This is a genomic window from Nocardia sp. NRRL WC-3656 (assembly GCF_000720265.1).
In the GTDB taxonomy this organism is placed as follows: Bacteria; Actinomycetota; Actinomycetes; order Mycobacteriales; family Mycobacteriaceae; genus Nocardia; species Nocardia nova.
This window is the reverse complement of record NZ_JOJF01000017.1, coordinates 57,294-250,710: the sequence shown is the minus strand read 5'-3', so window position 1 is coordinate 250,710 and position 193,417 is coordinate 57,294. Positions and strand designations below refer to the sequence as shown.

Sequence of the window (193,417 nt, the reverse complement as noted above, 5' to 3'; positions counted from 1 at the left end):
CCGCGACCACAAGACCTACCAGCCCGCCCCCGCAACCTGACCCCATCAGCAAACCCGGAAATCACCAGTAGGACTTGACAACCTCATTGAGATTCCTTCTCTCCGGTAGTTCCGGTCGACCATACAGTTGGTTCCATATGTATGGTCAAGAGCCGGGCTGCCCTCTCGGCAGGATCGGTACCGTCGACGCTTCGAGGAAGGGATTGGGCATTCGGTGCGCACGCATGGCTGGGCGGGGGCGACGCCCGCGGACGACGAGGAAGCCGTCGCACGGATTCTCGCCGCCGCCCGCACCGCGATCGACCGGTCCGGCAGCGATATCAGCATCGCCGAGGTCGCCCGGGACCTCGGCGTCACCCGGCAGACGGTGTACCGCTACTTTCCCAGTGCCGAGAGCCTGCTGACCGCGACCGCCGTCGCGCAGACCGGGCAGTTCCTCGACGTTCTGGCCGAACATCTGAGCGGGATCCGCGACCCCGCCACGGCGGTGGTCGAGGGCATCGCCTACACCCTCGAGCGGCTGCCGCACGAGCGGTACCTCAACCTACTGCTCACTCCGGGGCGGGCCGGGGCCTTCTCCGCCGGCGTAACCTCCGACACCGCACTGGCATTCGGACGCTCGATCCTGCAACGCTTCGCCGTCGACTGGACCGCGGCCGGATTGTCCGGCGCCGATCTGGATGAACTCGTCGAACATATGCTTCGCATCGTGCAATCGTTCGTCGTCGATCCGGGCCGTCCGCCCCGGCACGGCCCGGAACTGCGCCGCTATCTCACGGCGTGGGTCGCCCCGGCCATCGCCGCGAGATCACCGTCGTAGTGACGCGTATCACTTACAGGAGGTGTCACACGGCGGGTCCGGCGAACGTCTCGTGTGTGCCGGAGTCGAGACAGCACGGACAGGAGCCCCCATGAGCGAGCGCATCGACGGCGCCACCGAAGCGTTCGTCACCCATCGCAATCTGCTGTTCACGGTTGCCTACGAGATGCTCGGTTCGGCGGCCGACGCCGAGGACGTGCTGCAGGAGACCTGGTTGCGTTGGGTGGACGTCGACCTCGACGACATCCGCGATCAGCGCGCCTACCTGGTCCGGATCGTCACCCGCCAGGCGCTGACCCGGCTCCGCACACTCGGGCGCCGCAAGGAGTCCTACGTCGGTCCGTGGCTGCCGGAACCGCTGCTGACCGCGCCCGATGTGGCCGAGGACGTCGAACTCGCCGACAGCGTGTCGATGGCGATGCTCCTGGTGCTGGAAACGCTCGCACCGACGGAACGAGCGGTGTTCGTGCTGCGCGAGGTGTTCGACCTGAGCTACGACGAGATCGCCGCGGCCGTCGACAAGACGCCCGCCGCGGTACGCCAGATCGCCCATCGCGCACGGGCTCACGTCGCCGCGCGCCGACCCCGCGGCGTGGTGTCCGCCGACGAATCCCGCCGCGCCGTCGAAGCCTTCCAGCACGCCATCGAAACCGGCGACCTGCAGCATCTGGTCGACATGCTGGCTCCCGACGTGGTGCTGCTCGGCGACGGCGGGGGTGTGGTCCAGGCGGTCCTGCGGCCGATCGCGGGCGCCGACCGGGTCGCCCGCGCCCTGCGTACCGGCCTGCCCCGACTGCGCACCGAGGCAATCGTCGAGGCGGTCCAGATCAACGGCTGCCCCGCACTGATCGTCCGGATCGACGGACGAATCGACGACGTGGTGGCAATGCGCCTCGACGACGGCCTGATCACCGGCCTCTACGTGGTCCGTAACCCGGAGAAACTCTCCCGCGTCGAACAGCAGACCACCGTCAGCCGCTGAACGACGAGGCTCACAACCACTGCGCCACAACGAAATTCGATGGCCGTCGGGAGTCTGCCGGATAGTCTGGGCCGGTGAATTCGCCGGAGCAACCCGCCTCGATCCTCGCCCTGGCCGATCTGGCCACACCGATGGCCGTCCGCGTGGCCGCGACGCTGCGGCTGGTGGACCACGCGAGCAGCGCGGGCGCGACCGCCGAAGAACTGGCGGCACGCACCGGAACCTCGGCTCCCGCGCTCCGTCGACTGCTCGACCATCTGGTCACCGTCGGCGTCTTCGACGACGAAGCGGCATCCGGCCGCTACCGGCCCACGAGCCTCGGCAACCAGATGAGCACGGACTCCCCCGACCCGTTCCCGCTGTTGCTGCTCGATATCGGCAGCGCCGGCGGGCGCGCCGAACTGGCCTTCGTGGAACTGCTGAGCACGATCACTTCCGGCCGGCCCGCCTATCCGAGCCGGTACGGACGTGATTTCTGGGCCGATCTGGAAGCCGAGCCCGCGCTGCGCACGTCCTTCGACGCCCAGATGAATTGCCGCTTCCGGGTTTACGCGGACCAGATCGCGGCGCGGTTCGACTGGAGTCGCTTCCCCGACGTTCTCGACGTCGGCGGCGGCGACGGCACCCTACTGACGGCGATCCTCCGCGCGCATCCCGGCGTGCGCGGACGAGTGCTGGACCTGGCGCCGACGGCCGCCGCTGCCACCGAGCGATTCACGGCGACCGGCCCGAGGGAGCGCGCGTCCGCCGTTGCGGGCAGCTTCTTCGATCCGCTCCCCACCGGTGCCGATGCCTACCTTCTGTCCGACATCCTGCACGACTGGGACGACGAGCTCGCCGCAGCCATCCTCGCCGAATGCGCCCGCGCCGCAGGGGCTTACGGGGCGGTTGTGGTGATCGAGCCGATTCGGGGGCGGGGGGCCGATACGGCGATCGACCTGTTCATGTCGATGTGCTTCGGCGGGCGGGAGCGGACGGTGACCGAGTTGGGGGCGCTGGGTGAGACATGCGGTCTGATGCTGCGTGCCGTGAGGCCGGTGGCGGACGGGCGGACCGCACTGGAGTTCCGGAGTCGGTGACACTGCGACGCGGCCGGCGAATCCGCGAGCTATTTGTCGGCGCTTCGGTTTATGATCGAACACATGTTCGAACATTGGCCGGAGAAGGGAGAGTTCGCACTGCATCGGGTGGTGGTTCCGCCGATGCCGGTGCTGGTGGACGTGGCTGCCGCTATCCCCACGTATCCACGGATGGTCGATCACGAAGCGGTGGCGGGGCAGGTGCGGGCGGGCGGGCTCGAGATCACCGGGCGAATTCCGGGGCGACTGCACGCCTGGGCGCGGGCGGCGGACGGAACGTGGCTGGGGCTGGTGGAATTCGAGTTGCGCACCGGGAACGGGCGCAGTCGGCTGCCGGTGACCCAATGGTGTCCGGCACATGCGTTGATCATGCGCGGCGGGTGCGGGCCGCCGGATTAGCGGCCCGCCACATCGCTACGCGGAGCGGCGATTTCCGGCCGCCGCGGGCTCGGCGACCGGGACCAGACCGGTGAGTGCCGCGGGCAGCGGGGCTCGGTGCAGAACTCCGAGGCGCTGAGTGGCGCGGGTGAGGGCCACGTAGAGTTCGGCCGCGCCACGCGGCCCGTCGGCGAGGATGCGCTCCGGTTCGACGACGAGTACGGCATCGAACTCGAGGCCCTTCGTCTCCGATGCCGCAACCGTGCCGGGCACGCCGGGCGGGCCGATTACGACGGCGGTGCCCTCGCGCCCCTCCTCGTCGCGAACGAAATCCGCGATGGCGGAGGTCAATTCGCTCTCGTCGACTCGGCGCGACCACGGCCGCACGCCACAGGCGCGCACCGACTCGGGTGGCCGCACACCCGGCGCGAATTCGGCGAGCACCGCCGCCGCGACCGCCATGATCTCGGCCGGCGTACGGTAGTTCACCGTCAGGGAGCGGTAGCGCCACCGGCCGGGAACATAGGGCTCGAGCATGGCGTCCCACGACGTCGCGCCGGCGGTCGAACGACGCTGGGCGAGGTCGCCGACCACGGTGAAGGAGCGGCCCGGACACCGCCGCATCAGCACCCGCCAGTCCATCTCGGAGAGCTCCTGCGCCTCGTCGACCACGATGTGGCGATAGGTCCAATCCCGGTCGGCGGCGGCACGTTCGGCCAGATCACGGGTATCGCGATCGGTGAATCGGTCGGCGAGGTCCTCGGCGTAGAGCAGGTCGGTGGCGAAGAGGTGGTCCTCGTCGTCCATCGAATCCTCGCGGCCGGTCATGAGCTCCAAAACGCCTGCGGCATATCGGGCTTCGGCCGCACGTTCGCGTTCCGCGGTGTCGTCCGCCGGCTTCTCCCGGCCCAGCAGATCGACCAGTTCGTCGAGCAGCGGTACGTCCGACACCGTCCACGCGGCGCCATCGGCACGCCCGAGGGCCGGGTCGGCGCCTGCCGCTCGCAACCGCTCGGACGACGAATACAGCTCGGCCAGTATCTTTTCCGGGGTGAGCACCGGCCAGAGCTGGTCGAGCGCGGCAGCGAACTGCTCACTCTCGGCGAGCTCGGCGACGAGGTCGGCGCGCAGGTTCTCCCACGCCTCCCGGTCGTCGCGGGTGATCCAGCCCTTGCCGATCCGCGCGATCGCGCGCTCGGTGATCACGTAGGTGACGATCTCGCGGAACACCGCACGCGCCTCGTTGTGCGGCAGACCGCTGGTGCGCGCCTCCTCGCGCGCCCATTCCGCGGTCGCCGCATCGATGCGCGCGGTGACATCGGTCAATTCGATGGTCAGCGGTTCCGCCGGCAAGCACTGCCGGTCCGCGACCGCGGCGGCGAGCACATCCAGCATGCGCAGCGAACCCTTGATGCGCACCGCATCCGGAGTGTCCTCGGCGGTCACGTGCAGGCCCGGCACCAGATCGCCCGTGGTGGTGAAGACGACGTTGGTTTCGCCGAGCGACGGCAGCACGCGGTCGATATGACGCAGAAAGGCCGGATTGGGTCCGACCACGAGAACGCCGTGGCGCTCCATCTGCTCGCGCTGGGTGTAGAGCAGATAGGCGACGCGATGCAGCGCCACCACCGTCTTGCCGGTACCGGGTCCGCCCTCGATCACCAGCACGCCGGGATGATCGAGCCGGATGATCTCGTCCTGTTCGGCCTGGATGGTGGCCACGATGTCGCGCATGCCCTCGCCACGAGGCGCGTCGACGGCCGCGAGCAGCGCCGCATCCCCGCGTTCCCCGGCGCCCGGACGGCCGAAGATCTCGTCGGTGTAGTCGACGACGCGGCGGCCGCGGGAATGGAACTGCCGGCGCCGCCGCATCCGCTCCGGGCTGGCGGCGGTGGCGGTGTAGAAGGCCCGTGCCGCCGGAGCCCGCCAGTCCAGCAGCAACGGCTCGAAGTCGTTGCTCCGCTCGAACAGCCCGATCCGGCCGATATAGGACCGCTCCCCGGAATCGCTGTCCAATCGGCCGAAACACAGGCCGTTGTCGGCCACGTCCAAGCGCTTCACCTCACGCGCCAGCGTGCGCACCTCCGCATCGCGGTCCACCAGCGCACCGCCGTTGCCGCGCAACGCCGCGCTGTAGCGGCCCTTCGCCTCGGCGCGCTCGCCGTCGAGGCGTGCGTAGAGCCCGGACACGTAGTCCTGTTCGGCCCGCAACTCGTCCTGATACCCCGGTTCCGACATGTGTCCCTCATTTCCCTGGCTCGACATGGTTCATGTGGACACCCGTGTCCGTCTCGGCCGCTGCGCGTCTCCTCCCGTTTTCGCAGGTACACGGCCTCGGCGGGCCATTGTGCGGCACGACCGGGGCCTTGCCGCAAGCCCCCCACTCCGCTATATATTGAATATGGAAAGAGGTGCACCAGCCTCTTCCGCGATCAGTCGGCGGTCAGCCGCGCACCGACCTCACCCACCGCGCCACGCAAGAGGCGGGCGTACTCGTCCACATCCACCACCTGGGGATCGGCGTGGACCGACAGGGTCACCGTCGTTCCGAGTCCGTGCAGGCCGTGGGTCAGATGCATCACCGCGCCGAGGGCGGGGAAACCGGCGGTGAAGCGGACCGCGCCGCCGGCGATCGACAGATCCGCCTCGCCGCGGTGGACGCTGGAGAGCACGGTGTGGCCCGAGATCCGGTCGGGAACCAGATCCAAGGGATAGCCGGCGATATCGCGACGGAGAACCGGGGCCGGGATCGCGTCGGTGACGCGGTCACGCGCGGACTGCAGCGGATGGGTGGCGCGGATCCGTCGTTCGGCCAGCGCCGCGGCGATGCGGCGCGCCCGCAGCCGCAGGTCCGGTTCCGCGACGCACAGATCGACACCGAGGTCACGATAGTTGTTGTGCGGGACAGCTTTTCGATCGGTCACCACAGGCAGGGCCATCGAGACCTGCGCGCCCAACGGGTCGGCGGATTCGCCGTGGGCGGCAAGATATCGGCTCATCGCGACGGAGATCGCGGTCAGCGCGACGACCGTGACCGTATAGCCGGGAACGTGCAGGCTCTCCCCCGCGATCACGCGGACGGCCCGATGCTCCGGCGCCGGCGGGCGGTTCAGCCGGGTCGGCGCGAAATTCGGTGCCGCGGGGGGAATCTCACCCGCCTCGGCGAGGCTGTTCAATTCCCTGTCCGCACGTGCCGCGACGAATCCGCGCCGCACCGTTCGGGCCACGCCGGGCAGGAACGAAAGAAGCGCCAGGGCTTCGACCGCAAGGGTTTCCACAGATGACGCGAACCGGGCTCGCGCCCCGCGGCCGTGATGCCGATGGACCATCGCGCCGGTGGACGATCCGACGCGATCCGAACCGTCACCCGGTTCGGCGACCCCGCGAGCTGCCGCGTCCAAGCCCCGCAACAACTCGCGCGCGATATGCGCGGCCCGTTTTCCGTCCGCCAGCGCATGCGAAAGCTGAAGCACCACAACGAGTGCGGGCCCCGATGCGCCCGGCGCGTCCCGGACACCGCGATACAGATGGATCCGCCAGATGTATCGCCGCGCCGGTACCGAGTGCGCCAGAATCACCCCCAGCGATGCTTCCACAGTCGTCCACAGCGGCTCCTCGGACGTGTGGACGACGACCTGCGCCTCGTCGAAATCCGCAGGCTCCCAGGCCGGATAAGCGAAACGGTGCTCCCGGATACGGACGTTCAACTCCGGGATTTCGGCGCTGCGCGCGATCACCGCCGCCCGCAGCGCGTCGGCGGACCATCCGGCGTCGTCGAAGCAGTAGAGCAGGAACAGGTCGTTGCAGGCCCGGCGCGACAACCAGAACCTGGTGGCATCCTGCGGTGTCAGTAGATCCACCCGCCGACGATATCCACAACCGTCCACATATCCCGCACCCACCGAGATCCATCGGCACCCGGGATCGGCCGCATCGACCAGCACAACAAGGCCCCGAGTCGCGTCGACTCGGGGCCCATCACCTGATCGCCGGGGTCAGGCGGGACCTAACTTCCCGTCGGTCACGCCCGAGACGAACGCATCCCACTCGCCGGGTGTGAAAGCCAGAATCGGCCCGCTGCCGCAGTCTTTGGTATCGCGAACCCCGACATTGCCGTCACTCAGAAAAGCGACCTCGACACAGTTTCCGTCGGGGCCGCTGTATTTACTCTTGCGCCACACCGCACCGGTCGAATCAACCTTCACCTCAACCTCTCCTTTACAACCGTAGATAACGCGACAATCATGCTTCCATCGTCGCCGGACCCGGGTTTCTCGAGACCCGACGGCTCCACGATGCGCCTGGTCATAGCGCACGAACTACTCGATGAACGGAATGGGCCACGAGGTACGCACCGCCATGGTGCGCGCTCGCGTTGACCCCGGGAGAGCACCCTAGCAGCACCCACAATCCATGTCCCGCATCTTTTCACTTTCAACCACTCGAATTGCGATAAATAATTCCCGTTCACTAATAGCGAGGAAATTGCCAAATGACAGGAGAATGATCCGCTAAACAAAACCGGGCCGCGAAATTCGCTCGGGCACGGCCGCACTACGCCCCGGATAAACCGTGCGGTTGCTCGGTATGGATCATGGAGTAGTGGTGGAACGAGATCGCGACGATGCCGGACACGCCCGAAATGCCCGTCCTCGAGACCGGTTCGGGCGACCACTACCGCCCGGTAGCGTCGGCGTCGCCCGGATTCCGGATGATCTCGACCTCCCACCGGACGAAACCCTGGACTATGCCCAGCGCCTCCTGAACGAGGGACTGGCCTTCAACGCACACGAGGTGCTGGAGGCCGCATGGAAGAACGGACCGTTCGCGGAAAGGATGCTGTGGCAGGGGCTGGCGCAGTACGCCGTCGGCATCACCCACATCCAGCGCGGTAATCCGAAGGGTGCCCGCACCCTGCTCGAGCGGGCGATCGGCCGGTTGTCGGCCACGCCGTCGCCCCCGTACGGCATCGATTCGACCGGGCTCGTCGCACATGCCGAGGGTCTGCTGGCGGATCTGGATGCCGGCCGCGAGATTCCGGAGGACGCGCTGTGCCCCCGGCTGCGCGGATGATCCCGCATACCGCCGGGGCGGGTCGCTTCGCCCCCAGCCCCTCCGGTGACCTGCACCTGGGCAATCTCCGCACCGCCCTGCTGGCGTGGTTGTTCGCCCGCAGCACCGCACGCAATTTCCGGCTGCGGATCGAGGACCTGGACCGGGTGCGGCCGGGCGCGGAGCAGCGTCAGCTCGAGGATTTGGCCGCGGTCGGGCTGGACTGGGACGGCCAGGTGGTCCGGCAATCGGATCGCACCCCGCAGTATGCGGCAGCGATCGAGCGGCTCGGCGCGGCCGGCATGACCTACGAGTGTTATTGCACGCGAAAGGAGATTCAGAAGGCCGTCTCCGCACCGCACGGCCCGATGGGCGCCTATCCGGGGACCTGCCGCGACCTGAGCGAGGCGCGGCGGGCGGCCAAGCGCGCCGAGGGTCGCCCCGCCGCACTGCGCCTGCGCTCGCAGACCACGGAATTCGAGATCGTCGACGAAATCCACGGCCGGTATCGCGGGCTGGTCGACGATTTCGTGCTGCGTCGCGGCGACGGAACGGCGGCCTACAACCTCGCGGTTGTGGTGGACGATGCGGCCCAGGGCTTCGACCAGGTCGTTCGCGGTGACGATCTGCTGCCTTCGACACCGCGGCAGGCCTATCTGGCCACGGTCCTCGGACTCGCCGTACCCTCCTACGCGCACGTCCCGCTGGTGCTCAACACCGAGGGCGCGCGGCTGGCCAAGCGCGACGGTGCCGTAACCCTGCGCGACAGAACCGCTCTCGGCGAGACGCCGCGTCAGGTTTTCACCTTGCTCGCGGCCTCGCTCGGCCTGCGGGGCGAGACACCGCGCGCGCTACTGGATCAGTTCACTCCGGCGACGGTGCCGCACGAACCGTGGATTCTGGACCCCGAACATCCGGATCCGCTGCGCCACAGCTGATCCGGCGACGGTGCGTCCGGCGATCCGGACGCACTGCTGCTCCGGTCCGGCTCCTACCAGTTCGCGGCCGCGACGTTGACGATCACCCACACGATGGTGAGCACGATGCCGACGGCACCGACCCAGATTCCGCCGAGCGCCATACCGCGGCCTTGACCGCCGCGCTCCTTGATCTGGTTCAGCGCGATCACACCCAGGATGATCCCGACGATCGATCCGATACAGGTGCACAGTCCCAGGATCGACGCGATCAGCGAACCGATCGCCAGTCCGTTGGTGCCCTGTTGCGGCGCCGCGTAGCCGTAGGGCTGATACGGCGTCGCGGCCGGATAGCCGTAGCCGGGCTGACCGTAGGGCTGCTGCTGCGGATAGCTCGGGTAGGACTGCTGCTGTTGCGGCGGCGGGGTCGGCTGCTGGTAGGGAGACGACTGCTGATGCGGGGCCGAGGAGTATCCGGCCTGCGGATTGGGCGGCGGGGTGGGCTGCTGCGGCGGAGTCGGCGGAACCGACTGGTGGCCGCCCGAATCGGACGAGACACCTTCGCCGCCGTACTGTTTCCACCATTCGTCGGAATCGCCGGGATTCGTCATCGGTCCAGCCTATTCCACCGGGCCGGGTTGCCGGTATCGTGCACAGGTCGTGAGTGAGACACAAGAAACGACACCGACCGGGGAGTCTGGACGCCCCGCGGTCGAACACGCAGCATTCGCGCAGGCCGCGGGGGGTCCCTTCACGCTGATCGTGACCTTGTTCACGGCGACGCTGATGATTTCCAACATCTGCGCGACCAAGGGCGTGCAGTTCTTCACCGGCCACGAGGTGTCCCTCGGACCCATCGAAATCCTGCCGATCACCACCGACGGAGCATTTTTCCTGTTCCCCCTCGCCTATGTGATCGGCGACGTGCTGAGCGAGGTGTACGGCTTCAAGGCCGCCCGACGCACCATCTACTACGGCTTCGGCATGCTGATCCTGATGGTGGTCTGCTTCTGGATCGCGATCGGCCTGCCGGCGGCCGGGTTCTACGACAATCAGGACGCGTTCCGCACCGTCGCCGGGACCACGCCGCAACTCGTCGCGGCCGGGCTCGCCGGTTATGTGGTGGGCCAGTTCCTGAACTCGATGACGCTGGTGCTGATCAAGGAGCGCACCAAGGAGAAGCATCTGTGGGCGCGGCTGCTGGGCTCGACCGTCGCCGGTGAATTCGGCGACACGCTGGTGTTCTGCTCGATCGCGGCGACGGCCATCGGGATCAACACGTGGGGCGCGTTCATCAACTATGTGATCGTCGGCTTCGTGTGGAAGACCCTGTGCGAGGTGCTGATCATGCCGATCAGCTACCGCTGCATCGCCTATCTGAAGAAGCACGAACCCAGCTACGCACCGCTGGACAAGCCGGCGCTCTACAGCTGACGCGGAACCGGGCGCGAGGCGGGGCCGTTCCGTTCAGTCGAAGCGGATCCGGCCCTGCCACCGTCCCAGGAACTCCGCCTTGAAGTCGTCGTAGTAGCCGCCCTCGATGCTCGCGCGGATGTCGTCCACGAGCCGAATCGTGAAGCGCTCGTTGTGAATCGTGCACAGCGTCGCGGCGAGCATTTCCTTCGCCTTGAACAGGTGATGGATGTAGGCACGGGTGTAGTGAGCGCAGGTGTAGCAGTCGCAGGTGTCGTCGATCGGGGTGAAATCGCGGCGGAACCGGCTGGTGTTGATGTTGAACCGGCCGGCCGCCACATAGATCGCGGCATTGCGCGCGACGCGGGACGGATTGACGCAGTCGAAGGTGTCGGCGCCGTTCTCGATCGCCACGAAGAAGTCCTCGGGTTCGCTGATACCCAGCAGATGCCGCGGTTTCTCCGCCGGCAGTTCGTCGCAGCACCAGCCCACGATGGTGCCGAGATTGGCCTTCTCCAGCGCGCCGCCGATGCCGTAACCGTCGAAACCCGTTCCGCCGCTTCCCCGCATCGCGTCCAGATCGCGGCAGGCCTTGCGGCGCAGGTCTTCGTACTGCGCACCCTGGATCACCGCGAACAGCGCCTGATACGGCCGGTGCGCGCGTTCGGCGGTGAGCCGCTCGTGTTCGTCGATGCAGCGCTGCGCCCACTCGTGCGTGCGGCGCAGCGATTTCTCCTGATATCCGCGGGTGTTGAACAGCGTGGTCAGTTCGTCGAAGGCGAACATGATGTCGGCGCCGAGGCGGTGCTGGATCCCCATCGACACCTCGGGGGTGAACCGATGGCTGGATCCGTCCAGATGGGAGCGGAAGGTGACGCCGTCGTCGTCGACCACGGCCAGCCGCTCCTTACCCTTCGCGATCACCTCGTCGCTCTGCACGCCGACGGCCTCCATGGCCAGCACCTTCTTGAAGCCGACGCCGAGCGACATCACCTGGAAGCCGCCGCTGTCGGTGAAGGTGGGGCCCGGCCAGTTCATGAACCGGCTCAGGCCGCCCGCCTCGTCGACGATGTCGGATCCCGGCTGCAGATACAGGTGGTAGGCATTGGCGAGCAGGGCCTGCGCGCCGATCTCCGCCATCGCCTCCGGAAGTACCGCCTTGACCGTGGCCTTGGTGCCGACCGGGATGAACGCCGGAGTGGCGATCTGCCCGTGGGGCGTGGTGATCACACCGGTGCGGCCGTGCCGCCCCGGCAGCGACGTACCGACGGTGAAGGAGAACTGGTCGGGATCGGACACGCCGCTATCCTGCCAGGCCGGTGACCACGGCCCTCACACCACGTCCAGCGTCTCCTCGTCGACCAGATCCTGATCGACCGCCGCGCCGGTGAACTGCGCGTTGTAGAGGCGGAAGTAGGCGCCGCGGGCGGCCAGCAGCCGCTCGTGGGTGCCCTGCTCGACGATGTGGCCACCCTCCATCACCACGATCAGATCGGCATCGCGGATCGTCGAAAGACGGTGCGCGATAACGAAACTGGTGCGGTCACGGCGCAGCGCGGCCATCGCCTGCTGCACCAGCAACTCGGTGCGGGTGTCGACCGAACTGGTGGCCTCGTCGAGGATCAGGATGGTCGGCTTGGCCAGGAAGGCGCGGGCGATGGTGATCAGCTGCTTCTCACCGGCGCTGACTCCGGAGCCCTCCTCGTCGATCACCGTGTCGTAACCCAGCGGCAGCGAATGGACGAAGCGGTCCACGTAGGCGGCGCGGGCGGCCGCGAGGATCTCCTCTTCGCTCGCCTCCGGGTTGCCGTAGGCGATGTTCTCGCGGATCGTGCCGCCGAACAACCAGGTGTCCTGCAGCACCATGCCGATCCGCGAGCGCAGCCGGTCGCGGCCGATGCCGGTGATGTCGACCCCGTCGATGGTGATCGCGCCGGAATCCAGTTCGTAGAACCGCTCGAGCAGATTGACCAGCGTCGTCTTACCGGCACCCGTCGGACCCACGATGGCGACCACGTGGCCGGGCTCGGCGACCAGCGAGAGATCCTCGATCACCGGCTTGTCGGGCTCGTAGCGGAACGACACCGCGTCGAATTCGACCCGGCCGCGATCGATCGGGCGCGGATCCTCCTCGCGCGGATCGGGAACCTGCTCGTCGGCATCGAGGATTTCGAAGATCCGCTCGGCCGACGCGACGCCCGACTGCAGCAGATTGATCATCGAACCGATCTGGGTGAGCGGCTGGCTGAACTGGCGCGAGTACTGGATGAAGGCCTGCACCTCACCCAGCGACAGGCTGCCCGAGGCCACGCGCAGACCGCCGACCACGGCGATCAGCACGTAGTTCAGGTTTCCGATGAACATCATCACCGGCATGATCAGCCCGGAGATGAACTGCGCCTTGAAGCTGGCCTGGTAGAGCTTGTCGTTGCGCTTGTCGAATTCCACGCCGACCTCGCGGATGCGGCCGAACGCCGTGACCACCTCGTGGCCGGTGAAGGCCTCCTCGACCTGCGCGTTGACCAGGCCGGTGTACTTCCACTGATCGACGAAATGCGGTTTCGACCGCTTCGCGATCTGGGCCGTGACGACCACGGCGGCCGGGACCGTGAGCAGCGCGATCACCGCCAGCAACGGCGAGATCCAGAACATCATGATCAGGATGCCGATCACCGACAGCACCGACATGACCAGCTGGCTCATGGTCTGCTGCAGGCTCTGCGCCACATTGTCGACGTCGTTGGTCACGCGGGAGAGCACATCGCCGCGGGCGTTGGTGTCGAAATAGCTCAGCGGCAGCCGGTGGATCTTGTCCTCCACCTCGCTGCGCAGCCGCTGCACCGCGCGGTTGATCACCGTGGCCAGCAGATACGCCTGCAACCAGTTGAACAGCGCGGCCAGCACGTAGAGCACCAGAACCAGGGTCAGCACCTGACCCACCGCGCCGAAGTCGACGCCGTGGCCGGGGTTGATGTTCATCGAGGACATCATGTCCGCGAGCCGGTCCTGCCCCTGCGCACGCAGGGACGCCACCGCCTGATCCTTGGTCAGCCCCGCCGGCAACTGCTTGCTGACGACGCCGTCGAAGATGAGGTTGGTCGCCTTACCGAGGATCTGCGGCCCCAGGGTGTTCATGACGACCGAGGCGACGGCCAGCACCAGGATGGCCACGACGGCCGTCCGGTCCGGAGCCAGGCGGCGCAACAACCGCTTCAGCGTCGGGCCGAACGATCTCGCTTTCTGCCCGGGAGCACCCGGCATCGGCGCCCCGGGCCTCATCGCGCCGCCTCCTGTGTCTTGCGGGACACCCGCACCCGGGCGGCCCGATGAGCAGCTGCGCCAAGATAGCTCATCGCGCCGCCTCTTCCGGACTGAACTGCGATTCCACGATCTCCCGGTACTCCTCGCATTCGCGCAACAGCTGTTCGTGGGTGCCGAGGCCGACCATGGCACCGTCCTCGAGGACGACGATCTGGTCGGCGTCGCGGATGGTCGACACGCGCTGCGCCACGGTGATCACCGCGGATTCGCGCGTCTCCGGCCGCAGCGCGTCGCGCACCCGGGCGTCGGTGGCGACGTCGAGTGCGGAGAAGCAGTCGTCGAACAGATAGATCTTGGGCTTCTTCACCAGGGCGCGCGCGATGGCGAGCCGCTGCCGCTGGCCGCCCGAGACGGTGGTGCCACCCTGGGCGACCGGGGTCCGCAACCCTTCGGGCATGGCCCGCACGAACTCGGCGGCCTGCGCGATTTCCAGTGCGTGCCACAGCTGTTCGTCGGTCGCCTCGGGATCGCCGTAGCGCAGGTTCTCCGCGATGGTCCCGGAGAACAGATAGGCCTTCTGCGGCACCAGCCCGATCTGCGAGCGCAGCAGATCCATATCCACCTGCCGTACATCGGTGCCGCCGACCCGCACCACGCCGGAGGTGACGTCGATCAGCCGCGGAATCAGATTGATCAGCGTGGTCTTACCGGATCCGGTGGAACCGACGATCGCGGTGGTCTGCCCGGGCGAGACCCGGAAGCTGATATCGCGCAGCACCGGTTCCGCGGCGCCCGGAAACGCGAATTCGGCGCCGGCCAGCTCGACCGTCCCCGGATCGGTGGCGAAGGTTTGCGGCTGCACCGGCGGCACCACCGAGGAATCGGTTTCCAGCACCTCGGCGATGCGTTCGGCCGAGACCGCCGCGCGCGGCGCGATCATCGCCAGGAAGGACGCCATCATGACGGCCATCAGGATCTGCATGATGTAGGACAGCAGCGCGGTCAGCGAGCCGATCTGCATGGTGCCGGAATCGATGGCGTGCCCGCCGAACCAGATCACCGCGACCGTGGTCACGTTGCTGATCAGCATCACGGCCGGGAACATCAGCGCGGCCAACCGGCCCACGAACAGCGAGGCCGAGGTCAGCTCGTCGTTGGCCACGCCGAAACGCTGCGACTCGTAGCGTTCGCGCACGAACGCCCGCACCACGCGGATACCGGTGATCTGCTCGCGCAGCACCCGGTTCACCGAGTCGATGCGCTCCTGCACGCGCCGGAATCCGGGCACCATCCGGGAGATGATCAGCGCCATCGTCAGGCCGAGCACCGGCACCGCGACCAGCAGGATCCAGGAGAGCCCGAGGTCCTGGCGCAGCGCCATCACGATGCCGCCGATGCACATGATCGGCGCCATCACCAGGATGGTCACGCTCATCACGACCAGCAGCTGCACCTGCTGCACATCGTTGGTGTTGCGGGTGATCAGCGACGGCGCGCCGAAGATGCCCACCTCACGGGCGGAGAAGGTGCCCACCCGGTGCAGCAGCGCCGCGCGCATTTCCCGCCCCGCACCCATCGCGGCCTGTGCGCCCAGATAGACCGAACTCGCCGAGGCGATGATCTGCACGCCCGACACCAGCAGCATCCACAGACCGGTGGTCCAGATGTAGCCGATATCACCCTTGGTGACGCCGTTGTCGATGATGTCGGCGTTCAGGCTGGGCAGATAGAGCATCGCGATGACGGAGATGAGCTGCAACACAACAACCCCCACCAACTGGGTGCGGTAGGGGGCGAGAAAGGCGCGCAGCAACCTGATCAACATGATGGGTGCAGGCTACCGTCATTCCGGGGCTGTGGCGGCAAGATTTTTCGCTCGGCGAAAGCCGGCCCGCACACTCGCGAAACCGGCTCGACCGGCACAGTCCTCACCTCCGGCCTAGGCGTCGACGCCGGGCGGGACGGGCGCGGGCCGCCGCGTCCAGGCACCGGGATCGGACACCAGGTCCGCGATGAAATCCGGCAGTTCGTCGGTGGCGATATCCGCGATCGAGACCTGCTCCAGCACCGCGCGGATATTGACCCGTAGGGCGATCCACACCCGCTGCAGCGGTTCGGCCACCCCCGAATACACCACGTCCTCGGGGCGCTGCCCGCGCACCGAGGCGAGCGGCCCCTCGACCGCGCGGATCACGTCGGCGATGCTGATCTCACCGGCCGCACGAGCCAGCCGGTACCCGCCGTCGGGGCCGCGCCGGCTGACCACCAGATCGGCCCGGCGCAGTTGCGCCGCAATGGATTCCAGAATCTTCGGGGAAATGTCCTGTGCCGTGGCGATCGTCTCCGCCTTCACCGAATTCGGTTGCACGCGAGCGATTTCCAACAGGATGCGGACCGCGTAGTCGATCCTCGCCGAGATATGCACTAGCGCTGTCCACCCGGTCCGTTCAGCACACCGAGAGCGGCCTCGATCAGGACCCGCTCGATCACCTCGTCACCGGCATCGGGCACGAGTTCGTTCGACCACAGCGCCGTGCCCAGCACCTCGAGGGCGGCGCTGGCACGCAATTGCGCCTCGTGCGAGGGGTCGGGTCCGGCCAGCCAGACACACAGTCGCCGGTGCATATCGAACATGTCCGGATGCCGATCTCCGATCGCGTTGAGGATGGCCACGGTGTCGCGCACGCACATCGCGCCCGCGGTGCGATGTCGTAACAGGGTCCGGAGCTGACGATTCAGCACCTCCCGAGCGCCCGCCGGGCTGTACGTCACACCGTCGAGTTCATCGACCACGAGCTTCATGTCGTCGAAGATCGGTTCGATGATCGCGAGCAGCAGATCGAGCTTGGACGCGTAGTGATAGTAGAGCGACGCCTTTGTGATTCCCACCGCATCCGCGACCTCGCGCAGGCTCGTCTGCTCGAAGCCCTTGTTCGAAAAAAGCCGGATCGCCGCCTCACGAATCGCGTCCTTGGTGCTCTGACCTGCGACAACGGTTCCTGAGGTACTTCGGGCGCTCATGCGATGATCCTCTCATCAACCGATCGAAGCGGAGGGCACGCCCCGAAAATCGAGGTTGTTCCTCCGCTTAGCGATTGGGTAGTCTACCTACCGCACGGTAGGCAGAAAGCGTCGATGGAGGCGGATCGCAGTGCGGCGTCCGCAGTAGTGCTGTCTACGGGGCCTGAACTCAGCACCGCAAATCAGCTATCGCTAGGAGATACCGCGTGTCCGTGTACCTCTATCGGTGGGGGAAGTTCGCCTTCCGCCGAAAATGGATCGTGCTACCGGTCTGGTTGCTGATCTTCGTGATCGTGGGCGCCGTCGGCGTCGGGCTGAAGAAGCAGAGCCAGGACGACTTCAACATGCCCAATCTGCCCTCGCAGAAGGCCACCGACATCCTGGACAGGGAATTTCCCGGACAATCGGCGGCCTTCAAATTCGACGCGGTGACCGGCACTTATGTCGCCGCGGCCACACACGGCAAGCTCACCGATCCGGACAATCACAAGGCGCTCACCGTGCTTGTCGAGAAGATCAACAACCTCGACATCGTCGACAAGTCCAAGATCAAGCAGGACCCGCAGAACCCTGGCGTCCTGACCGATCCGGTCGCCGCGACGACGGCGATCGGCTGCACCTCCGGTGATCGCACCGACCCGAACTTCGTCGCGAAATGTGGTCTGGCGCCGCTGAACGTGCTCGGCAAGAACAACAATGCCGATACCGTCGCCTACTTCAGCGTGCCGTTCAAGATCAAGTCGTTCTCCGATATCACCAAGGCCGATCGGGACCAGGCCTACAAGGTCGCCGACGAAGCGCGCGCGGCCGGACTGGACGTGGAGATCAGCGGCACCATCGCCACCGAGCAGGCGCCGCCGGGCGGACAGTCGGAAATGATCGGTTACGCCGTCGCCTTCATCGTGATGATGATCGCCTTCGGTGCGCTGATCGCGGCGTTCGTGCCGATTCTGACCGGCATCGTAGGTGTCGGCATGGCGTCCTCGCTGATCATGGCCGGCACCTCGATCGCCAACATCCCGAACTTCACCACCGTGCTGGCGGCGATGATCGGTATCGCGCTGTCGATCGACTACGCGCTGTTCATCGTCTCGCGCTACAAACATGAACTCGCCGTGCAGGATTCGCCGGAAGAGGCTGCGGGCGTCGCCATCGGCACTGCCGGTTCCGCGGTGGTCTTCGCCGGTATGACGGTCATCATCGCGCTGTGTGGTCTGAGCATCGTCGGCGTCAGCTTCCTCACCTGGATGGGTCTGGGTGGCGCGCTGGCCGCGCTGTTCGCGATCCTGGTCGCGCTGACCCTGCTGCCCGCGATGATGGGCGCTTTCGGCCGCTTCCTGTTCAAGCCGAAGCTGCCGCTGGTCGCGCGCACCGATACCGAGGACGACAACGCCGTCACCAACGGCAAGCGTTTCGCCCGGCTGATCGCCAAGGCGCCGTGGGTAACCCTCGGCGCGAGCGTGATCGTGCTCGGCCTGCTCGCCGCACCCGCGGTGAATCTGAGCCTCGGCCTCCCCGGTGAGGACAGCCAGCCCAAGACCACCACGGTTCGTAAGGCCTACGACCTGCGTACCGAAGGGTTCGGCGAGGGCAGCAACGGCACCCTGCTGGTGGTCGCGGATCTGACCAAGGTCAAGCCGGAGCAGCGTCAGGAGGCCGTCATGGCCCTGCACGACAAGCTGGCCGGCTACCAGGGCATGGACTTCGTGACCATGCCGTCGACGAACAAGCTCACGCCGCAGAAGACTCCGGACTATGTGAACAGCACCGGCGCCCAGTTGACCGCGGTACCCGATCACGGCCCGAACAACTCCGAAACCCAGGACCTGGTGAAACATGCCCGGGACGCGGAGTCGGACCTGCAAGCGAAATACGGCATGGAGTACGGCATCACCGGCTCGACCGCGATCTACGCCGATGTGTCCAACGCCCTGCTCGGCAAGATCGTCCCGTACATGACGATCGTGGCGATCGCGGCGTTCATCCTGCTGGTGCTGGTGTTCCGCTCGGTTCTGGTGCCGCTGACCGCCGCATTGGGATTCCTGTTGTCGATGGCGGCCACCTTCGGCGCCACGGTGCTGATCTTCCAGCAGGACAAACTCGGCCTGATCGGCGATCAGCATCCGATCGTGAGCTTCCTGCCGATCATGTTGATCGGCTTGGTATTCGGCCTCGCCATGGACTACCAGGTGTTCCTGGTGACCCGGATGCGAGAGGAATACGTGCACGGCAAATCCCCGAAGGAGGCCATGGTGTCCGGTTATCACCACGGCGCTCGCGTGGTCACCTCCGCGGCCATCATCATGATCTCCGTCTTCGGCGGATTCATGTTGGAGTCCGATGTGACCGCGAAGTCGATGGGCTTCGCACTGGCGGCCGGCGTGCTGTTCGACGCCTTCCTGGTCCGGATGGTGCTGATCCCGTCGCTGCTGGTGCTGCTGGGCGAATGGGCCTGGTGGATGCCGAGGTGGCTGGACCGGATCCTGCCCGATATCGATGTCGAGGGCACCAAGCTGCGCGAGCTGCAGCAGCGTGACCGCGACGCGGCGACCGTGAAGCAGCCGGTCCCGGTCGGCTGATCCGCGAACCACGGCACGGGCCCCCATCCGAACATCGGATGGGGGCCCGTGGCGTATCCGGCTTGATCTTGCAGCAACGAGCCAGCAGACTCGAACCCAATGCTCTCCAGCTCGGCCACTCGACGGACCGACCGGAACGGCGAGTGCACCGGCTACCGCACAGCTCGATCAGCGACCGGCCCCGGTTCGCAGTCATCGGCAATCGAGGCCAGCGACCACTAGGAGCGCCTCGTGTCCGTGTATCTGTATCGGTGGGGAAGATTCGCCTTTCGGCACAAGTGGATCGTGCTCCCGGTCTGGCTGATTCTGTTCGTGATCATCGGCAGCCTGGGTACGCAGCTGAAGAAGCCGATGAACGACGATTTCACGATCCCGAATCTGCCGTCGAAACGCGCCACCGAGATCATGGACAAACACTTCCCGGGGATGTCGCAGGCGTTCAGTTTCGAGGCGGTCACCGGCACCTATGTCTTCGGGGCGGCACCGGGGCAGAAACTCACCGACGCATCCCAGCGCGCGGCCGTCGGTGGTGTGGTTTCGAAGCTGAACGATCTGAACATCGTCGATCACAAGACCCCGCTGGTGGATCCGATCACCGCCACCGAACAGATGGGCTGCTTCGCGACCGATCGCAGTTCGCCGGAATTCGTCTCGCGCTGCAGTGCCGCGCCGGTCGACGTGTTGAACAATGAGAACCCCGATACCGTTGCGGTGCTGACCGTTCCGTTCACGATCCAGAAGTTCACCGATATCACCGCCGCCGATCGCGCGGCCGCCTACGCGGTCGGCGACGAGGCGCGGGCCGCCGGACTTCAGGTGGAGATGAGCGGGTCGCTGGCGATGGAACAACAACAGCCCAGTGGTCGGGCCGAGATGATCGGCATGGCCGTGGCGCTGGTGGTGATGGTGGTGGCCTTCGGTGCGATCGTGGCCGCCTTCGTGCCGATCATCACCGCGATCGTCGGACTCGGACTGGCGACGTCGGTGATCTTCCTCGGCACATCGTTCATGTCGGTACCGAGTTTCACCACCTTCCTGGCCTCGATGATCGGCATCGCGCTCTCGATCGACTACGCGCTGTTCATCGTCTCGCGCTACAAACACGAACGCGCGGTGCAGAATTCGCCGGAGATCGCCGCGGGCACGGCCCTGGGGACGGCCGGTTCGGCGGTCGTGTTCGCGGGCGCGACGGTGATCATCGCGCTCGTCGCCCTGGCCATCGTCAACATCCGCTTCCTGACCTTCATGGGGCTGGGCGGGGCGATCGCGGCGGCGTTCGCCGTGCTCACCGCCATCACCCTGATGCCGGCCCTGCTCGGCGCCTTCGGCAAGTACCTGTTCGAGCCGAGGCTGCCGGTGATCGCGCGACACGATCCCGAGGACGATTCGGTGGTCACCAACGGTATGCGGGTGGCGCGGGTGATCGGGCGGATGCCGTGGCTGACGCTGGTCGCGAGCATCATCGTGCTGGGTCTGCTGGCCGCGCCCGCGCTGAGCTTGAATCTGGGCCTGCCCGGTGAGGACAGCCAGCCCAGGACCACCACCATTCGCAAGGCCTACGACCTGCGCACCGAGGGATTCGGTGCCGGCAGTAACGGCAAGCTGCAAGTCGTCGCCGATCTGTCGCAGGTGCCCGCCGATCAGCGGCAGGCGGCGCTGACCGCGCTACACGACGAGCTGGCCGCGTATCCGGGTATGGATTATGTGACCCGACCGCAGCTGAGCAGGGACGGCGGCGGCGCGTTGATGACCGCGGTACCCACCACCGGACCCAACGATCAGGCCACCAAGGATCTGGTGCGCAACGCGCGCAATGCCGAAGCCGCACTGCACGACAGATACGGCATCGACTACGGAATCACCGGCACCACAGCCATTTACGCCGATGTCGACCATGCGCTGCTCAGTAAGATCCTGCCCTATCTGGCCATCGTGGCGGGTGCGGCATTCCTGTTGCTGATCGCGGTATTCCGTTCGGTGCTGGTACCTTTCACCGCCGCGCTGGGATTCCTGCTCTCCATGGCGGCGACCTTCGGCGCCACCGTGCTGATCTTCCAGAAGGGCGCGCTGGGTCTCATCTCCGAACCGCGGCCGATCGTGAGCTTCCTGCCGATCATGTTGATCGGCTTGGTCTTCGGCCTCGCCATGGACTACCAGGTCTTCCTCGTCACCCGCATGCGCGAGGAATACGTGCACGGGAAACCACCCATTGAGGCGATGATCTCCGGCTACCACCACGGCGCACGCGTGGTGACCTCGGCCGCCGTCATCATGATCTCGGTCTTCGGTTCGTTCCTGCTGGAATCGGATGCGACCGCCAAGTCGATGGGTTTCGCGCTCGCCGCGGGCGTCCTGTTCGACGCATTCCTGGTGCGCATGGTCCTGATCCCGTCGCTGCTGGTGCTGATGGGTAAGGCGGCCTGGTGGATTCCGGGGTGGCTCAGCCGGATCGTGCCGGATATCGACGTGGAGGGTGCGCGGTTGCGCGAGCTCCACGTCGACAATCCGGACGAGCCCAGGAGTCCGGTGAAGGTCGGCTGAGCCGAAGCCGGCACCGGATGGTTCAGCCCAGCTGGGCGGCGACCTCGCCGGCGACCAATTCCAAGTGGTCGAGGTCGGACAAATCCAAGACCTGCAGGTAGAGGCGGGTAATGCCGGTGGTCTCGCAGTAGCGGCCGATCTTGTCGACCACCTCGGCCGGGGTGCCGGCCAGGCCGTTGGTGCGCAGTTCGTCCACCTCGCGGCCGATCGCCTCGGCGCGGCGGGCGATCTCGGCCTCGTCGCGGCCCACGCACAGCACCTGGGCGGCCGAGCGGACGATCTCACCGGGATCGCGGCCGATGTCGCGCGCGGCCGCGGCAACCCGATCGAATTGCGCCGCAGCCGTTTCCGCATCCGTGAACGGCAGATTGAACTCGTGCGCGTACCGCGCGGCCAGGGCCGGTGTGCGCTTCTTGCCCGCGCCACCGATGATCACGGGCGGGCCGGGCTGCTGCACCGGCTTGGGCAGTGCCGGACTGCCCTGCAGCACATAGTGTTTGCCCGTGAAATCGAAGGTCTCGCCCACCGGGGTCTGCCACAGGCCGGTGATGACGGCCAGTTGCTCGGCGTAGCGGTCGAAGCGCTCGCCGAGCTCCGGCAGATCGATGCCGTAGGCGCGATGCTCATCGGCGAACCACCCCGAACCGAGTCCGAGTTCGACCCGGCCGCCCGACATCTGGTCGACCTGCGCGACCGAGATCGCCAGCACCGACGGATGCCGGAAGGTCGCGGCGGTGACCAGTGTGCCCATCCGGATCCGGGAAGTCTCGCGCGCGAGCCCGGCCAGCGTGATCCACGCGTCCGTGGGCCCGGGCAGGCCGGAGACCCCGCCCATCTTCAGATAGTGATCCGACCGGAAGAATGCGTCGAACCCCGCCTCCTCGGTCACCTTCGCAACCCGGAGCAGATCGTCGTAGGTAGCCCCTTGCTGGGGCTCGGTGAAGATTCGTAGTTCCACGAGCACCAACGTACCGGGCCGGCTGCGCCACCCCGCGGTACCTGCCGAACCGCCCGGCGAGGGGACCGGACACGTCGTGGCACGGCCCTCTCGCGCGGCGGTCGGCCGCGCATGTCAGCCGGTGACGCCCAGGTCCGGCAACTGCGCGGCGGCGGTGACGGCCTCGGACAGCAGATCGGCGGCGGCCTCCAGTTGCGCGGGTTCGTGTTCGGAGGTCAGGAAGAAGCGCAGTCGTTCCTGACCCGCCGGTACCGCCGGAGAGGAGATCGCGCCCGCGTAGACGCCGTTGCGCAGCAGTGTGGTGGCGACGTAGCCGGCGCGCAGTTCACCGGGGACGATGACCGGGCAGATCGGGGTGCCTTCGGAGATGCCGAGGTCGATGCCGCGCTCGCCGAGCAGGGTGCGGAAGTGCTCGGCGTTGGACCACAGCCGGCGCAGTCGCTGCGGTTCCGCCTCGAGGACGTCGAGTGCGGCCAGCGCGGCGCCGATGGTCGAGGGCGCCGGGCCGCCGGTCAGCATGGCCACACCCGGTGCGGCGGCCTTCATGGCGGCGATCAGGTCCGCGTCGGCGGCGATGAAACCGCCGCAGCTGCCCAACGCCTTCGACAGGGTGCCCATCCAGATGTCGACATCGTCGCCTGCCATGCCGTAGTGCTCGCGGATGCCGTGGCCGCGTTCGCCGAAGACACCGAGCGAATGCGCCTCGTCGACCATGACCGCGCAGTCGAATTCCCTTGCGATGGCGGCTATTTCGCTCACCCGGCCGACCGTGCCGTCCATGCTGTAATGCCCTTCGACCACGACCAGCGCCCGATCGAAATTCCCGCGCGACATGCGCAACACCGAACGCAGCGACTCCGGATCGTTGTGGCGGAAGTTGAGCCGTCGCGCTCCCGACCACTGCACCCCGGAAACCACGCTGCCGTGGATGAGCGAATCGCAGATCGCGACGTCGTCGGCGCCCAGCAGGAAGCCGATCACGCCGGCATTGGTGAGATAACCACTGGTGGTGACCATCGCGTCACCGACGTCGTACATCGCCGCCAGGCGCTGTTCGAGTTCGGCGTAGATCGGGATCTCCCCGGCGACGATGCGGCTGGCCGAGGCGGACGCGCCGTAGGTGTCCAGCGCGTCCTTGGCGGCCTGCACCACCTTCGGATGGTTGCCCAGGCCGAGATAGTTGTAGGCGCTGAAGTTCACCAGATCCCGGCCCTGCCACCGGATGACGGTGTCGTTCGGGCTCTCGCGGACGAGGAACATCGGATTCGGCGTGCCGCTGTGCTCGTGCACCGCCGCGATCGCCGCGCGTTTCTGCACCATCGCCGCGACCTCGGGGTGGTCGGCGAATTGGCGTCCGGGGCCCCGGCGCGGGCGGGCCGGTTTGCTGCTCCCGCCGGTGAACGCACCGCGCGAGTTTCCGGACGTCGCAGGGGTGGGTGCAGGCGCCGGGGATGCACCAGATGCCGTGCCGGACAACAACTTCCGCGCCAGATCCCGCGCCGACTCACTCATCCCGCATCCTTTCCCGGCGCAGCAGGCAGCTGCGGCCTTCTCATCCCGCCGCCCCCTGCACGATCGCCTCGGCCACCCGCGCACCTGCCTGTTCGAGGCTGAACGAGCGGCCCATCTTCATCGACATCAGTTCCACGCCCAGCGATTTCGTCACCAGGGCGCCGAATTCGACCGCCATCAACGAGTCCAATCCGAGTTCGGGCACCGGAACCGTCAGGTCGATCGAATCCGTCGAAACACCCATGACCTGCGCAAGTTGCTCGGCCAGCATGAAGGCGACCACCTCGTTGCGCTTACCCTCGTCGAGTTCGGCGAGCTGAACGCGTAGCCGTGCGGCGGCCGAATCGTCCTGTGCCGCAGCGGCGATCAATTCCTTGGTGCGTCCGGTCTGGGCGAAGAACGGCGCGGTGGCATTCACCTTGGCCCAGTCGACCGGAATGATCGAGACCTGCGTGCCGCCCAATCGCAGCGCCTGCTCCAGATATTCGGTCCCCTCGTCCATGGTGATCGAATCGAATCCGGTGTTGCGCAGATACCGCGCGATATGTTCGTCGTCGGCCATACCGCCGCCGGACATATGCCCCCAGCCGACGACCAGGGCGGTACCGCCCGCGCGGACCACCGTATCCCCGATGGCCTGGAGCGCGATATTGGCCGCGGTATAGGCATATTGGCCGACACCGCCGAACATCGCACTGCCGGAGGACCACAGCGCGAACTGGTCCAGCCGCGCCCCGGCCGCCTGGATGCCGGCGACGAGTGCGCGCGCACCGTCGGCCTTCGCGCGGAACACCTTGGCCAGACTCTCGGCATCCATGACGGTGATGCGCTTGTCGTCGATGGCGCCGGCGGTGTGGAACACCCCGCGCAGCGGATGCTCGGGCCGGTGGGCGCGAGCGACGACCGCCGCGACGGCATCGGCATCGGTGATGTCGACCCGCTCGACGGTGACCTCGATGCCCTGCGCCTCCCAGGCCGCGAGCTGCGAGACGGCGGCCTCGGTGGTGGCACCGCCGCGGCCGAGCAGCGTCAGCCGGCGGGCGCCGTGGCCCACCAGCCACCGTCCGGTGGCCAGGCCGAAGGCGCCGAAACCACCGGTGATCAGGTATTGCGCCGCCGGGTCGATCTCGATGTCCGGCAGCTGCGGGCGGACCAGCGGTGCTTCCTCGGTCAGATCCAGCGCGACCCGGCCGATCCGGGTCGAGCGGGCCACCTCCTCGAAGGCCTGGGCCACCTCCGCCGTGCCGTACTTCTGGAACGGCAGCGGCCGATAGGTGCCGTCGTCGAAGCTGGCGTTGACCTTGCGGCCCAGCTCCATCACCTCGGTGTGCCGCAACCGCAGCATCCGGTCCAGATCGAAGGAGAAGTAGGAGACGTTCTTGTCGAACGCCGACAGATCCAGCATGCCGCCGGTGTAGATATCGGCCTTGCCGATCTCCACGATGCGGCCGAATTCGGCGATCACCGCGAAGTTCTGGCGCAGGATCTCACCGGGCGCCGAGCTGATGATCACGTCCACACCGCGTCCGCCGGTAAAGGCGAGTACCTCGTCGACGAAGTTCAGCGACCGCGAGCCGACCACGTGATCGGCGCCCTCGGCCAGGACATAGGCGCGTCGCTGTTCGCTGCTCGCGGTGCCGATCACGGTGGCGCCGTGCAACTTCGCGATCTGCACCGCCGCGCTGCCGACACCGCCCGCCGCACCGTGCACCAGCACGGTCTCACCGGCACGGATCCGCGCCAGTTCGAGCAACGAGTACTCGGCGGTGGTGAACGCGGTGACGCTGCTGCACCGGCCGGCATCGGTGTCTGGATGGACGTGGGTGAGCGAATCGGTCGAGGTGGTGTGATAGCGCGCGACCATGCCCTTGGAGGTCAGGCTCACCGAGTCGCCGACCGCGTAGTCGGTGACGCCGGGGCCGACCCGGACCACCTCGCCGCCGCCTTCCATACCCGGCACCAAGCCGAAGAAGGTCTCCGCCAGTTCGCGTTCGCCGAGGACGCCGATCACCTTCAGCGCGTCCTTGTAGTTGAGGCCCACCGCACGCATCCGGACCTCGACCTCACCCGGGCCGGGTTCGCGCCGATCGCAGCGCCGCCAGCCCAGCCGCGCGAAGGTGCGCGAACGAGGCAGTTCCAGTTCGAAATTCGCCTCGGGGTCGGTGAGCGGTTCGGCGGTGTCGAGGGCGTCGAGCCGCTCCGGCAGCGTCCGGGTCACGACCGTGGTCCAGCGCAGGCCGTTGCGCAGCACGGCCTCGTCGACCAGGTCGTACTGGAAGCCGCCGGGGATCGCCAGTTCGGCGGACAGGTCCGCGACCGTCGTGTCGGCATCGATATCCACCAGTCGCCACCGCAGCCGGGACTGCTCGTTGAGCAGCACCCGACGAGCGCCGGCGATGGCCGCCTGGCTGGGGTCCGGTGCCGTCACATCCGCGGGGTGGGCGTACGCGTGGGCGCTGACCACGGTCACGTAAATCGATCCGTCGCCGGTCAGCGGAATTTCGATCTCGTGCTCGGTGACCCGCTCCTCGAGGTAACCGTCCACCGTCACCGCGATCCGGCGCAGCGTCCACAGCGCCGCCACATCACCGTCGGGCGAATGTCCGGGGACCACGCACACGTGCAGCCGTTGCACACCCTCGGCGCCGAAGATGTCGCGAAGCCGTTGTGCCAGTTCCGGTTCCAGCTCGGCGTCGCTGGGATCGAGGCGGAGGACTTCCGATCCGGCACCGCCCGCGACGGCATCGCGCACCCGCTCGATCCGCGAGTCGATGTTCTCGCCGTAGCCGAGGACCAGGGTGTACAGGCCGTCGTTGCCGGGAAGCGCGGACGTGTCGACCGGATCGCGCAGCTCCCACCGTTCCTCGTAGAACATGTCGGTCATGCGCTGCAGCGGGCCGCGGCCGGGGGTCAGGGAACCGAATTCCATCCCCCTGATCTGCATGACCACGGTGCGCTCGGCATCGAGCAGATCGATATCGGCCAGCGGCCGGTCGCCCTCGGTGAACCGGGCCACGGCCGTGACCTCCTCCGGCAGGGGCGCGAGGCGGCGGACGGTGCGCACGCCGACCGGCACCATCGCGCCCTCCTGGGCACCACCGCGGCCGGCGAGCAGGGCGGCCACGCTCTGCAGCGCCGCATCGACGATCGCGGGATGTGCGAGATACCTCTCGCCCTGGCCGATGGTGCCGTCGAGTCGCGCGACCACGGTGTCCGGCGAGATGCGGATCGAGGTGGCGCGCTGGAAGGCCGGCCCGTATTCCAATCCGCGCGCGGCCAATCCGGCGTAGAACTCGGCGGGCTCGACCGCGAGCATCTGCTCGGTATCGGGCACGTCCGCGGTGATCGGCGCGTAACTGCCTTCGACCAGGCGGCCCATCGCGTGGACGGTCCAGATGGTTCCGGCCGCACCCCGGGAGCGGATGGTGAAGCGCCCGGTCGAATCCTCCACGTGGAGTTCGACGATCGGCGCCTCGCCCTCCTCGACGACCAGGGGCGCGACGAACCGCACGCCCTCCACGGCGACCTGATCCGATTCGGTGCGCACCGCGGCGGCGCTCAGTGCGGCATCCAGATATCCCGCGCCCGGCAGGATCCGGGTGCCGCCCACGACGTGATCGGCCAGCCAGGGCAGCGCGGCGAGCGACAGTTCCACCCGCCAGGCGTTGGAGTCGTCGGGATTCTGATCACCGAGCATCGGATGCGCGTCGGGCGTGCCGTGCCGTAGCAGCCGGAATTCGGGCAGTTCGTTGCGCAGCCGGGTGCGCTGCCACGGATAGCGCGGCAGATCGATATGCGGCGTCGGGTCCGGCACGCCCGCGAACAGCACGTCGATGTCGAGAACTCCGGCCGCGTACAGACCGGACAGGGTCTGGCGCAGGCTGTCCGCGTCCTGCTGTTTGCGGTGCAGGGTGGCCACCGTCGCACCGGTTTCCCCTGCGCCGATGAGTATTTCGCGAATGTTGGCGCCGAGTACCGGATGCGGACCGACCTCGACGAACACCCGGTTGCCGGCCCGGACCAGCGCGGTGATGGCATCGGCGAACCGCACCGGCTGCCGGACGTTGGCACACCAGTACTCGGCATTCCAGTCGGCCGCGGTGACCTGTTCGCCGGTGACCGTGGAGTACAGCGGGATACGCGGTTCGGCGACGGTGAGCCCGGCCAGCACCCCGCGCAGTTCATCCAGGATCGGGTCCATCAGATGACTGTGATACGGCACCTCGACCTGCAGTCGGCGCGCGAAAATGCCGTCGGCGGTGAGCTTTTCGGCGATCTCGTCGAGACGGTCGACCGCACCGGCCAGCGTGACGGCCGAGGGTGAGTTGATCGCCGCGATATCGACCGAACCGTCGGCGGCGATGACCTCGCGAGCGGCCTCGGCGGGCAATCCGATCGCCAGCATGCCACCCGTCCCCGCCGTCGTGGCCTGCAACCGGGCGCGGTGATAGCTGACCAGCAGCGCGTCGTGGAGCGACAGCATTCCGGTCACATAGGCGGCCGATACCTCGCCGACGCTGTGGCCGACGACGACGGCGGGTTCGATTCCGTACTCCCGCAACGCCGCGTACAGCGCGACCTGCACCAGGAAGTTCGCCGGTTGCGCGATGGCGGTCGAGGTGACCCGCGACTCCTCCTCGGGCCGCAGCAACTCCTCGACGACGGACCAGCCGGCGATGTCGGTGAACACGGCATCGATGCGGCGCGCCTCGTCGGCGAACGGGCCTTCGGAGCCGAGCAGCTCGCGTGCCATGCCCCACCACTGCGGACCCATACCGGTGAAGACGTACACCGGCTCGGCGGTGCGCTTGGCGACGGTGCGACCGACCCGGCCCTCCCCGCTCGCCAGATCCACCAGCCCGCGCACCAGTTCGGTGTCGTCGCCGAAGGTGATCGCGGCGCGATGGTTGTGGTGGTGACGGCGCCGCCATGCGGCTTCGGCCAGCCGGCCGGGATCGGCGCCCTCGGCGATCAGTTCGGCGACGCCGCGAGCCAAGTGCCGAACCGCGGTCTCGCTCCGCGCGGAGAGCGGCAGGACGCCGAAATGCTGTGGTGCCCGGTTGGTTTCGGACTCGCCCCGATACTCCTGCAGAATCGCGTGCGCATTGGTGCCGCCGTATCCGAAACCGTTGACGGCCACCGTCATCCGCTCGACCTCGGCGCCCACCGGTTCGGCCTCGGTCTGCAGGCGGATTCCCAGTTCCTCGAACGGGATATCGGGATTCGGGGTGTCCAGCCAGCCCTGCGGCGCGATGGTGCGATGCGTGATGGCCAGCGCCGATTTGATAACGCTCGCGATACCCGAGGCCGCCTCGGTGTGCCCCAGCGTCGCCTTCACCGAGCCGACACCGACCGGACCGGGCCGCCCGGTGGCAGCGCCGTAGGCCCGGCCGATGGCTCGCAGTTCCAGCGGGTCGCCCACCGGCGTTCCGGTGCCGTGGGCCTCGACGTAGGTGATCTCGTGCGCCGGAATTCCGGAACGCTCGATCACGGTCTTGGCCAGTGCTTCCTGGGAATCCGCGTTCGGGACGGTGATGGCCGTGGTGCGGCCGTCCTGATTCGATCCGGTGGCCTTGACGACCGCGTAGATGCGGTCGCCGTCGCGTTCGGCGTCGGCCAGCTTCTTCAGCACCACGATGCCGGCGCCCTCACCGCGGCCGTAACCGTCGGCGGCGGCGTCGAACGGTTTGCTGCGGCCGTCGGCGGCGAGGAATCCGCCCTTGCACATGGAGACGAACGGCTCCGGCTGCGCCATCACGGTCACACCGCCGGCGAGGGCGTATTCGCAGTCCCCGCTCTCGATGGCCTGGCAGGCCAGATGCAGCGCGACCAGCGACGAGGAACAGGCGGTGTCGACGGTGACCGCCGGACCGGTGAGGTTGAGCGCGTAGGCGATCCGGTTGGAGAGCATCGTGTACGACGCGCCGGCGGCGGTGTGCATGTCGACATGCGGCAGCGCCGGTCCGCCGACCGATACCGCCAGCTGATCGAGGGTGAAGGCGCCGATGTAGACGCCGAGCCCCGAGCCCGCGCTGCGTCCCGCGACGCCCGCGTCGTCGAGCGCCTCCCACACCACTTCCAGGACGAGTCGCTGCTGCGGGTCCATGGCGGCGGCCTCGCGCGGGGAGATGCCGAAGAAGTCGGGATCGAACTCCCACGGATCGCCGGTCATGAAGGCGGCGCGCTTGGTGTACATGCGCCCGGGGGTGCGGCGGTCGGCGTCGTAGTAGCGCCGCCAGTCCCAGCGGTCGGCGGGGATCTCGGTGACCCCGTCCCGTTTGTTGATCACGAAGTCCCAGAAGGACTCCGGCGAATCGATGCCGCCGGCATACCGGCATCCGATTCCGACGATGGCAATGTCAGACACAGCGACTCCTCGGCCGACTCGGAAATACTTCTCGCTCCCCCGGAGCAGTTCGGGCGATCGGCCGGGTCCGCGCTCGCCGGAAACCGGCGACCCTTCCGCGGCGGCCTTCGCCCCGCCGATCAGAGCGGACGCGGTCGGCGAATGATGATGTTCAATTCCGGCCCCGTCCGGCCCAGCCGGACGGACCCGGTGCGTTCGTTACCCAGGGCCTCGTAGTACCCGACGTTCTCGTCCTTGCAGATTCCGCACAGGAGTACGCCCTGCCGGTCGGCCTTGTCGGTGAACGACGCGTACAACGCCCGGCCGATGCCGCGGCGCTGCAGTTCCGGATCGGTGCCGAGGTAGACGTGGAAGAAGTGGGGTTCGGCCGGGGCCGCCCGATCCATGGTGCGATCGACCTCGGTTCCCCGTCCCACCGCGGTGCCCATTCCCGCGAGAAACAGCGGGCCGGCGAGGAATTCGCGCAGCCCGCCGGGCCGGTAACCGTCCGGGTACCAGAGCAGGACGCCGACGATCCGGCCGTCCAGCTCCGCGACCTCGGCGCCGCCGGCCGGCAGGAAGCGATGCGTGATCATCGTCCGCAACATGCGCGGCGACCGACGGTGCCGGACAGCTTCGTCCGGAAAGACGTATTCCTCGATCGGATCGTCGTGGGCGAAGGCCGCGGCCAGTACCCGCACCATTCCGGTGATGTCGTCGCGCGTCGCGGTCCGCACGACCGGACTCTCCGGTTTGTTCAAAGCTGTTGTCCCTCACATGATCTGCACACTGCCCGACTACGTCGGCGGGACGTCCGGCAAGCAACTGGACGCTAGATTACCTCAGCCCGCCACCCTTCCTACTAGTCGGTAATGTGCAGTAGAACACGCGGGTACGACACGACGCTATGAATATCCACAGTCCTCGACACGGGCTATCGCCGGGCACCCCAGATGTGAAACACGTCCTTCCGCAAGGAAATACACGGCGGGGTCGGCAGCTCACACCGCGCACGGTCACCGCTCCCCGCGGGAACCTCGGTCGCACAGCGATATACAGGCAAACCACCGCGGCGACCGCCCGCGCGGCCGCACTCGCCTCGCGGTTTACCGGTGGCGGTAAATCGGGACGTCCATCCCTGCGGCAATCTGGACAATTGGGAGGACGGCGAGTTCGCCGTCACCGCTACGAATCTGGGCCTCGACCGCGATCGCCGCGTGGAGGTCGAAAGGAACCGGAAACTTGAAGACACGGATTCTGGCCGTCGGCATCGTTTCGGGCGCGGTGTGCGCTGCGGTCGCCGCCATCGCTCCCACGGCATCCGCCCAGCCGTTTCCCGCCGGGGTGGCGTGCTCGGAGACGACCTGCACCAACGACACGGACGACACCTACCTGATCGAGGCGTGGCAGCACTGCCGGGTCGTCGGCGGGACCGCGGAGACCGAAACCCCGTTCAACATGGTCGTGCGAGCGCACGAGAAGGTGCCGGTGAAAGGTGTGGAGTGCCCGCCGCTGGTGATCGAGCGGCCCGACACCATCGGCGGTACGGACACCACGGTGCTGCGGACGGAGCCGACCCGGATCAGCTTCTTCAAGGCCGTCCACCACGATCCGGACGCGCCGAAGGTTCGTACCGGTTCGGCCGGGTGACGACGACTCGGTGAGGACCGAAAAAGCCCCCACCCGGAGACCCGGGTGGGGGCTGTGGCGGTGGCGGAGGGATTTGAACCCTCGGTGGGGGGTTACCCCACACACGCTTTCGAGGCGTGCTCCTTAGGCCGCTCGGACACGCCACCGCAGGTGACTTTACCGGACGGGCGGAGCGAAACCGAAATCGGGTGGTCAGGGGCGCTGAGTGCGGAAGAAGGCGTCCAGCACGGCCGCGCATTCGGCCTCCAGTACACCCCCGCGAACCTCGGGACGATGGTTGAGGCGACGGTCACGCACCACATCCCACAGCGAGCCGACCGCACCGGTCTTGGGTTCCCACGCGCCGAAGACCACGCGGCGAACCCGGGCCAAGACCAGGGCCCCGGCACACATCGTGCAGGGTTCCAACGTCACGGCCAGCGTTGTGCCCTCCAGCCGCCAACCGTCACCGTGTACCCGTGCCGCGCGGCGCAGCGCCAGGATCTCGGCATGCGCGGTGGGGTCGCCGAGCGCCTCTCGCGCATTGCCGGCACGAGCCAGCTCCCGACCGTCCGCGTCGAAGACGACCGCGCCGACCGGGACGTCTCGCGGATCGGTCTCCGCCGCCGCGGCGAGGGCGGCCCGGACGAGGTCCTCGTCTGCGCGCGGTGACGCCGGGCTCAACGGTGCAGCTTGTCCAGGACCGCGGAGAACTCGTCGGCGAAGCCCAGCCGCTGTGCGACCATGCCCAGCTGCTCGTCCGGATAGAGATCGGTTTCGGCGAGGATGACGCTGAGCACGGGCTCGGGCAGGCCGAGGTCCGCCAGCACGCCCAGATCGCCTTCCTCCCACGGATCGATCTCGTCCAGTTCGTCCGGATCGATATCGGGGACTTCGACATTCAGCGCGTCGAGCACCTCGACGGCGATGTCGTAATCGATCGCGGCGGTGGCGTCCGAGATCAGCAACCGGCTACCGGTCGGCCCCGGCCGCAGGACGATGAAGAATTCGTCGTCGACGTCCAGCAGCCCGAACACCGCACCGGTACTGCGCAGCGCGCGCAGCTCGTTCTCGGCCGCGGACAGACTCGACAGTGCCGCGGCACTGAGCGGGCTGCAGCGCCATGTGCTGTCTTCGCGTACGACCGCCACGGCGAACCCTTCCACATCGTCGTAATCGTCCGACGCGGCCCTGTTCGTGCTCGAGCGCTGTGCCATGGCCGCAACGGTAGTCGGCTTCGGCGGAAATGTTGAAGTCGTATGCGAATCTGATCCGATGACGGGCGATCGGAATTCCTCGGTGTGCGTACTGGGTACGGGTTTGATCGGTGGTTCGCTGCTGCGCGCGGCGACCGCGGCCGGCTACCGGGCCTGGGGTTACAACCGGTCGGCCCCGGGTGCGCAGGCCGCCCGGGCCGACGGATTCGACGTCGAATCCGACATCGCGGCGGTGCTGTCCCGGGCCGCCGCCGACGATGCGCTGATCGTGCTGGCGGTGCCGATGCCGGCCATCGATACCGTTCTCGCGGATGTGAAGACATTCGCGCCCGACTGCACGCTCACCGATGTGGTGAGCGTGAAGGAACCGGTGCGCGTCGAGGTGCACCGGCAGGAACTGGGCGCGTACTACGTCGGCGGCCATCCGATGGCGGGGACGGCCGAATCCGGCTGGGCCGCATCGTCTCCCGACCTGTTTCGCGACGCGGCCTGGGCGGTCGGCGTGGATCCGGGCACCCGCGCCGAGCCGTGGAACCGGGTCGCGCGGCTGGCGCTGGACTGCGGTGCGATCGTGGTGCCGGTCCTGGCGGACGAACACGACCGTGCGGTGGCACGGATCTCGCATCTGCCGCACGTGCTGGCCGAGGCGCTGGCGGTCGCGGGGGCCGCGGGGGGCGATCTGGCACTGGGCCTGGCCGCCGGATCGTTTCGCGACGGCACCCGGGTCGCGGCGACCGCACCCGATCTGGTGCGCGCGATCTGCGAACCGAACGCGGCCGCGCTCACCGAGGCGATCGACGACGCGCTGCGCCTGCTCGCGGCCGCGCGCGACAGCCTGCGTGACGAGGGCACCCTCGGCGAACTGATCGACGCGGGCTACAGCGAACGCGACCGCTACGACACCCTGCGCCGCTGGGACATCACCGATATCCGCCCGGGCGATCAGGATTGGCTGGAACGGTTGCGCGATGCGGGACGGCAGGGCGGGGTGATCCGCTCGCTGGACTGAGCCCCGCGCGGCGTCAGACCCGCTCGGCCAGGCCCGGATAGTCGAGGACGAATCCGTCGTCGTCGACGGTGACGGTCGCGCTCGACACCGGCGAGAGCACGTGGATCCCGTCGGCGCCGCTGCTGTAGGTGAGGATCGCCTCCTGCACGAGCAGATCCGGAACCCGCACGTAGACCACCGGAACCTGCACGTCCTCGGTGGCATGCGCCAGCCCGAAACGGCGAATCGGCAGGGTGTTGAAGAACGGGCTCAGCACCACGTCCACATCCAGCGCGCCACCGAACATGGACCGCACGTGGGTGCCGCCGGCATCGACGAGCCAGTAGTTCTCCTCGTCCCGGGCGATCGAGGCATGGCGTTCGCCCGAGGCGACCGTACTGCGCAGCGACAGCCGCTTGGTGCGTCCCACCTCGTCGGTGACGAGGTCGTAGGATGCGCTGAACGCGGGATGTTCACCGCAGCCGCCGGCGATGATGCGCCCGGACGCGCGGATCCGGTTGCCGGTGAGGACTACGCGCACCGATTCCATCCGTGATCCGTCGTGCGCGCGCCAGGTGAGCACCGCCGGCCAGCGGGGCGCTGCGGCCTCGCTCGCCTGGGCGGTCTCGGAATTGCCCTGGGCTGGCTTACTCACCCCTCTACCGTATGTGACAACCGGGCTTGCGGTGTGGTCGCGGCACGCGAGTTGTTCACCTGCGCTACACCAGCGATTCGCGCCACGCGGTGTGCAGAGCGGCGAAACGTCCGGTCGATGCGATCAGATCCGCGGGCGTCCCGTCCTCGACGATGCGCCCGGAATCCATCACCAGCACCCGGTCGGCGATGGCGACGGTCGACAGGCGATGCGCGATGATCACCGCCGTGCGCCCGCGCAGCACGGTCTCGAGCGCCCGCTGTACCTGCCGCTCACCCGGGATGTCCAGGCTCGAGGTGGCCTCGTCCAGCACGATCACCGCGGGATCGGCCAGGAAGACGCGCGCGAAGGCGACGAGTTGGCGCTGGCCGGCCGACAATCGCCCGCCGCGCTTGCGCACATCGGTGTCGAATCCGTCCGGCAGCGACATCACGAAGTCGTACAACCCGACCGCGCGGGCCGCCGCGAACACTTCGGCATCGGTGGCCTCGGGTCTGCCGAGCCGGATGTTGTCGGCGATCGAACCGGAGAACAGGTACGACTCCTGCGTCACCATCGCGACCGCGCGGCGCAGATCCGCGTCGGCGATCGTGCGCAGATCGATACCGTCCAGCGACACCGTGCCCGACGAGGGATCGTAGAACCGCGCGATCAGCTTGGCCAGGGTCGACTTTCCGGCACCGGTGGCACCGACCAGCGCGACGACCTGGCCGGCCGCGAGGGCGAGCGAGAAGCGTGGCAGCACCGACCGCACCGGCCGATCCGCGGTGCCGGACACGTCGTCCCGGCTCGGGTAGCCGAAGACGACATCGCTCAGGCGCAGTTCACCTCGGGCACGCGCGAGTGGATGCGGGGCATCGGGTTCGGCCACGCTCGGCCGCTCCTCCAGCACGCCCGAGATCCGCTCCAGCGCGGCCGCCGCGGACTGATAAGAGTTGAACACCTGGGCCAATTCGTCCAAGGGACCGTAGAACTGCCGCAGGTACAGCAGGAACGCCGCGAGCACACCGATTTCGGTGTGGCCGTGGATCACTCGCCACGCACCGACGACCAGGATGACGACGTTGGTCACATTGCTGATCAACCGCACCAGGCCGATGTAGGCCGCCATCCCGTGCAGCGCAATGATATTGGCCGAGCGGTACTCGGCATCGGAGTCGACCAGAATGGCCTCGTTGCGCTCCTCGCGCCGAAAGGCCTGCACCGCACGGATTCCGCCCATGGTCTCGACGAAATGCACGACCACCTTCGCGATCGCGCCTCGGGTGCGGCGGTAGCCGGCGCGCTGACGCCGCTGCGCCCAGCGGGTCACGAAGACCAGCGGGACGAAACCGAGCAGCACCACCGCGGCGAGCGGAATATCCAGCCACAGCAGAATTCCCGCGATCGTCACCACCGACAGCACGGCGCTCAGCGCGTCGTTGAGCGCGCGCTCGAGCAGATCCTCGAGCGATTCCAGATCGCTGGTGAGCCGCGCGACGATCTTGCCGGAGGTGTAGTTCTCGTGGAAGTCGATCGAGAGCCGCTGCACGTGCGTGAAGACCCGCAGCCGCAGATCGAACAGCACCTGCTGGCTCAACCTGCCGGAGATGCGCAGGAAGAGGAAGGTCGTCACGCCGCCGAGCGCGGTGCAGCCGAGGATGCCGCCCACGGCCAGCGCCAGCGGCAACCAGTCGCCGTCGAGCGCGCGTGCGACACCGGTGTCGACTCCGTGTGCGACGAACAGCGGCGTCGCCACCAGGGCCGCATTGTCGATCACGATCAACACCAGCGCGGCGGCCGCCCACCGGCGGTAGGGGCGGATCAGCGACCACAACAGGCGGCGCGACCGTGCCGCCAGGGCGAGGTTGACCGCCTCGGTCTGCTCCCCCTCCTCGGCGGCCACGCCCCGCCAGTCGGCCTCGGAATCGGCGTCGGTGCGGAGGGCCACGGCGCCGCTGGCCTCCTCGTAGGCCGCGGTTTCCGGGCGGCCGCTGTTCGTGCCCGCCCGGTCAGTGTTCGTGCGCGAAGCTGCGTCCTCGTTCGGGTTCTCCGGCATCGAGATCACCTCCCATCAATTCCCGGTAGCGCGAACAGGTTTCGAGTAGTCGTTCATGAGGTCCGTCGGCGATGATGCGGCCCCCGTCGAGGACCGCGACCCGATCCGCCCAGGCCGCGGTCGACGGGCGGTGGGCCACCAGCAGCACGGTGGCACCGGCCAGCGCCTCTCGCAGCCGCTTCTGGACCTGTTCTTCGGTGCTCACATCCAGAGCGGAGAGCGGGTCGTCCAGAACCACGACGTGCCCGCCGGCATGTTTCTGCCGGTCCAGGACGGCTCGCGCCAGCGCCAGCCGCTGCCGCTGACCGCCGGAAAGGCTCAGGCCCTGTTCCCCGATCCGGGTGCGCAGACCCCACGGCAATTCGTCGACGAACTGCGCGGCGCAGGCCACATCCAGTGCGGCGCGGATCCGGTCCTCGCCGGCCTCGGGGTAGCCGAGGGTGATGTTCTCGCGCACGCTGGCCGAGAACAGCACCGGATCCTCGAAGGCCACCGAGACCTGCGACCGCAGATCCGCCAGTCGTAGCGAGCGCACGTCGATACCGTCGATGGTCACCGCACCGGCCGCGACGTCGAACAGTCGCGGCACCAGGCCCAGCAACGCCGACTTACCGCTGCCGGTGGCGCCGACCACCGCGACGGTCTCCCCGGGACGCACGTGCAGCGAAATATCGTGCAGCAGATCATGTTCGGCGTCCAGGAAGCGGAAACGCACCCGCTCGAACCGCAATTCACCACGCAGCGGCTGCGGCGCGGGCACGGGATGCTCCGGATCGGTGATCTCGACGGGGGTGTCGATCACCTCCCAGAACCGTTGCGCCGCGGTGCGGGCGTGGTTCATCTCGGCCAGCAGGAAGCCGAAGCCCATGATCGGCCACTGCAGATAGGTGGTCAGGGTGATGCCGGCGACCAGGGCGCCGACCGTCATCGCCTGTTCGGTGAGCAGATATCCGCCGATGGCGAGTGCGGCCGCGATACCCAACGCGGACAGCGTGTTCAGCGCGGTCCACAACCGCGCCGCCAACCGCACCTTGGCCAGCTCGAGGGTTTGCAGTTCGCGCGCCTCGGCCCGGAACCGGCGGCCGAACCACGGGCCGCGGCCGAACGCCTTGAGGACGCGAATGCCCTGTGCGGATTCCTCGACCGTGGTGGCGAGATGGCCGGACTGGTCCTGCGCGCGACGGGAGGCGCGACCGTAGCCCTGTTCGAATTGCAGTGCGAGCAGGACGAGCGGAACCGCGATGAGCAGTTCGATCAACCCGATCTGCCAGCTCAAGACGAACAGCAGCGCCACACCCACGCCCAGCGTCGCACTCAGCGACAGCAGCGACGGCGCGACGAAGGCGAAGAAGCGCCGCAGGGTGGACATGTCGGTGATCGCCCGCGAGGTGAGCTGCCCGGACTCCATCCCGTCGTGCACGCCGACCGACAGCACCTGCAATCGCTGGAAAAGCTTGCCGCGCAACGACACCTCGAGCCGGCTCGCGGGCGCCGCGATGATCCACCGCCGCCACCACGAGGTGACCGTGCTGAGCACCGCAAGCCCAACCACCAGGCCGATCGGCACCCATATGCCGCCGAAATCCCGCTGCGCGACCGGCCCGTCGACGATCCGCGCGGTGACGAACGGCAACGCGATATCGCACAGCATGCCGAGCCCCGACAGCACGGCGCTGCCGAACAGCGCCGCGCGATAGGGCCGGATCTCCGGCCACAGACGCCGCAATGAACCCGCACCCGTCACTCGGGTGGTGTAATTTTCGTCGACCGTTCCGGTTCTGTCGTCCTCCGAATCGGATACGGTCTCCGTCGTAGCGACGGACACAACAATCCCCCTTCGCCAGGTCGTCTTTCGCCGAATCGCTCACTACCGCACCGCCCCGGCCCCCGACCGAGCGCGCGTACGACCTTCCAGATTGCCAGCGCCGCCCCCGCCCGCCAACCGATTTTCGGTGTGCCCCCAGATGGCTCGCCCGCGGCGCGTTATAGATTCTCGAGCGGTGCACGCCAGTGTTCTCGGCCCGCCTCGATTGTGGACTGACGGAGCGAGGGAGCGCAGCGACTGAGCGGAGGAGGGAAAAATCGAGGCCACAGGGGCCGAGAACCCGCCGAAGCGGAGCGTAGGCCAAAAATTCAGCATGGTCGGGTTGTTCGCCGGGATCGGGGGTTTGGAACTCGGGCTCAGCGCACACGGTTGGCGTACCGAGCTGCTCTGCGAGATCGACCCGGGCGCACGCGCCGTCCTCTCCGCCCGCTTCCCCGAGGTAGAGACCCACGCCGATGTCACCCGCCTGCGCGGACTGCCCGCCGGGACGGAGCTGGTCGCCGCCGGATTTCCCTGTCAGGACCTGTCGCAGGCGGGACGGACGGCGGGCATCACCGGCGAGCGCTCCGGTCTGGTCGACGAGGTGTTCCGGCTGGTCCGGCGCAAACGCGGCCCGCGCTGGCTGCTGATCGAGAACGTCCCGTTCATGTTGCAGCTGGGGCGTGGACAGGCGATGCGGCACATCACGGCCGCGTTGGAGGAGCTGGGCTATACCTGGGCATACCGAGTGGTCGACGCGCGCGCCTTCGGGCTGCCACAGCGGCGGCAGCGGGTGCTGATGCTGGCGTCGCGGTCGGAGGATCCGCGGCCGGTGCTGTTCGGAACCGATGCGGGGCCACGCACGATCGGCGATCCGGAGGTGGATCCGTGCGGCTTCTACTGGACCGAGGGGGTGCGCGGGCTGGGCTGGGCGGTGAATGCGGTGCCGACGCTGAAAGGCGGGTCCGGGCTCGGGATCGCCAGTCCGCCCGCGGTCCGGTTGCCCGCCGGTGAGATCGTCACTCCGGGAATCACCGATGCCGAACGGCTGCAAGGGTTTTCCCACGATTGGACCGCGCCCGCACTCTCCGCCGCTGGGGTCCGCCCCGGACATCGGTGGAAGCTGGTCGGCAATGCGGTGAGTGTGCGGATGGCGTCGTGGATCGGCTCCCGCCTGGCCGCGCCCTCCGACGGCGTGGTCGCGGAGTACGCGCCGCTGACCGCGCATCGCTGGCCGACGGCGGCCTGGGGTCATGCCGGCACGGCCTATCGGGTCCCGGTCTCGACGTGGCCGGTGCACGAGCCGTACGAGGATCTGCGCTGGTTCCTCGACGACGCCCGCCTGCTGTCGGCCCGCGCGACCGCCGGTTTCCTGCGCCGCGCCGCCCGTGGCACGCTGCGCTTCCCGCCCGGTTTCCTCGCCGATGTGGAGAACCACCTGATCCGCATGGGAGGCCTGCCGCTGGAGGCGGCGTGAGGTGTCGAATCGGTCACCGAATCCGACCCCGGGAACACCCGCCCGCCGGTGGACGCTGTAAGGGTTGTGCATGAGTTCCGGCCGTCCCGTCACCGACGCGGTGACCAGTGCCCGGATGGCTCGGCAGCGGCGAACGGGTACCGCCCCGGAGACCGCGTTGCGTACCGAACTGCATCGGCGAGGCCTGCGCTACTTCGTGGACCGCGCCCCGCTTCCGGGTTTGCGCCGCCGGGCCGACCTGGTTTTCCCGCGCCGCAAGGTGGCGGTGTACGTGGACGGGTGTTTCTGGCATTGCTGCCCCGAACACGCCACCTACCCGAAGAACAACGCCGAGTGGTGGGCCGAGAAATTGGCCGGCAACGTGGCCCGCGACCGCGATACCGATGCGCGGCTCGCCGCCGCGGGCTGGCTGGTGGTTCGGGTCTGGGAACACGAGGATTCGATGGCCGCCGCGGATCGGGTGCAGTCGGCTTTGTCGGATCGATAGACCATGATGGAAGTGCAGCCGACATTGCAGCGGAAATACGGCATATTCCGGACGTGGGCGATGACGTGAAACGAGGGCAATGACGCCGAGCGAGCCGCATGATCGTGCGGCGGACCGATCCGGTGCGGTCGCCGTACTGGAGCGAGACCACGCGCCCGCGCGCGTGCGGTACCGCCTGGTCCGCTTACTGATCGCGGCCGCTATCGCCGTCGCGGGGGTCTGCTATTCGTCGTGGGTCCTGGAATTCGTCCTGCCGATCCATCTGAATCCGATCAGGTCGTTCCTGAGCGAATTGGACGCCGAGGGCCGTCCTTATCGCTGGGTGTTCGATCTGGGCGACACCATCGCCGGTTCGCTCACCTTGATTTCCGCGATTACGGCGATGTTCGTCTTCTCGCGGCGGCGTTTGTCTACCGTCGGCTGGGTGGCGCTGGGCTTTTTCGGCGCGTCCACGATCGCCGATGCGCAATGGCCGTTGCACACCTGCTCGGGGCCGTGCCCGCCGTCGGACAGCGGCATGTTTCCGCAATTGCACCAGATTCACGCGCTGACCAGCACGCTCGCGGTCACGTCGATATTCGTGGCGATGATCGCCTTCAGCGTCGCCGCCTTCCGCTATCGGCGCTGGCCGATTCTGCGGCATTCCGGATTGTGGATCCTCATCATCGGCTCGACCGCTACGGCTTGGATGCTGATCGCCGACAATCTGCCGGGCAATTACGCACTGGGCATCGCCCAGCGCATCCAGGTCGGATCCATGTCGCTGTGGCTGATCGCGCTCGCGGTGCAGATCTGGGTCGCGCAGCGCGTGATCAGCGGCGACGGGCGGAAGCGCGCACGGGCTCGTCGTTCCGCAGCATGACCAGTGAGCGCGGCGCCGATTCCGCCACCGCGCCCGCGATCGCCATGGCCGCGAAGGTGGCCAGTATGACGCCCATTACCAGTACCTCGACAACTGTGTTCATATCCCCACGGTGACAGCGGCGACTGGCATCCATTTGTGCGGAACATGGGTAAAACCTGAGAATGCCGGCTAGCCCACCGAGACGGTCACGGTGTGCGTCGTGGTGCGTGCCGGAAGCGCCCCGGTATCGACGCGCAGGATTTCGCCGGTGTCCTGGCGGCCGTCCGGCAAGATCTTCGGTTTCAGGCCGAAGGGCGGCTCGCTACCGCTGCTTCCGGCCAATCCGAAATCACTGTCGTCGGAGATGTAGAGCGTGCGGCCGCCGTCGGTGGTGGCGACGCCCTCGATTTTGTCGTGACCGAAGAATGCGCCGGCCGGATTCAGCCCCGCGACCAATCCGGCGAGATCCAGGTTCGACTTCTTCGCGACCGGGGTGATACCCGCCTTGCCGAGCGCGGCGATCCCCTCGGCGGTCGATACCTTGCCGACATAGGTTTCCAGCGGTTTGTCGCCGACCAGCAGGCCGAGATTCGGGTCGTATCGGGTGCCGGGAACCGCGGCTCGCGGTCCGATATCGGTGGCGCCGTTCAGATCGATCGTCCACAGTTTCTTGTTCGCCTTCGGCGCGAGTTCGCCGTCGCGTTCGTCCACGAGAAAGGTGTGGTCGTCGAGTGCGGTGATTTCGGAGACGGCCATTTTGCGCTTCGGATCCTCGAGCGGGTACACGAATTCGGCTACGGCGCGGGTCTGCAAGTCGACCGTGACGATTCGGGTCATCGGCACCTCCCGTGCGGAAGCCGATCCCGGTGTCTGCAAACCGCTTTGAATCACACCGACCAATCGCCGCCCGTCCGGCGTGACGGTCAGGCCTTCCATGCCCTGATTCGGCGTCCGCAGCGACAATTCGCGCGGCAACCCGGAACCGGGTGCGAGACGGTCGATTTCGGTGCCGGATGCGTCGAAGTGCACGAGAAACGGACCGTATTCGTCGGAGACCCAGAAGGTGCCGTCGGGCAGCGCGACCAATCCTTCCGGGTCCAGGCCGTGGTCGATTGGCGGCAAGGGGTGGCCGTCGAGATCGCGCATGGTCTCCCCGGTCGATGCCGCGGTGTCGACGAGTCCGTTGAAGCCGACGCCCGCACGGTTCTTCAGGTCGATGGTGGATTCCAGCACCGCGCGCGTTCCGGTCAACCGGAATTTGCCGATCTTCGGCACGAAACTCGGTATGGGAACGAGCTTTTCGTTCTTGCCGGGTCCGTCGACGTTCGGGCCGCGGTCGGTGAGTCCGTAGAACTCGTCGGCCGACCCCGGCACCGGCGTCCACGCGGACCCGAATCCGCTGCCCTGCACCGTGGTTCCACCGAACTCGCCGAGCGGCGCGATATCGGTGGTGTAGAGGTGAACCGCATCGGAGGTGGTCACCGTGAAGGTGTCCTCGCCCTGGTATCCGGGCTCCGGCGTGTAGCGCAGGGAACCGTCGGCGGTGCGGTCCAGGCGGCCGTGGGCCGGGGTGCCGAAGGCGACGGCCGCACCACCGCCGGTGCGGGCGGCCAGATCGTCGAGCGATACGGTCAGCGGCCGGTCCCGCTCGGTGTGCCATTGCGGTTCGCCACCGCCGGACGAGCAGGCGGCGGCCGCGCAGAGTACGGCGCCGGCGAGGGCGAATCGGAGCATGTGACTGGTTCCCACCGGTGATACCTATCCTGCCGAGTCGACGATCAGCTGTCGGGCACCTGAACAGTTATCCGACGGCAATCGAGTTCGCCCAGCGCGCGTTCCCAGCGCTGGGTAGGGTCACCCGGGTGACCAGCGAAGCGCCGGAATCAGCCGTTCCCGTCGACCTGCTCGAAGCCGTGCATTCGGCGACCGGGTCGCTGGTCGCCGCGGTGGAAGCCTTGCACGACAGCGATATCGCCGAACCGTCACTGCTGCCGGGCTGGACGCGCGGCCATCTGCTGGCCCACCTGTCCCGCAATGCCGACGGACTGGTGAACCTGCTGCTGTGGGCCCGCACCGGCATCGAAACCCCGCAGTACGCAAGCCAACTGCTGCGCGATTCCGATATCGAGGCCGGTGCGCCGCGCCCGCTCGCCGAGCAACTGAGCGATCTACGCGCCTCCGCCGATCGCTTCCTCGGCCTGGCCCGGGCCATGCCGCCGGAACGCTGGCAGTACCGGGTGCGGGCTCGCACGGGTAAGGAGCTGGCCGCCGCGGTGGTGCCGTGGTTGCGCCTGCGCGAGATCGAGATTCACCGCGTCGACCTGAACATCGGCTACCGGCCCGCGGACTGGCCGGCCGCGTTCGTGGCCCGCATGCTGCCGGAGGTGTCCGCCGGATTCGACCACGCGGCCTCCGCACATCGCCCCGCCGATGCCAAGCCGATGACATCCGACCCGGATCAGCCACCGCCGCCGAGTTTCACCCTCGTCGCCACCGACACCGATTTCACCGCCAAGGTGGGCCCCGACCCTTCCGACACCATTTCCGGGCCCGCAGCGGAGCTGCTGGCGTGGTTGATCGGCCGCAGCGAGGGCGTGGGACTCACCGGGTATCTGCCGAATCTGCCCGCGTGGTTGTGAGTCGCCGGACTCACCGGTTCACGCGCCCCGGAACCTCGAGCCGTTCGGCGAGGAAATCCAGGACGCGGTGCAGCGCGGCCTGAGTCGGTTCGCCCGGTTCGTCGACGAGATGTTCGGTGAGTACCGAATGTGCGCTCAGCACGCCCTCCGGATTGGCGGCGGCATCGTCGAGTTCGATGGCGATGAAGGCGCCGCCGAGTTCCCGGCGCAGGAATTCGAAACGTTGCGCGGGTGAGCGCCGGTCACCGCGGAAACGCAGCCCCATCACCGAAAGACCCTCGCCGCAACGCTGTTTGACGCGCTCCAGATCGTCGGGCGAGAGGTCGATCGAGCATTTCTGCCGGGTGGTGAAACCGAGCGGCAGGCCGGGCTGTGAGAGCACGGGTGCGACCAATCGGTCGTCCACAGCCATCCCCAGCGCGAAACCTCCGGTGAAACACATTCCGACGGCACCGACTCCCGGTCCGCCGCACCGCCGATGCTCATCGGCGGCCAGCGCCCGCAGCCACTGCACCACCGGGGACGTGCGGCCGGTCGCCAGCACCACGAACTCCCGGCTGACACAGATCGGCCCGAACTGACCGGCGACGTTCGCCAGCGCGGCAAGAGTGCCATGCGCGGCCGGATCCGGGTCCCGCCCCGGATTGCCGTACAGATGCGGCACCACCGCCGTACAGCCGATGCGCGCTACCCGCCGGGCGAAGTCGAAGACGTCCGGCGAGATGCCGGGAAATTCCGCCATGACGATCACCGCGGGCCCACTGCCCTGCCGAAAGATCGTGCGGGACTTGCCCTCATGGGTGAAGGTCGCGTGTTCGAAATCGTGAAGATCGTCGTCTGCCATGGCCGGCCCTTTCTCGTTCGGGCCTTCACCCTCGGCCGACCACCCCCGCCGGGTCTTGAAAAAATGTTCCCCAGGCCCGGTATCGGTGCTGCCCGATCGGCGTGTGCGGTTCCCGTGCCAGCGTGTTCGGCGTGCGACCGGCGAAACTCGCGATCTCCCGGGACATATGGGCCTGATCGCTGTAACCGCAGGAGGCCGCGACATCGGCGGCCGGCCGGCCCGCCACCAGCCCCTCGACCGCATGCCGGAACCGAACCAGCATCGCGGCGCGTTTGGGCGTGAGTCCGATCTGCGATTCGAACCTGGTCCACAGTCGTTTGCGACTCCAGCCGCAGGATTCGGCCAGTTCGGCGATTCGGACCTGCCCGCGGTTCGCGACGATACGATTCCACCCGGCCACGACTTCCGCATCCGGTGTGCGCTCGGGCCGGAAGTGTTGCGCCAGAAACGTTCTCGTGAGCGCGAACCGCTCCTCCCAATTCGCCGCCTCCGCGAGCTGCGCACGTAACCGCTCCGCCGAGGCGCCCCACACCTCGTCCAGGCCCACGGCAGCACCCAACTCACCCGGCCCGACCCCGAGCACCGAATACGCCCGCAGCGGCGACATCCGCACCTCGACACACGCCGCACGTTCGGCCCGAATCGCCGTCAGCCCCCCGGAAAATCCCGCCACCATCCCCCCGCTCGCCCGACTCGCCTCGGTCGTCTCCACGACCAGCCCACCCCCGCCGAAGTCGACCGCCACGGTCACCGCCGGAATCACCGCCACCCGAAGCTCCAACCCGGCACCGGCACGATCGCGATACCCGAGCATCGCAAGCCCATCCGCGGCCTCGCGCGGGCGCACGATCTCCCACGCGCGATCTCCCACCCGGCCAGGGTAGATCGGAGCCCCTCACCCGGTGCTCGCAACACTCGTTCGTGCAGGCCAGAGGCGTAGGGACAAGCCGCGCGACACGCCATCGCGGATCCGGGTGAAATCACGGCGGCTCCGTATGCTCGGCGCACCGCAGCTACTTTCTAATCCAGGGAGGTACTTTGCGTCATCGGTCTGTCCTCACCGCTCTTCTCGCATCGCTACTTCTGCTGATCGGGCCTCCGATCACGGCGCAGGCGCTACCGGACTCGGGATCCGGTTCCGGCTCCGGATCCCTTTCGGCGTCGCCCTGCCATCCCGGTACACCGCCCACAGTCCCGAAGACGACCAACTACTACGACGGGAAGGAATATCTGGGGCCCGACCCGTTGCCGCAGGACCCACCTGTGGGTTCGTTGCTGACGGGATATCAGCGCTTCGGGAACCTCACCGAGGCCCAGTTCATTGCGAAATACCGCACTCCGGACAATTCCATGTGGATATATCCACCCGATGACGGATTCCTGATCATCGACGGCCGTACGGCGGCACACCCGGAGGTGTTGCAGCCCGGCAAGCGTATCGACCGATTCGGTGCTCCGAGTGGAAAGTTCCTGGCACAAGACGGCGAGTCGTACGGCGGGCGCGCGATACCACCGCAGAACCTCAACTCGCCCGGGGGCACCACGCAAAGCGATTATCACCTCTACTGCGTACTCGCGCCGTTCCAAGTGGAGGCCGGGCCGGCCCAGCCATGGTTCGAGCAGCCCGGACTCGGTACCCAATATGTTCTGGATACCAGTTTCCAGCCGTACCCCGGCGGAAAAGCGACCGTCCAATGGCTGCTCGACAACCACTACCTGGTCGAAGAGATCCCTGGTTGATATGGATCGCAGGCAATTGGCCGCCGCGCTGCTCGCCGCCGGAAAGCCTCCGCAGTGGTTCCAGATCGCCGGCGTTCATACCCATGACCCGCTGCCGACCGACTTCTGGTTCCTGCGCCCGGGATCCGGCGGCGACTGGGAAGTCGGCGTCTTCGAACGCGGTGAGTACGACGTCCGAGGCCGATTCGCCGCCGAATCCGACGCGGCCGCATGGGTTTACGAATCCATGATGGGACACCCCCCACCGTGATGCGAATACGAAACGGCCCCTCACTTGTCATCAAGTGAGGGGCCGTTCCACTGCGCGCCCGGAGAGACTCGAACTCCCAACCTTCTGATCCGTAGTCAGATGCTCTATCCGTTGAGCTACGGGCGCAGGTCTTGTTCAGTTGTGTGCCCGGTTACCCGGGCGTGGCGGAGGCGAGAGGATTTGAACCTCCGGTCCCCGTGAAGGGACAACTCATTAGCAGTGAGTCCCATTCGGCCGCTCTGGCACGCCTCCTGGAGCCTTCTTTCGAGGGCGCCGGTCCTTTCGAACCGCCGAGAGGCAAGAGTACAGAGCAACCGGTCAGGACGCAAAACGGCTGGTCAACGCAGGTGACTGTCGAACCAATCGAAGATTCTGGTCTGTGCGTCGATCAGGAGCCGCTTCTCTTCCTCGGGCAACTGCTCGAAGTCGGCCATGTCGAACCCAGGATGGTCCGGGCGGTGATGCAAGCCGGGGTAGCTGACCACCAGGGTGGCCACCGCGGCTCGCGCCGCCGCGTCACGCAGGCGTTCCACGTGATCGGCCGGGTTGACGGGATCGTCGTTGCCGTAGAGACCGAGCCAGGGGGCCTGCAACCGCGGGGCGGCGTCCACCAGCGCCGTCGCCTCCGCGGTCAGCGGCTCCATGATGCCGGGTGCGGCGACGCTCACCGCCGCACCGATGGGACGGTTCGTGGCGACCAGCAGTGCGGCGGTGCCGGCGTTGTCGAAACCCAGTACGCCGACAGTGTCGGCGTACACTCCCCGGCCGACCAGCCAGTCGAAGCAGGCATCGAAATCGGCGAACAGATCCGCGCCGAACACCTGCTCGACCTCCGCGCCGCCCGCGACGGCGGTGGCGACCGCACCCGGCCCGTCGGAGACCCGCGCCCCGACGGCGGCGAGATCGCGGTCGTTGACCGTCCCGGCGCCGTCCCCGTGACCCTTCTGCCGATCGAAGCGGTGGAACAGATTGGGCGCCACCATGATCCAGCCTTCACCGGCCAGCGATTTCATCATTTCCAGCAATACATCGGCAAACTGACGGGACTCGTGGAGTACGACGATGCCGCCGCGCGCGTAACCCTCCGGCTCGATCACCGTAATGGGCACCCGACCTCCGGCCGCCGGGCCCGGAGCGCCGTCGACCACCTGCCCGCTGTCGCGCAATGGTGCTTCATCTCGATAGATGCCCGACATGAAACCAGGGTAGTTCGCATCCGTTACATTCGGGAGAAGTTGCACGGAAGTACCCATTCCTCGGAAAATTTTCCGACATACCGCCCAGCCGGTTCGGACCCGCAGACGGACCGCCGGGGCCTCCCGGACAACCGCGGCGAGCCGCCGCGACGTGCGAGGAATTAAGGTGTTGGGGTGAGTGCTCGTATTCGTCCGGACCTCGAGTCCATTCCGGCCTACGCTCCGGGTCGCAGTCATCCGGGCGCCGTGAAACTGGCCAGCAACGAAACCACCCAGGGGCCGCTCCCGAGCGTGGCCAAGGTGATCGCCGAGGCGGCCGAACTCATCAACCGGTACCCGGACAACTCCTCCGGCGAACTTCGAGCAGCCGTCGCCGAGTTCCACGACGTCGCGGTCGAGAATGTCGCGATCGGCTGCGGCAGCGTCGCGCTGTGCCAGGAACTGGTCCAGATCACGTGCGCCTCCCCTGCCGACGAGGTGGTGTTCGCCTGGCGCTCGTTCGAGGCGTATCCGATCGTCACGCAGGTCGGCAACGCGACTGCCGTGCCGGTGCCGCTGAACGACGAATTCGCACACGATCTGGATGCGATGGCGGCGGCGATCACCGACCGGACCCGGCTCGTTTTCGTCTGCAATCCGAACAACCCGACCGGAACGGCGTACGGCCGTGCCGAATTGACCCGCTTCCTCGACGCGGTCCCCGACGACGTGCTGGTGGTGCTCGACGAGGCGTACTTCGAATATCTGCGCCTGCCCGCCGACGATCGGGCCGACGGTGTCCAGATCGGCCGAGGGCGCGCGAATGTCGTTGTGCTGCGCACCTTTTCGAAGGCATACGGGCTGGCGGGGCTGCGGGTCGGTTACGCCGTCGGCGATCCGGAACTGATCACCGCGCTGATGAAGGTGCACATTCCGTTCAGCGTGAATCGGCTGGCACAGGCCGCGGCCATCGCCTGCCTGCAGGCGCGGCACGAACTGCTCGACCGCACCGATCATGTGGTGGCCGAGCGGGAACGTATGCGCGAGGCGCTGCTGGCGGCCGGATACCGGGTACCGCCGAGCCAGGCCAACTTCGTCTGGCTGCCGCTGGGCGAGCACAGCGCGGAGTTCGGCGCGGCCAGTGCCGAAGCCGGAGTTCTGGTGCGGCCGTACGGCGCCGACGGGGTGCGGATCACCGCGGGCGATCCGCACGAGAACGATCGGTTCCTGAGTTTCGCCACCGCACCGGACACCGTCGCGCGCTTCGCCGGCTGAACCGGCTCCGCGGCGGTCAGCGCACGCCGAGGGCTCCCGCCAGCGTCGGCCACGCCCTCGGCAGTTCGTCCTTCCAGTACGGCCAGGAATGCGTGCCCACCGGACGCAGATCGACATCCGCCGGGATCTGCATGCGCTCCAGCCGATCCGCGAGCGCCATCGTGCAAGCGTTGGCGCCGGCCTCGAGCGGACCACCGAATCCGATCGTCGAGAACGCTTCCGGATTGCCCGGACCGTCGTAGGGCCCCGGCACACCGGAACCGGCGGACAGGAAGATCGCCTTACCGCGCAGGGTGTCGGCGTGCATCATCACGTCGTGGGCGAGCCAGTCGGGATCTTCCTGCTTGCCGAACATGTTGTCCGGATCGCCACCGTAGGTGCGCACCACGGCCCGTGCCTGCGCCTGCCCGAAATCCGAGCCCATCGCATAACAACCACTGTGGGCGGCGACAGCGAGATAGGCCTGCGGGTTGCGTATCGCCAGCATCATCGCCGCCTCCGCCCCCATCGAGACGCCCTCCACAGCATCGCGGCCGTTGCCTTCGAAGGTCGCGTCCATCAACGGCGGCAGTTCCCGAGTGAGAAAGGTCTCCCACTTGTTGGTGCCGAGCACCGGATCCGGATGCTGCCAATCCGTGTAGTACCCCGCCGGGCCGCCGATCGTGAGGACCACGTTGACGTCCTTGTCGGCGAAGAACTGCACCGCGCCACCCCGCTCGGTCCAGTTGTTGTACTGGTTGCTCGCGCTACGCCCGTCGAGCAGATAGACGGTCGGGCGCGGATGGCTGCGATCGGCCGGTAGCAGCACCTGCACCTGCACCGTGCGTCCCATGGCCGGGGAGTCCACGAAAACCCGCAGCCAGCGGTCGTTGATCGGTTCGATGTGGTCGATCGACGCGGTGGCCGGACGGGGATCGTCCAGCGCCGGAGGCGGCCCCTCGGCGGAACCCGAATCGGCCGGGGGCGCGGGCGCGGCGGCAATCGACGGCGCTCCCCAGATCGCCCCACTCATCAGGAGTGCGGCAATGGTAGCGCCGGACAGCCGACGCCGTATCCGGCGACGAACCATGGCCGCCATCCTGCCAGAGGTCGCGCGAGGCGTCGAAAACCCACGACGGCCCGATCTCCGGCGAGTCTTCCGACGCTCCGCACCGATTCGGCATCCCCGCACTCGCGCCAGTAGGCTGAGACACCGTTCCGGCGCGTCCGGAACGAGGTGGGTTGCCCGAGCGGCCTAAGGGAACGGTCTTGAAAACCGTCGTGGTTCACGCCACCGTGGGTTCAAATCCCACACCCACCGCAGGTGAAGGGCCTGTCACCAGGGGACTGTTCCGGCGTCGGAGAAGAATCCGCCGGTCGGTCCGTCGTCGGGCAGGGTGGCGAGGTGAATCGCGATCGCGGCGCCCTCTTGGGGGGTTCGGACGCCGCGGAAGCCGTTGAGGTCGGTGGCGGTGAAACCGGGGCAGCCGGCGTTGATCAGGATGTCGGTGTCGGCCAGTTCCTTGACGTATTGGACCGTGACCGCGTTCAGGAAGGTCTTCGACGCCGCGTAGGCGGCGGAGATCGGGCCGGTGTCCGCACCGGGCGTGGTCTGCAGCGTGAGCGAGCCGACGCTGCTGGACATGTTCACGATCCTCGGTGCTGCCGAACGCCGCAGCATGGGCAGCATCGCGTTGGTGACGCGGATGACCCCGATCACGTTGGTTTCCACGGCAGCTCGCACGGTCGCGGGATCGACCGTAGTGGGTGTCTGGGGCATGCCGCCGGTGATCGCGGCGTTGTTGACCAGGACGTCGAGGCCTCCGGCGCGGTCGGCGATCAGGTCCGCCGCGGCGGCCACGCTCGCGTCGTCGGTCACGTCGAGCGGAACGCCGAAGGCATCGATCCCGTCCGCGCGGAGTTTCTCCACCGCCGTGTCGCGGCGTTGTGCGTCGCGCGCGCCCACACCGATTCGCCAGCCGAGGGCGCCCAGCCCCGCCGCGATCTCGTATCCGATTCCCTTGTTCGCACCCGTCACCAGCGCGATCGTCTGTTCACTCATACCGTCGATCCTGGTTCGGTCGTGGGTGGTGGGTCCAACACCGATCGGGTGGCCGCTGATACCGCACGGGTATCAATGCCGGATACGATGACGTGGTGGAGACGCGGGAGTTGCGATACTTCGTCGCCGTCGCCGAGGAGTTGCATTTCGGGCGAGCGGCACAGCGACTCGCCATGGCGCAACCACCGCTGTCACGGGCGATCCGACAGCTCGAACGGCGGCTCGGCGTGGTTCTGCTGCACCGCACCACTCGCTCGATCGCCCTGACCGAGCCGGGGGCGGTGCTCTTGCGGGAGGCTCGTGCCGCGCTCGCCGCGGTCGACGCCGCGGAGCGCCGCACCCGCCGCGCGGCCGGTCGGCCCGGCGTGGTGCTGGCTACGAAGGCCGGCGCGTCCAGCGAACTGCTGTCGAAGTTGCTGGACGCCTACGCTGCCGAACCGGGCGCTGTCGCTGTCGAGGTGCTGCTCTGCGGGCCCGGCGAGCAGGAGGCGCTGCTGCGCGACGGCCGTGCCGACGTCGCACTGCTCCACCGGCCCTTCGACACGACCGCCGGACTCGACACCGAGGATCTGCACACCGAACAACAGGTTCTGGTTCTGCCCGCCGGCCACCCCCTCGCCCACCGGCCCCACCTGTCGTCGGCCGAGGTCGCCACCCAGACGGATCTGCCCCTGCCGCGCTGGCCTCGGCAGGACGGGAGCTATCCCGACGGCCCCGGTCCGAAGGTTCGCGACCACACCCAACTGGCCCAGCTGATCGCGCTCGGACGAACCTGCGCGGTCATGCCCGAGTCGGTCCGAACCCACCTCCGCGACGATCACGCGATCGTGCCGGTGCCGGACGCACCGGCGGTCACGACCGTCATCGCCTGGCCGCCACACAGCAGATCCAAAGCCGTCGCCGACCTAGTCCGCACCGCGACACGTCTCTAACCGACACCGCGATTCCACGGCCGCCTTGAGCCACGAATATGGCGCCGACCTGCGAATCGCTCGGCGCCACAGTCGTTTCCGGTCTCGATTCGAACGGCCGGCCCCAGGATCAGAAGCACCACACCCAATCGGCGGATCCCGGCAACGGGATGGTGATGCAGATGGCGATCGGTTTCGCCGTGGTATCGGACGCGCTGTCGGCGGAGGCGATGGGCGCCGCCACGGCGCCGAGCGACATGACTATCGCGGTGGTAGCGAGGACTTTCGCGGGACCAACGTGCCTGATCAACTCCGGCGGGGGTCGGTTTTGGTGTTCACTCGGTCGAAGGCGTCGCCGATGGCGGTGAGTTCTTCGGGGCTGAGCAGGTCGACGAAGGTGCGGCGGACTGCGGCTACGTGGCCGGGGGCGGCGGCGCGCAGGCGGCGCATACCTTCCTCGGTGAGGTGGGCGCGGACGCCGCGGCCGTCCTCTTCGCAGCTGGTCCGGCGGACCATGCCCTGATCCTCCATGCGGCGGATCTGGTGGGTGAGGCGGCTGCGCGAGGAGAGCACGCCGTCGGCGAGGTCACTCATCCGCAGCGAACCGCCCGGAGCCTCGGAGAGCATCACCAGGATGCGGTATTCGGGCAGGCTCATATCGCTGTCGGCCTGGAGCTGGCGGTTGAGCTCCACCATCAGACGCTGGTGCCCGTCCATGAAGGCGCGCCACGCCCGCTGCTGTGCCGAGCTCAACCACGGCGGCGATGCCGGGTGACCACTCGGTTCGTAAGCCATGGCGCCATTCTATTGGGCCCGAATGGAAGCAATGTCGCCTGGTCAGCGACTTGCGGACAAGATCACCCGGATCAGGTCCACAGCCGCACCCGTTCCAGCGCGGCGAGCACATAGAGTCGGGGTATGTACGCGGTGACATTGGACGGTTTCGGTGGACCCGAGGTGATCCGCTGGGCGGAGGTGCCGGATCTGCCGCCGCCCGGGCCGGGCGAGGTGGCGATCGACGTCGTGGCCGCCGGGGTGAATCGCGCGGATCTGTTGCAGCGCCAGGGTTTCTATCCGCCTCCGCCGGGCGCGAGCGACATTCTGGGCCTCGAGGTGTCGGGCGTCGTGGCCGAGATCGGCGAGGGCGTACGGGATCCGGGGCCGGGCGACCGGGTGTGCGCGCTGCTGTCCGGCGGCGGCTACGCCCAGCGCGTGGTGGTCGCGGCGAGTCAGGTGCTGCCGGTGCCCGAAGGCCTGGATCTGGCTGCGGCAGCGGCACTTCCGGAGGTGGCCGCCACCGTGTGGTCGAATCTGGTGATGCGCGCCGGATTACACGCCGGCCAACTGTTGCTCGTCCACGGCGGCGGTAGCGGGATCGGCACCCATGCCATTCAGGTCGCGGTGAATCGCGGTGCGCGCGTCGCGGTGACCGCCGGTTCGCAATACAAATTGGATCGCTGCGCCGAATTGGGTGCGAGCATCGGAATCAATTATCGCGAACAGGATTTCGTGGAAGTCGTCGGAGAATTAGGGGGCGCCGACATCATTCTCGACAATATGGGCGCGAAATACCTGCCGCGCAACGTGACCGCCCTCGCCGACGACGGCCAGCTGTGCGTGATCGGCATGCAGGGCGGAGCGAAGGGCGAGCTGAATCTGGCGGAGCTGCTCGGGAAGCGCGGCACCCTCCATGCCACCAATCTGCGTAAGCGGCCGGGCACCGGGCGGTCGAGTAAGGCCGAGATCATCGCGGAGTTGCGGCGCCATCTGTGGCCGCTGCTCGCGGAGGGCGCGGTGGTACCGGTGATACATGCCGAGGTCCCGGTCACGGAAGCGGCGCACGCCCACGAACTGCTCGATTCGGCCGAGACCGTCGGCAAGGTGATCCTGCTCATCGACGAGGTGTGAATGCCCGCTGTGCCGGCGACCATGCGCCGGACGGCCGCCTACTTCTCCAGCGAGTTCAGCGCCCGGCCGAGCTGTTCGATCTCGAATTTCGTTGTGTAGGGCGCCAATCCGAGGGTGACCGCGCCGCCCTCGTCGTTGACGCCCAGGGCGTCGAGCAGGCGACTCCCGCCGTGCGCGCCGCTGACCGTGCCGATGCGGTGATCGGCGAGCTCGGCGGAGATCTTCTCCGCCTGCATCCCCGCGATGGTGAAGCTGACCGTGGGGATGCGGGTGGACGCGCGGCCGATCACGGTCAGATCCGGGACCGCGTCGAGCACCTCCATGAGATGTTCGAACAGCTGGTCGTGGTAGTCCTGCAGCGAGGTGATCGATATCTCCAGCCGCTCCCGGCGGCTGCCGGTGGCCTGTTCGTCCAGTCCGGCGAGATAGTCGATGGAGGTGGTCAGCCCCGCCAGCAAGGCGTACTGATGTCCGCCGACCTCGAGCCGCTCGGCGCCCTTGGCGTAGGGATTGAGCGACATCGAGGGAATGCGATCCAGGAATGCCGGATCACGGAACACCAGCGCGCCGATCTGCGGACCACCCCAGGCCGGTGCGGAGAGAGCGACGACATCGGCGTTGAGTTCGTCGATGTCGATCAGGGCATAGGGCGCCGCGCCGAAACAGTCGGCCACCAGCAGTCCGCCCACCTCGTGCACCCGGTCGGCGGCGACCCGGACCGCGGGCGCGGAACCGACGATCGGCGAGGCGGCGGTGACGGCGACCAGTCGCGCGGTCGGGCCGATCAGTTCCTCGAACTGCCAGGCCGGCATCTCGCAGGTTTCGATCTCCACCTCGGCCCAGCGCACATGGGCGCCGTAGCGGTTGGCGATGCGCAGCCACGGGGCCACATTGGCCTCGTCGTCCAGGCGCGAGAGCACGATGCCGGTGCCGAGCCCGAGCCGCGAGCTCAGCGATTCGGCCAACCACGCCAGCAGGACGGCCCGGTCCGGGCCGAGGACGACACCCGCCGGATCGCCGCCGACGAGATCGGCGACCGCCTCCCGGGCCGCGTCGAGAATGGCACCACTGCGGCGCGCGGCGGCATACCGAATCCGGGACCAGCATCCCTGCCTGGGGGTCCAGATGGATCCAGCCGTCGCCCAGGGACGGTATCAACCCCCGAACCCTCGCGACGTCGTAAGTCATGCTGGCCACTCTAAGGGCAGCGGGCAAGTCGGCGGAACCGTGCGCCGACCCAATGCGATATCACGCGACATGGCAACCGACTTTCACAAACCGAACCACACACGAGGCGGACAGAACCGCAACAGAATACTTCCGCCCGAAATCGGACCGCATACCCCGTTCCGGCACCGGGCCCCCACCGGGCGATGCGTCGTTCACTTAGCGCTCGGCACGGGAAGCAGACATCATGGATGCCATGACGCAATCGGACGGAGCACCGGATTCCATCGTGGTGATCGGACCCGAGGGGCGGCCGCTGGTCATTCCGGCCGGCGCCCAGGGTGAGGCGCCGTTCGCCGGGCAGGTGGTCGGCGAGGGCGAGACCGCCGCCGAGGGTGCGCAGACCGGCGGCGAGGAGTCGCTCGCCGATATGGTCGAGCAGCCCGCGAAGGTGATGCGGATCGGCACCATGATCAAGCAGCTGCTCGAGGAGGTACGCGCCGCTCCGCTGGACGATGCCAGCCGCAACCGGCTCAAAGAGATCCACACGACCTCGGTGCACGAGCTCGAGCAGGGTCTCTCCCCCGAACTGCGCGAGGAACTCGAGCGGCTCGCGCTGCCGTTCAGCGAGGAGTCCGTGCCGTCCGACGCGGAACTGCGGATCGCCCAGGCACAGCTGGTCGGCTGGCTGGAGGGTCTGTTCCACGGTATTCAGACCGCGCTGTTCGCCCAGCAGATGGCGGCCCGCGCACAGCTCGAGCAGATGCGTCACGCTCTGCCGCCGGGCGCGCACATCCCGCGCGAGGGCGGACAGGGTGGATCGGTCACCGGAGGCGGTCAGTACCTCTGAACACCGCTGATCATCGGATAGGCTCGTGCCCCCACCGGCGGGGATCGGCTCTGCGCTACAGTCGTGCACTGTGCCAGCAGCTGCCCCTGCCGATTCGGCCACAGCCGAACGCCCGGCCGACGCCACGGTGCCCCTGATGTCGGATGCGCAAACATTCCCGCGGGCCTTCAAAGACCTCCGCGAGGGGTTCACTCAGCGTGAGCTGTGGCTACAGCTGGGTTGGCAGGACATCAAGCAGCGCTACCGGCGATCGGTGATCGGCCCGTTCTGGATCACCATCGCCACCGGCGTGCAGGCGGCCGCGATGGGTGTTCTCTACGCGGCGATCCTGAATCAGGACCTGTGGACGTATCTGCCGTATGTCACCGTCGGCCTGATCATCTGGAACGTGATCAACGCCAGCATCCTCGAGGGCTCGGACGTGTTCATCGCCAACGAGGGGCTGATCAAACAGCTGCCCTCGGCGCTGAGCGTTCACGTCTATCGGCTGGTGTGGCGGCAGTTCCTGTTCTTCGCCCACAACATCGTGATCTATCTGGTCATGCTGGTGGCCTTCGGCGTCTGGGAACATCTGGATTGGTCCGTGCTGCTGGCGATTCCGGCGATCGTGCTGGTGTTCCTGAATTCGGCGTGGGTGTCGATCGTCTTCGGCATCTTCTCCACCCGCTACCGCGACATCGCCCCGATTTTGGGCAGCATGACCCTGATGCTGTTCGTGCTGACTCCGGTCATGTGGACCACGAAGTCGCTGCACGACCAGGGTGGGGCGGTGAGCGAGCGGGCCAAGCTGGTCGAGCTGGTGCCGACCTACCACTATCTCGAGATCGTGCGCGCACCCCTGCTCGGCGATCCGGTGCAGGTGCGGTCGTGGCTGGTCGTCGGTGTGATCACCGTGGTCGGCTGGGCGGTGGCGATCCTGGCGTTGAAGCAATACCGTTCCCGCGTGCCGTACTGGGTGTAGAGGACGTTATGACCGGAGTAAGCATCGAAACCCACCAGGCGTGGGTGGAGTTTCCCATCTTCGACGCCAAGTCACGGTCGCTGAAGAAGGCGTTCCTGGGCAAGGCCGGCGGATCCATCGGCCGCAATCAGTCCGATGTGGTCGTGGTCGAGGCGCTGCGCGACATCACGCTGTCGCTGAAGGAGGGTGACCGGGTCGGCCTGGTGGGCCACAACGGCGCCGGGAAGTCGACGCTGCTGCGGCTGCTCTCGGGAATCTACGAGCCCACCCGCGGCAGTGCGCGCGTGCGTGGCCGGGTGGCACCGGTGTTCGACCTCGGCGTCGGTATGGATCCGGAGATCTCCGGCTACGAGAACATCATCATCCGCGGGCTGTTCCTCGGCCAGACCCGCAAGCAGATGCTCGCCAAGGTCGACGAGATCGCCGACTTCACCGAACTCGGTGAATACCTGAACATGCCGCTGCGCACCTATTCCACGGGTATGCGGGTGCGGCTGGCGATGGGCGTGGTGACCTCGATCGATCCGGAGATCCTGCTGCTGGACGAGGGTATCGGCGCGGTCGACGCGGAATTCATGAAGAAGGCCCGCAACCGGCTGCGCGATCTGGTGGCGCGCTCCGGAATCCTGGTGTTCTGCAGTCATTCCAACGAATTCCTTGCCCAATTGTGCGATACCGCAATGTGGATCGACCACGGCACGCTGCGCATGCAGGGTGATATCGAGGATGTGGTCCGCGCGTACGAGGGCCCCGAGGCGGGCGATCACGTGAAGCAGATCCTGCGTGAGCTCGAACTCGAACGCAATCCCGCATGACCACCGCCGCAGACCCGGACATGGGCGGTCGAGCGCGGAGGGGGCATGTCCCGGAGAACAAGGATATGGACATGAATGATCAGGCGGCCTCGTCCGCGGACAGCGGAGTGGCCCGGATCATCGCGGTGGTCGTGACCCACAAACGCCGGGAACTGCTGAGCGAATCGCTGAAGGTGCTCGCTGCGCAGACCCGCCCGATCGACCATCTGATCGTCATCGACAACGGCAACGAGCCCGAGGTCGGCGAGCTGGTGGAAGAACAGCCGATCGAATCCACCTATCTGGGTTCCGAACACAACCTGGGTGGTGCGGGCGGCTTCGCCCTCGGCATGCTGCACGCGCTGACCATGGGCGCGGACTGGGTGTGGCTGGCCGACGACGACGGCCGCCCCGAGGGTCCGGACGTCCTCGAGAAGTTGCTCGATTGCGCCGAGCGCCACGGCCTTTCGGAGGTCTCGCCGGTGGTGGCCGATATCGACGATCCGGATCGGCTGGCATTTCCGCTGCGCCGCGGCGTGGTGTGGCGACGGCTGCGATCCGAACTCGGTGACGAGGACTTCCTGCCCGGTATCGCGTCGCTGTTCAACGGCGCCCTGATCTCCGCCGAGGCGCTCGAGGTGATCGGCGTGCCGGATCTGCGGCTGTTCGTGCGCGGCGACGAGGTGGAGGTGCACCGGCGGCTGGTGCGCTCGGGCCTGCCGTTCGGAACCTGTTTGCAGACGGCGTATCTGCACCCGAACGGGTCGGCGGAATTCAAGCCGATTCTGGGTGGCCGCATGCACACCCAATATCCGGACGATCCGGTCAAACGCTATTTCACCTACCGCAACCGTGGCTATTTGATGGCACAGCCCGGGATGCGGAAACTGCTACCCCAGGAATGGGCACGGTTCTCCTGGTTCTTCCTCGTACAGCAAAAAGATCCGGCCGGTCTGCGAGAATGGTTGCGGCTGCGGCGTCTGGGGCGACGCGAGCAGTTCCATAAACCCGGTTAGATCAGTGCTTTTCGCATGAGGAGGTAACGGCTGTGAGCAACCCCTACGGTGGGCAGCCACCCTATGGGCAACCATTCCAACCGAACGGTGCACAGCCGTATCCCCCTCCGCAGCCGAATGGTCCCTATGGCGCGCCGCCGCCGCACGGCGGTAGCGGAGCCGTTGCCGCACCGGGATATCCGCAGCCGCACGCGGGCTCGCAGCCACATATTCCCCAGCCGCACAACGTGTCCCAGCCGCATCAGGCGCCGGGGTGGGGCGCTCCCCCGGCTCCGCCGCAGCCCTACGGTCAGCCGCCGGCGAATCCGTACGGGGCGCAACCGTATCCCGGTCAGCAGCAGTTCAACGGCGGGCCGGCGCCCTACGGTGCGCCCAATCCCGTTGCGCCGCAAGGCCAATACGGGGCCTACGGCCCGGCGGTGCAGTTCCAGCCGCAGCCCGGACCGCAGGGCATCGTCGTCGACGCCTCGTACTTCCCGCTGGGATTCCTGCTCGCGCTGACCGGCCCGAAGATCATCGTCAACGGCATGGAGGTGCCGATGGCGAAGTGGGGACAAACCCACATTCCGGTCGGTCCCGGGCAGCACCACGTGCGAGTGGCGACCAAGTGGCTGTGGGATATGGGACCGGCCGAGACGACCGTGCCGGTCGCCGAGGGCCACAGCACCCACGTGTATTACAAATCGCCCGCGATCGCCTTCATCAACGGTGCGATCGGGCCGGTGCCGCAGGCCGCGCCGGGTGCGATCGTGTCCTACATCAGCCTCGGCGTGGTCGGGGTGTTCATCCTGCTGCAGTTGCTGATCGCCTGCTCGCTCTGATCGCGCAGCCCGGGAAGACGTAGGCCCGGAAAATACGTTGCGGCCCGCGCGGCGGGCTGTCATCGTTTGTACATCCGGTCGCGCACGCGACCGAACCGAGTAGCGAGACACGAGAGGGTCGAGGAGGTGGAATACGTGAACGTCGACAGTCGGATTGTCGCGGCCGGAGCCCGGTATCAGACCGAGAAGCGCTTCGCCGTACGTATTTCCACTCTTCTCCCCATGCACTGAGCCCTTCACGGGCTCGGTGCCCGACGAAGGATGTCTCCCCTCATGGTCGATTACGACCGTCTCATTCCTTACGGCTGGACCGCCGACCTCTCCGCCGCGTACACAGGACTGCTCGATACCGGCTGGGTCCCGGCCCGCGTGATCCGGATGGATCGCAGTGAATGCGATGTCGCGACGCCCGACGGGCTCGCGCGCGCCGACTGTCCGCGGGCGGATACCAACATCAACGGCCTGTGTACCGGTGACTGGGTCGCCGTCGCACCGGCCGAAACGACCGCCGGCCCGGCGTTCACGGTACGAAAGTTGTTGCCGCGCCGCACGATTCTGCAGCGCGCGACGGTATCCGGACGTTCCGACGCGCAGGTGCTGGCCACCAATGTGGATACCGTCGCGATCTGTGTCGCCGCCGACGGCGAGATCGACCTGGGTCGCATCGAGCGGATGCTGGCCCTGGTCTGGGAGTCCGGTGCGCAGCCGCTGGTGGTGCTGACGAAATGCGATCTGGCGCCGGATATTTCGCTGTCCGAGGTGCGTGCCGCCGCGCCGGGGGCGGCGGTGCTGGCCGTCTCGGCAACGACCGACGCCGGTATGGATGTGCTACGCGCGGTGGCGGCCGGAACGGTCGCGCTGATCGGATCGTCCGGCGCCGGCAAGTCGACCCTGGCGAATGCGCTGCTGGGCGAGGAAGTCTTCGCGACGGACGGGGTTCGCGCCTCGGACAAGCGCGGGCGGCACACCACGGTGCATCGCGAGTTGCGGCCGATTCCCGGCGGCGGAACCCTGATCGACACGCCGGGGCTGCGGGCGATCGGTCTGTGGGATGCCGAACAGGGTCTGGCCCGGACCTTCACCGATATCGAATCGCTGGCAGCGCAGTGCCGATTCTCCGACTGCGACCACCGCACCGAACCCGGATGCGCGATCCTCGCGGCCATCCGGAGCGGCGAACTGCCGCAGCGACGACTGGACAGCTATCGCAAATTGCAGCGCGAGAACGAGCGGCTCGCCGCCCGCAGCGATGCGCGGTTGCGGGCCGAACGAGAGCGGGTGTGGCGCGACATCAGCAAATCGCAGCGGCGAATGTACAAGGAACGTGATCCTCGTCGCCATCGGCGGTGACCGGCTATGCAACTGGTTGCATAGCCTCGCTCGGTGCCCTACTGTGCGAATCGGGTAGTTCAGCACCCCGGCCTTCACGGCATCGCCGATCATGGAGCCCGGGGTGATCGCACAGATGGGAGCAGGGATATGACCGAAGCTGGTAAGCCACTGGCCGGCCGCACCATGATCATGTCGGGTGGTAGCCGCGGTATCGGCCTGGAGATCGCCAAGCGGGCCGCCGCCGACGGTGCGAACATCACGCTGATCGCCAAGACCGACCAGCCGCATCCGAAACTGCCGGGCACGATCCACACCGCGGCCGAGGAGCTCGAGGCCGCGGGCGGTCGGGTCCACAAGTTCGTCGGCGATGTGCGCGACGACGAGGGCGTCGCCGAAGCCGTGCGTCAAACCGTCGAGCAGTTCGGCGGAATCGATATCGTCGTCAACAACGCCTCGGCGATCGATCTGTCGCCGACCGAAACGCTGTCGATGAAGAAGTACGACCTGATGCAGGACATCAACTGCCGCGGCAGTTTCCTGCTGTCGAAGACCAGCATCCCCGCATTGCGCGAATCCGCCGAGGCCGGCCGCAACCCGCACATCCTCACCCTGTCGCCGCCGCTGAACCTGGACCCGAAGTGGGCGGGCAGCTCGCTGGGTTACACCATCGCCAAGTACGGAATGTCGCTCACCACTTTGGGTTTGGCCGAGGAGCTGCGCAAGTACGGCATCGGTGTCAACTCGCTGTGGCCGCGCACGACGATCGCCACCGCCGCGGTCCGCAATCTGCTCGGCGGTGAGGAAATGGTCCAGACCTCCCGCACCCCCGACATCTACGCCGACGCCGCGTACCTGGTCCTCACCTCTCCCGCCAAGGACACCACCGGCAACTTCTTCATCGACGACGAGGTGCTGAACGCGCACGGCATCACCGATCTGGACAAGTACCGCGTGGTCCCCGGTGACGGCCCGCTGAGCACGGACCTGTTCCTGTAAGCCGGTCCGCACTCCGCGAACACAGTGGTGTTGCCACTACCGACAGCCCGATCCGACGCCGATAGGTTGGTGCTCGGGTCGGGCTGTCGACAGGAGTGCGAAAATGCCACAACGGTTTTCGGCCGTGCGGGGTAGAGTTCCCGGCAGCGATATCGAGGGGAGTTGATTCGCGATGGGGTACCGCTGGATTTTCGGCGTCGCGGTCGTATCGGCCGTCGCCGCGAGCACGCTGATCGGGGGCGCGGCCGGAGCATCGGCCGTCGAGGTCTCACCCGGTGTGTTCTGCGACCGGGCCGGCTGTCACAACGACAACGACGACACCTACCGGGTGGATGCCGAGGTGGTGTGCTCGGGTATGGGTGGCACCGCCCGGGGCACGGCGTGGGTGCCGCCGCACGGTGACGCCCGCATCAACGACGGATGCCCGCTGGTGAGCGGCCCGGGCCACTGGGAGACCCCGCCGCCCGAAATGCAACCCGACGGCACCTGGAACCAGCCGCCGATGCGGTTCGTCCCGGACCCTCCGGAGCCGACCTACCCGACCTCGTACCGATATCTCGGCGCGGTGGTCGACAACAATCCACCGCCGCCTCCGACGGGCTCGTTCGGCCGCTGAACGCGGCGAATTCGCCGAGGCCCGCCCGGTGACGTACCGGGCGGGCACGCGAATCAGATGCCGTACAGCCGTTCCCAGTTCTCGCGGCTGGTCAGTTCCGGCGCGGCCGCCCGGTACTGCCGGCTCAGCTCCGGGAGTTCGCGGCGCAGCCGGCGCAGGACTCGGAGGGTGCGCAGCAGCAGGGCGCGCGCTTTCTCCTTGTCGCGCTGCCGGATTCGCACGCCGGACTGGGAGGCGTCGGTGACCACGACGTGGTCGAACAGCGCCAGGTGCCACCAGTGCGCATCCTCGCGGGTGACGCCCACGACGCCGTGCTGGGTACGCCCGGTCCACTGCTGGATCGCGCGCTTGACCAGCACCAGCAGCGGGCGGCTCGGTTCACCGCCGGCGCGGCGGAGCTGGACATCCGACTGCCGGACCGGTGCGGTCGCGGCCGCGTGCTTCTTGGTCTCGCCGTAGTCGGCGCGGCTGGTGCGAGCGGTGGCCAAAGCCTGAATTCCGCCGTCGCGCAGAATCTTCGGGCCCTGCAGGAAGTCCTCGATGCCCTGCAGCGTGGTGTGCGCGAGGCCGTACTGCATACCCACCAGGTATTCCGCGATCTCACGGAACAGCTTGCGGGTCACCGCCTTCGGATCGAGATCGGTGTGCATGGAGCTGACGATGAGCGAATTGCGCATGCTGAAGTAGCGTGCCCAGTCGTCGAAATCCTTCCAGTAGAAGTCCGCGTGCCAGACCGCCGCATTCGGCAGCGTCACGGTCACGAATCCCGCCTCGCGGGCGCGGACGCCGTATTCGACGTCGTCCCACTGGAAGAAGATCGGCAGCGGCAGTCCGATCCGGGCCACCACCTCGGCCGGGATCAGGCAGGTCCACCAGGCGTTGTAGCCGGCGTCGACGCGGCGCTCCTGATTGCGCTTGAGCATGCTGGTGTTGCGCAACGCCTTGGACACCTTCTGACCGTGCCGCAGCTCGTTCAGGTGCACCTCCTCGGCGCCGACGTTGAGATAGTCGGGGTTCAGCAGGAACAGCATCTGCGCGCCGACCAGCGTCGGCTCCACCGTGAGATTGGCAAAGGCGTTGAGCCGCAACACCGTTTCGGGCTCGCAGAGGATGTCGTCGTCCATCAGGATGACGTCGGCGTGCTCGTTCGCCGCCGACACCTCGTACAGCCCGCGGGTGAATCCGCCCGCACCGCCGAGATTCGGCTGCCGGATGTAGCGCAGTTTGTCACCGAAGAGCGGCTGCGTCTGCTGGAACAGCTCCCGGTCCGAGACCAGGTCGGTGCCCTGGTCGACCACGTACACCGCGTCGATGGCGGCCAGCACTTCCGGGTCCGAGGCGAGTGCGGCGACCGTGTGCGCGCAGTCCTCGGCCCGGTTGAAGGTGCAGATCGCGATCGCGACCGGGCGGACCCGATCCGGAGCGGCGGCGGTCCAGGTGAGCTCACCGATCGCGAGTTCGCCTCCGACAGCATCGAATTCGACCCACAGCGCACCGCCGTCCACGTACTGATCCAGCGGGGCCCGCAGGGTGACCGTCCCGTCGGAATCCACGTCCGCGGAGTCGATGATGCGCCGGTGCCCGGCGATATCGGAGGCGGCCAGCCGGATCCGGGCCCGGTCGCCGACCGCGACCCGCATCGAGACCTCGACCTCGGTCACCGTCGTCCAGCGCTGCCAGTAGCTGGCCGCGAACCGGCCGAAATAGGTGTTGGTGTGGGCGTGCGCGCCCTTTTCCAGCCGCAGCGACAGCCGTTCGCGATGCGATTTGCCCTTGACCACCGCATACAGTTCGTCGCTGATCTTGGGCGCCGGGCCGGTGAAGATGCCGCGGGCCAGAACCAGGCGGTCGGGGGCGCGGTGCTCGGTCCGCAGGGCGCCGGGTGCGGGCTCGGCGATCCGCGGATCGTTCTCGGTTGCGGTCACGGCCTGGCCAGCCGACTGATCCATGGTGGAATCCCTCGTAAACAGTGTCCGATGGCGCCGAATACGGCGCGGGCGCGGTCAAGTGCGGGCTCGGTGCGAGCGATACCCATTATGTCCGTCTCATGTCGCGGAGTTCGACCGGAGGGCCGGTGATCGACAATTGCGAAGCACGATCACCGGCCCGACCGGGTGCGGGTGTCCCGCAAATCCCGATCCGAGCGGGACTCGGCGAAGACGAAAGTGTCGTAGGCCCAGTAGCGGAAACCCACCGCCACGATCTGGCCGATCAGGGTGCCGGAGATGTTGTCCGCCAGCGGGGAGGACAGGTGCAACACATATCGGGAGAATCCGAGACACCCGAGCTGCAATCCGATGGCAACCACATTGAAAACGGTGTACAGCAGATATTCGCGAGCGGGACTGCCGCCTTGCTTGTGCGCGAAAGTCCACCATTTGTTGCCGAAATACGTGACCACCGTGGCCACCAGAATCGAGATGATCTTCGCAAGCAGCGGCGCCTGATTCAGAACGCCGTCGCCGCCCCAGAAGACCAGCACATTGTAGGTTCCGGCGTCGACGAGAAAGCCGATCGCGCCGACCACCAGAAAGGCCGATCCCTGCCGCAAGGCGGTGACGACCTTGTGTCGCAAGCTATCGCCGGTTCGGTCGACCGGTTCGGTCGCCGTCTCACTGCTGGCCACCCGGCGACGGTACCGCACCCGGGTTCCCCACCGCGTGATGCAGGTGGGAGTGCGGCTCGCCGCGGGTGTGTTCGGGCGGCTCACAGCGGAGCCACAGGGCGCCAGGTCGGGGCGGGCACACCGGCCCGCAGCCGACACAGTGAGGGTTAGCGGGCGCGAGTCGGGCGCCGACCTGTACCCTCCCGGTGTTCCGTATTTCATCGGCCGATCAAATGAGGGATTGACGGGGTGAACCCCACCGAGCTTCGCATCGCCGCAGTCGTGCCCTGCCACAACGAGGAGGCTGCGGTCGCCAAGGTCGTCACGGACCTCAAGGCTGCCGTGCCGGGCATCGACGTCTACGTCTACGACAACCGCAGCACGGACGCCACCGCCGAACGTGCCCGCGAGGCGGGCGCGATCGTGCGCACCGAGACCGTCAAGGGCAAGGGCAACGTGGTCCGGCGCGCGTTCGCCGATATCGAGGCCGATGTCTACCTGATGATCGACGGCGACGACACCTACGACGCCTTCGCCGCTCCGAAGATGATCGAGGCGCTGCTGTCCGGCCCCTACGACCACGTCCTCGGCGTGCGGAAAGAGGACGAGGGCACGCAGGCGTACCGCGCGGGCCACGAAGCCGGTAACCGCGTGCTCAACGGCGTGGTCGGCAAGGTGTTCGGCGAGAACGTCGAAGATATGCTCTCCGGCTACCGGGTGTTCTCCCGTCGCTTCGTGAAGAGTTTCCCCGCGGTGTCGCGCGAATTCGAGATCGAAACCGAATTGACGGTGCATTCGCTGCATCTGCGGGTGCCGCAGACCTCGGTGCGGGTGGGATTCCGCGATCGGCCGGAGGGCAGTGAGTCCAAGCTGCGCACCTACCACGACGGATTCAAGATCCTGGGCCTGATCTTCGGCCTGGCCCGGCACGAACGCCCGGTCGCGTTCTACGGGCTGTTCGGGACGCTGGCCTGGCTGATCTCGATCATTCTGATCGTGCCGATCGTGATCCAGTTCTACGAAATCCATCAGGTCCCGCGGTTCCCGACGCTGTTCCTCGGCTTCACGCTGCTGCTGCTGGGCAGCCTGGCGTGGACCGCCGGTCTGATCCTCGACGGCATCCGCCGGTCCCGGCACGAGGCCGCCCGCCTGATGTACCTGCGGTATTCGGCCGTCGGCGTCGACACGCCCGAGCAGGTCCGGCAGGCACACTGATGACGACCCAGGCCGACAAGGAGGCCTCCGACAGGCAGGCCTCCGACCCCGGCGCTGTGACCGGCGAAGCCGATACCGAACAGCCGACGCGCGACGAGGTGAGCCGCGGAAGCAGCCGGGCCGCCGAGGAGCGACGGCCCGCGGGTCCACTCCGGCGCGCCTGGTCCCCCGTCGCACGCCATCTCGGACCGGCCGCGGCCGCATTCGTCCTGGTGGCCGGCGTCTTCGGCATCGTGTTCGCGACCATCACGCCGCCGTTCTGGGGTCATGACGAGATCACACAGTTCGGCCGCGCGTATCAGGTGGCGCACGGTGGGTTCACCCCCGAACGGATCACCGACGACCGCGGCGTCTCCTACGGCGGCCAGATCCCGTTGAGCATCGACGGGCTGATGGGCTACGCCTTCACCGACTACAACCGTCACCCGACCGAGCCGGCCCCGCTCGCCGCCGACGAAACCGCCTACGACCGGCTGGGTTCCGCGCCGGTGACCACGACCGCGACCAAGCAGATGTGGTTCACCAATACCGCCGCCTACTCCCCGCTGCCGTATGTGCCCGCGGCCGTGGGCATTCGGCTGGCGCAGGCCGTCGGGCTCGATGTCGGCGATACGGTGCTGCTCACCCGGCTGGCCGGATTGCTCGCCTATCTAATGATCGTGGCATTCGCGCTGCGGGCGCTGCGAGCGTTCCGGATCCAGTGGCTGGCCTTCACGGTCGCGGTGCTGCCGATCGCCCTGTTCCAGGCGGGTACGGTCACCGCCGACACCGTCACCAACGCCCTGGCCGTCCTGGTGTCGTGCCTGGTGGTGAAGGGCGTCTTCCTCGACACCCGGCTGACGAAGCCGGAGGTGGCGGCCGCATTGGCGGCGACGCTGGCGCTGCCGCTGAGCAAGCCGACCTACGTCATCCTCGCCATGCTGGTGGTGCTGATTCCCGCCCGGCAGTACGGCTTCGGGAAGGTGCTGCGCTGGCTGCCGTGGTGTTTCGCGGCGCTGGGCGCGATCCTGTTCGCGGTATGGATGAAGATCGCCGCGCCGACCGGCGACGGTATGGGGCTGATGCGCAAGCCGGCGGAATGGCATTCGGTGCGTCCGGGCGATCAGCTGCACGAAATTCTTTCGAATCCGGTGCATTTCGCCAATACGTTCGGTGACAGCATCTGGTACCGGGACGAGAAATGGTTCACCCAATTCTTCGGCGAGCTCGGATTCGCCTATGTGGACGTTCCCGCGCTGTCGATCCTGGCCTGCCTGCTGGCATTGGCGGTGAGCGTCGGAATCGCGGATCGGCTGACCGGTAACCGGTGGCGCACCTGGATCGTCGCGCTCACCGTACTGGCCAGTGTGGCGATGATCTACGTGACGCTATACATGTCCTTCACGCCCGTGGGTTACTGGATGATCGACGGCGTGCAGGGGCGCTATTTCGTGCCGCTGGCGATCGCCGGATTCGCGGTGCTGCTGCGGTGGATGCCGTTGCGCCTGAGCGATTCCCGCGGCGTGACGCCGGTACGCGGCCCCGCGATCACGGTGGTGGTCGCGACCGTGGTGGCACTGACCACGGCCGCGATCAAATACAACGTCCTGATCTGGGGCTAGAGCACCTTTTCGCCGGCCGCCGCGTACGCGCGTTCGGTGTGTTCCTTCTGCGGGCGCCACCACGCCTCGTTGTTGCGGTACCAGGCGACGGTCGCGGCCAGTCCGGCCCGGAAATCGCCGTAATGCGGCCGCCAGCCCAGTTCGGTGCGCAGCAGGGTGGCATCGATGGCGTAGCGCTGATCGTGCCCGGGCCGATCGGTGACGTGGTCGAAATCGCCGGGGTCCCGGCCGAATTCGGCGAGCAGCAACTCCACCACGGTCCGGTTGTCCAGTTCACCGTCGGCGCCGATCAGATAGGTCTGCCCGATGCGCCCGCGCTCGAGAATCTCCCACACCGCGCGATTGTGATCGGTGACGTGAATCCAGTCCCGGATCTGATGTCCGGCACCGTAGAGGCGCGGTCGCACCCCGTCGATCAGATTGGTGATCTGGCGCGGGATGAATTTCTCCACATGCTGATACGGCCCGTAGTTGTTGCTGCAGTTGGAGATCGTCGCCCGCACCCCGAACGAGCGCACCCACGCACGGACCAGCAGATCGCTGGAGGCCTTGGTCGCCGAATACGGGCTGGACGGTTGGTAAGGGGTGTCCTCGGTGAACGCCGGATCGTCGGCTTCGAGGTCGCCGTAGACCTCGTCGGTCGAGATGTGGTGGTAGCGCACATCGTATTTGCGCACGGCCTCCAGCAGGGTGAACGTGCCGACGATATTGGTTTGCACGAACGACCGCGGCCGGGCCAGCGAATTGTCGTTGTGCGATTCGGCCGCGAAATGCACCACCGCGTCGGCTGTGGAGACCAGGCGGTCCACCAGACCGGAATCGGCAATATCGCCGTGTACGAACTCGATCCGATCCGCGATCGGCGCCAGCGAGGCGCGATTTCCGGCATAGGTCAGTGCGTCGAGCACGGTGATACGGACGTCCGGACGATCCGCCACGGTGTGATGGACGAAGTTCGCGCCGATGAATCCGGCTCCGCCGGTTACGAGCAATCGCACGATGCCACCCTAACGCGGGCGCTGATACGCGCTTCGAATCACCACCGAGTCACACCGGCCGCGCACAGCGATGTGACCTTCGTCACATCACATGCTTTATGTCCCTTTTGTTCGAATTGGAGGTGGTGTCCGAAAACCGCACGCATACTGCATGTTTCCGCAACCTGACAATCGGCAAGAACCCGACGGTGAACAGAATTTGAATGAACGGACACAACAGGTTCACCACTCGTTAGCTGACGTCGATTTCTATTTCTCATGTCCCAGAACCACTCTGTATCGAGGTTCCGCAGAAAATGATGATGAGGAAATTCGTCGCGACCGCCGCCATGCTGGTCGCCGCTGTCGGTGTCGCGGCCGGAACTGCCACGGCCGACCCCGCCGCCCCCGCAGCGCCCGAAAGCGTCTATTACAAGGCCAGCGTCGTCGACAACGACAAAGCCGTCATCAAGACCGACGGCGGCTCGATCGTCAACGAAGACGGCATGCTCAAGATCAAGGCCGCCAACGGCGCCGTGCTGGCCGGCACCCCCCTGAACTTCCGGGTCGACGACTTCGAGTTCCCGATCGCCGCCGACATCTCCGGCAACACCGCCACCCTGACCCCGCAGTACGACCTGCAGCACGCGGTCTACAAGCCGGTCGCCCTCCCCTTCGAGGACTCGGCCCCCTTCAAGACCCCTTACGACCGTGAGGTCGCCGCGTTCAACCGCCTGAAGGACACCATTTCGACCGGTGCCACCATCGGCACGCTGACCGGTGGTATCGGCGGCGCGGTCATCGGCTGCATCGCCGGCGCTGCCCTCGGTGTCGTCGCCACCGGTGCGCTGGCCACCCTGTTCGGCCTCGGCCCGCTCGGCGGCTGTGTCGCCGGCGCCGCCGCCGTCGGCTTCCTGGGCGTGCTCGCCGGCCAGATCTTCATCACCGCCCCGGTCGCCATCGGCGCCGCGATCCAGTACTTCGCCACCACCACCGCGCCGTTCCACGCGCCGGCGCCGGCCAAGTAATTCCGCAGGCTGCCCGTCACCCCTGAGCGGGCGGATTCCTCGGAACAGCAACAGTGCCCCGCCCACCGTTACGGTGGGCGGGGCACTGTTGTTTCCGCTGCCGCCTCCGGGCCGTACCTGTCAGGCGGTCCGCGCGGCCTCTTCCGGTTCGACCCGCGTCCGCACGAATCGCGCCACCCGGGCCAGCGCGGCCCGGCTCTCCGGCATATTCGGCAGGATGCTCATGAAGGCGTGGACCTGTCCGCGCCACAGCTCGAGCGAATTCGGCACCCCGGCCGCGGTGAGCCGGTGGGCCATCAATTCGCTGTCGCAGCGCAGCAATTCGTCCTCACCGACGATCAGCAGGGCCGGCGGCAGGCCGGTGAGCGATCCGTTGACCGGGGACAGCGCCGGGTCCAGCGGTTGCTCCGCCTCGGCCCCGTACCGCACCATCTGCCGCACCGCCGCCATCGGGATGTAGGCGTCGCGACCGACGTTCATGTACTCGCCCTTGACCCGGTAATCGAGATCCAGCAGCGGCGACAGGCCTACCAGGCCGGCCGGGCCGGGCAGCCCGGACTGCGCCGCCCGCAATGCGGTGGCGAAGGTGAGGAAACCGCCCGCCGAATCTCCGGCGAAGACGATGCGCGAAGGATCGGCGCCGTGCCGTAACAACCAGCGATAGGCCGTCAGGCAGTCCTCGACCGAGCCGGCGATATTCGTTCCGGGCAGCTGCCGATAGTCCACGTTCACCACCGGCAGCCCCGTACGACGCGCCAGGCTGGCCGCCACCGGCCGGTGCGAGTCCAGTCCGCACAGGAAGAAGCCGCCCCCGTGCATGTACATCACGGCGCCGTCGCGCAGGGATCGCCGGGCGCCGGCCGGGCGGATGATCTCCATCCGGAAGCCGCTCATCCGCACCTGTTCGCGTTCCACGCCACGCACCTGCGGCCGCAGTGCCGCCAGCCGGTCGATCAGGACCCGCGCGACCGGCATGGTCATCGGGGTGATCGGGTAGCGGCGGATAACGGGGCCCACTACGCCCCGGCAGGTGAGCAGCACCGCTTGCGAATGCAGACTCGCACGGTCCGGGTTCACCACCACCGGATCCACGACAACACCGGGTTCGAGCCCCGGCCGGTATTCGGCCTCGCCGATGGGAATCGCGGTCATCGCGCACCTACCTGCCACTCGGCGCCGAGCGACCGGCTACCGGCAGATTCGGCAGCTGAGGTGTCGGCGCTGACATCTCACACACTCATGTTTCAGAACACCACGGATGTGTGACCTACGCAATACTTGATCGCCCGACCAGGCCGCGGCGAAACCATCGTGACCATTTCGCGGTCCAGTCGGAACCTCATCGAGCCCGAGCGAGCGAGAGCTGGCAGACTTGCGTCACATGCGCGGAATCATTCTGGCCGGGGGCACCGGGTCCCGGCTGCACCCGATCACGCGCGGGGTCAGCAAGCAACTGGTCCCGGTGTACGACAAGCCGATGGTCTACTACCCGCTCTCCACGCTGATGCTGGCGGGCATTCGCGACATCCTGGTGATCACCACGCCCGAGGATGCCGAGGCCTTCCGCCGGCTGCTCGGCGACGGTACCCAGTTCGGCCTGGCGATCGACTACGTGGTGCAACCCGAACCCGACGGCCTGGCCCGGGCGTTCGTGCTGGGCGCCGACCACATCGGCCGCGAATGCGCGGCACTGGTGCTCGGCGACAACATCTTCCACGGTCCCGGCCTGGGCACCCGGCTGCGGCGCTTCGACGGACTCGACGGCGGCGCGGTCTTCGCCTATCGGGTGTCCGATCCCTCGGCCTACGGCGTGATCGAATTCGACCGGGGCAGGGCCGTTTCCATCGAGGAGAAACCGAAACTCCCGCGGTCCAACTACGCCATTCCCGGCCTCTATTTCTACGACAACGACGTCGTCGAGATCGCCCGGGGACTGCGACCGTCCGCGCGCGGGGAATACGAGATTACCGATATCAACCGCACGTACCTCGAACAGGGACGATTGCAGGTCGAGACCCTCGCGCGCGGCACCGCGTGGCTCGATACCGGCACCTTCGATTCGCTGCTGGACGCCGCCAATTACGTGCGCACCATCGAGGAACGCCAGGGTCTCAAGATCGGCGTCCCGGAGGAGGTGGCCTGGCGGATGGGCTTCATCGACGACGAACAGCTGTGCCGGCTGGCCGAGCCGCTGGTGCGCTCCGGATACGGGACCTATCTGCTGGACCTGCTGAATCGCGGGCGCGACGATCGCTACGGACAGGACGGTTGAGATGCGGATTCGAGAACTGGCGGTTCCGGGTGCGTGGGAGTTCACGCCGCAGTTGCGCGGCGACGAGCGCGGCGTCTTCGCCGAGACGTTCAAGGCCTCGGAATTCGAGAAGGCGACCGGACGGCCCCTGGACCTGCTGCAGATGAACACCTCCACCTCGGCGGCGGGTGTCCTGCGTGGCATCCACTACACCGAAAATCCGCCCGGCCAGGCGAAATACGTCACGTGCATGCGCGGCGCCTTCCTGGATGTCGTGGTCGATCTGCGCCGCGACTCCCCGACCTTCGGCCGCTGGGACAGTGTGGTGATCGACGACGTCTCGCGCCGCTCGGTCTTTCTCTCCGAAGGACTCGGCCACGCCCTGCTGTCACTGGCCGACGATTCCACCGTCACCTATCTGTGTTCGCTCGAATACTCCCCCGAATTCGACCGGGACCTGGACGCATTAGACCCGGATCTCGGAATCGACTGGCCCACGGTCGGTTCCGACGGCACTCCGCTGACCTTCCTTCGCTCGCCGAAGGACGCGGCCGCACCGCGCCTGCGCGAACTGCGCTGAACGCGCAAACGCCACGCCCGGCTCGAACGGATGAGCCGGGCGTGGCGCTCGGGGTGGAACCTCAGGCCGCCGCGAGTTCCGGTGCCTGTTCGGACTCCTCGACCTCCTGCCGCTTCTTGCGGGTGGGCAGGAAGTGGGTCAAGGCGATGAGGGCGCCGATGATCGCCGCGATGCCCGCGAAGATCAGGCCGGGACGGTAGCTGTCGAGTACCGCCTGCGGTGAATTGCCGTGCGGCCCCGAGGAGATCAGCGCGGTGGTGATGGCGAGGACGATGGCCGCGCCGACCTGCATGGAGGTCTGCAGCACGCCGGCCGCCAGGCCCTGTTCCTCGTCCTCGATGCCGTTGGTGGCCTGAATGTTGATGGCCGGGAAGCCGATCCATCCGATGCCGATCAGCAGGACCGCGGGCAGGATGACCGCGAGATAGGACGGTGCGGTGTCGATGCGCAGGAACAGCAGGTAGCCGATCGCCATGACGGTGGTGGTGACCGCGATGATCGGGCCGGTGCCGAAGCGGTCCACCAGCTTGTCGGAGAACACCGACGACAGCGCCACCAGCACACCCACCGGCAGCAGCGCCATCGCCAGGGTCAGCGGCGACCAGCCCAGGCTGTCCTGCAGATACAGGGTGACGATGAACTGCCAGCTGAAGTAGGAACCCGCCACCGCGACGATCACCAGACTGGCTCGCACCAACGTGGCCTTGCGCAGGATGCCCAGCCGGATCAGCGGATGCCGCACCCGCTTCTCCACCGTGACGAACGCGGCGAACAGGACGAGCACAGCCGCGAACGAGCCCACGGTGCGCGCGGAACCCCAGCCGGCCTGCGGTGCGGACACCACGGTGTAGACCAGCAGCAGCATGGCGGCGGTGGAGAACAGCGCACCCAGCAGATCGTGACCGCCCTCGGCGGTGTCACCCTTGTCCTTCGGCACCAGGATGGCCGCGGAGACCAGGGCGGCCAGCGCGATCGGCACCGGCAGCAGGAAGGTCCAGCGCCAGCCGAAACCGGTCATCAGGCCACCGAAGACCAGACCCATGGAGTAGCCGCCCGCACCGAAGACGGTGTAGATGGACAGCGCCTTGTTGCGCGCGGGCCCCTCGGCGAAGTTCGTGGTGATGATCGACAACCCGGTCGGCGCGGTGAAGGCGGCCGCCAGCCCCTTGACGAAGCGGGTCGCGATCAGCAGCGGCCCGGAGCTGACCAGCCCGCCCGCCAGGGAGGCGACCGCGAAGACGGCCAGTGCGATGAGGAAGACCTTGCGCCGGCCCAGCAGATCGGCGGTGCGGCCACCGAGCAGCAACAGACCGCCGTAGCCGAGCACGTATCCGCTGACGAGCCACTGCAGGGTCGAGGTTTCGAGATGGAGTTCGGTACCGATGGACGGCAGCGCGACGCCGACCATCGAGACGTCGAGGCCGTCCAGGAACAGCACGATGCACAGCGTGATGAGCATGCCCCAGAGCCGGATCGGCCACCGAGTATCGGCCGCCGAGGCGGCCGGAAGTGTTGCTGTGGAAGTCATGTCGCGGAACATTACATGCGTGCGCATCTAATGCACAAGCAATTAATGCGATTGCATGAACCCACCCCAGGCACTAGGATGGCGACATGACAAAGGCGTCGACAGCGTTTCCGGCGCACTCGACGGACGCGGTGGCACCGGATACGGAGCTCTCCGCAGGTCTGCCGTCCACCGCGCCGAGTGATACCGAGACCGGTTACCCGTCTCCGGCCGGCCGGAACGACGGGCCGGGCGGCTTGGTCGGCGAGTGGCGCGATCTACTCGCTCGTCATGCCGCGGTGTCCTGTGCGCTGGAGAAGGACCTCCAGCGCGAACACCACATCGGCCTGAGTGAGTTCGAGACGCTGGACCGCCTGGTCGACGCCTCCTGCGACAGCTACCGGATGAGTGATCTGGCGCACGACATCCACCTGAGCCAGAGCGCACTGTCCCGTACGGTGGCACGGCTCGAACGCGACGGACTGGTCGATCGCACCCTGTGCACCGAGGACCGCCGCGCGATCTTCGTCTGCCTCACCGACAAGGGCCGCGCGCTCCACACCGCCGCCGTTCCGACTCATCGCGAAGTATTGGAGCGCACCCTGCACTGAATGCGCCCGTACCGAATCCGGTAGCGCGTCAGGCGGCGGCGATGGCCTCGTCCAGCGCCGCTCTCCCGTCCACCGAGGCCGCGCGGATATTCGCGAATGCGCCTCGATACCGGTCGATGTCGGAATTTTTGTCGAAATAGGTGGATACGCCGAAATTTTCGACGTAAACGACCGGCGGCTCGGTCGTTTCCGCGCCGGCCGCGCCGAATTCCAACAGGACGAATCGCCCGGAATCGAGACCGTCGTGGTAACCGGAATCGTTGGGCACCAGACGAATGTCGATATTCGGGCGCTCACACATGCGGCGCAGATGATCCAGTTGCCCCGCGATCACGGCCGGATCACCGATCCGCCGCCACAGCAGCGATTCGGCGATGATCGCCACCAGCCGCACCGGCTCCGGGGTGCGGGTGAGCAGACGCTGCCGCTGCCCGCGCACCTCGATCCGGCGCTCGATATCGGCGGGGCTCAGATTCGGCCGGGCCGCGGTCAGCAGCGCGCGGGTGTAGTCCTCGGTCTGCAGCAGGCCCGGCACGAATTCGTTCTCGAAGGTGGAGATTTCGGTCGCGGCCTCTTCCAGGCCGATGTACACGTCGAAACCCTCGGCGATCACGTCACTGTAGGGAGCCCACCAACCGCGTGCCTTGGTTTCACGGGCGAGAGCGGTGAGGGGTTCCAGCTCGGCCTCGGGTGCGCCGTAGATCTTGCACATGGCTTCCACGTCGAGGCTGCGCAGGGAGGTCTGACCGGTCTCGATCCGCCAGATCTTGGCCTCCGACCATTCCAGCCGGCGAGCGGCCTCCCGGGTCGTCATCCGGGCGCGATTGCGCAGGTCACGCAACCGGCGGCCCAGTTGCCGCCGCGGCATGGTCGAACCGGTGATCCCCTGCGGTGAAGCCATTTTTCCCCCTCGGCAGAAAGCTTCGCGGGCATCGGGATTCGCTCCGGACACCCCCGAACGGATTGTTGCACAACAGAACAACGCCCGACAGCCGCGCCGATCGGCCGGGCCGCCGGTGCGCTGCTACTTGCGCGGGGGACGCTTGCGGAACCGCCAGAACTGCACCGCGCGAACGTCTTCCGAGAGCTGGTTCACCGGCTCGGCGACATCGGACAGAGCGCGGAACAGATCGTCGGCGAGGGTGTTGATGTGTTCCACCCGGGTTGCCAGCCGCGAGGCGTTGACCAGGAATTCCAGCGCCAATCGCACCGAGGCCGCGATGGTCAGGCCGAGCGGCACCGCCACCACGATCGCGAAGATCAATCCCAGCAGTGCCGATACCTGCCACAGGACCACGACCAGGACCAGGGGGATGCCGACCGCGAAGGCCAGTCCCAGGAGATAGGCCAGCGGCAGCAGCGTGCGCGTGGCCGGCGTGCGGAACTGCACATCCAGCAGCGCGCGGGCGGCCGCACCGCACCAGGCCCGGAAGGCGCCCGGACTCCGGAACGGTTCGGGCCGCTCGTCCTCCTCGGCGGTATCGCTCTCCTCGGCGGCATCGTCCGGCGACCGGCGTCGTCGTGCGGAGTCCTTCCATGCGAGCCAGCGCGATTCCACCGCGTAGTCGGCGTCGCCCGGTTCGCCTTCGCCGGACCGGTCGTCGATTCCGGCACGTTCGGCCGGCGACTCGGGTGCTTCGTCCATATTTCGTGCGCCCCCAGCGGAATCGCGCGCGCCGGCGGTATCGGAGTCCCGGTTCCTGGGCCGCTGCGGGTCGTCGCTCATGATTCGAATCCTCTCCCGGCACAGCGGAAGCGAGCAATCTCCCGGCGGGATCGAATCCCATCGGTCACATGCGACTCACATCACACTTTCATCCCATTTCTTCCCAGCGACCTGCCAGGGAATCAACAGCCGCAACGCATTCGATTCACAGCGACGCGCACAAAGGTGGTAGTCGTAGCAGTTCACAACGGCGGCGAACGGCGGTCCGAAAGGTTCATAGCCACCGGCGATCACCGCCCGACCCTGTGACGTATCCGACCATCACGAAGAAATTTCCACCAAGTTGTAACACCGCCGGTAGCGCGGCCCGATACGTCCCATGAACACCGACGCAGGACCCAGATCTACCCGGGGAATGGAGAACACAGTGCGTACAGCGTTTCCGACTTCCGTCCACGCGGCGACGTTGGCCGCTACCGCGCAGGACTACATCCAGCGCGGGTGGACGGTCGCTGAAACGGCCAACGGCATCTGCCTGATCACCGACACGAATGTGTCGGGTATCGAGGTCGCCGGCGAACTGGCCGCGAACGTGCGCCGATTCCTGCGGGCCAACAACCTGTCCGGACCGGTGATCGAGATCCCGGGCGCCGAGCGCCGCGAGATCCACCTGGTGACCGGACTCGCCAAGGCCGCGATGGCGCTCGAGGCGCTGCGCGCGGCCGGCGCGATCGTCTACACCGACGGTGCCGGCATCCCGTTGCCGCCCACCCAGCTCTCGGCCGGCGAGGCCTGCTGGGGTGTAGCGCCGACCGAGGCCCGCTGGCTGCCGCCGGTAGTCGCGATCGCCGCGGCCGTGCGTTCGGCGAACTCCGGCCGCAAGCCGCAGGTCGCTCGCATCGCCAGCTGAATCGACCAACCGCGAAACCGCGAGAACAACACTGTTCTCGCGGTTTCGCGGTTTTCGTGCATTTCGAATGAATCTCGACGCGACGACGAGTCGCCGACGATGATGGGTCCATGTCACGCGTCACCGCAGAAGCCCGGACCACCTACCGCACCTGCCCGCTGTGCGAGGCCGTCTGCGGACTCGAGATCACCCTGGACGCTCAGGACCGGGTGACGCGCGTGCGCGGCGACCGCGAGGACCCGTTCAGCCGCGGCTTCATCTGCCCGAAGGGCGCGAGCCTCGGGGCGCTGGACGCCGACCCCGATCGGCTGGCCGAACCGATCATCCGTGATCGCGCCACCGACACCTGGCGCCAGGCCACCTGGGCCGAGGCCTTCGACCTCATCGCCGAGCGGGCCCCGGCCGTCCTCGACGAATACGGCCGCCAGGCCGCGGCGCTGTATCTGGGCAATCCGAATGCGCACACCGTCGCGGGCGCGCTGTACGTGCCGGCGCTGATCCGGGCGTTGAGCACGCGCAATCTGTACTCGGCCAGCACCGCCGATCAGATGCCGAAGCAGGTGTCGAGCGGGCTCATGTTCGGCGATCCGCTCACGGTCGCGGTGCCCGATCTGGACCGCACCGACTACCTGCTGATGCTCGGCGCCAATCCGCTGGAGTCCAACGGCTCGCTGTGTACCGCCCCGGACTATCCGGGCCGGTTGAAGGCGCTGCGCAAACGCGGCGGGCGGTTGGTCGTGGTCGATCCGCGGCGCACCCGGACCGCGGACCTCGCCGACGAGCATCTGTTCATCCGGCCCGGCAGCGATGCCTATCTGCTGTTCGGCATCGTGCACACGCTCTTCGCGGAGGATCTGACCGATATCCGAGTCGAGGTGGCGGGACTCGAACAGATCCGTTCGGCGGCAGTCCCGTTCACGCCCGAGGCCGTGCAGGCACGCACCGGCATCCCCGCCGAGACCGTGGCGCGGCTGGCGCGGGAGCTGGCCGCGGCGCCGACGGCCGCGGTCTATGCGCGCATCGGCACCTGCACCGCCGAATTCGGCACTCTCACGCAGTGGCTGGTGGATGTGATCAACGTGCTCACCGGCAATCTCGACCGGCCCGGCGGCGCGATGTTCGCGACCGCCGCGGCACTGGGCATCGTGCGGACGCGGCCGTTCCGGCTCGGGCGCTGGACCAGCCGGGTGCGCGAATTGCCCGAAGCCATGGGCGAATTCCCCGTCGCGACGCTGGCCGACGAAATTCTCACGCCCGGTGAGGGACAGGTCCGGATGCTGGTGACAGTGGCCGGCAATCCGGTGCTCTCGGCGCCCGCGGGCGCACGGCTGGGCGAAGCGCTGGCCGGGCTGGACTTCATGGTCAGTGTGGATCGCTACCTCAACGAGACCACCCGCCATGCCGATGTGATCCTGCCGCCGCCGCGCACACTGCAGGCGCCGCACTACGATTTCGCGCTGCTGCAGTTCGCGGTGCACAACTACGCCCGCTATTCCCCGCCGCTGGTCGCCCTGCCGGACGACCGGCCCTCGGAACCGGAAATACTTGCCCGCCTCGCACTTTCCCTGGCGGGGCAGCGACCGGAGCCCGGCCGCGATTACGTCGCCGAGGTGGACGAGCTGATCATCGCCGGCACGCTGCACAAGGCCGGACTCACCGAGCGACGCGGCGAATTGATCGGCGCCGACACCACCGAACAGCGCATCGACATGATGCTGCGCCTGGGCCCGTACGGCGAGTGGAATCCCGATCGTCAGCCGGTGGACATCGGCACCGGCGAGAACGGGGCGCCCGAGGGACTGAACCTGCAGGTTCTCCTCGACAATCCGCACGGCGTCGACCTGGGTGCGCTGCGACCGCGACTGCCCGGTGTGCTGCGCACCGCCTCCCGGAAGGTGGAACTGGCGCCCCAGCCGCTGCTCGACGATACGACCCGGCTGGTGGCCGAATTGACCGCTGCCCGACCGGATGTGGTCTTGATCGGCCGGCGGCAGCTGCGGTCGAACAACAGCTGGATGCACAACGTACCGGCGCTGGTCGGCGGCTCCAATACCTGCACGCTGCATATTCATCCCGACGACGTCGCCCGCCTCGGGCTGGGCGATCTGGCCGCGATCGAATCGGCGGCCGGAAAGCTGACCGTGCCGGTGGAACCGAACGACCGGATCATGCCCGGCGTGGTGAGCCTGCCGCACGGATGGGGACATTCGGGCAGTACCCAGACGGTCGCGCGAGAGCACGCCGGCGTGAATGCCAATGCCCTGACCGATGATTCCCGCATCGACGCCGTGTCCGGGAATGCGGTGTTCAACGGGGTTCCGGTGACCATCACGCCGGTGTGACTGTCCGACCGGTCGGCACGTGCAAGGGGGATAGCGCTCGTGGCGCAACGGGCAACCCGCGCGCTATCTCCGTACTCGCGGATGTGAAAAGCTCACGCTCACAAGCAGTTCGGCTGCCGGCACCCTGCGAATTCGGCCAGCAGCCCTGAGGCAAACGGCATTTCGGGCGTTGCCGCGTACCTGTCCCGTACGCGAGACTGATGCGCGGTAGCGGCTCAGCTCACAGATTGCCTGCACAGACAGTGCGCCCATCTGCAGGTTCGCTGATTTCGCCATCCGAAACACGTTCGTTCCTATAGGATTTCGACATATTTCAGGTTCAATGCCGAACCATCCACGTGCGGATCTCAGCTACCCGGAGGGGTGTGGCATGTCCGGTTCCACAGGCGGCAGTGACGGCGAGCGAGAACTGCAACGCCGATTCGGCACCGAGGAGCGCGCGGAGCGCTTCTACGACGAACAGGTGCTGAACAGCCTCAACTCCCGCATGCGCGAGTTCGTGGCACGGATGGATATGGCCTTCATCGCCACCGCCGACCGGCACGGTGAATGCGATACCAGCTTCCGGGCCGGCAAACCCGGATTCGTCCACGTCATCGACGACCGTACGGTCGCCTATCCGGAATACCGCGGCAACGGAGTGATGGCCTCCCTCGGCAACATCCTGGAGAATCCGCACGTCGGCATCCTGATGATCGACTTCGTCTACGACCTGGTCGGGCTGCATATCAACGGATCGGCACGCATCGTCGACGATCAGTCATTGCGAGGCCGGGTACCCGACCTGCCGGCGGCCGAGCGCGGCCGCGTCGCCGAGCGGTGGGTGGTCGTGGATGTCGAGGAGGCCTACATCCACTGCAGAAAGCACATCCCGCACCTGACGCCGGCCGCCCGCGAGGAGCGGGAATGGGGTACCGACAGTCCGCGGGCCAAGGGTGGGGACTACTTCGGCGCCAAGGCGCAGGCGCGGGCCCTCGTCGCGGAGGGTTGACGGTTCGGGATCGGCGATCCGGAACGTCAGCGGATCTTGAAGATCACCGCACGCTGCACGACGAAGTTGATGACGGTGGCCACGCCCTGCGCGATGACGAAGGCGATCAGCACGGCGCCCTTCACCGAATGGCCGGCGATATCCACCGACATCGCGGGCAGGGTGTCGTTGAGCAGCGCGTTGATACCCACCTGCGCCGCGAAGGTCACCGCGTAGAGGATCACCACCGCCACGAACCGGCTGCGGCTCGGCGGCGCCTTGAACGTCCAGCGCCGGTTGATCAGATACGCCGTGGTGGTACCGACGATGAAACTGCAGGCCTTGGCGAAATCGCGCGGGACCCCGAACAGGGCCATGAGCAGCACGTACAGCCCGAAGTCGACCACCGCCGACAATCCGCCGGTGAGGACGAACCGGACAATCTGCGTCTTCAGATCGACATCCGTACCGCCCGGCTCGTCTACCAGGGGCAACTCGGCCGGAAGAGGAAGATGGGGTTCCGCACTCACGGCACGAGAGTAGCGGGTCGCGCCGCACACGCCGCGACAACCGCGCTCCCGCCCCGGTCGCCGCTGTGAAATCCGCCTCGAGCGGGCCGCGGACACGCGACAGCCGACCCCTGCCCCGGCCATACCTGTAGCCTCTATGCCGATGTCCACGAAAGCTCAGACCTCCACCGCCGCGGGTCCTGCGAACTCCGCGGGCGACGGCGAGGCGTCACAGGCAAGCAGCAACGGCGCCGCCGACAGCTTTTCGCTGCCGACGCATACCCGTCGACTGACCGGATGGGGTCGTACCGCGCCCTCCACCTCCGAAGTGCTCTCGACCGGCGATCCGGAACTGATCGCCAAGGCCGTGGCCATGGTCGCGGAGGACAACGAGTCCAAGCCGGCGTACCTGCGACGCGGTGTGATCGCGCGCGGGCTCGGCCGGTCCTACGGTGACCATGCGCAGAACGGTGGCGGCCTCGTCATCGACATGTCGGCGCTGAACAACATCCACCGGATCGACCGTGACAGCCACCTGGTCGATGTGGATGCCGGTGTCAGCCTCGATCAGCTGATGAAGGCCGCGCTCCCGTTCGGCCTGTGGGTTCCGGTCCTGCCCGGCACCCGGCAGGTGACCGTCGGCGGCGCCATCGCCTCCGATATCCACGGCAAGAACCACCACAGCGCCGGCAGCTTCGGCAACCACGTGCGTTCGATCGACCTGCTGACCGCCGACGGCAAGATCCAGCACATCGGTCCCAAGAAGAACGCCAAGCTGTTCTGGGCGACCGTCGGCGGCAACGGCCTGACCGGCATCATCCTGCGCGCCACGATCGAGATGACGCCGACCGAGACGGCCTACTTCATCGCCGACGGCATCAAGACCACGACGCTGGACGAGACCATCGCCGTACACAAGGACGGCTCCGAGGAGAACTACACCTACTCCTCGACCTGGTTCGACGTGATCAGCGCACCGCCGAAGCTGGGGCGTGCCAACGTTTCTCGCGGCCGTCTGGCCAAGTTGGACGAACTGCCGAAGAAGCTGCGCGCCAACCCGCTGAAGTTCGACGCGCCGAATCTGCTGACGGTGCCGAACATCTTCCCGAGTTTCGCGGCCAACAAGCTCACGCTCGGCATGGTCGGCGAGGCGTACTACGCGCTCGGCGGCAACTACACCGGCAAGATCATGAACTTGACGCAGTTCTATCACATGCTGGACGTGGTCTCGGAGTGGAATCGGGCCTACGGGTCGGCCGGTTTCATCCAGTACCAGTTCGTCCTGCCGCCCGAGGCGCTGGACGAATTCACCAAGATCATCGTCGACATCCAGCGTTCCGGTCACTACTCCGCGCTCAATGTGCTGAAGTTCTTCGGGCCGGGCAACCAGGCGCCGCTGAGCTTCCCCATGGAGGGCTGGAATATCTGCGTCGACTTCCCCGTGCGTCCGGGCCTCAACGAGCTGGTCACCGAATTGGACCGTCGCGTCCTGGAATTCGGCGGTCGCCTTTACACGGCGAAGGACTCCCGGACCACCGCGGAGACCTTCCACAAGATGTATCCCAAGATCGACGAGTGGATCAAGGTCCGCAGAAGTGTCGATCCCACAGGCGTTTTCATGTCCGATATGGCGAGAAGGCTGGAGCTGCAGTGATCAACGCGGTAGGTAACCCGCAGAACATTCTGCTTTTGGGCGGTACCTCGGAGATCGGCCTCGCGATCGTCGAGGAGTATTTGAAGAAGGGCCCGGCGCGAGTGGTGCTCGCGGCGCTGCCGAACGACCCGTTGCGCGCGCAGTCGGTCGCTCAGTTGGAGGCCGCGGGCGCGTCGAAGGTCGAGATCGTCGACTTCGACGCGCTGGACACCGGCAGCCACCCCAAGGTGATCGAACAGGCCTGGGCCGACGGCGATATCGATGTCGCGATCGTCGCCTTCGCGCTCGACGGCGACGCCGAGGAGCTGTGGCAGAACCAGCTCAAGGCCGTGCGGGTCGCCGAGGTCAACTACACCGCGGGCGTGTCGGTCGGCGTGCTCGTCGGCGAGAAGATGAAGGCCCAGGGCTTCGGGCGGATCATCGTCATGTCCTCGGTGGCCGGTGAGCGCGTCAAGCGCGCCAACTTCGTCTACGGCTCCACCAAGGCCGGTCTGGACGGTTTCTACCTCGGACTGGGTGAGGCGCTGCGCCCGCACGGCCCGCGCGTCACCGTGGTGCGGCCGGGCCAGGTGCGCACCCAGTTCTCCGCGCACGTCGCCGAGGCGCCGCTCACGGTGAACAAGGAAGACGTTGCGGTGCTTGCGGTTTCGGCGTCCGAGAAGGGCAAGGAACTGGTCTGGGCGCCGGGTACGTTCCGCTGGGTCATGATGATCCTGCGCCACGTTCCGCGCCCGATCTTCCGCAGACTTCCCATCTAGATCGGCTCGGTTTCGAGCCGCGAAGGAGAGTCGCCGCTACCGAGCGCCGGCTCTCCTTCGTCGTTTCACGAGGACGGCCGCCGGCACAGCGCGAGCATCGCGCCGACGCGAACCGGTTCCACCCGGCTTGTAGGCTCGCGGGCAGATCGGCGGCGAGAGAGGATCCGGAGGCACTGTGCGCGTACTAGTCCGGCAGGTCGGGGGCGGGCTCGGGGAAGCTGTCGTCGGGGCGGTGGTCGCCGCGCTGGTGGCGGCCATCGGGCTGACAGCGATGTCGGCGGTGCAGTGGCCGGCGTTCAACTCCTCCAATGTGACTCGCGCGCTGACCACCGTGGGGCAGGCGGGTGCGGCGGTGCTGCTGGTGCTCGCCATCGTGCTGATCCGGATGCGCCGGTGGCCGTGGGTGGCGAAAGTGCTGTCCTGGGCGGGTATTTCCGCCTTCGTCACGGTGACGCTGGGAATGCCGCTCGCGGCGACCAAGCTGTATCTGTTCGGCATTTCGGTGGATCAGGAATTCCGCACCGAATATCTGACGCGCCTCACCGATACCGCCGCGCTGCACGATATGACCTACGCCGACATTCCGGCGTACTACCCCGCCGGCTGGTTCTGGATCGGCGGACGGGTCGCGAATCTGCTCGGCCTGGCCGGGTGGGAGACGTTCAAGCCTTATGCGATCGTGTCGCTGGCGGTGGCGTCGGTGCTGGCACTCGTGTTGTGGTCCAAGCTGATTCGCTGGGATTGGGCGGTCGCGGTCGCGGCGACGACCACCGCGGTGATGGTGGCGTTCGCCTCCCCCGAGGCCTACAGCGCCGTGCTGGTGATCCTGTTCGCACCGGCGATGGTGCTGGCGTGGGGTGCGCTGTATCGGCCCGCCGAATTCGGGGCGACGGCGAGCCCGGCCGGCGAGCCGCGCACCGCGGGCGGCTGGGGCGCGGCGATCGGAGCGGGGGCGTTCCTCGGACTGTCGGCGATGTTCTACACGCTGTTCTTCGTGGTCGCGGTCTTCACCGTGGTCCTGATGGGCCTCGTCGCCTGGGCGACCCTGTGGTGGCAGCAGCACGAGATCGCGGTACATCAGCCGCGCGCTCCGCGGCTGGGCGTCTTCCGCCTGCTGTGGCCGATTCTGCTGCGGCTGATCGTCATGGGCGTGATCGCCGCGATCCTGGCCCTGATCGTCTGGGCCCCGTATCTGGCGAAGGTGCTGACCGGGCATCTGCCGGAATCCAATACGGCCCTGCACTACCTGCCGGAATCCGGTTCGCGCCTGGCGTTCCCGATGTTCGACTTCTCCGAACCGCTGCTCGGCGCCCTCTGCCTGCTCGGCACCCTCTGGCTGGTGGTGCGGGTCGCGAGTTCGCGACGGGCCCAGGCGCTCGCCATCTCGGTGGTCGCGATCTATCTGTGGTCGCTGGCCTCCATGCTGGTCACGGCCGCCGGTACGACGGGCCTGGCCTTCCGCTTGGAACCCATCCTGCAGGTGCTGCTGGCCGCGGCGGGAGCGTTCGGATTCGTCGAGGGCGCACGGGCCGTGTACCAGGCCGTCGACGAACCGCGACGATTCCGGGCGGCGACCGCGGTGGTCGCGGTCCTCGGTGCGCTGGCCTTCACACAGAGCATTCCCGGCATCTTGAATGCCGAGATCACCACCGCCTACACCGACACCGACGGCAACGGGGTGCGGGCGGACAAGCGCAGCCCCTCGGCGGTGTCGCATTACGGCCGCATCGATCAGGTCCTCACCGAACAGACCGGGCGGCCGCGCGACGAAACAGTGCTCCTCACCGCCGACACGAGCTTCCTGTCCTACTATCCGTATTTCGGTTTCCAGGCGCTGACCTCGCATTACGCCAACCCGCTCGCCGATTTCCCGGCCCGGGCCGCCGAGATCAAGCGCTGGACTGAGCTGAAATCACCGGCCGAGTTGATCGACGCGCTGAACCACTCTCCGTGGCGCGCGCCGGACGCCTTCCTGTTCCGTCGCAGCGGCGAGAACTACACCCTGCGCCTGGCCGAGGACGTCTATCCCAACGACCCCAACGTGCGGCGCTACACGGTCGAATTCCCGGGGACGCTCTTCGCCGATCCGCATTTCCGGATCACGGATATCGGGCCGTTCACCCTGGTCGTGCGCTCCTGACCCGCACTGTGGATAACGCTGTGGAATTCCCCCGTTCCTGTGGATAACCAACGCTCACCCGGCGCCGCCTCACTCCGGATGGGTACGGTGGGTGGCTGATTGTCGGCCGAAGGAGTGTTTTACCAGTGGTGCAGGGCGGGCCAGCGGTTCCCGACGAGTCACAGCGTCCGGGGGTGAGCGCGGCCGTTCTGTCCGAGGGGCCCGAGCCGCGCACGTCCCCGGAGCCGAGACCCGCGGACAGACCCTCCCGGGGCGCGCGGCTGCTCGACCGGCTGCTCGCGTCCCGCGCAGATCTGGCGGTCGCCGTCCTCTATCTCACTGCCGCTGTGTACGTCCTGTCCGGGCAGTGGCGCGACACCGCGCACGGATACCTGGTGAAGAGTGGCCAGGACCAGTCGATGTGGGAGTGGTTCTTCGCCGAAACCGCACATGCGGTGATCCATCGGCACAACCCGCTGGGCACGAATCTGCAGAACTACCCCGACGGCGTGAACATGATGGCCAATACCGCCATGTTCGGCGTCGGGATTCCGTTGACACCGGTGACCGTGCTGTTCGGCCCGACCGTCACCTTCGCGCTCGTGCTCACCCTGGGTCTCGCCGGAACCGGTTTCGCCTGGTACTGGCTGTTCTCCCGGGAGTTGGTGCGATCCCGTTTCGCCGCCGCCCTGGGCGGCGCGTTCTGCGGCTTCGCACCCGCGATGATCTCGCATGCCAACGCCCACCCCAATTTCGTCGGTCTGGGGATCCTGCCGGTGCTCGCGATCCTGGTCGTCCGGATGGCGCGCCGGGCCGCGTCCGACGAAACGGTGAGCCGGGCGCGGCAGATGCGAGAGGCCGTGGTGCTCGCGGTTCTGGTCGCACTGCAGATCGCGCTCGGCGGAGCCGCTGCTGATCTTCGCCCTGGGCTTCGGCATGTACGCCCTCGTCTACTACCTGCACGAACCTCGGACCGGGCTGCGGGTGGTACGTGCCGTGACGCCGACCCTGGCGCTGGCCGCGGTGATCACGGTGGCCGCTACGGCGATTCCGCTGTGGTGGCAGTTCTTCGGGCCGCAGAGTTACCGGTCCATCGATCACGGGCCGATGGGCAACGACCTCGAGGCGCTGGTCGAATTTCCCTCGCAATCGCTGGGCGGCGTCTTCGCCCCGGGCAAGACCCCGGCGATCAATCCGACCGAGGAGAACGCCTTCTTCGGCTGGCCGCTGCTGGCCTTGACCGCTGTGACCGCGGTCTGGCTGTGGCGCTCGCGCCACCGCGACCATCGGGCGATTCGCGCGGCCACGACGGTGATCGTAGTGTTCAGCGTCCTGTCGCTGGGCGTATCGCTGCGAATCGGCCGGTCCGATACCGGGATCACACTCCCGTGGCACTGGCTCGACCACGTGCCGCTGCTGAACACCGTGCTGGAGACGCGGTTCACCATGGCCGCGATTCCGGCGCTCGCGGTGGTCCTGGCGCTGGGGACGCAGCGAATCCTCGAGTACGCCGGCACCAGCACGAACGACCTGCGGCCGGCGATCTGGTTCACCGCCGTCGCGCTGGCACTGGTCCCGCTGGTCCCCACCGTGCTGCCGGTGACCCATCGCGATCCGACGCCGCGGTTCTTCACCGACGGCACGGTCGGCCGCTATGTCGGCGACGGCTCGGTCGTGATCGCGCCGCCGCCGACCCGGCTCGACGCTCAGCCGCTGAACTGGCAGGTCGATGCCCATTTCGGCTTTCCGCTCGCGGGGGGCTATTTCGTCGGGCCGACGGCCGACAAGAAGGGCCGCTACGGTCCCGACGATCGGCCGACCGCGACGCTGTTGATGCGGGCGCAGAAAACCGATCGGATCCAGCCGGTCGATTCCCAGGCGAGGGCGCAAGCGCTGACCGATCTGGCCTACTGGCATGCCGACGTGGTCGTCCTGCCGCCCACCGAACACGGCGGGGCGATCCGCGCGACCCTCGACCAGCTGCTCGGCATCCCGGGGCAGGTGGTCGACGGTGTCGTCGTCTGGGATGTGCGCGGACTGCGGTGATGCGCCCTGCCACCTCCGGGCCCGTCGCTCCGGTCGCCTAGCATCGCTGGGTGCGCGCAGACTCTCCAGCGTTTCCCCGCATCCGCGTGATCGCCCTCCTCTCGGGGTTGATCGCCGTCGCCCTCGCGGTGCTCACACCGCTGCTGCCGGTGCGGGAGGACCGGGCGAGCCTGGATTGGCCGCAGCCGCAATCGGTCCCGGTGAACGCGCCGCTGGTGTCGTATGTGCCGCTCACCGTCGACGCCTCGCTGCCGTGCAGTGCGCTACGCGAACTGCCCAGCGGCACGGTCTTGTCCACGGTGCCCGCCGACGCACCCAATGCCTCCGCGAAGGGTCTGATCGCCAAGGTCACCGACGAGCCGGGTGGGCGCACACTCTCGGTGCTGCTGCGCGATATTCCGCTGCTCTCGGCGCCGCTGGCCGAGGTGGGTGGCTGCGCGCGCTTCGTCGTCACCTCCACGGCCCAGGCCACGACGGCCGAATTCACCGGTGTGACACGGCAGGACGGCACACCGTTCACCAATACCGTCGGCGGCGATGTGCGACCCCAAATCGTCGGCGTTTTCACCGATCTGACGCGAGCGCAGCTCGGTGACGCCCACCTGCACGCCGCCATCGACTCGCGCTTCTCGTCGACGCCGAGCCCGCTGAAGCTGGCCGCGATCATCGGCGCGGTCGTCTTCACCCTCATCGCACTGATCTGCCTGCACCTGATCGATACCGCCGACGGGCGACGACCGCGCCGCTTCCTGCCGGCCCACTGGTGGCGGGTCACCGTCGCGGATGTGGTGGTGCTGGGCACCCTGGTGGTCTGGCACATCATCGGCGCCAACACCTCCGACGACGGCTACATCCTGAATATGGCCCGGGCGTCGAAACATTCGGGCTATATGGCCAACTACTACCGCTGGTTCGGAGTGGCCGAGGCGCCCTTCGGCTGGCCGTACGAGGTGCTGGCCTGGATGACCCGGGTGAGCGACACCGGCTGGTGGATGCGGCTGCCGGCCCTGCTGGCCGGCGTGCTGTGCTGGCTGGTGATCAGCCGGGAAGTGCTGCCGCGCCTGGGTTCTCGCGTCCGCCGCGACACCGTGGCGCTGTGGACGGCGGGGCTGGTGTTCCTGGTCGCCTGGCTACCCTACGACAACGGTCTGCGCCCCGAACCGCTGATCGCCCTGGGCGCGCTGCTGACCTGGTGCTCGATCGAACGCTCGATCGCGACCGGACGACTGCTGCCCGCCGCGATCGCGGTGTTGATCGCGGCGTTCTCGCTCGCCGCCGGGCCGACCGGCCTGATCTGCATCGCCGCCTTGGTCGCCGGCTCGCGACCGGTCCTGCAGCACATCATCTCCCGCGCCCGCGGCGGCGGTCCGGCCCGCGCGGCGATACTGCGGTACGGCGCCCTGCTCGCGCCGGGCGCGGCCGCCGGAGCACTGGTCCTGGTGGTGGTCTTCGCCGATCAGACACTGGCCTCGGTGATGGAGGCGACCCGGGTCCGCAAGCTCATCGGACCGAATGTGGCCTGGTTCGACGAGCGGACCCGCTGGGACTCGCTGCTGATGCTCGCGCCGGACGGCTCGCTGGCGCGCCGGTTCGGCATTCTCGGCATGCTGCTGTGCCTGCTGGTGTGCGTTCTGGTCATGTTGCGCAAGAACGGCCGCATTCCGGGTACCTCGAAGGGCCCTTCGGCCCGCATCCTCGGCATCGTGTTCATGTCGCTGCTGCTGATGATGTTCACCCCCACCAAGTGGACCCACCACTTCGGCGTCTATGCCGGATTGGCCGGTTCGCTCGCGGCGCTGACCGCGGTCGCGGTGGGTATCAACGGAATTCGCGCCCGCTACAACCGCTCACTGTTCGCGGCCGCGGTGTTCTTCCTGCTGGCGATCACGTTCACCGGATCCAACGGCTGGTGGTACGTCTCCAGCTACGGTGTGCCGTGGTACGACAAGGCGCCGCTGATCGCGGGTAAGGGCCTCTCGACGCTGTTCCTCGGGCTCGCGGTGCTGTGCCTGCTGCTGGCGGCGTATCAGTACTATCGCGAGCCGTATCGAAAGGCCGAGGGCCGCAGGCGGTTCGACATGTGGGCGGTGCAACCGCTGACCATCGCGGCCGCGGTCATGGTGCTGTTCGAGGTCGCCTCCCTCGGCAAGGGTGCGATTACGCAATATCCGGCCTATTCCATCGCGAAGTCGAATATCCGTGCCCTGGGCGGACATCCCTGCTCCCTGGCCGACGCGGTCCTCACCGAAACCGATACCGCCGATTCCCTGCTGCAGCCCTACTCCGGTTCCGCGGCCGACGCGCTCGGCGCCGACAGTGTGGGCTTCGACCCGAACGGTGTGGCCAAGGATCTGACCGCCGACGCCGAGGAGACGACCACCGGCGGCGCGAATTCGGTCAACGCCGATTCCGCGAACAAGACCACCCGCACCACCACCGCGGGCACCGGCGGCGGCACCACACAGCAGGCGGGTGTCAACGGCAGCACCGTCGCATTGCCGTTCGGTCTGGATCCGGCCCGCACCCCGGTGCTGGGCAGCTACACCACCGGGACCAAACAGCAGGCGCATCTGACCTCGGGCTGGTATCGGATGGACCTGCCCGGCGCCCGTCAGGATCCGGACCGCAAGGTCCTGGTGGTCACCGCGGCCGGACGGATCAAATCGGTGAATGCCGACGGCGTGGTCACCTACGGCCAGGATCTGCGCGTCGAATTCGGCGACCGCGCCGCCGACGGCACCGTGCGGCCGCTGGGCTCGTTCGTACCGCTGGATATAGGCGGCGCGCCGTCGTGGCGGAATATGCGGGTGCCGCTGGACCGCATTCCGGACGGGACCAACGCGGTGCGGATCGTGGCGGTCGCCAACGATCTGACGCCGCGGCAGTGGCTCGCGGTCACACCGCCACGCCTGCCGAAGCTCGCCACCCTCGATTCGGTGGTCGGACACACCGATCCCGTCCTCGAGGATTGGCACGTCGGCCTGGCCTTCCCCTGCCAGCGCCCGTTCGACCACAAGGACGGCGTGGCCGAGGTGCCGAAGTGGCGCATCCTGCCGGACCGAGTCGGTTCCGACGCCTCCAACGCCTGGCAGGACGATATCGGCGGCGGTCCGCTGGGCTGGACCGGGTTGTTGCTGTCGGCCCAGACCATCCCCGCCTATCTGAACGACGACTGGAGCCGCGACTGGGGTTCGCTGGAACGGTTCACGCCCTACGTCCCGGAGGCGCGCCAGGCCGATGTCGGGGTGACGGTTCAGACGCGCTGGGGCTGGGCCAAGGATGCGCCCATCAAAGTGAAATAGCAGGTCGACCGGTATGTAGCGGAAATACGGGCAACGGTTCGGAAAATCGATAGGTCCGAACCGTTCCCGTGAACACGGTCACTCTCAGTGTGGGCAGATAACATCACCATCCGTGCCCGACGCCGCAACAGCTGTCTTGACAAAACCGACGGTCGCCGAACAACCGGTGACGTCGCGCGATTTCCGCACCGCCCGGATGATCGCCGTGATCGCCGGCCTGCTCGGCGCGATCTTCGCGCTCGCCACCCCGTTTCTGCCGGTCCAGCAGACCACCGCCGAGGTGAACTGGCCGCAGGGCGGGACCATCGGCAATGTCGAGGCGCCGCTGATGTCGCAGGTCCCGGTGGATCTGCGGGCATCCATCCCGTGTTCGACGGTGGCAGCGCTGCCCCAGGGCGGCATGCTGCTCAACACCGCGCCGCCGCAGGGCGACCGCGCCGCGCTCGAGGGCATGTTCGTGCGTGTCACCAGCGATTCGGTCGACGTGGTCGACCGCAACGCGATCGTCGCCTCCGCGAAGCGCAGCGAGCTCGAGGGCTGCACCGCCATCACCATCACCTCCGATATCGACCGCACCTACGCCCACTTCGAGGGCCTGACCAAGCAGGTCGAACGGCCCGCCGCCGACGGCGGCACCGAAACCGTGACCATGCCGGTGGACGGTGCCCTGCAGGGTGATCTGCGGCCGCAGGTGGTCGGCGTGTTCTCGGATCTGAAGGGTGCGGCGCCGGCCGGGCTGTCGTTCCACATGACCGTCGATTCCCGCTTCTCGTCCTCGCCGACCGTGATCAAACTGGTCGCGATGATCGCCGCGGTGCTGTGCACACTCATCGCGCTGGCCGCGCTCGGCCGCCTCGACACCAACGACGGCCGCGGCCACCGCCGCTTCTTCCCCGCGCACTGGCTGAAGCCGACCTGGGCCGACGGCGCGGTCCTGGGCATTCTGCTGGTGTGGCATTTCATCGGCGCCAACACCTCCGACGACGGCTACATCCTGACCATGGTGCGAGTGGCGCCGCACGCCGGTTATCTGGCCAACTACTTCCGCTGGTACGGCGTGCCGGAGGCGCCGTTCGGCTGGTACTACGACGTCATCCAGGTCTTCGCGCAGATCTCCACGGCCAGCCCGTGGGTGCGCATCCCCGCGCTGCTGTGCGGAATCCTGTGCTGGATGGTGATCAGCCGCGAGGTGGTGCCACGACTGGGCCGCAGCGTGCGGACCTCGAAGGTCGCGCTGTGGACCGGCGGGCTGGTGTTCCTCGCCTTCTGGCTGCCCTACGACAACGGCCTGCGCTCGGAGCCGATCGTCGCGCTGGGCGCGCTGCTGACCTGGGTGTCCATCGAACGCGCGATCGCCACCGGACGCCTGTTGCCCGCCGCCGGCGCGGTACTGGTCGCGGCGTTCACCCTCGCCGCGGCGCCCACCGGCCTGATGTGTGTGGCCGCCCTGCTCGCCGGTATCCGGCCGCTGATTCGAATCGTGGTGCGCCGCAAGCGCGACCTGCAGGCGCGTGCCGGTAGCGGCTGGCGCGCTTCGGGATTCGTATCCTCACTACCGTTGCTGGCGCCGATCGCGGCGGCCGGTTTCCTGGTGCTCACCGTCGTCTACAGCGACCAAACCTTCGCCGGGATCCAGGAGGCCAACCGCGTGCGGCGCCTCACCGGCCCGAACCTGGCCTGGTACGAGGACTACCTGCGCTACTACTACCTGTTCGTGCAGACCGTCGACGGCTCGGTCTCGCGCCGGTTCGCCTTCATCGTGATGATCCTGTGCCTGATCACCACCGCCCTGGTGTTGTTGCGGCGCAAGCAGATTCCCGGCATCTCCAGCGGTCCGACCTGGCGGTTGATCGGGGTGGTCTGCGGAACCATATTCTTCATGATGTTCAACCCGACCAAGTGGACCCACCACTTCGGCGCGTACGCGGGCATCGCGGGTGCGCTCGCGGCGGTGACGGCGGTCGCGGTTTCGGCGACGGCGCTGCGGTCGCGCAAGAACCGCTCGATCTTCCTGGCCGCCCTGCTGTTCGCCCTGGCGCTGTCGTTCTCCGGCACCAACGGCTACTGGTACGTCTCGAGTTACGGCGTGCCGTGGTTCGACAAGACGGTCTCCCTGCACGGCTTCCAGTCCAACACGCTGATGCTGGTGTTGTTCGGCCTCGCGCTCGCGGTGGTGGCCTGGCAGGCGCTGCGCGAGGGTTACGCCAAACCGCCGGAGAGTTCGAAATCCTCGCGCGGCAAGCGCATTCGCCGGTTCGCGGCCATTCCGCTGACGCTCGTCGCCGCGGCGATGGTGTTGTTCGAGGTGCTGTCGCTGGCCAAGGGCGCAGTGACCCAGTACCCGGCCTACTCACTGGCCCGCGGCAACGTCGACGCGGTCGACGGCAACCGCTGCGGAATCGCCGATGACGTTCTGGTCGAGACGAACCCGAACCAGGGCCGGTTGAATCCGATCATCGATCCCGCGCATCCGCCCAAGGACAACGATCCGCTGGCCGGTGTCGACCCGACCGGCTTCGATCCCAACGGCGTGCCGAACGATCTGAAAGCCGATGCGGTGGAGGTGAAGCCGGGCACCGGTAACACCTCCAACCAGTCGGTGGGCGCGAACTTCGCCGAGGGACAGAACGCGGGCACCGGCGGCGGCACCACGAAAGAGGCCGGTATCAACGGCTCCACGGTGGCACTGCCCTACGGCCTCGACCCGAAGGCGACCCCGGTGATGGGCAGCTATCAGCAGGGCCTGCAGCAGCCCGCGCATCTGACCTCGAGCTGGTACGAACTGCCCGCTCGCTCGGCCGATGCACCGCTGGTGGTCATCTCCGCGGCCGGCCGCATCCTCTCCTTCGACCAGACCGGGGCGCTGCAGTACGGCCAGGACCTGAAGCTCGAGTACGGCAAACGCCAGCCCGACGGTTCGGTGAAGTTCGAGGGCAGCTACGTCCCGCGCGATATCGGCCCGGCGCCGTCGTGGCGCAACCTGCGCGTTCCGCTGTCGGAGATCGCCGCGGACGCCGATGCGGTGCGGATCTCGGCCAATCGCAATGTGCTGATCGGTGACCAGTGGCTGGCGTTCACACCGCCGCGAGTGCCGAAGATGGTCACGCTGAACAACTTCCTGGGCTCCGAGCAACCGGTGCTCGAGGACTGGGCGGTGGGCCTGCAGTTCCCGTGCCAGAACCCGTTCCCGCACCGCTACGGCGTGGCGACCATGCCGAACTACCGCATCCTGCCCGACCGCCCGCTCGCGGTGAGCTCGACCGATACCTGGCAGGCCGAGGAATTCGGCGGCCCGCTCGGTTTCACCCAGATGCTGGCGGGCTCCACCACGATCCCGACCTATCTGAAGGACAACTGGGCTCGTGACTGGGGCACCTTGGAGCGCTACGAGGCGGCCGGGCCGGGGGGGGGGGGGCGCCCCACATCCCGCCCCCCCCCCGCCGTCGTCGTATGCAGCGATGTGGGATTGCCGGGCCGGGGCCTACACGTCGACGTGTTCGATCCACTCGTAGACCGGGAGATTGCCTTCGGGAGTGTCCTGGCGGCGTGGTGTGGATTTGAAGCGTTCGTAGCCACCGGCGTTCTGCACGCGTAATTCGATGCCGGGTGGGGTGATGGGAACGATGCGGTGCGGCAGGTCGGCCGGCCCGCCTTCGAGTACAGCCTTCGGTGAGCTACCCATAGCTGAAGGCTCTCATATGGCGGCCCGCCGACCGGGCGATTCCACGAAAGACACGCGCTACCCGGCGTTCAACCGGGCGTTACCCCGGCATACCCGCGACAGCGCCACCCGGACCGCTCGTGCGGTGCGGGCGGCGCTGTGCGCTCATGCGCCGGTCTACAGCGGCAGCAGGTGGTGTTTGCGCGGGTTGCGCTGCAGGCGCTTGTCACGCAGCAGCGTCAGCGCCTTGCGGATCTCCAGGCGGGTCGCCGAGGGTTCGATGACCGCATCGATGTAACCGCGCTCGGCCGCGGGCCACGGGGTGGCCGCGGTCGCGTTGTAGAAGTCGATCATCTGTTTGCGGATGGCCTCACGCTGATCCTCCGGGGCCGCCTCGAGCTGGCGACGGCCGACCAGGCCGACCGCCTGCTCCGCACCCATCACGGCGATCCGGGCGGTGGGCCAGGCGAAGTACACATCCGCGCCGAGGGCCTTGGACCCCATGACCGCCCAGCCGCCGCCGTAGGCCTTGCGAACCACGACGGTGACCTTCGGAACCGTCGCCTCCACGAAGGAGAACAAGAAGCGGCCGCCGCGCTTGATGACGCCGGCCTTCTCCTGCTCCAAACCTGGCATGAAGCCGGGCGTGTCCACAACCAGCACCAGCGGAATTTCGAACGCATCGCACATCCGCACGAAATGCGAGGCCTTGTCGGACGCCTTGGCGTCGAGCGCACCCGCCAGGTACATCGGCTGGTTGGCGACGACGCCGACCGACCGGCCGTCGACCCGGGCGAAACCGGTGATGATGTTGCGGGCCATATCGGACCCGACCTCGTGGAAGCCGCCGTCGTCGAAGATCCGCAGCAACACCTCGTGCATGTCGTAGCTGGCGTTGTCGGAGTCGGGGACGAAGCTGTCGAGTTCCAGATCGGTTTCGGTGATCTCGGGCTCGAGCCCCGGATTGACGATCGGTGGCTCCTCCTGGCAGCTCGACGGGAGGAAGCTCAGATATTCGCGCGCCCACTCGAACGCCGCCTTCTCATCCTTGGCGACGTGGTGGATATTGCCCCAATCGGCCTGGTTGTAGGCGCCGCCCAGCTCGTCGGCGCTCACGTCCTCACCGGTGGCCTCGCGAGTGATCTGTGGGCCGGTGACGAACATGTGCGCGGATGCGGTGGCGATCACCACATCCGTACAGATCGGCTGATATACCGCACCGGCGGCACAGTTGCCGAGGATCAGCGACACCATCGGCACCGCACCCGAGAGCGATTCCTGAACGATCGCCATCTCGCCGTACCAGCGCAGCGAGGTCACCGCCTCCTGCACGCGCGCGCCGCCGGAGTCGTTGATGCCGACCAGCGGGCAACCCATCTTGGCGGCGAAGCGCATGAGTGAGGCGACCTTGCGGCCGAACATCTCGCCGACCGTCCCGCCGTACACGGTCTGGTCGTGGGAGAACACCGCCACCGGCCGGCCTTCCACCAGCCCGTGGCCGGTGACCACACCGTCGCTGTACAGCGAGTTCTTGTCCGCCGGATTGCGAACCAGCGCACCGATTTCCACGAAGGTACCCGGGTCCAGCAGCATGTTGATCCGCTCGCGCGGCGAGGGGATACCCTTCTTGGCCCGCTTGGCAATCCCCGCTTCGCCGGCCGGCTCCTGCGCGAGTTCCAGCTTCTTCCGCAGGTCGGCAAGCCTCTCGGCGGTCGTACTCACTGCTCTCCCTTCCCGGGTGCATCGTCGGCTTCGGTGCTGATCGCGGCCAGTTTCCGGGTGAGGTCGGCACCGATCTGCGCGACGCGCGGTTCATCGATGATCTGGAGGTGGTCACCCGGGATGTGGATGACTTCCAGGTTGGGGATGTAACCATCCCATCCGCCGTTCGGCTGCCGATCGGCGAAACGAGGCTCGAGCTCGATGATGCCGTCGTGATAGCGGTCGGCGAGATAAAGCGTCACATCGCCCTCGTAGTGCGACGGCTGAGCCTTCTGCAGATCGCGGCCGTCGAGCCAGGACGTGCGCTGATGCTCCAGCACACCGCCGGGAATCTTGACGTCCGCGAACTTGAGCAGGCTCATGATGATCTCGTACTGCTCTTCGTCGGATGCCTCCGCGAGTTCCTGCAGCATCTCCTCGTCGAGTTGTCCCTCGATGCCGTAGGTCTTCTGCGCGAACGCCTGGAAACGCTCGATCCGCGCGCGGCGGCCCTCCGGCGACGGGTCCTCGTCCTCGACCGGGATCGCCAGGTCGATCAGACCGACGAGCCGGACGTCGTCGCCCTCGGCACGCATGATCTGAGCGACCTGCAGGGCGAACACCGCACCCAGCGACCAGCCGTAGAGCACATACGGGCCGGAGGGGAAGATCTTGCGAATTTCGGCGGCGTATTCGCGGGCCCGCTCGGGAATCGAGCCCTCGATCCGCTCGAAGCCGTACATCGGAGTGCCCTCCGGCAGCCGCTTGAGCAGCGGCTCGTACACCAGCGTGTTACCGCCCGAGGGGTGGAAGACGAAGATCGGGATCGCGGTCGAGCCCTCGGGCAGCGGCCGCAGCGGACGGATGAAGCCTTCGACCTCGGTAGCCGAATCCTGGTGTCGGCGAACGATATCCGACAGCTGTTCGATCGTCTCGCAGTCGAGCACGTCGTCGACGTCGATGGTGCTGCCGACCCGATCCGACAGGCGCGCGGCCAGCTTCTCCGCGGTGTCCTCGTCGAGGATCGGCAGGGTGTTGAAGATGCCGCCGGCCGACTTACCGGTCACCATCGCCCAAGCCGCGAAGGTCAACCGCTCGGCCGCATCACGCGGGGGCACATCGGATTCCGGTTCCTTGGTGCCCGCGTCACGGCCGCCGCCGAACACTGCCGCCGCCTGCGCGGGTGCGGTGCCGTTCTCGGATCCGGTCTTCGCATCGGCCGCGTCGCCGGCGGGAGCAACCGTCTCGGCCGGCTTCGGCTCGGCGGCCTGCACCTGCTGCTTCACCGCCGCGGCCGGGTCCTCCCCGGCCTCCATCGCGGCGCGCGCGGCGGCGACGAAGTTGTCGTCCACTGTGAGCGAACCACCCTCGGTGGCTTGCTTTTCCGCCATGGCCGCGACCTGGTCGCGGTGCTCGATCGCGTAGCGCAGCACCTTGCCGACCTCGTTCAGGCTGGCATCGCGTACTGCGGAGACCTGCAGCGACGGGATGTCGAATTCGTATTCGACGCGGTTCTTGATCCGCATCGCCATCAGCGAGTCGAGCCCCAACTCCATCAGCGGGATCTCCATCGGCAGATCCTCCACGGCATAACCCATGGATTCCGCGGCGATGGTGGCCAGGCGCTCCTCGACGGTCTGCGTACCGTTCGGATCCCAGCGTTCGCCGAAGCTCTCCGCGACGACGAGATCGGCTGTGCCGCTGTCCGTCTCGGCCGGAGCGGGAGCGGGCTGGACCGCGGGAGCCGGTGTTCCGTTGCCAGACGACGCGCTCGCGGTGACCACCGCATCGAACAGCAGCCGGAACGCATTGCCCTCGCGGACGTGCACCTGCACCGAGGCTCCGCCCGGATGCGGGGTGAGCGTCGTGGTCAGGGTGCCGGACGCCGGCAGCGGGGAATGCGCGACGGTCGCACCCAGTGCCACCTCCGACAACACCTGCGCCGCAGCCGCATTCACCAGACCGGCCAGATCGGTGACCGCCGAGGCCGCGACCTCCCAGGCGTGGCGGCCGTCGGGCAGCGCCACGTGCGCACCGGGTGCGCGACCGCTGCCCGAACCCGTCGCGATGCTGACCTTGGGCCAGTACTCCTTGCGCAGGAAGGCCGTTCGCGGCACGTCGGCGTAGTCACCGGCGGGCAGCAGCGACACCAGGTCGACCGGATGGCCCTGCACATACAGCTGGGCGAGCGCGGAGATGACGCCCGCGGCCTCGTCCTCCTTACGCTTGAGCGTGGGGATCAGGGCCGCGTTGTGCACACCGGCGGCGAAGGTCGTGCCCATGACCTGCATGAGCGCAACGGAATTCGGCGCCAGTTCCAGGTAGGTGGTGATGCCGGCGTCGACGGCGCGGCGGATCGCGTTGGTGAAGTACACCGAGCCGCGCATATTGGTCACCCAGTAATCGACATCGTGTACCGGGTCCGAACCGGCCTTGTACACGGTCGCCTTGTGCACGGTCGAGTAGAGATCCGTGGTCACCTTGGTCGGCTCGATACCGGCCAGCTCCGCGGCCAGCTCGCCCAGCAGCGGATCCATCTGCGAGGTGTGTCCCGCGCCGCGAGTCTGCAATACCCGGGCGAATTTGCCCTCGGCCTCGGCGCGCGCCACGATCGCGTGCACCTGGTCGGGCGGCCCGCCGATCACGGTATTGGTCGGCGCGGCGTACACCGCCACCTCGAGATCCGGATACTCCGGCAGCACCTTCTCGATATCTTCGGCGCTGTACTCGACCAGGGCCATATTGCGCACCTGGTCGTCGGTGATCATCTGCTCGCCCTCGCCCATCAGCCGCGAGCGTGCGCAGATCACCCGCACCGCGTCCTCGAGCGGGAGGCCACCGGAGATGTAGGCACCGGCCGCCTCACCCTGCGAATGTCCCACCACGCCCGCCGGTTCGGCGCCGTGCGCACGCAGCAGCGCGGCCAGACCGAGCTGGATGGTGAACACACCGACCTGCGAGGTGCCGACATCCCAGTCCTGGGCGTCGTCGAGAATCATCTCCTTGACCGAATATCCGGCCTCGTCGACAACCAGTTCGTCGACCTCGTCCACGGTCCGGGCGAAGATCGAATTCTCCAGATAGAGCTGCTTACCCATCTTCCGGTGGTGCGAGCCGAATCCGGCCAGCACCCACATCGGGCCCTGGGCGGCCGGGGAATCGGCGGTGAACACACCCGGTCCCGGCTTACCGGCGGCGATGGCGCGCAAGCCGGCCACGGCCTCCTCGTGCGTCTTCGCCAGCACCACGCCGCGCGAACGCCCGTGGTTGCGCTTGGCCAGCGACCGTGCCACATCCTCGAGCGGAGTCGCCTGTCCCGCTTCGGATTCCAGCCAGTCGGCGAGGTCGCTCGCCGCCCGGCGACGGCGCGACGGCAGGTAGGCCGAAACCGGCAGGATCACCGGCAGGGGCTCGGTGCGTTCCTGCGTCCACTCGGCAGCCTCGGCGACGGGCTCGGGTTCGGCCAGCGGATCGTTGCCCTGGATGATGGCCTCGGCACCGGCGAGCACATCGGTCGCCTCGTTGTCGAGTTCGGCGTCGAGCTCGGTTTCGGCCGAAGCATCCTGCGCCGCATCGTCTTTCACCTCATCGGTGGCGGCGGCCGGTACGTATTCCTGGATGACCACGTGCGCGTTGGTGCCACCGAATCCGAATCCGGAGACGCCGATGGTGGCGGTACCGCTGTAGCGCGGGAATTCGGTCGGCTCGTCGACGACCTTCAGGTGTGCCTGATCGAACGGAATGAAGGGGCTGGGCCCCGCGTAGCCGATATTCGGCGGAATGACGTTGTGCTGCAACGCCAGAATCACCTTGGCGAGGGCGGCGGCGCCGGCGCCGGATTCGAGATGTCCGAAGTTGGTCTTCGCCGAACCCAGCAGCGCCGGCTTGTCGTCTTCGCGCCCACGGCCGACCACCCGTCCGAGCGCGTCGGCCTCGATCGGATCACCGATCGGCGTACCGGTGCCGTGTGCCTCGATGTAGTCGACGGTCGAGGGCGCGATACCGGCATCCCGGTACGCGCGGCGCAGGACATCGACCTGGGCATCCGGATTCGGGGCGACGATGCCGTTGGAACGGCCGTCGGAGTTGACGGCAGTGCCTTTCACGACCGCGAGAATTCGATCTCCGTCGCGTTCGGCGTCGGCCAGGCGCTTGAGCACCACCATGCCGGCGCCCTCACTGCGGACCATGCCGTCGGCATCGGAGGAAAACGCTTTGATGTGGCCGTCTTTCGCGACCGCGCCGATGGAGTCGAATCCGAGCGTGATCGCGGGGGCCAGCAGCATGTTCACACCACCGGCCAGCGCCACGTCGGCGTCGCCGTTGCGCAGGGCGCGCACCGCGTCGTGCACCGCCACCAGGGTCGAGGAGCACGCGGTGTCCACGGCTACCGAAGGACCGCGGAAATCGTAGAAGTACGACACCCGGTTGGCGACGATCGCGGTGGAGCCGCCCGTGAGGGCGTAGGCATCGGCCGAGGCCGGAGCGTCGGTGTCCGACTTGCCCAGCCCCAGTGCGGCGATCAACGAGAAATCGTTGGTCGAGGTGCCGATGAACACGCCTACCGATTCACCCTTGAGGGTATTCGCCGGAATTCGCGCGTGTTCCAACGCTTCCCACGTCAGCTCCATCATGAGCCGCTGCTGCGGATCGACGCGCTCGACCTCGACCGGCGACATCGCGAAGAACTCCGCGTCGAAGCCCTTGATCACATCCTGGTCGAGATAGCCGCCGAGGGTATTGCCGTTCTCGACGGCCGCCGCGATATCCGGATCGGCCAGGAATTCGGACCAGCGGCCCTCGGGCAGCTCCCGGATGCCGTCGCCCCGGTTGATCAGAAAATCCCAGGTCGACTCCGGCGTATCGCCTGCTCCGGGCAGTCGCGTGGACAGACCGACGATGGCGATATCGTGCGCCGCCCCCGGCTGGTATCCGGCGGTGTAGAAGGCGTCGTCGGCCGCCTCCTCCGGCGCCTCCGGCTCACCGTTGATGATCCGCTCGGCGAGCGCCGCGATCGTCGGGTGCTGATACACGATCGTCGCGTTCAGCAGGACGCCGGTGAGCTCTTCGATATCACCGCCCAGGGCGATCGCGTCACGGGAGGCCAGGCCGAATTCCTCCATCGGCCGGTCGACCGTGATCTGCTCCATGGGCTGGCCGGTGGCGTCGGCGACCCAGCGCTGCAGCCACTCGCGCAGCTCGGCCACCGACATATCGGTGCCGCCGGATTTCGCCGTGCCGCCCGGTTCGGTCACACTCTGTTCGGTCGCAGTGGTCTGCTGCTCCACCTCGGCGTTCGCGTCGCCGGTGGTTGCCGTCGTCTGGGTGCCCTCGTTGTCAGCCATCAATTCCTCAAGCTACCTGTGTGCGAATGTTGCGCGGGCGGGGATTGACAGCCGATTCGCCGTCATGTGGATAAGTCGCGGGTTGTGGACAACCCGCCGGCAGATCGCGTCCCCCGGCGAATTCCACACCGCTGCGGGCTGCCGGCCGGCCCGTCGAACGGGCACGTCACAGCGACCAACGGACCGGCCGGGGCGACGAGAAACCCCGATCTCGGCACGGTGGGAATTCACCGGGAACACGACTTACTCTTCGTCCGGTGCGTCGGGGAAGGCCTGCTGCTGATAGCCGCCGCGCAGGGTGCCCTCCAGATACGCGGCCCGGCACGCCCGGCGTGCCAGCTTGCCGCTCGAGGTACGCGGAATCGAACCGGCGGGCACCAGCAGCACGTCACGCACGGTCACGCCGTGACGCTGCGACAGCGCACCGCGCACCGCGTCGGCGATCGGCTGCGGGTCGGCCTTGTGCGCGCCCGGGCCCCGCTCGGCCACGATCACCAGCTGCTCGGAGGCATCGTCGGCGTCGTACTTCAGACCGGCGTGGCTGTCCGAGGCGAAGACCTCGGCCGGCAGCTGGTTGGCCGGCACCGAGAACGCCGCGATGAAGCCCGGGCGCAGCATCTTGCTGGCCTCCTGCGCGGAGAACTCCAGGTCCTGCGGGTAATGGTTGCGGCCGTCGACGATCACCAGGTCCTTGACGCGGCCGGTGATGTACAGCTCGCCGTCGACGTAGACGCCGTAGTCGCCGGTGCGCAGCCAGATCGCGTCGTCCGGGGTACCGGCGGCGTGCGAGCCCTCGGCCTGGCGGTTGGTCAGCAGGTTCTTGAAGGTCTTGCGAGTTTCCTCCTCGCGACCCCAGTAACCGATGCCGATGTTGTTGCCGTGCAGCCAGATTTCACCGACGCGGCCCTCGGGCAGCTCCTGCGCGCCCTCGGGGCTGTCGATGGATTCGGGGTCGACGATCGCGGCCCACTGCGACAGCGCGATGTAGCCACAGCTCACCTGCGCGATCGCGTTCGGCGCGCCCTGGTCGACCTTCACCACGCGGCCGGCGTTGAGTTCGTTGCGGTCGACGTAGATGACCTTGGCCTCGTCCTCGGCCCGCGTCGCGGAGACGAACAGGGTCGCCTCGGCCATGCCGTAGCAGGGCTTGATCGCGGTCTTGGGCAGCCCGTAGGGGGCAAAGGCCTCGTTGAACTTCTTCATCGACGAGGTGGTCACCGGCTCACTGCCGTTGATCAGGCCGATCACGTTCGACAGATCCAGCGTTTCGCCGTTCTTCGGCAGACCGCGCGCCGCGGCGTGCTCGAAGGCGAAGTTCGGCGCGGCGGCGAAGGTGCCGGCACCGTCGGAGACCGCGGCGAGCTCGGAGATCCAGCGACCCGGGCGCCGGACGAAGGCGCTCGGCGACATGATGGTGATGTACTTACCGCCGATCGCCGGCAGGATCACGCACAGCAGGCCCATGTCGTGGTACAGCGGCAGCCAGGTGACACCGCGCGAATTCCAGTCCAGGTTGATGGCGTGAACCATCTGCAGCAGATTGGTGCCGACCGCCCGGTGGGTGATCTCCACGCCGGCCGGGGTCCGGGTCGAACCCGAGGTGTACTGCAGGTAGGCGATGTCGTCGACGGCCAGATTCGGCCGCACCCAGGACTCGCCGAGAGTGTCGGGCACTGCGTCGACGGCGATGATGCGCGGACGCTGCGCGGCCGGCAGCGGCCGGAAGAACTGGCGCACGCCGGCGGCCGAGGAGCTGGCCGTCAGAATCGCCGACGGCTTGCAGTCGCCCAGCACGGCATGCAGGCGGTCGGTGTGGCCCGGCTCGTCCGGATCGAACAGCGGCACCGCGATGGTGCCGGCGTAGATGGCGGCGAAGAAGGAGATCACATAGTCCAGGCCCTGCGGCGCCAGGATCGCCACCCGGTCGCCGGGTTTGGTCACCTGTTGCAGGCGAGCGGCCACCGCGCGCAGCCGGACGCCGAATTCCTTCCAGGTCAGGTCCTGATACTCCCCGTCGCGCTCGCGGGAGTAGTCGATATAGCGATACGCAAGATCGTTCGCATCGTTGCGGGTGTGCTTCTCGACGTAATCGACCAGGGTGCGGCCCTCGGGAATTGCGATGTTCCCGGTTTCGTCCAGGTAATCGTCGAAAGTCTCGTCCGTCATTCCTTCTCCTCCGAGGCACACGCAGCACGGCGACATGGCCGCTGTTACCTGTGAGGCCCCGACTCTCTTTCACCCGCGGGCGCTCTGTGGTGCGAGAGCATGCCTGCAGCTTTTTCCGGTGGTCTGCGCGGTGACCACCTATCGGCTAGATGTACTCGAGCCAGGGACATGTTACAGAGCAGGCCCCGAAGCGGTCTCCGGAGCGAGCCGAACGATTCCCCGGCTTGCACGGTGGCGACTCGCTACGGCTCCTCTCGCAGCAAGGGGATCACCGGTGCGAAAGCATCCATCTGGGTCGGAAACACTCCGACATAGGACATCGATGTCAATCGCCGCACGTTACGGATCTGCTCGGCGATCTCCTCGAATGTGCCGATGGCCACATAGGGCGAATTCAGGATGTCTTCCACCGACAGCTGGACATCGACCTCGAGATCCGGGTGCAAACCCTTGTCAAGGGCGGCCAACGCCATCTCGGCCGTGCGCTCGCGATCGTCGGTGATCACGACGGCGGTGATGGTCCAGTTGAGTTCGATGTCGGGGAACCGGTCCCCGGCGGCCTCCTTGATGAGATTCACCTTCTCGATGGTCTTCTCGAGGGTGATTCCCGACAGCAGGCCCTTACCGGTCTTGGTCGTGCGCGGCACGACCGAGATGATGTCGGCGTGCTTGGCGGCCAGCCGCAACATCTTGGGGCCGCCACCGCCGGTCACCAGCGGCGGGCGCGGGCCCTGCCGCGGCCGCGGCGTGCCCTTGATGCCGCGCACCTGATAGTGCTTGCCCTCGAAATGGCATTCCTGCCCGCGCAGGAGCACATCGAGAATGGTCAGCGCCTCGTCCAGCTTCTCCAACCGCACGCCCGGCGATTCGTAGGGCAGGCCGGCGGCTTCGAATTCGCTCTTGATCCAGCCCGCGCCGACGCCGAGTTCCAGCCGCCCGCGCGAGAGCACGTCGATGGTCGCGGCGTCCTTGGCCAGCACCACCGGATGCCGGAAACCGTTGGCCAGCACCGAGGTTCCGATCCGGATGCGGTCGGTGGCCACGGCCAGCGCGCCGAGCGCGGCGATCGGTCCGACCTGGGGGCCGAGGTGGTCCGGAATCGCGAAGGAGTCGTATCCGTATTCCTCGGCCTGCTGGGCGAGCTTGACGAATTTCCGCGCACCGCCCTCCTGCTGATTTCCTTCACCGGCAGCAGCGAATCGGAACGCGCGCGCCGGAACACCCAGCGCTGTCATCTCGACACCGCTGGTCGCGCCGGCGGCGGCGGCTTCTGTCATGAACTCTCTGCTCCTGGCTGTGCGGATGTGCGCTGTGGCGCGATCATCGCTGCACTTTACAGCCTTCACCAAAATCTGAGTGACCCTCGGGTTTACTTTTTTCCCGGGAGCTCCGGCGACCGCGGTCACCGCTGGTCGTCAGCCGTGCGCCGGGTGGGGCGCGTCCTTGATCAGCCCCTCGGCCCAGGCGGCCGCCCATTGGGTGGCCGTGGTGCCCTGATCGTCCACCTGGAAGGTGTTGTAGAGGCTGTGCACCGGATTGCCCACGGCATGGACCAGGGTCATCAGGCTGGGCACGACATTCACCGGATTCAGCGCCTGCTGCGGGGCGTCGCAGATCAGATCCCCGGGCGCGCAGATGGTGTTCGTGCGCCCGGCCAGCGAACCGAAGCCGGCACGTGGCCCCGTCATGGTGATGCCCGGAACCGACAGGCCCTTCAGCGCGACCTCCGCGCCCACACCCGGCGGGGAGACCCCGATCTCACCGGCCTGCCCGGGCCCATTCACGCGACGGCCGTCGGCGATCAGCGTCACACCGAGAACCTGGTCGGCGGCGACCGGTCCCTGCCCGGCGCCGATCTGCGCCGCGATATCACCCGCGATCACGGCGCCCTGCGAGAATCCGGCGATCACATAGTTCGTGAGCGGGCAGTTCTTCGACATATCGGTGAGTTCCGCCAGCGCACGCTGCGTACCCTCGGACCGGCTGTTGTTGTAGGACGATTGACCGTCCGGCGGAAGCGCGATCGGATTTGAGAATTGCGCGACGTAGGGGACGGTGTAGACGTCGAGCCGGGACTCCGGGAACTGCTGGCGCACCGGATTGGTCACATGCAGCATCAACGACGCCGGATTGGCCGTCGGATCGTGCGGGTCGTCGTTGCTGTTCGACTCCCAGGTGCCGGGAATCGCCAGTAACTGCACATCCGGGCAGGAGGCGGGCTGGCTGCTGGGCTTACCGGGCTTCGGCGGTCCCGGCTTCGGGACGTGCAGCCGGCCCGCGAGCACGAACCACAGCACCAGCGCCACGATCGCCACCAGGACCGCGATCAGCACGAACAGCAGACAGCCCGGCCGCCGGTTGCGGCCGGGACCGCCCGCGGCGTATCCGGAACGTCGTCGCGCGTTCACTTGTTGCAGTAGGACTGGGTCGCGACGTCGATGTAGATCTGGCCCGCCTGTTCAACCGACATCTTCTGCGGATCGAAGGACGGGTCGGTGCCCGCCATCGCGTTCACGAACGTCTTGACCTCCTGATCGGAGGCGCCGCTCGCCTTGCTCTGGCAGACGTAGTTGGCCGCGGTGATCGCGATGTCCGGGCTGGACGGATTCACCCCGCGCTTCTTCAACTCGTCCAGATAGGCCTGATCCTTCGCCGACAGCTGCGTGTTGTCACCCGAGTTCGGCTGCGCCGGCTCCGGACGCTCGTTCGCGGTGCTGGTGGCCGGGGCCTGTTCCTGGGTGGGCTCGGGCGCCGCCGGCGCGCTGTTCGGCGCACTCTGCGCGGGCGCGACCGTGGCGGTCGTGGTGGACGGCTTCAACGTGGGCGTGCTCGACGCCGTGGAATCGTTACCGCCGCAGGCGGCCAGTAATCCCGTGGCCGCCAGCGCGACCATGATGCCGGCGACCTTGCCACCGGCGATGTACCGTTCTCCGACCGGACGGGTCCGAAGCATGAATCGTGTCCTCGATCTAGTTCGCTGAGGGCTAGAACTCCTAGCAGGTCGCGCTCCAGGTTAACGGCAACCGGCGCGGACAGGGATCCCATGGCCGGAACCCTCATCAACCACTTAAAGGTGATTTATCGCCCTAGGCTCCGTGTACCTCGGGCGGTTTGCCGTCGCGCACGACGACGAATCCGGTCTGGAAGTTCTGCTGCACGCCCCCGGGCACCGGGAACTCGTCGCTGATGGGGTAGCCGAGCTTGCCGTTCTCGAAGCCCTGCTGCCCCCACGCGTCCATGATCGGGCCGTTGCGCACGGCCCATGCCCCCGAGAGCGGACTCCAGTAGATGTTGCCGCCCTCGAACTTGCTGTAGCGGCCCAGATCCTTGGTCGGCTGTTCCTCGGCGGCCGGGAAACCGAGCCAGCTGTTCTCGAAGCCCATCTGCGCGTACTTGCCGAGGATCAGGCCCTGCACCCGGTGCGCCCCGGTCTTGTCGCTGAAGTACATGGGACCGCCCTGGAAGCCCTGCACCACGCCGTCCTTGTTCGGCGTCCTGGCCTCCGGCCCGGTCGGATAGCCGGCGGGTCCACGTTCGAAGCCCTGCCGCTCCCATTCGGCGAGAATCGCGCCGCGGATCACCTGGGCGCCGGTCTGCGGCGTCCAATAGACCGAACCGCCCTGGAAGGTCTGGAAGCGGCCCTGACCGTCCGGCAGTGGCTGTTCGGCGGCGGTGGGCAAGCCCAGCGGGCCGCCCGGTCCGGCCGTCGCCTGGTAGGTCCCGCCGATCGCTCCCGCGACCGCATGCGCGCCGGTGGCCTGCGACCAGAACATCCGGCCGCCCTTGAAGTCCTGCGCGCTGCCGTTGGTCACCTGGTATTCGCCGGTAACGCAGTCACCCAGCCACTTGTCGATCTGCACGGCCGCGGCGACCGCGCCGTTCACCGCGCAGGCGGGTTTGTCGGCCTCCACGCCGAGCGCGGCCGCGGCCTGTGGCCAGGACTGACGCATCTCGAAATCCCAGTACGGCCACGAATGTGTGCCGGAGGGGCGGTAATTGGCCTGGACCGGGATCGACAGCTTGTTCAGCTTGTCGACGAAGTTCTGACTGGTCAGCCGGGACAGCATTTCCAGGCCCATCCCGGCGTAATTGGTGCTGATGCCCGGGATGTCGGAAGGCTTGTCGAAGGCACCGGTGGTGCCGCTGCCGGCGGAAACGTACAGGCTGATGCCCTTGAGCTTGGGCGCCAGCTGATACGGATCGTGTTCGGACCACTCGGCATTCGTCGGCGGACCCCACATGGCGTTGGCGTCGAATCCGCCGGCGTCGCGCATCGCGAACATGATCGCCTGTGGCATACCGACACTCGTGGTGGTGAGGAAGCCCGAATATGATGCCGCGTACTTCACCCAGCCGGGATTGCGGCCGGCCAGGAACATCGCGGCCGTACCGCCCATCGAAAGCCCCTCGACGCCATGGGCATCGGTGGCGCGCCACTGGTTCTCCAGCAGTGGCGGCAATTCCTTGGTCAGGAAGGTTTCCCACTTGTAGTTCTTGCCGTTGTCCTGCTGCACCCAGTCGGAATAGAAGCTCGACTGGCCGCCGATGGGCAGCACCACGGTGACGTTCTTGTCCGCGTAGAAGTCGACGGCCCCGGCATCCTTGGTCCAGCCGCTCTCGTCGTCCTGAGCGCGCAGGCCGTCGAGCATGAACAGCAGTGGAAATCGTGCGTCCGGGCGGGAATTCCAGTCGCGGGCCAGCAGTAGTTGCACCTGGACGGGTGAACCCATGGACGGCGAATTCACCCACAGGGCGACGCGGCGATCGGTCAGCCAGACGACCTTCTCGATCGTCGCCCCGGCCGGTGCGGGCACCGCGGCGGGTTCGGCGCATGCCGGGAGCGGTGCGACGCTGATTCCGGAGGCGATCGGCACGACCACGGCAGCGGCCAGCATCGCGAGTCGTCGACGGCCCCAGCGGCCGCGACGAACCGTCCCCCGTCTACCAGATGCCACACCTGCCACAGGAGTGTTGTACCGCGCCCGGACGGCTCGAGGCGGTAGGACGCGCGGACAGCAAACCTGAGAAATCGCAGCGCACAACGCAAACGGCGCCCGCCCGCAACATGCCGGCGCCGCGCAGATCAGATCTGCGCGGCGCCGGGTTCAGCTGTTGTTACGACCCTTGATCAGGCGTTCAGTGCGGCCAGAATGCCCGTGCGAGCCTTGGCCAGCTCGTCCTGCCAGTAAAGCCAGGCGTGGGTGCCCGTGGGCGGGAAGTCGTAGGCGGCCGGAATGCCCAGCGAGTCCAGGCGAGCCTTGAACGAGTGGGTGCTGACCATCGAGATCAGCTCGATGCCCATGGCGTTACCGGTATTGAACGCACCGACAAGGCCGTTCGGGTGGTCGTACTGACCGGGCAGACCACTGGCGGCCGAGATGTACATCGGCAGACCACGCAGCTGCGGCGCGAACACCATCGGGTCCGAACGCAGCCACTGCGGGCTCCACGGCGCGGCCATCGAGTCGACGTTGAAGCGGCCGGCGTCGAGCATCATCACGCGAATCGCCTCGCGCATACCGGGGGCGTTCCAGTTCAGCGGACCGGAGAACGAGGCCGCGTACTTGAACTGGTCCCGGTGGAACGCCGCCAGGCGCAGCGCCGCCGGACCACTCATCGACAGACCGGCGACCGCGTAGTTGGTCCGCGAAACCCCGTAGTTGCTGAGGAAGTCCGGAAGTTCCTTGGTGAGGAACGTTTCCCACTTGTAGGTGAACTTCTGGCCGTTGGTGTTGCTCGGGCCCTGCCAGTCGGCGTACCAGCTGGACTGGCCACCCACCGGCATCACCAGGGTGACGTTGTCGTTGCCGAACATCTGCTGCGCGTTGGTCTCGAACGACCAGGCGTTGCGGTCGTCACGCGCACGCAGGCCGTCCAGCAGCAGCAGCGCCGCGTTACCGCCGTTGCGCGCCCACTGCACCTGCACCTTGATGGGGCCCATGCTCGACGGAACCATCAGTTCGTCGTAGCCGCCCGCGGGAGTCTGGTGCACGGGTGCGTGAACGGGAGCGGCGATGGCGGCCGGGGCCATGATGCCCGCCGCAATCGGGAGTGCCATCGCGGCACCCGCAGCGAGAAGTCGTGTGCGCCAACCACGCTGAGCGCCTCGCCGCCCTCTGGGGGCTGACTCCGGCGCGAGCGCCGAATGCGAAACCGGCGCGGCCGACCTGCCGAAACGCATGGATACTGCTCTCTTTCTGCTGCTGTCTGCTGTTGTCGCCGCGCCACGACCACTTCCGTCAGCGACGGCATGATCTGCACCCACGTCGAACCCGACCTTTCGACATGAGCGACGCCGCGGCTACGAACGGTCACACTTGCGCTCGCTGGACGATATTCGACCGCCCAATCGTTAGCAACACGGACCCCGCCGGGTGGCTGAAATCCGCCCGTGCGCCATTCGTAATCGTGCAGTGACCCTATCGCGTCCGGCCGGAAATGACAGCGTGAAATGACGAATCAACTACTGCGCCGGAGAATTTCACCAGGAAACACCGAACATGGCTCGGGCCCCGGCGGTTTCGGCCGGGGCCCGAGATGTCGCGGATGTTCAGCCGATATTCGCCGAAAGGTCCGGAATCATCCGGTATGCCTCGGCTTGCCAGTTGAACCAGTCGTGCACACCGACATTCGGGAACGAATACACCGCGTTGGTCGCGCCCAGCGTCGCCATCCGCACCTGGAACGCCCGGGTATTCGCCAATGCCAGCACCTCCAGCGGCGCACCGCGCATGATGTGGTCGGCGGCCGCCGGCAGTGGCAGGCCCAGGTCCTCCTGCGACGGCACACCGCTGCCGGCGGCGATCCAGAGCCGGGTGTTGTTCGCGATCAGGCGCGGCGCGAATACGAACGGGTCCATTCGCAACCACTGCGGGCCCCACGGCGGAGCCATCGAATCGACGTTGTAACCGCCCGCGTCGATCATCGCCATCCGAATCGCCTCCCGCATACCGGGGGCGGAAATGTTCAGATAGCCCGAGAACGATCCGGCGAAGCTGAACTGGTCCGGGTGATACGCGGCCAGCGTCAGCGCGGCGCTACCACCCATCGACAATCCGAACGCCCCGTTGCGGCTGGCCCGGAACCCGAGCCGATCACGCAGGGCATTGCGCAACTGGCCGGTCAGGAACGTCTCCCAGTCGTAGCGATAGTCCTTCCCCGGCCCGCCCAGGAATGCCTCGGTCGCACCGGATCCGGTGTTGGCCGAACCGAAATTGCTCGGCGGGACGCCGAAGAACGAGCTGGGCGCATTCCAGTCGGCGTAGAAACTGGATTGGCCGCCGACCGGCATGACCACGTTGATATTCCAGTCGGTCAGCACCTGCGCGACATTCGTCTCGATCTCCCAGCCGTTCAACGTCTGGGGTGCCCGCAAACCGTCAAGCGCGTAGACCACGCGATCGGTGTTGCCGTCCTTGGCCCGGAAAATACGGGACTTGACCGCGCCCATCACCGGAGAATCAACCCAGAAGTCGAAGCCCGACGGGTCGAATGCCGCCGATGCGGTCGGGCCGTTGCCGAGTACCGAAACTCCCAGTGGCAGCAACAGTGCCAATGCCATGCCCAGCGCCGAGCGCCTGAGCCACGAACCCGGCCCGTGACCGGGCCTTTCTCCGAGCAACGGCTTCCTGCGCGCAACTCGCATCGACACGGCCTTTCGCCAGAAGCGGCGGTCGCAACCGATCCCACACCGCACGAACCACCGCTCGTTCCGGACAACACAGACAAAGCGTTTCGGCGAAGGCGCTCGCCGCTGTACTGCAGGGTTCTTCGATACCAATCGAGTATCGGTGATCGAGTAGCGCGACCGAATGATTCAACACGGAAATAGTCCGAAAGGTGATCTGCGGCACAGGTCGTCAGGACGGCTCCGCATACGACACAGCCCCGCAGCGGACATCCGCTGCGGGGCTGTGAGTCGTGCTGATATCAGCCGATATTGGCCGACATATCCGGGAGCATCCGATAGACCTCGTCCTCCCAGTTGTGCCAGTTGTGCACACCCACGTTCGGGAAGTCGTAGGTCACGTTGCCGGCGCCCAGGGTCATCATGCGGACCTGGAAGGCGCGGGTGTTGGCCAGCGCCAACGCCTCCAGCGGCGACCCCTGGATGATGTCGAGCGGGGCGACCGCGTCCTGCGGCGACGGAATGCCGCTGCCGGCCGCGACCCACAGCCGAGTGTTGTTGGCCTTCAACCGCGGCGCGAACACGAACGGATCCATCCGCAACCACTGCGGGCCCCACGGCGGCGCCATGGCGTCGATGTTGTACCCACCGGCGCTCAGCATCGCCGCGCGCATGGCCTCACGCATACCCGGCGCCGAGATGTTCAGGTAGCCCGAGAACGAGCCCGCGTAGCTGAACTGGTCCGGGTGGTACGCGGCCAGGGTCAGGGCGGCGCTACCGCCCATCGACAGGCCGAAGACGCCGTTGCGGTGCGAGCTGAAGCCCAACCGCGAACTGAGGGCATTGGGCAGATCCTGGGTGAGGAAGCTTTCCCACTTGTAGGTGTTGACCTTGCCCAGCGTCTCGTTGTAGTTCGAGGAACCGGTCATCGCCGAGCCGGTCGAGGCCGAGCCGGACGAGCCGGCCGAACCGGTGTCGATGCCGAAGAAGTTGCTCGGCGCGTTCCAGTCGGCGTAGAAGCTCGACGGACCGCCGACCGGCATCACCACGTTGATATTGGCGTTGACCAACGCCGGGATGATGTTGGTTTCCTTCTCCCAGCCGCTGATGTCGCCCTGGGCGCGCATACCGTCGAGGGCATACACCACCCGTCCGGTGTTGCCGTCGGCCGCACGGAAGATGCGCGACTTGATCGGGCCCATCGACGAATCGACCCAGAAGTCGATACCCGTCGGATTGAAGGCGGCGGCCGCATGTCCGGCCTCTGCCACCGACACCCCGAACGGCAGCAACGTCGCCAAAGCCACGCCCACCGCGGACCGCTTGAGCCACCCGGCTCGATGAGGCGCCGACGGCTGCTGCGACCGTCTCCGACGTCTCTGCTGCACCCATCGCACAGTCACGCCTCGCATATCCTGTCCGGCCTTTCCCGTAGCGCGGCCCGTCCGACCGCTGTTCTTCTCTGCGAATGATCACCCGTGCGCATGCTGAGATGCGCCCCCGACGGACGTCCGTCACCGAGCGTATCGTGAAATCGATACATCGGCGTTATCAAACCGAGACTAATACACGACTTCTTCGTTGTCGTCGGCGGTCTAGTTCGGCACCGGGGGCGGTGTCGTCGGGTCCACCAGATGGCAACGCTGGATCTCGTATTTCGGCACCCGGTCGATGCGGTACTTCGCGAAATGCAGCGACTGGATGACATTGTGCTTGAACCGATCCCACGTCAGCGGGGCTCGATACGAGGCGAGCAGATCCTGAGTCGCCGGGCACGACAGCGCGGTCCGCGCCTGGCGCACCCACTTCTCGTCGAGGAACCACGGCATCCACGGATGCTGGTCGACCATACCGGTATCGACGATCACCCAGTCCGGATACAGGTTCTTGTCGTGTCCGATACGTCCGTCGGCCAGCCGGTCGGTATGCGCGGCCAACGGGTAGGCCAGGCCCTCCTGGTCGATGACGCGCACGCTGAGCGGCACGTTCATGCTGGTCATGCCCAGGTTGAGGAAGTAGACGGTGTGCCCGTACCCGCCCGGCGGAATCGGCAGCGGCGGCGGCGCGACGTACCACATCATGAACGAGGGCGAGTTGATCAGCAGGCCACCGTCCGGCGTGGCGGCGATGTCCTGCAGCATGGCCCGCATGCGCGGGTAGTCCAGATAGTCCTCGGCCAGCACCGGGTGGTCGTGCCCGCTGTTGAGGACGTAGTAGATCCGCTCGTCCACGATGCCCGAGGCACTGATCTGCCCGCCCGAGGTATCGGCGGTGGTGTCGGCCGCGAACAGCGCCCAACCCACCGTCCCGGCCCACGCGATCAACGGCAGGGCGAACGACCACCGCAGCCATTCGGAACGATCGCCGACCGGCAACCGGACCGGCAGCACCGAAACCGGCAGCATCAGGCAGAACAGCTGCGGCAGCAGCATGCGGCCGTGCATGAAGTCGCCGCCGACGCGCATATTGAACAGCACCAGCAGCAGACCGCCGCCGACCATCAGCGTCACCACCGCGGCCGGAGAGCGCAGCCACCGCTGCAGCCGGATCCGTCGTCCGGTCTCGCCGGACGGTTTGGCATCGGGAGTCCGGCGGCGTCGCCCGCGCAGCAGCACGGCGGTCACCACGACGAGGACCAGCAGCGGAATCCACAGGTAGTACGGGCCGACCAGATCCCACAGATATTTCAGGCCCTGGCCCCATTTCGCGCCGCCGGCCTCCTTGGCCACCGCGGTGTTCGGATAGGGCAGGCCGTAGTAGCCCATGCGCCAGATCTGATAGCCGACCGGCACCGCGCCGCCGACCGCCACCAGCAGCGCGCGAATCAGCACCGGGCGCAACCGGGTACGCGGGACCGGTGCGAAGAACAGCATGAGCAGCGCCAGACCGCCGATGACGGTCATCTCCGGGCGGACCACCCAGCACAATCCGGCCCAGAAGCCGGCCACGAGAAGTTTTGCCAGGCCGGGCTTCTCGTCCTGACTCCAGCGCAGCAACAGCCACCACAGCACGCCGAGCCAGAAGATGACCAGGCAGTTCTCCAGGCCCGAGGTGGCGTAGTCGCGAGCCGGCGGCACGGCGATGTAGACCAGCGCACCGGCGGGCAGCAGCAGCGTCGGCGCGGTGCGGGTGACCGGGCGCCACAACCGCGCCGAACCCACCATGGCGAAGACCACGGCCAGCAGCGAAAGGGTCAGCGCGACAGCCAGACTGACGTATTCGAGCCGGGCGTCGCTGACCCAGCTGAAGAACCAGATCACATACGTCCAGGCCGCGCTGGTATTGGTCTCCACCCGCTCGCCGGCGTTGAAGACCGGGCCGTTCCCGGCCAGCAGATTGCGCACGGTGCGCAGGACGATCAGGCCGTCGTCGGCGATCCAGCGCCGTTGCCAGGCACCGATACCGAACAACGCGACGGTGACGATCACCCCACCGACGAATACCGTGCGGGAGAGCACCGAAAGGCGACGCGCGGCATCGTCATCGCGCTGTAGTGCGCGATCGGACGACTCCGCGTCTGCCCCCTCCCCGTGTTCGTCTCCCGCTACCAGCATCTCGTCAGGTGAGATAGACAGCGACACCTACCGCTCCGATCCAGGCGATGGCCAGGAGCTGCAATATGCGATCCCCCAGCGCGATCTCTTCGGGTTCCCCGGCCTCGCCGCCATCGACGTCGACCGCGTAGCGCAGGACTGCGATGGTAAACGGAATCATCGAGATCGCGAACCACTGGGTGTGCTTGTGATCGGTTTCGAAGGCCCACAGCCCGTAGAAGACCACCACTGCGGTGGCCGACAGGGTCCAGATGAAGCGCAGGTAGGTGGGTGTGTAGTACTGCAGCGACTTGCGGATCTTGGCGCCGGTGTCGAGCGCGATCTTCAACTCCGCGTAGCGCTTACCGGCCGCCATGAACAGCGAACCGAAGGCCATGATCAGCAGGAACCACTGCGAGAGCCGGATATCGGCGGCCGCGCCACCGGCGACCGCGCGCAGCAGGAAGCCCGAGGACACGATGCAGATGTCGAGCACCGCTTGGTGTTTCAGGCCGAAGCAGTAGGCCAGCTGAATGCCGATGTAGACCGCCATCACGACGGCCAGATGCCAGGACGCCAGGAACGACGCCGCGATCGAGCCGACCAGCAGCACCGCGGAGAGCGAATACGCCAGGTTCACCGGCACCACGCCGGCCGCGATGGGCCGGAAGCGCTTGGTGGGGTGCGCGCGGTCGGCCTCGACGTCGAGCGCGTCGTTGACCAGGTAGATACCCGAGGCCGCCATGCAGAACACGACGAACGCGATCGCGATATGGGCGACCACGGTCGCATCCGCCAGCACGTACGCACCGGAGGCCGCGTCCTTGCCCGCGGCCAGCGGCGCCGCCAGCACGAGGACGTTCTTCACCCACTGCCGTGGCCGCACGGCCTTGACGATTCCGCCGGCCAGCGTCTTCGGCGGACCCTTGAGGACGGCTTCGTCGAGGTCGGTGCCGGTCGGCTCTTCACTCATATCAGCGAGGGTTCTTTCCTGTGCGGTCACTGGCGAATCTCTTTTCGGCGGCTAGCACGGCTGCGGCGGATGCCGCACCCAGAGCGGATCCGGCGAGCACGTCGGAGGGATAGTGCACTCCCAGAACGACCCGGGAGAGCAGCATCGGCGGCACGAGCACCGCAGGCAAGGGTAGCCCGGTCAACTTCCCGAGCAACACGGCCGCCGCCGTCGTGGAGGTGGCGTGCGAGGACGGGAAGCTCAGTTTGCTCGGCGTCGACACGTTGACCTGCACCGATGGATCGTGCGGGCGCGGGCGCCGGACGACGCGCTTGATGACGACCGAGGCGGCGTGCGCCCCGAACGCGCCGACCGCGACTCCGGCCCACTGACGCCGGCGGGACTTGTCGACCAGTGCGCCCGCGGCGCCGATGGCCATCCAGCCGAGCGCGTGCTCACCGAAATGCGACATCCCGCGCGCGGCCTTGATCACCGGCGGGGTGCCGATGGCGCCCTGGACGGCGTTGAGGATCTTGACCTCCGCGGGCTTGGACACCTCGGGGTCCGACACCACCTGCAAATGCGGGGCGCCGGCCGGATCGGAGGAGGCTGGGGCGGTCATTTGTCCTCACTAGTGTTGATTCCGAACGCGTTCTCCCAGGCCGCGGTGCTGGTCAAGCGCGCGTGTGCGGCACGGTACCGCTCCCGCAGCTCGGGGAACCGCGCGGCCAGTTCCCGGCGCAACCGCATCGCCTCGGTGAACAGCTCCCGGGCCTGACGCGGATCACGCTTGCGGTAGACCACGCCACGCCCGTCGGCTGTGGTCACGGTAACCCCGTCGACCTGCGAGAGCAGGAACCAACGCGCGTCCAGTGTCGGGACGTTCAACTGCGGGCGATCGTGATGTTCGGTCTTGGCATTGCGCAGATTGTGCACCACGCCCTTACCGAGCCGGACGATCTTGGCCAGCGGATTCGACGGTTCACCGACCGCGCCCACATCGGCGCCGCTGGGCAGCGGCAGGTCCGTCGAGGAGCCGACGATCACCGCATCCGGGAATTCCTTGCGCATCGCGGCGACCTGGCCCAGCGCGGTGGGCAGCAGTTCGAACAGCTTGTCCGGTCCGGCGAGGAAATCGCGAATCGCCTGGTTCTGAATGGCGACCGTCGAATATTCCAGGCACAGCAGATGTTTCAGCGTCGCCTTGACCGTATTGACGATCATCGGACGGCCGTCGTTGCCGAGGTGCAGCGCCGCGACCACCAGGCGGTTGCGCAGGTGGAAATACGCCTGCCAGTCGATGGCGTCGTCCTTGTCGCTCCACGCCATGTGCCAGACCGCCGCGCCCGGCAACGTGACCGTCGGATATCCGGCCGCCCGGGCGCGCAGCCCGTACTCCACGTCGTCCCACTTCAGGAACAGCGGCAGCGGCTGACCGATCTGCTCGGCCACCACACGCGGGATGACGCAGGTCCACCAGCCGTTGAAATCGACATCGATGCGCCGGTGCAGCAGTTTGGAATTGTCGCGGTCGCGCAGCGGATACTTCGAGAAATCGTGGTCGTATTCGACATTCGGCGCCGCGGTCCACATCCAGATGCCGCGGTCGACCACCTCGCCCATGGTGTGCAGATGCGAACGCTCCTGCAGATTCAGCATCTGGCCGCCCACCAGCGTGGGTGTGCGCGAGAAACGGGCGAAGGCCAGCGCGCGCAGAATGCAGTCCGGCTCGATCTCGATATCGTCGTCCATGTAGACGATGTATTGCGCGTCCGTGGTTTTCAGCGCCTCGTACATGACGCGGCTGTATCCGCCGGAACCACCGAGATTCGGCTGATCGTGAATGGCGAGCCGGTCGCCGAGAACCGCGGCGGCCTCGGCGAATCCGGGTTCGTCCACGGCCTTGCGATTGCCCTGATCGGGAATGATCACGGCCTTGATCTTCTCCAGCACCAGCGGATCGGAGCCGAGGGCCGCGAGAGTGTTCACACAGTCGGTGGGCCGGTTGAAGGTCGGCATGCCCACCGCGATGCTGCCCTCACCGGGCGCCTCGACCGGGGCGTACCACCCACCGCTGCGCAATTCGACCGCGGAATCGGTGGTGATGTCGAACCAGATCCAGCCGCCGTCCTCGAACGGCGCCAGATCGACCTCGAATTCCACGGTGGTGATATCGCCCGGCGCGGTGAGCGATTCACGGCCCGCCGTGGCTGTCGCGAATTCGTTGCCGCGCACGTGGATCCGGGAACCGTCGGCCTTGGAGCGGTAGACGTCCACCCGGCCGTGCCCGGACAGGTCCAGGCGCAGCACCACCGATTCCAGAATCGTCCAGCGCCGCCAGTAACTGGCCGGCACCGCATTGAAATAGGTGCAGAACGACACTTCCGATTCGGCGCCGATCGACAGCGAGGTGCGCGTGGGAGCATGCGCGCGGCGAGCGTTCGTCGCCGATTCCTCCAGATACAGCGTCCGCACATCCAGCGGCTCGCCGGGGCGAGGCAGAATGATGCGCTGCAGCAGGGATTTCGCGCGGGTCTCGGTGCTCATATCCTCGAGGGTCACTTGTGCGGTCATTTCACTTCCTGCATCCGCGGTACGGGCCGGTGGCACATTACTGGGGATCGCCGGCCGTGAGCGGTGCGCCGGATTCCAGATGCGGGCGCAGCACGTTGTCGAAGGTACTCAACGCGCTGCCGATGGCCATATGCATGTCGAGATACTGGTAGGTGCCCAGGCGTCCGCCGAAAACGACCTTGGCCGTCGCGGTTTCGTTCTTCGCCCGCTCGCGGTAGGCGAGCAGTTTCGCGCGGTCCTCCGGGGTGTTGATCGGGTAGTACGGCTCGTCGCCGGTCTGCGCGAATCGCGAGAATTCGCGCATGATGACGGTCTTGTCCTCCGGATAGCCGTCGCGCTCCGGGTGGAAATGGCGCGGCTCGATGATGCGGGTGAACGGGACATCGGCATCGTTGTAATTCATCACCGAGGTGCCCTGGAAGTCGCCGGTCTCGAGCACTTCGGTCTCGAAATCGATGGTGCGCCAGCCCAGTTCGCCCTCGCTGTAGTCGAAGTAGCGGTCCAGCGGGCCGGTGTAGACGACGGGCGCGTCCGGATTCTGCGCGCGGATTTCGTCGCGCACCTCGAACCAATCGGTATTCAGGCGCACCTCGATCAGATCCGATTCGGCCATCTTCTCCAGCCAGGCGGTGTAACCGTTGACCGGCAGACCCTCGTAGGTGTCGTTGAAATAGCGATTGTCGAAGGTGTATCGCACGGGCAGCCGGGTGATATTGCCGGCGGGCAGCTCCTTGGGATCGGTCTGCCACTGCTTGGCGGTGTAATCGCGGACGAACGCCTCGTAGAGCGGGCGGCCGATCAGCGAAATCGCCTTTTCCTCGAGGTTCGCGGCATCTTTGGTCTCGATCTCGGCGGACTGCTCCGCGATCAGCGCCCGCGCCTCCTCGGGACTGAAATAACGGCCGAAGAACTGCGAGATCAAGCCGAGTCCCATCGGGAACTGGTAAGCCTGCCCCTTGTGCATCGCGAAGACCCGATGCTGGTAACCGGTGAACTCGGTGAACTGATTGACGTAATCCCACACTCGCTTGTTGGAGGTGTGGAAGAGGTGGGCACCGTACTTGTGGATTTCGATGCCGGTTTCCGGATCCGCCTCCGAATACGCGTTACCGCCCAGGTGGTAGCGGCGCTCGACCACGAGCACCCGCTTTCCCAGCAGGTTGGCGGTGCGTTCGGCAACGGTCAGCCCGAAGAATCCGGAGCCGACGACGATCAGATCGAAGGGAGCTGCGACGGTCACGGGAGCCCAGCGTAGCCGTAGCGGGTCACCGCGTCTGCACGCCGTAGGTCTCGGTAGCGGGGACGGTGGTCACGGCCGTGCGCGGACCGGCAGGGGTAGCGGAATCTCGCCGCGAGGGGCCGGGAAGTGTTCACCGGGGCGTCACCGGGGGTTGACGCGGACACCGTTTCCATCGAGACCACACGCCACCCATACCGCTCCCGGGATGGACGAACGCCCCGGCCGCGGCGGCGCCCATCCGCCGACCGTCTCTCAGTACGGGTAGGGAGGCTGGCCGTAGTACGCGGCGGGCGGATAGGCGGGCATGCCCACGCCACACCACCGCTTCGCCGAACCGGACAGCGTCAGGCTCAGCATCAGCACCGCGAACAGCAGTCCGACAATTCCACCGATCGATGCCGCGGGCACGCCGTTGGCCAACGCCATGACGATCCCCGCGAGACCGCCCAGCAGCCCGAGCGAGGACAGCGCGACCAGCATCACGCGCCCGGCATTCTTGTGGTTCATCAGCATGATTCCGCCGACGGCCCACAGCAGCGCGATCAGACCGTCGACCGCGGCCATGACATAGAAGATGTCGCCCGAACCGCTGCTGTGCGAACTGTACGAGCCGTACGAACGATTCAGATTGCTTGCCGCACTGAGCAAACCGATGATTCCGAACGCGGCCAGCAACGCCAGCAGCAGTGCGAAAACGCCGGCCGTGATCGCCGCGCCACCACTCGGCCGCGGCTCCTGATAACCGTAGGGCGCATACCCCGGCGCCGGATACCCCGCAGGCGGATACCCGGGCGGCGGATAGCCCGCCGGCGGATAACCATTACCCCCGTAGCCGGGTCCATACGGATAGCTCATCGGCCTCCCCCTTCTCTCGGGCAGGAACTCTACCGCCTGCGGACGACGTCGGTACGAGGTGAACCCGCATCACGGGGAAGCCGGCTCACCGGATGTCTCCCTATCGTCGCCGTGGTGGTTGGCCCATCCTTAAGGCGGAGATAAAGCCCTGTCCGCGAGGTTCGTTCGGCCCGAAACATTCAGTAGGCGACCGTGAAGCGCGTGCGGGCGTGGCGCGGATTCTCGGCCTCGTCGAGGAGTGCGACGGCGAGGTCCTCCATCGAGATGTACGAGGTGCCCGTGCTGTCGCTGAGCAGTTCGTCGAGGCCGGTCCGGTAGCTTCCGCGGCGTTCGCCGGGCTCGAGCAGGGCCGGCGGGCTGAGGTAGGTCCACTCGACATCGGTTGCCGCGCTGCGGAATACCTCGCGTTGCGCGTGACAGGCCAGGGCGATCGGCCGCCAGTCCGGCGGAAAGTCGGGCATCTGCATGACGGTCGAGCCGGTTCCGGGCACGATCAGATCGCCCGCGCCGCCCACGACCAGCAGGCGGATTCCGGTGTTGCGCAATCCCTCCAGCAGCGCCGCGGCCACATCCGCCATTTCGTTCTCGCGCCCGGGGCGGGGCCTGGTCGCGCTGATGACCACATCGCTCCCGGCGGTGACATCCTTCACCTGGGCCGGGTCGGTGGCGTCCGCGGCGCGGAAGTTCACCGCTGCGGACAGCACATTCGGGCGCTCGACGCTGCGGCCGACGGCGGTGACCTCGTGGCCGCGCGACAGCGCCTCGTGCACGATCCGGCTGCCGGCGGTTCCCGCGGCACCGAAAACGGTGATGTGCATGGTCTTTCACTCCTGCCAAGGAATCAGCGGACTCGGGAGATGTGCGCCGAAGGGTCTTCGGGTCCGATCGAATCGGTGTCGTCCGACGAAAGTTGCGGAGGATCGGCGAGTTCGGGCGCATCGATGGTTACCGGTGACAGCGAATGCTCGGCCGGCTTCTGCGCGCGATCGCCCACCTGGCCAAGCGCCGTGCCACCCAGCGCGATCATCATGCCCAGCACCTGCAACGGGGTCAGCGACTGGCCGAGCGCGGCCCATCCGATCACCGCCGCGGAGAGCGGGCTCAGCAGGCCGAGGAAGGCGACCGACGTGGCCGGCACCCGAGCCAAACCGCGAAACCAGAGGGCGTAGGCGGCCGCGGTGCCGAGCGCGCCCAGATAGAGGTATCCGCCGATCGCCGGGGCGTCCAGAGCGGGCGGCGCACCCTCGGTGAGCAGCGCCAACGGCAGCAGGACCACTCCGCCCGCGGTCAGCTGCCAGCTCGTGAACGCCAGCGGGCCGACCCCTTCCGGCCGACCCCAATGACCGGTCAGCACCGTTCCCGCGGCCATCGATGCCGCGCCGGCCAGTCCGGCCAGCACACCGATCGGGTCCAGCGCGGCATTCGCCCGCAGCACCACCAATGCCACCCCCAGCATGCCGATCGCCGCGGCCAGCAGTTTGCGACCGCTCGGCCGCACCCGCAGCAGGAGCGCCGCGAACCCGAGCGCGAACAGCGGTGCGGCCGAACCCAATACGGCCGCCACACCGCCGGGCAGCCGGTATGCGGCGAGGAACAGCAACGGGAAGAAGGCTCCGATATTGAGCACTCCGAGCAGTGCGGCACGCCCGATCCAACGGCCGCGCGGCAGCACCCGGGTGGCGCCCAGCAACACCAATCCGGCCGGGAGGGCGCGCATCAACGCGGTGAACATCGGCCGCTCCGGCGGCAGGAACTCGGACGTGACGGCGTACGTGGTGCCCCACACCAGCGGGGCCAGACCGGTGATCGCGAGGATCGCGGCAGTCGAACCGCGGGCGGCGGTGCGAATCATCACGGTATCTCCTCATTGATAATCTCAACGTTGAGATAATCCGACACCAGCGAGTGTCTTAATGTCAAGTATCTGAACGTTGAGATATTGCGCACGAGAGGAGACCGATGAGCGACGCCGTGGATCGGATCGTCGCGGACTGGGGTCGCGTCCGCCCGGAACTCGACGTGTGGCCGACCCACGTCATCGGCCGGATGAAGCGCTTGGGCCGCCGGCTCGAGCGCGAGATGAAGGACTTCTTCGCCCGCTACGGCCTCGAATACTGGGAGTTCGACGTGCTGACCACGCTGCGCCGCTCCGGCGGTCCCGACGGCCTCACCGCGGGCGACCTGATCAAGGCCACCATGGTGACCTCGGGCGCGATCACCAATCGCATCGACCGCATGGCCGCCAAGGATCTGGTCCGCCGAGTTCCCGATGCCAAGGACCGGCGAACCATCCGAGTCCAGCTCACCGACCGCGGACGGGAAGTGATCGACGAGCTCATGCCGCTGCACGTCGACAACGAGATCCGCCTGCTGTCCGGCATGAGCCGCACCGATCTCGACCAGCTCGCCGACCTGCTCCGCCGCCTGTCCGAATCACTGGACGACACCTCGCTGGGCTGAGCGGGGCTACTACAACAGCGCCGACGATCCGGTCCCGGGTGCGGGCGAGACCGGCGGTGTCGGCGAACCCCGCCGCGCGACATCGGACACGCGAGGTGCAGTCCGCTAACCCGGAATCTGCTGCGGCGTGGCTGCCTCCGGCACGGGCGCGTTGTGGTCGGGCGCCGCGATACCCGCTGCCGACGAGTCGGCCGGTGCGCCGGTCGGGGCAGCCGGAGCGCCGGTCGTGGCAGCCGAAGTGCCGGTCGCGGCAGCCGGAGTACCGGTCGCGGCAGCCGGAGTACCGGCGGAGTCCGCCGGGCCGGGACCGGCGGCGGCATTCTGCCCGCTGGGAGCCGGTGGTGGGATGGGAGTCGCCGCCGTCCCCGGTGTTCGCGTGCCGCCGGGAGCCGCGGCCTGCACCCCGGCGCCCTCCCCAGCGCTCTGGCTGACCTGCGGCGCGATCTGCAGCAGGCGGGCGTAATCGACGATCTGGGCGCCGAGGGTCGGGGTCGCGATGATGACGCCGCCCTTGTACAGGCGGAAGGTTCCGACCTTGCCCGGCAACAACGACTCCGGACCCATCGGGTCGCCCAAAGGCCCTGCCGCGCCGCCACTTTCGGCATACTTCGCATCGATGGCGGTATTGCCGCGCACCGCTTGTTCGGGCACCGCTTGTTCGGGCACCGCCTGTTCGGGCACCGCTTGTTCGGGTGCCGCCGGAGCGGGAGCGGCCGGAGCGCCGGGCGCCGATTCCAGTTCCGCGGGTGTCGGCCCGACCTCGAGAGTAGTGATGTCGATCGGCTGCCCGCCGCCGGGCGCCGCCGAATACTCGGTGCGCAGAATGTGGCCGTCACGCATCAGCACCTGCCCCGCGGTGGAGTGGACCGCGTCGGCCGCGCGCGGATCTTCCTTGTCGGTGCCGGGATACATCTGACAGTCGGTGGTGTCGCAGGTCTGGGCATACGGGTAGCGGTGTTCGGCCAAGGCGTACGAGCGGGACGCGACAGCCTGCGCCCGCAGCGCCTCCGCGCCGCCCTTGTCGGCCCAATTGGCCTCCATCTCCGCCGGAACCACACCGAGCAGGTAGTCCTCGACGTCGAGCTGATTCACCGTCACCGGCTGCCCGTTGTCCTGCGTAACACCGAGAACCCCACGGAAACTCGAGCCGTCGCACACCTTCAGATGTTCGGCCGCGGGCCGATCGGGACCCGGGTCGGCGGGGTAGGCCCAGGGGTCGTCGGTGGAGCCCTGCCACAGCACATCGCCGTCACAACCGATGGTCACCACGACGTTCGCTCCGCCGTCCGGCGTCGGGGTCAGGTGCGCGGCCTGTCCCGCCACGACCCGCCGGCCGGCGACGGTCAGCCCGGAATCGGAGTACACGTCGAGCGTTTCCTTGTCGTAGACGGTGAGCCGCACCCGGACCGTGGTCGGCCCGATCGTTCCGAGTTGTGCGCCCGGGTAGTAGTGCGCCAGAATGCCGTCGGCTGTCGCGCCCGCCGTGGCCTGGTCGAACGCGCCCACTTGACTCATCCCGCGCCCGTGCCCGGGGCCCGCAGCCGCCTGATAGGCAGCGTTGCGAGTGCCCGAACCGAACATCGGCACCGCGAAGGCGACGACGATCCCGCCGGTCACCGGGACCCCGATCAATCCGATCAGCGCGCCGCGCCGAATCCGCCGACGACGCAGCAGTTCACCGTGCCGACGCCGGAGTCGGCTGCGGAATCCGCCCACGACCCCGTCCGCGGGTGCGCTGTTCGAGTGTTCCGGCGGCGGCGCGGCGCCGCCGCGGTCGGCTTCGGTCCGGGTCATCGAACCCTCCTGTGGTGTGCGGACGGCGCCCATCGGACGTCGCGGCGCGCACTCGGACGGCTACGGGGAAGTTACATTCGAGCTATCCTAGACCTAATCCTCAACCAAAGGTTTAGATCTGTGGCATTTGGGACTAGTGTGACCATCGATCCGTCAGGAATCAACCCCGCGCGCCACCCTGTTCCACGCTGACGGTCACCGGTTCTACCTGAATGGGAGATGCTCGTGCCGTACCGCCGTCCGAAACGTTCCGTCGTCCTCCCCGTGGTCGCGACTCTCGCGGTCGCCGCCCCGCTCGCGACGCTGACGCTGCGCGACTCTCCCGGCTATCACCCAGCGGGCGACAGCGATCTTGCCGCGATATCCGCGCAACTCGCCGAGGTGGCCTTGGCGTCCGCTCCCGACATCGTGTTGCCGCTGCGCGAACTCACCGGCTTGAACCTGCCCGATCTGCGCCTGTCCGACTTGCGGAAACTCCCGCTGCCGAAGTCGATTCCCGTCCCGCCCGGCCTACCCGCCCCGCCGGGCCTACAGCTACCCAGCGAGATCCCACTACCCCAATTCGGTGATCCGACGACCACCACCCCGACCCCGACGCCGTACGCCGGTCCGGTCACCCCGCAGGCTCCCGCCCCCGCCGCGCCGACGCGGACTCCCGCCGCCTCCCCCGCGCACGCCGGCCCCGGCTTCATCGCCGCTCCGCTCGACCCCGCACAGGTTCCCGGCGCCGACCCCGCCGCCCCCGCCCTGTCCCCCGGTGCCGTACCACCGGATATGGCCGATCAGGTCGGTGCGGAGGTCAAGGAATTGACTCGCGACACCCCGTTCAGCATGGTCGCGCTGACCGCGAAGGAACTGGCCGACACCACCTCTCTGATCCGCGCCCAGCAGGCCGACGGCACCTGGGGACCGTGGTTCCCGGCCGATCGGGTCGATACCGATCGCAGCGATCACGCGGCCGCCCCCGCCCGGTCCGGCACCGAACCGATCTACGTCGGCGAGACCAAGGCGGTTCAGATACTGACCACCCACAAGGCGATCACCCCGGCCGCCGGCCGCTCCGACGACCCGGCGCAGCAGGCCGCGTCGCAACTCTCGGCGGTGCTGATCAATCCCGGGCGCGGCGCGATCGACGACAACCTGGCCTCCGTCGCCGCGCCGCTACCGGGCGGCGGGCCGAAGGTGATCAGCCGCGCGCAGTGGGGCGCCGACGAATCGCTGCGCTGCGAGGAACCCACCTACGACGACGGGCTGGGCGGAATCACCGTGCACCACACCGCCGGGCGCAACGACTACACCAAGGCCGAGTCCGCGGGCATCGTGCGCGCGATCTACGCGTATCACGCCAAGACGCTGGGCTGGTGCGATATCGGCTACAACGCACTGGTCGACAAGTACGGCCAGATCTTCGAGGGCCGCTACGGCGGTCTGGACCGCCCGGTCGAGGGCGCGCACGCGGGCGGTTTCAACGAGAACACCGCGGGCGTGGCGATGATGGGTGATTTCGAGACCGAACCGCCCAGCGACGCCCAGCTCCAGGCCACCGGGCAGTTCGTCGGCTGGCGGGCCAAGATCGCGGGACTGGACCCCGAGGGCCACACCACCATGTACTCCGAGGGCACCGGCTACACCCCGTACGCCGAGGGTGCGGCGGTGGACCTGCCGATCGTGTTCGCACATCGCGACGTCGGCAATACCACCTGCCCCGGTGATGCCGCCTATGCGCGCATGGATCGCATCCGCGAGATCGCCGCGGGCGTCGCCGCCGGCACCGCGCCCGCGGCTCCGAAAGACGAACGCGCGCATGCGGATCTGGCGGCTCTGGCGAATGCCATCGCCACATACTGGGCGGGGCAGGGCGGTCCGGACGGACACCTCGGCGCCGCCTCCTCCGAACCGACACCGACCGGCGACGGCGGCCAGTACGCCAAGTTCGTCAACGGCTACGTCTACGCCGCGCCCGACGGCTCGATCGTCGAGCTGGCAGGCCGGATCCTCGACCGCTTCGTCCAGCTCGGCGCCGAATCCGGGGCGCTCGGAACGCCTTTGCGCAATCCGTATCCGGTTCCCGGCGGTCAGCGGGCCGATTTCCGGCTCGGCTCACTGGTTCTCGACACCGCCACCGGCGTCGTCACCACCCTGCTGAAACACGGTGGGGCGCAACCCGGCCCGGCGGGCGAGCCGATTCCGCAGGCACTGCCCGTCGCGGACGCCCCGGTCCCGCCGACGGCTCCGGACGCGCCCGCGCCTTCCGATCCGCAAGCATCGGCCGCACCCCAGCCGGCACCCGATGCGCAGCCGGCACCCGATGCCCAAGCAGCACCGGAGGCGCCGGCAGCCCCCGCTCCCGAAGCGCCGCCCGCGCCCGAGTCCGCTGCGGCGGCGCCGTCGCAGCCCATTCCTCCGGCCCCCGCGGGCTGAAGGCCGAGGCCGGCAACGTCCTCAGCTCTCCCACCAGCGCTCGAGCACCAGCGCGACGCCGTCCTCCGAGTTGGAGGCGGTGATCTCGTCGGCGGCGGCCTGGGCTTCGGGGTGGGCGTTGCCCATCGCCACGCCGTGCCCGGCCATCCGGAGCATCGGCACGTCGTTGGGCATATCGCCGAAGGCGAGGATCGCCGCCGGGTCCACCCCGAGCCGCTCGGCGACCACGCTCAGGCCGGCGGCCTTCGTGATCCCGGGCGCGGACAGTTCGATGAGCCCGTTGTTGGTGGAATAGGTGATGTCGGCGCGCCCGGCCAGGTGGGGTTCCAGGGCCGACTGCATCTCCGCGCTGGGCGTTCCCCGCAGCCGGATCAGCATCTTGATCGCCGGCGCCGAGATGACCTCCTGCCGCGACACTTGGGTGTCGTCCGGATTCAGCCAGGCGTGCTCGTATTCGGGTGAGCTGACGAACTGCGGCGTCGCGGCATCGTGCGCGCTGCGGCCCACGCGCTCGGCGGCCAGCCCGCAGCCGGGTAGCACGCGCTCGGCGAGGTCGGCGATCCACGCCAGACTCTCCACATCCAATGTGCTGGTGTGCAAGATGCGATCGGCGGCACTGTCGTAGATCACCGCGCCGTTGCCGCAGACACACAGCGGAGGAAAGCCCAGGCCCTCGACCACCGGATCGATCCAGCGCGGCGGACGACCCGTGGCCAGCACGAACGGCACTCCGTCGGCGATCAGCGCGGCCACCGCGGTACGGGTGCGCGGCGTCACCCGTTCCCATTCGTCGAGCAGCGTGCCATCGACATCGGTGGCCACCATCTTCGGCTTCGGCAGACGCGTCACCTATTCCATCCTGCCCGAAATTCCGGCGCGGCTGTAATCATTTGCCCGCGCCCCGCCTGCGAGTGGGCCGGAAGTGGTGCACGATGTCACCGGTGGACTCGAGACCATTCCCTATGATCAGGGGCTAGTAACCGACCCGAGGGGACCGATGACCGGCTTTCTGCTACGACGTGCGCTCAACTATGTCGTGCTGCTGGCGCTGGCGTCATTCCTGGCTTTCAGTCTGGCGTCGCTGACATTTCGCCCGCTGGACAGCCTCGAACAGCGCAATCCGCGACCGCCGCAGTCGGTGATCGATGCCAAGGCCCACGAACTGCATCTCGACCAGCCGATCCCGCAGCGCTACCTCACCTGGGTCGGCGGCGTGGTGCACGGTGACTTCGGCACGACCCTGACGGGGCAGCCGGTCAGCCAGGAACTGCCGCGCCGGATCGGGGTCAGTCTGCGGTTGCTGATCGTGGGCTCGGTCGTCGGAACGGTCCTCGGCGTGCTGATCGGCGCGGCCGGTGCGATCCGGCAATATCGGTTCAGCGATTACTTCACGACAATATTTTCCCTGCTGGTGCTCAGCACGCCTATCTTCCTGTTGGCCACGCTACTGAAATACGGTGCGCTGGAAATAAATTCGGCCGCGGGGCAGCAGATATTCCTCTATACCGGTGAAACCTCGGCCAATGCCGTGCACGGGGTGTGGAATCAGTTCGTCGACCGAGTGCAGCACATGATCGTCCCGAGCCTCGGTCTCGCCCTGGGTGCGATGGCCGGTTACAGCCGCTACCAGCGCAACGCCATGCTCGACGTGCTGCAGAGCGACTTCATCCGCACCGCGCGGGCCAAGGGACTCACCCGCCGCCGTGCGCTCTACAAACACGGCCTGCGCACCGCGCTGATTCCGATGGCGACCCTGTTCGCCTACAGCCTCGGCGCGCTGATCACCGGGGCCACCTTCACCGAGAAGATCTTCGGCTGGCACGGCGTCGGTGAATGGCTCGTCGACGGGATCAACGCGCAGGACATTTACATCGTGGTGACCGTCACGGTGTTCGCGGGATTCGTGGTGCTGGTTTCGGGCCTGCTGTCCGACATCGTGTATGCGATTCTGGATCCGCGAGTGCGGGTCGGATGATCGGGGCGAGAAAGTGACCGAAACCGAGATCATCGCGCAGGGCGCGCCGGAACCCGCTGCGGCCGGACGCCGAAAGCTGGTGTGGCGCAGGTTCCTGCGCAACAAGCCCGCCGTCGTCGGCGCGACCGTGCTGATCATCATGCTGATCGGCGCCTTCGCGATTCCGCCGTTCCTTTCCTACGACTATCAGGAGCGCGACCCGTACGCGCTGCTGCAGCCCCCCTCGCCGCAGCACTGGTTCGGAACCAACGAGATCGGCCAGGACATGCTGGCCCAGACTCTGCACGGTTTGCAGAAATCGCTGATCATCGGCATCTGCGTGGCCGTGCTGACCTCGCTGGTCGCGGTCACGGCGGGGTCGATCGCGGGTCTGCTCGGCGGCTGGACCGACCGCGCGATCATGTGGCTGGTCGACCTGCTGCTGGTGGTTCCCAGCTTCATCATCATCGCGATCTTCGCCCCGCGCACCAAGGGCAGCAGTTCGATTCTGCTGCTGATCGTGTTGCTGGCCGGGTTCAGCTGGATGATCAGCGCCCGCATCGTGCGCGGATTGACGCTGAGCCTGCGCGAACGCGAATTCGTCCGTGCGGCACGGTATATGGGCGCTTCGACGCGTTCGGTGATCGTCACCCACATCGTGCCGAATATCGCCTCGATCCTGATCATCGACACCACTCTCGCCGTCGGCGCAGCGATCATGTCCGAAACGGGTTTGAGCTTCCTCGGATTCGGTGTGCAACCGCCGGACGTGTCACTGGGCTCGCTGATCGCCTTCGGCACCAAATCGGCCTTGACCTTCCCGTGGTTGTTCCTGTTCCCGGGTGGTTTCCTGATCGCGATCGTGCTGTGCGCCAACCTCGTCGGCGACGGCCTGCGCGACGCCTTCGACCCGAGTTCCAAGGGCGCGCGTGCGGGCCGGAAGGCCGACCGGGCGGCGAAGCGGGACAAGGCGCAGCGCGGGAAGTCGGCGCGAACCTCCGGTGCCGGTCCGGATGAGCAGGCGGACAAGAGGATTGAAGCGGCATGACCGATCGCACCACCGAATCCGCCGACCGGGCGGACGCGCGGCGCAGCACGACCGCACCCCTGCTGGAGGTGTCGGACCTGCATGTGTCCTTCCCCAGCGAGGAGGGCCGCATCGACGCGGTGCGCGGAGTGAACTACACCGTCGCCGACGGTGAGGTGCTGGCCATCGTCGGCGAGTCGGGTTCCGGTAAATCGGTGTCCTCGCTGGCCGTGATGGGGTTGCTGCCCGATCAGGCCCGCATCCGCGGCTCGATCCGCCTGCGGGGCCGGGAGTTGCTCGGCATGGGCGACAAGCAGCTTTCGGCGCTGCGCGGGACGCGGATCAGCATGGTCTTCCAGGACCCGCTCTCGGCGCTCACGCCCGTCTACCGGGTCGGTGATCAGATCGCCGAGGCTCTGGTCGCCCACAAGAAGATGAGCAAGTCGCAGGCCGCGGCCCGGGCCGTGGAGCTGCTCGATCTGGTCGGTATTCCCGAACCGGCCGCGCGCGCCAAGGCTTTTCCGCACGAATTCTCCGGCGGTATGCGCCAGCGCGTGGTGATCGCGATGGCGATCGCCAACGATCCGGAACTGATCATCTGCGACGAACCCACCACCGCCTTGGATGTGACGGTGCAGGCGCAGATCCTCGACCTGCTGCGCAAGGCGCGCGACATCACCGGCGCCGGCGTCATCATGATCACCCACGACATGGGGATCGCGGCCACGCTGGCCGACCGGGTGGCGGTGATGTACGCCGGACGGATCGTCGAAAACGCCCCCGCCGCAGAGCTGTTCAACTCGCCGCGGATGCCGTACACCGTCGGCCTGCTCGGTTCCATCCCGCGGATGGACGGTCCGGCCCGGGCGCCGCTCATCCCGATCGTGGGTACTCCCCCGCCCATGCACGCCCTGCCGCCGGGCTGTCCCTTCGCGCCGCGCTGCCCGGTCTCGATCGACGACTGCCTGGCCGCGGAGCCGCCACTGCAAGAAACCGCGCCCGCGCACCGGGCGGCCTGCATCCGCACCGCCGAGGTGGGGACCGCGGACCTGTTCGCCGCCTACCGCCACGACACCGACAGCGTCGCCGCGCCGGAACCCGTCGATTCCGATGTGGTGCTGCGGGTTTCGGGCCTGATCAAGACGTTCCCGGTCACCTCCGGTGTGGTCTTCAAGCGCCGCACCGGCGAGGTGCGCGCGGTCGACGGCGTCGACTTCGCGGTCCGCAAGGGCCGCACACTCGCGCTCGTCGGTGAATCCGGATCCGGGAAATCGACGACGCTGAGCCAGATCATGGACCTCGTGCAGCCGCAGTCGGGCGCGATCGAGGTCTTCGGCGAGGATGTCGCGACGCTGAGCAAGCAGGGCAAACGCGATATCCGCCGCAAATTGCAGATCGTGTTCCAGGATCCGGCGTCCTCGCTGGATCCGCGCCTGCCGATTTTCGACGCCCTGGCCGAGCCGTTGCGCGTCGACGGCCGGTCCCGCGACGAAATCCGCAAGCGGGTACCGGAATTGCTGAAGCAGGTAGGACTTCGCGCCGAACACGCCGATCGCTATCCGGCCGATTTCTCGGGTGGGCAGAAGCAGCGCATCAATATCGCGCGGGCGATGGCGCTGGACCCGCAACTGCTGGTACTCGACGAGCCGGTGTCCTCGCTCGACGTTTCCATTCAGGCCGGGGTGCTCAACCTCCTGCGGGATCTGCAGGCCGAACGCGGGCTGTCGTATCTGTTCGTCTCCCACGACCTTTCGGTGGTCCGCAATCTCGCGCACGATATCGCGGTCATGTATCGCGGCAAGATCGTCGAATCCGGTCCGGCCGAGCAGATTTTCGCGTCGCCGCAGCACGAGTACACCCGCGCGCTGATCGACGCGGTTCCGCTTCCGGTCGTCGCGCGCTAGGAGTTCGTCGTGAGGATACGTTCCCGGGCATTCCGTTCGGCCGCTGTCGTAGTGGCGGCCGGGGTGGGCATCGCGCTGGCCGGCTGCGCATCGGTGAACACCACGAACGGGCCCGCGGCACTCGGGACCGCCAACGACATCAATCCGCAGCCGCGCGATGCGGTGCGCGACGGCGGCAACCTGCGGTTGGCGATCAGCGGATATCCGGCCAATTGGAATTCCCTGTCCATCGACGGCAACGAGTTGGAGACCGGGGAGGTGCTGTGGCCGTTGATGCCGCGGTCGTACCTGATCGACGCGACCGGCCAATTGACGATCAACAAGGACTGTTTCACCGATATCCAGCTGACCGGCACCGATCCGCAACAGGTCACCTACACCATCAACCCCAAGGCGGTGTGGAGTGACGGATCACCGATCACCTGGGAGGACATCGCCTCCCAAGCCCATGCGCTGTCGAGTGTGGACACCCGCTATCTGATCGCGATCAACAACGGATTCGATCGGGTCGACAAGGTCGAACGCGGGGTCGACGACCGACAGGCCGTGATCACCTTCAAACAGCCTTACGCGGATTGGCGCGGTCAGTTCGCCGGAAACGCGATGCTGTATCCGAAATCGGTCACCGCCGATCCGGATACCTTCAATCGCGCGCTCGCCGGCGGCATCGCGCTCACCTCCGGGCCGTTCGTGGTCCGCTCCACCGATCGCACGCAGGGCCGAATCGTGCTGGGCCGCAATCCGAAATGGTGGGGCGATACTCCGAAACTGGACACCATCACCTTCAGTGTGATGGATCAGTCCGCATATGCGGCGGCCCTGCAGAACAACGAACTCGACGCCGCACGCCTGAACTCCATCGAGGATCTGGCGACCGTGCGCAGCGGTTCCGAACTCGTCGTACGCCACGCACCGGGAAATCTGTGGCGGCACATCACCTTCAACGGCGCGCCCGGTTCGATTCTGGCCGATCCCGCACTGCGGGTGGCGATATCGAAGGCCATCGATCGGCAGGGCATCGCGAATGCGATCGAAAACGGTCTGGTGTCGAATCCGAAGCCGTTGAACAATCACATCTTCGTCCAGGGACAAGAGGGCTATCAGGACAACAGCCTGCCCTACGATCCCGCGGCCGCGGCGCGCGAACTCGATGCACTGGGCTGGAAACAGCAGGGCGATGTGCGGGTCGAAGACGGCCGCCGCCTCGAGATTCGCGATGTGATGTACAACGACCCCACCTGGGTTCGGGTCGCGCAGATCGTCCAGGGCGACCTCGCGAAGGTCGGCGTGAAGCTGACCATCGCCACCCGGCAACGCCAGGGTTTCTTCACCGACGCGATGATCCCCGGCGATTTCGATATCGCGCAGTTCCAGTTCTCGGGTGACGCATTCCCGTTCGGGAGCATCCCGCAGATCTACGCCTACCACCCCGATGACGAGCAGAGCAATTTCGGTCGCATCGGCTCCCCGGAGTTGAACGCACTGATCGAGCAGACCCTCAGTGAATTGGATCCGAAGAAGGCCATCGAACTCGCGAACCAGGTGGACCGCAAGGTTTTCGAAGAGGGTTTCTCGCTGCCGCTCACCCAGGATCCGGGCAACTACGGCGTACGGACCACCGTCGCCAACTACGGCGCTCCCGGCCTGGCCACCTACGACTACACCAAGATCGGCTTCGTCAGTTAGCCGCCCGTCCCGACGAAAGGAGAACGAAACCATGCGGATTCGTTCGACAATAACCCGGCTCGCGATCCCCGCGGTCGCGTTCGGATTGCTGCTGTCGGGGTGTTCGGGCTCCACGACCGGGACCGGAAGTTCCGACCTCGGCACGACCAACGACATCAACCCGCACGACGTCGCCGACCTTCGCGACGGCGGAAATCTACGGTTGGCGATCTCGGAATTCCCGCCGAACTGGAACACCCTTCAGATCGACGGCAACAACTACGACATCACCGCGGTCGAACGGCCGATGATGCCCCAGGCATTCACCATCGACGCCGCCGGCGGCACGCATCTCAACACCGACTACTTCACCAACGTCGAGTTGACCGGCACCGATCCGCAAACCGTCACCTACACCATCAACCCGAAGGCGGTGTGGACGGACGGGACGCCGATCACGTGGGAGGACATCGCCTCTCAAGCCGAGGCGCTGAGCGGTCGCAACCCGGAGTATCTGATCGCCAACAATATGGGTTTCGATCGGGTCGCGAAGGTCGAGCGCGGCGTCGACGACCGCCAGGCGGTGCTGACATTCAACAAGCATTTCGGTGAATGGCAGGGCCAGTTCTCCGGCAACAGCCTGCTGTACCCGAAGTCGGTGACCTCGAATCCGGAGGCGTTCAACAAGAGTCTCGTCGACGGGATCAAGGTGACGGCCGGACCGTTCGTGATCCAGTCCACCGATCGAACTCAAGGGCGTATCACGCTGGGGCGCAACCCGAAATGGTGGGGTGCGACGCCGAAACTCGACACCGTCAATTTCAGCGTGCTCGATTCGGCGGCGCTGGTCCCCGCATTGCAGAACGACGAACTCGACGCGATCGGAATCGGTAGTCGCGGCGATCTGCTGACGGCTCAGGGCGTTCCGAATGTCTCCATCCGCCGCGCGCCGGCGCTGCAGTGGTCGCATCTGACATTCAACGGCGCCCCCGGGTCGATTCTGGAGGATCCCAAGGTTCGCGTCGCCGTCTCCAAGGCGATCGATCGGCAGGGTATCGCGAATGCCATCCAGAACGGACTCGTCGCCGAGCCGAAACCACTGAACAACCACATCTACCTGGAGGGGCAGAAGGGCTACCAGAACAACGCCCTGCCCTACGACCCGGATGCCGCCGCCCGCGAGCTCGACGCCCTCGGTTGGAAATTGCAGGGTGACGTGCGCGTGAAGGACGGCCGCAAACTCGAGATCCGCGATGTGATGTACAACGATCCGTCGTGGGTGCAGATGGCGCAGATCATGCAGCAGAATCTCGCCAAGATCGGCGTGAAGCTCACGATCGACACTCGGCCGGGACAGGGGCTGTTCACGAATGTGTTCCAGAAGGGCGATTTCGATCTGGCGCAGTTCTCCTGGGTCGGTGACCCGTTCCCCTTGGGCAGCATCAGCCAGATCTGGGGATACGACCCGAACAACTGGCAGGGCAATTACGGCCACATCGGTTCCCCGGAACTCAACGATCTGATCGAGAAGACCGTCTCGGAATTGGACCCGAACAAGGCCATCGATCTGGCCAATCAGGTCGACCGCCAGATCTTCGCCGAAGGTCATTCTCTCCCGCTGCTGCAGTCGCCCGGCATCGTCGCGACCCGTTCCAATCTCGCCAACTACGGCGCGCGCGGTCTGGCCACCCTCGACTGGACGAAAGTCGGCTACCTGAAGTGATTTCCGGTACCGGCCATCCCCTGGCCTATCCGGTTCTCACCACGATCGGCGCCCTGGTGATCTGCATCGCCTGGGCGCCGTTCGCCGATTCGGAGCAGTTGGCCATGTTGGCGGCGGTCGCACTGGTTGTGGTGTTGTACAGCGGATTTCGTCTCGCGGTGGCGTTCGGGGTGGCACCGTGGCGCACGATTCCGGCGGGGACGTTCCGGGTGAAGCGGATACGCCAGCAGAACCGGTTGCTGAGCCGATCGTGGCTCGAACTCAGCTCGGAGGGCCGAACCAACTGGCTGCCGGTCTATTTCGATCCGGCACTCGTCGGCCTGACGGAATCCGATGCCACCTGCGACGCCATCGTGGTCGTCAACGGCCGCCGCCTGTTCGCGTCCGGCGTCGCCCGCGACTCCGAACCGCAAGGCCGCCTGATCGACAACCCGACCCGCCCCGACCCCGACGGCCCCTCCCACGCAGCCGCGTCCACCCGCCTGGGCCGCCGCCTGCTCCTCGACGCCCAGTTCGCCGTCGTCGCACCCTTCGCCGGCCTGTTCTGGATATACGTCGCCGGCGGCGGCGTCCCCGCCTTCGCCGGAGCGACAGTGGTCGCCGCCGCCACCGCCACCTGGTTCGCCGCCATCCGCGGGTCCGATCCGAGCTGATCCCTACAGTCCGTCGCGGTCGCCCACGGCGGACTCGGCATCCCGGGCAGCGGCCGACCGCCACCTGGACCATCGATGGGCTCTCACATAGCATCGGGGCATGAGCGATAGTGGGGGGAATTCGCCAGGTCCCGGCCAAGATTTCACCGTTGTGCCCGAACAGGTACGCGATGTGGGCGTCTACGTCTACGGTTTGGCCGAAACACTGCACAATGCATTGGATTCCGCAGCCAAAGACGTTTCGGAGTTGCTGACCGACAGCTGGACCGGCGACTACGCCGACGAGTTCTCCGAAGGCTGGACCGAGGTCCACGACGGCGGCCGACAGATCTTCCAGGCCCTCGCCACCTTGGCCGACAGACTCGGCGTGACGGCGGAGACATTCCGGTCGGTCGACGCGAACAGTGCGGCGGCCCTCGACATCCCGAGACTGGACTGGACCTGACTGTGGCCTCGCGATTCTCGGTAGACCTCGAACACCTGGACCACATCGTCTCCCGCCTGTCCGGGCTGGCCGGCTTCATCGAGGACCACCTGTCGGATATCGAACAGCGAGTGGCGAGCTTGCAGGGCACCGGCTGGGAAGGCCTGGCCGCCCGCGCCTACGACGACGCACACCGCGAATGGATCAGCGGAGCGAGGGAACTGGTCGAAGGCGTCAAGGAGATGAGCGACGCGGCCAAAGAGGCCCATGCCGCCTACACTCGTGCGCTGGAACTCAACTGGCGAATGCTGCAGAGCGGCAACAGATGATCGTCGACTGGCAAACCTACTACGATGCCGCCTCGGAATGCCACCAGCTCGCCGATGACATCCGACGAGCCGACAAGCCCGTCCATGACTCGGTCAAGGGTGAATGCGCGGGCATGGCCGGCGACGCGCCTGGATGCAAGGATTGGGGTGGTGCTTACGACGAATACGCACGGGCAACTATGCAGGCGTGTTCGAGCTTGGCCAATGCGCTCACGAATTACGCCGCGGTGCTCTACGCCCAGGGCTACAACTGGGGCGTCACCAATAAATCCAACCCGCCCCCCTCTCGGCCCTCGATCAGCCAGGTCGGCGAGTACAAGGTTGTCATCCCGACGTCGGTGAGCAACAACGGACACTCATCAAAACGACGCCGATTCCTTCTTCGACAAGCTTGTCCGCCAGGTCGAGGACACGTTCGGCAAGCTTCCCAACGGTGACCTACTCAAAATCGAGAAGGCGTACCGCATCTGGATGAGTTTTGCCGAGAATCCTACGATTACCGACGCGCACGATCGCATAATGGTCATCTCAGACCATTTTATAGGAATGGATGACGCCACCCATCGGCAGGAGATTCAAAACCGCCTGAGCCAGCTGCAAACAAGCGCCAAAACCGTCGCACTCGCAGCAGAGTACCTGAGCGAGGCGCTCTACGACTATTTCGAAGCCACCAACACCCTGGGCACGTCCTGCGCTGACAGAATAAATCGCAGTGAGTCGAGAGTCGGTGTTACAGCTGTCGCCCGCTGCGGCGTATCAGGCTGCTTATTCGATCTCGCGCTCTCCCCAACCGATCCTCATAACCCCGCCAAAAGTGTCAGTGGCGTGATGGATGCAATACAGAGCGCGTACCAGGCGAGTAGCATGCCCGACGTCCTCAACATGCGAGCTCTCGATGCCCGAGCTTCCGGCACCGACCAAGCGTTCAAGAAGGTCCGCGAGCTCGATCTCGCCACCACAGCCCTCAGGCTTTCAGAATTCAACTATATGAAGGCCATCCTCGTCGACGAGTCCGGTCAATCGGGCGGCGGGATATCGCACAGCGAGCAGGCGAGAGCCCGGGCCGTACACGATATAGTCACTGATGACTCCGGAGCATTGATCGGCGAAGAGGACGCGCAAGGGGTCCAACTCGTATCTGCACAGGAGTTGGAACAAGCTCACAAAGAACTACTCGAGAAGCTTGGGCCGCCACAAGTGAAACACACCCCGAAGGGCGACATCGAGGTTTGGGAGATATCCAAAGATCCCAAATCGAATGTAACCTACAGGCCCTTCAGCCAATCCGGAGGGGAGACATTGGACTTCAACGACGTACCCGGCGTTAATATCAAGCGGTGGCACATCAAGTAGGTCGAAGAATCGGTCCGAGTGAGACGAGGTTGATAAATGGATGAACTTGTGACGTTTCGCGAGTCACAATTCATAAACTTTCGCGACTACGAGTTCGACGGCGGCGCCCACCATCTCTACAGGTGGATCGTAATCAAGACCTACGACCTGGCAAGCGCCATCTCGGATGACAAGGCCGTCATCGCCGGCGTCATCGGCTCCGTCGAGTACCGGGATGATTATGTGGGTGGCGGCGTGGATCCCGATGGCGACGTCCACGGACCGTACTGGCTGACTTCGATAAGTCCGGACAGTTACCTTCTTCGAGACGGATCGACCTTCCACCGCATTCTGGACGAGTGGCTCGGCATGGGAGGGGTCATCCCATCCGGACTTCGTTCGGTAATCGACGAGGCCCTACGCCCGCTATACGACCCGAGCATCAGTTGTTATGAGCTACCACGGCTGAGCGACTCTGCGTTAAATGACTACGCGGACATTCATAGTAAGTACCACGAGTTTCTATTCATATCTCGCAATGAGAAGAAGGCCGTCCTCCTGGTAGCCTCGGACGATTGACTCCCGATCCCCCGCAGGCTGCGGAGCCGTTCACCCTTGGGCGCGTTTGGCTTTCGCGGCGGCGCGGCGTTCCATCTCTTCGCGCTCCAGTACCTTCGCCTGCTCCAATGTCGGTGCGGTACCGCCCAATCGGGCGGGGACCCAGCGTGCGCCCGGCGGCATTTCGTAGTCTCGTTGTGCCGCGTCGAGCAGTTTTTCCATGCTGGAACGCAGGGTGGCGGTCAGGTCTTCGGCGGGTTCGGCGGGGGGTATGGGTTCGCCTACCTGGATGTTGATCGGGAAGTTGTGGCGGCCCAGTCGTTTCGGGATGTCTTTGGTCCAGACGCGTTGGGCGCCCCAGATCGTCATGGGGACGATGGGGACGCCGGCTTCGATCGCCATGCGGGCGGCGCCGGATTTGAATTCCTTCAGTTCGAAGCTGCGGCTGATGGTGGCTTCGGGGTAGACGACGACGATTTCGCCGTCGCGCAGGGCGGTGACGGCGCGGGAGTAGGACTCGGCGCCGGCGGTGCGGTCCACGCCGATTGCCTTGCAGTGCTTCATGAGCCAGCCGACGACGCCGTGTTCGAGTTCGGCCTTCATCATGTAGCGGACGTTGCGGCCGGATTCGCGGCCGACCAGCCCGACCTCCATGAAGTCCAGGTAGGCCGTGTGATTCACGGCCAGGACCGCGCCACCGGTGCGCGGGATGTTCTCGCCGCCGACGATGTCGATCTTCAGGCCCTGTGCCCAAAAGATGGTGCGGACCAATCCCGTGAGGACGTCGAAAACGGGCTCTCGCGTCATCGGTGACACTCCTGGTACTACCGGGCCGACCCTGCCGTCAGGAGTCGGCATCTCCCGCTTCGGCGGCACGACGTGCCGCGCGCGCCTCCGCTTTCGCCTTCGCCTCGGCGGCGTCCATCGCGTCGGCTTCCTCCAGCGTCGGTGCGCCGCCGCCCAAGCGGGCCGGCACCCAGTATGCGCCGGGCTCGTGCGTGTAGTCCTTCTGCAGGCCGAGCAGCATTTCCTGCATGGTCGAGCGCACGGTCTCGGTGAGTTCGGCGACGGCCTTCTCGTCCGCCTCGGCGGGCGGCAGGATGGGCTTGCCGACGGCGATCGAGATGGGAGTGTTGGTGCGGCCCAGGCGCTTCGGATGCCCCTTGGTCCAGACCCGCTGCGCACCCCAGATCGTCATCGGAATGATCGGGACACCGGCCTCGATGGCCATGCGGGCGGCGCCGGATTTGAATTCCTTGATCTCGAAGCTGCGGCTGATGGTCGCCTCGGGATACACCCCGACCAGTTCGCCGCGGCGCAGATAGTCCACGGCCGCCTTGTAGGAGTCCGCGCCCGCCGCGCGGTCGACCGGGATGTGCCGCAGCACGCGCATGATCGGCCCGGAGATCGAGTTGTCGAAGACTTCCTTCTTCGCCATGAACCGGATATAGCGCTTCGGCGTCCGCGCGGGCAGACCCGCGTAGGTGAAGTCCATATAGCCGGTGTGGTTGATCGCGATGACCGCGCCGCCCTGCGCGGGGATGTTCTCAGCCCCCGTGACGTCGAATTTCAGTCCCTGTACGAAGAAGACGGTCCGGGCCAGGCCGATGATCGTCCGGTATACGGGTTCCACAATTCCGCTAGCGTAGTCGCTGTCACATTTTCGCTACCGACCGCCGCACAGGAAACGAGGTTCAGCGCAGTGGAAAGCCCCAGTCCAGCATCGCGTGCAGGCGGCCGGAAACCACGAGGGGGTATGGGGGTGGCGCTGCATACCGGCCTCGCAGCGCGACGCAGCAGGCGGCTCTCGGCGGCGCGGGCAGGCGGTCTGGCGATCGTGGTCGCGAGCATCCTCGCCGGATGTGATTCGCAGGTCGGCATCGAGGGCACCGACTATCACAAGTCCGATAATTCCTCCGCGGCAACGCAATCCGCCGCTCCCTCGTCCTCACGTATCGCCGCCCCCGCGCCCCGGGCCATCCCGGCGCCGCCCGAATCCGCGATCGCGGTGGCCCTCGTGACGGCCGATCCGCAGGCCACCGCGGCCATGACCCGCTGGGTGAACGATCTGCGGCAACTCACTCCGGCGGATATGGAAGCCAAGTGCTGGACGATGGCTCCCCGCAACGTCGAGACGATGTACTCCGACAAGTCGGCCATCGAGTCGGCGTTGGCGCAGCCGGGCAGCGACAACGGCACCGCCCTCGTGTGGAAGTCGGCGAGCGGAACCTCCGATGCCGTGACCGTGGTCGCCGAGCGAGCCGATATCGCCACCGGATACGCCTGCCCACGGGTCTACCCCGCCGGCGCCGAGATCGGTTTCGGCACCGGCAGCGAGGCCCAGACCGCCGACGCCCGCCACGTCGTCCGGCGCTATCTGTCACGTCAGACAGGACATCCGGTCGACGCGGCGGACCAGGAAAGCTCCCATCCTCTGTTGTGCACCGCCGACACCACCTGGGATCCGAACGGCACCGGACGCACATCGCGTCCGCCGCTGGCGACCGATGCGGCCAAGCTCGCCACTGCGACCGCCTTCGCCGATCAGTCGCTCAGTTCCACTGCTCTGAACAGCACTTATCTGTCCATATCGGCCACGGTCACGGCCGGCGGCAGTCAGCAGGAACGGACATACACCGTGAAGGCGACCGACAGCGGATATTGCATCGGCGACGTTTCGGCCTGATGCGTGCAAGCGGGCCGGCATCGTTGCGATAGCCCGGCGTATCCCGCGAGGGCCCGAGACGGCATCGGGCGCGACGACGGCCCGCCTGCCCTCAGACCAGTTCGGGGACGCGCAGATGCGCGAGGGCGACTTCGAAATCGCCGACTTCGAGCACGTCGACGCCCGCTCGACGGGTTCCCTCGCGGCGCAGGGTGGCAAGCTGCTCGCGATTGCGTTCGACCGCGTCGATGCTGTCGAAGGTCTCGCAGGCGACACCGCGACCGCTCGACCGATCGACCAGCAGACTGGTGCTGCAGAACCCGGGCATCTGTTCCAGCTGCGACGACGCCATGGACTTGTAGGTCTCGATCGCCATGTCGAACCGGCTCGGATCGTCGGACTTCGCCCACGTGAGCTGGGCACATGCGCCTTCGGGCAGGCGATGGTCACGGTGCATGACCGCGACCTCCCACTGCTCGACCCGTGCCGACTCGGCACCGAGCAGCCGGACGGCGCGATCACGCAGCGAGCGCACCCGCTCGGCGCTCTCGCGCATCATGTCCTCGGACTCCCACGAGCTCGTCGCGATGCAGCGACCGGATCGGCGGTCGACCAGCAACGACATCCCGATACAGCCGGGCATGTTCTCCAGGGCCGGCATCACCTCGTCGCGCATATGCGCGATTCCGGCGTCGATGGCGGAGAGCTTGGCTTGAATAGTCGTAGAACGTGCGTACACGGTCCCTTCCTCCGTACTCGGGGCAGCGCCCCGGTGGCGCCACCGTGCACCTCTACACTGCGCCGGTGCGACGACCGAGGCAATAGCGGCCCTGAGGCCGAACAAGCCCGTTCAACCGCTACCCTGGGTGGCTGGTAGCCGGGTTCAGGAGGGACTTCTTCGTGCAGATCACCAGCGTCGGACATGCCGGATTCCACATCCGCACCGCGGCCGGGACGATCCTCTGTGATCCGTGGGTCAACCCGGCCTATTTCGCGTCGTGGGTCCCGTTCCCGGACAACACCGGGCTGGACTGGGACGAGCTGGGCAACTGCGATTTCCTCTACGTCTCGCACCTGCACCGCGACCACTTCGACGCGAAGAATCTGCTCGACCACGTGAACAAGGACGCCACCGTTCTGCTGCCGGACTATCCGGTGCCCGATCTGCAGCGCGAGCTGGAGAAGCTGGGCTTCCACACGTTCTTCGAGACCCAGAACTCGGTCAAGCACACGATCACCGGCCGGGACGGACACGAACTGGACATCATGATCATCGCGCTGCGGGCGCCGGCCGACGGGCCGATCGGTGATTCGGGTCTGGTCGTCTCCGATCGCGAGACCGTGTGCTTCAACATGAACGACGCGCGGCCGGTGGATATGGATGTCCTGCACGAGCAGTTCGGGCATATCGACATCCACCTGCTGCAGTATTCGGGCGCCATCTGGTACCCGATGGTCTACGACATCCCGAGCAAGACCAAGGCGAACTTCGGCAAGCAGAAGCGCCAGCGCGGGATGGATCGTGCGCGCAGCTATATCGAGCAGGTCGGGGCCACCTGGGTGGTGCCCTCGGCCGGACCGCCGGTGTTCCTCGACGACGAGCTGCGCTACCTCAACGACGACGGCGAGAACCGCTACTCCGCCGACAACGGCAATATCTTCCCGGACCAGATGGTCTTTCTGGAGCAGATGCGCATCCACGGCAATTCCGGTGGGGTGCTGATGATTCCGGGTTCGGTCGTCGATGTGCGGGGTAAGGAACTGGATCTGACCCATCCGTTCGATCCGGCCGAGATCTACGACGACAAGGCCGGCTACATCGAGCGGATGGCGCAGCGCATGGCATCGGTCCTGGAGCGCGAAAAGGCTTCCTGGGCAACCGAAGACGGTACGCCGCTGCTGCCTCGGCTCAAGGAGCTGTTCGAACCGATCATGGCGCAGAGCGATCTGATCTGCGACGGCATCGGCTACCCGGTCGGGCTGGTGATGGGCGAGGAAACCGTGGTCCTCGACTTTCCGAAGCGGCTGGTGCGCGGGCCGATCGAGGGAGAAGGCAAGTACCGCTACGGGTTCCGCATCGCCCCGCAGCTGGTGCGCACCGTGCTGCGCGACAACGAGCCCGACTGGGTGAACACCATCTTCCTGTCCACCCGCTTCCAGGCGTGGCGAATCGGCGGCTACAACGAATTCCTCTACACCTTCTTCAAATGCCTCACCGACGAGCGCATCGCCTATGCCGACGGCTGGTTTGCCGAGGCACACGACGATTCCGCCTCGTGTGAGCTGGCCGGGTGGGAGGTGCAGCGCCGATGCCCGCACCTCAAGGCGGACCTGTCGAAATTCGGTGTGGTGGAAGGCAATACCCTCACCTGCAATCTGCACGGCTGGCAGTGGGATCTGGAGACCGGGCGGTGCAAGACGTCCAAGGGGCACGAACTTCGTTCCCGCAAGTTGTGAACAAGGGCGAACTATTCGTGCAAACCCGGGACGACTGAGCGGATTTCCGCACGGAAAGCTCAGGTTTGCACGAATAGTTCACCCGTCCGCCCATCAGCCGGAGGCCAATCGGCTGAGCGACTCCCAGGCTCGATAACCGTCGGAGCGCGCCGCGTACAGGTCGGCGACCTGATCGAACGAGTTGCCGCCCACGATCAGACGTCGCGGCGGATTCTCCAGTTCGACCAGTTTCATGATCACCGGCGCCGCCGAACTCGGCGCCGGACCGGGTTCGTCGCCCCACATGCGTGCGAGTTCTTCGCGCAATGGTTCGTAGTGCGGCAGGGCCGCGGTCGCGGTCGTTCCCGCGGTGAACAGGCCGGTGTCGTAACCGCCCATCTCCAGGTTGGTGACCTTGATTCCGAAGGGTTCGACCTCCATCGCCAGAGCTTCGGTCAGCGAGGCCAGCGCCGCCTTCCCGGCGCCGTAGTAGCCGACGGCGGCCATACCCCCGGCGGTTCCCATCGAGGTGACCTGCAGGATGCGGCCGTGACCCTGTGCGCGCAGCCGCGGCAGCACGGCTTGGACCACCCACACCGCGCCGAAGAAGTTGACATCCAGATGCGCGCGGATCTGGTCCTCGGTCGCCTCCTCGACCATGCCGTAGAGCATGCCGCCCGCGTTGTTCACCACGACGTCGAGCTCGCCGACCAGCGCAACGGCCTGCTCGACGGCCTCGAATACGGCCCGGCGATCCGACACGTCCACGCTGAGCGGAAACAGCCGATCCGGATGTGCCACAGCGGGTTCCCGTAGCGGTTCGACGTCGCGAGCGGCCGCGACCACACGGTCACCGGCGTGCAAGGCGGCCTCGGTGAACGCACGCCCCAGCCCACGGGAAGCGCCGGTGATGAACCAGGTCTTACCGGTGGTCATATCCACATCCTCTCGTCATGAGACGGTCCGTCTCGTCTCGGGCAAGTGTGGTGGTCACGTCTCGACTTGTCAACACGAACCGTCTCGTCTCGGTAGAAATGCTAGGGTCGACCGCGTGTCCGCTACCGCGAAACCCGAACCCGACAGCACCCGGCGCAGTGAGAGGTCACGGCAGGCGATTCTGGCGGCCACTCGCGAGTTGATCTCCGAGGTCGGGTACCGGAAGGTCTCGATCGAGGCGATCGCCGCGCGTGCGGGGGTCGGTAAACAGACGATCTATCGCTGGTGGCCGTCCAAGGGCGCGGTGATCTTCGAATCGTTCCTGCACCTGAGCGAAACCGACGAGCAGGGCATCTCGCTGCCGGACACCGGGGATATCGACGCGGATCTGAAACTCGTGATGCGAGCGACGGTCGCGGAATTCGCCGATGCGGGCTTCGAGAAACCGGTGCGGGCGCTCAACACCGAGATCATCAACGATCCGGAACTGGCCGCACAGTACGACCGGCAGTTGCGGCGTCCTCTCGACGAGGCCAAGAAGGAGCGGTTACGCAGCGCGCAGGCGGCGGGGCAGGTCCGGGCGGATGCCGACCTCGATCTGATGCTCGAAATGCTGTATGCCCCGGTGTATCAACGGTGGTTGCTGCGGTACGGGCCGCTCGACGACGCGTATGCCGATGCGCTGGTGGAGCTCACACTTCGCGCCTTCCGGCCCTGAGCGACCGGGCGCGCTGATTCGTGCGGCAGCGCGCCGATATCGCCGTCAGTCCGGTTCGGCGCGGCCCTGCCCGAGGACGCCGATGGCGGCGGCGAGCAACGTCAATCCGCAGCCGACGACGGTCAGCGTCGACAGCCGGGTGCCCGTCGGCGCGACGACATCCAGGATCACCGAACCGATGAGCTGGCCGGACACCGAGGTCAGGCCGAACAGGAGCACTCCGATCCAGCGCACGATCAGCGCCGCCACCGCGATGAAGAAGACCCCGATCGCCCCGCCGAGATAGAGCCACGGTTCGGTGGGAAAGCCGGTGGGCCAGCCGATCCGAGCGAGCTGCGCCGCCTCCACCACCAGCAGGCCCACGGTTCCGGTCGCGAAGTTGATCGTGGTGGCCGGCACGGGCCCGCCGACGGTCGCCAGCCGCCCGTTGACCGCCTGTTGCCACGCGAGGCCGAGGCCCGCCAGAGCGGGCAGCGCGATCAGCAGATAGGCCGCACCTCCACCGGCCCCGGCTTCGCCGCCGGAGCGGCCCACGGCGGCGACACAGACCGCACCGACCGCGAGTACCGCCGCACCGAGTCGGACCGGCGTCACGGGCGTCACGCCGGCCGGTCCCACACCCAGACGGTCCACGACGAGTCCGCTGGTCAACTGACCCGCGACCACGGCGATGGTGAAGGCGGTGACGCCGATCGTCGCCACGGACAAGCCTTGGCAGGCAACGAAGAACGCACCGCACAACCCCCCGAGCAGATGCCACCACCGCAGCCGGCCGGCGTGCACCGAACGGCGGATCGCGGCCAGGCCGGTACGCATTCGCCCGCTGAAACCGCTGACAAGGAGGAGCAGGAGCAGTCCGGAGCCGAAACTGATGACGGCCGCGGCGATTCCGTCGTTCAGCCGATCGCCGAGATCACCGTTGATTCGCGCCTGGACCGCCACACCGGCGCCGCAGCACAGGCCGAGCAGGACACCGATCCAGCGCCGCACGTCGGTTCGTTCGCGGACTGCGGTCATATCCGCCACGGTAGTTGGTCCGGGCGAGCCGATGCCGCGACCCGAATCGCCCGGCGGTGCGGGTCAGCCCCGATGGCCCAGGCCCTCCGGGCCGAAGCCGTTGTTGTCCACCGGGACCCAGCCCTTGGCGGCGAAATCCCGATCGGTCGTCCCGGCGCCGACCAGCCCGCGGTTGGAGTTCATATCGCTGATCAGCTCGGAGACCGGATGCGAATCGCTGTAGTGATAGCCCTGGGCGAGCGCGAAGCCGAGTTCGGTCAGCACCGCCGCCTGATACTCGGTTTCCACACCCTCGGCGATCACCTGCAGATCCAGCGACTTGCTCAGCGCCGCAATCACTCCCAGCAGCGGCGGCGCGGGCGAATCGGAACTGATCGCGGCGACGAAGGACTGGTCGACCTTGAGGATGTCGCTGGGGATGGTGGCCAACCGGCTCAGCGACGAGTAGCCGGTGCCGAAGTCGTCGATGGCGATACGAACGCCGCTGTCGCGCAATTGGTGCAGATTCGCGATGGCGGTCTGGGATTCGGCGGCCAATTCGCTCTCGGTGACCTCGAGGACGAGCTGGTCGGCGGGCCAGCCGGTGTCGGCGAGGATGCCGGAGACCCGGTCGGCGTAGTTGGTCTCGGCCAATTCGAGACCGCTGACGTTGACGTTCAGGGTCAGATCGAGCTGGGCGAAGGTCTCCTGCAGCCGGGCCGCATCCGCACACGCACGCCGCAGGACCAGTTCGTCGAGGTCGGAGATCAGGTCGTATTCCTCGGCGACCCGGATCAGCCCCTCGGTGGTGACGTCGGGCTGGGCGTTGGACGACCAGCGCAGCAGCGCCTCCACACCGACCGCCTGGGCGCCGTCCTCACCGAGGCTCACGATGGGCTGGTAGTGCACGTCCAGCGCGCCGGTATCGATGGCCTCGCGCAGTTCGACCGCCAGCGGCAGCTGCCGCGACGATTCCAGCACCGTGCGATTGCGCCCGGCCTGCTTGGCCCGGTACAGGCCCACATCGGCACGACTGACCAGCAACGAGCCGGACTCGCCGGGCTGCCAGGAGGTGACACCCGCCGAACATCCCGTGGTGACCGCGGCACGCAGCTGTTCGGTCAGCAGGATCGCGGCCTGTTCGGTGGTGTTGGGCAACAGCAGCGCGAACGCGTCGCCGCCGTATCGGGCCAGCAGCTGATCCGGGCCGAGCAGCTTCGACCAGGTGTCGCCGACGCGCTGCAGCACGGCATCGCCGGCGCGATGGCCGAGATGATCGTTGATCTTCTGGAACCGGTCCAGGTCGACCAGAACCAACGCGAGTCCCTGACCGGTCCGCCCGGCATGTCCGATGGCGCCGTTGAGCGCGCGATCGAAACCGCGGCGGTTCAGCAGCCCGGTGAGTGTGTCGATATCGGCGTCCGAGGCCATCCGGGTGAGGATGCCGACCACGATGCCGACGCCCACCGTGATTCCGGCCGGGATGATGCCCGACCACCACGGCAGACCCCGGGACGGCACCACCCACAGACAGAGCACGACCGCGAACGCCACATGCGCCCCGGCCAGCCGCCAGGCGAAGAAGATTGCGGCATCCGCGGCGACGAAGACGTAGAAGGCGGCGAGCGTGATCGCGCCGACCGTATTCGGGAACCAGTGCACGGCGATGGTGACCAGCACCGTCGCCACCGCGACATACCCGTGGTGCACCCAGTGCGGCTGGCGAGGACCCCAGATCAGCAGGCTCACGCCGAGCAACAGCGCGACCGCCGCGGCCGAGCCGACCAGCGGGCGGTTGCCCTCGTTTCCCGGTGCGATGGCAGTGATCAGCAGGCCCAGGACCCCACCCATGACGTAGAACGCCCCGGTGGTCCGAGCCATGACCATTGCCGTCGCCAGCGCCGATGCCGCCCGAACCTGCGTGCGGGTATCGCCGCGAGACCCGAGTCCTCGCACGCCGTCCAGCCTAGACAACGCGGTGCATAGCAGTAGTGACAACCGCCGGATTCGAGGCCGAAGTCACCGCGGCGGTGCCGCCATCATCACCGCGACGGTGCCGCCATCACTATCGCGGCGGCTCGAGCAGCTCGCGGCCCACGAACGGGACCAGTGCGGCGGGCACCCGGACCGAGCCGTCGGCCTGCTGGTGATTTTCCAGCAACGCGACGATCCACCGCGTGGTCGCGAGGGTGCCGTTGAGGGTCGCGGCGATCTGCGGCTTGCCGTTCTCGTCCCGGTAGCGCACCGAGAGGCGGCGGGCCTGGAAGGTGGTGCAGTTCGAGGTCGAGGTGAGTTCGCGATAGGTCTGCTGGGTCGGCACCCACGCCTCGCAGTCGAACTTGCGGGCGGCCGAGCTGCCGAGATCGCCACCGGCCACGTCGATGACCCGATACGGGACCTCGATCGCGGCGAGCATCTCCTTCTCCCAGTCGAGCAGGCGGCGGTGTTCGGCATCGGCGTCCTCGGGACTGCAGTAGACGAACATCTCGACCTTGTCGAACTGGTGCACGCGGATGATGCCGCGGGTGTCCTTGCCGTAACTGCCGGCCTCGCGGCGGAAGCACGACGACCAGCCGGCATAGCGCTTCGGCCCGTCGCTCAGGTCGAGGATCTCGCCCGAGTGGTAGCCGGCCAGCGGGACCTCCGAGGTGCCGACCAGGTACAGATCGTCGTCGTCGAGGTGGTAGACCTCGGCCGAATGCTGCCCCAGGAAGCCCGTTCCGGCCATGATCTCCGGGCGCACCAGCACCGGCGGGATCATCATGGTGAAACCGTTGGCGACCGCGCGCTGGGCGGCCAGCTGCAGCAGGCCCAGTTGCAGCAGGGCGCCGTAGCCGGTGAGGAAGTAGAAGCGCGCGCCCGAGACCTTGGCGCCACGTTCCATATCGATCAGTCCGAGCGCCTCGCCCAGGTCGAGATGATCGCGCGGGGAGAAGTCGAATTCGGTGGGCGTGCCCACCGTTTCGAGCAGCACGAAATCGTCCTCGCCGCCTGCGGGCGCGCCCTCCTGCACGACGTTCGAGATCGCGCGGTGGGCGGAGTCGAGTTCGGCGTCGGCGGCGTTCTCGGCGGCCTCGGCCTCCTTCACCTTCGCCGACAACTCCTGCGCATGCGCCAGCAGCGTCGCACGCTCGTCGGGGGACGCTTTGCCGACCTTCTTACCCAGCGCCTTCTGTTCGGCGCGCAGGTTGTCCGCCGTCGCGACCGCGGCGCGGCGGGCGGCATCCGCCTCGAGCAGGGCATCCACCAGCGCCGGGTCCTCACCGCGGGCACGCTGCGAGGCACGGACCGCTTCGGGATTCTCGCGCAGGAATCGGAGGTCGATCATGGGCAATCAGCCTAGTGGGAGGTGTCCACCGCATTTTCTGAGGATCCGGTGAAATCCGAACCGATCGTGGCAGGCCTCGCACGGGGCCTGCCATGATGGACGGCGATGTCCTCCGACGATGGGGCGCCAGCGGCGCCGGAACCGGGAAACGAAGAATCCGACATGCCTCGCCGCAGGCGTGCCGGGGCGACACGTCGCCGCCCGTTGCCGAGCGCCGGGAAACGCCTGGGGCAGGATGGCAAGGCGTTGCATCCGCATCGGCTGCGGTGGGGACTGCTCGCGGTCGCCGTCGGTGCCGTGGTGGCGGCGCTGGTGACGCTGTCCATCTCGGGGTTTCGCAGTTCGCACGGACTGGAGGTGCACGATCCCGGATCGGGCAAACCGCCCGCGGGTCGTGCCGACGCCGCCTTCGGCGCCGCCAAGACCGGCGACTGCCTCACCTGGACCAGCACCAAAACCCTGGATCTGACCAAGGTCAACTGCGCCGACAAACATCTGTTCGAGGTCACCGCCGACATCGACCTGAGCAAATATCCGGGTCGCGAATTCGGGCCGGGCTCGGCCTTCCCCGATTCGCTGCGCTTCGGCGAACTGCGCGACGAACACTGCGCATCGGCCGCGGCCGCCTACCTCGGTGGCCGGCTCGACCCGCGCGGGCGATTCGTGGTCGGCATGGTCAACCCGGGGGAACCGGGCTGGCGCAACGGGGATCGGACCATCCGGTGCGGGCTGCAGTTGGTGAGCGCCACGGGCAATGCCACACAGCAGACCGTGGGCCGGGTGCGCGACAGCGACCAGTCCCGCGTATTCGATCCGGGTACCTGCATCGGCATCAATCAGAACCTGCCGACCAACGAACCGGTCCCCTGCGGCCAGCCGCACGCCTACGAGGTGATGTCGACGGTGGATCTCGGCACCCACTTCAACGGCGGCCCGCCGGCGAACGCCGATCAGGACAAGTTCATGCAGGACGAATGTGGCCGCGCCGCAGGCGATTACCTCGGTGGCCAGGACGCGCTGATCAACAAGACGCTGACCATCTTCTGGGACAACCTCGACGCCCGCAGCTGGCTGGTCGGCAGCCACAAGCTGAACTGCCTGGTGGGCAAGGGCTCTCAGGACGGTTTCGCGACCATCACCGGTTCTGCCAAGGGCGATGTGCTGATCGACGGCCAGGCTCCGGTGCCGCCGCCGAGTTCCGGGCGTTCCACCCCGGCGCCGCTGCCGGGTGCGGCTCCCGCGCCGATTCCGCCGCAGCGCTGACGCCATGCCGGTGTCGATGTCGGAGAGCCGGTTCGAAGAACTGGTCGGCGATGCGCTGGATACGATTCCGCCCGCGCTCACCCACGCGATCGAGAACGTCGTGGTGTTGATCGAACCCCGCAATCCCGAGGATCCGCATCTGCTCGGGCTCTATCACGGCATCGCCCTGACCGACCGGGTGGACAGTCAGTACGGCGGCGCGCTGCCGGACACCGTCACCATCTACCGCGACACGATTCTGGAAATGTGCGACGACGAACGGCAGGTCGTCGAGGAAGTGGCCATCACCGTGATCCATGAGATAGCTCACTATTTCGGGATCGACGAAGAACGACTGCATCAGTTGGGATGGGGCTAGTCTTTACGCGCGTAGCGGGTAAAGTCGAATCGATTCGTGACTCGAGGGAACCGAACCGGGGGCCGTCGCGTCCAATCATCTCGTAGGGGGAATTCTCGTGGTTCCACCGACGGGTCTGCCGGATCCTCTGTGCCGGAACAGCACTGAGGCTCGGGCAGCCTCGACACTTGCATAGCCGCCACAAGAAGGAGTTCGAGTCATGGTTGGTCTGCTCGGTGTACAGCCCGAAGTCGTCCTCGCGGCCTCGGCGGAACTCGATCTGCTCGCCGAACGTCTCACGGCCGCCACTGCTTTGAGCGGTCCGGCCACCCACGTCGTCCCCGCCGGCGCCGAAGAGGTATCCGTCGCCGCGGCAACCCATCTGAACGAGGGCGCTCTCAGCCACGACCGCGCGGCCGCGCAGGCCATCCTCGAGCTGCATCACGCGGCCGCCATCCTGCGTCAGCAGCTGGCCTCCTACATCGCCCAGGACGCGGTCAACGCGGCCGGCACCGCCGCCATTCAGTTCTGACCGGCGCCGATCCTTCACCACACCATTCGTTCAGGGGAGAGACAATGACCGCAGGGATCACCGGAATCTACTGGCTGCCCCGGCTCGCCGAGGGCAACTCGAGTTTGCTGACCGCGGGTCCGCATGCCGTTCCGGCCGCTGCCGCGGCCACGGCATGGGGTGGGCTGACGGCGGCGTGGGTCGACGCGACCGCGACCGTCACCCGGGTCATGGCCGAACTGGGTGTCGGCATGATCGGCCTCAACGGCGCCGTCGCACTGACCAAACTCGCCGGCTTCACCGGCTGGGCCGAACAGCAGGGCGTGCAGGCGGCGGCGATGGCGGCCAAGGCCTCCGCACACGCCACCGCCAATACCGTTGCCACCCTTGCCATGCCGAGCCTGCCCGAAATCGCCGCGGTGGATGCCGCGCGCGTCGCGGCACACGCCCATGGCGGCGATCTGGACGGTAGCGGCGAGGCGGCCGAAGCCGCCAAGGCCGCACTGGATGTGCAAGCCGCCCTGGTCATGGACACCTACGAATCCACCGTCGAGGCCATGACGGCGACTCCGGCCGAATTCCTGACGCCGCCGCCGATCGCGGCGGGCGCCGGACTGGCCGACAGCGGCGCCGAGGCGGCGTCGCAGAACACCAGCAGCGACCCGGTGCAGACCGCCATCGGTGTGGCACAGGCGCTCGCGAGCGATCCGGGCGTGGTCAGCGCCGCGACCCAGGCGGCCAATGTCGCCGGATCGGTGGCCTCGACGGGTGTCTCCACGGTGGGCAATGTCGCCGGTACCGCGATCGCCGCGGCCACCGGCCATGCCGCGCCGGCCGCGAGCATGTCGCCGATGATGATGGGCGGCATCGGTGGTGTCGCCGCCGCCGGTGGCGCCGCGGCCGCCACTCGCGCCGTGTCCTTCGGCGGAAGCACCGTCGGTATCGGCACCGGCGCCGGCACGCTGCAACTCCCCGAGGGCTGGGGCGCCGGCAATGTGATCGGCGGTCCGGCCACGACCGCGCCGGTGGCGGAGACCGCACCCGTCGCGCAGATGGGCGCACCGGCTCCGGCCCGCGCGAACAACGCCGCCGGTAACCCGCTGCTGGGCCGCCAGGTGAACAGCGACGACGACGAGGGCGAGCACCAGGGCAACGACTATCTGCGCGGTGAGCACTTCGCCGACGGCCGGGTCATCGCGTCCGGTGTCATCGGAGCGGACCCGGTCGCGGGAGCGCGCTAAGTGACCGTACTCGGCGCCGGCCGCGGGCCGTCGATGCTCGAGTCCGTCGTGTTGTCGCTCGACGAGATGCAGTTTCTGCTGGAGAAACTGGAGATCGACGAGGTGCCGGTCGTGCTGAATGCGATGGGCCGCTACGACAACGTCGTCGACCACGACCGGGCGATGTCCGCGGCCGCCGAATCGCTCACCGCGCGTGAGCTACTCGTCGACGGGGTCGTCCATCACGACCTGGAAGACCGGCTGCGCGGGCTGTACCGCCCGCACTGGGTGATCTCGATGCGCTGGTACGTCGGCGACCGGGTGAACCGATTCTGCCTCGCCAAGGGCGACAACCTCGATGTCGTCGCTCTGCGCGGGCCGAATTCCTACAGCATCGACGAGGCCGGACACGACCTGCCGGGCACGATCATGGCGGCGCTGGGTCCGGCGGAGGCGCTCGAGCTCAGCGGAATGAACGTCCTGACCGAGGAACTCAAGCCGATCCTCGGTGATGCCGGGGATGCCGCCACCACCGCCCAGCGCCTGGGCCGGGTGGGGCGGCCGCCCCGCGACGCGCAGGCGCTGGCCTCGGCGCTGGTCGAAATCCATTCGCACGCTTCGATCGTCGGCGTGGTGTACAACGATGCCAGCCGCGACATCTCCGATGGGATGATCGCGGTGTACAACACCCGCAACGGGCGATTCATCGGGGTCACCACCCGCTCCGACGACGAGGTCATGTGGACCTCGCTGGCGAGCGGGACACCGGGCCGGCTGCGGACCGCGATCAAGGACCTCATCGAAAAGCTTCCGCTCCGCGAGGATTTCAAGCCGACGACGCCCGGCGTCGGCTAACCCATCGGGTCGTCGGCCTTCGGTTCGACCTGGTATCCGAACGGCGGGGTGTAGCGGCCCCAGCGGACACAGGTCCAACCGCCGTCGGCCGTCGGGGCCAGTTCGATGGTCTCGGTGTTGTCCAAGTGGTTGTTGGTCGTGAACGGCGGTGCGACACCGGTGAGTTCACGGGCCGCCAGTCGCATCGCGGCGCCGTGACTGACCAGGAGCACGTCGCGCGAATTCGAACCGGGGAGCAGATAGGTGTCCCGGAGTTGTTCCAGCACGGGCAGATACCGCTCGAGGACCTCCTCGCCGGATTCGCCGCCCGGCAGCCGGGTATTCAGCTCGCCCAGATGCCAGGACCGGTAGACGCGCTGGAATTCCCGATGCGCCGCCTCGGAATTCTGCCCCTCCAGTTCGCCGACCTGTACCTCGTACACGCCGTCGACCACCTCGGCCCCCACACCGGTCACCGATTCGATATGGCCTGCGGTCTGCTGAGCACGCAGCGCCACCGAGGAATACAACCGCACCGGCGGCACCGCCAACCGCGAGGCGAACGACTTGGCTTGAGCCACACCGCGTTCGGTGAGCGGTAAGCCGGGAACGCGGGTATCCAGAAGTTTCGCGACATTGCCCTCGGTCTCGCCGTGACGGACCAGCACCAACCTGCCGGAACCACGGACGGGATCGAGAGTCGCACCGATTTCGGTCATGAGGCGTCCACCCCCTTTTTCACATCGTCCAACCAGGCCGCCGCCGGCTCGTCGGCGGGCGGCGGCGAACCACTCGGTGAACTGGCCGGCCAGGAGCCCAGGTACCGGATCCGCCCGGCGGTCCGGTGCAGCGCTTTCAGGGCCTCGGCGACGGCGGTGTCGTCGATATGGCCGACACAATCCAGATAGAAGCGATAGGTACCCATCCCGGTGCGCGTCGGCCGGGATTCGATCCGGGTCAGATCGACACCGCGAGTGGCGAATTCGGCGAAAACCCGCATCAGCGACCCGGGTTCGTTCGCCAATTCGAGCACCACCAGCGAGGTGCGATCCGCGCCGGTACGGGCCGGCGCCTCGCACGGCGGAGTGACCAGCACGAAGCGGGTGATGGCCTGTTCGTGGTCGGCGACGCCGGTGGCCAGTTCGATGAGGTTCAGGCGCTCACCGGCCAGCGTGGTCGAGACCGCGGCGTCGGCATGGCCGGCCACGACATCCTCGGCCGCGGCCGCGTTGGAGGCCGACGTGTACAGCGCTGCCTGCGGCATCCGATCCGCCAGCCACAACCGCACCTGCGCGGCCGCCACCGGATAGGCCGCGACCGTGCGCACCCGCGACAGTTCTATACCCGGTTTCGCCACGATCGTGAACGCCACGTCGAGCTCGGTTTCGGCGATGATCTGCAGCCGCGGGCCCACCGCGAGGGCATCCAGGGTCGCCGAGATGGAACCCTCCACCGAGCTCTCGATCGGCACCACCGCGCCGTCGGCCGCACCGGAGCGGATCATCTCGAGTGCCGCGCCCTGACTGGGTGCGGCGATCCGCTCGACCGGCTCGTCGAAGGCCCCGTCCGATTCGAGTCGGGCCAGGGCCATCTCGGTGAAAGTTCCCGACGGTCCGAAATAGGCGATACGCGGCACGGATACGACATTACTGGCAGTTGGCTGCGCGCTCGCCGTTTGCGCGTACCCAGCGGTAACAGCCCAGGTCGGTGGCGTGCAGCGATCAGGGCGTCAGCACCCGCAGCGCCGCCGTCACCGCCTCCACCCGTTCGGTTTCGACGGCCAGCAGCACCTCGCGCAGCGCCTGCACGGCCGGCGCCGACAGGCCGCGCAGGAATTCGATATCGGGGCTGGTCAGTGCGGTCCGGATATTCTCGCCGCACAACGCGGCCACCGTGGCGGCGACGATCGCGACCGCCCGCTCACCCGAGGCGGTCGCGGCGACGAATCCGGTATCGGAATGTGCCACGCCGACCAGGAATTCGGCGACGCGCTCATCGGACAGGTTCAGGTCGAGCACCGGCGCCTGGGGATTCGCCGACGGCGGCCGGACCAGCCCGCCCACCAGATCGGACGGGCCCGTGGTGGGCACGCTCAGCGACAGCAGAACGGGTTCGGAGGCGGGCGTCGAATCGTGCGGCACATTTCCACCGTAGCGAGCGCAATGCTTGCGCAACGACGGGCCGTGACTTAGCTTAGGTTTACCTAATTATCGCCGTATCCGTCCCGGGTTCGTCACTGGAGGTCTGTATGCGCCGCACGATCACGTCCGCCGCTCCATCCGCCGCGGAGCGGATCCGCAGCGCGTGCGCCCATGCCGAGAGTTCCGTCCTGGCCCTGCCCGGCACCGATCCGATTCCCACGACCGTGCATCATCTGCGCGCGTGCGGCGATGTGGTCGTCGCCGTCGCGCGCGATTCGGCGGCGGTCGCCGCCGCGGCGGCCGAGGTCGGTTCGCCGGGGGTGCTGGAGCTGACCGACCACGCACCCCTGGCGTTGCGCGAGCCCGTGCGGGCGCTCGTCTGGCTGCGCGGGCGGGTGCGCGCGGTACCCGGACATGCCCAGCGCGCCTTGGCATCTCAGGTCGCGAGCGAATATCCGCATCCGGGTCTGCTCGATGTCGGTCACACCAGCACGCTGCTGCGAGTGGTGCTGGAATCGGCCGTCGTCGCCGATTCCGCCGGCGCCGAATCGGTCTGCCCGCACGATCTGCGCAGCGCCGACGCCGACCCGTTCTGGGAGCTGGAAGCGGCCTGGCTGCACCATATGGACTCCGATCACGCGGATGTGATCGCCCGGCTGGCCCGCCACCTGCCGGTCCGGCTGCGCGGTGGTTCGGTGCGGCCGCTGGCCATAGACCGCTACGGCGTCACGCTCCGAGTCGAGGGACCCGACACCGATCACGATGTGCGACTGCCCTTCCACGCACCGGTGGACGATGTGCAGTCGCTGAGCCGCGCGGTGCGGATCCTCGCCGGCTGCCCGTTCCTCGACCGCATGCACGGCTCCGATCGCTCCGCCTGAGAGCACGCCGGATACGCGGCACGCGGCCGAGCACCCCTAGCGGCCGAGCACCCCTAGATTGTTCCTATGGTTCCGGGTGATCGTTTCGCAGCTTCCTGGCCCGATCCCGCTGCGGAGCGCGACCGGTTCGTCGTCCGAGTGGAGATCGCGATCGTCCTGGTCGTCACCTTCGGGACGAGCGGGGCCGGTGCGGCACTGTCGCTGCTGGAAAGCGCGCTGGCGCCGGGCGGAATCGGCGGGCAGCAGGTCGCGCTGAATCCCTCGCGGGCCGCGCAGTCGACGATCGATCTGCTGTTTCAGCTGTTGAGCGTCGCACGACTGATCGGCTGGGGTGCGCTGGGACTGTATCTGTTGTGGCGCAGCGGAATCGGGCCGCGACTGATCGGGCTGGCCCGGCTCCGGTGGCGTGGTGACGTGGTCCCCGGCCTCGTCCTCGCCGCGGTGATCGGCCTGCCCGGACTGGGTCTGTATCTGGCCGCCCATGCGCTGGGGCTCAGCGTGACGATCGTGCCCAGTTCCCTGCACGACCACTGGTGGCGATTGCCGGTGCTGGTGCTCTCGGCCATCGCGAATGCCGTGGCCGAGGAGATCATCGTCGTCGGGTATCTGATCAGCCGGCTGCGCACGCTCGGGTGGTCGGAGAACCGATCACTGGCCGCGTCGGCGCTGCTGCGTGGCAGTTATCACCTGTATCAGGGGTTGGGCGGAGGCCTCGGCAACCTGGTGATGGGGGTGATCTTCGGCCGGTACTGGCAGCGGACCGGACGGCTGTGGCCGCTGATCCTGGCGCACGCGACGATCGATTCGGTCGCCTACATCGGCTACACCGCACTGCACGGCCACGTCTCCTGGCTGCCGTAAGACCGGGCCGACCTGCGGGAATCAGCCACGTTCACCCCCGCGGACGCATTGTGCCGACCAGCACAACGCCCCGGTCAGTACCATCTCGGTGGTGAACGGCGACGACCCCCAGCAGTATCCGCGGACCCGCCGGGTGCCGCCGCCGGCGGGCCCGGACGGTCGACGCATGCCGCCGCCGGATCGGCACGGCCACGATCCGCGAGTTCCGCCCGGTTCCGGACGGCCGATGCCACCCGGCTCGGGCCGCCCGCCGAATTCGGGGCGTCCTCCCGGCTCGGACCGGCCGCTGCCGCCCGGCTCGGGCCATCCGCCCGGGCGCCCACCGATCGAACCGACCCAGGTCATCCACCGCGACGGCAACAATCCCCCGCTGGCCTGGTCACAGGTCCCGAGCAGTCCCGCCCGGCCGCGTGGTAACCCGCAGCCCTTCGAACACGGCGTCGCGCCCGGCGGCGAACCGCCCGCCCACGCTCCGACGCAGCGCCCGGTTCCGTACCGGGAACCACCGCCTCCGCCCCCGGCACGTCCCCGCCGCACCGAACGCCCGCCGCGCGAACCACGTGCGCCGCGGACCCGCCGGAAACGGCATTGGGGCAGGTGGTTGCTGATTCTGCTGCTCATCATCGTTCTGCTGCCGGTCGCGGGGGTGATCTATCTGGATCGCTCACTGCACCGCATCGACGCCCTGTCCGCCTATCCCGACCGGGTCGCGCAGACGGCCGGCACGAACTGGCTGCTCACCGGATCCGACACCCGCGTCGGTCTGACGCCGGAACAGGAGAAGGAGCTGTCGACCGGCGACAGCGCCGATGCCGGTGGTGAGCGCAGCGACACCATCATGCTCGTGCACATCCCGAAATCCGGTGCGCCCACCGTGGTGAGCCTGCCGCGCGATTCGTATGTGAGCATTCCGGGTGTCGGCAGGGACAAACTCAACGCGGCATTCTCCGCCGGCGGTCCGAAATTGCTGGTGCAGACGGTCGAGAACGCGACCGGCCTGCGGATCGATCATTTCGCCGAGATCGGCTTCGGCGGTTTCGCGGGCATGGTCGATTCACTCGGCGGGATCGATATGTGCCTGCCCGATGCGATCGACGATCCGAAGGCCGGCATCGACCTCCCGGCGGGATGCCAGCATCTGTCCGGCTCCCAGGCGCTCGGCTTCGTGCGTACCCGTGCCACGCCCCGGGCGGATCTGGACCGCATGAACAATCAGCGGCTGTTCCTTTCCGCGCTGCTGGACAAGGCGACCAGCGCCGGTACGCTCGCCAATCCGTTGAAGGTGTGGCCACTGGCTCGCGATGTGGCGTCCTCACTGCAGGTCGACAAGGGAGATCACATCTGGGATCTCGGCCGGCTGGGCTGGGCGCTGCACGGTAAGACGATTGCCACCACCGTGCCGATCGGTGGTTTCACCGACGAGTCCGGCTCGGGCAACGTGCTGTTGTGGGACAAGGATCGGGCGAGCCGATTCTTCGACGCGCTGGCACACGACCAGGCGATCCCGGACGATCTGCTCACCCGGTAGCGTCGGGGGCATGCCCGGTACCGGCCCCTTCCCCGAACTCCTGCGCGCAGATACGGCACGAATTCACCGCCTCGCAGCAATATCTCGCCGCCGCCGTCTATTTCGACGCGCAGCGACTGCCGCAGCTGGCACGTATTTGCTATGTGGGCGCGGAGGACAAACGCGCCCATGCCTTGCGGATGGTGCAGTATCTGCTCGACCGGGATGTCGCCGTCACGGTCACGGGTACCGACGAGGTGTGTTCGGAATTCGAATCACCCTCGGCCACCGTGGAATTCCTGCTGGCTCGCGAACGGGAGCTGACCGATCTCATCACCACACTGACCCGGACCGCCCGGGATGCGGGCGATTATCTCGGCGAACAGTTCATCCGCTGGTTTCTCGAAGACCAGCTCGAGGAGGTGGCGCGGCTCACCACCCTGGTGGCGGTCTGCGAGCGCGCGGCCGGCAATCTGTTCGACATCGAGGAGTTCGTGGCGCGCGAGATTCCGGCCACACGCGCGCCCGATGCCTCCGCGCCGAAACCCGCGGGAAGCGCGCGGCGATGAAATGCGGGCGAGGCTCGAAATCACAGGCAGTCGACGAATTCACCGAATGCGGCCCGTCGCAAGGGTGCGACGGCGATAACTAAGGCAACACTTGCCTCATTAAGGGTGTACTTGGATGACAGCCGAAGTTGACCAGCACTAATGTCGGGCCCATGTCCAGCCACCCCGATTCCTCGCACAGCAAATTTCACGCCCTGCTCCACGATCAGATCAGGCATGAATTCAATGCCGAGCACCAGTACATTGCGATCGCGGTGTGGTTCGACAACGCCGACCTGCCGGTTCTGGCGAAGCACTTCTATGCCCAGGCCATCGAGGAACGCAATCACGCGATGATGATCGTGCAGTATTTCCTCGATCGGGATATGAGCGTCGAACTCTCCGGAGTCGATGGCGCGCGCTCGCAATTCGAGAATGCGCGCGAGCCGATCCAATTGGCGCTGCAGCAGGAGAAGACCGTCACCGAGCAGATCATCCAGTTGGCCAGTACCGCCCGCGAAGAGGGCGATTACCTGGGCGAGCAGTTCATGCAGTGGTTCCTGAAGGAACAGGTCGAAGAGGTGGCGCGGATGACCACGCTGCTCACCGTCGCGGATCGGGCCGGGTCGAATCTGTTCGATCTCGAGTATTTCGTCTCCCGCGAGATGAGCGGTCCGAGCGATGCCTCGGGGGCGCCCTCGGCGGCCGGCGGAAACATCTGACGCGAGACGAAACGCGAAAAACGAACTCGGCCTGCCGTCCGGCGGGCCGAGTTCGTCGTCTGGAGCCGATGCGAAACGCTTGTCCCGCAGTGGGTTTCGCTAGCGCAGGGTGACCTGGCGCGAGCGCAGTCCGTCGCGCGAGCGCCGCTCGTCGGAATTCATCGGGGCGTCGGAGGCCAGCGCTTCGGCCAGGCGAGCGGCGAATTCGTTTGCGGGGGTGACCCATTCACTCGGGTGGCGTTCGCGGTCCAGATCGAAGACCGGCACCAGCAGGCCGTGCGTGCGGAACGAGCCCGCGAATCGGGAACCCTCGCCCAGGTGCAGTCCGCCCGCGGCGTGCACGCGCGCGAGGGCCAGCATCAGGTCATCCTCGTCTTCGGGCCGGACCCAGCGCAGATGCGCCTTCTCCCCCGCGTCGACCCACCACGCGGCGCCCACGGATTCGGCGCCGAGGGCGAGCCGGTCCGACGGCATGATCGCCTGATCGGCCTGGTCGATCGTCGCGGCGACCTGCGGATCCGGCGTGACGCCCTCCGGGACCCACCACTGGAAGTTCTGGTGGACGGTCAGATCCAGAGGCGCCTTGGGGTCGATCACCTCGGTCAGCGGGGGCACCGCGTCCTGGGCGGCCTCACTTGCCGCGGTGAGCGATGCGCCGGGTTCGGCGGCCTGCGTCCACAGGATCGCGGCGGCCAGATCGGCGGCCGGATTCTCCGACTGGAACTGCACCTGCGCACCGACGAAACCGGTCGGCTCGTCACCGGCACGGACCAGGGCGGCGACGGCGCCGGGCAGCACGGTGGCCAGGGTCACCGGGCGCTCGGCGGAGACGCCGGCGGCCAGTTTCAGGGTCGCGGTCGCCGACGGAACGAACTCGCGGAGTGCGACCAGGTCGCATTCGGCGGCCAGCCCGGCGAAGGGACGCGTGACGGCCGAGGCGGCCTGCTGTTGCGCCGCACGACGTTCGGCGAGGCGCTGGGCCCGATTACTGTCGGGCTTGGGACTGTTGCGCTTGCTCTTACCCACGAACGCAGAACCTACAGGTTCCCGCGGCCACAGCCGCGCAGGGGCGCACCGAATCCGCCGCGCAGGGGCGCCGAATCCGCCCCGCGGGACGCATCGAGTCGGCCGCCGGGACCGGCCGGGTGGATCAGATACCGTCCAGCACGGTTTTGGTCCGGCCGGGATGGTTGGTCGCGACCCAGCTGACGCCCAGCTCCGCGCACAATTCGACGTCCTGGGGATCGTCGACGGTCCAGCAGTAGGTGGCGCGGCCGGCCGCCGCGGCCTTGTCGACGAGTTCGGGATGTTCGCGCAGGGTTTTCACCGACGGGCCGACCGCGGTGGCGCCGACCGTCGTGGCGGCGCTGCCGCCCAGATACCGCGAGGATTCGCCGAGCAGCACGGTCGGCAGCAGCGGCGCGGCGCGGCGGATGCGCCATACCGCGGTGGCGGCGAACGACATCACGACCGCTCGGGAATGGTCGGCCGAGGCCGGTGTGGCGATGCCGAAACGCTGCAATTCGGCCAGCACCTTGTTCTCCACCAGCGCGCCGTAGCGGACCGGATGCTTGGTCTCGATGAACAGTTTGGTCGGCCGGCTGCGCCAGTCCAGTACCAGCGTGATCAGCTCGCTCAGCGTCAGCACGGGTGCGGGGCTGCCGTCACCGCCGAAGTCGAGTTCGCGCAGCTCGTCGAGGGTCATCTCGCTGACCAGGCCGGTGCCGGACGAGGTGCGGTCCACGGTGCGGTCGTGCACACAGACCAGGTGACCGTCACGGGTCAGCCGGACATCGCATTCGACACCGTCGGCGCCCTCCTCCAATGCCAGCTCGTAGGCGGCGAGGGTGTGTTCGGGACGGGTCCCCGACGCACCCCGGTGCGCGACCACGAACGGTGCGCGATTGCCCTGGCTCACTTGGCCATGACCTCCTCTTGTTCGACGCGCTCCGCTTCGGTGTGCTCGGCTTCGGTGTCCGGTGCTTCGACGTGGTCGCCGGCCGACCGGTTGTCGGCTTCCACCGCGGCGACCGGATGGACGGGCTCGATCACCGGCACCGCCGGACCGGTCGCGGGCAACCAGCGCTTGGGCATCCGGATCCGGCCGCGCAGATCACGACCCTCGCACATCCGCAGCACCCACAGCGACAGCACCGCCGACGCGACCGCGACCAGATCGGTGTAGACCGTGAAGATCACACCGTCGGCTTGGCCCTGCAGCGTATCGGCCGTGCGCCAGAACAGCGACGCGATCACCATCACACCGTTGAGAACCCAGACACACCACCAGATCCGCACCGCGCGCAGCGTGCGCGGATCACCACCCAGCTGACGGACCAGTTCGGTGAGGAAAACGCCGGGCCAGACCAGATTGACCACCGGAACGATCCCGCCGCACAGCAGCGCTCGCAGGGAGCGGGGATCGCGGCGGCCGTTGTCGGCATAGGCGCTGCGGCGCGCGCGGACCAGCCAGCCGATCAGGCCCACTGCGGTGACCAGCGCGCAGATCAGCGCGGCGACCGAGGTCGCGTAGACGGTGAGGTCGGAGAAGAACAGCAGCAGCGGCTGGATCAGCCGGGTGCGGTTGCGCAGCAGAATCAGATAGCGGCCGAATTCGGCGACCGCCGCCAGTCCGAACAGGATGACGGTGGCGAGCAGCAGACCGGCCACCCGTTCGGTCAGCCAGTGCAGGACGGCCTGGACCCGGTTCTGCGGCGTGACGGCGACGTGCGGCGGCCGATCCCGGAGTCCCCAGCGCGGAATCTCGGTGTAGCGGGGGGTGGCCGGATCGACCGCGGGCGCCGGACGCGGACGTTCGCCCCGCGGGCCGCGCCCCGGCGGGCGGGCCACCCAGCGGTAGTTACGCCGTTCCGGCGGCGCGTCGACCGGCGCCGGCGACAGCAGCACACCGCGACAGCGCGGGCACCAGTGCATCGGGGTGCCGTGCACCGCCCAGCGGGCGCCGCACCGGGCGCAGGGTTGCACGACCGTACTCACCGGGCTGCTCCCCCTTCCATCCAGTCGATCTTCATCATCGGGTGTGCGGTTGCGCTCGTGGTGTTCGACGGCTCGTCAGTAGATTTTCGCCTCGTGATCGCCCGGGGTGCTCAGTGGGCGTCCGGCCTGCTGCCACGCCACCATGCCGCCGACGACCTGGTAGACCTCGAATCCCACGTACGCCAGATACTCGGCGACCTCGATCGAGCGCCCGCCCTGCCGGCAGACCACGTAGATCTCGGCGTCGTAGTCCAGTTCGTCCAGGCGTGCGGGCACGTCGACCATCGGGATGTGCAGCGCGGCCGGCGCGTGGCCGAGGTGCCATTCGTCGGCTTCGCGGACATCGAGCAGGATCGCGGACGGGGCGCCGGCACCGGATCCGGCACCCGCCGACGGTGCGGCGTCGAATTCGGCAGGCAGATCCTGGACCGGCACCGAGGGGATTTCGGAGCTCGTCACAATGGACGATCCTGCCATGTCCCCCGGATCGGCGGGGAGACCCGGCAGTCGATCGCCTGGGTGAACTCCAGGTTTGTTCCGGCCGTCGATACCGTGCCGCACACCCCGGGCAAACCGACCTGTGTATATCTCACCCCCAGTTATCCACATAATCCACAACCTCATCCACAGGTTGCGACTTGCGAGACCGGTCGGTTCGCATCATCCGATTCGGGAAAACGGAACGGGGGCCGCTCCGGGACTCCCCTCCTCGTCCCGGAGCGGCCCCCGCCGCCGCCTGCGGGCCTCTGCGCTGGTCAACGGCGTATGACCGGCCGCTACGAGAACCCGACACATACTTGGACGGGCCGTCTGACCGATCGGTTCCCTCTCTCCGGCAAAAAAACGACAACACTAGCGAGAAACCGAAATACCGAGCTCGACGGCGGGGAATCGGTAGCCTGACGCTATGGACGCGAGCAGGGCGTTACTCGACGGATTGGATACGGCCGGGCTCAACACCGCACTCGCCGAGGCGACCTGTCTCGGACTCGTGGTCGACGCCGCGGACGCACGACTTCGAATCGAACTGGAGGTGCTCACCCTCCCCGGTGACGGGCAGCCCGCCGACGGCCGGGTGTCGCTCACACTGTCAGGGGTCAGCCGGGTCGCGGCATCCCTGCGCCAGCAGCGCTGGGACGACCTGGAACCGCATATCTTCCCCATCACCCTCGACACCCTCGGGGAGGCCATCGCCGGATTCGGTGGCGGCGCCCTGCACGGCTGGGATTTCATCGACGTCGACGACAGCGGCTGGGCGCTGTGGCGCGAGCTGCTGAGTTTCGACACCACGATCAGCGATCGGACCCCTGCCCACGTCCTCGAGTTCTCCCAGCAGGAGGGCACCGATCCCCGCGAACTGGATGTGCGGGTCTGGTTCGAGGACGTCACCATCGAGACCGCCGACGGAAGTCTGGTCGGTCTCGACGAATTCGCGGCCGGCGCGCGGCGCTGGTGGAAGGCGCACGACTCGTGCGATCCGCGCACCATGCTGCCCGACGTCGCACCTCCGATGTAGGCACGGATCCGCGCCGCCGAAGTGGCGGAACCCGGTATCGGGATCCACGCGAAATGTACGCCGACATGCGTTCAGCGTGAATAAATCTCCGAGCCGGGGCATATCTCGGGCATGCGCCCTCGATCCTGGCCGCGCAGTCGATTTCGGGCCGTGGGAATCTAGGGTGGACCGGACCCGGTTGCATCGAGCGGGTGTACGAATGAAGGTTGGTGTGCTCGACAAGACCGGGTACACGCGCCGACATCATGAGGAAGGGACATCGTGGCTGAGTACACGCTGCCAGATCTGGATTACGACTACGGCGCCTTGGAGCCTCACATCTCCGGGCAGATCAACGAGATTCACCACTCGAAGCATCACGCCGCATACGTCGCCGGCGTCAACACCGCGCTCGAGAAGCTGGAAGCCGCGCGCGAGGCCGAGGACCACGGCGCGATCTTCCTGCACGAGAAGAACCTGGCCTTCCACCTCGGTGGTCACGTGAACCACTCGATCTGGTGGAAGAACCTGTCCCCCAACGGCGGCGACAAGCCGGTCGGGGACCTGGCCGCCGCGATCGACGACCAGTTCGGATCGTTCGACAAGTTCCGCGCGCAGTTCACCGCTGCCGCCAACGGCCTGCAGGGTTCGGGCTGGGCCGTGCTGGGTTACGACACCCTCGGCCAGAAGCTGCTGACCTTCCAGCTGTACGACCAGCAGGCCAACGTGCCGCTCGGCATCATTCCCCTGCTGCAGGTCGACATGTGGGAGCACGCCTTCTACCTGCAGTACAAGAACGTCAAGGCCGACTACGTGAAGGCGTTCTGGAACGTCGTCAACTGGGCCGACGTGCAGGAGCGCTTCGCCAAGGCCGTTGCTCAGGGCAAGGGCCTCATCTTCGGCTGAGCTGATCCGCCTCTCCGCGACCTCAGGCCATACCGTTCCGGTATGGCCTGAGTTGCGTTCGGGGCCGTGTTTCGACCGTGTTACCTGCGATTTAGCACTCTCTGGTACTTGTGTGCCAGACATTGTTCGAGTCATTCTCGGGTACTCCTATCGCACGATAGGCCGAGGACGGGCTCGCTCACCGCGGAGCCGCCCCCGTTGACAGTTCGGGAGGCATCCGATGCGTACGAACAATCCGGTCGGGGTCACGCCGTTCCAGGCCCGCGGCCTGCTGCGTGGCTTCGTGATCTCCGGGCGCTGGCCCGATACGACCAAGGAATGGGCGCAACTGCTGGCGCTCGCGGTGCGGGTGGCGAGCCTGCCCGGCCTACTGACCACCACCACGGTCTTCGGTGCGCGCGAAGAACTGCCCGACGACCCGCATCCGGGCACCGTCGGACTGGTGGTGGCCGAGGGGCCGGTATTGGGCGAGGAAGCGATCGAGCCGGGGCGCTTCGCCGATCATGTGCCGCCCGCGCTGATGATGTTGCATCCGCCCTCGGAGACTAATCCGTCGCTACCCGAATGTGTCGGCGCCGCGTCGGGATGCGTTCTGCTGCCGGGCGTTCCGCATCTGGGGCTGGCGCACCGGGCGGCGTGGGTGGAGGCCGAACTCGACGGCACGGTCACCTCCATGGTCAGCCGCGTGGGCGTGGATCCGATCTCGGATCCCGATACCGCGGTGCTGGCCATGTTGCTCGCCGCCTGAGGTCCACGACGCCCCTTCCCACCCGCGACACGGCGGTCCGAACGAGGTGCCCAGCCCCGGCGAAACCCCTTCGACGGGTACCCGAAACTTTTCGGCCGCATCGCCAAACTTATTGCGCGCATTGCGATTTCGGCAACAGGGAGTTGGCAGCCGGGTAGGGGCAAGGGTAGGCTGAGATACAGCGAAGGGGAGTAGCCCGCAATCGCATGGTCGACATACTGATCCGCTGGACGGATCCGGCCATCCGAACCGGTTTTCCGGTGGGCGAGACCTTCGGCCGACGACAGACCGTTCATGCGGCGTGGTCGGCTGAGGGCGCCCGTCTTCGGCCGATACGCCGGAGACCTGGGAGCCGATAATGATCGCCGCGATACTACTGAGCTTCGGCGTGCTCTTCGTCGCCGAACTCGGCGACAAATCGCAGCTGATGGCCTTGACCTTCGCTCTGCGTTACCGCTGGTGGATCGTGCTGGGCGGTATCACCGTCGCGAGCGTGCTGGTGAATGTGATCGCCGTCGGCGTAGGACATTTCCTGGGAGCTGCCCTGCCCACCGAGTTGATCGCACTCTGCACCGGCATCATCCTGCTGGCGGTCGGTGTGTGGACGCTGTGGGCGTCCCGGCACGAGGAGCCCGATCCCGACGAACCCGTAACCACCGGCCCCACCTCTCCCGGCCGCGCCTTCCTCATCGTGATCTCGTCGTTCCTGCTCGCCGAACTCGGCGACCGGACCATGTTCGCCATCATCGCGCTGGCCTCCAATCACAACTGGGTGGCCGTCTGGGCGGGTTCGGTCGCGGGCATGGTCGCGGCCGGCGGTCTCGCCATCGCGATCGGCATCACGGTGGGCAAGCACATCCCGGAACGAGCGGTCGCGGTCGCATCCGGCCTGCTGTTCCTCTACATCGGTGCCGCCACCCTGCTCGGCGCGGTGGCGCCGGACCTGGGCAAACTCGGCGAATACTCGCTCGCGGCCGTCGTGCCGCTGCTCGGCGGTGCGGTGTGGGGCCTGCTCGGGCGCCCGGATCGGCCCGAGGAGGAGCCGGCGGAACCGCATTCACTGCACGGGCGCTGAGCGGCCGGCGGCCCGGCCCGGTTCGGCTATCGCCGAAAGATCGCGGGCCAGACGGGCCGCGGCCTCGCGCAGTTCCGGCGGCTCGACGACGTCGACCTCGAAACCCAGGCGCACGATGCGGACCGCGAGCCAGTCGAGGTCGTCACCGGCCACCGTCAATACCGACCGGCCGTCGCGATCGTCTTCGACGCGGCCGACCTGGGGCGGAATCAGGTCGCGCACCCGGGCGGAATCGGCATGCACACGGATTCGGGCGAGGTGGCGGTACGGTGCCTCGGCCACCGATCGCTGGACGTAGCCGACCGGGTCCGGATGGTCGCGGGGACGGAAACGCCAGGTCGTGGCCTGCACCTCCCGCATGCGGTCGAGGCGGAAGGTGCGCCAGTCGTCGCGGTCCACATCGCGGGCCATGAGATACCAGCGCCGGCCGGTGGTGACCATGCGGACCGGTTCGACGGTGCGTTCACCGGCGGCCCCGGTGCGGCCGGCGTAGTGGAAGCGGACCCGGACGGCATCCCGGCAGGCCCGGGCGAGGGTCATCAGCAACTCGGCGTCGATCTCGATTCCCGGACCGGCCATGGTCTCGGTCGCGTCGTGGACCGCGCGCACCTCGGCCCGCAATCGAGGCGGCATCACCTGATCGAGCTTCGTCAGCGCCCGCAGCGCCGCCTCGCCCGCGCCCGCGACGGTTCCTCCGGTGGCCAGGCGCAGCGATACCGCGGTGGCGATGGCTTCCTCGTCGTCGAGCAGCAGCGGCGGCAGCCGCGTACCCGCGCCGAGTTGGTATCCCCCGCCGACACCGGCCGTGGCCTGGACGGGATAACCGATCGCGCGCAGACGCTCGACGTCGCGGCGCACCGAACGATCGGTGACGCCCAGTTCGGCGGCCAGTTCGGTGGCCGTCCACGACGGCCGCCGTTGCAGCAGGGCCAGCAGCCGCAGCACCCGTTCGGTAGTCGCCTCGACGGTCATGTGCTCATGGTGGCACGAATTGCGGAAGGTATCTGTCCGCTATTTGCGCGAAGCTGTGCCCATGACCGACTGGAACAAACTGCTGCGCGAGCAGATCGACTGGCACTGGACCAACCAACTCCGGCCCCGGCTCGACGGGCTCACCGACGACGAGTACTTCTGGGAGCCCGTGCCCGGCTGCTGGAACCTGCACCCGCGCGGCGCCGGCAGCGCACCGATCCAGGGTGGTTCCGGCGCGATGACCATCGACTTCGCCTTCCCGCCGCCGGAGCCCGCGCCGTTCACGACGATCGCGTGGCGGCTCGGCCATGTGATCGTCGGCGTACTTGCCGTGCGCAACGCCGCGCACTTCGGGCGCGCGGCCACCGACTACTACTCGTTCGAGTACGCCGAGACCGCGAAAGACGCACTGGCCCAACTCGATTCGGAATATGCCACCTGGCTGGGCGGCATCGAATCGCTGGGCGAAGACGGCCTCGACCGTCCGTGCGGTGCGGCCGAGGGGCCCTATGCCGAACTCCCGCTCTCGGCACTGGTTTTGCACATCCATCGCGAACTGATCCACCATCTGGCGGAGGTCTGCCTGCTGCGCGACCTCTACCTGCACCGGAACCGACAGGAGGCGAGCTGATGGCCCGCGATGTCCAGATCACCTTCGACTGCGGCGATCCCGCGACATTGGCCGAGTTCTGGGCCGACGCCCTCGGCTACCGGCTGCAGGATCCACCACTTGGATTCCGGACCTGGGACGAGGCGCTGGCGGCCATGAACGTGCCGCCCGAACGGCGCAACGACGCTTCGGCGCTGATCGACCCCGAGGGCGCCGGTCCGCGGCTGTTCTTCCAGCGGGTGCCCGAGGGCAAACAGGCCAAGAATCGCGTACACCTGGACGTGCGGGCGGCCCCGGGCCTCAGCGGCGACGAACGGATGGCGGCCTTGGAGGCCGAGGCCGAGCGGCTCGTATCCCGCGGCGCGACCAGGCTGCAGCGCCACGAACCCGCTCCCCCGCTGGGCAACGGGCATATCGTGATGGCCGATCCGGAGGGCAACGACTTCTGCCTCGACTGAGTCGGCATGCCGCGGTGGTCACCAGGGATCGAAATGCTCCCGCGGATCGGTGCGATCGAGGGCGCTGGGGTCGGCGGGCACACCGCCGAACAGATCGCCGCTGCGGCGGACCAACTCGAGCATGGGCTCGCGCAGCTCACGCAGCCCGTCCAGATCATCGGCCGCGACGTGGGCGGTCACCATGGCGCTGAGGGCGGCCACCATGGTGCGGCACGCGAAGCGCTGCTGATCGGTGCGGGCGTCGAGAATGTCCGCGACGAGCGAGACGAACGATTCCTGCAGTTCCGCGCGCCGCGCGATCGCCTTGGGCCCCGCGGCGTAGACCTCGACGAGGAACAGGCGCGCATAGGCCGGTTCGGAGGCCAGACCGTCGAGGTAGGCGTCGAGCAAGGCGCCGATCGGCGGGCCGGCCGGGGCATCGGGCCGGCGCGCAGGATCTCGTGCGGAATCACGGCCGTCCGTGCCGGTCCCGGCGGACCGATCCGGCACCGGCGGCAGCGCATCCTGCATGCGCGCGATCAGCAGTTCCACCGCTCGCTCGTAGGCCGCCTCGAAACAATCCTCTTTCGAGCGGAACTGCTCGTAGAAGGTCTCCCGCGACACACCCGCTCGCTTGAGCACCGCCGCGACCGACGTGCCCACATAGCCGTGCGCGGCCATCGCATCCGCCATCGCCGCGAGGATTCGGTCGCGCTGGTCTTGGACGACCGTTTCCCGCGGGATTCCGTGCCGGCCCCGAGGGAGCCGGCGGTCCGCGGGGGCCGAGGCGGTCATGTGGTTACTCCATCGATCGATCGCATACCGGTTCGCAAACGAAACTAGCTGGTTGTCTTCCATTCTGCGCGGTGCCGGCTTCCCACGCGGCGCACCCCCGGCTGTGACCGCACCCACGCCCGATATGGTGCTGTTGACGGAAGGCCAGTACCCATAGGGCCGTCACTAACGAGAGGACCAAACACCGTGGAGATTTCGGGCTCCGCCGCGATCATCACCGGAGCTGCGTCCGGTCTGGGCGCCGCGACCGCAAAACGCTTCGCCGACCAGGGTGCGACCGTATTCGGTCTCGATCTGGCTCAGTCGATCGAACGGGCCGGCGACAGCGTCCCCGCCGGTGTCACCCTGATCCCGACCGACGTGACCAGCAACGACGAGGTCGCCGCCGCGGTGGCGAAGGTCGTCGAATCCGGTGTGCCGCCGCGCATCGTGGTCAACTGCGCCGGTGTGGGCTGGGCGGGACGCATCCTGTCCAAGAACGGCCCGCACGATCTGGAGCTGTTCCGGACCGTGATCACCGTGAATCTGCTGGGCACCTTCAACGTGATGCGCCTGGCCGCCGACGCCATCTCCAAGACCGAGCCGGTCGACGAGTACGGCCAGCGCGGCGTCGTGATCAACACCGCGTCGGTGGCGGCGTTCGAGGGCCAGATCGGCCAGATCGCCTACTCCGCCTCCAAGGGCGGCGTCGCCGGCATGACCGTTCCGGCCGCGCGCGACCTGGCCCAGTTCGGCATCCGCGTCAACACCATCGCCCCCGGCATCATCGACACCCCGATGCTGGCCGGCGTCACCGAGGAGTACCGCAAGGGCCTCGAGGCCGGTGTGCCGTTCCCGTCGCGCCTGGGCCGCCCGGACGAGTACGCGCAGCTCGCGCAGTACATCACCGAGCACGACTACCTGAACGGCGAGACCTTCCGCATGGACGGTGCGCTGCGCATGGCGCCGCGCTGACGCCGGCTCGCAATTGCGCTCGAGGCCGACACGGAATCCCGTGTCGGCCTTTCGATTTCGCGGCGCAAACGTCCCCGCAGGCTGTGGCCTGCGCTCGGGGCCGGCGGTTGTGAACGGCCACAATTTTTGCGGTGCGGTTTCGGGGCGACTGACGATGAATTTCTCCCCAGCGGGAAATACGGCTATGTTAAAGCCTATTCTACTGGGAAGTAAGTTCATAAGGCCAGGTCGTGACGATGAAGTTGGATCGCAGAGCACAGGACTCGAGGGCGAGTGGATCGCCGAGACGGCGCCGCGGGGGCATTCGTCGAACCGTGGCGCTCGGGGCCGCGGCGTGTGCGGGGGCGACGCTCGCCGGCGTGGCCGCCGGTACCGCCACCGCCACCCCGGTGAGCGAGTTCTACACTCCCCCTGCGCAATTCGCGACCGCGCCGGGATCGGTGATCAAGACCGAGCCGATGCCGGTGTTCATCGCACCGCCCGGACTCGGGCCATGGCCGGTGAGCGCGCAGAAGGTCATGTACACCTCGCAGACCCAGGACGGTGAGCCGGTCGCGGTCAGCGGAACCTACATCGACGCGACTCGCCCGTGGCAGGGCACGGGGCCGCGGCCGACCGTCGTCATCGCGCCCGGTACCTCGGGTCAGGGCGATCAGTGCGCGCCGTCGGAGGCCTTCTCCACCGGTCTCTACGCCGACATCACGCCGCCGAGCGTCTCCGCGAATCAGGAGGCCGTCTCGGCCATGGCCTGGAATTCGCTCGGCGCCCGGGTCTTCGTGACCGACTACATCGGACTCGGCACCCCCGGCGTCCATACCTACGTCAACCGCGTCGAAGAGGCGCACGCCGTCCTCGATGCCGCGCGTGCCGCGAATTCGCTCTCCGGCACCGGGCCGCGCACGCCGCTGGCCTTCTGGGGCTATTCCCAGGGCGGCGGCGCGACCGCGGCCGCGGCGGAACTACAGCCGAGTTACGCACCCGAACTGGACCTGAAGGGCGTCTGGGCGGGCGCGCCGGTGGCCGATCTGTCGGCGGTCCTGCAGAAGATCGACGGCAATCTGATCGGCGGCGTGGTCGGATACGCCCTCAACGGATTCCTGGCTCGCTATCCGGACCTGAAGCCCGAACTGGACAAGCGGGTCACGCCGCAGGCCCAGGAACTGCTCGCGGATCTGCAGAACGAGTGCATCGGCGATGTGATCCTGAAGCACCCGTTCCTGCGCGGCAGTGATTTCACGGCCGATCACCGGTCGATTCTGGACAACCTGCGCGAGGTACCGGCCGCCATCGACATTCTGGATCGGCAGCGCATCGGCACGCTCACACCGAGCGCGCCCGTCCTGATCACCAGCGGCATCAACGACGACACCGTCCCCTACGACCAAGCCCGGCGGCTGGCCGGCGACTGGTGCGGCCACGGCGCGACCGTCACGTTCCGCACCGACAATCTGCCGCCGATCCTGCCCGGTGCGGCGCTGCCCAATCACTTCGGACCCGAGATCATCGACGGGTTCGGAACCGACAACGCCATCTCGTATCTGGTCGATCGGCTGAACGACAAGCCGGTCGCCGGCTGCACCTTCGACTGAGGACCCGGCCTTCGGCGCGCGGCGCCGAAAGGATAAGGCTCGCACGGACTTCCGTGCGAGCCTTACCGTGTTTCCGGAGGTGCGGTCAGACGGTCTTCGTGAGCCGGTCCGCCAGCAGTTGCGCGAAGTGGGCCGGATCCTTCAATTCGCCGCCTTCGGCGAGAATCGCTGTGCCGTAGAGCAATTCGGCGGTAGCGGCCAATTCTCCGGACTTCTCGGCGGTGTCCTTGTCAGCGGAGTACGCATCGCGCAACCCGGTGACCAGCGGGTGCTCCGGATTGAGTTCCAGAATTCGCTTGGATTCCGGCAGGGCCTGACCCGATGCCCGGTACATGCGCTCCAGCTGCGGGGTGAAGTCGAAGACGTCGCCGACGACACAGGCCGGGGAGGTGGTCAGGCGGGAGGACAGGCGGGCCTCCTTGACGCTGTCGCTCAGCGTCTCCTGCAGCCACTTCAGCACATCGCCGAAATCCTTCTCCTGCTGCTCACGCAGCTGTTCGGAGGCTTTCTTCTCCTCCTCGGTCTCCAGATCGACCTCGCCCTTGGCGATCGACTGGAACGGCTTGCCGTCGAAGTCCGGCACCGAGCCGACCCACATCTCGTCGACCGGATCGGTGAGGATCAGCACCTCGAGGCCCTTGGCCTCGAACGCCTCCATATGTGGCGAATTCTCGATCTGCTGCCGGGATTCGCCGGTCATGTAGTAGATCTTGTCCTGGCCTTCGGCCATGCGCTCCACGTACTGCGCGAGCGTGGTGGGCTCGGAATCCGAGTGCGTCGAGGCGAAAGACGAGACCTGCAGGATGGTTTCGCGGTTGTCGAAGTCGGAGAGCAGGCCCTCCTTGAGAACTCGGCCGAATTCGTTCCAGAAGGTCCGGTACTTCGACTCTTTCGCGGTGGCGTCGCCGTCGCCGGATTCGGCCGATTCGGCGCCCTGCATATCCTTGATCGTCGACAGCACCTTGCGCACCAGGCGCTTGCGGATCATCTGGATCTGCCGGTCCTGCTGCAGAATCTCGCGCGAGACGTTGAGCGAGAGATCCTGCGCATCCACCACGCCCTTGACGAAGCGCAGATACTCCGGCATCAGTTCTTCGCAGTTGTCCATGATGAACACGCGGCGCACGTACAACTGCACCCCGCGCTTGTGCTCGCGCATGAACAGATCGAACGGCGCGTGCGACGGGATGAACATCAGCGCCTGATATTCGAACGTGCCCTCGGCCTTGAGCGGAATGATCTCCAGCGGGTCGTCCCAGGCGTGCGAGACGTGCTTGTAGAACTCCTTGTACTCCTCGTCGGAGACGTCGCTGCGCGGGCGCGTCCACAGCGCCTTCTGCGAATTGAGCGTCTGCTCCTCGAGGATGGTCTTCTCGGTCTTCTCCTCGCCCTCACCCTCGGTGACTGTGCGCTCCACCTGCATCCGAATGGGCCAGGAGATGAAGTCCGAGTACTTCTTGACGATCTCGCGGAGCTTCCACTCCTGCGTGTAATCGAAGAGGTGATCGTCCTCGTCCGCGGACTTCAGGTGCAGCGAGACCGCGGTGCCCTGAGGCGCCTCGTCGAGGGTTTCGATGGTGTAGGTCGAGCTGCCGGCCGCGGACTCCCAGCGGGTGCCCTCGGACTCACCCGCGCGGCGGGTCGTCAGGGTGACCTTGTCGGCCACCATGAACGTCGAGTAGAAGCCGATACCGAACTGGCCGATGAGGTCCGCGGGAGCGGAGCCTGCGGAGCGACCCGAAGAATCGGCGTCGGCTCCTTTCATTTCCAGCAGCTGACGACGCAGTTCGGCGGTGCCGGACTTGGCCAGGGTTCCGATGAGGTCGACCACCTCGGCGCGCGACATGCCGACGCCGTTGTCGCGGACGGTCAGCACCCGGGCGTCCTTGTCGACCTCCAGTTCGATATGCAGATCCGAGGTGTCGACCTCGAGATCCTTGTCCCGGAACGACTCGAGCCGGAGCTTGTCCAGCGCGTCGGAGGCGTTCGAGATCAATTCCCGCAGGAACGTGTCCTTGTTCGAGTAGACCGAGTGGATCATCAGTTCCAGAAGCTGATGGGTCTCGGCCTGAAACTCCAGTTGTTCGACGTGATCGGTCACGTGCAGATATTACGACGGACCGCGGGTGGCTCGCGAAAGTCGGTCATCGCGGGAACCTCGGCATCGGCGCTGTGCGCGCGGGGTTGCGCGGGCGCCATCCATTCGCGCAGCACCTGGGTCGCGCGCACATCGTCCTCGTTGTATTCCAGCAGCCGGGTGCGCTGCGACAGATCGGGTGCACCGTCGTAGCCGACCGCCAGGCGATACCAGCTCATCGACGCCTCGCCGCCGGCCTCGGGATCGCGCCAGCCGAATCCGGCGACCGGAGCGATCTTCTTGAGCCCCTTGCCGTTCGGGCAGATGAACTGCTCCGACACCGCCTGGAACATATCCACCCACTGCGGGCTGTCGACGAAGGCGCGGACTTCGTCCGCGCTGGGTACCCCGGGCCGTCCGGCGAAGCGGCGCGCCGACTCGTAGAGCCACTTGTCCTCGGCGGTGCGCGAGTAGCAGTAGGCGGCGAACGTCTTACCCGCCGCGGCCGCGTCGGCGCGCACCGCCATCAACCAGGTCCAGAATTCGGCGAACGAGCGGGCCTCGTCGGCGGTCGGCAGCGGGTCCCAGGTGAAGAAGGGGCGATACACGCCGTCGAGCAGGGTGCCCCACAGATAGGCGCCGTATTCCTGATAGCTCTCCAGGTCGACGTCGACCTCGACGTCGGCCCGGGTGACCCGCACCCGATCCACGCGGCGGACCAGCGGCGCGCCCGAGATCCAGGCGCGCGCGGTCACCACGGTCTCGGCGAACGGCTCGTACTGCCAGTCCTCGGGTTCGTCCGCGGTCCACTCGGCCAGATCGTCGATGGTCTGCACGCCGTGGCGGCGCAGCAGTTCGGCGCGGGAACCGGGTGCGACGAGGCTGACGTCGCGATGGTCCGCCAGCCAGCCCTCACAGCTCACCGCGGGCGGTTCGGTGATACCCGTTCGCTCGACGATCGGCGCCCGGGTCCACCACGGGCACTGCCGGCATTCCGGCACCTTCGACGGCACGGTCGGCAGCTCACCGCGCACCACCGCGATGCGGTCGGCATAACGCCGGTCGTACTCGTCGAGCACCGGGCCCAGGTCGTGCACCAGGATCCGGTCGAAGTGATAGCCGATCGCCCCACCGACCAGGGCGGGACTGGCCAGCCCGTGCCGCTGCAACATCCGGTAGAGGTGGGCCAGCCGCTGCTGGTCTCGCGGTTGGGTGCGGACGCGGACGTGCCGGTCGGGGCGCGGATCCCAGTGGTAGAGATCCGAGGTGGTGGGGTGGAAATCGGCCGAATCGGGCTGGCGCGGATCGGTCACCTTGTGGTTGACCACGATGATCGGGATATAGCCGCCCCGATCGGTGTCGCGCAGCAGGATCTCGCAGCCGCCGCGACGACCGGTATCGGACTCCTGGGGTAGCAGCGCACCCCAAATGCGCTGCGCCCCTTCCGAACACGCGCGCAGTGTGTCCTCGGCGCGACCGCTCGCGGTCTGATCCGGATCGATGATCACCCACGCCTGTGGGTCGGCGGCGACGAGTGTGTCGCGGACCTTGGTGCGATGCGCGGTGGCGGCGTCGCGGCGCTGTTTGACACCCGCGTCCTCGGGCACCCCGAGCAGCCGTTCCGGATGGGTGGCGTCCAGATGCAACCGATGCCGGCAGCCGACCAGTGCGCGCGCGTCGACGTAGGCGATTCGCGGCGGATGTTCACCGGCCTCGGCGGGGGCCGAGATATTCACCGTATCGGCCGAAACCTGCTGCGCCCGTTCCACTTCGGCGGGCACTACGACGGTTCGGCGAGCAGCAGCCCGCCGCTCGTCGCCTCCGCCGTCCTCCTCGCGACCGTCCCGGTCGCCGCTGCCCGAATACACGGTAAGCAGTATGGTCCCTACCTCCGACACTCCCGCGAACCGCCTGCGTGCAGGGTGTACGCGGGGCCGCTACCTCGGCACTCCCGCCGTCCGGAGCTCGGATCGCCACGCGCCCGAACCGCGAACCGTCCGCCGCGGCGGCGCCCTCGGGTCCGCATCCCGCTACAGTTGGCGCAAACCGTGTGGCATGTGGGTATATCAGCATGACGGAACTTCGTGACGGAGGGCTTTCGATGGGGTTGTTCACCAAGCGCAAGCGGCGTGCGGACCGCAAAGCCGAGGCGAAAGCCCTCAAGCACAAGGCCGCGATGGAGGCCAAACTCGGCGCCCGAAACGAACGCAAACGCCAGCGCGCCGAGATCCGCACCCAGCGCGAGGTGGCGAAGGCTCAGATCGCGACCTTGAAGGCGGAGGAGAAGGCCGCCCTCAAGACCGCCGAACGCGCCGACCGCGAACTGCTCACCGCGAGCCAGGTGAAGAAGTATCTGGGCGTGGCGCGCGTGCTGGTGCCGGTGCTGGCGCCGCTGGCCTACCGGGCCGCCACCTTCATCCGCGGCCAGATCGACACCCGCCGCGCCCACCGGCTGGGTATCGGCATCGGCGAACTGGGCAACTTCACCGGCCACGGCGCCCGCCTGCAGGCCCGCATCACCGGTGTCGAATCGACCCTGGCCGGTATCGAGAACTCCGGCGACAAGAGCGGCGAGACGCAGAAGTTCGTGGCCGCCACCCGCGACCGGCTCGCCAGTCTGTCGGCTGCCGTGCGCACCGCCGAGCAGATGCCCGCGCCGCGCCGGCGTGCGGTGCACAACTCCATCTCGCACGAACTGGCCGGCGTCGAAGCCGATATCCTCGCGCGCCTCGGCGTGCACTGACCGACCGCTCGCCATGCCGCATCGTGCCCGGCCCACAACCGGATCCCCGCCTTACCGGCGAGCGGTCCGACGGCCGGGCATCGATGGCCTGCGGGGCGGGCTGGTCGGTATGGCGGTGGTGGTCCTCGCGGTGGCCGCGCACGGATGGGCCGACGGCGGCTATCCCGGATCGGCGACGCTGGCGCTGCTACTGCTGAGCGCGGCGGCCACCGGAACCTTCGCGTCGATGCTGCCGACCAGCGGCGGTGCGCGTGGCCGGATCGGCATCTTGGCGGCACTCGGTGGCGGACAGGCGGTCTCGCATATCGTGCTGAGTCTGCTGCCCGCTCATCGGTCAGGTGAAACATCGTGCGGGAGCGGCCTTTCCGGGCTGATCTCGATCTTCCCGAGCGACTGGATGACACTGGCGCACACCCTCGCCACCGTGGTGTGCGCCGTGCTGATCGTGGCCGTGGAACGGCTGTATGCCGCGGTCTCCCAATCGGTCCGGGCCGTCACCACCCGGCCGCAACCGCCGGTGGATATCACCACGCCCCGGTGGCGGACCTCCGCGCGGGAAGCGTGGCAGCAATGGAGCGCCGGTGCCCTCGGCTCCCGCGCACCCCCGGTACTCGCCTGAACCGATCCTCGACCACAGGCCATTCCTCCGGCATCTCGCCGAGTACCGAGAAAGTCACCCATCGTGAGCTTTACTATGTCCACCTCACTGTCGCGCGCCCTGGTCGCCACGGGCGCCGCCGCCGGTCTCGCCCTGCTCGCCTCCGGCACCGCGGCCGCGCACGTCACCGCCGACGCGCCCGGCGCGGCCCAGGGCGGCTACGCGGTCATCACCTTCCGCGTGCCGACCGAATCGGCGACCGCGTCCACCACCAAACTGACCGTCGCGCTGCCGCAACTGTCCGCGGCTCGCACCGAACCCGTTCCGGGCTGGACCGCCAAGACCGAGAAGAACGACAAGAACCAGTTCACCTCCGTCACCTGGACCGCCAACCCGGGCACTCCCGGCATCACCCCCGAGCAGTTCCAGCGCTTCGCCGTCGCGGTCGGGCCGCTGCCGAAGCAGGACAAGATCAACTTCCCGGCCACTCAGACCTACAGCGACGGCAAGGTCGTCAACTGGAGCGAGCCCATGCCCGCCGGCGGTGACGAACCCGAGCATCCCGCTCCGAGCATCACGCCGGCCGCCGCCGGATCCGACGACGATCACGCCGGTATGCCGAGCGCTGCCGCCGACAAGTCCGACAGCGACGAGTCCGACAACACCGCGCGCTGGCTGGGCGGTATCGGGCTGGTTCTCGGCGCCCTCGGTGCCGCGCTCGGACTCGGCAGCCTGATCCGGAGCCGGCGCTCATGATGCGCCGCATCCTGTTCGCCCTGGTCGGCGCGCTGGCGCTGGGCGCACTGACGATCACGGTCGCCGGTCCGGCCGCCGCGCATTCGACGGTGGTATCCACCGACCCCGCCGACGGCGCGAAGGTCGAGACCGGTCCCGCGCGGGTGAGCGTCACCTTCAACGAGAATCTGCAGCCGAGTTTCCCGTCGCTGACCGTCGTCGGCCCGGACGGGAATCTGTGGTCGAAGGGCAAGCCGGTGGTGGACGGCCCGACCGTCACCGTCGAGGTCGGTGACCTGGGCCCGGCCGGCACCTACACGATGGCGTACCGGGTCACCTCCGCCGACGGCCATCCGGTCAGCGGTACCCGCAGTTTCGAACTGACCACGCCCGGCCACGGCACACCGGGTCCCAAGGCCGATGCCGAGAGCGGCAACTCCGGCGGCGGCGATTCCGGGGGCGTGCCGCTGTGGGTGTTCATCGTGGCCGCGGTCGTGCTGTTCGGTGGTGGACTGGCATTCGCGCTGTTCGGCGGTCGCTCCCGACGGTCGGGCAGCGGCGGCAAACCATGAGGCCGGGGACGGCCGGCAGCAGATCGACCGCACTGCGTTACGCACTGCTGCTGGTCGTCCCGGCCGCCCTCGTCGGTGCCGCCGCCGGATGGGCGCTCGCCGCACCCGATCCGGTACAGGCCGAGGCGCCGGTGCGCACTCTGGCCGACGGGCTGGGCGCGACGGTTCTCGGCCTGGCCGCGCTGCCGCGCCTGCACGACCGGCTGCGGCCCGCGTGGCGGCTGCTGGCCGTCTTCGGCGGCCTCTGGGCGGTGGCGGAATTCGTGCTGCTGGCCACCGAGGCCGCCGAGGTGGTAGGGGTACCGCTCACCCGGTTGCGCGCCGGCGATTTCGGCGACTACCTCACGCATGTCAGCGGGGGCCAGATCGGCATCGCCGTGCTGATCGGCACCGCGGCCGTCGCCTGCTACAGCACACTGGCCTTCCGGCGACCGGACCGTGCGACCGCCGATCTGGTGCTGGTCTTCGCCGCGGTGACGCTGGTGCTGCGCCCGATCACCGGCCATATGTCACAGCAGACGCTGGGCTCGGTGCTGGCCGCGGTCCACGCCCTGGCCGCCGCCGTCTGGTTCGGCCTGCTACTGGCGCTGGCGCTGGTCGTGCGCACCCGCGGTGAGTGGGCGGTGATCCTGCCGCGCTATTCCGGCTGGGCGCTGCCCGCGGTGGCCGCGGTGACGGTGACCGGCGTGGTGAACGGGCTGGTCCGGGTCGGCGGTCCGGCCGCCCTGGTCGATACCGGATACGGCCGCATCCTGCTGGCGAAGACGGTCATGGCCGTCGGGCTGCTCGGCCTCGGCTGGTGGTGGCGGCGCAGCTGGGTTCCGGTGGCCACCGACCACCGGATGACCGCGGACTCCTCGCTGCGCCGCGCCCTGATCGAGGTCGTGGTGATGGCCGCGGTGTTCGGCCTGGCGGCGACGCTGGCGGTGACCGCCTGAGTCCGAGCCCGGGCCGGACAGGCCTCCGAACTGGAGTGATAGCAATTACATCCGGTCCGGGCCGGACTGGAACACGTTACCGTTACTGCATGACCGCAGTGAAGATCGTGGCCGATTGCGCCGCACCGGCCGAGACCGCGTTCGACTACGTCAACGACCATCGCCATCTGCCGGAATTCGTCACCGAGGTCCATTCCTTCCGCCCGATCACCGATCAGGTGGCCGGGCTGGGCGCGACGTTCGACACCGAGATCAAACTGGGCCCCGCCTCGCTGACCTCGCGGTTGCAGATCGTGCGCTGGGAGAAGAACGTCGCGATCTCGGTGAAGGCCGTGACCGGATTCGAGATCGAATCGACCTTCCTGTTCCATCCCCGCGGCGACCGCGACTGCACGGTGGACGCCATCGTCGAATACCGGGTGCCGGGCGGACTCGCGGGCAAGGTGCTGGGCAAGACCATCGAGCCGTTCGTCAAACTGTCGGTCAAACACACCACCCACAATCTGACGACCAAGATCGAGGAGTATCAGCGCACCCTCGACAGCTGAACCGGGCGGGCCCGCGTCACGCGGCGAAGGTCTCAGGATCCGATCGTCGCCCGCATGGCAAGCTTATTTCGTGACCGATTCAGCAAACCTAGTGGCAACCGCCGACCTCGCCGACGAGATCGGCCCCGAGATTCGCAGCTGCGATACGCAATTCACGCAGTTCGGCGGCAATCCGGTGTTCAGCGGGCGCATCGTCACCATTCGCTGCTTCCAGGACAATCTGTTGGTCAAGCAGACTCTCAGCGAACCCGGTGACGGACGTGTGCTGGTCGTGGACGGCGGCGCGAGCATTCACACCGCCCTCGTCGGTGACGTGATCGCCGGCCGTGGAGTCGACAACGGCTGGTCCGGCGTCGTGATCAACGGCGGCGTCCGCGATTCGGCGATTCTGCGCACCCTGCCCATCGGCATCAAGGCGCTCGGCACCAACCCGCGCAAGAGCACGCAGACCGGATCCGGCGAACGCGACGTGCCGGTCGAATTCGGCGGCGTCACCTTCGTTCCGGGCGAGATGCTCTACAGCGATCACGACGGGGTCGTCGTCCGCGCGGAATGAGTCGCCGATCGCCGCCGGGCCGGCCGGCCCCGGGCCTGCCGAACTATCCGCCTGCCACCCGCACACGGTGGCCGGCGAGTGCGACCACGTCTCCGGCATGGAGCTGGCGGCCCCGCCGTAATTCCACCTCGTCGTTGACGCGCACGAGTCCGGCGGCGATCACGGTCTTGGCCTCCGACCCGCTGTCGATGAGATTGGCCAGCTTCAGGAATTGCCCGAGTCGAATGACTTCGTCTTCGATCGGCACATCGACTGGATCCGACATGGGTTACATCTTTACCGCCACGCTCGGCGGGCCGCACGCCGCCCCCGTCCCGGTCGGCACCGGGGTCCGGCGAAAGGATCGAATATGACCGTGCACGAGCAGGACTCGCCCGGTGGCCTTCTCCCCTCGAGCGGCCCCAGCCCGCACACTGGTGCGGTGACTTCCACGCAAGACCAGCTCCACTCGCGCGACCGCAAATCACCTTCGTCACCGGTTCCGCATCGCGCCCACGGTCGGCTGAGCGAAGTCCCCCATCTGGCCGGCCTGGTGCTCGGCGTGTTCTCGGCTCTGTGTGCGCTGTGGAGTATTTCGCCCGGCCTGCGCTACATCACCTCGGTCCCGCGGCACTACCTCGACGCCTACTATTTCGACGCGCCCGACACGAACCTGATGTGGGCGGTGATCGTCGGTCTGCTCGCCGGCGCGACGGCCTCCCGTAAACGCATCGCCTGGTGGCTGCTGGTCGGGTACATGGCGCTGTTCGCGCTCGCCAACGGACTGGATTTCGCCGAGGAACAGGATCCGCACGCGCTGGCCGCGCTGTTCGTCCACCTCGCGGTGATCGGCCTGATGATCGCGGCATGGCCGGAGTTCTACACCCGAGTGCGGCGGGGCGCGGTGTGGAAGGCGCTCGGCGTCCTGGTCAGCGGGCTGGTGATCAGCAGCCTGCTCGGGTGGGGGCTGGTGGAACTGTTCCCCGGCAGCCTGCCGCGCGGTGCGCAGCGCCCGCTGTGGGCGATCTCGCGGGTCACCGCGACAATTCTGGTGGCCGACAACAACTTCGACGGCCACCCGCCGCATGTGGTGAATCTGCTGCTCGGCCTGTTCGGTGCCATCGCACTGCTGGCCGCCGCGCTGGTGCTGTTCCGGTCGCAACGCGCCTCCAACGCGATGACCGGGCTGGACGAATCCGCGGTGCGTGGCCTGCTCGCCCGCTCCGATGTCGAGGATTCGCTGGGCTACTTCGCGACTCGCCGCGACAAGGCCGTGGTGTTCGCGCCCAGCGGTAAGGCGGCGATCACCTTCCGCGTCGAACTCGGCGTATGCCTGGCCTCCGGTGACCCGATCGGTGTGCGGGAGGCGTGGCCGCAGGCCATCGATGCCTGGCTGCGACTGGCCGACGAATACGGCTGGGCCCCGGCGGTGATGGGCGCCGGGGAACTCGGCGCCACCGCCTACCGCCGGGCCGGCCTGTCCGCGCTGCGCCTGGGCGACGAGGCGATTCTCGACACCCGTTCGTTCTCGCTGGCCGGGCCCGAGATGAAGCAGGTGCGCCAGGCCGCCAACCGCCTGCACAAACAGGGCTTCACCGTCCGGGTCCGCCGCCACAGCGAACTCTCGCCGGACGAGATGGCGCAGATGATCGCCCGCGCCGATTCCTGGCGCGATACCGAGACCGAACGCGGCTTCTCCATGGCGCTGGGCCGGCTCGGCGACCGGCTCGACGGCGACAGCCTGCTGGTGGAGGCGCTCGATCGCGACGGCCGGGTGTGGGGCATGCTGTCGCTGGTGCCCTGGGGCCGCAGCGGTGTCTCGCTCGACGTGATGCGACGAGACCCCAAGGGCCCCAACGGAATCATGGAATTCATGATCTCCCAGCTGGCGCTGACCTCGGAACAGTACGGGATCACCCGGGTCTCGCTGAACTTCGCGGTATTCCGCTCGGTCTTCGAGGAGGGCAGCCGGATCGGCGCCGGCCCGGTGCTGCGGCTGTGGCGCAGTGTGCTGATGTTCTTCAGCCGCTGGTGGCAACTCGAGGCGCTGTACCGGTCGAATGTGAAATATCAGCCGCAGTGGGTGCCACGGTTCTTCATCTTCGAGGAACGCCGCCAACTGCCGCGGGTCGCGCTCGCCAGCGCGCTGGCCGAGGGCTTCCTGCCGCGCTTCGGCAAGCAGCCGGATGCCTCGGCCCACACCGGTCTGCATTCCGCGGTGCCGGCCACGATCACCGGGCTGCACGCCGACGGCAGCCCGCCCGAGGCGCCGCCCTCGGCCCTCGAACAGGCCGCCGCCCGCCGCCCCGAACAGGTGCGGGTGCGGATGGACAAGGTGCGCCGGCTCGAATCGGCCGATATCGACGCCTATCCGGTGGCCTACGCCCCGACCCATTCGATCGCCGATGCCCGCCGCTCCCCCAAGGGCACCACGGTGCGAGTATGCGGGCGGCTGTTGCGGATCCGCGACCACGGCGGCGTCACCTTCGCGACGCTGCGCGACTGGTCCGGCGATATCCAGATCCTCATCGACCGGGGCCGGGTCGGCGCGCGCCGCTCGAGTTCGTTCGGCGAATACTTCGATCTGGGCGATCTGATCGAGGTGAGCGGCCAGATCGGCGCGAGCCGCCGGGGCGAGCTGTCGCTGCTCGCCCAGGACTGGCGGATGATCGGCAAATGCCTGCATCCGCTGCCGGACAAGTGGCGCGGACTCGCCGACCCCGAGGCGCGGGTGCGGCAGCGCTACGTCGATATGACGATCAACGTGGAGGCGCGCGAGGTACTCGCCAAACGCAGCGCCGTGGTGCGGTCGCTGCGGGATACGCTGACCGGCTGGGGTTTCCTCGAGGTCGAGACGCCGGTGCTGCAGCAGGTGCACGGCGGCGCCAACGCCGCACCCTTCCGCACCCACATCAACGCCTACGATCTGGACCTGTACCTGCGCATCGCACCGGAGCTGTACCTCAAGCGGCTGTGTGTGGGCGGGATGGAGAAGGTCTTCGAACTGGGCCGGGTGTTCCGCAACGAGGGCGTGGACTACAGCCACAATCCGGAATTCACGATCCTGGAAGCCTATGAGGCGCACAGTGATTACGAGCGCATGATGCATGCGTGCCGCCAGCTGATCCAGAATGCGGCGATCGCGGCCAACGGCGCCTGTGTGGCCCTGCGGCCGGGTGCGGACGGGACGCTGACCGAGGTCGACATCTCCGGCGACTGGCCGGTGCGCACCGTGCACGGCGCCATCTCCGAGGCCGTCGGCGAGACCGTCACTCCCGACACCCCGGTGGATCGGCTGCGGTTGCTGTGCGACAAGGTCGAGGTGCCGTATCAGCCGGGCTGGGACGCCGGGCAGATCGTGCTCGAGATGTACGAGCACCTCGTCGAGGAACGCACCCAGGAGCCGACCTTCTACATCGACTTCCCGACCTCCGTGTCACCGCTGACGCGCGCGCATCGCCGCATCGACGGTGTGGCCGAACGCTGGGATCTGGTGGCCTGGGGTGTCGAACTGGGTACCGCCTACAGCGAATTGACCAATCCGATCGAACAGCGCCGCCGCCTGACCGAACAGTCGCTGCTGGCCGCGGGCGGCGATCCGGAGGCCATGGAACTGGACGAGGACTTCCTCGAGGCACTGGAATTCGCGATGCCGCCGACCGGCGGTCTGGGTGTGGGGGTGGATCGTGTGGTCATGCTGATCACCGGCCGCAGTATCCGCGAAACCCTGCCGTTCCCGCTGGTCAAGCCGCGCACAGGACAGGGCGAGGGACGCTGACCGCGCCGCCGGCGCCGGGGCGCGCGCACCCGTTCGCGAACCCGGAACCCGCGTCCGGCACAGTAGATCCGTGCAGCTTGTTCTCGTGCGTCACGCCCAGCCCGGCCGGGTGCTGACCACCTCCGGTCCCGCCGATCCCGAACTCACCGAACTCGGTGTCGAGCAGGCTCGGCGGGTACCGGCCGTGATCGCCCGGTTCGCCGGGGGCGAGCACCGCATCGCGCGGGTGGTGAGCAGTCCGCAGCGGCGGGCCCGCGATACCGCCGCGCCGACGGCCGAGAAGTTGGGACTGCCGGTCGAAGTGCTCGACGGGCTGGCCGAATACGACCGCGACCTACCCGCGTATATCCCGATCGAAGATGCCAAGCGCGATTTCCGCGCCACCTACGACCGGATCAAGGCCGGACATCTGCCCGAACAGATCGACGGGCCCGCGTTCGTGGCGCGGGTGCTGGGCACGGTGTCGGAACTCGTCGCGGCCGCCGAACCGGCCGATACGGTTGTCGCCTTCGCCCACGGCGGAGTGGTGAACGTGCTGCTCCAGGACATTCTCGGACTCGAACGCCCCCTGACCTTTCCGATCGACTACTGCTCGATCACCCGGATCCTGTTCTCCCGTAGCGGTAATCGCACCGCCGCGACGATCAACGAGAACAGCCACGTGTGGGATCTGCTGCCGCGGAATCGTCCCGCTACGGCGAGCGACGCGATCTGAGCAGAGCGTAGGGGCGGGAGAATCCGAAAGCTGTGCGGGCGGCGGAAATTCACAGCCGATTGCCAGCCCTGAAGCCTGCCGGACACAGCAACGAGTCGTTCCATGGATAACCACGGGCCCCGCCCGGCGGCCCGTGTTCCGAGAAAGGTAGTCCGTTGCTCTCCTCCACGAGTTCTTCGCGCCGCCGGCTGATCGCCCGCATCGCCGTCGCCGGCGCGATCGCGGCCGCCCCCGTCGCCGCGGTCGCGGTACCCGCTTTCGCCGATACCCCTTCCGCCACGCAGATCGACTGGCACGACCACGACGGGTGGCGTCATCATCACGATCGCGATCGCGATCACGATAACGGCCCGTGGCAGTCCGGTCCCGGCGGCTTCCTGCCCGGACCCCCGCCCACCGGCTCGTTCGGCTGACCGAACCGCACAGCCGAGGAACATACGAGGGCCGTTCCCTTTCCGGGAGCGGCCCTCGTCCGCTGTGTGGAACACGGATTCGGTGGTCGTGACCGGGATCGCGGCACCGTGGCCGGTCGCTTCAAAGTTCATTCACAGTTCGCGGACATCGCCGTCCCAGCCGGCGGCGTTTCGATGTACTCGTGAGCCGCCGGGCCGCCCGGTCCGAATCCCCAGCACGGCTCCGTATTTCGCAGACGAAAGGCCGAAACCTTGCAGACCACCGCGAAGCCGAAGAACCGCACCCGCCGCCTCGTGACCCGCGTCGCCGTCGCCGGTGCGCTCGTCGTCGTTCCCCTGTCCGCGCTCGCCGTGCCGGCCTTCGCCGACGCCCCGGCCAACACCCCCAGCGCGGTCGCCATCGACCGCGACAACCACCCCGGCGACCGCGACCACGACGGCGACCACCGCGGCCCCGATCGCGACAACCGCGGCGACAACCACGGCGATCGGGACCGCGGACCGGAGAACCAGCCGGCTCCCGGCCCGCAGCTGCCCCAGCTCCCGCCGACCGGTTCCGCCGGCTGATCCCCGAAAAAACGGTGAAGGCCACCCCGCTCGACGCGGGGTGGCCTTCACGGGCGCCTTACCGGCTCATGCCATTCCGGCGATCCAGTTGTGCATCCAGGAGATCGCGGTCTGGCCGCCGCCCACCGAATAGCTGCCGTAGGAGGTGTGCGTGCCGGACTGGTAGAAGTGCTCGAGCTGTTCCACCCGCTGCTGGTTGGCGTCGTCGGTGAGCTGCGACTGCAGGGCCGCGACACCACCGTGCGCCATCAGGTCGCCGATGAGCGACCCCGCCTCGAGCTGGTAGCGCCACAGGTTCGCCGCGCTCGCGCCGGAGGCCTGCGCCAGGAAGCCGGCGAAGCGGGTGACGTAGTCGGTGTCCTCGGTGGAGCAGTACAGGTCACCGGCCGCGCAAATGGTGCGCACCCGGTCGCTGAGGAAGCCGAATCCACCCACGCGCGGACCACCGGCGCCGGCGCCGCCGACCACCGGGCCGACCTGGACGTCGGTGGGCGAACGACGCGGATCGGAGATCAGGCCGACACCCGAAACGCGGTCCGGCGGAACGGCGCCCAGGCCGGTGCCGATCTCGGCGGCCAGATCGCCCGCGGCATCCGCACCCTGGCTGTAACCGACGATCGCGTAGTGCGTACCGGCGCAGCGGGCCGCCATCGCCTGGATGAGGCCGCGCGCGTTGTCGGTCGCTTCCTTCTTGGAGGCGCCGTAGACATCGCCCTCCCACGGGAAGGCGGTCGCGGCGTAGCTGACGTAGTCGACGTCCGTCGAACTCGGCAGGCCGCGCGTCACACCCGACAGCATGCCGGGGCCGACCATATGGTCGGGCTTGTGATCACCGGTCTCCCAGGTGCCCGGAATCGCGACGACATACAGGCTCGGGCAACCGGGATCCGCGCTCGCGGAACCGCTTCCGACCGCGGTGCCCGACACTGCCATACCAGCCAGTACCGCGACTGCCGCCCCGGCGGCCGCGACAACCTTCTTCAACCGCATGCTGCTCCAGTTCAAGCCAGCCCTCGCCGGGGCTCCCCATATGTATTCGCCGCTGATGATGCCGCCGCCACATTGCCGCGCGGTAAATTCCCGGCGAAGCAAAAACCGCCCGCGTCCGTGACCTCGGGAACGAGTTCGGACGCGGACCAAGAGCATTTACGACATACCGGTGCTCAGGATAACGGCGGCACGGTGGAACTGCCATCCGAGCTCGAAATCCCGTCCGATTTCCGATGTTTGGGACGCGGGTACACGTTTTCGCAGTACAGGGCGAAAAAACAGGCGTCCACGGGCTCGAAAGCCCGTGGACGCCTCGTATTTTCGATTGTTCGACCGACAGTCGGCCCCGCCGTCCCGGCCGGGACTCAGCGCTGGGCGACCGCCGTCGGAGCGATCGGCGCCGGCAGCGCGGTCTCACCCTCGAGGTGCTTGTCCACCGCCGAGGCGGCGGCGCGGCCCTCGGCGATGGCCCACACGATCAGCGACTGACCACGCCCCATATCGCCGGCGACGAAGACGCCGGGAACGGTGGTCTGGAAGTCCTTACCGCGCTTGACGTTGCCCCGCTGGTCGTAGCCCACGCCGAGATCCTCGAGCAGACCCGGCTTCTGCGGGCCGACGAAGCCCATCGCCAGCAGGACCAGATCGGCCTCCAGGGTGAAGTCGGTGCCCTCGACCTTCTCGAAGCGGCCGTTGACGTTACGGACCTCGTGCGCCTGCAGGCCGGTGACCTTGCCGTCCGCACCGATGAACCGCTCGGTGTTCACCGAGAAGACGCGCTCGCCACCCTCTTCGTGCGCCGAGGAGACCCGGAACATCAGCGGGTAGGTCGGCCACGGGGTCGACTCGGCCCGCTCCTGCGGCGGCCTCGGCATGATCTCGAACTGGTGGACGCTCGCCGCGCCCTGGCGGTGCGAGGTGCCCAGGCAGTCGGCGCCGGTGTCACCGCCACCGATGATGACGACCTTCTTGCCCTTGGCGTGGATCCGCGGCAGGCCCTCCTCGTCGGCGACCGGGTCGCCCAGCTGAACCCGGTTGGCCAGCGGCAGGAATTCCATCGCCTGGTGGATGCCGTCCAGATCGCGACCCGGAATCGGCAGGTCCCGCGCGATGGTGGAACCACCCGCGAGCACCACCGCGTCGAACTGCTCGCGCAGCTGCTCGGCGTTGATGTCGACACCGACGTTCACGCCCGCCTTGAAGATGGTGCCCTCGGCCTCCATCTGCGCCAGGCGGCGGTCGATGAAGCGCTTCTCCATCTTGAATTCCGGAATGCCGTAGCGCAGCAGGCCACCGATGCGGTCGTCGCGCTCGAACACCGTGACGGTGTGGCCGGCGCGGGTCAGCTGCTGGGCCGCGGCCAGACCGGCCGGACCCGAACCCACGACCGCGACCTTCTTACCGGTCAGGCGGGTCGGATAGACCGGCTGCACCCAGCCCTCGTCGAAGGCGTTCTCGATGAGTTCGACCTCGACCTGCTTGATGGTGACCGGATCCTGGTTGATACCGAGCACACACGACGCCTCACACGGCGCCGGGCACAACCGCCCGGTGAATTCCGGGAAGTTGTTGGTCGCGTGCAGACGGTCGATGCCCTCGCGCCAGCGATCCCGGTAGACCAGGTCGTTCCACTCGGGAATCAGGTTCCCCAGCGGGCAGCCGTTGTGGCAGAACGGGATACCGCAGTCCATGCAGCGGCTGGCCTGGGTCTGCAGGGTCTGGTGGGAGTAGTTCTCCTCGTAGACCTCTTTCCAGTCCATCAGGCGCAGCGGTACCGGACGCCGAGTGGGCAGTTCCCGGCTGGTGTGCTTCAGAAATCCCTGTGGATCACCCACGTGCGGCCTCCGTATTTTCGCCTCTCACAGCCGTCCGTGCGTCTTGCACGCGTCTCACGTTATCCACGTGCGGCCTCCATGATCGCCTCGTCGACATCCCGCCCGGCCTTCTCAGCCTCGGAGATAGCGAGCAATACCTTCTTGTAGTCGCGAGGCATAACCTTCACGAAGTGGTTCACCTGCTGCGACCAATCGCTCAGGATGCGTTCGGCCACTGCCGAACCCGTCGCGTCGCGATGGCTCGCGACGACGTCGCGCAGCCAGGTGAAGTCCTCGCCCTCGAGCTGTTCGATATCCACCAGCTCGGTGTTGAGGTTGGCTTCGAACGTGCCGTTCGGGTTGTAGATGTAGGCGATACCGCCCGACATACCGGCACCGAAGTTGCGCCCGGTCTCGCCGAGGATGACGACCCGGCCACCGGTCATGTACTCGCAGCCGTGATCACCCACGCCCTCGACCACCGCGGTGGCGCCCGAGTTACGCACGCAGAACCGCTCGCCGACCACACCGCGGATGAACGCCTCGCCGCTGGTGGCGCCGAACAGGATCACGTTGCCCGCGATGATGTTCTCTTCGGCGACGAAGGACTCCGGGGCGTTCAGCGACGGCCGCACCACCAGGTGCCCGCCCGAAAGGCCCTTGCCGACATAGTCGTTGGCATCACCGAACACCCGCAGGGTGATACCGGCCGGGACGAACGCGCCGAAGCTGTTGCCCGCCGAACCGGTGAAGGTGATGTCGATGGTGTCGTCGGGCAGGCCGGCGCCACCGTAGAGCTTGGTCACCTCGTGGCCGAGCATGGTGCCGACCGTGCGGTTCACGTTCGTGATCTTGGTCTCGAACTTGACCGGCTTGCCGCGCTCGAGCGCATCCGCCGCCTGGGCGATGAGCTGGTTGTCGAGTGCCTTGTCCAGGCCGTGGTCCTGACTCTTGGTGCAGCGGCGGTCCTGGTACATGAACGCCGTCTCGACATCGTCGAGGATCGGCGACAGATCCAGCTTGCTCGCCTTCCAGTGCTCCTTGGCCTTGGTCGTGTCGAGCAGGTCGACCCGGCCGATGGCCTCGTCGAGCGAGCGCAGACCCAGCGAGGCCAGCAGCTCCCGCACCTCTTCGGCGATGAACATGAAGAAGTTCTCGACGAATTCGGGCTTACCGGTGAAGCGCTGGCGCAGCACCGGATTCTGGGTCGCGACGCCGACCGGGCAGGTGTCGAGGTGGCAGACGCGCATCATGACGCAGCCGGAGACCACCAGCGGAGCGGTCGCGAAGCCGTACTCCTCGGCGCCGAGCAAGGCGCCGATCAGCACGTCGCGGCCGGTCTTCATCTGGCCGTCGACCTGCACCACGATGCGGTCGCGCAGACCGTTGAGCAGCAGGGTCTGCTGGGTCTCGGCCAGGCCGAGTTCCCAGGGGCCGCCCGCGTGCTTCAGCGAGGTCAGCGGCGAGGCGCCGGTACCACCGTCGTGGCCGGAGATCAGCACGACGTCGGCGTGGGCCTTCGACACACCGGCCGCGACCGTTCCGACACCCGGCTCCGCGACAAGTTTCACGTGAATCCGAGCCTGCGGATTCGCGTTCTTCAGGTCGTGGATCAGCTGGGCCAGATCCTCGATCGAGTAGATGTCGTGGTGCGGCGGCGGCGAGATCAGGCCGACACCCGGCGTCGAGTGCCGCACCTCGGCGACCCACGGGTACACCTTGTGCGCGGGCAGCTGACCGCCCTCACCGGGCTTGGCGCCCTGGGCCATCTTGATCTGGATGTCCGTGCAGTTGGTCAGGTAGTGCGCGGTCACACCGAAGCGACCCGACGCCACCTGCTTGATCGCGCTGCGCCGCCAGTCGCCGTTGTCCTCCGGCTCGAAGCGGGCCGGCGACTCGCCGCCCTCGCCCGAGTTGGAACGGCCGCCGAGGCGGTTCATCGCGATGGCGAGGGTTTCGTGTGCCTCCGCCGAGATCGAGCCGTAGCTCATCGCGCCGGTGGAGAAGCGCTTCACGATCTCGCTCGCGG

Annotated in this window: 165 protein-coding genes, 4 tRNA genes and 2 pseudogenes (1 of these 171 running past the window's edge); 89 read left to right on the top strand and 82 right to left on the bottom strand. The window is 67.5% G+C overall.

Annotated elements, in window-relative coordinates:
- Positions 1 to 214 precede the first annotated feature (214 nt).
- From IG65_RS0122285 to IG65_RS0122270, 4 genes are all read left to right on the top strand, one after another.
- A complete protein-coding gene (locus IG65_RS0122285) occupies positions 215 to 820 on the top strand; it encodes a TetR/AcrR family transcriptional regulator (RefSeq protein WP_030516886.1) in 606 nt (201 codons plus the stop codon).
- Between the two features lie 91 nt (positions 821 to 911).
- Positions 912 to 1,802, top strand: coding sequence for an RNA polymerase sigma-70 factor (locus IG65_RS0122280; RefSeq protein WP_030516885.1), 891 nt, complete (start codon positions 912 to 914; stop codon positions 1,800 to 1,802).
- 74 nt (positions 1,803 to 1,876) lie between these two features.
- A complete protein-coding gene (locus IG65_RS0122275) occupies positions 1,877 to 2,881 on the top strand; it encodes a methyltransferase (RefSeq protein ID WP_030516884.1) in 1,005 nt (334 codons plus the stop codon).
- A gap of 63 nt (positions 2,882 to 2,944) precedes the next feature.
- Positions 2,945 to 3,280 (top strand): hypothetical protein, encoded by a 336-nt coding sequence (locus IG65_RS0122270; protein WP_228796180.1) that lies wholly within the window; start codon positions 2,945 to 2,947, stop codon positions 3,278 to 3,280.
- Positions 3,281 to 3,295: 15 nt separating this feature from the next.
- Here the strand turns inward: IG65_RS0122270 and helR are convergent, their stop codons facing one another.
- The 3 genes from helR to IG65_RS0122255 all read right to left on the bottom strand — a co-directional run bounded on the left by helR (position 3,296) and on the right by IG65_RS0122255 (position 7,464).
- Positions 3,296 to 5,497, bottom strand: coding sequence for an RNA polymerase recycling motor ATPase HelR (gene helR / locus IG65_RS0122265; protein ID WP_030516882.1), 2,202 nt, complete (start codon positions 5,495 to 5,497; stop codon positions 3,296 to 3,298).
- A gap of 194 nt (positions 5,498 to 5,691) precedes the next feature.
- Positions 5,692 to 7,119 (bottom strand): hypothetical protein, encoded by a 1,428-nt coding sequence (locus tag IG65_RS0122260; protein WP_156055720.1) that lies wholly within the window; start codon positions 7,117 to 7,119, stop codon positions 5,692 to 5,694.
- A 135-nt stretch (positions 7,120 to 7,254) separates the two neighbouring features.
- Positions 7,255 to 7,464: a DUF397 domain-containing protein gene (locus IG65_RS0122255; protein WP_030516880.1), complete on the bottom strand. Its 210-nt coding sequence runs from the start codon at positions 7,462 to 7,464 to the stop codon at positions 7,255 to 7,257.
- A gap of 397 nt (positions 7,465 to 7,861) precedes the next feature.
- Here IG65_RS0122255 and IG65_RS0122245 point away from each other — a divergent pair, with 397 nt between their 5' ends.
- Together IG65_RS0122245 and gluQRS are read left to right on the top strand one after the other, a co-directional pair.
- Positions 7,862 to 8,332 carry a DUF309 domain-containing protein gene (locus IG65_RS0122245; protein ID WP_156055724.1) on the top strand — a complete coding sequence of 157 codons (471 nt, stop codon included), beginning with the start codon at positions 7,862 to 7,864 and terminating at the stop codon, positions 8,330 to 8,332.
- Positions 8,329 to 9,249: a tRNA glutamyl-Q(34) synthetase GluQRS gene (gluQRS, locus tag IG65_RS0122240; RefSeq protein ID WP_030516878.1), complete on the top strand. Its 921-nt coding sequence runs from the start codon at positions 8,329 to 8,331 to the stop codon at positions 9,247 to 9,249. Before IG65_RS0122245 ends, gluQRS begins: the two co-directional genes overlap by 4 nt.
- Before the next feature lie 53 nt (positions 9,250 to 9,302).
- Here gluQRS and IG65_RS0122235 read toward each other — a convergent pair whose 3' ends face one another.
- A complete protein-coding gene (locus IG65_RS0122235) occupies positions 9,303 to 9,839 on the bottom strand; it encodes a DUF4190 domain-containing protein (protein WP_030516877.1) in 537 nt (178 codons plus the stop codon).
- A 49-nt stretch (positions 9,840 to 9,888) separates the two neighbouring features.
- On the opposite strand from IG65_RS0122235, the gene IG65_RS0122230 reads away from it, so the two are divergent.
- A complete protein-coding gene (locus IG65_RS0122230; RefSeq protein ID WP_030516876.1) occupies positions 9,889 to 10,662 on the top strand; it encodes a queuosine precursor transporter in 774 nt (257 codons plus the stop codon).
- A gap of 33 nt (positions 10,663 to 10,695) precedes the next feature.
- Here the strand turns inward: IG65_RS0122230 and tgt are convergent, their stop codons facing one another.
- The 5 genes from tgt to IG65_RS0122205 all read right to left on the bottom strand — a co-directional run bounded on the left by tgt (position 10,696) and on the right by IG65_RS0122205 (position 16,923).
- On the bottom strand, positions 10,696 to 11,940 hold the full coding sequence (gene tgt / locus IG65_RS0122225) for a tRNA guanosine(34) transglycosylase Tgt (protein WP_030516875.1): 1,245 nt from the start codon (positions 11,938 to 11,940) through the stop codon (positions 10,696 to 10,698).
- Between the two features lie 33 nt (positions 11,941 to 11,973).
- Positions 11,974 to 13,920, bottom strand: coding sequence for an ABC transporter ATP-binding protein (locus IG65_RS0122220; protein ID WP_036525382.1), 1,947 nt, complete (start codon positions 13,918 to 13,920; stop codon positions 11,974 to 11,976).
- Between the two features lie 70 nt (positions 13,921 to 13,990).
- Positions 13,991 to 15,727: an ABC transporter ATP-binding protein gene (locus tag IG65_RS0122215; protein WP_030516873.1), complete on the bottom strand. Its 1,737-nt coding sequence runs from the start codon at positions 15,725 to 15,727 to the stop codon at positions 13,991 to 13,993.
- A gap of 114 nt (positions 15,728 to 15,841) precedes the next feature.
- Positions 15,842 to 16,327: an Rrf2 family transcriptional regulator gene (locus tag IG65_RS0122210; RefSeq protein ID WP_030516872.1), complete on the bottom strand. Its 486-nt coding sequence runs from the start codon at positions 16,325 to 16,327 to the stop codon at positions 15,842 to 15,844.
- Positions 16,327 to 16,923, bottom strand: coding sequence for a TetR/AcrR family transcriptional regulator (locus IG65_RS0122205; protein WP_030516871.1), 597 nt, complete (start codon positions 16,921 to 16,923; stop codon positions 16,327 to 16,329). The genes IG65_RS0122210 and IG65_RS0122205 overlap by 1 nt, the downstream gene beginning before the upstream one ends.
- A gap of 206 nt (positions 16,924 to 17,129) precedes the next feature.
- On the opposite strand from IG65_RS0122205, the gene IG65_RS0122200 reads away from it, so the two are divergent.
- Both IG65_RS0122200 and IG65_RS0122195 read left to right on the top strand, forming a co-directional pair.
- A complete protein-coding gene (locus IG65_RS0122200; protein WP_030516870.1) occupies positions 17,130 to 19,502 on the top strand; it encodes an MMPL family transporter in 2,373 nt (790 codons plus the stop codon).
- Between the two features lie 231 nt (positions 19,503 to 19,733).
- Entirely contained in the window at positions 19,734 to 22,043 is a 2,310-nt protein-coding gene (locus IG65_RS0122195) for an MMPL family transporter (RefSeq protein WP_030516869.1), read from the top strand.
- A 22-nt stretch (positions 22,044 to 22,065) separates the two neighbouring features.
- Here IG65_RS0122195 and IG65_RS0122190 read toward each other — a convergent pair whose 3' ends face one another.
- The 4 genes from IG65_RS0122190 to IG65_RS0122175 all read right to left on the bottom strand — a co-directional run bounded on the left by IG65_RS0122190 (position 22,066) and on the right by IG65_RS0122175 (position 31,596).
- Complete coding sequence (locus tag IG65_RS0122190) at positions 22,066 to 23,001, bottom strand: LLM class F420-dependent oxidoreductase (RefSeq protein ID WP_030516868.1); 936 nt, start codon at positions 22,999 to 23,001, stop codon at positions 22,066 to 22,068.
- A gap of 114 nt (positions 23,002 to 23,115) precedes the next feature.
- A complete protein-coding gene (locus tag IG65_RS0122185) occupies positions 23,116 to 24,513 on the bottom strand; it encodes an aminotransferase class I/II-fold pyridoxal phosphate-dependent enzyme (protein WP_030516867.1) in 1,398 nt (465 codons plus the stop codon).
- Positions 24,514 to 24,553: 40 nt separating this feature from the next.
- The gene (locus tag IG65_RS0122180; RefSeq protein ID WP_030516866.1) at positions 24,554 to 30,880 is read right to left on the bottom strand and encodes a type I polyketide synthase; all 6,327 of its coding nucleotides are present in this window, start codon (positions 30,878 to 30,880) and stop codon (positions 24,554 to 24,556) included.
- A 119-nt stretch (positions 30,881 to 30,999) separates the two neighbouring features.
- Positions 31,000 to 31,596: a GNAT family N-acetyltransferase gene (locus IG65_RS0122175; RefSeq protein ID WP_231509344.1), complete on the bottom strand. Its 597-nt coding sequence runs from the start codon at positions 31,594 to 31,596 to the stop codon at positions 31,000 to 31,002.
- A gap of 505 nt (positions 31,597 to 32,101) precedes the next feature.
- On the opposite strand from IG65_RS0122175, the gene IG65_RS0122165 reads away from it, so the two are divergent.
- Positions 32,102 to 32,509 (top strand): hypothetical protein, encoded by a 408-nt coding sequence (locus tag IG65_RS0122165; protein WP_156055719.1) that lies wholly within the window; start codon positions 32,102 to 32,104, stop codon positions 32,507 to 32,509.
- A gap of 55 nt (positions 32,510 to 32,564) precedes the next feature.
- Here the strand turns inward: IG65_RS0122165 and IG65_RS0122160 are convergent.
- The 3 genes from IG65_RS0122160 to IG65_RS0122150 form a co-directional block, all read right to left on the bottom strand.
- Positions 32,565 to 32,655 (bottom strand) — tRNA-Ser (locus tag IG65_RS0122160).
- A 46-nt stretch (positions 32,656 to 32,701) separates the two neighbouring features.
- Positions 32,702 to 33,172 (bottom strand): nucleoside deaminase, encoded by a 471-nt coding sequence (locus IG65_RS0122155; RefSeq protein WP_030516862.1) that lies wholly within the window; start codon positions 33,170 to 33,172, stop codon positions 32,702 to 32,704.
- Positions 33,169 to 33,705 (bottom strand): tRNA adenosine deaminase-associated protein, encoded by a 537-nt coding sequence (locus tag IG65_RS0122150; RefSeq protein ID WP_030516861.1) that lies wholly within the window; start codon positions 33,703 to 33,705, stop codon positions 33,169 to 33,171. Before IG65_RS0122150 ends, IG65_RS0122155 begins: the two co-directional genes overlap by 4 nt.
- A 58-nt stretch (positions 33,706 to 33,763) precedes the next feature.
- On the opposite strand from IG65_RS0122150, the gene IG65_RS0122145 reads away from it, so the two are divergent.
- Complete coding sequence (locus IG65_RS0122145; protein ID WP_030516860.1) at positions 33,764 to 34,714, top strand: prephenate dehydrogenase; 951 nt, start codon at positions 33,764 to 33,766, stop codon at positions 34,712 to 34,714.
- A 13-nt stretch (positions 34,715 to 34,727) separates the two neighbouring features.
- On the opposite strand, the gene IG65_RS0122140 is transcribed toward IG65_RS0122145, so the two are convergent.
- From IG65_RS0122140 to IG65_RS0122130, 3 genes are all read right to left on the bottom strand, one after another.
- Positions 34,728 to 35,348: a putative glycolipid-binding domain-containing protein gene (locus tag IG65_RS0122140; protein WP_030516859.1), complete on the bottom strand. Its 621-nt coding sequence runs from the start codon at positions 35,346 to 35,348 to the stop codon at positions 34,728 to 34,730.
- Positions 35,349 to 35,412: 64 nt separating this feature from the next.
- Positions 35,413 to 37,386, bottom strand: coding sequence for an ABC transporter ATP-binding protein (locus IG65_RS0122135; protein WP_081879670.1), 1,974 nt, complete (start codon positions 37,384 to 37,386; stop codon positions 35,413 to 35,415).
- Entirely contained in the window at positions 37,340 to 39,130 is a 1,791-nt protein-coding gene (locus IG65_RS0122130) for an ABC transporter ATP-binding protein (protein WP_051756652.1), read from the bottom strand. The genes IG65_RS0122135 and IG65_RS0122130 overlap by 47 nt, the downstream gene beginning before the upstream one ends.
- A gap of 394 nt (positions 39,131 to 39,524) precedes the next feature.
- Here IG65_RS0122130 and IG65_RS0122125 point away from each other — a divergent pair, with 394 nt between their 5' ends.
- The 3 genes from IG65_RS0122125 (at position 39,525) to IG65_RS0122115 (ending at position 42,016) form a co-directional block, all read left to right on the top strand.
- Positions 39,525 to 40,667 (top strand): DNA cytosine methyltransferase, encoded by a 1,143-nt coding sequence (locus tag IG65_RS0122125; RefSeq protein ID WP_030516856.1) that lies wholly within the window; start codon positions 39,525 to 39,527, stop codon positions 40,665 to 40,667.
- 70 nt (positions 40,668 to 40,737) lie between these two features.
- Positions 40,738 to 41,154, top strand: a complete 417-nt coding sequence (locus IG65_RS0122120; RefSeq protein WP_030516855.1) for a very short patch repair endonuclease — start codon at positions 40,738 to 40,740, stop codon at positions 41,152 to 41,154.
- A 79-nt stretch (positions 41,155 to 41,233) separates the two neighbouring features.
- Positions 41,234 to 42,016, top strand: a complete 783-nt coding sequence (locus IG65_RS0122115; protein ID WP_081879658.1) for a DUF998 domain-containing protein — start codon at positions 41,234 to 41,236, stop codon at positions 42,014 to 42,016.
- Here the strand turns inward: IG65_RS0122115 and IG65_RS37900 are convergent.
- Together IG65_RS37900 and IG65_RS0122105 are read right to left on the bottom strand one after the other, a co-directional pair.
- Positions 41,967 to 42,119, bottom strand: a complete 153-nt coding sequence (locus IG65_RS37900) for a hypothetical protein (protein ID WP_156055718.1) — start codon at positions 42,117 to 42,119, stop codon at positions 41,967 to 41,969. The two genes, IG65_RS0122115 and IG65_RS37900, sit on opposite strands and share 50 nt — an antisense overlap.
- A 68-nt stretch (positions 42,120 to 42,187) precedes the next feature.
- The gene (locus IG65_RS0122105; RefSeq protein ID WP_369801577.1) at positions 42,188 to 43,747 is read right to left on the bottom strand and encodes an esterase-like activity of phytase family protein; all 1,560 of its coding nucleotides are present in this window, start codon (positions 43,745 to 43,747) and stop codon (positions 42,188 to 42,190) included.
- Between the two features lie 113 nt (positions 43,748 to 43,860).
- On the opposite strand from IG65_RS0122105, the gene IG65_RS0122100 reads away from it, so the two are divergent.
- Complete coding sequence (locus IG65_RS0122100) at positions 43,861 to 44,637, top strand: maleylpyruvate isomerase family mycothiol-dependent enzyme (RefSeq protein WP_030516852.1); 777 nt, start codon at positions 43,861 to 43,863, stop codon at positions 44,635 to 44,637.
- A gap of 10 nt (positions 44,638 to 44,647) precedes the next feature.
- Here IG65_RS0122100 and IG65_RS0122095 read toward each other — a convergent pair whose 3' ends face one another.
- Both IG65_RS0122095 and IG65_RS0122090 read right to left on the bottom strand, forming a co-directional pair.
- On the bottom strand, positions 44,648 to 45,481 hold the full coding sequence (locus IG65_RS0122095) for a dienelactone hydrolase family protein (protein WP_036525381.1): 834 nt from the start codon (positions 45,479 to 45,481) through the stop codon (positions 44,648 to 44,650).
- 25 nt (positions 45,482 to 45,506) lie between these two features.
- Entirely contained in the window at positions 45,507 to 46,352 is an 846-nt protein-coding gene (locus IG65_RS0122090) for an AraC family transcriptional regulator (RefSeq protein ID WP_231509343.1), read from the bottom strand.
- Between the two features lie 392 nt (positions 46,353 to 46,744).
- On the opposite strand from IG65_RS0122090, the gene IG65_RS0122085 reads away from it, so the two are divergent.
- Together IG65_RS0122085 and IG65_RS0122080 are read left to right on the top strand one after the other, a co-directional pair.
- The gene (locus tag IG65_RS0122085; protein WP_051756629.1) at positions 46,745 to 47,221 is read left to right on the top strand and encodes a TNT domain-containing protein; all 477 of its coding nucleotides are present in this window, start codon (positions 46,745 to 46,747) and stop codon (positions 47,219 to 47,221) included.
- A gap of 1 nt (position 47,222) precedes the next feature.
- Positions 47,223 to 47,471, top strand: coding sequence for a hypothetical protein (locus tag IG65_RS0122080; protein ID WP_030516848.1), 249 nt, complete (start codon positions 47,223 to 47,225; stop codon positions 47,469 to 47,471).
- Positions 47,472 to 47,524: 53 nt separating this feature from the next.
- On the opposite strand, the gene IG65_RS0122075 is transcribed toward IG65_RS0122080, so the two are convergent.
- The 3 genes from IG65_RS0122075 to IG65_RS0122065 all read right to left on the bottom strand — a co-directional run bounded on the left by IG65_RS0122075 (position 47,525) and on the right by IG65_RS0122065 (position 48,667).
- Positions 47,525 to 47,597: transfer RNA gene (locus IG65_RS0122075), tRNA-Arg, on the bottom strand.
- A gap of 36 nt (positions 47,598 to 47,633) precedes the next feature.
- Positions 47,634 to 47,723, bottom strand: a tRNA-Ser gene (locus tag IG65_RS0122070).
- An 86-nt stretch (positions 47,724 to 47,809) separates the two neighbouring features.
- Positions 47,810 to 48,667: a dienelactone hydrolase family protein gene (locus tag IG65_RS0122065; protein ID WP_030516847.1), complete on the bottom strand. Its 858-nt coding sequence runs from the start codon at positions 48,665 to 48,667 to the stop codon at positions 47,810 to 47,812.
- Positions 48,668 to 48,841: 174 nt separating this feature from the next.
- Here IG65_RS0122065 and hisC point away from each other — a divergent pair, with 174 nt between their 5' ends.
- A complete protein-coding gene (gene hisC, locus IG65_RS0122060; RefSeq protein ID WP_030516846.1) occupies positions 48,842 to 49,921 on the top strand; it encodes a histidinol-phosphate transaminase in 1,080 nt (359 codons plus the stop codon).
- Between the two features lie 16 nt (positions 49,922 to 49,937).
- Here the strand turns inward: hisC and IG65_RS0122055 are convergent, their stop codons facing one another.
- Positions 49,938 to 50,933 carry an alpha/beta hydrolase family protein gene (locus IG65_RS0122055; RefSeq protein WP_231509341.1) on the bottom strand — a complete coding sequence of 332 codons (996 nt, stop codon included), beginning with the start codon at positions 50,931 to 50,933 and terminating at the stop codon, positions 49,938 to 49,940.
- Between the two features lie 203 nt (positions 50,934 to 51,136).
- On the opposite strand from IG65_RS0122055, the gene IG65_RS0122050 reads away from it, so the two are divergent.
- Positions 51,137 to 51,221, top strand: a tRNA-Ser gene (locus tag IG65_RS0122050).
- A gap of 15 nt (positions 51,222 to 51,236) precedes the next feature.
- Here IG65_RS0122050 and IG65_RS0122045 read toward each other — a convergent pair.
- Positions 51,237 to 51,962 carry an SDR family NAD(P)-dependent oxidoreductase gene (locus IG65_RS0122045; RefSeq protein WP_030516844.1) on the bottom strand — a complete coding sequence of 242 codons (726 nt, stop codon included), beginning with the start codon at positions 51,960 to 51,962 and terminating at the stop codon, positions 51,237 to 51,239.
- Positions 51,963 to 52,057: 95 nt separating this feature from the next.
- Between IG65_RS0122045 and IG65_RS0122040 the strand changes: the two genes are divergently transcribed.
- Positions 52,058 to 52,894 (top strand): LysR family transcriptional regulator, encoded by an 837-nt coding sequence (locus tag IG65_RS0122040; protein ID WP_030516843.1) that lies wholly within the window; start codon positions 52,058 to 52,060, stop codon positions 52,892 to 52,894.
- A gap of 109 nt (positions 52,895 to 53,003) precedes the next feature.
- Here the strand turns inward: IG65_RS0122040 and IG65_RS39600 are convergent, their stop codons facing one another.
- Both IG65_RS39600 and IG65_RS0122030 read right to left on the bottom strand, forming a co-directional pair.
- Entirely contained in the window at positions 53,004 to 53,132 is a 129-nt protein-coding gene (locus IG65_RS39600) for a hypothetical protein (protein WP_255359476.1), read from the bottom strand.
- 47 nt (positions 53,133 to 53,179) lie between these two features.
- A complete protein-coding gene (locus tag IG65_RS0122030) occupies positions 53,180 to 53,668 on the bottom strand; it encodes a MarR family winged helix-turn-helix transcriptional regulator (protein ID WP_030516842.1) in 489 nt (162 codons plus the stop codon).
- A 123-nt stretch (positions 53,669 to 53,791) separates the two neighbouring features.
- Here IG65_RS0122030 and IG65_RS0122025 point away from each other — a divergent pair, with 123 nt between their 5' ends.
- Positions 53,792 to 54,781, top strand: a complete 990-nt coding sequence (locus IG65_RS0122025; protein WP_030516841.1) for an NAD(P)H-quinone oxidoreductase — start codon at positions 53,792 to 53,794, stop codon at positions 54,779 to 54,781.
- Positions 54,782 to 54,819: 38 nt separating this feature from the next.
- Here the strand turns inward: IG65_RS0122025 and IG65_RS34990 are convergent.
- Positions 54,820 to 55,969 (bottom strand): annotated as a pseudogene (locus IG65_RS34990) (aminotransferase class V-fold PLP-dependent enzyme).
- Between the two features lie 235 nt (positions 55,970 to 56,204).
- On the opposite strand from IG65_RS34990, the gene IG65_RS0122015 reads away from it, so the two are divergent.
- From IG65_RS0122015 to IG65_RS0121975, 8 genes are all read left to right on the top strand, one after another.
- Complete coding sequence (locus IG65_RS0122015) at positions 56,205 to 56,798, top strand: bacterial proteasome activator family protein (protein ID WP_030516840.1); 594 nt, start codon at positions 56,205 to 56,207, stop codon at positions 56,796 to 56,798.
- Between the two features lie 136 nt (positions 56,799 to 56,934).
- Positions 56,935 to 57,759 carry an ABC transporter permease gene (locus IG65_RS0122010; protein WP_051756627.1) on the top strand — a complete coding sequence of 275 codons (825 nt, stop codon included), beginning with the start codon at positions 56,935 to 56,937 and terminating at the stop codon, positions 57,757 to 57,759.
- Between the two features lie 8 nt (positions 57,760 to 57,767).
- A complete protein-coding gene (locus IG65_RS0122005; protein ID WP_030516838.1) occupies positions 57,768 to 58,574 on the top strand; it encodes an ABC transporter ATP-binding protein in 807 nt (268 codons plus the stop codon).
- Between the two features lie 71 nt (positions 58,575 to 58,645).
- On the top strand, positions 58,646 to 59,569 hold the full coding sequence (locus IG65_RS0122000) for a glycosyltransferase (RefSeq protein WP_051756650.1): 924 nt from the start codon (positions 58,646 to 58,648) through the stop codon (positions 59,567 to 59,569).
- Between the two features lie 227 nt (positions 59,570 to 59,796).
- Entirely contained in the window at positions 59,797 to 60,390 is a 594-nt protein-coding gene (locus IG65_RS0121995) for a hypothetical protein (protein ID WP_228796174.1), read from the top strand.
- Between the two features lie 273 nt (positions 60,391 to 60,663).
- Complete coding sequence (gene rsgA / locus IG65_RS0121985) at positions 60,664 to 61,740, top strand: ribosome small subunit-dependent GTPase A (protein WP_030516835.1); 1,077 nt, start codon at positions 60,664 to 60,666, stop codon at positions 61,738 to 61,740.
- Between the two features lie 129 nt (positions 61,741 to 61,869).
- Positions 61,870 to 62,718 (top strand): NAD(P)-dependent oxidoreductase, encoded by an 849-nt coding sequence (locus IG65_RS0121980; RefSeq protein WP_030516834.1) that lies wholly within the window; start codon positions 61,870 to 61,872, stop codon positions 62,716 to 62,718.
- Between the two features lie 172 nt (positions 62,719 to 62,890).
- Positions 62,891 to 63,334: a hypothetical protein gene (locus tag IG65_RS0121975; protein ID WP_030516833.1), complete on the top strand. Its 444-nt coding sequence runs from the start codon at positions 62,891 to 62,893 to the stop codon at positions 63,332 to 63,334.
- Between the two features lie 53 nt (positions 63,335 to 63,387).
- Here the strand turns inward: IG65_RS0121975 and IG65_RS0121970 are convergent, their stop codons facing one another.
- Positions 63,388 to 65,283, bottom strand: a complete 1,896-nt coding sequence (locus IG65_RS0121970) for a glycosyltransferase (RefSeq protein WP_081879657.1) — start codon at positions 65,281 to 65,283, stop codon at positions 63,388 to 63,390.
- A gap of 149 nt (positions 65,284 to 65,432) precedes the next feature.
- The gene (locus IG65_RS0121965; RefSeq protein ID WP_051756625.1) at positions 65,433 to 65,960 is read right to left on the bottom strand and encodes a GtrA family protein; all 528 of its coding nucleotides are present in this window, start codon (positions 65,958 to 65,960) and stop codon (positions 65,433 to 65,435) included.
- Between the two features lie 228 nt (positions 65,961 to 66,188).
- Here IG65_RS0121965 and IG65_RS0121960 point away from each other — a divergent pair, with 228 nt between their 5' ends.
- Together IG65_RS0121960 and IG65_RS0121955 are read left to right on the top strand one after the other, a co-directional pair.
- Positions 66,189 to 67,154: a glycosyltransferase gene (locus IG65_RS0121960; protein WP_030516830.1), complete on the top strand. Its 966-nt coding sequence runs from the start codon at positions 66,189 to 66,191 to the stop codon at positions 67,152 to 67,154.
- The gene (locus IG65_RS0121955; RefSeq protein WP_081879656.1) at positions 67,154 to 68,755 is read left to right on the top strand and encodes a DUF2142 domain-containing protein; all 1,602 of its coding nucleotides are present in this window, start codon (positions 67,154 to 67,156) and stop codon (positions 68,753 to 68,755) included. The genes IG65_RS0121960 and IG65_RS0121955 overlap by 1 nt, the downstream gene beginning before the upstream one ends.
- Here IG65_RS0121955 and rfbB read toward each other — a convergent pair.
- Positions 68,752 to 69,753: a dTDP-glucose 4,6-dehydratase gene (rfbB, locus tag IG65_RS0121950; RefSeq protein WP_030516828.1), complete on the bottom strand. Its 1,002-nt coding sequence runs from the start codon at positions 69,751 to 69,753 to the stop codon at positions 68,752 to 68,754. The two genes, IG65_RS0121955 and rfbB, sit on opposite strands and share 4 nt — an antisense overlap.
- 296 nt (positions 69,754 to 70,049) lie before the next feature.
- Between rfbB and IG65_RS0121945 the strand changes: the two genes are divergently transcribed.
- The gene (locus IG65_RS0121945) at positions 70,050 to 70,760 is read left to right on the top strand and encodes a hypothetical protein (protein ID WP_030516827.1); all 711 of its coding nucleotides are present in this window, start codon (positions 70,050 to 70,052) and stop codon (positions 70,758 to 70,760) included.
- A gap of 120 nt (positions 70,761 to 70,880) precedes the next feature.
- Here the strand turns inward: IG65_RS0121945 and IG65_RS0121940 are convergent, their stop codons facing one another.
- Positions 70,881 to 71,912 (bottom strand): alpha/beta hydrolase, encoded by a 1,032-nt coding sequence (locus IG65_RS0121940; protein WP_081879655.1) that lies wholly within the window; start codon positions 71,910 to 71,912, stop codon positions 70,881 to 70,883.
- A gap of 229 nt (positions 71,913 to 72,141) precedes the next feature.
- Between IG65_RS0121940 and rfbA the strand changes: the two genes are divergently transcribed.
- Positions 72,142 to 73,032: a glucose-1-phosphate thymidylyltransferase RfbA gene (rfbA, locus tag IG65_RS0121935; protein WP_030516825.1), complete on the top strand. Its 891-nt coding sequence runs from the start codon at positions 72,142 to 72,144 to the stop codon at positions 73,030 to 73,032.
- A 1-nt stretch (position 73,033) separates the two neighbouring features.
- Positions 73,034 to 73,591, top strand: coding sequence for a dTDP-4-dehydrorhamnose 3,5-epimerase family protein (locus IG65_RS0121930; protein ID WP_030516824.1), 558 nt, complete (start codon positions 73,034 to 73,036; stop codon positions 73,589 to 73,591).
- 61 nt (positions 73,592 to 73,652) lie between these two features.
- Here the strand turns inward: IG65_RS0121930 and IG65_RS0121925 are convergent, their stop codons facing one another.
- Positions 73,653 to 75,119: an MFS transporter gene (locus IG65_RS0121925; RefSeq protein WP_036525411.1), complete on the bottom strand. Its 1,467-nt coding sequence runs from the start codon at positions 75,117 to 75,119 to the stop codon at positions 73,653 to 73,655.
- Positions 75,120 to 75,355: 236 nt separating this feature from the next.
- Here IG65_RS0121925 and IG65_RS0121920 point away from each other — a divergent pair, with 236 nt between their 5' ends.
- The gene (locus tag IG65_RS0121920) at positions 75,356 to 75,709 is read left to right on the top strand and encodes a MarR family winged helix-turn-helix transcriptional regulator (RefSeq protein ID WP_036525409.1); all 354 of its coding nucleotides are present in this window, start codon (positions 75,356 to 75,358) and stop codon (positions 75,707 to 75,709) included.
- A 28-nt stretch (positions 75,710 to 75,737) separates the two neighbouring features.
- On the opposite strand, the gene IG65_RS0121915 is transcribed toward IG65_RS0121920, so the two are convergent.
- Positions 75,738 to 76,610, bottom strand: a complete 873-nt coding sequence (locus tag IG65_RS0121915) for a helix-turn-helix transcriptional regulator (protein ID WP_030516821.1) — start codon at positions 76,608 to 76,610, stop codon at positions 75,738 to 75,740.
- A gap of 123 nt (positions 76,611 to 76,733) precedes the next feature.
- Positions 76,734 to 77,435, bottom strand: a complete 702-nt coding sequence (locus IG65_RS0121910) for a DUF4282 domain-containing protein (RefSeq protein ID WP_231509340.1) — start codon at positions 77,433 to 77,435, stop codon at positions 76,734 to 76,736.
- 367 nt (positions 77,436 to 77,802) lie between these two features.
- On the opposite strand from IG65_RS0121910, the gene IG65_RS0121905 reads away from it, so the two are divergent.
- The 3 genes from IG65_RS0121905 to IG65_RS0121895 all read left to right on the top strand — a co-directional run bounded on the left by IG65_RS0121905 (position 77,803) and on the right by IG65_RS0121895 (position 81,618).
- Positions 77,803 to 78,285, top strand: a complete 483-nt coding sequence (locus IG65_RS0121905; protein WP_036525405.1) for a hypothetical protein — start codon at positions 77,803 to 77,805, stop codon at positions 78,283 to 78,285.
- A gap of 110 nt (positions 78,286 to 78,395) precedes the next feature.
- Complete coding sequence (locus IG65_RS0121900; protein ID WP_030516818.1) at positions 78,396 to 80,627, top strand: molybdopterin-dependent oxidoreductase; 2,232 nt, start codon at positions 78,396 to 78,398, stop codon at positions 80,625 to 80,627.
- Between the two features lie 370 nt (positions 80,628 to 80,997).
- Positions 80,998 to 81,618: a pyridoxamine 5'-phosphate oxidase family protein gene (locus tag IG65_RS0121895; RefSeq protein ID WP_030516817.1), complete on the top strand. Its 621-nt coding sequence runs from the start codon at positions 80,998 to 81,000 to the stop codon at positions 81,616 to 81,618.
- Positions 81,619 to 81,644: 26 nt separating this feature from the next.
- Here the strand turns inward: IG65_RS0121895 and IG65_RS0121890 are convergent, their stop codons facing one another.
- A complete protein-coding gene (locus IG65_RS0121890; protein WP_104379108.1) occupies positions 81,645 to 82,127 on the bottom strand; it encodes a GtrA family protein in 483 nt (160 codons plus the stop codon).
- A gap of 136 nt (positions 82,128 to 82,263) precedes the next feature.
- Between IG65_RS0121890 and IG65_RS0121885 the strand changes: the two genes are divergently transcribed.
- From IG65_RS0121885 to IG65_RS0121860, 6 genes are all read left to right on the top strand, one after another.
- Entirely contained in the window at positions 82,264 to 83,760 is a 1,497-nt protein-coding gene (locus IG65_RS0121885; RefSeq protein WP_081879652.1) for an FAD-binding oxidoreductase, read from the top strand.
- Entirely contained in the window at positions 83,757 to 84,518 is a 762-nt protein-coding gene (locus tag IG65_RS0121880) for a decaprenylphospho-beta-D-erythro-pentofuranosid-2-ulose 2-reductase (RefSeq protein ID WP_030516814.1), read from the top strand. The genes IG65_RS0121885 and IG65_RS0121880 overlap by 4 nt, the downstream gene beginning before the upstream one ends.
- A gap of 175 nt (positions 84,519 to 84,693) precedes the next feature.
- Positions 84,694 to 86,658: a galactan 5-O-arabinofuranosyltransferase gene (locus IG65_RS0121875; RefSeq protein WP_030516813.1), complete on the top strand. Its 1,965-nt coding sequence runs from the start codon at positions 84,694 to 84,696 to the stop codon at positions 86,656 to 86,658.
- A gap of 915 nt (positions 86,659 to 87,573) precedes the next feature.
- Positions 87,574 to 88,683, top strand: a complete 1,110-nt coding sequence (locus IG65_RS37895) for a hypothetical protein (protein WP_156055716.1) — start codon at positions 87,574 to 87,576, stop codon at positions 88,681 to 88,683.
- A 50-nt stretch (positions 88,684 to 88,733) separates the two neighbouring features.
- Positions 88,734 to 91,985, top strand: coding sequence for an arabinosyltransferase domain-containing protein (locus tag IG65_RS0121865; RefSeq protein ID WP_030516812.1), 3,252 nt, complete (start codon positions 88,734 to 88,736; stop codon positions 91,983 to 91,985).
- Positions 91,986 to 92,097: 112 nt separating this feature from the next.
- Positions 92,098 to 95,580, top strand: a complete 3,483-nt coding sequence (locus IG65_RS0121860) for an arabinosyltransferase domain-containing protein (protein WP_369801576.1) — start codon at positions 92,098 to 92,100, stop codon at positions 95,578 to 95,580.
- On the opposite strand, the pseudogene IG65_RS39225 reads toward IG65_RS0121860, so the two are convergent.
- The 19 genes and pseudogenes from IG65_RS39225 to IG65_RS0121770 all read right to left on the bottom strand — a co-directional run.
- A pseudogene (locus tag IG65_RS39225) lies at positions 95,539 to 95,667 on the bottom strand (DUF5988 family protein); the annotation flags it as partial. The gene IG65_RS0121860 and the pseudogene IG65_RS39225 sit on opposite strands and share 42 nt — an antisense overlap.
- A 156-nt stretch (positions 95,668 to 95,823) precedes the next feature.
- Positions 95,824 to 97,368: an acyl-CoA carboxylase subunit beta gene (locus IG65_RS0121855; RefSeq protein ID WP_030516810.1), complete on the bottom strand. Its 1,545-nt coding sequence runs from the start codon at positions 97,366 to 97,368 to the stop codon at positions 95,824 to 95,826.
- Positions 97,365 to 102,692, bottom strand: coding sequence for a polyketide synthase Pks13 (pks13, locus tag IG65_RS0121850; protein WP_030516809.1), 5,328 nt, complete (start codon positions 102,690 to 102,692; stop codon positions 97,365 to 97,367). The genes IG65_RS0121855 and pks13 overlap by 4 nt, the downstream gene beginning before the upstream one ends.
- 243 nt (positions 102,693 to 102,935) lie before the next feature.
- Positions 102,936 to 104,858: a long-chain-fatty-acid--AMP ligase FadD32 gene (gene fadD32, locus IG65_RS0121845; protein WP_030516808.1), complete on the bottom strand. Its 1,923-nt coding sequence runs from the start codon at positions 104,856 to 104,858 to the stop codon at positions 102,936 to 102,938.
- A gap of 242 nt (positions 104,859 to 105,100) precedes the next feature.
- Positions 105,101 to 106,135, bottom strand: a complete 1,035-nt coding sequence (locus tag IG65_RS0121840; RefSeq protein WP_030516807.1) for an LLM class F420-dependent oxidoreductase — start codon at positions 106,133 to 106,135, stop codon at positions 105,101 to 105,103.
- Between the two features lie 138 nt (positions 106,136 to 106,273).
- Entirely contained in the window at positions 106,274 to 107,266 is a 993-nt protein-coding gene (locus tag IG65_RS0121835) for a cutinase family protein (protein ID WP_051756619.1), read from the bottom strand.
- Positions 107,263 to 107,811, bottom strand: a complete 549-nt coding sequence (locus tag IG65_RS0121830) for a DUF732 domain-containing protein (protein ID WP_169812448.1) — start codon at positions 107,809 to 107,811, stop codon at positions 107,263 to 107,265. The genes IG65_RS0121835 and IG65_RS0121830 overlap by 4 nt, the downstream gene beginning before the upstream one ends.
- A gap of 133 nt (positions 107,812 to 107,944) precedes the next feature.
- On the bottom strand, positions 107,945 to 109,753 hold the full coding sequence (locus IG65_RS0121825; protein ID WP_030516804.1) for an alpha/beta hydrolase-fold protein: 1,809 nt from the start codon (positions 109,751 to 109,753) through the stop codon (positions 107,945 to 107,947).
- Positions 109,754 to 109,986: 233 nt separating this feature from the next.
- The gene (locus tag IG65_RS0121820) at positions 109,987 to 110,916 is read right to left on the bottom strand and encodes an alpha/beta hydrolase family protein (RefSeq protein WP_036525379.1); all 930 of its coding nucleotides are present in this window, start codon (positions 110,914 to 110,916) and stop codon (positions 109,987 to 109,989) included.
- A 492-nt stretch (positions 110,917 to 111,408) separates the two neighbouring features.
- A complete protein-coding gene (locus IG65_RS0121815) occupies positions 111,409 to 112,419 on the bottom strand; it encodes an alpha/beta hydrolase family protein (RefSeq protein WP_231509339.1) in 1,011 nt (336 codons plus the stop codon).
- Between the two features lie 368 nt (positions 112,420 to 112,787).
- Positions 112,788 to 113,792 carry an alpha/beta hydrolase family protein gene (locus tag IG65_RS0121810; protein WP_255359475.1) on the bottom strand — a complete coding sequence of 335 codons (1,005 nt, stop codon included), beginning with the start codon at positions 113,790 to 113,792 and terminating at the stop codon, positions 112,788 to 112,790.
- 288 nt (positions 113,793 to 114,080) lie between these two features.
- The gene (gene zomB / locus IG65_RS0121805) at positions 114,081 to 116,039 is read right to left on the bottom strand and encodes a flagellar motor control protein ZomB (RefSeq protein ID WP_051756617.1); all 1,959 of its coding nucleotides are present in this window, start codon (positions 116,037 to 116,039) and stop codon (positions 114,081 to 114,083) included.
- Positions 116,040 to 116,043: 4 nt separating this feature from the next.
- Entirely contained in the window at positions 116,044 to 116,991 is a 948-nt protein-coding gene (locus IG65_RS0121800) for a decaprenyl-phosphate phosphoribosyltransferase (protein ID WP_030516799.1), read from the bottom strand.
- A gap of 1 nt (position 116,992) precedes the next feature.
- The gene (locus IG65_RS0121795) at positions 116,993 to 117,526 is read right to left on the bottom strand and encodes a phosphatase PAP2 family protein (RefSeq protein ID WP_030516798.1); all 534 of its coding nucleotides are present in this window, start codon (positions 117,524 to 117,526) and stop codon (positions 116,993 to 116,995) included.
- 62 nt (positions 117,527 to 117,588) lie between these two features.
- Positions 117,589 to 119,544 carry a glycosyltransferase gene (locus tag IG65_RS0121790; protein WP_030516797.1) on the bottom strand — a complete coding sequence of 652 codons (1,956 nt, stop codon included), beginning with the start codon at positions 119,542 to 119,544 and terminating at the stop codon, positions 117,589 to 117,591.
- Between the two features lie 37 nt (positions 119,545 to 119,581).
- Positions 119,582 to 120,784, bottom strand: a complete 1,203-nt coding sequence (glf, locus tag IG65_RS0121785) for a UDP-galactopyranose mutase (RefSeq protein ID WP_030516796.1) — start codon at positions 120,782 to 120,784, stop codon at positions 119,582 to 119,584.
- Positions 120,785 to 121,036: 252 nt separating this feature from the next.
- On the bottom strand, positions 121,037 to 121,639 hold the full coding sequence (locus tag IG65_RS36030; protein ID WP_051756615.1) for a hypothetical protein: 603 nt from the start codon (positions 121,637 to 121,639) through the stop codon (positions 121,037 to 121,039).
- Positions 121,640 to 121,818: 179 nt separating this feature from the next.
- A complete protein-coding gene (locus tag IG65_RS0121775) occupies positions 121,819 to 122,457 on the bottom strand; it encodes an NAD(P)-dependent oxidoreductase (RefSeq protein ID WP_030516794.1) in 639 nt (212 codons plus the stop codon).
- A gap of 23 nt (positions 122,458 to 122,480) precedes the next feature.
- Entirely contained in the window at positions 122,481 to 123,491 is a 1,011-nt protein-coding gene (locus IG65_RS0121770) for an EamA family transporter (protein ID WP_081879648.1), read from the bottom strand.
- A 107-nt stretch (positions 123,492 to 123,598) separates the two neighbouring features.
- On the opposite strand from IG65_RS0121770, the gene IG65_RS0121765 reads away from it, so the two are divergent.
- The gene (locus IG65_RS0121765; RefSeq protein WP_030516792.1) at positions 123,599 to 124,099 is read left to right on the top strand and encodes a MarR family winged helix-turn-helix transcriptional regulator; all 501 of its coding nucleotides are present in this window, start codon (positions 123,599 to 123,601) and stop codon (positions 124,097 to 124,099) included.
- 105 nt (positions 124,100 to 124,204) lie between these two features.
- Here IG65_RS0121765 and IG65_RS0121760 read toward each other — a convergent pair whose 3' ends face one another.
- Positions 124,205 to 125,893 (bottom strand): SpoIID/LytB domain-containing protein, encoded by a 1,689-nt coding sequence (locus IG65_RS0121760; protein WP_081879666.1) that lies wholly within the window; start codon positions 125,891 to 125,893, stop codon positions 124,205 to 124,207.
- 219 nt (positions 125,894 to 126,112) lie between these two features.
- Between IG65_RS0121760 and IG65_RS0121755 the strand changes: the two genes are divergently transcribed.
- On the top strand, positions 126,113 to 128,314 hold the full coding sequence (locus IG65_RS0121755) for an N-acetylmuramoyl-L-alanine amidase (protein ID WP_051756610.1): 2,202 nt from the start codon (positions 126,113 to 126,115) through the stop codon (positions 128,312 to 128,314).
- A 21-nt stretch (positions 128,315 to 128,335) separates the two neighbouring features.
- Here IG65_RS0121755 and IG65_RS0121750 read toward each other — a convergent pair whose 3' ends face one another.
- A complete protein-coding gene (locus tag IG65_RS0121750) occupies positions 128,336 to 129,139 on the bottom strand; it encodes a Cof-type HAD-IIB family hydrolase (RefSeq protein ID WP_030516789.1) in 804 nt (267 codons plus the stop codon).
- A gap of 172 nt (positions 129,140 to 129,311) precedes the next feature.
- Between IG65_RS0121750 and IG65_RS0121745 the strand changes: the two genes are divergently transcribed.
- The 11 genes from IG65_RS0121745 (at position 129,312) to IG65_RS36025 (ending at position 139,904) form a co-directional block, all read left to right on the top strand.
- On the top strand, positions 129,312 to 130,289 hold the full coding sequence (locus IG65_RS0121745) for an ABC transporter permease (RefSeq protein ID WP_030516788.1): 978 nt from the start codon (positions 129,312 to 129,314) through the stop codon (positions 130,287 to 130,289).
- A gap of 13 nt (positions 130,290 to 130,302) precedes the next feature.
- Positions 130,303 to 131,316, top strand: coding sequence for an ABC transporter permease (locus IG65_RS0121740; protein WP_051756644.1), 1,014 nt, complete (start codon positions 130,303 to 130,305; stop codon positions 131,314 to 131,316).
- On the top strand, positions 131,313 to 133,199 hold the full coding sequence (locus IG65_RS0121735) for an ABC transporter ATP-binding protein (protein ID WP_051756608.1): 1,887 nt from the start codon (positions 131,313 to 131,315) through the stop codon (positions 133,197 to 133,199). Before IG65_RS0121740 ends, IG65_RS0121735 begins: the two co-directional genes overlap by 4 nt.
- Before the next feature lie 9 nt (positions 133,200 to 133,208).
- Positions 133,209 to 134,885 (top strand): ABC transporter family substrate-binding protein, encoded by a 1,677-nt coding sequence (locus tag IG65_RS0121730; RefSeq protein ID WP_030516785.1) that lies wholly within the window; start codon positions 133,209 to 133,211, stop codon positions 134,883 to 134,885.
- A gap of 31 nt (positions 134,886 to 134,916) precedes the next feature.
- Entirely contained in the window at positions 134,917 to 136,587 is a 1,671-nt protein-coding gene (locus IG65_RS0121725; protein ID WP_030516784.1) for an ABC transporter family substrate-binding protein, read from the top strand.
- Positions 136,588 to 136,643: 56 nt separating this feature from the next.
- Complete coding sequence (locus IG65_RS0121720) at positions 136,644 to 137,240, top strand: hypothetical protein (protein ID WP_030516783.1); 597 nt, start codon at positions 136,644 to 136,646, stop codon at positions 137,238 to 137,240.
- A 100-nt stretch (positions 137,241 to 137,340) separates the two neighbouring features.
- Positions 137,341 to 137,685 carry a WXG100 family type VII secretion target gene (locus tag IG65_RS0121715; RefSeq protein ID WP_030516782.1) on the top strand — a complete coding sequence of 115 codons (345 nt, stop codon included), beginning with the start codon at positions 137,341 to 137,343 and terminating at the stop codon, positions 137,683 to 137,685.
- 2 nt (positions 137,686 to 137,687) lie between these two features.
- The gene (locus IG65_RS0121710; protein ID WP_030516781.1) at positions 137,688 to 137,993 is read left to right on the top strand and encodes a WXG100 family type VII secretion target; all 306 of its coding nucleotides are present in this window, start codon (positions 137,688 to 137,690) and stop codon (positions 137,991 to 137,993) included.
- Positions 137,990 to 138,430 carry a hypothetical protein gene (locus IG65_RS37890; protein WP_156055715.1) on the top strand — a complete coding sequence of 147 codons (441 nt, stop codon included), beginning with the start codon at positions 137,990 to 137,992 and terminating at the stop codon, positions 138,428 to 138,430. The genes IG65_RS0121710 and IG65_RS37890 overlap by 4 nt, the downstream gene beginning before the upstream one ends.
- 34 nt (positions 138,431 to 138,464) lie before the next feature.
- Complete coding sequence (locus tag IG65_RS0121700) at positions 138,465 to 139,346, top strand: hypothetical protein (RefSeq protein WP_030516780.1); 882 nt, start codon at positions 138,465 to 138,467, stop codon at positions 139,344 to 139,346.
- 36 nt (positions 139,347 to 139,382) lie between these two features.
- The gene (locus IG65_RS36025) at positions 139,383 to 139,904 is read left to right on the top strand and encodes a hypothetical protein (RefSeq protein ID WP_051756606.1); all 522 of its coding nucleotides are present in this window, start codon (positions 139,383 to 139,385) and stop codon (positions 139,902 to 139,904) included.
- 30 nt (positions 139,905 to 139,934) lie between these two features.
- Here the strand turns inward: IG65_RS36025 and IG65_RS0121690 are convergent, their stop codons facing one another.
- Both IG65_RS0121690 and IG65_RS0121685 read right to left on the bottom strand, forming a co-directional pair.
- Positions 139,935 to 140,690 carry a 1-acyl-sn-glycerol-3-phosphate acyltransferase gene (locus IG65_RS0121690; protein ID WP_030516778.1) on the bottom strand — a complete coding sequence of 252 codons (756 nt, stop codon included), beginning with the start codon at positions 140,688 to 140,690 and terminating at the stop codon, positions 139,935 to 139,937.
- 37 nt (positions 140,691 to 140,727) lie between these two features.
- On the bottom strand, positions 140,728 to 141,516 hold the full coding sequence (locus IG65_RS0121685) for a 1-acyl-sn-glycerol-3-phosphate acyltransferase (RefSeq protein ID WP_030516777.1): 789 nt from the start codon (positions 141,514 to 141,516) through the stop codon (positions 140,728 to 140,730).
- 123 nt (positions 141,517 to 141,639) lie between these two features.
- Between IG65_RS0121685 and IG65_RS0121680 the strand changes: the two genes are divergently transcribed.
- Positions 141,640 to 142,569, top strand: coding sequence for a hypothetical protein (locus tag IG65_RS0121680; RefSeq protein ID WP_036525375.1), 930 nt, complete (start codon positions 141,640 to 141,642; stop codon positions 142,567 to 142,569).
- A 91-nt stretch (positions 142,570 to 142,660) separates the two neighbouring features.
- Here IG65_RS0121680 and IG65_RS0121675 read toward each other — a convergent pair whose 3' ends face one another.
- Positions 142,661 to 143,287, bottom strand: a complete 627-nt coding sequence (locus tag IG65_RS0121675; protein ID WP_030516775.1) for a hypothetical protein — start codon at positions 143,285 to 143,287, stop codon at positions 142,661 to 142,663.
- 161 nt (positions 143,288 to 143,448) lie between these two features.
- On the opposite strand from IG65_RS0121675, the gene IG65_RS0121670 reads away from it, so the two are divergent.
- The gene (locus IG65_RS0121670; protein ID WP_030516774.1) at positions 143,449 to 145,005 is read left to right on the top strand and encodes a Rieske 2Fe-2S domain-containing protein; all 1,557 of its coding nucleotides are present in this window, start codon (positions 143,449 to 143,451) and stop codon (positions 145,003 to 145,005) included.
- Positions 145,006 to 145,098: 93 nt separating this feature from the next.
- Here the strand turns inward: IG65_RS0121670 and IG65_RS0121665 are convergent, their stop codons facing one another.
- The gene (locus IG65_RS0121665; RefSeq protein WP_030516773.1) at positions 145,099 to 145,920 is read right to left on the bottom strand and encodes an SDR family NAD(P)-dependent oxidoreductase; all 822 of its coding nucleotides are present in this window, start codon (positions 145,918 to 145,920) and stop codon (positions 145,099 to 145,101) included.
- A 115-nt stretch (positions 145,921 to 146,035) separates the two neighbouring features.
- On the opposite strand from IG65_RS0121665, the gene IG65_RS0121660 reads away from it, so the two are divergent.
- Positions 146,036 to 146,638 carry a TetR/AcrR family transcriptional regulator gene (locus IG65_RS0121660; protein WP_030516772.1) on the top strand — a complete coding sequence of 201 codons (603 nt, stop codon included), beginning with the start codon at positions 146,036 to 146,038 and terminating at the stop codon, positions 146,636 to 146,638.
- Between the two features lie 45 nt (positions 146,639 to 146,683).
- On the opposite strand, the gene IG65_RS0121655 is transcribed toward IG65_RS0121660, so the two are convergent.
- The 3 genes from IG65_RS0121655 to serS all read right to left on the bottom strand — a co-directional run bounded on the left by IG65_RS0121655 (position 146,684) and on the right by serS (position 150,962).
- A complete protein-coding gene (locus tag IG65_RS0121655) occupies positions 146,684 to 147,655 on the bottom strand; it encodes a DMT family transporter (RefSeq protein WP_030516771.1) in 972 nt (323 codons plus the stop codon).
- A 63-nt stretch (positions 147,656 to 147,718) separates the two neighbouring features.
- On the bottom strand, positions 147,719 to 149,590 hold the full coding sequence (locus IG65_RS0121650) for a bifunctional diguanylate cyclase/phosphodiesterase (RefSeq protein WP_231509338.1): 1,872 nt from the start codon (positions 149,588 to 149,590) through the stop codon (positions 147,719 to 147,721).
- A gap of 109 nt (positions 149,591 to 149,699) precedes the next feature.
- The gene (gene serS, locus IG65_RS0121645; RefSeq protein WP_030516769.1) at positions 149,700 to 150,962 is read right to left on the bottom strand and encodes a serine--tRNA ligase; all 1,263 of its coding nucleotides are present in this window, start codon (positions 150,960 to 150,962) and stop codon (positions 149,700 to 149,702) included.
- A gap of 105 nt (positions 150,963 to 151,067) precedes the next feature.
- Between serS and IG65_RS0121640 the strand changes: the two genes are divergently transcribed.
- From IG65_RS0121640 to IG65_RS0121620, 5 genes are all read left to right on the top strand, one after another.
- The gene (locus IG65_RS0121640) at positions 151,068 to 152,225 is read left to right on the top strand and encodes a septum formation family protein (protein ID WP_369801575.1); all 1,158 of its coding nucleotides are present in this window, start codon (positions 151,068 to 151,070) and stop codon (positions 152,223 to 152,225) included.
- 4 nt (positions 152,226 to 152,229) lie between these two features.
- On the top strand, positions 152,230 to 152,583 hold the full coding sequence (locus tag IG65_RS0121635; RefSeq protein WP_030516767.1) for a metallopeptidase family protein: 354 nt from the start codon (positions 152,230 to 152,232) through the stop codon (positions 152,581 to 152,583).
- A gap of 199 nt (positions 152,584 to 152,782) precedes the next feature.
- Entirely contained in the window at positions 152,783 to 153,094 is a 312-nt protein-coding gene (locus tag IG65_RS0121630) for a PE family protein (protein ID WP_030516766.1), read from the top strand.
- Between the two features lie 44 nt (positions 153,095 to 153,138).
- The gene (locus IG65_RS0121625; protein ID WP_030516765.1) at positions 153,139 to 154,314 is read left to right on the top strand and encodes a PPE domain-containing protein; all 1,176 of its coding nucleotides are present in this window, start codon (positions 153,139 to 153,141) and stop codon (positions 154,312 to 154,314) included.
- Entirely contained in the window at positions 154,315 to 155,148 is an 834-nt protein-coding gene (locus tag IG65_RS0121620) for an ESX secretion-associated protein EspG (protein WP_030516764.1), read from the top strand.
- Here IG65_RS0121620 and IG65_RS0121615 read toward each other — a convergent pair.
- The 3 genes from IG65_RS0121615 to IG65_RS0121605 form a co-directional block, all read right to left on the bottom strand.
- Positions 155,145 to 155,846 (bottom strand): histidine phosphatase family protein, encoded by a 702-nt coding sequence (locus tag IG65_RS0121615; protein WP_051756602.1) that lies wholly within the window; start codon positions 155,844 to 155,846, stop codon positions 155,145 to 155,147. The two genes, IG65_RS0121620 and IG65_RS0121615, sit on opposite strands and share 4 nt — an antisense overlap.
- Positions 155,843 to 156,763: a prephenate dehydratase gene (pheA, locus tag IG65_RS0121610; RefSeq protein ID WP_030516762.1), complete on the bottom strand. Its 921-nt coding sequence runs from the start codon at positions 156,761 to 156,763 to the stop codon at positions 155,843 to 155,845. Before pheA ends, IG65_RS0121615 begins: the two co-directional genes overlap by 4 nt.
- Before the next feature lie 85 nt (positions 156,764 to 156,848).
- Complete coding sequence (locus IG65_RS0121605) at positions 156,849 to 157,268, bottom strand: hypothetical protein (RefSeq protein ID WP_030516761.1); 420 nt, start codon at positions 157,266 to 157,268, stop codon at positions 156,849 to 156,851.
- Positions 157,269 to 157,375: 107 nt separating this feature from the next.
- On the opposite strand from IG65_RS0121605, the gene IG65_RS0121600 reads away from it, so the two are divergent.
- The 5 genes from IG65_RS0121600 (at position 157,376) to IG65_RS0121580 (ending at position 161,787) form a co-directional block, all read left to right on the top strand.
- Positions 157,376 to 158,149 carry a DUF2470 domain-containing protein gene (locus tag IG65_RS0121600; RefSeq protein WP_030516760.1) on the top strand — a complete coding sequence of 258 codons (774 nt, stop codon included), beginning with the start codon at positions 157,376 to 157,378 and terminating at the stop codon, positions 158,147 to 158,149.
- A 66-nt stretch (positions 158,150 to 158,215) separates the two neighbouring features.
- Positions 158,216 to 159,010, top strand: a complete 795-nt coding sequence (locus tag IG65_RS0121595; RefSeq protein ID WP_030516759.1) for a CPBP family intramembrane glutamic endopeptidase — start codon at positions 158,216 to 158,218, stop codon at positions 159,008 to 159,010.
- Between the two features lie 91 nt (positions 159,011 to 159,101).
- Positions 159,102 to 160,538, top strand: coding sequence for an LCP family protein (locus tag IG65_RS0121590; RefSeq protein WP_369801574.1), 1,437 nt, complete (start codon positions 159,102 to 159,104; stop codon positions 160,536 to 160,538).
- Complete coding sequence (locus IG65_RS0121585) at positions 160,457 to 161,086, top strand: ferritin (RefSeq protein WP_304413547.1); 630 nt, start codon at positions 160,457 to 160,459, stop codon at positions 161,084 to 161,086. Before IG65_RS0121590 ends, IG65_RS0121585 begins: the two co-directional genes overlap by 82 nt.
- A 152-nt stretch (positions 161,087 to 161,238) precedes the next feature.
- Positions 161,239 to 161,787: a ferritin gene (locus IG65_RS0121580; RefSeq protein WP_030516756.1), complete on the top strand. Its 549-nt coding sequence runs from the start codon at positions 161,239 to 161,241 to the stop codon at positions 161,785 to 161,787.
- A 99-nt stretch (positions 161,788 to 161,886) separates the two neighbouring features.
- Here IG65_RS0121580 and IG65_RS0121575 read toward each other — a convergent pair whose 3' ends face one another.
- The 4 genes from IG65_RS0121575 to IG65_RS0121560 form a co-directional block, all read right to left on the bottom strand.
- Positions 161,887 to 162,813 (bottom strand): DUF5926 family protein, encoded by a 927-nt coding sequence (locus tag IG65_RS0121575; RefSeq protein WP_030516755.1) that lies wholly within the window; start codon positions 162,811 to 162,813, stop codon positions 161,887 to 161,889.
- Between the two features lie 124 nt (positions 162,814 to 162,937).
- Positions 162,938 to 163,705: a glycerophosphodiester phosphodiesterase gene (locus tag IG65_RS0121570; RefSeq protein WP_030516754.1), complete on the bottom strand. Its 768-nt coding sequence runs from the start codon at positions 163,703 to 163,705 to the stop codon at positions 162,938 to 162,940.
- Positions 163,702 to 164,784 carry a DUF4328 domain-containing protein gene (locus IG65_RS0121565; RefSeq protein WP_030516753.1) on the bottom strand — a complete coding sequence of 361 codons (1,083 nt, stop codon included), beginning with the start codon at positions 164,782 to 164,784 and terminating at the stop codon, positions 163,702 to 163,704. The genes IG65_RS0121570 and IG65_RS0121565 overlap by 4 nt, the downstream gene beginning before the upstream one ends.
- A 75-nt stretch (positions 164,785 to 164,859) precedes the next feature.
- A complete protein-coding gene (locus IG65_RS0121560; RefSeq protein WP_030516752.1) occupies positions 164,860 to 165,243 on the bottom strand; it encodes a rhodanese-like domain-containing protein in 384 nt (127 codons plus the stop codon).
- Positions 165,244 to 165,691: 448 nt separating this feature from the next.
- Between IG65_RS0121560 and IG65_RS0121555 the strand changes: the two genes are divergently transcribed.
- The 4 genes from IG65_RS0121555 to IG65_RS0121540 all read left to right on the top strand — a co-directional run bounded on the left by IG65_RS0121555 (position 165,692) and on the right by IG65_RS0121540 (position 169,008).
- Positions 165,692 to 166,300 (top strand): hypothetical protein, encoded by a 609-nt coding sequence (locus IG65_RS0121555; RefSeq protein ID WP_030516751.1) that lies wholly within the window; start codon positions 165,692 to 165,694, stop codon positions 166,298 to 166,300.
- A gap of 261 nt (positions 166,301 to 166,561) precedes the next feature.
- Positions 166,562 to 167,185 (top strand): superoxide dismutase, encoded by a 624-nt coding sequence (locus IG65_RS0121550; RefSeq protein ID WP_030516750.1) that lies wholly within the window; start codon positions 166,562 to 166,564, stop codon positions 167,183 to 167,185.
- 220 nt (positions 167,186 to 167,405) lie between these two features.
- Positions 167,406 to 167,933 (top strand): hypothetical protein, encoded by a 528-nt coding sequence (locus IG65_RS0121545; RefSeq protein ID WP_030516749.1) that lies wholly within the window; start codon positions 167,406 to 167,408, stop codon positions 167,931 to 167,933.
- Between the two features lie 358 nt (positions 167,934 to 168,291).
- Positions 168,292 to 169,008, top strand: a complete 717-nt coding sequence (locus IG65_RS0121540) for a TMEM165/GDT1 family protein (RefSeq protein WP_030516748.1) — start codon at positions 168,292 to 168,294, stop codon at positions 169,006 to 169,008.
- Here IG65_RS0121540 and IG65_RS0121535 read toward each other — a convergent pair.
- Positions 168,991 to 169,980: a YafY family protein gene (locus IG65_RS0121535; protein WP_030516747.1), complete on the bottom strand. Its 990-nt coding sequence runs from the start codon at positions 169,978 to 169,980 to the stop codon at positions 168,991 to 168,993. The genes IG65_RS0121540 and IG65_RS0121535 overlap by 18 nt on opposite strands.
- A 61-nt stretch (positions 169,981 to 170,041) precedes the next feature.
- Between IG65_RS0121535 and IG65_RS0121530 the strand changes: the two genes are divergently transcribed.
- Both IG65_RS0121530 and IG65_RS0121525 read left to right on the top strand, forming a co-directional pair.
- Positions 170,042 to 170,611, top strand: coding sequence for a DinB family protein (locus IG65_RS0121530; RefSeq protein ID WP_030516746.1), 570 nt, complete (start codon positions 170,042 to 170,044; stop codon positions 170,609 to 170,611).
- Positions 170,611 to 171,048, top strand: coding sequence for a VOC family protein (locus IG65_RS0121525; protein WP_030516745.1), 438 nt, complete (start codon positions 170,611 to 170,613; stop codon positions 171,046 to 171,048). Before IG65_RS0121530 ends, IG65_RS0121525 begins: the two co-directional genes overlap by 1 nt.
- An 18-nt stretch (positions 171,049 to 171,066) precedes the next feature.
- Here the strand turns inward: IG65_RS0121525 and IG65_RS0121520 are convergent, their stop codons facing one another.
- Entirely contained in the window at positions 171,067 to 171,822 is a 756-nt protein-coding gene (locus IG65_RS0121520) for a TetR/AcrR family transcriptional regulator (protein WP_051756600.1), read from the bottom strand.
- A 186-nt stretch (positions 171,823 to 172,008) separates the two neighbouring features.
- On the opposite strand from IG65_RS0121520, the gene IG65_RS0121515 reads away from it, so the two are divergent.
- Both IG65_RS0121515 and IG65_RS0121510 read left to right on the top strand, forming a co-directional pair.
- Positions 172,009 to 172,776 (top strand): SDR family NAD(P)-dependent oxidoreductase, encoded by a 768-nt coding sequence (locus IG65_RS0121515; protein ID WP_030516743.1) that lies wholly within the window; start codon positions 172,009 to 172,011, stop codon positions 172,774 to 172,776.
- Positions 172,777 to 173,012: 236 nt separating this feature from the next.
- Positions 173,013 to 174,365 (top strand): lipase family protein, encoded by a 1,353-nt coding sequence (locus tag IG65_RS0121510; RefSeq protein WP_081879645.1) that lies wholly within the window; start codon positions 173,013 to 173,015, stop codon positions 174,363 to 174,365.
- A gap of 85 nt (positions 174,366 to 174,450) precedes the next feature.
- On the opposite strand, the gene htpG is transcribed toward IG65_RS0121510, so the two are convergent.
- Positions 174,451 to 176,466: a molecular chaperone HtpG gene (gene htpG, locus IG65_RS0121505; RefSeq protein ID WP_030516741.1), complete on the bottom strand. Its 2,016-nt coding sequence runs from the start codon at positions 176,464 to 176,466 to the stop codon at positions 174,451 to 174,453.
- Positions 176,463 to 178,172, bottom strand: coding sequence for a TM0106 family RecB-like putative nuclease (locus IG65_RS0121500; RefSeq protein ID WP_197039884.1), 1,710 nt, complete (start codon positions 178,170 to 178,172; stop codon positions 176,463 to 176,465). The genes htpG and IG65_RS0121500 overlap by 4 nt, the downstream gene beginning before the upstream one ends.
- A 371-nt stretch (positions 178,173 to 178,543) precedes the next feature.
- On the opposite strand from IG65_RS0121500, the gene IG65_RS0121495 reads away from it, so the two are divergent.
- From IG65_RS0121495 to rraA, 7 genes are all read left to right on the top strand, one after another.
- On the top strand, positions 178,544 to 179,185 hold the full coding sequence (locus tag IG65_RS0121495; protein WP_030516739.1) for a DUF6474 family protein: 642 nt from the start codon (positions 178,544 to 178,546) through the stop codon (positions 179,183 to 179,185).
- Positions 179,186 to 179,294: 109 nt separating this feature from the next.
- Entirely contained in the window at positions 179,295 to 179,804 is a 510-nt protein-coding gene (locus tag IG65_RS0121490; RefSeq protein ID WP_051756598.1) for a hypothetical protein, read from the top strand.
- 75 nt (positions 179,805 to 179,879) lie between these two features.
- Positions 179,880 to 180,539 (top strand): YcnI family protein, encoded by a 660-nt coding sequence (locus IG65_RS0121485; RefSeq protein ID WP_030516737.1) that lies wholly within the window; start codon positions 179,880 to 179,882, stop codon positions 180,537 to 180,539.
- The gene (locus IG65_RS0121480; protein WP_030516736.1) at positions 180,536 to 181,090 is read left to right on the top strand and encodes a copper resistance CopC family protein; all 555 of its coding nucleotides are present in this window, start codon (positions 180,536 to 180,538) and stop codon (positions 181,088 to 181,090) included. Before IG65_RS0121485 ends, IG65_RS0121480 begins: the two co-directional genes overlap by 4 nt.
- Entirely contained in the window at positions 181,087 to 182,028 is a 942-nt protein-coding gene (locus tag IG65_RS0121475) for a CopD family protein (protein ID WP_030516735.1), read from the top strand. Before IG65_RS0121480 ends, IG65_RS0121475 begins: the two co-directional genes overlap by 4 nt.
- Positions 182,029 to 182,117: 89 nt before the next feature.
- Positions 182,118 to 182,576: an SRPBCC family protein gene (locus tag IG65_RS0121470; protein ID WP_030516734.1), complete on the top strand. Its 459-nt coding sequence runs from the start codon at positions 182,118 to 182,120 to the stop codon at positions 182,574 to 182,576.
- Positions 182,577 to 182,646: 70 nt separating this feature from the next.
- Positions 182,647 to 183,132, top strand: coding sequence for a ribonuclease E activity regulator RraA (gene rraA, locus IG65_RS0121465; protein WP_030516733.1), 486 nt, complete (start codon positions 182,647 to 182,649; stop codon positions 183,130 to 183,132).
- A 43-nt stretch (positions 183,133 to 183,175) separates the two neighbouring features.
- Here rraA and IG65_RS0121460 read toward each other — a convergent pair whose 3' ends face one another.
- Positions 183,176 to 183,397, bottom strand: coding sequence for an RNA-binding S4 domain-containing protein (locus tag IG65_RS0121460; RefSeq protein WP_030516732.1), 222 nt, complete (start codon positions 183,395 to 183,397; stop codon positions 183,176 to 183,178).
- Positions 183,398 to 183,553: 156 nt separating this feature from the next.
- Here IG65_RS0121460 and lysX point away from each other — a divergent pair, with 156 nt between their 5' ends.
- The 4 genes from lysX (at position 183,554) to IG65_RS0121435 (ending at position 188,584) form a co-directional block, all read left to right on the top strand.
- Positions 183,554 to 186,889, top strand: coding sequence for a bifunctional lysylphosphatidylglycerol synthetase/lysine--tRNA ligase LysX (gene lysX, locus IG65_RS0121455; RefSeq protein ID WP_030516731.1), 3,336 nt, complete (start codon positions 183,554 to 183,556; stop codon positions 186,887 to 186,889).
- Positions 186,890 to 186,959: 70 nt separating this feature from the next.
- On the top strand, positions 186,960 to 187,604 hold the full coding sequence (locus tag IG65_RS0121450) for a histidine phosphatase family protein (RefSeq protein ID WP_030516730.1): 645 nt from the start codon (positions 186,960 to 186,962) through the stop codon (positions 187,602 to 187,604).
- 155 nt (positions 187,605 to 187,759) lie between these two features.
- Positions 187,760 to 188,017, top strand: a complete 258-nt coding sequence (locus tag IG65_RS0121445) for a hypothetical protein (RefSeq protein ID WP_030516729.1) — start codon at positions 187,760 to 187,762, stop codon at positions 188,015 to 188,017.
- 252 nt (positions 188,018 to 188,269) lie between these two features.
- A complete protein-coding gene (locus IG65_RS0121435; RefSeq protein ID WP_030516728.1) occupies positions 188,270 to 188,584 on the top strand; it encodes a hypothetical protein in 315 nt (104 codons plus the stop codon).
- A gap of 66 nt (positions 188,585 to 188,650) precedes the next feature.
- Here IG65_RS0121435 and IG65_RS0121430 read toward each other — a convergent pair whose 3' ends face one another.
- The 3 genes from IG65_RS0121430 to gltB form a co-directional block, all read right to left on the bottom strand.
- Positions 188,651 to 189,574 (bottom strand): cutinase family protein, encoded by a 924-nt coding sequence (locus IG65_RS0121430; RefSeq protein WP_030516727.1) that lies wholly within the window; start codon positions 189,572 to 189,574, stop codon positions 188,651 to 188,653.
- Positions 189,575 to 189,939: 365 nt separating this feature from the next.
- Entirely contained in the window at positions 189,940 to 191,409 is a 1,470-nt protein-coding gene (locus IG65_RS0121425; RefSeq protein WP_030516726.1) for a glutamate synthase subunit beta, read from the bottom strand.
- A 59-nt stretch (positions 191,410 to 191,468) separates the two neighbouring features.
- Positions 191,469 to 193,417 carry the final stretch of a glutamate synthase large subunit gene (gltB, locus tag IG65_RS0121420; protein ID WP_030516725.1) on the bottom strand. 2,716 nt of this gene lie beyond the right edge of the window, so the window shows 1,949 of its 4,665 coding nt (coding positions 2,717-4,665); its start codon lies off the right edge, out of view — the gene reads right to left on this strand; it ends in the stop codon at positions 191,469 to 191,471.

Coding starts and splice junctions, on each gene's coding strand:
- IG65_RS0121480 (WP_030516736.1), top strand. CDS start 180,536: ATGATGCGCCGCATCCTGTTCGCCCTGGTCGGCGCGCTGGCGCTGGGC.
- IG65_RS0121630 (WP_030516766.1), top strand. CDS start 152,783: ATGGTTGGTCTGCTCGGTGTACAGCCCGAAGTCGTCCTCGCGGCCTCG.
- IG65_RS0122125 (WP_030516856.1), top strand. CDS start 39,525: ATGGTCGGGTTGTTCGCCGGGATCGGGGGTTTGGAACTCGGGCTCAGC.
- IG65_RS0121800 (WP_030516799.1), bottom strand. CDS start 116,991: ATGAGTGAAGAGCCGACCGGCACCGACCTCGACGAAGCCGTCCTCAAG.
- fadD32 (WP_030516808.1), bottom strand. CDS start 104,858: ATGACGGACGAGACTTTCGACGATTACCTGGACGAAACCGGGAACATC.
- IG65_RS0121815 (WP_231509339.1), bottom strand. CDS start 112,419: ATGGCATTGGCACTGTTGCTGCCACTGGGAGTTTCGGTACTCGGCAAC.
- IG65_RS0121430 (WP_030516727.1), bottom strand. CDS start 189,574: ATGCGGTTGAAGAAGGTTGTCGCGGCCGCCGGGGCGGCAGTCGCGGTA.
- serS (WP_030516769.1), bottom strand. CDS start 150,962: ATGATCGACCTCCGATTCCTGCGCGAGAATCCCGAAGCGGTCCGTGCC.
- IG65_RS39600 (WP_255359476.1), bottom strand. CDS start 53,132: ATGTCGCTCGGCGCCGTGGCGGCGCCCATCGCCTCCGCCGACAGCGCG.
- IG65_RS0121975 (WP_030516833.1), top strand. CDS start 62,891: ATGGGGTACCGCTGGATTTTCGGCGTCGCGGTCGTATCGGCCGTCGCC.
- IG65_RS0121635 (WP_030516767.1), top strand. CDS start 152,230: ATGCCGGTGTCGATGTCGGAGAGCCGGTTCGAAGAACTGGTCGGCGAT.
- rfbA (WP_030516825.1), top strand. CDS start 72,142: ATGCGCGGAATCATTCTGGCCGGGGGCACCGGGTCCCGGCTGCACCCG.
- IG65_RS0122015 (WP_030516840.1), top strand. CDS start 56,205: ATGACGCAATCGGACGGAGCACCGGATTCCATCGTGGTGATCGGACCC.
- IG65_RS0121640 (WP_369801575.1), top strand. CDS start 151,068: ATGTCCTCCGACGATGGGGCGCCAGCGGCGCCGGAACCGGGAAACGAA.
- IG65_RS0121540 (WP_030516748.1), top strand. CDS start 168,292: ATGATCGCCGCGATACTACTGAGCTTCGGCGTGCTCTTCGTCGCCGAA.
- pks13 (WP_030516809.1), bottom strand. CDS start 102,692: ATGGCTGACAACGAGGGCACCCAGACGACGGCAACCACCGGCGACGCG.
- IG65_RS0121930 (WP_030516824.1), top strand. CDS start 73,034: ATGCGGATTCGAGAACTGGCGGTTCCGGGTGCGTGGGAGTTCACGCCG.
- IG65_RS0121770 (WP_081879648.1), bottom strand. CDS start 123,491: ATGATTCGCACCGCCGCCCGCGGTTCGACTGCCGCGATCCTCGCGATC.
- IG65_RS0122080 (WP_030516848.1), top strand. CDS start 47,223: ATGGATCGCAGGCAATTGGCCGCCGCGCTGCTCGCCGCCGGAAAGCCT.
- IG65_RS0121940 (WP_081879655.1), bottom strand. CDS start 71,912: ATGACCGCGATTCCCATCGGCGAGGCCGAATACCGGCCGGGGCTCGAA.
- IG65_RS0121885 (WP_081879652.1), top strand. CDS start 82,264: ATGCCGATGTCCACGAAAGCTCAGACCTCCACCGCCGCGGGTCCTGCG.
- IG65_RS0122055 (WP_231509341.1), bottom strand. CDS start 50,933: ATGAGTGGGGCGATCTGGGGAGCGCCGTCGATTGCCGCCGCGCCCGCG.
- IG65_RS0121825 (WP_030516804.1), bottom strand. CDS start 109,753: ATGCTGGCCGCTGCCGTGGTCGTGCCGATCGCCTCCGGAATCAGCGTC.
- IG65_RS0121485 (WP_030516737.1), top strand. CDS start 179,880: ATGTCCACCTCACTGTCGCGCGCCCTGGTCGCCACGGGCGCCGCCGCC.
- IG65_RS0121735 (WP_051756608.1), top strand. CDS start 131,313: ATGACCGATCGCACCACCGAATCCGCCGACCGGGCGGACGCGCGGCGC.
- IG65_RS36025 (WP_051756606.1), top strand. CDS start 139,383: ATGGATGAACTTGTGACGTTTCGCGAGTCACAATTCATAAACTTTCGC.
- IG65_RS0122270 (WP_228796180.1), top strand. CDS start 2,945: ATGTTCGAACATTGGCCGGAGAAGGGAGAGTTCGCACTGCATCGGGTG.
- IG65_RS0121580 (WP_030516756.1), top strand. CDS start 161,239: ATGTCCAGCCACCCCGATTCCTCGCACAGCAAATTTCACGCCCTGCTC.
- IG65_RS0121715 (WP_030516782.1), top strand. CDS start 137,341: ATGAGCGATAGTGGGGGGAATTCGCCAGGTCCCGGCCAAGATTTCACC.
- helR (WP_030516882.1), bottom strand. CDS start 5,497: ATGTCGGAACCGGGGTATCAGGACGAGTTGCGGGCCGAACAGGACTAC.
- IG65_RS0121545 (WP_030516749.1), top strand. CDS start 167,406: ATGCGTACGAACAATCCGGTCGGGGTCACGCCGTTCCAGGCCCGCGGC.
- IG65_RS0121470 (WP_030516734.1), top strand. CDS start 182,118: ATGACCGCAGTGAAGATCGTGGCCGATTGCGCCGCACCGGCCGAGACC.
- IG65_RS0122135 (WP_081879670.1), bottom strand. CDS start 37,386: ATGCCGGAGAACCCGAACGAGGACGCAGCTTCGCGCACGAACACTGAC.
- IG65_RS0121475 (WP_030516735.1), top strand. CDS start 181,087: ATGAGGCCGGGGACGGCCGGCAGCAGATCGACCGCACTGCGTTACGCA.
- IG65_RS0121510 (WP_081879645.1), top strand. CDS start 173,013: ATGAAGTTGGATCGCAGAGCACAGGACTCGAGGGCGAGTGGATCGCCG.
- IG65_RS0121680 (WP_036525375.1), top strand. CDS start 141,640: ATGGGGGTGGCGCTGCATACCGGCCTCGCAGCGCGACGCAGCAGGCGG.
- IG65_RS0121895 (WP_030516817.1), top strand. CDS start 80,998: ATGTCCGGTTCCACAGGCGGCAGTGACGGCGAGCGAGAACTGCAACGC.
- gluQRS (WP_030516878.1), top strand. CDS start 8,329: ATGATCCCGCATACCGCCGGGGCGGGTCGCTTCGCCCCCAGCCCCTCC.
- IG65_RS0122280 (WP_030516885.1), top strand. CDS start 912: ATGAGCGAGCGCATCGACGGCGCCACCGAAGCGTTCGTCACCCATCGC.
- IG65_RS0121760 (WP_081879666.1), bottom strand. CDS start 125,893: ATGACCCGGACCGAAGCCGACCGCGGCGGCGCCGCGCCGCCGCCGGAA.
- IG65_RS37900 (WP_156055718.1), bottom strand. CDS start 42,119: ATGAACACAGTTGTCGAGGTACTGGTAATGGGCGTCATACTGGCCACC.
- IG65_RS0122215 (WP_030516873.1), bottom strand. CDS start 15,727: ATGTTGATCAGGTTGCTGCGCGCCTTTCTCGCCCCCTACCGCACCCAG.
- IG65_RS0121980 (WP_030516834.1), top strand. CDS start 61,870: ATGACCGAAGCTGGTAAGCCACTGGCCGGCCGCACCATGATCATGTCG.
- IG65_RS0122045 (WP_030516844.1), bottom strand. CDS start 51,962: ATGAGTGAACAGACGATCGCGCTGGTGACGGGTGCGAACAAGGGAATC.
- IG65_RS0122000 (WP_051756650.1), top strand. CDS start 58,646: ATGAATGATCAGGCGGCCTCGTCCGCGGACAGCGGAGTGGCCCGGATC.
- IG65_RS0122005 (WP_030516838.1), top strand. CDS start 57,768: ATGACCGGAGTAAGCATCGAAACCCACCAGGCGTGGGTGGAGTTTCCC.
- IG65_RS0121690 (WP_030516778.1), bottom strand. CDS start 140,690: ATGACGCGAGAGCCCGTTTTCGACGTCCTCACGGGATTGGTCCGCACC.
- rsgA (WP_030516835.1), top strand. CDS start 60,664: ATGGTCGATTACGACCGTCTCATTCCTTACGGCTGGACCGCCGACCTC.
- IG65_RS0121775 (WP_030516794.1), bottom strand. CDS start 122,457: ATGCACATCACCGTTTTCGGTGCCGCGGGAACCGCCGGCAGCCGGATC.
- IG65_RS0121840 (WP_030516807.1), bottom strand. CDS start 106,135: ATGACAGAAGCCGCCGCCGCCGGCGCGACCAGCGGTGTCGAGATGACA.
- IG65_RS0122115 (WP_081879658.1), top strand. CDS start 41,234: ATGACGCCGAGCGAGCCGCATGATCGTGCGGCGGACCGATCCGGTGCG.
- IG65_RS0121460 (WP_030516732.1), bottom strand. CDS start 183,397: ATGTCGGATCCAGTCGATGTGCCGATCGAAGACGAAGTCATTCGACTC.
- zomB (WP_051756617.1), bottom strand. CDS start 116,039: ATGCTGGTAGCGGGAGACGAACACGGGGAGGGGGCAGACGCGGAGTCG.
- IG65_RS0121535 (WP_030516747.1), bottom strand. CDS start 169,980: ATGACCGTCGAGGCGACTACCGAACGGGTGCTGCGGCTGCTGGCCCTG.
- IG65_RS0121915 (WP_030516821.1), bottom strand. CDS start 76,610: ATGGCTTCACCGCAGGGGATCACCGGTTCGACCATGCCGCGGCGGCAA.
- IG65_RS0121700 (WP_030516780.1), top strand. CDS start 138,465: ATGAGTTTTGCCGAGAATCCTACGATTACCGACGCGCACGATCGCATA.
- IG65_RS0121525 (WP_030516745.1), top strand. CDS start 170,611: ATGGCCCGCGATGTCCAGATCACCTTCGACTGCGGCGATCCCGCGACA.
- IG65_RS0121925 (WP_036525411.1), bottom strand. CDS start 75,119: ATGACTTCCACAGCAACACTTCCGGCCGCCTCGGCGGCCGATACTCGG.
- IG65_RS0122120 (WP_030516855.1), top strand. CDS start 40,738: ATGAGTTCCGGCCGTCCCGTCACCGACGCGGTGACCAGTGCCCGGATG.
- IG65_RS0122025 (WP_030516841.1), top strand. CDS start 53,792: ATGTACGCGGTGACATTGGACGGTTTCGGTGGACCCGAGGTGATCCGC.
- IG65_RS0121595 (WP_030516759.1), top strand. CDS start 158,216: ATGGTTCCGGGTGATCGTTTCGCAGCTTCCTGGCCCGATCCCGCTGCG.
- IG65_RS0121790 (WP_030516797.1), bottom strand. CDS start 119,544: ATGACCGCACAAGTGACCCTCGAGGATATGAGCACCGAGACCCGCGCG.
- IG65_RS0122010 (WP_051756627.1), top strand. CDS start 56,935: ATGTCGGATGCGCAAACATTCCCGCGGGCCTTCAAAGACCTCCGCGAG.
- IG65_RS0121655 (WP_030516771.1), bottom strand. CDS start 147,655: ATGACCGCAGTCCGCGAACGAACCGACGTGCGGCGCTGGATCGGTGTC.
- IG65_RS0122185 (WP_030516867.1), bottom strand. CDS start 24,513: ATGAGTGAGTCGGCGCGGGATCTGGCGCGGAAGTTGTTGTCCGGCACG.
- IG65_RS0122220 (WP_036525382.1), bottom strand. CDS start 13,920: ATGAGGCCCGGGGCGCCGATGCCGGGTGCTCCCGGGCAGAAAGCGAGA.
- IG65_RS0121745 (WP_030516788.1), top strand. CDS start 129,312: ATGACCGGCTTTCTGCTACGACGTGCGCTCAACTATGTCGTGCTGCTG.
- IG65_RS0122205 (WP_030516871.1), bottom strand. CDS start 16,923: ATGAGCGCCCGAAGTACCTCAGGAACCGTTGTCGCAGGTCAGAGCACC.
- IG65_RS0121725 (WP_030516784.1), top strand. CDS start 134,917: ATGCGGATTCGTTCGACAATAACCCGGCTCGCGATCCCCGCGGTCGCG.
- IG65_RS37890 (WP_156055715.1), top strand. CDS start 137,990: ATGATCGTCGACTGGCAAACCTACTACGATGCCGCCTCGGAATGCCAC.
- IG65_RS0122065 (WP_030516847.1), bottom strand. CDS start 48,667: ATGTCGGGCATCTATCGAGATGAAGCACCATTGCGCGACAGCGGGCAG.
- IG65_RS0122095 (WP_036525381.1), bottom strand. CDS start 45,481: ATGGCAGACGACGATCTTCACGATTTCGAACACGCGACCTTCACCCAT.
- IG65_RS0121910 (WP_231509340.1), bottom strand. CDS start 77,435: ATGAGCGACGACCCGCAGCGGCCCAGGAACCGGGACTCCGATACCGCC.
- IG65_RS0121495 (WP_030516739.1), top strand. CDS start 178,544: ATGGGGTTGTTCACCAAGCGCAAGCGGCGTGCGGACCGCAAAGCCGAG.
- IG65_RS0121830 (WP_169812448.1), bottom strand. CDS start 107,811: ATGCTTCGGACCCGTCCGGTCGGAGAACGGTACATCGCCGGTGGCAAG.
- IG65_RS0122150 (WP_030516861.1), bottom strand. CDS start 33,705: ATGGCACAGCGCTCGAGCACGAACAGGGCCGCGTCGGACGATTACGAC.
- IG65_RS0121900 (WP_030516818.1), top strand. CDS start 78,396: ATGTCACGCGTCACCGCAGAAGCCCGGACCACCTACCGCACCTGCCCG.
- IG65_RS0121945 (WP_030516827.1), top strand. CDS start 70,050: ATGATGATGAGGAAATTCGTCGCGACCGCCGCCATGCTGGTCGCCGCT.
- IG65_RS0121765 (WP_030516792.1), top strand. CDS start 123,599: ATGAGCGACGCCGTGGATCGGATCGTCGCGGACTGGGGTCGCGTCCGC.
- IG65_RS0121970 (WP_081879657.1), bottom strand. CDS start 65,283: ATGGATCAGTCGGCTGGCCAGGCCGTGACCGCAACCGAGAACGATCCG.
- IG65_RS0121750 (WP_030516789.1), bottom strand. CDS start 129,139: ATGGTGGCCACCGATGTCGATGGCACGCTGCTCGACGAATGGGAACGG.
- IG65_RS0121955 (WP_081879656.1), top strand. CDS start 67,154: ATGACGACCCAGGCCGACAAGGAGGCCTCCGACAGGCAGGCCTCCGAC.
- IG65_RS37895 (WP_156055716.1), top strand. CDS start 87,574: ATGTACGCCCTCGTCTACTACCTGCACGAACCTCGGACCGGGCTGCGG.
- IG65_RS0121755 (WP_051756610.1), top strand. CDS start 126,113: ATGCTCGTGCCGTACCGCCGTCCGAAACGTTCCGTCGTCCTCCCCGTG.
- IG65_RS36030 (WP_051756615.1), bottom strand. CDS start 121,639: ATGAGCTATCCGTATGGACCCGGCTACGGGGGTAATGGTTATCCGCCG.
- IG65_RS0122030 (WP_030516842.1), bottom strand. CDS start 53,668: ATGGCTTACGAACCGAGTGGTCACCCGGCATCGCCGCCGTGGTTGAGC.
- IG65_RS0121600 (WP_030516760.1), top strand. CDS start 157,376: ATGCGCCGCACGATCACGTCCGCCGCTCCATCCGCCGCGGAGCGGATC.
- IG65_RS0122145 (WP_030516860.1), top strand. CDS start 33,764: ATGACGGGCGATCGGAATTCCTCGGTGTGCGTACTGGGTACGGGTTTG.
- IG65_RS0121530 (WP_030516746.1), top strand. CDS start 170,042: ATGACCGACTGGAACAAACTGCTGCGCGAGCAGATCGACTGGCACTGG.
- IG65_RS0121555 (WP_030516751.1), top strand. CDS start 165,692: ATGGACGCGAGCAGGGCGTTACTCGACGGATTGGATACGGCCGGGCTC.
- IG65_RS0121520 (WP_051756600.1), bottom strand. CDS start 171,822: ATGACCGCCTCGGCCCCCGCGGACCGCCGGCTCCCTCGGGGCCGGCAC.
- IG65_RS0122235 (WP_030516877.1), bottom strand. CDS start 9,839: ATGACGAATCCCGGCGATTCCGACGAATGGTGGAAACAGTACGGCGGC.
- IG65_RS0121625 (WP_030516765.1), top strand. CDS start 153,139: ATGACCGCAGGGATCACCGGAATCTACTGGCTGCCCCGGCTCGCCGAG.
- IG65_RS0121665 (WP_030516773.1), bottom strand. CDS start 145,920: ATGACCACCGGTAAGACCTGGTTCATCACCGGCGCTTCCCGTGGGCTG.
- IG65_RS0121490 (WP_051756598.1), top strand. CDS start 179,295: ATGGCGGTGGTGGTCCTCGCGGTGGCCGCGCACGGATGGGCCGACGGC.
- IG65_RS0121820 (WP_036525379.1), bottom strand. CDS start 110,916: ATGGCACTCCCGATTGCGGCGGGCATCATGGCCCCGGCCGCCATCGCC.
- IG65_RS0121615 (WP_051756602.1), bottom strand. CDS start 155,846: ATGACCGAAATCGGTGCGACTCTCGATCCCGTCCGTGGTTCCGGCAGG.